Annotated in this window: 141 protein-coding genes and 4 pseudogenes; 71 read left to right on the forward strand and 74 right to left on the reverse strand. The window is 60.0% G+C overall.

Annotated features, from left to right (window positions below):
• From BLP82_RS12460 to BLP82_RS12470, 3 genes are all read right to left on the reverse strand, one after another.
• A partial coding sequence (locus BLP82_RS12460) for a transposase (RefSeq protein WP_170842302.1) occupies positions 1-206 on the reverse strand: 206 nt, incomplete at its 3' end.
• A 460-nt stretch (positions 207-666) separates the two neighbouring features.
• A complete protein-coding gene (locus tag BLP82_RS12465) occupies positions 667-1,299 on the reverse strand; it encodes a hypothetical protein (protein ID WP_092168018.1) in 633 nt (210 codons plus the stop codon).
• A gap of 13 nt (positions 1,300-1,312) precedes the next feature.
• Positions 1,313-2,323: a M78 family metallopeptidase domain-containing protein gene (locus tag BLP82_RS12470; RefSeq protein ID WP_092168023.1), complete on the reverse strand. Its 1,011-nt coding sequence runs from the start codon at positions 2,321-2,323 to the stop codon at positions 1,313-1,315.
• A gap of 464 nt (positions 2,324-2,787) precedes the next feature.
• Between BLP82_RS12470 and BLP82_RS12480 the strand changes: the two genes are divergently transcribed.
• Entirely contained in the window at positions 2,788-3,543 is a 756-nt protein-coding gene (locus tag BLP82_RS12480) for a hypothetical protein (protein ID WP_092168031.1), read from the forward strand.
• On the opposite strand, the gene BLP82_RS12485 is transcribed toward BLP82_RS12480, so the two are convergent.
• From BLP82_RS12485 to BLP82_RS12495, 3 genes are read right to left on the reverse strand one after another with little or no spacing between them, the layout of a single operon-like run.
• On the reverse strand, positions 3,494-4,129 hold the full coding sequence (locus tag BLP82_RS12485; protein ID WP_092168035.1) for an ATP-binding protein: 636 nt from the start codon (positions 4,127-4,129) through the stop codon (positions 3,494-3,496). The two genes, BLP82_RS12480 and BLP82_RS12485, sit on opposite strands and share 50 nt — an antisense overlap.
• A gap of 16 nt (positions 4,130-4,145) precedes the next feature.
• Entirely contained in the window at positions 4,146-4,718 is a 573-nt protein-coding gene (locus BLP82_RS12490) for a hypothetical protein (protein WP_092168039.1), read from the reverse strand.
• Positions 4,711-5,550 (reverse strand): bis-aminopropyl spermidine synthase family protein, encoded by an 840-nt coding sequence (locus BLP82_RS12495; protein WP_092168043.1) that lies wholly within the window; start codon positions 5,548-5,550, stop codon positions 4,711-4,713. Before BLP82_RS12495 ends, BLP82_RS12490 begins: the two co-directional genes overlap by 8 nt.
• A 338-nt stretch (positions 5,551-5,888) precedes the next feature.
• Between BLP82_RS12495 and BLP82_RS12505 the strand changes: the two genes are divergently transcribed.
• The 3 genes from BLP82_RS12505 to BLP82_RS30440 all read left to right on the forward strand — a co-directional run bounded on the left by BLP82_RS12505 (position 5,889) and on the right by BLP82_RS30440 (position 6,841).
• The gene (locus tag BLP82_RS12505) at positions 5,889-6,146 is read left to right on the forward strand and encodes a BPSL0761 family protein (RefSeq protein WP_092168052.1); all 258 of its coding nucleotides are present in this window, start codon (positions 5,889-5,891) and stop codon (positions 6,144-6,146) included.
• A gap of 106 nt (positions 6,147-6,252) precedes the next feature.
• Complete coding sequence (locus BLP82_RS12510) at positions 6,253-6,561, forward strand: hypothetical protein (protein WP_092168057.1); 309 nt, start codon at positions 6,253-6,255, stop codon at positions 6,559-6,561.
• 70 nt (positions 6,562-6,631) lie between these two features.
• Positions 6,632-6,841: a hypothetical protein gene (locus BLP82_RS30440; protein WP_139197846.1), complete on the forward strand. Its 210-nt coding sequence runs from the start codon at positions 6,632-6,634 to the stop codon at positions 6,839-6,841.
• 190 nt (positions 6,842-7,031) lie between these two features.
• Here the strand turns inward: BLP82_RS30440 and BLP82_RS12515 are convergent, their stop codons facing one another.
• Positions 7,032-11,378: an NACHT domain-containing protein gene (locus BLP82_RS12515; protein ID WP_092168061.1), complete on the reverse strand. Its 4,347-nt coding sequence runs from the start codon at positions 11,376-11,378 to the stop codon at positions 7,032-7,034.
• Between the two features lie 609 nt (positions 11,379-11,987).
• A complete protein-coding gene (locus tag BLP82_RS12520) occupies positions 11,988-12,656 on the reverse strand; it encodes a hypothetical protein (RefSeq protein WP_218189416.1) in 669 nt (222 codons plus the stop codon).
• A gap of 451 nt (positions 12,657-13,107) precedes the next feature.
• On the opposite strand from BLP82_RS12520, the gene BLP82_RS12525 reads away from it, so the two are divergent.
• The 8 genes and pseudogenes from BLP82_RS12525 to BLP82_RS31385 all read left to right on the forward strand — a co-directional run.
• Positions 13,108-15,003, forward strand: a complete 1,896-nt coding sequence (locus tag BLP82_RS12525) for an ATP-dependent nuclease (protein ID WP_092168066.1) — start codon at positions 13,108-13,110, stop codon at positions 15,001-15,003.
• Complete coding sequence (locus tag BLP82_RS12530; protein ID WP_092168071.1) at positions 15,000-16,718, forward strand: UvrD-helicase domain-containing protein; 1,719 nt, start codon at positions 15,000-15,002, stop codon at positions 16,716-16,718. The genes BLP82_RS12525 and BLP82_RS12530 overlap by 4 nt, the downstream gene beginning before the upstream one ends.
• A 217-nt stretch (positions 16,719-16,935) precedes the next feature.
• Entirely contained in the window at positions 16,936-18,201 is a 1,266-nt protein-coding gene (locus BLP82_RS12535; RefSeq protein WP_092168076.1) for an abortive infection family protein, read from the forward strand.
• Positions 18,202-18,420: 219 nt separating this feature from the next.
• Positions 18,421-18,630: pseudogene (locus tag BLP82_RS12540) on the forward strand (transposase domain-containing protein); the annotation flags it as partial.
• Positions 18,631-18,749: 119 nt separating this feature from the next.
• Positions 18,750-19,761, forward strand: a pseudogene (locus BLP82_RS12545) (hypothetical protein).
• 80 nt (positions 19,762-19,841) lie between these two features.
• Positions 19,842-20,597 carry an IS21-like element ISPsy14 family helper ATPase IstB gene (istB, locus tag BLP82_RS12550; RefSeq protein WP_092168081.1) on the forward strand — a complete coding sequence of 252 codons (756 nt, stop codon included), beginning with the start codon at positions 19,842-19,844 and terminating at the stop codon, positions 20,595-20,597.
• A gap of 478 nt (positions 20,598-21,075) precedes the next feature.
• Positions 21,076-22,164, forward strand: a complete 1,089-nt coding sequence (locus BLP82_RS12555; RefSeq protein WP_256576592.1) for a hypothetical protein — start codon at positions 21,076-21,078, stop codon at positions 22,162-22,164.
• Between the two features lie 824 nt (positions 22,165-22,988).
• Positions 22,989-23,619: pseudogene (locus BLP82_RS31385) on the forward strand (TnsA endonuclease N-terminal domain-containing protein); the annotation flags it as partial.
• 300 nt (positions 23,620-23,919) lie between these two features.
• Here BLP82_RS31385 and BLP82_RS30450 read toward each other — a convergent pair.
• Both BLP82_RS30450 and BLP82_RS12565 read right to left on the reverse strand, forming a co-directional pair.
• Entirely contained in the window at positions 23,920-25,155 is a 1,236-nt protein-coding gene (locus tag BLP82_RS30450) for a hypothetical protein (RefSeq protein ID WP_139197847.1), read from the reverse strand.
• Positions 25,130-25,645 carry an ATP-binding protein gene (locus BLP82_RS12565; RefSeq protein ID WP_170842303.1) on the reverse strand — a complete coding sequence of 172 codons (516 nt, stop codon included), beginning with the start codon at positions 25,643-25,645 and terminating at the stop codon, positions 25,130-25,132. The genes BLP82_RS30450 and BLP82_RS12565 overlap by 26 nt, the downstream gene beginning before the upstream one ends.
• Before the next feature lie 1,443 nt (positions 25,646-27,088).
• On the opposite strand from BLP82_RS12565, the gene BLP82_RS12575 reads away from it, so the two are divergent.
• Entirely contained in the window at positions 27,089-28,432 is a 1,344-nt protein-coding gene (locus BLP82_RS12575; protein ID WP_092168091.1) for a hypothetical protein, read from the forward strand.
• 410 nt (positions 28,433-28,842) lie between these two features.
• A complete protein-coding gene (locus BLP82_RS12580; protein WP_092168095.1) occupies positions 28,843-29,877 on the forward strand; it encodes a Shedu immune nuclease family protein in 1,035 nt (344 codons plus the stop codon).
• Between the two features lie 179 nt (positions 29,878-30,056).
• Here BLP82_RS12580 and BLP82_RS30455 read toward each other — a convergent pair whose 3' ends face one another.
• The gene (locus BLP82_RS30455; protein WP_139197848.1) at positions 30,057-30,959 is read right to left on the reverse strand and encodes a hypothetical protein; all 903 of its coding nucleotides are present in this window, start codon (positions 30,957-30,959) and stop codon (positions 30,057-30,059) included.
• A gap of 557 nt (positions 30,960-31,516) precedes the next feature.
• Complete coding sequence (locus BLP82_RS12585) at positions 31,517-32,803, reverse strand: DUF5623 domain-containing protein (protein ID WP_092168100.1); 1,287 nt, start codon at positions 32,801-32,803, stop codon at positions 31,517-31,519.
• A 697-nt stretch (positions 32,804-33,500) separates the two neighbouring features.
• Here BLP82_RS12585 and BLP82_RS12590 point away from each other — a divergent pair.
• Complete coding sequence (locus BLP82_RS12590) at positions 33,501-34,142, forward strand: TetR/AcrR family transcriptional regulator (RefSeq protein WP_092168103.1); 642 nt, start codon at positions 33,501-33,503, stop codon at positions 34,140-34,142.
• A gap of 6 nt (positions 34,143-34,148) precedes the next feature.
• Here the strand turns inward: BLP82_RS12590 and BLP82_RS12595 are convergent, their stop codons facing one another.
• The 4 genes from BLP82_RS12595 to BLP82_RS12610 form a co-directional block, all read right to left on the reverse strand.
• Complete coding sequence (locus BLP82_RS12595; protein ID WP_092168106.1) at positions 34,149-37,712, reverse strand: molybdopterin cofactor-binding domain-containing protein; 3,564 nt, start codon at positions 37,710-37,712, stop codon at positions 34,149-34,151.
• Positions 37,705-38,214 carry a (2Fe-2S)-binding protein gene (locus BLP82_RS12600; protein WP_092168110.1) on the reverse strand — a complete coding sequence of 170 codons (510 nt, stop codon included), beginning with the start codon at positions 38,212-38,214 and terminating at the stop codon, positions 37,705-37,707. The genes BLP82_RS12595 and BLP82_RS12600 overlap by 8 nt, the downstream gene beginning before the upstream one ends.
• 105 nt (positions 38,215-38,319) lie before the next feature.
• Positions 38,320-38,760 (reverse strand): MarR family winged helix-turn-helix transcriptional regulator, encoded by a 441-nt coding sequence (locus BLP82_RS12605; protein WP_092168114.1) that lies wholly within the window; start codon positions 38,758-38,760, stop codon positions 38,320-38,322.
• A gap of 101 nt (positions 38,761-38,861) precedes the next feature.
• Positions 38,862-39,914, reverse strand: coding sequence for a 2,5-dihydroxypyridine 5,6-dioxygenase (locus BLP82_RS12610; protein WP_092168118.1), 1,053 nt, complete (start codon positions 39,912-39,914; stop codon positions 38,862-38,864).
• Positions 39,915-40,227: 313 nt separating this feature from the next.
• Between BLP82_RS12610 and BLP82_RS12615 the strand changes: the two genes are divergently transcribed.
• From BLP82_RS12615 to BLP82_RS12635, 5 genes are all read left to right on the forward strand, one after another.
• Positions 40,228-41,376, forward strand: a complete 1,149-nt coding sequence (locus BLP82_RS12615; RefSeq protein ID WP_092168122.1) for an FAD-dependent monooxygenase — start codon at positions 40,228-40,230, stop codon at positions 41,374-41,376.
• Complete coding sequence (locus BLP82_RS12620; protein ID WP_092168125.1) at positions 41,373-42,182, forward strand: alpha/beta fold hydrolase; 810 nt, start codon at positions 41,373-41,375, stop codon at positions 42,180-42,182. Before BLP82_RS12615 ends, BLP82_RS12620 begins: the two co-directional genes overlap by 4 nt.
• Positions 42,183-42,197: 15 nt before the next feature.
• Entirely contained in the window at positions 42,198-42,950 is a 753-nt protein-coding gene (locus BLP82_RS12625; protein ID WP_092168128.1) for a maleate cis-trans isomerase family protein, read from the forward strand.
• An 11-nt stretch (positions 42,951-42,961) separates the two neighbouring features.
• Positions 42,962-43,585: an N-carbamoylsarcosine amidohydrolase gene (locus BLP82_RS12630; RefSeq protein WP_092168132.1), complete on the forward strand. Its 624-nt coding sequence runs from the start codon at positions 42,962-42,964 to the stop codon at positions 43,583-43,585.
• A gap of 144 nt (positions 43,586-43,729) precedes the next feature.
• On the forward strand, positions 43,730-45,037 hold the full coding sequence (locus tag BLP82_RS12635; protein WP_092168137.1) for an MFS transporter: 1,308 nt from the start codon (positions 43,730-43,732) through the stop codon (positions 45,035-45,037).
• Between the two features lie 88 nt (positions 45,038-45,125).
• On the opposite strand, the gene BLP82_RS12640 is transcribed toward BLP82_RS12635, so the two are convergent.
• The 7 genes from BLP82_RS12640 to BLP82_RS12670 all read right to left on the reverse strand — a co-directional run bounded on the left by BLP82_RS12640 (position 45,126) and on the right by BLP82_RS12670 (position 49,442).
• The gene (locus BLP82_RS12640) at positions 45,126-45,551 is read right to left on the reverse strand and encodes a periplasmic heavy metal sensor (RefSeq protein WP_170842304.1); all 426 of its coding nucleotides are present in this window, start codon (positions 45,549-45,551) and stop codon (positions 45,126-45,128) included.
• Positions 45,548-45,841: a hypothetical protein gene (locus tag BLP82_RS12645; protein ID WP_092168144.1), complete on the reverse strand. Its 294-nt coding sequence runs from the start codon at positions 45,839-45,841 to the stop codon at positions 45,548-45,550. The genes BLP82_RS12640 and BLP82_RS12645 overlap by 4 nt, the downstream gene beginning before the upstream one ends.
• Positions 45,838-46,413, reverse strand: a complete 576-nt coding sequence (locus BLP82_RS12650) for a sigma-70 family RNA polymerase sigma factor (protein WP_092168147.1) — start codon at positions 46,411-46,413, stop codon at positions 45,838-45,840. Before BLP82_RS12650 ends, BLP82_RS12645 begins: the two co-directional genes overlap by 4 nt.
• Before the next feature lie 15 nt (positions 46,414-46,428).
• Positions 46,429-46,983: a hypothetical protein gene (locus BLP82_RS12655; RefSeq protein ID WP_092168150.1), complete on the reverse strand. Its 555-nt coding sequence runs from the start codon at positions 46,981-46,983 to the stop codon at positions 46,429-46,431.
• Positions 46,984-47,179: 196 nt separating this feature from the next.
• The gene (locus BLP82_RS12660; RefSeq protein ID WP_170842305.1) at positions 47,180-48,094 is read right to left on the reverse strand and encodes an alpha/beta hydrolase; all 915 of its coding nucleotides are present in this window, start codon (positions 48,092-48,094) and stop codon (positions 47,180-47,182) included.
• Positions 48,095-48,187: 93 nt separating this feature from the next.
• Positions 48,188-48,895, reverse strand: coding sequence for an NUDIX hydrolase (locus tag BLP82_RS12665; protein ID WP_092168153.1), 708 nt, complete (start codon positions 48,893-48,895; stop codon positions 48,188-48,190).
• Positions 48,885-49,442: an adenylyltransferase/cytidyltransferase family protein gene (locus tag BLP82_RS12670; RefSeq protein ID WP_092168156.1), complete on the reverse strand. Its 558-nt coding sequence runs from the start codon at positions 49,440-49,442 to the stop codon at positions 48,885-48,887. The genes BLP82_RS12665 and BLP82_RS12670 overlap by 11 nt, the downstream gene beginning before the upstream one ends.
• Positions 49,443-49,624: 182 nt before the next feature.
• On the opposite strand from BLP82_RS12670, the gene BLP82_RS12675 reads away from it, so the two are divergent.
• The 4 genes from BLP82_RS12675 to nudK are packed head-to-tail and all read left to right on the forward strand — an operon-like array spanning position 49,625 to position 52,985.
• Positions 49,625-50,272, forward strand: coding sequence for a nicotinamidase (locus BLP82_RS12675; RefSeq protein WP_092168159.1), 648 nt, complete (start codon positions 49,625-49,627; stop codon positions 50,270-50,272).
• Between the two features lie 9 nt (positions 50,273-50,281).
• A complete protein-coding gene (pncB, locus tag BLP82_RS12680) occupies positions 50,282-51,499 on the forward strand; it encodes a nicotinate phosphoribosyltransferase (protein ID WP_092168162.1) in 1,218 nt (405 codons plus the stop codon).
• 13 nt (positions 51,500-51,512) lie between these two features.
• Positions 51,513-52,346, forward strand: a complete 834-nt coding sequence (gene nadE / locus BLP82_RS12685; protein WP_092168165.1) for an ammonia-dependent NAD(+) synthetase — start codon at positions 51,513-51,515, stop codon at positions 52,344-52,346.
• A 42-nt stretch (positions 52,347-52,388) separates the two neighbouring features.
• Positions 52,389-52,985, forward strand: a complete 597-nt coding sequence (gene nudK / locus BLP82_RS12690; RefSeq protein ID WP_092168168.1) for a GDP-mannose pyrophosphatase NudK — start codon at positions 52,389-52,391, stop codon at positions 52,983-52,985.
• On the opposite strand, the gene ftrA is transcribed toward nudK, so the two are convergent.
• Positions 52,982-53,968: a transcriptional regulator FtrA gene (gene ftrA / locus BLP82_RS12695; RefSeq protein WP_092168171.1), complete on the reverse strand. Its 987-nt coding sequence runs from the start codon at positions 53,966-53,968 to the stop codon at positions 52,982-52,984. The genes nudK and ftrA overlap by 4 nt on opposite strands.
• A 131-nt stretch (positions 53,969-54,099) precedes the next feature.
• On the opposite strand from ftrA, the gene BLP82_RS12700 reads away from it, so the two are divergent.
• Positions 54,100-55,089 (forward strand): aspartate-semialdehyde dehydrogenase, encoded by a 990-nt coding sequence (locus BLP82_RS12700; RefSeq protein ID WP_092168174.1) that lies wholly within the window; start codon positions 54,100-54,102, stop codon positions 55,087-55,089.
• A 53-nt stretch (positions 55,090-55,142) separates the two neighbouring features.
• Here the strand turns inward: BLP82_RS12700 and BLP82_RS12705 are convergent, their stop codons facing one another.
• Positions 55,143-57,356 carry an LTA synthase family protein gene (locus BLP82_RS12705; RefSeq protein WP_170842306.1) on the reverse strand — a complete coding sequence of 738 codons (2,214 nt, stop codon included), beginning with the start codon at positions 57,354-57,356 and terminating at the stop codon, positions 55,143-55,145.
• 344 nt (positions 57,357-57,700) lie between these two features.
• Here BLP82_RS12705 and BLP82_RS12710 point away from each other — a divergent pair, with 344 nt between their 5' ends.
• Together BLP82_RS12710 and BLP82_RS12715 are read left to right on the forward strand one after the other, a co-directional pair.
• Positions 57,701-58,603, forward strand: coding sequence for a LysR family transcriptional regulator (locus BLP82_RS12710; RefSeq protein ID WP_092168180.1), 903 nt, complete (start codon positions 57,701-57,703; stop codon positions 58,601-58,603).
• A 125-nt stretch (positions 58,604-58,728) separates the two neighbouring features.
• Positions 58,729-59,355 carry a glutathione S-transferase family protein gene (locus BLP82_RS12715; protein ID WP_092168183.1) on the forward strand — a complete coding sequence of 209 codons (627 nt, stop codon included), beginning with the start codon at positions 58,729-58,731 and terminating at the stop codon, positions 59,353-59,355.
• Positions 59,356-59,546: 191 nt separating this feature from the next.
• Here BLP82_RS12715 and BLP82_RS12720 read toward each other — a convergent pair whose 3' ends face one another.
• Genes BLP82_RS12720 through BLP82_RS12755 form a run of 8 tightly spaced genes read right to left on the reverse strand, consistent with a single transcriptional unit; the run spans position 59,547 to position 68,550 of the window.
• Complete coding sequence (locus tag BLP82_RS12720; protein WP_092168186.1) at positions 59,547-60,677, reverse strand: glycosyltransferase family 4 protein; 1,131 nt, start codon at positions 60,675-60,677, stop codon at positions 59,547-59,549.
• Positions 60,678-61,808 (reverse strand): glycosyltransferase family 4 protein, encoded by a 1,131-nt coding sequence (locus BLP82_RS12725; protein ID WP_092168189.1) that lies wholly within the window; start codon positions 61,806-61,808, stop codon positions 60,678-60,680. It lies immediately after the preceding gene.
• Positions 61,799-63,166 (reverse strand): glycosyltransferase family 4 protein, encoded by a 1,368-nt coding sequence (locus tag BLP82_RS12730; protein WP_092168192.1) that lies wholly within the window; start codon positions 63,164-63,166, stop codon positions 61,799-61,801. The genes BLP82_RS12725 and BLP82_RS12730 overlap by 10 nt, the downstream gene beginning before the upstream one ends.
• Positions 63,163-64,428, reverse strand: coding sequence for an ABC transporter ATP-binding protein (locus BLP82_RS12735; protein WP_092168195.1), 1,266 nt, complete (start codon positions 64,426-64,428; stop codon positions 63,163-63,165). Before BLP82_RS12735 ends, BLP82_RS12730 begins: the two co-directional genes overlap by 4 nt.
• Entirely contained in the window at positions 64,428-65,225 is a 798-nt protein-coding gene (locus tag BLP82_RS12740) for an ABC transporter permease (protein WP_092168198.1), read from the reverse strand. Before BLP82_RS12740 ends, BLP82_RS12735 begins: the two co-directional genes overlap by 1 nt.
• Complete coding sequence (locus tag BLP82_RS12745; protein ID WP_092168201.1) at positions 65,225-66,667, reverse strand: mannose-1-phosphate guanylyltransferase/mannose-6-phosphate isomerase; 1,443 nt, start codon at positions 66,665-66,667, stop codon at positions 65,225-65,227. Before BLP82_RS12745 ends, BLP82_RS12740 begins: the two co-directional genes overlap by 1 nt.
• A gap of 3 nt (positions 66,668-66,670) precedes the next feature.
• Complete coding sequence (gene gmd, locus BLP82_RS12750) at positions 66,671-67,639, reverse strand: GDP-mannose 4,6-dehydratase (protein WP_092168204.1); 969 nt, start codon at positions 67,637-67,639, stop codon at positions 66,671-66,673.
• Positions 67,636-68,550, reverse strand: coding sequence for a GDP-mannose 4,6-dehydratase (locus BLP82_RS12755; RefSeq protein WP_092168207.1), 915 nt, complete (start codon positions 68,548-68,550; stop codon positions 67,636-67,638). The genes gmd and BLP82_RS12755 overlap by 4 nt, the downstream gene beginning before the upstream one ends.
• A gap of 426 nt (positions 68,551-68,976) precedes the next feature.
• Here BLP82_RS12755 and BLP82_RS12760 point away from each other — a divergent pair, with 426 nt between their 5' ends.
• From BLP82_RS12760 to BLP82_RS12790, 7 genes are all read left to right on the forward strand, one after another.
• Positions 68,977-70,596: a glycosyltransferase gene (locus BLP82_RS12760; RefSeq protein WP_092168210.1), complete on the forward strand. Its 1,620-nt coding sequence runs from the start codon at positions 68,977-68,979 to the stop codon at positions 70,594-70,596.
• Positions 70,590-71,882 (forward strand): glycosyltransferase, encoded by a 1,293-nt coding sequence (locus BLP82_RS12765; protein ID WP_092168213.1) that lies wholly within the window; start codon positions 70,590-70,592, stop codon positions 71,880-71,882. Before BLP82_RS12760 ends, BLP82_RS12765 begins: the two co-directional genes overlap by 7 nt.
• Complete coding sequence (locus BLP82_RS12770) at positions 71,879-72,748, forward strand: class I SAM-dependent methyltransferase (RefSeq protein ID WP_092168216.1); 870 nt, start codon at positions 71,879-71,881, stop codon at positions 72,746-72,748. The genes BLP82_RS12765 and BLP82_RS12770 overlap by 4 nt, the downstream gene beginning before the upstream one ends.
• Positions 72,745-73,899 (forward strand): acyltransferase family protein, encoded by a 1,155-nt coding sequence (locus BLP82_RS12775; RefSeq protein ID WP_092168219.1) that lies wholly within the window; start codon positions 72,745-72,747, stop codon positions 73,897-73,899. The genes BLP82_RS12770 and BLP82_RS12775 overlap by 4 nt, the downstream gene beginning before the upstream one ends.
• Positions 73,893-74,705, forward strand: coding sequence for a class I SAM-dependent methyltransferase (locus BLP82_RS12780; protein WP_092168222.1), 813 nt, complete (start codon positions 73,893-73,895; stop codon positions 74,703-74,705). The genes BLP82_RS12775 and BLP82_RS12780 overlap by 7 nt, the downstream gene beginning before the upstream one ends.
• A gap of 161 nt (positions 74,706-74,866) precedes the next feature.
• Positions 74,867-76,060, forward strand: coding sequence for a DUF3142 domain-containing protein (locus BLP82_RS12785; RefSeq protein ID WP_092168224.1), 1,194 nt, complete (start codon positions 74,867-74,869; stop codon positions 76,058-76,060).
• A complete protein-coding gene (locus tag BLP82_RS12790; protein ID WP_092168227.1) occupies positions 76,047-78,197 on the forward strand; it encodes a tetratricopeptide repeat protein in 2,151 nt (716 codons plus the stop codon). Before BLP82_RS12785 ends, BLP82_RS12790 begins: the two co-directional genes overlap by 14 nt.
• 215 nt (positions 78,198-78,412) lie before the next feature.
• Here the strand turns inward: BLP82_RS12790 and lpdA are convergent, their stop codons facing one another.
• Positions 78,413-79,813, reverse strand: a complete 1,401-nt coding sequence (gene lpdA / locus BLP82_RS12795; RefSeq protein ID WP_092168230.1) for a dihydrolipoyl dehydrogenase — start codon at positions 79,811-79,813, stop codon at positions 78,413-78,415.
• A gap of 221 nt (positions 79,814-80,034) precedes the next feature.
• Here lpdA and BLP82_RS12800 point away from each other — a divergent pair, with 221 nt between their 5' ends.
• The 5 genes from BLP82_RS12800 (at position 80,035) to cfaB (ending at position 87,369) form a co-directional block, all read left to right on the forward strand.
• A complete protein-coding gene (locus BLP82_RS12800; protein ID WP_092168233.1) occupies positions 80,035-81,996 on the forward strand; it encodes a protease modulator HflK in 1,962 nt (653 codons plus the stop codon).
• The gene (gene hflC / locus BLP82_RS12805) at positions 81,993-83,033 is read left to right on the forward strand and encodes a protease modulator HflC (RefSeq protein WP_092168236.1); all 1,041 of its coding nucleotides are present in this window, start codon (positions 81,993-81,995) and stop codon (positions 83,031-83,033) included. The genes BLP82_RS12800 and hflC overlap by 4 nt, the downstream gene beginning before the upstream one ends.
• The gene (hflK, locus tag BLP82_RS12810) at positions 83,030-84,082 is read left to right on the forward strand and encodes a protease modulator HflK (RefSeq protein WP_092168239.1); all 1,053 of its coding nucleotides are present in this window, start codon (positions 83,030-83,032) and stop codon (positions 84,080-84,082) included. The genes hflC and hflK overlap by 4 nt, the downstream gene beginning before the upstream one ends.
• Positions 84,079-85,998 (forward strand): heavy metal translocating P-type ATPase, encoded by a 1,920-nt coding sequence (locus BLP82_RS12815; protein WP_092168242.1) that lies wholly within the window; start codon positions 84,079-84,081, stop codon positions 85,996-85,998. The genes hflK and BLP82_RS12815 overlap by 4 nt, the downstream gene beginning before the upstream one ends.
• 183 nt (positions 85,999-86,181) lie before the next feature.
• Positions 86,182-87,369, forward strand: a complete 1,188-nt coding sequence (gene cfaB / locus BLP82_RS12820) for a C17 cyclopropane fatty acid synthase CfaB (RefSeq protein ID WP_092168245.1) — start codon at positions 86,182-86,184, stop codon at positions 87,367-87,369.
• On the opposite strand, the gene cls is transcribed toward cfaB, so the two are convergent.
• Positions 87,366-88,805 (reverse strand): cardiolipin synthase, encoded by a 1,440-nt coding sequence (gene cls, locus BLP82_RS12825; protein ID WP_092168248.1) that lies wholly within the window; start codon positions 88,803-88,805, stop codon positions 87,366-87,368. The two genes, cfaB and cls, sit on opposite strands and share 4 nt — an antisense overlap.
• Positions 88,806-88,946: 141 nt before the next feature.
• Here cls and BLP82_RS12830 point away from each other — a divergent pair, with 141 nt between their 5' ends.
• Complete coding sequence (locus BLP82_RS12830; protein ID WP_060739953.1) at positions 88,947-89,468, forward strand: DUF3617 domain-containing protein; 522 nt, start codon at positions 88,947-88,949, stop codon at positions 89,466-89,468.
• 124 nt (positions 89,469-89,592) lie between these two features.
• On the opposite strand, the gene BLP82_RS12835 is transcribed toward BLP82_RS12830, so the two are convergent.
• The 5 genes from BLP82_RS12835 to BLP82_RS12855 form a co-directional block, all read right to left on the reverse strand.
• A complete protein-coding gene (locus tag BLP82_RS12835; RefSeq protein WP_092168251.1) occupies positions 89,593-90,468 on the reverse strand; it encodes a metal ABC transporter substrate-binding protein in 876 nt (291 codons plus the stop codon).
• 11 nt (positions 90,469-90,479) lie between these two features.
• The gene (locus BLP82_RS12840) at positions 90,480-91,346 is read right to left on the reverse strand and encodes a metal ABC transporter permease (protein ID WP_092168254.1); all 867 of its coding nucleotides are present in this window, start codon (positions 91,344-91,346) and stop codon (positions 90,480-90,482) included.
• Positions 91,346-92,014, reverse strand: a complete 669-nt coding sequence (locus BLP82_RS12845; protein ID WP_092168257.1) for a metal ABC transporter ATP-binding protein — start codon at positions 92,012-92,014, stop codon at positions 91,346-91,348. Before BLP82_RS12845 ends, BLP82_RS12840 begins: the two co-directional genes overlap by 1 nt.
• Entirely contained in the window at positions 92,011-92,907 is an 897-nt protein-coding gene (gene folE2, locus BLP82_RS12850) for a GTP cyclohydrolase FolE2 (protein ID WP_092168260.1), read from the reverse strand. The genes BLP82_RS12845 and folE2 overlap by 4 nt, the downstream gene beginning before the upstream one ends.
• Positions 92,908-93,022: 115 nt before the next feature.
• Positions 93,023-93,415 (reverse strand): glutamine synthetase, encoded by a 393-nt coding sequence (locus BLP82_RS12855; RefSeq protein ID WP_092168263.1) that lies wholly within the window; start codon positions 93,413-93,415, stop codon positions 93,023-93,025.
• A gap of 127 nt (positions 93,416-93,542) precedes the next feature.
• Between BLP82_RS12855 and zigA the strand changes: the two genes are divergently transcribed.
• Both zigA and BLP82_RS12865 read left to right on the forward strand, forming a co-directional pair.
• A complete protein-coding gene (gene zigA, locus BLP82_RS12860; protein WP_092168266.1) occupies positions 93,543-94,751 on the forward strand; it encodes a zinc metallochaperone GTPase ZigA in 1,209 nt (402 codons plus the stop codon).
• A complete protein-coding gene (locus BLP82_RS12865; protein WP_092168269.1) occupies positions 94,751-95,401 on the forward strand; it encodes a DUF1826 domain-containing protein in 651 nt (216 codons plus the stop codon). The genes zigA and BLP82_RS12865 overlap by 1 nt, the downstream gene beginning before the upstream one ends.
• Here BLP82_RS12865 and BLP82_RS12870 read toward each other — a convergent pair.
• The gene (locus BLP82_RS12870; RefSeq protein ID WP_092168272.1) at positions 95,398-95,751 is read right to left on the reverse strand and encodes an NADH:ubiquinone oxidoreductase; all 354 of its coding nucleotides are present in this window, start codon (positions 95,749-95,751) and stop codon (positions 95,398-95,400) included. The genes BLP82_RS12865 and BLP82_RS12870 overlap by 4 nt on opposite strands.
• Positions 95,752-95,778: 27 nt before the next feature.
• On the opposite strand from BLP82_RS12870, the gene BLP82_RS12875 reads away from it, so the two are divergent.
• The gene (locus tag BLP82_RS12875; RefSeq protein ID WP_092168275.1) at positions 95,779-96,744 is read left to right on the forward strand and encodes a CobW family GTP-binding protein; all 966 of its coding nucleotides are present in this window, start codon (positions 95,779-95,781) and stop codon (positions 96,742-96,744) included.
• A gap of 12 nt (positions 96,745-96,756) precedes the next feature.
• On the opposite strand, the gene BLP82_RS12880 is transcribed toward BLP82_RS12875, so the two are convergent.
• A complete protein-coding gene (locus BLP82_RS12880; RefSeq protein WP_092168278.1) occupies positions 96,757-97,179 on the reverse strand; it encodes a DUF3301 domain-containing protein in 423 nt (140 codons plus the stop codon).
• Between the two features lie 119 nt (positions 97,180-97,298).
• On the opposite strand from BLP82_RS12880, the gene pdxY reads away from it, so the two are divergent.
• Positions 97,299-98,171, forward strand: coding sequence for a pyridoxal kinase PdxY (pdxY, locus tag BLP82_RS12885; RefSeq protein ID WP_092168280.1), 873 nt, complete (start codon positions 97,299-97,301; stop codon positions 98,169-98,171).
• Positions 98,172-98,306: 135 nt separating this feature from the next.
• Here pdxY and BLP82_RS12890 read toward each other — a convergent pair whose 3' ends face one another.
• Positions 98,307-98,792 carry an acyl-CoA thioesterase gene (locus BLP82_RS12890; protein WP_060739964.1) on the reverse strand — a complete coding sequence of 162 codons (486 nt, stop codon included), beginning with the start codon at positions 98,790-98,792 and terminating at the stop codon, positions 98,307-98,309.
• Positions 98,793-99,071: 279 nt separating this feature from the next.
• Between BLP82_RS12890 and BLP82_RS12895 the strand changes: the two genes are divergently transcribed.
• On the forward strand, positions 99,072-100,835 hold the full coding sequence (locus BLP82_RS12895; RefSeq protein ID WP_092168283.1) for a cation:proton antiporter: 1,764 nt from the start codon (positions 99,072-99,074) through the stop codon (positions 100,833-100,835).
• 11 nt (positions 100,836-100,846) lie between these two features.
• Here BLP82_RS12895 and BLP82_RS12900 read toward each other — a convergent pair whose 3' ends face one another.
• From BLP82_RS12900 to uvrD, 3 genes are all read right to left on the reverse strand, one after another.
• The gene (locus BLP82_RS12900; protein WP_092168286.1) at positions 100,847-101,254 is read right to left on the reverse strand and encodes an SMI1/KNR4 family protein; all 408 of its coding nucleotides are present in this window, start codon (positions 101,252-101,254) and stop codon (positions 100,847-100,849) included.
• Positions 101,255-101,394: 140 nt separating this feature from the next.
• The gene (locus BLP82_RS12905) at positions 101,395-102,270 is read right to left on the reverse strand and encodes a Tim44 domain-containing protein (RefSeq protein ID WP_092168289.1); all 876 of its coding nucleotides are present in this window, start codon (positions 102,268-102,270) and stop codon (positions 101,395-101,397) included.
• Between the two features lie 297 nt (positions 102,271-102,567).
• Positions 102,568-104,748: a DNA helicase II gene (gene uvrD / locus BLP82_RS12910; RefSeq protein ID WP_092168292.1), complete on the reverse strand. Its 2,181-nt coding sequence runs from the start codon at positions 104,746-104,748 to the stop codon at positions 102,568-102,570.
• 261 nt (positions 104,749-105,009) lie between these two features.
• Between uvrD and BLP82_RS12915 the strand changes: the two genes are divergently transcribed.
• Positions 105,010-107,883, forward strand: a complete 2,874-nt coding sequence (locus BLP82_RS12915; RefSeq protein WP_092168295.1) for a putative bifunctional diguanylate cyclase/phosphodiesterase — start codon at positions 105,010-105,012, stop codon at positions 107,881-107,883.
• A 68-nt stretch (positions 107,884-107,951) separates the two neighbouring features.
• Here BLP82_RS12915 and BLP82_RS12920 read toward each other — a convergent pair whose 3' ends face one another.
• Positions 107,952-108,266 carry a hypothetical protein gene (locus BLP82_RS12920; protein ID WP_092168298.1) on the reverse strand — a complete coding sequence of 105 codons (315 nt, stop codon included), beginning with the start codon at positions 108,264-108,266 and terminating at the stop codon, positions 107,952-107,954.
• A 422-nt stretch (positions 108,267-108,688) separates the two neighbouring features.
• On the opposite strand from BLP82_RS12920, the gene hexR reads away from it, so the two are divergent.
• Positions 108,689-109,555 carry a transcriptional regulator HexR gene (gene hexR, locus BLP82_RS12925; protein WP_003187110.1) on the forward strand — a complete coding sequence of 289 codons (867 nt, stop codon included), beginning with the start codon at positions 108,689-108,691 and terminating at the stop codon, positions 109,553-109,555.
• Between the two features lie 275 nt (positions 109,556-109,830).
• Positions 109,831-110,040, forward strand: coding sequence for a PA3496 family putative envelope integrity protein (locus BLP82_RS12930; RefSeq protein WP_092168301.1), 210 nt, complete (start codon positions 109,831-109,833; stop codon positions 110,038-110,040).
• On the opposite strand, the gene BLP82_RS12935 is transcribed toward BLP82_RS12930, so the two are convergent.
• A complete protein-coding gene (locus tag BLP82_RS12935) occupies positions 109,982-110,944 on the reverse strand; it encodes a LysR family transcriptional regulator (protein WP_060739971.1) in 963 nt (320 codons plus the stop codon). The genes BLP82_RS12930 and BLP82_RS12935 overlap by 59 nt on opposite strands.
• Before the next feature lie 187 nt (positions 110,945-111,131).
• Here BLP82_RS12935 and BLP82_RS12940 point away from each other — a divergent pair, with 187 nt between their 5' ends.
• Entirely contained in the window at positions 111,132-112,547 is a 1,416-nt protein-coding gene (locus BLP82_RS12940) for an acetyl-CoA carboxylase biotin carboxylase subunit (protein WP_025216234.1), read from the forward strand.
• Positions 112,548-112,649: 102 nt separating this feature from the next.
• Complete coding sequence (gene oadA, locus BLP82_RS12945) at positions 112,650-114,458, forward strand: sodium-extruding oxaloacetate decarboxylase subunit alpha (protein ID WP_092168304.1); 1,809 nt, start codon at positions 112,650-112,652, stop codon at positions 114,456-114,458.
• Between the two features lie 208 nt (positions 114,459-114,666).
• On the opposite strand, the gene BLP82_RS12950 is transcribed toward oadA, so the two are convergent.
• The 3 genes from BLP82_RS12950 to BLP82_RS12960 form a co-directional block, all read right to left on the reverse strand.
• The gene (locus BLP82_RS12950; RefSeq protein WP_371914134.1) at positions 114,667-116,709 is read right to left on the reverse strand and encodes an autotransporter outer membrane beta-barrel domain-containing protein; all 2,043 of its coding nucleotides are present in this window, start codon (positions 116,707-116,709) and stop codon (positions 114,667-114,669) included.
• A gap of 496 nt (positions 116,710-117,205) precedes the next feature.
• Entirely contained in the window at positions 117,206-118,039 is an 834-nt protein-coding gene (locus tag BLP82_RS12955; protein ID WP_060739974.1) for an amino acid ABC transporter permease, read from the reverse strand.
• Positions 118,036-118,857, reverse strand: coding sequence for an ABC transporter substrate-binding protein (locus BLP82_RS12960; protein WP_092168310.1), 822 nt, complete (start codon positions 118,855-118,857; stop codon positions 118,036-118,038). The genes BLP82_RS12955 and BLP82_RS12960 overlap by 4 nt, the downstream gene beginning before the upstream one ends.
• A gap of 114 nt (positions 118,858-118,971) precedes the next feature.
• Between BLP82_RS12960 and BLP82_RS12965 the strand changes: the two genes are divergently transcribed.
• Positions 118,972-119,871, forward strand: coding sequence for a homocysteine S-methyltransferase family protein (locus BLP82_RS12965; RefSeq protein ID WP_092168313.1), 900 nt, complete (start codon positions 118,972-118,974; stop codon positions 119,869-119,871).
• Positions 119,872-120,047: 176 nt separating this feature from the next.
• Entirely contained in the window at positions 120,048-124,994 is a 4,947-nt protein-coding gene (locus tag BLP82_RS31615) for an OTU domain-containing protein (RefSeq protein WP_256576593.1), read from the forward strand.
• Positions 124,995-125,087: 93 nt separating this feature from the next.
• On the opposite strand, the gene BLP82_RS12975 is transcribed toward BLP82_RS31615, so the two are convergent.
• The 3 genes from BLP82_RS12975 to BLP82_RS12985 are packed head-to-tail and all read right to left on the reverse strand — an operon-like array spanning position 125,088 to position 126,860.
• Entirely contained in the window at positions 125,088-125,759 is a 672-nt protein-coding gene (locus tag BLP82_RS12975) for a GNAT family N-acetyltransferase (protein ID WP_092168316.1), read from the reverse strand.
• A 10-nt stretch (positions 125,760-125,769) separates the two neighbouring features.
• Positions 125,770-126,216, reverse strand: a complete 447-nt coding sequence (locus BLP82_RS12980; protein WP_092168319.1) for a GNAT family N-acetyltransferase — start codon at positions 126,214-126,216, stop codon at positions 125,770-125,772.
• A gap of 2 nt (positions 126,217-126,218) precedes the next feature.
• Entirely contained in the window at positions 126,219-126,860 is a 642-nt protein-coding gene (locus tag BLP82_RS12985) for an FMN-binding negative transcriptional regulator (protein ID WP_092168322.1), read from the reverse strand.
• Between the two features lie 100 nt (positions 126,861-126,960).
• Here BLP82_RS12985 and BLP82_RS12990 point away from each other — a divergent pair, with 100 nt between their 5' ends.
• Positions 126,961-128,508 carry a MocR-like pyridoxine biosynthesis transcription factor PdxR gene (locus tag BLP82_RS12990; RefSeq protein ID WP_092168325.1) on the forward strand — a complete coding sequence of 516 codons (1,548 nt, stop codon included), beginning with the start codon at positions 126,961-126,963 and terminating at the stop codon, positions 128,506-128,508.
• Between the two features lie 35 nt (positions 128,509-128,543).
• On the opposite strand, the gene BLP82_RS12995 is transcribed toward BLP82_RS12990, so the two are convergent.
• The 3 genes from BLP82_RS12995 to BLP82_RS13005 all read right to left on the reverse strand — a co-directional run bounded on the left by BLP82_RS12995 (position 128,544) and on the right by BLP82_RS13005 (position 135,533).
• On the reverse strand, positions 128,544-133,157 hold the full coding sequence (locus BLP82_RS12995) for a dermonecrotic toxin domain-containing protein (RefSeq protein ID WP_092168328.1): 4,614 nt from the start codon (positions 133,155-133,157) through the stop codon (positions 128,544-128,546).
• Between the two features lie 232 nt (positions 133,158-133,389).
• Positions 133,390-134,490, reverse strand: a complete 1,101-nt coding sequence (locus BLP82_RS13000) for a polyamine ABC transporter substrate-binding protein (RefSeq protein WP_092168331.1) — start codon at positions 134,488-134,490, stop codon at positions 133,390-133,392.
• A gap of 11 nt (positions 134,491-134,501) precedes the next feature.
• Positions 134,502-135,533 (reverse strand): histone deacetylase family protein, encoded by a 1,032-nt coding sequence (locus BLP82_RS13005; RefSeq protein WP_092168334.1) that lies wholly within the window; start codon positions 135,531-135,533, stop codon positions 134,502-134,504.
• A gap of 465 nt (positions 135,534-135,998) precedes the next feature.
• Here BLP82_RS13005 and BLP82_RS13010 point away from each other — a divergent pair, with 465 nt between their 5' ends.
• From BLP82_RS13010 to BLP82_RS13020, 4 genes are all read left to right on the forward strand, one after another.
• A complete protein-coding gene (locus BLP82_RS13010; RefSeq protein WP_218189417.1) occupies positions 135,999-137,015 on the forward strand; it encodes an ATP-binding protein in 1,017 nt (338 codons plus the stop codon).
• Positions 137,016-137,092: 77 nt separating this feature from the next.
• Entirely contained in the window at positions 137,093-137,452 is a 360-nt protein-coding gene (locus BLP82_RS30470; RefSeq protein ID WP_139197849.1) for a hypothetical protein, read from the forward strand.
• Between the two features lie 16 nt (positions 137,453-137,468).
• Positions 137,469-138,182, forward strand: a complete 714-nt coding sequence (locus BLP82_RS13015; protein ID WP_092168337.1) for a hypothetical protein — start codon at positions 137,469-137,471, stop codon at positions 138,180-138,182.
• Between the two features lie 297 nt (positions 138,183-138,479).
• A complete protein-coding gene (locus BLP82_RS13020; protein ID WP_092168341.1) occupies positions 138,480-140,354 on the forward strand; it encodes an AAA family ATPase in 1,875 nt (624 codons plus the stop codon).
• Positions 140,355-140,887: 533 nt separating this feature from the next.
• Here the strand turns inward: BLP82_RS13020 and BLP82_RS13025 are convergent.
• A complete protein-coding gene (locus tag BLP82_RS13025; protein WP_092168415.1) occupies positions 140,888-141,247 on the reverse strand; it encodes a DUF6124 family protein in 360 nt (119 codons plus the stop codon).
• Between the two features lie 1,812 nt (positions 141,248-143,059).
• On the opposite strand from BLP82_RS13025, the gene BLP82_RS13035 reads away from it, so the two are divergent.
• Complete coding sequence (locus BLP82_RS13035) at positions 143,060-144,232, forward strand: hypothetical protein (protein WP_092168346.1); 1,173 nt, start codon at positions 143,060-143,062, stop codon at positions 144,230-144,232.
• A 199-nt stretch (positions 144,233-144,431) separates the two neighbouring features.
• Here the strand turns inward: BLP82_RS13035 and BLP82_RS13040 are convergent, their stop codons facing one another.
• From BLP82_RS13040 to tssA, 16 genes are all read right to left on the reverse strand, one after another.
• Positions 144,432-145,394, reverse strand: a complete 963-nt coding sequence (locus BLP82_RS13040) for a hypothetical protein (protein ID WP_256576594.1) — start codon at positions 145,392-145,394, stop codon at positions 144,432-144,434.
• A 6-nt stretch (positions 145,395-145,400) separates the two neighbouring features.
• On the reverse strand, positions 145,401-149,798 hold the full coding sequence (locus BLP82_RS13045; RefSeq protein WP_256576595.1) for an RHS repeat-associated core domain-containing protein: 4,398 nt from the start codon (positions 149,796-149,798) through the stop codon (positions 145,401-145,403).
• Between the two features lie 82 nt (positions 149,799-149,880).
• A complete protein-coding gene (locus BLP82_RS13050; protein WP_092168349.1) occupies positions 149,881-150,159 on the reverse strand; it encodes a hypothetical protein in 279 nt (92 codons plus the stop codon).
• 1 nt (position 150,160) lies between these two features.
• Positions 150,161-154,600, reverse strand: coding sequence for an RHS repeat-associated core domain-containing protein (locus tag BLP82_RS13055; protein WP_092168352.1), 4,440 nt, complete (start codon positions 154,598-154,600; stop codon positions 150,161-150,163).
• 12 nt (positions 154,601-154,612) lie between these two features.
• Complete coding sequence (locus tag BLP82_RS13060) at positions 154,613-155,047, reverse strand: DcrB-related protein (protein ID WP_060740012.1); 435 nt, start codon at positions 155,045-155,047, stop codon at positions 154,613-154,615.
• Between the two features lie 18 nt (positions 155,048-155,065).
• Complete coding sequence (gene tssI / locus BLP82_RS13065) at positions 155,066-157,003, reverse strand: type VI secretion system Vgr family protein (protein WP_092168355.1); 1,938 nt, start codon at positions 157,001-157,003, stop codon at positions 155,066-155,068.
• A gap of 168 nt (positions 157,004-157,171) precedes the next feature.
• Positions 157,172-159,850: a type VI secretion system ATPase TssH gene (tssH, locus tag BLP82_RS13070; protein WP_092168358.1), complete on the reverse strand. Its 2,679-nt coding sequence runs from the start codon at positions 159,848-159,850 to the stop codon at positions 157,172-157,174.
• Entirely contained in the window at positions 159,843-160,892 is a 1,050-nt protein-coding gene (gene tssG / locus BLP82_RS13075) for a type VI secretion system baseplate subunit TssG (protein WP_092168362.1), read from the reverse strand. Before tssG ends, tssH begins: the two co-directional genes overlap by 8 nt.
• Positions 160,856-162,715: a type VI secretion system baseplate subunit TssF gene (gene tssF / locus BLP82_RS13080; protein ID WP_060740016.1), complete on the reverse strand. Its 1,860-nt coding sequence runs from the start codon at positions 162,713-162,715 to the stop codon at positions 160,856-160,858. The genes tssG and tssF overlap by 37 nt, the downstream gene beginning before the upstream one ends.
• The gene (tssE, locus tag BLP82_RS13085) at positions 162,712-163,224 is read right to left on the reverse strand and encodes a type VI secretion system baseplate subunit TssE (RefSeq protein ID WP_058542707.1); all 513 of its coding nucleotides are present in this window, start codon (positions 163,222-163,224) and stop codon (positions 162,712-162,714) included. The genes tssF and tssE overlap by 4 nt, the downstream gene beginning before the upstream one ends.
• Positions 163,218-163,643 (reverse strand): hypothetical protein, encoded by a 426-nt coding sequence (locus tag BLP82_RS13090; RefSeq protein WP_060740017.1) that lies wholly within the window; start codon positions 163,641-163,643, stop codon positions 163,218-163,220. The genes tssE and BLP82_RS13090 overlap by 7 nt, the downstream gene beginning before the upstream one ends.
• Positions 163,643-164,098, reverse strand: coding sequence for a type VI secretion system amidase effector protein Tae4 (locus tag BLP82_RS13095; protein WP_060740018.1), 456 nt, complete (start codon positions 164,096-164,098; stop codon positions 163,643-163,645). Before BLP82_RS13095 ends, BLP82_RS13090 begins: the two co-directional genes overlap by 1 nt.
• A gap of 81 nt (positions 164,099-164,179) precedes the next feature.
• Positions 164,180-164,668 (reverse strand): Hcp family type VI secretion system effector, encoded by a 489-nt coding sequence (locus BLP82_RS13100; RefSeq protein WP_025216165.1) that lies wholly within the window; start codon positions 164,666-164,668, stop codon positions 164,180-164,182.
• A gap of 159 nt (positions 164,669-164,827) precedes the next feature.
• Entirely contained in the window at positions 164,828-166,324 is a 1,497-nt protein-coding gene (tssC, locus tag BLP82_RS13105) for a type VI secretion system contractile sheath large subunit (protein WP_060740019.1), read from the reverse strand.
• 2 nt (positions 166,325-166,326) lie between these two features.
• Positions 166,327-166,833 carry a type VI secretion system contractile sheath small subunit gene (gene tssB, locus BLP82_RS13110; RefSeq protein WP_003177230.1) on the reverse strand — a complete coding sequence of 169 codons (507 nt, stop codon included), beginning with the start codon at positions 166,831-166,833 and terminating at the stop codon, positions 166,327-166,329.
• A gap of 81 nt (positions 166,834-166,914) precedes the next feature.
• Positions 166,915-167,958: a type VI secretion system protein TssA gene (tssA, locus tag BLP82_RS13115; protein ID WP_092168365.1), complete on the reverse strand. Its 1,044-nt coding sequence runs from the start codon at positions 167,956-167,958 to the stop codon at positions 166,915-166,917.
• Positions 167,959-168,374: 416 nt separating this feature from the next.
• Here tssA and tagH point away from each other — a divergent pair, with 416 nt between their 5' ends.
• The 13 genes and pseudogenes from tagH to BLP82_RS31990 form a co-directional block, all read left to right on the forward strand.
• Complete coding sequence (gene tagH, locus BLP82_RS13120) at positions 168,375-169,844, forward strand: type VI secretion system-associated FHA domain protein TagH (protein WP_092168368.1); 1,470 nt, start codon at positions 168,375-168,377, stop codon at positions 169,842-169,844.
• Positions 169,845-169,912: 68 nt separating this feature from the next.
• A complete protein-coding gene (tssJ, locus tag BLP82_RS13125) occupies positions 169,913-170,419 on the forward strand; it encodes a type VI secretion system lipoprotein TssJ (RefSeq protein ID WP_092168371.1) in 507 nt (168 codons plus the stop codon).
• A 15-nt stretch (positions 170,420-170,434) separates the two neighbouring features.
• Complete coding sequence (tssK, locus tag BLP82_RS13130; RefSeq protein WP_092168374.1) at positions 170,435-171,769, forward strand: type VI secretion system baseplate subunit TssK; 1,335 nt, start codon at positions 170,435-170,437, stop codon at positions 171,767-171,769.
• Positions 171,770-171,775: 6 nt separating this feature from the next.
• The gene (locus tag BLP82_RS13135; protein WP_092168377.1) at positions 171,776-173,089 is read left to right on the forward strand and encodes a DotU family type VI secretion system protein; all 1,314 of its coding nucleotides are present in this window, start codon (positions 171,776-171,778) and stop codon (positions 173,087-173,089) included.
• Positions 173,086-176,586, forward strand: a complete 3,501-nt coding sequence (tssM, locus tag BLP82_RS13140; protein WP_092168380.1) for a type VI secretion system membrane subunit TssM — start codon at positions 173,086-173,088, stop codon at positions 176,584-176,586. The genes BLP82_RS13135 and tssM overlap by 4 nt, the downstream gene beginning before the upstream one ends.
• Complete coding sequence (tagF, locus tag BLP82_RS13145; protein WP_092168383.1) at positions 176,583-177,236, forward strand: type VI secretion system-associated protein TagF; 654 nt, start codon at positions 176,583-176,585, stop codon at positions 177,234-177,236. The genes tssM and tagF overlap by 4 nt, the downstream gene beginning before the upstream one ends.
• Positions 177,237-177,968, forward strand: coding sequence for a PP2C family protein-serine/threonine phosphatase (locus BLP82_RS13150; protein ID WP_092168386.1), 732 nt, complete (start codon positions 177,237-177,239; stop codon positions 177,966-177,968). It begins immediately after the preceding gene.
• Positions 177,965-181,054: a serine/threonine-protein kinase gene (locus tag BLP82_RS13155; RefSeq protein WP_092168389.1), complete on the forward strand. Its 3,090-nt coding sequence runs from the start codon at positions 177,965-177,967 to the stop codon at positions 181,052-181,054. The genes BLP82_RS13150 and BLP82_RS13155 overlap by 4 nt, the downstream gene beginning before the upstream one ends.
• Positions 181,054-181,770 (forward strand): ABC transporter ATP-binding protein, encoded by a 717-nt coding sequence (locus tag BLP82_RS13160; RefSeq protein WP_092168392.1) that lies wholly within the window; start codon positions 181,054-181,056, stop codon positions 181,768-181,770. Before BLP82_RS13155 ends, BLP82_RS13160 begins: the two co-directional genes overlap by 1 nt.
• Positions 181,770-182,966 carry an ABC transporter permease gene (locus tag BLP82_RS13165; RefSeq protein WP_092168395.1) on the forward strand — a complete coding sequence of 399 codons (1,197 nt, stop codon included), beginning with the start codon at positions 181,770-181,772 and terminating at the stop codon, positions 182,964-182,966. The genes BLP82_RS13160 and BLP82_RS13165 overlap by 1 nt, the downstream gene beginning before the upstream one ends.
• Positions 182,959-184,686 (forward strand): formylglycine-generating enzyme family protein, encoded by a 1,728-nt coding sequence (locus BLP82_RS13170; protein ID WP_092168398.1) that lies wholly within the window; start codon positions 182,959-182,961, stop codon positions 184,684-184,686. Before BLP82_RS13165 ends, BLP82_RS13170 begins: the two co-directional genes overlap by 8 nt.
• An 86-nt stretch (positions 184,687-184,772) precedes the next feature.
• Positions 184,773-185,717 (forward strand): type VI secretion system-associated lipoprotein TagQ, encoded by a 945-nt coding sequence (gene tagQ, locus BLP82_RS13175; protein ID WP_092168400.1) that lies wholly within the window; start codon positions 184,773-184,775, stop codon positions 185,715-185,717.
• A 482-nt stretch (positions 185,718-186,199) separates the two neighbouring features.
• Positions 186,200-186,286 (forward strand): annotated as a pseudogene (locus BLP82_RS31990) (nucleoid-structuring protein H-NS); the annotation flags it as partial.
• Between the last annotated feature and the right edge of the window lie 118 nt (positions 186,287-186,404).

Consider the following 186,404-nt stretch of genomic DNA (forward strand, 5'->3'; position numbering starts at 1 on the left):
CCGGCACGGGTTTGCCAGAGGCGATCACGGTAGCCGTTGCGGCTGTTTGTCCGGTCTGGGCTTTTGACATCGAAGCCGGCGCCGCACAGGCCTTCGACATCGAACTCCATCATGCGCTGGGCAACGAACTGGATCATTTGCTTGAGCAGATCAGCATCTGCCCCTTTCTCAACCAACTCGGTCAATGCGATAGTGGGCTTGGTCATCGTGGTTTCTCTGGTGAGTGTTTGGTCTTCGCAAACTCAACGTTAGCCAAGAACCACGATGACCATCCTCTTTCGCCCACAGGGCGCCTTCGGTTGGTTCAGTTACACCACTTCCTGGGACACGATCCGACAAGCGTGTTCAGGCGCGCGCTTTCGACTCCTCAACCACCCCAGCGGAGCGGTCAGTATTAAACAAAATCCTTGTCCCCGAGGAGAAAGCTGCTGCGAGAAAAACTCGTCGTTCACCGGTTCCAAAAGCTACGGATGAAGATTTGATGCGAGCGTTCCACCAGTACATGGATTCGCAACCGGGCCCCCAGCACCCTAAGAAGCCCAGGTAAACGGAGTAACGGCGGTTATCTAGATGGAGGTTTGTACTTGATAGCCCAGTATTATCAGCGAGTTGAATCGCTGAATGGGTAATTGCTCCATGCAGGTATAGCGCGAACGGTTGATTCAGCTAGAACGGTGGACCATTGCTCAGCAGATTCCCAAGTGCTTTCTTCACATGCCCTTTGTACGATTCCAGCCCGGCCAAAACACTATCAACTGAGGCCGGTGCGGAAACGCCAAAAACATTAGTGAGCGCCTTGTCGACCGTTGGGTTTAATCGAACAACGTACTGGGTATGCCCGGGATCGATTTGGGTGAAACCTTGAAGGAGCGCTTCCAGCATGATTATCTTGCCAGCTAAGAGCTGAGCACAATGGGTGTCTAGTAGCTCGCCGAGTCCGGTAAGTGCTCGTTTATCACCAGTGAGCACTCTTGCGTTATCCGCGCTGGCGGCCGCCGCGAAGAGAAGTGCCTCCCCGGTATCAATACCGGGCGAGCCGTTCAGTCTCTCAAGGAGTTCAACGTCAACAGGCTCTGACGAGGCTGGGATCGCGGTGTCCAGAAATGCCTGCACTCGGCTGGCGACCACCTCTGTTTTGCACAACTCCAGGCGATTCCGTTTTGGAAGCAGCTTGTACTTTGCAGAATCCAGTGCGATCAGATCAACCGGACCTGTAAAAAGTGCGGTTAGGTGTTCAAGAATTTCGTATTGAGCCAGCTTCAAGATCACATCGTTGTCGACGAAGAGTTTGAGCGCCATTGCGAAATCCTTTTCAAGCAGGCATAACGCGGTGGAGTAACGCCGCAGTGTCGCTGGGAAGCACGTTTTCCCTAAGGCAACGCCACGCAAGGTCGTTGACGATCTTGCCTGCTGGTTCAAGTCCAACTTGCATCATGTTGAGAGCTGCGATCGCCATCGGCCATGCATCATTATGCTTGGCGTAATTGAGCACGATGTGCCCCGGGTCCACCTGATGAGCGGTCCCGTAAGCCATGGCAGCTTCCACGAGTCCCCCAGCGCTTGCGCGCTTACCCTCTGCCCCGTAGGTAGCGTTTTCGCGACCATTCAGCATTGTGATTGCAAATCGGTCTGCCGCTTGCTCGTCTTCATCGGGGTCGTCCATCGCGTAGGACTCGGTACCTAATGTCTCGTCGATCAGGATTTCGTCCGGTTCAATATGCCCAAGAGCACAGTGACCGATCTCGTGGGAGATGATGAATGACTGCCAAGCCCAGGAAGTGCTTTTCTTGGAGAGAATGATGACGGGACGGCCCTCGACATGAGTGACCATCCCATCCATTTTGGGCAGTCCGTCACCGACATGATCGAGATAGATGACTGGCACACCGTGTCGCCAACAAGCTTGAAGCAAATTCCGCAACCCCAGCCACTTACCGGGCTCGTGCTTGAGTATCTCCGCACGCAGTTCCAGAGGATCTCTGGGAAACGGCGTGTAGGGTACGGGCGTGGCGTAAGCTGCTGATTCGGCCGCAAACATCGCCAAGGAGGTCGCTGCACTCAGATTGCGGGAGCGATTTGGAATCGAACGTTTGTATTTCACATCGCGTCGGCGCAGATCTTCAAGCCCAGGTGACTCTGAGACCAGAGGGCTGACCCGGAGGCCCAAGCGTTTAGCCAGAATGGACGCAACCTCAAGAGTCGCTCCTGAGTCCTGTAACACGTCAGGAGTCACCCAGTCAGGGAGCAGGGAATGCTGGAATTCTCGTGGGTAGCCTGCAGACTCCAGTACCCCGAATATTCGGTCGATTTGTGTTGCCGGCATTTCGACCTCCCTTAGTGTTGCTCTTAGCCCTCAGGCGTCGAGTGATTTCGTACATCAAGTGCCTTGAGGCTACGGAGTACTTTAATCAGCGCCCGGGCATGCTCATCTGAGCCATCCCATAATGTCATTATCGCACCCTTGAGCTCTGTCTCCAATGATCCCGTAGGACTCAGCTTGGGTAATTCAGTTAAGCCATAGAATCGACACAGCTTATTGAATTGATCGCTTGCTCGCCGACGACCGGTTGGCTTGTTGCGAAGCCTCCAGATCGTAGGTTGAGAAACCCCACTATCCCGGGCAATCTGACCATCGCTCCGCGTATCCTTTCTGAGAACAGTGAGCAGCTCATCGTAAGCATTTTTCATGGGTAAGTTATTCAGGTTATTCAATATAGTCTTGTTTGAATTGAAAGTGAATAGGCCGTTTGGTACACTCTCGGTGTAACCACCCAAGGAATCACCCGCATGCTCCCTTCAACTTTCTGCTGGACCAAAATGGGCGTTGAGTCAGGCGAAGGCCTCGACCTCATCATTCGCCGCAAAGACTGGGAGCGTCAGTTGGGCGATGGGCTGTTCTTCTGGGGAATTGGGCAATCACTCGGCGAAAATGCTCGGGATGCTGCCGCGTTGATTGATGGCGACATGAAAGTGGTATTTTCGCCTATGGCCAGTAAGGCTAAGGACATTGATGTCACGCCAGGAGATGTCTTCGTATGGAACAGCTGGGTCGACAGCGCCGGGAAGCACCACGCCCTGCCTGAGCACGTGTTGGTCACGAGCCGTGCTGACCTGCCGTCTGGGCGACGCAAGACCAGCCATTACGCCCTGATATGCAAGTCGGCCGCTTCTCTGGCGGCGAAAACTGAGCTTGAAGTGACCGCAGCATTTCTACGTAACTTCTCAAGTGACAAGTCGTTGGGTGCCTCCCAAGTAACTGCCGTGGTCCGCAACGCTGAATATGCCCTCACCGGCAACGTGGCCAAGAAATACTCCGTAAGCTTCGTTGCTGATATGGAAGCGCCGTACTCGGTTCAGCTATCGAATCCCGAGTTGCTCTCTAGAACAGATGTCCAAGATATTGGCGTGATATCAGCTTCGGGAAACCTCGCCGATTGGGAGCGTCTAGTTGCTCGTTTGCGCAGCAAGCGCAAGCCTGAAAGCCGTACGCCCTTTACTCTCGATTTGTTCGGTATGGATCAGGGCTTGCCTGCGACAGCGTGATATCTGGGATTTTTGCGACCTTCATGAAGTTTGCCATCACCTCGTGCGCAGGTAGCGAGGCGTCTAGGAAGTAAAGGGAAGCGCCTGTTTCAAACGCATAGGTCCAAGCTACTTGGCACTGCAGGTCGACGTGACGACTCAGGTCGGCAGGCGATGGCAGCGGCCGTCCCGCAGCGTCCGCTTTGATACGAGCCTCTAGGGTAGCTGCATCCGCGTACAGGCAGGTGATAACGTCTGGAGATAGTCGGGACAGCATCCCTTTAGTAAACGGCGTAACCCTGTAGCCAAACTCCTCAATCGTCACTGGATGCGAGTCAATCACTAGGAATCCATCCCGCTGTCTGAACGAGGCGGCCCTTTCGATTAGTTGCTCGTCGACAAGCGCGACGTCTTCTCTGGTTATGATTTTGGCGGACTGCTCTCGCATGTCGCTCTGCGTCAGTTTTCCGATTCGCGATGACGTGACCCGTGCAAGCTCCAGGCTGTACGTGAACACCTCTATATCCTTTGCATGAGCGGCAACACGGGCAGTCAGGGTTGATTTCCCAGTCGCCGGCGCTCCTGTCAGGTAGATGACCTTTCCCATCTCTATGCTCCCTGAATTACCGAAGGAACACGGCAAACGGTTCTTTCACCCTGGCTACTAAACCGATTTGTTTGATGATGCGCTGTTCCGGTGGTGGTGGAATGTCCAATTCGTTGTAAATCAGGCAGCCTTTGTCGTTCTGACCTTTGATGTATTCTGAAGCGAGCTTCCCTCGGGATTGCCCCAAGCCGACCTCAAACTCCTTCAGATTGACCTCGAATTCGGCCATTTCCAAGTTATCCAGCACCAAAGCGAATCGTGAACCCCGCACTTCGATGCCCTGAGGGACTGCCTGCCAGTCAACTCCATCCTCTGAATATTGAGAGGCGGCGACAGGCGGAGCTGAGTGTTTGGAATTCATCTCGTTCATGATGATGAGCAACTGCTTACCGGCCTGTGCCATGGACTTACCGAAAGGCTGAACCATCGTCGTTGGATGGCATGAGCTGCCGCCATAGCCCCAGAAGATCGACCCGGCTTCTTCGTACTCTCTTTTTTTCCGGCGCACGATGTCTTCAAACGTTTCGGAGGCATGAAGGCCAACCTTCATGAAGATCACGCCTTGGCCATTCTCTATTGGATTAGGCATCTGGTACCTCCTTGTACTGTTCGAGGGTATATCGCTGATCCGCTTCTTTCGCCACGTTGAGTGTCGGTATCTCGCGCACGTACTGATAAGTGAGGGGGTTGTTCTTGCCGTAAAAATTGCGAAGACGCGCTGTGGAGAGCTTCTCGGACGATTTCTCCATCAGTCTGGGTTCAACCCTTCGAAACAGACAGGAGCATGAACGCAGGTCGGGTGCGTCATCCAAGTGATAAAGGTGTAACTGTGGGAGCATCTCCGCTACGACATAACCGAGTTCTATTGCTCTTTTCTGTGTGTCTCGAAGCACTTCCTGTGTCCAGGCGAGCCCCGGGTCGTCTGCAATGACGACGATCCCCAAACCTTTCGCATTGGTAGCCTGGCTGCCGCGCTCCAAAAAGGCCGTGACACTCTGACCATCATTACTGGCGCCCCATGGCGGGTTGATGTGGAACCCGTCGTAAGCTCCAAAGTGGTGACTTGGCAATGGATCGGCGACGTTATACAGCTCGGCAGTGATATGAACTTTATCCGCCAGCTTTTCTCCGAACCGCCGGACAGAATTGACGATGCGCTCATCGAAATCGAGCAGCGTGATAGATGATGGTCCATAGTCCACTACCCCTTGTGCCTTCAAATGAGCTGCTGAGAGAGCGATGCCGTCGCCATCACCGACAAAGACCACCTTCTTACCATCGAAGACCCGGGCAACGTACTCAGCCTGAATGACCATGTCGGCCACTTTCATGTAGATCTGATCAAATTCCCGTAGTGGTGCTGGGCGATTCATTACTATGTCAGAGATGCTATTGATGGCACGCCGTAAATCGAATTTCACATTCGTCTCCTTGTGTCACTGCTCTGCCTCCTTGGCAACCGGCGAGCATTGAGTGCTGGCCAAGGGCTAGCTCAAGAATAGTATGGATCCATTGTCTTGGAAGATCATCGCTGGGGATATTTACGCGATTGGTCGACCGCTGATCGGCAAATGGCCTGGGCCGAGCAAAGAAGCGCATTCTTGTTCGGACAATAAGCGTTTGAAGAGGCAGATAGCTCTTTCTCTGACCCTAAACTGGCCAGAGTGGCGTGGGAGCTTCGATCAGCACGCAACAGACAAGGTCTTGCTTGAGGCAAGGCTACAGTAATGGCCCGCGCGATTATTGTGGGAGTGCGCAAATGACGATGCCGGTGGAGCGTACCCGCTGTGTGATTCAGACGGGAGATTTCCTGCGCGAGCTTTCGAAAAGTCAGCTGATTCCTGAGCCTTTCCGCATTGAGGCAGCGCGGCTGCTTCGCCATTACCCGGAGCCCAGGTTGCTGCTCCACGCAGCGTGGCTTGATGAGGTCATTCATTCGACGCAGCCTGGTGATCCTCGGCGCGAGTTGGCAATCAGCGGATACCCTGAGTTGTTCAGCTCGAATCTTGATGAATGAACCTCTTACAGCCTAAAACTGAATGGCCAGCGGGTCACTGGCGGCGCCATGAGGCGTTGCTGCCAGCCCCTTCCTCAGCCAGCAACCGCTTATGGAGATCCCGGCAATGAAGATCACTGGGCCAGTAGAGGTGGAGAGCGTTACCGATGTGAAGTGCGACGTATGTGGCACCTCAACGCGCATCGAGGAAGGCGGATACCAGTTCGGAACGCTACAAGCGCACTGGGGAAGTGGCACTCTGCATGATGGGGAGCGGTACGAGATCCATCTCTGTGAACATTGCTTCTTCCAGGCCTTGGCAAATCTCAAGGAGCAACGGCGAGCGGAACACATGTTCAGCGATGATCCGCCGGAACACTCCAGCGATCTTGGTCTCGTTGCTAGGGACGACTTTTTTAAGGAGTCAGGTCGCTGATACGGGCGACTGGCGAGGCATCTTCGAACTGATAAACTAGCCCTAGTGAATTCGGCCTGCGAGTTAGAAAATGAAGGGACGTCGTAAGGTCAGAACAGATAAGTGGCAGATGCAAGATCAGTTCATCAAAGAAGCCAGGGCCACCCTGGCTTCTAAACCCGATGTTGGGCGTTTTATCCACGCTGCGGCACAGGCGGAGGTTGACGAACCTATTGGGATACTCGCTGGAAGTCGAAGGGCTGCTGAGGGATTGTCAAAAGGTCATGACGATCAGAAATGACCGCTGCGCGTTGCTTCTCTAAGTCCCGTCATTTTCTCCGCTGGCACATGAGCTTTTGCGTCGGTTTGAGTAGCTCGCGACTAGTCATGGGCCGAAGACCGTTGAGCTGAAACGTCTTGCAGTGTAGCCCTAAGTGGCTTCCGCCTTCCGCCCCATGAGGTATGCATAGACGGTCGAGGTTTTCTCACAGCTATTTGCCGGTTTTTGCCCTACGCTGGAGTGATGCTGTCTTCGCATCCACGCCTCGTTTAGTGAGATCAATCCCAATGATCCTAATGCCATTTACGTTAGGAAATTGGTGAGCGAAGCCCATCCAGGCGTTCTGAAGAGCGTCCGCAAGCTTGTCAAAGGGCAGCCGCTGCTTGTTGGGTAATGCCGTCCAGGACTTTCTGGATCGGGTACCTTGATACACTAGAAGAAAGACACCGTAACTCGAACGTCGATCACGCATGTAGTCGCCACAAAGTTGATTTTCCAGGCGCTCCTGTAGCTGCGCACCTGACCAGTTGTCAGCAAGTTTGAGCTCCACAGGTATCTGACCGTCGAACGTGTGCCCGTGGATTCGTAGGTCAGCCCTTTTCGCGTCTGAAAACTCCTCTTCTTGAGGGGCGGAGTAGCGATTTCGAGCGTGGTCTCTTAGCCACCCGCCTATGTAATTTCGGATTTCGGTTTCTTGATTCGATTTTTGCAGGATACTCGCATTACTCGTGTCGCTGTCTTCAAGATCATGTTTCAGGTCGAGCAATCGGTCGACGGCTAGCTCCCACAGCTCTCGATCATTATTTGGGGTTCGTTCCAGGCCGCTGTGGAATTCCAACAGCTGTGCTGCTGACCATGGAACGGAGTCAGCATCAAGGGTGGCTTTGTCTTTAGCCTGTCTTGCGATCCACTGTCGGGCACTCTGCACTGGGTGACTCTGTGAAATATGTATCAGGGCGAGGAAGGCGTCTTTGCCAGGTGTCTCTCGGATGAAAGAAAGCAAAGCGTTGCGGGCGTCCTGAGCGGCGTCTCTCTCCCCTGGCGAATAAACTCCTGAGTTCGCACGATTAATGTCCTCTTCCTCTCTGATGTAGCGCTGCATGAGCAGGAACAGGTCGCTCATGATTGAAACAGTTCTGAATCCTTGGCGCGCGCAGCGTTTCTCAAACCTACCTCCGACGAGAGTGGTGATAAAGTTCGTCGAAAAGCTAGTTTGCTCCTGTGCCGATGTCATTGCGGCTAAGTGGGCCGAAACAGCTGCCAGGCCCGGACGCGGCGCTACCCCTACCCATGTTGCAAACCACACAGCTGCAAATACGCTTTCAGTACTGGCCCGAGCTTTTCGCGCAGCCAGCGAGGCCAGCTCAGAATCATCGAGCGGCGATCCCTGGGCAATGCTTAGCAGCTGCCTGAGCTGAGAGATGTTGCGGTCTTTCTTGCGCATGTAAGGAATGATCAAAGATGCTAAAGCGGGCCACAGCCATTCTCCGCTCCAGCTCACGTCGTACAAGACGTAACTATTTTCTGCTCCTTCGGCCGGCCTGGTGAGCTCATAATCAATCTCGTTCAACACGATCTCGATTACCGAATTGGGGTGAGATGCAAAAAGCGAGGGCAGCCAGCTCGGAAAGCCATTCAATTCATGCATGGCGTAGCGCGTAGCCAACTTCGCTTCGTCGTCCGAGAGGCCCAGCATGGCCTGTGGTTGCTGTGATTCAATCAACAGACCAGTCAGCCCGAATATAACTGTGTGAGGGATACTGTTTGGGGATGCTCCTTCGGAGCGTAATTGAGGCGAGTAGCTCCTCCAAAAATTGATTGCGCCATCCCGGAATGCCAGGGCAACGTCCTTGCCAAATTCAGGTATCAGGCTTTCCCAGTTGGCGTCGCTCCAGTGGGTATGGGTATTCGAGTTTTGTCGCATTTGATCCAACAGATATAGCTGCCCATTTGTAATCTGTCCGAGAACAGGCGGGTTGCGGAGCGACTCTGTGTTTGATCTCAGTCTATTTTTCCAGTCGGTCGCCTGCACTTCGCGCCGACTCTTTTCCCTCTCAGCCTTTTTCTTCCATTCTGACTCTCGCTGGAGGAATTTCGCCATTTCATCTTCGGGGGGATTCAAGTAGTTAGTGAGCATTGCTTCGAGGGATGGATTCCCCGCTGTAACGCGTTTTAGATCCTTGAGCCGAGCCCCGGGCCTATCTGCGGCCTGGTAAAGAGTCCACGCCGCCGAAAGCCCTACAAGCCGGTCGTCTGGCAGTGGGCGAGAAATTATGTCATCACATAGGGTGGAAAAACCGATTGCTTGCAAGCTCCACAAACAGCCGAAAATACCCACTTGATGAAAGTTCACAATGCCATCGTTGCGGCCGTTCACGTTCCGAATCCTGCATTCGCGAACATCGTGCCAAAACATCGCATGGTTAAGCGCCGGCCAATCGGCGATGTCGCTTCGAAGGGAATGCACCAGCGGCTGGATATCGTGTTCGTTTGATTTGTCCGCTGCTGGGATCATCCTGAGCAGAGAAAGCATCTCGGGTTCTAGGCATAGCTCAGTACGCGCCAGCACCATCTGAGAAATTGCACTGGCAGCTGGCTGGATCAGCCATTCATAGCGTATTGAAATTTGGGCTAGGTATGTGTCATCAACTGGAGGTGTTTTTAGTAACGCGTAGTAGCCCTCGGCTAGAGCTCCAACTAGGTGAGAAGGCCATCCCTTTACATGGCTCACCAGCACTCTACTAAGGCTGTCGGGGTGGTAACGCTCCTCGGGTGCGGCACGTTCGGCGGCTGACAAGAGCCATGTTACGGAAGGTTCGGTTACTGGTAGCCCACCGATCAGTTCAGCGAGCCAGCTGCGATCCAGCTCAGGAGACTCTTCGAGAAACCTGTTGCGGACTTCCTCCAGCTCAAGCTTCGCGTCCAGAGCTTCCAGTGCGGAGATCGCGGCCAGTCGAGTGTGCTTGTCCCGAGATTCACATGCGAAGATCTTGGCTTGGGCCAAGCAGCCTGCAACTTCTCCCTGCCAGACCATCATCAGCAGAAACCAACTTACTGTCTCGTGGTCGCGATATTGTTCGAGCAACGCATTTATCTCGTCGGCGAGATCTGCGCTGGCGAATCTTCGTGCTGACGTCGAGTCAATCAATGAGCGACTGCCTGAGTCAGAGACGAGCTCGGCACATACTTGCCGCAAGATTTCGATCCTGACGTCTTTGTGTAGCAGGCTAGGATCCCCACCTTCAAACACAACTTCCGGAGCTACGCGGCGTACTCGCTCAAGGATTCGAGTATCCATGACAGCGAGCCAGCTCAGTACTGGCCGCATCGTTGGAATGACTACTTCTATGTCGTACTGACTACGGAAGAAAAGGTTTTCGACCCGTAGTCGCGAGGCATTATTCATGATCAGTTTATGCAGCCATTCTGCTGTCAAATACTCTCGTACTGATCGGTGGTGAAAGCGTACCGCTCCGTAAATACCTGGTTCGAAGATGGGCCTGCTCAGCAGCGTTTTGACATCTTTGGACGTCCAGTCTGGCAGAACGTCAGCGGCCTGGATTCCTTTGATTTGAATCTCTATGTCTGGCAGTACGATGGACGAGCTTTGTCCCAAGGTAGCGCCAGCTGCTAGCAGGCGAGCCCCTTTTCTCAATTGATCAGGCGTTATCGGAAGTAGGTCATCGCGGTTTGAATCATGCTCCTTCAGTCTACGGTCGATGCTGTTCTGCATCAGCTCGGAGCTTGTCCCAATGCGCTCGTTTGCTTTCCAGAACTCAATCAGTTCTGTCAGATCAATGGGGCGGGTAGTCAGTCTCCATGCTTCCTTTCGCGCCACAGCATCTTTGAACACCTTAATGTTATTGACGTTTTTTGCCTGCAAAAACTGGTCAATCTGATCATCGTGCAGATCGTCCAGGGCTACTATCTTGAAAACACTTGAAGAACCGAGCGAGCCGCTGGGGCGCTCTGTGGCTGATTCGCCTATTTCGCCAACACTCGTGCCTTCTTCAGGAACTCGATGAGCCAGTGGGGAGGGGAACAGCGTTTCACAGAGAAGTAGGTCTGTTTTCACACGCCATGCAGTTGCACGGCCAGTGATGACAATGTGAACTCTCGGAAGAACGGTTTTGAGCTGTTTTGCAATTGCCCTTATGGCGCGCTCAAAATCTCGCGGGTCGTGCAGCTTTGCCTCATCTACTGAGTCGAGGAACAGCCAGCCTTGCTTTCCGCTATCAACCCAGTCGATAAACTCTTCATAACATCCTTCGTCGAACGCTTCCTCGATCTGCGGACGAATATTTTCTATACGCATGAAGAAAGCATGTTTGCCCTCAGCACGAAGGGTCCTGGTGATGTGACGGATTTCAGCGGTTTTCCCTGAGCCTGCTTCGGATAGCAAAATGACTCGGTGTTCGTTCAGCAGCTCTGGCCAGCGAAGTTTTCCCGTACCAGAAAACCATTGAGAAATGTCCGACTCGTCGGAATCTTTGGCTTTCACCTCAATCTCATGAAAAGTGCGAGCAATGGGGATGTGTTCGTCTGCGAGTCCGCTCATGGAAAAGCCTGCTTCGTCCGTTGAATTTTGGCGATAAGCGCCAAGAGTGGTCTAGCCATAGAGCATGCACGAATCGCGAGAATCTGCGTAGCGGGGCGCCAGAGGAGGTATTGGAGCCCTCTCGTATCACTTCCTCTCAAACAGCCATCCTCGGTGGCAACAGGGGACGAGGGGTGAGTATCAGCTGTGGCTCTTATTACGATCAATAGGGTACAACCACGAGCCAGATACTGATATCCAACCAGTGTTCGTTAATCTGTGAGAATTCAAAGGACTTCTCCCCGCCGTGAAAAGATAAAAGGGGTGCTAGACTCCTTGCGAGGTCTAGTCCCCCTAACCTTGCACCACCACAGCCCTGACCAGTCAAGACTCGACCCTCAGCTGGTCCAGGGCTTTATTTTTGAGGGCGCCGAGGTGGGTGGATTGGCACTCAGCGCCCGCGACTCTTCTCCTTAGTAACTGCATTTTCGGCCTCCTCTAGGTTGTATCGATCAGCTAAGCGTTGCACCACCACATCCCTGACCAGTCAGATTCGACCCTCAGTTAGTCCAGGACTTTATTTTTGAGGGCGCCGAGGTGGGTGATTAGCACTTAGCGCCCCGTTCTCTCCTACGCATTAGCATTCGTCCTCCTGGCCCGCTTTGGTTTGGTTGGTGGAGCGGGGGCCGGCTCGTCCAATACGGAGGGGCTCGATGCCTGCTTAGCAACTTCAGCAGCCACCCTTTCCGCTTCTTTGAGCGCAGCCCAATAGGCATGGAGCGCTTCTATGTCGCCATAGGCACCGATCTCAGGAAGTCGCTCGATGAAGCGGCTATAAAGGCCATCCTGAACCTTGCCGTGGCCGCGCATCCACTCGACCGCAGCGTTAGGATTAGTGAGCATCACGTAATGAAATTCACCGGAAGCGCCAGGCTTGGTCATGATGAAGTTTAGCTCCCGGAGCTTCTTCATCCGGCGGCGCCAGGTGTCCACGGCCCGTTCCCCGAGAAACCCGGCTTCAGCCGCAAACGTGCTGGGGTTCTCGATCGTTATGACCGGATGATCGGGCATACGCGCCCATAGACAAAACAGCACGTGCCCGGCAGGCTGCCCCTTCGAGTCGGCGTCAATAATCTGCATGGCAATGGGCAGGGTTCGTGGAATCGTGCTAAAGCCGTCGTGGGTTTTTCGCGTCCATTTCAACGCATCGGGAATGTTGGGAAAGTGGACCAGCATCAGTTGCTGGGCACGTTCCGCCATCGTTAAGCGGCGTTTTGCTGACTGTTTTGCGTTGGCCATTGTGCAGCCCTTATCCGTTTTCTGTTGAGTCCAGTTTCAGGGCATCTGTTGACGATGGCAAACCGTCATTACACGCTCATATCGCGCATTTCTATGCACGTGAATGAACGTTACAGACCACTCAAATTCCTGATATGAAGCTAGTTCAGATAATCGAGTTGCGCGATATCGCGCATTAAATATTTATAATCTTATGAATTTCATGATTTTATTTTTGATTTTCGGTGCTCAGTTGTGCTGACTGTACTCGGCGTACTCAGTGTGCTCGTCGTGCTGCTGGGTGTAGGGTGTGGGAAGAGGGGCATGGCTCGGTGGGGGTAGCATCCTTTTTCGCACCTTAGGGCACGATCGCCTTCATCTATAGCGGACCTTGGAAGTCGTAGAGTGGAAGCCCTATTGCGCACTTCAGCTCATATAGGCTCTTATCCGCACAACACGGATGGAGACTTTCATGTACCTCGCTGAGCTGACTATTAAGAATTTCCGCAAGCTACGTGACGCCAAGCTGAAATTTCAGCCTGGGTTGAATGTGCTGGTAGGTCCAAACAATGTTGGCAAAAGCGCTGTAGTGGATGCGCTTCGGACCCTTCTCGCAGGTCATGACGAACCGTATCCCCGCCTTGATGTCGCCGACCGGCACCGTCCGCTTGAAGGCGAGCCGGCTGGCGACATTTCCTTCCATTTTGTCTTTCGTGATTTAAGCCACGATGATGAAGCAGACTTTATCGCTGCGCTCAAGCCTGCAGCTGATAAGACCATGGAAGTCCATATCCATGTCCGCTATACCGACGCAGATCAGACAGGACGCTTCAGGGTAAAACGTTGGTGTGGCGATCATCAGGACGTGGCCCTTACCTCAGACATGATGGAAAACCTCAGGGGCGTTTATCTCCAACCCCTGCGGGATGCCGCTCAGGGACTTCGACCCAGCCGCAACAGCCAGCTGGCACGCCTGCTTCACATGCTCACGGATGAACCAGGCCGTGACGCGATTAACCAAGCATTGAAGGAACTGGACGAAAAGCTCCAACAGACCGAAGCGATCCAGCACACCCATACCGCGATTTCGTCCCGACACGGCCTGATGATGGGCGATCAATTGGCACAGACACTCTCTGTTGGGCTTAGCGCGACGGACTTTCAGCGATTATCTGCTCGGCTTTCCCTCACGGCTCAAGCAATGGAAATTGAGCAGAATGGCCTGGGTTTCAACAACCTGATTTTCATGGCGGTAGTGCTAAGCGAGCTGGCCAAGAATCCGGACGCCGCGTATCGCAGCTTGATTGTTGAAGAGCCGGAAGCCCATTTGCATCCTCAGCTGCAGCGCGTGTTGTTGCGCTACCTCGCAGGCGTGCCAACGAGCGAAGGTGAAAAGGCGGTGCAGCTGTTCGTCACCAGTCACTCCCCCAATTTTGCCAGCAACTCTAAGCTCGAATCCCTGGTGTGTTTGGTTGAGAACGATGCCGGCGTAGAGACCTTCTTCCCGCGCGACATCAAGTTCGGTAAGGGCAAACGCGAAAAGCTGGAGCGCTATCTGGACGTGACCCGAGCCGAACTTTTTTTTGCTCGCCGGGTAATATTCGTGGAAGGCGCCGCCGAGCTCATGCTCGTCGATGCTCTGGCCACGCTCATGGGGCTGGACCTGCGAGAGTTCGGGGTCAGCCTGATCAGTGTCGAAGGACTCAATTTCGATTCTTTCCTACCCTTGTTCGGTGAAAACGGACTTCGGATCCCGGTTGCCGTCGTAACAGACGCCGATCCTTTCGAGGAGGAAGAGGCCAACGAGCTTGCGGAAGGTGCGCTGGATGCAGGTGACATCGAAGACATTCTTGCCGAGGCTGCGTATCTCGAAGAAACGGATGCCCCTGTCGCCGATGGTCCTGACGCGGATGATCCGTTAGCTGAGCCTGCCAAGAAAAAGAAGAAGCTAAAACGGAAAGAAGTCTACCCGTCGCTGGGAGACGAAGTGAGGCTATCGAGCAACACCGTCAAGATGAAGAAATCGGAAGACGCTTTCGTCAAAGTGTTCCACGGTTTGAAAACGCTGGAATACGACCTTGCATTGCTTGAGGCGAACCGCGACTCGATGCTCAAGGCCTTGGCTGACCCTCATCCGATCATTTCGGCAGCGCTACGCAAGATTGTCGATGCTCAGCCAGACAACACCGCGAAGGCAAAGGCGCTGTTTTGTGGCATGTTCGAGCGTAAAGCGAGTAGCGGTAATCTGCAAAAGGGGCGGTTTGCCCAGGCTTTGGCTGAACAGATTGCTAGCACGCCAAAGTGCGAAGTACCTGACTATCTCCGCAAAGCGATTGAGCATGTCTGCCAGGGAGCGATCAAACCATGAAGCTCTCCGATGAGCAGAAGGACATAATCAACGCGCCTCTAGGACCTATCGCAGTCACGGCCTGCGCAGGTAGCGGCAAGACGGCAACAGCGATCAGGCGTCTGATTGCCGTCCGGCAAAAAATGGAAAATAGTCGGGGTCGGGTTGTCCTTTTGTCTTTCTCTAATGTTGCGGTCAATACCTTCAACAAAGGCTATGCCCAGCTCGCTTCAGACCTTCCAGACGACGCTAACCGCAAGCGCGTAGAGGTGGACACGCTCGACGGTTTCTTCACCCAGCATGTGCTGCGTCCCCACGCTTACCGGACAATGTCCTCAGACCAAGCCGCGTACCTCGTGTCCGGTACAGAGCCGTTCCTGGCCAACTTTAGGTACTGGCCTGAGGAAGGACGTCCGACCCCCATCAAAGACGTCAAAGTGGGCCTGGAGCATGGGAACTTCTACTTCTTCACCGGTACTCACGATGATTTGGTGAAACTCGATACCGCTAAGGCATTAGATGCGATCAGGCGTCTGGGCCGCATTGGGGCCTACACGCACGAGCTTGGCCGGTATTGGGTGTACCGTACGTTGATCGGGCAACCAGCAGTATTGCGAGCGCTTGCCGCCCGCTACCCGCAGATTTTGGTCGATGAGTCCCAGGATCTGGGCACCTTGCATCAGGCTATTTTGGAATTGCTCATCAAGGCTGGAGTTCAAGTCTCGCTCATCGGTGACGTAAACCAGGGCATTTACGGCTTCGCAGGAGCTGACGGTTCATTCCTGAGCACCTATTACAACCGTGCGGGGGTGAATGACTACAAGCTCTCGCGCAATTATCGTTCACTGCCTCCAATCATCAGCATCGCTAATTCACTCTGTGGCCGCGAGGATGAGGCCGATCGGGAGCCTGAAAACGGGGGGGCGTACTTCGTCGGATACAAGGACTCCGAGCTTCCTAAGCTTTTTGAATCGTTCAAAGCGCAAATTGATGACTTGGGCATGCAATATCAAGATGCGGTGATCCTCAGCCGGGGGACTGACCGGGCGGCAGTGCTATCCGGCAAAGCTGCTCCCCCAGGTCAAGGTACGGTCGCTCTTTTCACCAAAGCAGCATTGGTCCGAGACCAGCAAGGCCGCTATCAAGATTGCTTCAAGCTTGTGTGCCGAGCGGTGGAGGGTTTGATGGATAAGCCACCGCATGGCCTCAGTACTCACCTTCAGGGTGCCCCGCAGGATGCATGGATGTTTGGGCTTAGACGACTGCTGTGGGGTTTCATCCGCGACGCTGAGGCCGGGCTACCTTCATCTACGCTTTTGGCTAAAACCGAGTGGCATCCCCAATTACTGACCAATCTCAAAAAGCTTCTTTCGACCACCGAAGGGCAATTTGGGTTGAAGGCTGCAGACAAGCTGGGCAACAAGCTGGCTAAAACCGGGTTGTTGGACCTTCCCCTAACTGGTGCGGTAGAGGAGAAAGATCGGAGCCCCGGGATTAGAGTGGAAACCATCCACCAAGTGAAGGGCGAGTCTATCGGTGCGGTTCTGTACGTAACCAAAAGGCCGAATGTTGACGCCTTGCTTGCCGGTACCCTTACGGAGGAAGGTCGCATCGGCTATGTCGCCGTGACCAGAGCGCGGAACCTGTTCTGGCTGGCCGTGCCACATACTTGCTTGAAAGCACTTCGCCCGAGTCTGGTTGCCGCTGGTTTTGAAGAGTTTCCTGCCAGCAAGTAGCCCAGAATCAAGCGGTATTGCTCAGATGGGCATCAAGGCACGCTTGCAGGTTCAGGGAATGTATGGAAAGGGCTGAAAAGTGAAAGGCATGTAAATGGCCCCTAGTTTGCTGGGCATACCTCAAGTTTAGCTTTTTTACCAACATATCTAGTTTTTGATAGCAGATGGCCCGTCCTGCTAGCTACGATGACTTTCAGTTATCTGGATTGGGGGCCGTATGGAGCAAACCGAAATTGAGCCGCTTTTGGCGACGGTATACGCGGTTCTCCGCGCAGAGGGTGCTGATGAGGCGGCGGAGGTAGTCCGCGGTCATCCTGCGAATGCGGAACTGACAGGCAACGACAACTGGAATGGCGGCACCAACTATTGGGAAGTCCACTTCATCATTCCTGCTTTGGAGTACGCCAAGCTCGGGGTCAAACGGGTCCAGCTCCAGGAAAGGATCACAACCGCGCTAAGGACGGTAACTGAGCACGAGCAAAGCGACGCGTACTCGGCGCTGATCGTGCCTGCACGTGAGTATCAGGTGGATTGGCGTTCCGGGAAGTCTTCCAACCTACCGAAATCGGTGCGGCAAAACATCACGGATGGGCTACGTCTAGAGAACGTAAAGTGGTATGGGGAGCTCAATGATGTTGAGTTTCTGAGTCGCCTGTATGAGCTCGAAACCCTTCCTTCCACGGACAATCGCTACAAAGACGCCGTCGGCGACATTTGGCAACATCGCTACAACAACGATGACTGGGAGGATGACTGGGTCTTCAGCGACCCCCGATTCAACCTCTTCGATGGGAGCGCTGAGGCATTTCTCCGGTTTCTCTGCGAAACGGTGCACCCCGTAGTTCGCCCCCAACGAGGAGAAGCGATTAAGCTCGTTGAGCATTTCAACGATCAACTCCAGAACGCCGGCTGGGAGTTGTACCAGGAGCAGCAAATCGCCGGCCGCCCGCGCTTTTCCTACCGGTTGATAAGCAGCGCTTCGACAGAAGCGAACGCAACCAGGTCGGTCATGCGAGCGAGAGTTGTTGTCGAAGCGCTGAGCGCCGGATGGATGGCGAAGCAAATTGAACGTCTGGAATATGCAGTCGATTCGGACCCCGAATTGGCGATCGGGACAGCCAAAGAACTGGTGGAAAGCTGCTGCAAATCCATTCTCACGAAACGAGAAATTCCGTTCACCAAGGCCGATGACCTAGGCAATCTGACAAAGAAGGTTACCAAAGCATTGCAGTTGGTTCCCGACGGAGTCAGTGAAGCAGCTAAGGGCGCTGAAAACATCAAGAATATCCTCCGCAACCTCACTCAGTTGACCAGCAATCTCACGCAGTTGAGGGGTTTGTACGGTACCGGACATGGCAAGGACGGCCAACATCGCGGGCTGCAGCCCAGGCATGCTCGGCTTGCGGTTGCCGCAGCAGTGGCATTTATCGATTTCGTGTCGGAAACGCATCGATACCGAGAAGCTTCCGAGCAGGAGAGGTGAAGAGCTTGGCAGAGCAGTCGTTTGATGGGCCCGAAGGGCATTAGCCCTGATCTGCTTGCTTCCATGTTAACGCCAACGCTGAATTGACCCACGTGCTGACCTGCGATTAACCCACCCTCAAGTCAACACAAATCCAGTAAAAGTAGTGGTTATCGAGGAGTCTGCCCGGGTCAGTGATATCTCGGCAACTGGGTCAATTTGGCGCTAACGCCAATACTATGGGCGCTTGGACGCAAAAACTGGCTCTTCGCAGGGTCGTTGCGCAGCGGAAAACGGGCTGCGGCAATTATGAGCCTGATTCAGTAGGCACGCCTGAACGGGCATGACCCGTATGGCTATCTCAAGGATGTGCTTACGCGGTTGCCGACACAGAGGGCCAGTGAAATTGGACAGTTGCTGCCGCACCAGTGGGTAGCTCCATCGCATTGATCTAATGTGCGGATTCCACGGGCATCCGGCCACCCACAAGGCAGGCAGCAACGCAGGATTAATTCACTACCATCGACCTCTTTTATCGAAGCAGAGAGGTCGTCGTGGAGCGGTTATCCATGCGTAAAATTAAGGAAGTGCTACGTCTCAAGTTTGAGGTCGGCCCATCTGCTCGCCAGATCGCTGTCAGCTTGCAGGTGGGTCGCGCAACTATCGGTGAGTACCTCAATCGCTTTGCTGCCAGCGGGCTGACTTGGCCGTGTGCGGCGAGCGAGGCGCAGTTGCAGCAGCGTCTTTTTCCGCCACCACCCGACGTCCCCAGCGATCAACGTCCGATGCCGGACTGGACTCATGTCCACGCAGAGTTGCGCCGCCCCGGCGTAACCCTGGCCCTGCTTTGGCAAGAATATCGACTCGCCCATCCGCAAGGCTTCCAATACAGCTGGTTCTGCGAGCACTACCGGCTCTGGGCCGCCAAGGTCGACGTGGTCATGCGTCAGGAACATCGTGCAGGTGAAAAGCTGTTCGTCGACTATGCCGGCCAAACGGTGCCAGTCATCGACCGGCAGACCGGCGAAATCCGCCAAACGCAGATCTTCGTCGCCGTGCTGGGCGCCTCCAGCTACACCTTCGCCGAGGCCACCTGGTCGCAGAAACTGCCCGACTGGCTGGGCACGTCGAGGTCGACGGCCATTACTACTCGGTGCCGTATCAGCTGGTGAAGCACCAACTCGAAGTGCGGCTCACCGCGCAAACCGTGGAGTGCTTCCACGCCAACCAACGCGTGGCCAGCCATCTGCGCTCGCAGCATAAAGGCCGCTACACGACCCAAACCGAGCACATGCCCAAGAGCCATCGCGAACACGCCGAATGGACGCCGCAACGGCTGATCCGCTGGGCAGAGCAGACAGGCCCGAATACGGCCGGCGTCATCGCCTACATCCTCGAACGCCGAATCCACCCGCAGCACGGCTTCCGCGCCTGCCTGGGCATCCTGCGCTGGGCAAGCAGCACGGCGAAGAGCGGCTGGAAGCCGCTTGCCAACGTGCGCTGGCCCTAGGCGCATGCAGTTACAAGAGCCTCGAATCGATCCTGCGCCAAGGCTTGGAGCGGCTACCGCTGGCCCAGTAAAACCTGCCGTTACTGCCCGAAGAACATATCAATCTGCGCGGCCCTGGCTACTACCACTGACTGAAAAAGGAGCACGAGGCATGCTGCCTAACCCGACCCTCGACAAGCTGCAAATCCTACGCCTGCACGGCATGATCAAGGCGCTTGGCGAACAACACGCAACCCCCGACATCAACGATCTCAGCTTCGACGAACGCCTCGGCCTGATGGTCGACCGCGAGCTGACCGAGCGCGAAGACGCACGCCTGACTACTCGCCTCAAGGCCGCACGACTGCGCCATAACGCCTGCCTGGAAGACATCGACTACCGCAGCCCGCGCGGCCTGGACAAATCTCTGATCCTGCAACTGGGTGGCGGCCAGTGGCTGCGCGACGGCCTGAACCTGATCATCGGCGGCCCAACTGGCGTAGGCAAAACCTGGCTCGCCTGCGCACTGGCTCATAAGGCCTGCCGCGACGGTTACAGCGTGCGTTATCTGCGCTTGCCGCGCTTGATGGAAGAACTAGGCCTGGCCCACGGCGACGGCCGCTTCGCGAAACTGATGGCGGGTTATGCCAAGACCGACTTGCTGATCCTGGACGACTGGGGCTTGGCGCCGTTTACCGCTGCGCAACGGCGCGACATGCTTGAACTGCTGGACGACCGTTACAGCAACCGCTCGACGCTGGTGACCAGCCAAATGCCGGTGGACAAATGGCATGCGCTGATCGGCGATCCAACCTTGGGCGATGCGATCCTCGACCGGCTGGTGCACAACGCTTATCGGATCGAACTGAAGGGCGAATCGATGCGCAGACGCGCAACGAAATTGACGGCGACAGAGACTTCAGACTAACAATGCAAACCTGCGTCGCTGCGCTCCGACTGCCCGGCCGGATGAGCGTGGAATAGGTGGCCGGATGGCGTGGAATGCGCAATCTAATGGGCGTAACCCACTAGATTTCCCATTTTTTCCCCTGTCGTTGGCTAGATTTTCTTAACCGCGCCAAGATTTTCTTAAAATGTGCGCCGAACACTCAGAAAATATTAACCGAAAATGGCCGCGCAACCACTATTTTTGGGTTTTCCGCTTATCGGCGGTAAGCGTCCCGCAATCACACCTTGCCGCTTTGCGCTTTGCGGTTGCCGCAGCAGTGGCATTTATCGATTTCGTATCGGAAACGCATCGATACCGAGAAGCTTCCGAGCCGCAGAGGTAAAGAGCTTGGCAGATCAGTTGTTTGATAGACCCGATGGGCATAATGTCAACCGGCTCGCTTCCAGCCAGGCGCTTCTAGATACCCCTATCAACAAGCTGCGGGTTGGCGCCCGCTGTGGCCGAGAAAAACTTAACGCAGTGTCCGAAATTAGTTGACCACTACACACTCTCCGTTTTCACAAAACTAGAAATCGTAAAAAAGATGACCCGGAAAATTGAAAAGCATATTGAATCTATCGCCGAAGAACTGCGGGGTGGCGAGCTGGATTTGTCGCGGAACCAAAAGACCTTGAAATTCTACGTAAGGGAGATCCACAGACAATTATCTGGATGGCTGGCTAAACAAGGCTTCGCAGAAGACAAGCGCCGTTACGAGTTGAGTTGGGCGCTTAGCGTTGTGGGACTCATCGGAGTAATTCTTGCAGTCACTCGTTCGGCAGATAGTGACTCAGATTGGATACGAGAGCATACCGTGGCATTTCGCCTGTGGGCCGTCGTTTTTTGTACGATTTTTATATGTGTGTCACTTGAACGCTCAGCTGTTTTTCGATCTTTGTTTAGCTTCGCAAGTACCAAATTTCTCGTCTCAGTAATTCTGTCCGGCGTAGTTGTGTACTCGCGCGGAAAAGCTGCGGGGTATGTCAACGGCGTCTTCCATGTCGACGCCTCTGCTTTCCCCATTACCATGGCGTTCACGACTGGGCTGTTGGTAATTAAGCTTGTTTTGCCGTTTGTTCTATTCACTGCCCTGGTGCTATCGATTGTCCATATTTTCGTCAGTGCAGGTTGGGTAAAAGGCAAACTGAAGGGCGAGGCCGATTATTTTCCGCCACTCTCCTCCGTGCTTTCCGTTTTCGTTTCGGGCGTTATTCTTTACTTTGGTTGGGGGTGGTCGCATGATCAAATTGCCGACTCCAGAGTGCCTGAGAAGGTTTACTTGATGGCTCACGCGCTGGACTTCAACTATTCACACGAGTGCAGCAACGTCGCACTCAACACACCAGTGGTGTTTTTAGGCTCCACTCAAGAAGCGGTGTTGGTTGCGCCGTATAAGCTGAGAGCTTTCGACTTTGCTGATTTTTTTGAAAAGACAGCCGAGATACCGACCAGGTTCATGCGAGTGCGGTGTGAATATAAGCCCGTACCTGCTACCGACGAACAGTATCAAGACTGGATATTCGGAGACAGCACTCTAGTAAATTGACCCCGCTTTTGGCTCTAATCACCTGCTCAACAAGACGTTGTGAGGTGCGAAACTCTTTAAGATTTCTTAGAGGTGGCATGGGCTAAATGGAAGAATCATATCGAGGCAGCTAGAAGTGCTCAGGCTCAGTCAAGGTATTTTTCGTCCGCATTCGTCAACTCGGTGATCAACACCACTAAATACAAAGTCAGGACAGTCATCAGTCAATTCCGACCTTGATCTTTCCCCTGGCCGGAGAATCGGCCATGTTCACCATGATCCTTTCCCAGATGACACGCCAGTCGACAGTTCAACCCACGTCTGGTTGATGACCATTGGCCTTGTTGCCTACTACATCCCTCGTTGATGATTCACAGCCCGGCGGCTGACCAGCCGTCGGGCTGTGAAATGTACATAAAAGCCTTGTCGTCCCTGGGTACGACAGTTTTAATTCTCTAAATTCAGCGTGGCTGTTCGGAATAAAGATTGACGCAAAATAATAAAGTCAGGCACGCGCTATTAAAGCCTTGCACAACTCGTAAGCCAATGTATCAAAAGGGGTTTTCTTTTTTATGGGCTAGGCCGTTCGTCAGGGACAGCCGCGTCATTTTTTAGCAGGGGTGGTCTGGAAGGCCCTTCGACATGGGGGCTTGGTAGCCAGTGTTTTCCTAGAACTATTCTCTTGCTGAATGAAGGGAGCGGTCCGGACGGACTGACGAGGAGGAAGGGGGCGTGGTCGTAGGTTTGCTTCAAATCAGGATATCGAACGGCACATCGCCAATGGTTTTGGAGCAGGCACCGGAGCTGACTATGTGCCTTGGTTGCGTGTTCAGGATGTCCCTTCGATGGGGCGTTCCTGGAAAATCCAAGGCGTTAAGATTGATCGAATTCATCACCTCCTCTCCGGCCTCGAACGAGCGTACTTTCTAGTCTGTGAGTTTTCAGAGAACGTCGTAGATACTCGCGAGCAGTATCCCCTGCTGCCGTTGGAAAGCACCCAGGCGATCGCCAGAGCTATCGGTGTTCGGCACCCAAAGTAAAAATCCACCTCTGTTCCGCTGGTAATGACCACTGACTTTCTGCTAACTGTTAAGCTGCCAAACGGAGACCTTAAGACGGTTGCTAGGACAATCAAATATCAACAAGACCTCCAAGGCAAAGACCGTGCTCGCACTTTGGAGAAGTTAGAGGTTGAGAGGTAATTCTGGATAAGCCAGGGCGTAGATGGGGCATTATAACGGAGGAGCTGTTTACGCCCGACTTGATCCAAAACCTTGCATTCCTTCGCAAACATGAAAAATTGCCTCGCGCCCTGATGGATGTCTCGCTGCATTCGGAATTTATCGAGGGTCTTGAGTCCATAAAGGTTTGCCCCTGGTCAACCTCAGGGAGTTTGAGAAGGATTGGCAACCGATTATCTATATCGTATAGCGAGGCTCGCGACATTTTCTTTATTTGACCTGGCGAAAAATAATTTTAACCGAAACCGCCAATATCTTGCTAAGTCCCTGATTTTATTTCTCGACTTTGACGGTGTACTTAATCCTAATGAAGTTTACCTGGCCAGAAAGGCCCACGACTGTACGCTCGGGGTAGCTGTGATGGCGATATTGGGGAGGCAATACTGGTGGGATATCCACTTGAGATCGATGCCCAGGTCTTTTAGGGCGGGATATCAACTATTGCATGGTGATAACGCCCAGTGGAAACATCGGCCACTGGGCCGTTAGCAAGAACCCAAAAGTGTGCAAAGCCTACATCTAGGCTAGCGCATTATTAAGATCCCTCGCGTTCCTCCACAAATGCAGGCCCTACATCACTATTGCCTGGTATTATCGTGTATTTCCCCTCTGTAAAGTCTTTGGCGTCGAGCATGATCGCCCGGTATCCGATAGCAACTGGCTTGGGAAGAACCTGGGTCAGTGTTACGCCAGTGCTTGATGATCTAGTAACTGAACCTGTTATGCCAGGTGCGTTTGGTATGGCCATCTGGCTCAATGCGGCTATTTCTTGAGCTTCAATTGCGATTCGTTCATTCAGGTCACTTATGCTCTGCTGTCTTGCTTCTTCAACTTTATTGTTCTCTGGAACCTCCGCTTTCAGGCCTGCCAGGCTGTCCCTCAATTTACTTAGTTTCTCAGATCTTTCGATGAGAGACAGGGCAGTGGCGGATAGTTGACCGGAGTATGAGTCCGAGGCTGAGATTGATACGTCAATAACACGAGCGTAGTAAACATCAGTGATCAAGGCGAGGGCTGTGGAAATACTAACTTCACTTCCTCCGGCGTTATTGTTAGAGTTTTTAATAAGCAATATTAAGTTTTTGATGTCGGCAGCCTTAGTACTGTCTGCTGGATTTGTGTCGTAGGTGCCCACGAATTTTCGGTAGATGTCCGTGCTTTGGGTAGTGATTGATTCGGCAACTGGTACTGAGACGGTGACATAATATTGATCTTTTCTGCCTCCTCCAAATAGCGCGCCGACTCCTCCTGTAATTACATTTGCTCCAAGTTTTGATTCAGATAGAGATGCAAATGTAAACGCCGGAAATGATACGGTTCTGCCAATTGCGAAGTCAGTTTGGCCGTCCAAGTCGCAGCCAGTATGTGAGAGTTTGAAGTCAGGCGGTGACCATGGGGTAATATCATTGTCCTTTAATTTGTATGTTGTGGTGGTGGGCATTCGTGGTCTTTTTTTCATCTCCTTGTAAAGATCGCACACATTAAGAGAGGCAAGATAGACAGGAGGGATTTTGTAGAATCTAGTTGGGATTTTCTTTGATGCTAAATTTCCTGCACTATGGGCAGGAACTAAGTAGATATCTCCAGGAAACACATCTTCCCTTAGGGGGTAAAATGGGTGCACGCCCATTTGGGATACGTTTGTAGCCCATTGCATAGCAACAGCGCCTGGTTCGAGTGACTTGCTTGGGCAGCCAGCTATGAGCATAGCGCCAACAGCTATAACCACGGCTTTGCTTAGTGGTTCAATATTTCGTTTCATCTCTTTCATGATGTCTATCCCTGATTGTTGGCAATGTGCCATTAATCGGTATAGACATAGATTTCAAGATTTGAAAGTTGCGATGGTTAGGTGAGCTGATGATGGCTTGAGGTGGTATCAAAACGGATACCACTGGAGGCCGGGTAGAGGCCACCTTCTGCGTGGTCTGGCGGTTCTTTAGAAGGACAAGTACCTTGAGGTTCTGGGCCACGATCTGCTTGGCAAGAGAACGCGCAATGAGCGTCTTGCCGCTACCTGAGAACCCCGCGATCAGACTCCGATCAGTGTCGAGGCACAAGGCCACCTGATTCGCCTGTCCGTCTGGTCGAAGCCACAGCTCGCCGTCCGCAACGATCTTGCGGCCAAAGAGACCCTTCCCGTATTTCCCGCGGCCAGACAGCGTCGAGGAATTGATCGACTTCACGGCTGAAATTGGCCTGGTTGCCGTAGTCAGTGCAGACTTCCAGTGCGCCATCAATTGTATGATGCGCGTGGGCACGTCTCGACGATGCTTCTGCAGGGTCAGAATACCGTCGGACAGGCCGGTCGAGCGGCACATATGCGCTGGTGATCTGCGAGCTTTCGAGATCGAAGTCTGGAAAGTGCACTGCGTAACCGACTGGGCACTTCAGCTGCCACGACTGCAGCATCTCGACAAGGACGAAAGTGTTATCCCTGACCTGATTTAGGGGGCGATTTCGTATCCGTCACATTCGTGAATGAGTCGAACGCCCGAAGGCTTGTATTGCCCCGACTAGTCTCGATGCAAAGCATGCCCAACTCCGCATGCAGGGTCACGAAGTCCACCTCGCCAGACAGATGCTTCCTGTCCAAGGAGACCTGCAGGTACTCCTGCAGCTCCTGCGAGTACACCCGTTCGGTCCTACCTCGCAGCAAAGACAGCGAATGGATGATTGTGAATCCATCACCGAGTGCCGCAAGCTTCTGAATGAGGGTGAACTCGCCTTTGCTGCGGAATTCCGCGTGGTCGAGTGTTGGAAAAAACCTAGCCATGGCCGGAAGGAACGCTCTTTCAGCTTAAGTATTTAGTACGCTGCAGACTTTTGGGCATAGTAGCCTCAAACGTCCCGGATTGAGCCTTTGGACTGGCTACTGCCTTGAGGTACTTGGATTTGGCTACCATAGAGGCATAGTGACGCCCCAGATGCGATCTAGCGTCGCGAGCCTGAGCCTTGGGGGGGGCTGCGAAGCGAAGTCGTGCTCGGCTTCGCGTAAGCGGCCCTAGGCGCTGTTTTCACGCTCTACCGATATCTGTAGCTCACCACATGTCCCCACAGCAAGCCGCGCTTTCGGCCATTAGTGGGCAGCGTGAGTCGGGCGTCCAGAATAGGATTCTATAATCGCTCTATAATAGCTATAAGGTTCATCCTAGAGCGGTCCAACTGCCTGTAAGCGTTAACAACAAGCCCGATTGCGCTTCATGCTGCTAATGCTACCCGAGGCATAGTGGCGGACTGCACGAAAGTCTGTCGATTTTGAATGCGCCTTAATGGCGGTGCTTGGTGCGAATGACCGGCGGTGTTCATGCGAATCCTCATTCAACAGAACCGGGAAGAAACGGCCATTCATAAGGAGACTGCCTCTTCTCCTAAGTGCAACCGTCAATGCCAGTTGGTCGCTATCACCGCATTCAGTTGCTGCGCTGATCTGTAGTCAAGCTGCCCTCACTTCCGTCCTTCACTCCAAAAGACTCACCAAGCTTTTGAATCACCCAACCGAGCAGCGGGGGGAACGGCCTCAATGAGTTAGCCATTTAGGCCCCTTGGGAGATGCGTATCTCCTGTACAAATCACATGCTCGGCTGTCGAGACTTCAGCTAACGTGAAAGCAGTGCTGTGTAAGTGTAAGCGCAACGGCAGCGGCATACTGCTTGCCTGAGTCTGTCTGGCCCACCGAGGGTTGCTATTTTCACGGAGGAAACATGTTCAACGTTGGCCGCTTCGTCCCGCTTGGACTGGCTCTGGCCCTTGCTGGGTGCATGCCTAATACCCCATACCGAACTCTCCGGGACTTACCCCCCGACGCCAATGGCGTCATTAACAAGGATCGGCCGAGGGTCATTCCTGCGCCTGTGCTATCCCCATCAAGGGAGTGCGGCGGCAGTCTTGAGGAGAAACGGTGCGTCCAGTTCGTGGAGTTCGATGAGTTTGGTAACCCCGAGAGCCGCAATCAGCTCGATGAGGCTCTTACTGCGGCGGAGGCGGTAGCGAGATGTGGGGGGCTGGTGACGGTCTACGTTCATGGCTGGCACCACAGCGCAGCGCCTGATGACTCTGACATTAAGAACTTCAAAACCCTGGTATTCGATTCGGCGGGCGGTAAGCCTGGCCTCGGGATCTACGTTGCATGGCGTGGGGATTCGATCAATTCAGACTCGGTGCTTGGGATGGTTCCCAGCTATTTGGGCACCTTCTGGGACCGCAAGAGCACTGCACATAACATCGGCAACGGTGGCGGGGTTACGGAGCTGCTGCGATCACTCTCTGACATTCGCACCGGTCATCAGACATCACGCTTCCTCGTGATTGGGCATAGCTTCGGCGGTGCAATTGTTTACTCCTCCCTGTCCGATGGCATAGCTGAGAATCTCCGGCGCGACGCGCAGGACAGCAAAGATTACTCCCCGATCGCTGATCTGGTGGTACTCATCAATCCCGCCTTCGAGGCCATGCGGCTCCGGCCGCTCTACGGTTATGCCCGGAACTACCAATATCCTGTCACTCAGCCGCAGAGGTTAATAATCGTCACCTCAGAAGCGGACTCGGCCACCGGGTTCTGGTTTAAGGTGGGCCGCCGGCTAGGAACCCTGACTCAGGCATACCCCGAAGGGTCATACGTGGAGCAGGATTCAACAGCCGTTGGGCATTATGATCCCTACATCACCCACAAGCTAACGGCGGTGAAAAGCTGCCCGTCGCCGGACCAGCTTCTAGGGCCTGCGGGTAGCAGCGGACGGCCGCAGAGCATGTGCATCGAGGACGAGAACAACAAGTTGCTTCTTACCCGTTGCGACCAGAACGGAAAATGCGATCTCGATGGGGTACAGCATTACCTCAACCTCGGAAAACCTGGTTCGAATATTCCCCACAATTTCCCGATCTACAACATCCGGACTACAAAGGATGTGATACCCAGCCACGTCAGTATCTGGAAGCCGCCGATGAAGTTGGTGCTGGAATCCTTGCTCGTGAAGGTCCAGGATCCCTCGTCGATGCCAATTGTCTCTTCAGGATGTGCTGCGCCAGCCAGTGCCGGAGCGCCGTAAGAGTGCCCCATGGGGAGAGTCCACCCCGACCTCTTGTACGATCTGGCGGCAACTGACTCCTGAGCGACGGGCCAGTTCCACGGACTCCCGTTTGAACTCGGGCTGTATTTCTTGCGCTTGGACATGATCACTCCTTAAGCTCGATGTGAGCTTACTCGGTATCCGTCCGGCAAAGTCATCTAGGCCGCCCTGCAAAACTATCGTATCCGTACGGCGTTGTTCAAGATGCATCAGCATGGCTATGGGGGAGCGACGTGGGGAGTCGGCAACTAGGTCAATTCCGCATTGGCGATAACTGGCGTCGTTGACTGTCGGCAACTGGTGTATCTTTCGATCACTATGCTACTGCAGGTGGATCGTAGCGATTTTTTGACAGTATGTTGGTTTGAGACCAGCTCAAGGAATATATTATGAGTGTAGATGACACGTTGTTCGAAGAAATAATGCGGTCTATGAAACTTTCCCGAAACTTGCTAGCTGCAAGAGTAAATGATGCGGAAGATATCAGTAAAGCGCTAACTTATAAGCTTTCCCATCATTTCGACCCGGAAAATGATATGGAGGAAGGCTTAAGCGACCTTCTCGAGTTTATCGCTGACCATACCAAAAAATCGCTCATAGAAGTCTTAGGAGAAGCGTATGATCGACAAGCATTTGAGCTAGCCATTAAAGGTGTTCCTGGGTTTGAGGAAAAAGTAAAACTGGGACTGAGGGCAAAAAATAGCGTCGTAGAACTCAAGGAATATATGGATGATAATGACGTTGGAGATGAAGCAAAAGAGTTCGCAGCTCTGTGTATAAATGCATTTACAGATATTAATTCAATGCTTTTGGAGCAGGACGTTGTCCCGCTGATCAAGAGAGGGATTTATTCTGAAGACTTGGCTGATGCGATATCTGTATGGGAAATGTCAGCAGTTGAAAAAGCCACCGATGAGAGTTTCTGGCAGGCCGAGCTGGAAGCCCGCAAAGGCATACTGGAAAGGCTTCTTGGAGGGTTTGCAGTGTTTTTGCAACGTGAGTTTCACGTTGGCAGCACCAACAGCGAAGGCGCTGGCAGCAAACGTGCCGACTTTGCGTTGGTGGATAGCATTAATAACAATATATCCTTGATAGAGATCAAAACCCCTAGCACCAAACTTCTAGGTACTGAATATAGAAGCACGTATCCCTTTTCAAGTGAAATGTCTGGAACGATCAGCCAAGTGTTGAATCAAAGAAATGAATTGACCTTAAACTTCTTCGGCAAATCATACAGCAGCCCAAAAGCGTTTGAGGTTTTTGCTCCAAAATGTTTCATAATTGCAGGGACTCTCAAAAGTTTAGGCGAGGACAAGATAAAGCTCAAAGCTTTTGAAATGCAAAGGCAGGCGGTTGCCTCGCACGTGACAATTGTGACGTTTGACGAGCTCTATCATCAGTTCTCCATGTTCAATCAGATATGACCGTCAAAGGAAAAACTCTCCTGTTTTAAGTTGAGTAGAAAGCTTTACGCGATCTAGTAGGCAGACTCGAGGTCTGGGTCATAAAAGGGTTCAACGGCCCTTTCACGAAATCTGGCTAACTTATTCTCAGTTTTAAGCGATCTTTTAAGCCTTTAGTGTCGAAATCTTCTGGGGGAGCGCTAGGGTTCTGGTTCCCCAAAAATTTGCTGGTCTCTATCAACAAGGTGCCTTACAGCTGCTTTTGATAGTTTTTTCTTGACGAAATCGGTCTGTTTTTCTTTCTGGCGTTTAGAGAGGCGCTCCATGCCTTCGGTAATTCGAGAAGACACCCTATCCAAATGAGAAACCAAATCCTCTGGTAACTCTGAAGGCGCCACTCTAGCAGTGTTAGTAACACTTAGCTTAAGATCTGACCAAGAGTCCGGCTGGTTGCTTAGATTCTCCATATTGAACATAGATCCATACAGGATAAATGGTCCTAGCTTAGCCATGACTACGTGGCGTCCCAAAATTGGTAGCATACCGATGTATGGTATATCAAATATCCCCTGAACAATGGTATGTCTTAGGTGGGTGCGGCTTAAAGCTTTGGAAGATTTAATTGTAGAGTCTGAAAAGTCATCATCTAAAATTAGATATATATTAAATGGGTCGACACTTTTCCGCTCTTTTAGGAGATACTCACGCCAAGACTTTTCCGCCTCATGGAAGTAACTAAAATTCAGAGTTGGTGGGTGCTCTAAAAGAGTATATTTCAGTATCCGCCAAGTTATAGAAACCATTAAATCGTATGTGCTGGGGCTTAAAATTACAGGGTGAGCAGGCGCATCGAAGTAGGGACGGTACGTTTCTATTGCGAATTCGTCTTCCCAGACACCAAAACGATCCTCACATTTTTCGCATAGTAGTGGAAACGAAATCGTATCCTGAATCACCTGATTGGGATTCGATGCTTCTCTGAACGAAAATCCTCCGCAGTCTCTGGCGATTCTGGTCGACACAAACCTTGGTATAATATGGCTTTCTTCCCCCGTGGGGTGTAACCCACACAGATAGCAGACCGTTGTTACTGTGTTTGACATGCTCCCCCCTTCGTCCTTGATATCTATTCGGTATGAACATCATAAACGGAATCAAGATGTTATGATCTAGACTTATGGTCAAAGTTTCTGCTCTGCCAAACGCAAAAAAATACGCGACCAACTGCCTCAAATAGCCGTGCAAGCTTTCTGGTCCATCCTCCTTTGACATAGAAATATGATTCTAAAGGCCGCTCTGGTCTTTTTCCGATGAGACGTAGGTCAGCGTTAGGTCGTCAACTGGGCCAGTTCTGCATCAACGGCAGTGCCCAGAGCTGACACAGACGTGCATCAGTTATAGTTGCGACAGCTTTAATTCTCAAGCGCGTTGGTATCTGCAGGCTTCTTGGGAGGTTGCGACAGTTTTGCGCGATTCTTGTGACGGCTGGAGGCCGCGAGTTTTGGGGGCTGGCTAAGACAGCTTTAATTCTCAAAATTCACTGTGTTTTAGAGAATTAAAACTGTCGGAAGCGGCCGGGGATCAAACCCTCGGTTTGCTTCCGATCAGTGATTTCTCGCACGATCAAGCTTCCCTCAGAGGCTGGATGTTGGGACCCGTTTTAGCTCTTACCCGAGCCCCTCTTTGCCCGCTTGATCGCACTTTGCTCTACAGCGTCGAGCGCTTTCAGGAGGGCACATCTAGGAGGGCACTCGTTGTAGCCGGAAAGAATCAAGGAGCGCGCTTTACTCAATCCCCGCAATTGCCCACGAAGAGTCGGATACCTGGCGCGACGATCTCCATAGTAGAGGTTGGTAAGGGTACTACTGGACTCTCCCGAGTGCTCAATTGCGGACCAGTCATCCAATGTGGAAATCCAGATGCTCAGCTTATTGTGCGCTGGCATCGAAAGCTCGGACCATGCTAGGCCCTTGAGGATCTCGCCCAGCTTTTGGTGCTGCTTCACTGTCATCGACTTCTCGGGCCGCCAATCAGATGCAAAGCCCGGGCGCCCACCATAAGCAATAGCGCCTGCTCTACGTCCATAGGAGGCGTCGGGCCTAGCGCGATAGCGCTTTCCACTCGCAACTCGCATTGGACTCAAGAACTGGGAGTAATAGCTGCCTGACAATGAACTCCAATCAACACCGGGCAAAGGCGGCAGCTGTTTGACGATGCTCGCAACCCTGTTTTGCAGATTGGCATCAGCCGTCACGAGAATAGGAATACTACTCCCTGGAAGGTACAAGCCTTCCCAGTCAGGCTTGGTCGTTTTGAGCCCCTGAGCGGCAATCCACTCTTCACGCTTGGCTTGGTTCATATCAAAGCGACCTGGGTACGGCTCATCTAGCGCAAGCCAGTTACCTGAGTCAGCCTCAACCCACAGACTCAAATGATCCTGCCCAGGCAGTTCCTGAAGAAAAGAAACACGCTTCTTGTCAGCTATCTTCCTCATTGGACGAAGGCCTGTTTCCGCGCAAAACTGCAGCTCACGAACTGCATCCATGATCCTTTTCTGGGCACGCTCCTGCGATGTTGCGTTGGATCTAGCACGAAGATGATCGGCGCTCTCTAACTCGAAACCTCCCAGCAACCAGTAACTGCGTGCTTTCAGTGAGGGAAGGAAGTTGAGCGTGGACTGAGGTAGTTGAACCTCAACGGTGCAGCGGCCAGAAACAGGCTGGGCCTCACGATCATACCAATAAACCGTGAGATACAACGACTGGAGAGGTTCACGCGGCTTGATCAACGCAAGCTGACGCTTTGCGTGCTTGTGATTTTGAAAACCTGCGATTTGTGCAGCTTGGTCAAGCGCCAAAGTATGTTTGATGCCACGGTCGCGGCGGATTGCTTTAGCGAGACGAGAAATACCAGTGATGGTACTAGGAGGGGTATACGACTGATCCATGATTCTGCTCCACGTCCTTTTTGAAGCGTCACCCGTCTCCGCTAAAAGGACCGATGGATTAAGAATCTAACCGGTCAAGGCGATACAAACAGTGCCGTTTCCGGCTGAAAATGACGGGTGTCATGCGCCTGTCGAGCACGTAAATAGGCTATCAGAACTTAAACTGCGGCGACAAGCCCTGAGAAGTTTGAGTAGTCCTTGTGCGAAGGGGCTTTCTTTCAAGGGTGTCCCACTCGCTGCTTTGGAGGGTCACTACACTGAGGCGCTCGGCTCTGTGCATCGGTCGTCCAGATCGGCGTCCATGCTTGATCTAAAAATACGACATCGTTCGGTCGCAAAGCCGCGTCAAAGCTGACTGCGACAGATTTAATTCGCTAGGGCTTGTGCCTGTCGCGCCGATTTTGCCTTTTGCGACAGCTTTACACTTTCTCACGACATGGCTACAGGTCGCGAAAAACGGGACCTCTCAGCGACAGCTTTAATTCTCTAAATCCAGTGCACACCGGCGATCAGAAGTTCCTGCGTGGTGCCGATGCGTACCCGCAGGCATCGACCAGAGCCAGATCGGCTGCCCCTCGCGTAGACGGGGCAGCGCCTGGCGGATACCGCCGATCAAGTTGCTGCATGATTACCTCTGCTCATACCGCACAGCTTCATGGCGTATCATTGCCCCAGCACTCTCCGCCACAGGATCCCCATGGCCACTCCCAATTCCGGGTTGCGCAGCCAACAAGCCGAAGAAACCCGCGCACGCATCCTCAAGGCCGCCACCAAAGTATTCAGCCAGGACGGCTACTCGGGCGGGCGCATCGAAAAAATCTCGCGGCTGGCGAAATCCAACGACCGCATGATTTATTACTACTTCAAGAGCAAGGAGCAGTTGTTCATCCGCGTGCTGGAGGGCATCTACGCCGACTTCAACGAAGCCGAGAGCCGCCAGCGCTTCGACCTCGAACAGCCGATCGCGGCGGTGCAGCAACTGCTTGGGTTCGTGTGGGACTACTACGGGCGCCATCCCGAATTCATTAGCATCCTCAACAGCGAAAACCTGCACAAAGGCAAGCACTCGCGCAAATCGCCCCACCTTTTGGTGCTGTCAGGCGCGGCGCTCAATACCCTGGCGCCGATCATCCAGGCGGGGCAAGCGAAGGGGGTGTTTCGGGCCGACGTGGACGTGCTCCATACTTACCTGCTGATTGCCTCGCTGTGCTACTTCTACAACTCCAACCTGCACACCCTGGGTGCCTTCCTGGGTGTCGATCTGGACAGCAAAAGCGCCCGCGACCGCTGGCTGGACTACGCCCGCGACCAAGTACTGCGCGGGCTGGCCGTTGGCTGACAGGGCTCAGTGGCTGCCAGGGTTGGCACGCAGCCACGCGACCTGCTTGGCCAGGGGCGGCCATGGCGCCTTGTCGGCGGCGAAGTTGCTGCGCAGGTAGGCCACCAAATCACTGACTTGGGTGTTCGAGAGGCTGTCCTTGAAGGCCGGCATATAGCCCAGCTCGCTGACCGCGGGGTTGCCGATGCCGTGCAGAATGACCTTGATCAGGTTGTCGGGGCGTTCGCTGTGCACGTTGGTATTGGTGGCCATGGACGGGCTCACACCGAACAGCTCGGGCCCGCCGTCCAAAGCGCTGTGGCAACCGGCGCAAGCGCCTTCGAACACCCGTCGGCCATTGGCCAGGTTGGCCGTACTCGGTGCGCTGGCAACTGCCTGCTGCGCTTGGGCGGCGGGCTTACCTTCGAGGGTGCCGAGGTAATGGGCGATCGCCCGCAGGTCATCGTCCGGCAAGGTCGACAACTCGCTGACCACCGGCCCCATGGGCCCGGCCGCCACGCCGTGCTCGGCGCTGAAACCGGTGCGCATGTAGGTGAACAGCTGGTCTTCGGTCCAGGGCGTAGGCGCCTTGGACAGGCCGGTCAGTGCCGGCGCCTCCCAGCCATCAACCATCGCCCCGGAAAGAAACTTCGCCCCGCCCTGTTCCGCGCCCATCAAGTTGCGCGGCGAGTGGCAGGCAGCGCAGTGGCCGAGGCCGTTGACCAGATAATTTCCGCGGTTCCACTGGGCGCTGCGGGTCGGGTCGTCCTGGTATTCACCCTGCTTGAGGAACAGCGTGTTCCAACCCGCCATCAGCGCCCGCACATTGAACGGGAAGCGCATCTGGTTGGCCGGTGGCGTGCTCGGTACTGCCGGTTGCGACATCAGGTAGGCGTACAGCGCCTGCATGTCGGCTTCCTTGATGTTGCGAAAGGCCGTGTAGGGAAATGCCGGGTACAGATGCCGGCCATCGCGGCTGATGCCCTTGCGCATGGCGCGGTCGAAGGCGGCGAAGGACCAGTTGCCGATGCCAGTCTGCCCGTCAGGTGTGATGTTGCTGCTGTACAAGGTGCCGAACGGCGTGTCCATGGCCAGGCCGCCGGCGTTGGTCGCGCCATCGCGGGCGGTGTGGCACACGGCGCAATCCCCGGCGGCGGCCAGTTGCCGGCCGCGCTCGAGAGTGGCGGTGCTCCAGGTACCGGCCGGCGGCGGCGTGACCGCGGCGATTTCCGCGCGCCACGGCATGGCGCTGATGCCCAGGCCCAGGGCCGTACCGAACAGCCCGGCCAGGCCGCCGAACAGCCATTTGCGCTTCTTGCTTTTCACCGGTGCGGCATAAGGCAGCCCGAGTGGGTCTTGAGGCTCGGCGGCCTTGAGCGCGGCCAGCACCCGCTCGGCGGTGATCGGCAGTTCACGAAAGCGGATGCCGGTGGCGTCGAACACGGCGTTGGCGATGGCCGCCGCGCTCGGCACCGAGGCCGATTCTCCGGCGCCCAGCGGCGGCTCGCTCTGGCGCGGCATCATCAGTACATCGACTTCGGGCACCTGCGGGAAAGTCAGGATCGGATAGCCACCCCACTCCTTGCTGGCCACCCGCGATTCTTCGAAGGTCACCTGTTCCTTGAGCACGCGGCTGGTGGACTGCATCACATTGCCGTGAATCTGGTGCTGTACCCCGGCCGGGTTGACCATCATGCCGGCGTCATGGCCGACCACCACGCGGGTCACAGCGACGTCGCCGGTGTGCTTGTCGATGGCCACGTCGGCGACCCAGGCGGCCCAGGCGGCGCCGAAACCGGGGAATTTGCTGTGGATGTAGCGCGCGTAGGCGAAGCCGCGGCCACGCAGCACGCCATCTTCGCTGGGCGTTTGCCCAGGCTGGGTGTGCGGTGACCATTGCGCGCGCTCGGCAGTGGCACGCACCAGTTCGGCGGCGCGTTCGTCGGGCAGGTAGCGCAGGCGGTATTCCACCGGGTCGATGCCGGCTTCGTAAGCCAGTTCGTCGATATAGGATTCATGTGCGAATACATTGGGCAGCGCTGATACGCCGCGCAGCCAGGAGGCGCGCACGATGGGCGCCATGTCTTCGATGCTCACCCGCAACTCGGGGTAGCTGTAATGGGGCACAGCGGTGCGGTCGCCCATCTCGTAGGCCACCGGCACCGGCTCGACGCGGCCGGTAAGCAGTAGCGCCAGGGTGGGCGCGCCGTTGGACGGGTAGCGGGTGCGAAAGTCATACACGGCCAGGTCGCCGGCAGCATCGATGCCGCCGTCGACGTCCATCAGTTGCGCAGTGCCTTTCGGTTCCCAGGCGTGCTCTTGCTCGCGAGTCAGTTGCACGCGCACCGGTTTGCCGACCGCGCGGGACAGCAGCACGGCATCGGCGCACACGTCGTCGGCGCAGTTGCGCCCATAGCAGCCGGCGGCTTCCATGCGGATGATCTCGATGCTGGTTTCATCGCACTCCAGCAGCCAGGCGAGGTCGGCGCGCAGGGCATGGGGGTTCTGTGTGCCGGACCAGATGCGGGTGGCCTGCGGTTGATAGTCGGCCACCGCGCAGGCCGGGCCGATGGAGCCGTGCAATTGATAGGGCCACAGGTAGCGGCGGGTCAGCCGCGTCGCGGCACTGGCCAATGCCGCATCGACGCCGCCAGTGTCGTGCACGACCCGTTCAATGGACGGGTTGTCGCGCAGCGCCTGTTCGATATTGTCGAGGTTTGGTAAATGCTGCTGCCAGGGCCGCCATTGCACCTTGAGCTCGCGGGCGGCTTTGATCGCTTGTTCTTCACGCTCGGCGACCACGCCGATGAAGTCGCCGATCACCACCACGCGGACGATGCCGGGAAGATGGGCGATGGAGCTTTCATCCACGGCGATCAAGCTGGTGCCGACGAACACACCGGTATCGTAGCCGTCATAAGGCGGACGTACGACCCGCCCGTGGAGCATGTCGGGCACGCGCATGTCTTGCACGAACGTCAGATCGCCGGTGGCCTTGGCCGGAATGTCGACGCGCGCCGAACTTTGCCCCACCAGTTTGTAATCGTCCAGCGGTTTCAGGGGCGCAGTGCCGCTGATGCTCAGCTCGATGTGCTGGCCCTGGATCAATTCGGCGAAACTCAGCGCCTGGCCATCGCGGCCATGTACCACACCGGCCTCGATGCGCAGGTCATCGCTGCCACAACGTTTGGCGGCGGCGGCCAGTAACCAGCGACGAGCTTCGGCGGCGGCATTGCGCAGCGGTATCGCAGAGATCTGCAAGGTCGCGCTGGCAATGGTTGCGCCCTGGTTCGGCGTGCGGGCGGTATCGCCCAGTACCACACGCAGTTGGTCCATGCGCAGGTCGAGTTCTTCGGCGACGATCTGCCCCAGAGAGGTCTGGATGCCGGTGCCCAGGTCGACGTGGCCGTTGAAGGCGTAGTATTCGCCGTTGTCGCACAGGGCGATGAACAACCCCAGTTCCTTGGGCTTGACGACTGGAGTCTTGCCCTTGGGCACCAGGCCGGGCGGTGGCTGGATCCGGTCGACCACCAGCAGTACGCCCTCGCGCGCCAGCAGTTCGGCCTGGGTGGGAACGGGTCGGTCAGTCATTGCAGTGGCCCTCACGATATAGCTGGGCGGCGCGCCGCACCGCAGCAAGGATTTCCAGGTGCGTACCGCAACGGCACAGGTTCGCCGACAGTGCGCGGCGGATCTGTTCTTCGCTAGGGTCGGGGTTGCGGTCGAGCAAGGCCTTGGCGGTCATGATCATGCCGTTCAGGCAATACCCGCACTGGGCCGCCTGGGCATCGATAAAGGCTTGCTGCACCGGGTGCGGGTGGTGACGGTCACCGAGGCCTTCGAGGGTGGTGACGTTACGATTCGCCACCCCGCTCAAGGGCAGCACACAGGAGCGCGCAGCCTTTGCGTCGACGATCACCGTGCACGCCCCGCATTCGCCCAGGCCGCAGCCGAACTTGGGGCCATTGAGGTGCAGGTCGTTGCGCAGCACCAATAGCAAGGGCGTGTCGGCCATGGCGCTGCAAGTCACCGGCTGGCCGTTGACGGTGCAGTTGACGCTAATCGTGGAGGTGGGCGAAAGAGGTTTGTTCATGCCGCTCTCTATTTCGTGTAGTGCTTACTACATCAAAAGGCAAGAACGGTGCCAATTGCCTGCTGGCGCGCGGAGCCTCGCGCCAGGTGTGGCAAAGCGGGTGAGTCAGGCCGGATCGTCGATCATTTTGCGCAGCAGGAACAGCATTGCCACCCGCTCGCCGGGATTGAGGTTGCTCAGGGTCAGTTCGCTGATCTGCAGGGCGCAGGGCTCGGTCTGCTCTACCGCCACGCGGCCGGCTTCGGACAGGTGCACGATTACCTTGCGCCGGTCTTTGGCGTCGTGGCCCAGCTCGACCAGTTCGCGAGCCTTGAGGCGCTCGACGATGCCGCGGATGGTGGCCTGGTCGACGGCGGTCAGCGCCACCAGCTCGGTCAGCGAGCTGGGGCCGTTGTCGCGCACGGCGCACAGGGTAATGAACTGCACCGCCGTGAGCTGCGACTCGCCAACGTTCTGCTGGAAGATCGCCATATGGCGCTGGTAAGCCTTGCGCAGCAAGTGCCCCACCTGTTCGGTGAAAGCGTAGGAAGAATCGGGGGAGCTCATGGGCAGGACGGGTCCGAAGCAGCTGAAAAATACATACGATAACTCAAAGTTCACCACCGCCGCGCGCCCGGACCTTGCGTCACGGGCGCCAGCGATGTGGGTCAACGGGCGATGGAGGCGGCCGGGGCGACTACGTCACCCGCCAGTACCACGGCCTGGTCATCCAGGTAGATATCGCAGTTGCGCAATGGGATGTCCATATGGCACGGCGTCTTGCGCTTGCCGCCCACCTCGGTGTTGGGGCCGGTGGAGAACAGGAAGTTGCCGTAGAACGCGCGGGCGTCCATGCACATGCCGTCGTTCTTGTCGTGCAGGCCCATGGCGGTCCACTGCGCGCGAGGCTGCAGGCCCCAGCCGATATGGGAGATGCCGTACACCTCGGGATCGTTGAAGTACTTCATGTACTCGCGCAGGTACTCGGCCTCGAAACCGCCGTGGATGCGGGTGATAAAGCCCTTGTCGATCTCCAGGGTGATGCGCTCGCGGCAGTAGGTCTTGAACGGCAGCAAGATATCGCCCACGTCCAATACCAGCGTGCCTTCGGCGGTTTCCTCGTTCGGCCAAGTGAACAGAAAGCCACTGGGCCAGTGGTCCCAGCGGCCCGGGGCGTCGGCGTAACCGTATTCGGTCACGGCCGGGTATTGGCCCAGCGCGGCGCGAAATTCGCTGCCGGCGCGGGAGCGTACGGTCATGGTGCGGGCCTGCTTTAGCACCGCTTCGGCGGCCATCACGCGGGCTTTGTCGGCCTCGGTGGGCAGCATTCGCGCCAGTACTTCCGGGGGCTCCACGGCCAGCAGCATGCGCGTGCCGGTCTTGAGAATCTGCTCCTGCTCGGGCGAGTGCAGCAGCATCATGGTGTCGATGATCAGGTCGGCTGCCTCCAGCGCGCGCTGGGCCGCGAGGTTGCCGGTGAGCGCGGTGTCGCCGCAGTAGGCCGTCATGTCATTACCCATGGCCACCGGCGCGTTGAAGGCCGGCAGCTCTACGGCGTAGACCTTGGCGCCCAGGCGCTGGGCGGCCTCCATTGCCGCGCGCACGGTGCGCGGGTTGGAGTAATGGGCCTTGAGAATGGCCACACTCTGGGTGGCATCCACTTTCGAAAGCTTGAGCACGTGCTCGAACATCTGGGTCAGTTCACCGTCGCTGACAGCCATTGCCTCTCTCCTTCGCTGAATTTGGAACTATGCACCGCGATGGCGCGCAGCGCTTCTTGATGGTGCGTATTTGTAATGTATACACTGTATATTTGCAAGCGCTGACACTGTTCAGGCGGCTCAGCAAAGGACGGGCCAATTACTTTAAATTGCAGCAGTCCTATATTTTATTGGCTATATTGGCGGTTATTCACTAGGTGTCGTTTTTGAAATTTTTTTAGACAAGCTCTTCACAGGAAAAATAAATAGTGCATACACTGTAAATGCGTTCCGGTCCCGCGCTTTGAGATCGGTCATCGAGGAGACACGACCCATGGGGGCAACACAACGAATCGCCATCGTCGGCGCTGGTCTGGGTGGCGTGGCAGCCGCCGCTTCGCTGCAACAGGCTGGCTTCGAAGTCGATATCTACGAACAGGCGCCGCAATTCTCGCGCTTGGGCGCCGGGATCCACATGGGCCCTAATGTGCTGAAGATTTTCCGCCGCCAAGGTATCGAGAAGCAGGTCGAAGCCATGGGCTCGCACCCGGACTTCTGGCTAAGCCGCGACCAGGATGGCGAATACATGTCGCGCATCCCGCTGGGCGATTTCGCCCGCAAGGAATACGGCGCGGCCTACATCACCGTGCACCGCGGCGACCTACATGCCCTGCAGATGACCGCCATCAAGCCCGGCTCGGTGCACTTCAACAAACACCTGGCCAGCCTCGATGAAAGCGGCAGCGACGTGCTGCTGAAATTCGCCGACGGCACCCAGGCCCGCGCCGACATCGTGATCGGCGCCGACGGCATCAACTCCCGGGTCCGCGAGCACCTGCTAGGTGCCGAAGCACCCACCTACAGCGGTTGGGTTGGCCACCGCGCGCTGATCCCGGCGCACAAGCTGGCCAAGTACGATTTCAATTTCGAAGACTGCGTGAAGTGGTGGTCGGGCGACCGCCACCTGATGGTCTACTACACCACCGCCAAGCGCGACGAGTACTACTTCGTCAGCGGTGTGCCCCAGGCCGAATGGGAAGGGGGCAATGCCAGCTTCGTCGACTGCAGCCGCGAGGCCATGTTCGACGCCTTCAAGGGCTACCACCCGAGCGTGCAGGCGCTGATCGAGAACGCCGAGAGCATCACCAAGTGGCCACTGCTCAACCGCCAGCCATTGCCGGTTTGGAGCAGGGGCCGCATGGTGCTGCTGGGCGACGCTTGCCACCCGATGAAACCGCACATGGCCCAGGGCGCTGCCATGGCCATCGAAGACGGCGCCATGCTCGCCCGCTGCCTGATGGAAACCGGCCTCAACGACTACGCCACTGGTTTTCGCCTGTACGAGGCCAACCGCAAGGAGCGCGCCTCCCGCGTGCAGGCGGTGTCCAACGCCAACACCTGGCTGCGTACCCAGGAAGACCCATCGTGGGTATTCGGTTACGAGTTGTTCGACCATCCGCTGAAATCGGAGAACGCGGCGTGAGCAGATTTCTCTACGGTGCCAACGTGCAGGCCAACGGTATCCGCCAGCACTACCTGCGCTATGGCGGCAAGGGGCAGCCGCTGTTGCTGATTCCGGGTATCACCAGCCCGGCTATCACCTGGGGGTTCGTGGCCGAGCGCCTGGCCGAGCACTTCGACACCTATGTTCTCGACGCCCGCGGCCGCGGCCTGTCTTCCACCGGGCCCAACCTGGACTACGGCACCGACGCCTGCGCCGATGACATCGTCGCCTTCGCCCAGGCCCTGGGGCTCAGGGATTGTCTGCTGGTGGGCCACTCCATGGGCGCGCGCTTCATTCTGCGCGCCGCCACCCGCCACCCCGACGCGCCCTTCAGCCGGCTCGCGCTGATCGACCCGCCGGTCTCCGGCCCCGGCCGCCGCGAGTACCCGGGCAAGCTGCCGTGGTACGTCGACTCGATCCGCCAGGCCGAAGACGGCATGAACGCCGACGACATGCTCGTGTTCTGCCCGACCTGGACCCAAGAGCAACGAGCCCTGCGTGCCGAATGGCTGCACACCTGTTATGCGCCGGCAATCCTCAAGGCGTATTCCGATTTCCACGAGGTGGATATCCATCAGGACTTTCCCCGCAACCACTTGCCCACCTTGCTGATGATCGCTGGCAAGGGCGGCGTGATCGGTGCCGAAGACGAAGCCGAGATTCGCGGTCTGCAGCCGTCGATTCAGACCGTGCACGTGAAAGACGCCGGACACATGATTCCCTGGGACGACTTCGAAGGCTTCTTCGCCGCCTTCGGCACCTTCCTTGGCCGCCCCCTCAGCTGATTCCGGAGACACGACATGACTAAGCTCTACCGCATCGGCCAGATAGTGCCGAGCTCCAACACCACCATGGAAACCGAGATACCGGCGATGCTCACTGCGCGCCAGTTGATCCGCCCCGAGCGCTTCACCTACCACTCGGCCCGTATGCGCATGAAGCACGTGAAGAAGGAAGAGCTGGCGGCCATGGACGCCCAGTCCGACCGCTGCGCCCTGGAGCTGTCCGACGCCCGCGTCGACGTGTTGGGCTACGCCTGCCTGGTGGCGATCATGGCCATGGGTCGCGGCTATCACCGTGAATCCCAGCAGCGCCTGGGGCAGGTGGTGATGGATAACGACTCCCAGGCCAAGGTGATCACCAGCGCCGGCGCCCTGGTTGATGGCCTCAAGGTGCTGGGCGCCAAGCGTATCGCCCTTGTGGCGCCGTACATGAAGCCGCTGACCGAACTGGTCGTCGACTACATCCAGCACGAAGGCATCGAGGTCAAGGTATGGCATGCCCTGGAGATTCCGGACAACCTTGAAGTGGCCCGTCATGACCCGGCTAACCTGCCGGGCATCGTCGCAGGCCTCGACCTGACCGACGTCGATGTCATCGTGCTCTCGGCCTGCGTGCAGATGCCTTCCCTGGGCGCCGTCGCCAAGGTCGAGGCGCAAACCGGCAAGCCGGTGCTCACCGCCGCCATCGCCACCACCTATGCCATGCTCAAGGCCCTGCAGTTGGAGCCGATCGTGCCCGGCGCCGGTGCCTTGCTGTCCGGTGCGTACTGAGGAGCTCCGCCATGACCACCGCAGAGGACAACTACGCCGGCGTCTGGGGCAACCGCGTCGGCTTCGGCCAGCGCCCCGCGCTGCTGCTGATCGACTTCATGCAAGGCTACACCACCGAGGGCGCGCCACTGTACGCGCCGGGCGTGGTCGAGGCCGTGACTCATAGCGTCGAGCTGCTGGCCGTTGCGCGGGCCAAGGGCATTCCGGTGATCCACACCAACATCCGCTACCACCCCGGGCATTTCGCCGACGGCGGCATGTGGGTGAAGAAGGCGCCGGTGATGAAGGACATGGTCGAGGGCAACCCCCTGGCCGCGTTCTGCACTGAAGTGCTGCCGCTGCCGAGCGAAGTGGTGCTGACCAAGCAGTACGCCAGCGCCTTCTTCGGGACCAGCTTGGCACCCATGCTGCAAGCATTGGGCATCGATACCTTGATCATGGCTGGCTGTTCCACCAGCGGGTGTGTACGCGCCACTGCGGTGGACGCCGTGCAGCATGGTTTTCGCGGCATAGTGGTACGTGAATGCGTAGGCGACCGACACCAGGCGCCGCACGAGGCAAATCTGTTCGATATCGACAACAAATATGGTGACGTTGTCGCTAAAGCCGAAGCCATTGATTACTTGCACCGATAGATCGAGTGACCCCAAGCGTAACAGCCGTCCAAAAAGAGACGGGTTCCGATAATAAACAGGGCCGCTAGAGCCTCGACTTCCTGACTACCGATTCAAACATATGCCATTGCGCGCCGCTGCTGCGGCAGAATCAGGAGTAGCATCATGTCACTCAGCAATACACAAGCCCCCGGTGCGATAGACCTCAGTCATTCGGACACCTATCGCAAGATCGTCTGGCGCATCATCCCGTTCCTGTGCTTCTGCTACTTGGCGTCCTATTTGGACCGTATAAACGTCGGCTTCGCGAAACTACAGATGCTTGACTCGCTCCACATGAGTGAAACCGTCTTCGGTCTGGGAGCAGGGCTGTTTTTCGTCGGTTACATCCTGTTTGAAGTACCCAGCAACCTGGTCCTGGAAAAAGTGGGCGCGCGTCTATGGATTGCGCGGATCATGATCAGTTGGGGATTGCTCTCCGGCCTGACGATGTTTGTCTCCAACGAGTGGCAGTTCTACACCCTGCGGTTTCTGCTCGGGGCTGCCGAAGCCGGCTTTCTGCCGGGCGTGCTGTATTACCTGAGCCAGTGGTTCCCGTCGTATCGGCGCAGCCGCATCATTGCCTTGTTCATGATCGGTTTGCCTTTGTCGACTCTGGTCGGCAGCCCGCTGTCAGGCTGGATCATGGGCAACTTCAACAACGTCGGCGGCTTCGCTGGCTGGCAGTGGCTGTTCCTCATTGAAGCGATTCCCACAGTTGTATTGGGCTTTTTGTGCTTCTTCGTCCTACCCAACAACATTCGCGAGGCCAAGTGGCTCAGCGAGGCGGAAAAGACCGAGCTCGAAGGCGTGTTGCGTCTGGACAACAGTGAGAACAAAGGTGGGCATTCGTTTCGCGAAGGTTTCTTCAACCTTAAAGTCTGGATGCTCGGCGGTATCGACTTCTCGATCCTATTAAGTGCCTATGCCATGGGCTTCTGGATGCCGAGTTTCATAAAGACTGCGGGTGTCACCAACCCCAGCCAGATAGGCTTGCTGGTTGCCATCCCAAGTCTTGCGGGGCTGATCGGTATGCTCGCCATCGGCGCAAGCTCCGATAAGCATCGCGAGCGTCGCTGGCACATTATCGTTCCATTCATAATTGGCGCTGCGGCGATGTTCCTGAGCACTTTTTTCACCCAGAACGTCGCTGTTACGGTGCTGCTGTTTTCCGTTGCCTCGCTGACGATCATTGGCGCAGTACCTGTGTTCTTCAGCCTGCCGGCCACCTTTCTCAAGGGAACCGCAGCGGCTACCGGCTTTGCTTTGGCTTGTTCAGTGGCCAACATCGCTGGGCTGGTCAGCAACTCACTGATGGGCGTGGTCATGGATCATTTCCACAGCCCGCAGATCGCTATGTGCATCTTTGCCGGATGCCTGTTGCTTAGCTCTTTGCTGGTGATCGCGCTGCCAGCGAAAGTGGTGAACCGCTAAGAAACCTTTGCTCGCAGCGCTTGGCAAACTCCAATCGTTTGAGCTGTGCAATCTCGTGAGTCAGTTTCTCGATGACCGCAGCACATTCCTACGGTCCCTCACGCATAAATTGCCGTCTCTGTTCGGGCGGCAATTTTTCCGCTATGTCCAACAACATCACCTGGGCTGCCGTTTGCAGTTGCACGGTGGCTTCGCGTTGTTTGGCGAAGCTGGTTTGTACCTGTTGCCTATCGATGCTGTCAGCGCTCAGTTGGTCAAGTATGACTTGTCGGTTGCTGCGTGTTTGCGCCGCCAGCTTGCGCAAGCCGGGCGCGTGTTGGCTGATAACGGCGCGAACGTCTTGACGTTGCTCGTCGGGTAAACGCCGCACCTTGCCAATCAGTTCCCTCACCAGTTGGTTCTGCCCCAGTTCGAAGGACACCGCGTTGGGGCGGTTTAGCAGCCAGCCGCCGAGAAAGGCGTTAGCTCCGAGGGAAAGCAGCAGGGCGACGCTCAGTAGTCGGGTTTTGTTCATGGCTCGTCTGTCCATAACAGGCCGCCCATGACGTGGGCAGCGATTTGCATATCGTCGTCGGCCACAGGCGTCGTCCAGTGGCCAGCCAACACGCCCAGCACTGCGCACAAGGCCAGGCCCGCGACTTTCATTGACCACCCATAGCGCCACTGTTGCACGGCGCGATACCACGGCTGGCGCTGCGGCTGAGCTGTGGCGGCTTGCACGATGCGTGCGGCTAAACCGTGGGGCGGGCGCGGGAGGGGTTGATTGGCCAATTGCTGGCGCAGCTCGTCATCGACGTCGTTCATCGCTGTTTATCCTCGTGGTGCGGGCTCAAGCCTTTGGGCAGCCAGCGCCGTAGTTGTTGGCGGGCACGGCCGAGCAGGCCTTCCAGCGCTTTAGGGTGCAGGCCCATCAACGCAGCGGCTTGTGTGTTGCTGTGTTCGTCGAAGTAGCAGAGCAGTACCGCCATGCGTTGTTTTTCCGGCAGGCGTTGCACGACTTGTTGAATCTTCGCGGCTTCTCGGGCGCGCTCGACATTAGCGGCGGTGTCGGCCTTGGCGTCGAGCAACTCGTGCAGCAGGCTGTCGATATCCTGCTCAGCGCGATGTTTATGTCGACGCAGATTGTCCAGGCACAGGTTGACCACAATACGCTGCAACCATGTAGAGAACTGCGCCCGGCCGGGTTGCCAAATGGCGGCATGGGTCCATACCCGCGTGAACGCCTCCTGGGCGATGTCTTCGGCGTCGGTCTGCTGGGCAAAAAAACGCCGGGCAATGGCATAGGCGCGCGGCAGGTGACGCGCCACCAACGTGGTAAATGCATGCTGGTCGCCTCTGGCAATGGCGGTCATTAGCTGCTCGTCGGTGGGCGTCATGGCGTGGGCGGCGCCTTAAGGGGTGGGGGTGACGGTGATGCTGCCCGAGCGGGTATTGCCTTGGCTACCGGTTACACTGCGGTGAAGCGTGTTACTGACTCGATCATAGCTGTAACTGGCATCACGACTGAGGGTTTTACCTGTGGCTGTGGTCACCTCAGTTTGCCGGTTCGCCGTGCCATCGGTGCGACTGGTCTGCTGATTGAAGGTTCCCGTATTGCCGTTGGCGCCGGTATAGGTGCCGCTATTCTGGCCATCGGTTCGAGTGCCTTGCACGGTGCGCGTATCACCGTTGGCAGCGGTTGTGGAACGGTTGAACTGACCGCTGGCCGGGTCGTATTGACGAGTGCTGGAGCGGGTGGCGGTTTTGCCATCGGCGCCGGTAACCGTTTGCTGGCGATTTAACCCGGCACCACGCTGACCGCTGACAGTGGTTTGATAAGTACCGCTGTGGCCACGGCTGGTGGAAAAACCGCCGCTGCGCTGGCGTTCAGCGGCTTCGCTGGCGGCGGTGCACAGCAAGGCCAGACACAGTAGAACGGGGACGGTGGTGAACAATGGACGGCGCATGGAAAACCTCGAGGTGCTGGGAAGGGTCGAGGCTTAAACGCTGAACTGATCAAATCCCCTGCGTTTATTTTCATTGCCTGTGTTTAACGCAAAAACGCGCGGCGGCTTTGGCAAACAGGGATTGCAGGAAAACGCTGGCCATCGTTGCAGCTCATTGTTAGGCGCTACACGCAACGCGGCGCCAGTCCACTTGCCGCTAGCGGCCCAAGCGTTTAGCCACGTCGTTATCCAGTCCCGCCATAAAGCGTTCAACCTCCTCGGTATAGGCGCCGGGGGTGCCGAGCAGTTGGTTGATATCCTTATGGGTCATGCCTTGCTCCAGCACGCTGACGCTGACGGCTCGCGCGCTGGCATGGGTGGCAAACAGGTGCGCCTGCTCGCAGGCCACGTCGCGCCGGGTGGAGCACACAGCCAGCATCGGCGCGACGCCATTCGCCAGTACGTAGGACGGCGAGGTTTGTTGCCAGTAGGTGGGGTCGCTGCCGAAGGCTTCGTCGTAGAAGGGCATATGCCGCGCCTGCATGATCTTCTCCACGTCCAGTGCGGCGCTGTCCAATGCGACGGTGCCGAGCCACGGCTTGGCGCCTTGTGCGGCTGCCAACGAGGGGGAGGCCGCCAGGAGCGCGACCAGATGCGCTCCGGCCGAATGGCCCATCACTATCACATGGTTAGCCGAACCGCCCCAACTCGCGGCGTTGGCTTGCGTCATTGCCAGCGCCTTTGCCACTTCCTGGGCTTGTTGCAGGGGCTTGGCGTCCGGCAGCAGCGGGTAGTTGGCGGAGACGAAGATAAAACCCTTTGCCACCCAGCGGCTGACCTTATTGGCCACCACTTGCTGGGCGTTTTTGTCGCCGGTTCGCCAGGCGCCGCCATGCACCATAAAAATGATCGGAGCATTGCTGGGCTTGTGGGGCAGGTAGACATCCAGGCGTTCTCGGGTGTTGGGGCCGTAGGGGAGATCTTTTAGTAGCGTAGCGCCGGCGGGGAGTTTCAGTGGGGCACTGTCTTGCTGGCGTTCGGCGCGGCGCTCTTTGATGGCTTCCATCAAAGGGCCAGCAAGGGCGATTTCCGACAGCAAGAGAAGGGCGCAGACGCGAAGGATTAATGACATACAAGGCTCCGGGTGGATAGGGCAGTGCTTATACGTTGTGGTCCACTTAACACCTGCGAATAATCACCAGCATTTGCGCTGGCCCGCTAAGCGCTACTCTAGAAAACAACGATCGAAAAGATAAACGCTGGCCGGCTTGAGGTTTTCCACCGTGCGTTGCGGGCGGCCGCCGTCGCCGCTTTTCTTGCGGCCGGTTTCCTGCAAATAACCCGCTTCGGTCATCTTCAGCAAACGCTGGCGCATGCTGGTCTTGAGCACCGGGCGGTCGAGCACCACGGAGAAAATGCTCACCGCTTCCGGCGCGCTGAATTCCGGGCCCAGGAACATCAGCGGCAGGCTGCTGTAGAGGGCTTTGGACAACAACCGTTCCTGGACGGCGGCCACCAGGCTGTTGTGGTCGAAAGGGAGTTTGATCGAGGCGTCGGCGACATCCTTGAGGGGAAAAAACCCCTGGTGTTCGGCGAGCCGGACCGCCTCGCTGACAATCGCCAGGTAGAACGTTGACGATGACCAGCAGCGTGGGTCGCGGAACGCGTCGCCGACGGTGCCGACCTGTTCGATCCAGGCCAGCGGCATGCCCACTTTGCTCGAGCTGCGCAGGCGCTCCACGGCGTCGTTCAGCGTGAGATCTTCGACGCCACCATTGACCACGATCCCGGGCAGCGCCCAATGGCCGGCGAACGGCTCGGCTTCCCGTCGGTTCAGGAGGATTTCCAGCGCCTGGGTCTCCCGGCAGAAGCGCAGCACACAGAGGTCGATGGTGTGCAGGTAACCGCGAGCGGGGGCTGTGCTAGTGGGCATGTCGATTTCCGTGGGTAGCGTAAAGGTCATAGTTTAACGGGTTCATGCCCGGCGCCATCCAGTGGGTGGGAAGCGGTTCGCCCGAGGCCAGTCGTTCGCGAACCACCGTGCTGCGCACGTGGATCTTTTCTTCTACGCGAAGGATGGAAAAACGCTCCAGCAGTTCCTGCCCGCGATAGAAGGTCGGCAGCAGATCCGCGACATCCTGCCCCACCACCAACGCGATCCGCTTGCCGTCCAGGGCCAGGCTGTCGGCGAGATGGGCAAGCAGGGTGTAGCTGTAGATCGCGCCTTCAACGCCACGGGCCACGACCTGCTCCACCCGGCTTGCGCGCACTTCGGCGCGGCACAGCGGCTGAACGTTTTCGACGATCGATTCCAGCCAGTTCAGGCGCACCTCATAGTCGACCATTTGCTTGCCGTAGGGATGCCGCAAGCTTGGGACCACCAGCACGCATCTGGCCTGGCATGAGGCCTCGATCATCACCTGGGCATGACCGGCGTGAGGGGGATTGAAGGCGCCGCCATAAAGGGCTATCTCGAACATGGCTTATCCTCTTTTGGTACATGACATGTACTCTATCAGCAAAATCTTTTTTGTGAAAACCCGCTTTCTGATGCACCAATTGGTTTGGATAGAAAGGGCAAGTCAAAAATATTTTCTACAGATGGCTTGTTATGAAAGTACACCTTATGTACTCTCGTGACCATGAAGAGGAGAAACCCAGCATGAACAGCCTGACCCGGAAAACCGCTTCCTTCGATGTCGATGCGCAAAAGAGCTTCACGCCGCTATGCCCCGATGAGCTGCCGGTGCCGGGGGGTGACCAGATTGCCGGTGAGCTGAACTTCATCGCGTCCCTGGCCAGCCTTCGAATCGGCAGCAAGGACGCCCACTCGCCCCAGGCCCCCTGGGTGGTCGCCGATCACGCACAGATGTTCGTGCCCACCGGGCTCGAGCACGCCGACATCACCTGGGTCAGCCACTGCGTTCCTGGTACCGAAGGTTTCGCCCTGCTGGATCAACTGCCGACCCCCTACGACTACGACTATTTCGTCTGGAAGGGTGTCGAGCCGGATTTGCACCCGTACGGCGCCTGCTACCACGACCTGCACGGCAAGCTGTCCACCGGGGTGATCGAGTACCTGAGGGGCCTGGGTGTCGAGCAGGTCATTGTCGGCGGGCTGGCGCTGGATTTCTGCGTCAAGACCACCGCTCTGCAACTGGCCGCCGCCGGCTTCAAGGTGATCATTCACCTCCCGGCTTGCCGGGCCATCAGTGAGGAGGGCGCCGTTCAGGCCATCCAAGACATGCAGCAAGCGGGGATCTCGGTTGCCGCGACCCGCGAAGAAACCATCCGCCTGGCAAACGCATAAGGAAAAGACATGGACAGTGCATTCGATTCAAGCAGCGGCACCATCCAGAGTCTTCTGGATACCGACTACTACACCTTCACCATGATGCAGGCGGTCTTGCACCAGCACCCGAACGTCGAGGTGGAATATCAGTTCATCGTGCGTTCCAAGGAGCGGCTCGGTCACCTGATTCCGGACATTCGTGTCGAGCTGGAAAGGCTCGCCGGGTTGCAGCTGCGCGAAGGAGAGCAGCGGTTTCTGTTCAACAAGCGTTTCCGTGAGTACCTGACCCCGGACTTCGAACAGTTTCTCGGCCTGTTTCGCTTCAATTTGCGCTACATCCACGTTGCGGAAGTCGATGGCCAACTGCACATCCGCGTCCGTGGGCCGATGCTGCACTGCATCATGTTCGAGCAACCGGTATTGGCGATGGTCAGCGAATTGCGCAACCGCGAGAAATACCCCGAGGTCGAGTTGGCCGACGTCACCCGCAAGCTGTACCAGAAGTTCGAATGGCTGGAGAAAAATGCCAGTCGTGAAGAACTCGCCGAGTTTCGCGTTTCAGACTTCTCCACCCGGCGGCGGCTGTCGTTCAGGGCCCAGCGTGAAGTGGTGAATGTGATGCGCAGCGATTTTCCTGGGGTCTTTGTCGGCACCAGTAACGCCCACCTGGCGTACGAGTTCGATCTGCCCCTGATCGGCACAATGGCCCACCAGTGGCTGATGGTGCACCAGCAACTCGGGCGCTTGCGCGAGAGCCAGAACGCGGCGTTGGAAAACTGGGTACACGAGTACCGCGGCCGGCTTGGTATCGCCCTGACGGACTGCATCAGCACCGACTTTTTCCTCAAGGATTTCGACCTGTACTTCGCCAAGCTCTATGACGGCCTGCGCCAGGACTCCGGTGACCCGATCGTCTGGGCCGACAAGGTGCTGGGGCGCTACCAGGAACTCGGTGTCGACCCACGCACCAAGGACCTGATGTTCTCCGATGGCCTCAACTTCGAAAAGTGCCTGCCGATCCTGCGGCATGTGCGCGGCAAGGCCAAATTCGGTTTTGGCATGGGCACCAGCCTGGCTTGCGACGTCGACGGTGTCGAACCGCTGAGCATCGTCATGAAACTGGTGCGGGTCCACGGCGAGCCGGTGGTGAAGTTCTCCGACGACCCGATCAAGAACGTCTGCGAGGATGCCTCGTTTCTGCGCTACGCCGCCCAAGTGTTCAACGTTGCCCTGATCAATCCATAGTTGGGAGCTTGATATGACTTCGTTTCAGCAAGAGAGCATTGCCCGGGAACTGGGTATTGACCGCCAACTCACACAGGGCGGCGAAGCAACCGAGATTGCCCGCCGCGTCGAGTTCATAAAGCAGATCGTGCGCGAGTCGGGTTGCCAGTCCCTGGTCCTGGGGATCAGTGGCGGCGTCGACTCCCTCACCGCCGGCCGCCTCTGCCAGTTGGCGGTGGAGCAACTGCGGGGTGAAGACTACGCGGCGCGGTTTATCGCCGTCCGGCTGCCGTACAAGGCCCAGGCCGATGAGCAGGACGCCCAGGCCTCCCTGGACTTCATCCGGCCGGACGTGATCACCACCAGTAACATCGTCGCGTGTGTCGACGGGCTGATGGGCAGTATCGCCATCGATGGCTTGCAGCCTTCGGCCGAACTCACCGACTTTGCCAAAGGCAACGCCAAGGCCCGGGCACGGATGCTGGCGCAATACGCCATCGCCAACTTAAGCAACGGGTTGGTGGTGGGTACCGATCATGGGGCAGAGGCGGTGATGGGGTTTTTCACCAAGTTCGGCGACGGCGCCTGCGACCTGGCACCGTTGTCCGGGCTGACGAAGACCCAGGTGAGGTTGTTGGCCGACGCGATGGGCGCTCCCGCGCATCTGGTGCGCAAGGCGCCGACCGCGGACCTGGAAGACCTGGCGCCCGGCAAGTTGGATGAAGTGGCGTATGGCTGCAGTTACGAGGAAATCGATGCGTACCTGATGGGCGAAGAGGTGTCGCCCCAGGCGCGCCAGATCATTGAACGCGCCTACCTCAAGACAGCCCACAAACGCGCATTGCCACGCGTCCCTGCATCGTTGTAATAGGGTTCTAATGGGACCTTTGGTTTTGAACGGAGTGGGTAAATGACACAGGCAATCAGCATCAAGGATCGCGTACGCATCAAGCACGTCGAAGTCCTCTCGGACGATTGGTACGTGCTGCGCAAGACCACCTATGACTACCTCGGCCGCAACGGCCAATGGCGCGAACTGACGCGCGAGACCTATGACCGGGGCAACGGCGCCACCATCCTGCTGTACAGCAAGGCCAAGCAAACGGTGGTGTTGACCCGGCAGTTCCGCTTCCCTGCCTTCGTCAACGGGCACGATGATCTGTTGATAGAAACCTGCGCCGGCCTGTTGGACAACGACGACCCGCACACCTGCATCCGCAAGGAAACCCAGGAGGAAACCGGCTACATCATCCAGGACGTGCGCAAGGTGTTCGACGCCTTCATGAGTCCGGGCTCGGTGACTGAGCGGGTGCATTTTTTCGTCGGCGAATATTTCGATGAAGACAAGCAGCACGAAGGCGGTGGCCTTGAAGCCGAGGGCGAAGAGATCGAGGTGCTGGAGCTGCCTCTGGACCAGGCCTTGGGCATGATCGAGAGCGGGGAGATTTGCGACGGCAAGACCATCATGCTGTTGCAGTACGCCAAGCTGCATCGCTTGCTGGATTAGCCCCAGGCCTGCTGTGGGCGGACCTGCGCGCTGCCGAATCTTTCGCGATAGGCGGTGGGCGGCAAACCGACAGCGTTCCGGAACGCCGCCCGAAAACTCTCCACCGACCGATAGCCGCAGGCCTGGGCGATGCCGGCCATGCCCTGGTCGGTGCTTTCCAGCAGCGCCCGTGCCCGGTTCAAGCGTTCCTGTTGCAGCCAGGTCTTGGGCGGCAGACCTGTGGTTTCGACGAAGCGCCGCAGGAAGGTGCGCTCGCTCATGGCGACGCGGGCGGCCATGTCGCCGACGCTCAGGGGCTGATCCAGATGCTCGCGAAGCCACTGCAGGACGCGGGTCAGTTCGTTGCGTGGAGACTTGCTCACGGGGGCGACGATGAACTGGGCCTGGCCACCGGTCCTTTGCGGCGCCATGACCAGGCGACGGGCCACCGAGTTGGCGATATGCGTGCCGAAGTCCCGGGCAATCAGGTGCAGGCAGGCGTCGATGCCGGCCGCGCTGCCGGCTGAGGTGATCAATTGCCCGGAATCGACATACAACACGTTCGGGTCAACCGTGATCAGCGGAAATCGCTCTGCCAGTTCTGCGCAGAATTGCCAATGGGTGGTCGCGGTCTTGCCGTCGAGCAGCCCGGTGGCGGCCAGGGCAAACACCCCCGAGCAAATCGACAGCAGGCGTGCGCCGCGGGCGTGGGCGCGGCGCAGTGCTTGTAACAGCGCTTTGGGGGGTGCTGCCTGGTGGCTGCGCCAGCCGGGGATGATGATGGTTCGCGCGCTGTCCAGTGCTTCGAGCCCTGCGTCGACGGCGATCCGAAGGCCGCCCAGCGCATGCATCGGTCCTGGATCGACGGCAACGATTTGATGGCCATACCACGCTACATCCAGCTCAGGGCGAGGCAGGCCGAAGATCTCCAGGGCGATACCAAACTCGAATACGCACAGGCCTTCATAAACGAGGATTGCCACGGTTCCGGGATGCGCATGCATTTGGCGTAAATCCACCGTTTATTGTCTTGCGCTGCACTGTAGCGGACGGGCCCGTCTCCCTACAATCGATCGCAGGCAATCAGGAAAACCAAGACGGTTGAGCCTTTGCAAAGGTGGATAAGGGAAGCGAAATGAAGAAAGTCGCCGTGGTGGGCTGCTCCGGTGCAGTGGGCATGACCATGCTGCAATTGCTTGAAAACACCGACTATGACGTGGTCTGCATGGCCTCTGGCCGTTCGGCGGGCAAGCGCTTGAAGGTGGGTCAGGTCGAGCACCTGATCGAAGCCTTTTCGATCGAGGGTTGCGCCTCGTGCGACATCGTCTTCCTGTGTGTCTCCGGGGCCTTCGCCTTGGAGTATGGCGAGCGTCTGGCTGAAAACGCCTACGTCATCGATAACTCCTCGGCCTTCCGTTATCACCCGGCGATTCCGCTCCTGGTGCCGCCCATCAACGGTCAGCGTTACAAGGGCGAAAAACTGATCGCCAACCCCAATTGCTCCTCGGCCATTGCGCTGATGGTGCTGGGGCCGCTGCATCAGGCCTTCGGGTTGGAGAGCGCGATCATTTCCACTTATCAGGCGGCCAGCGGTGCGGGGCAGCCGGCGATGCTGGAGCTGCGAGAGAAGGCCAAGTCCTTCAGTGATTATGGCGACCGCGATGACAGCGAGCATTTCGCCCACAACCTGGCTTTCAACGTGATTCCCCAGGTCGATTCGTTCGAAGCCAATGGTTACACCCGTGAGGAAATGAAAGTGGTCTGGGAGCTGCGCAAGGTCCTGGACGAACCGGGGTTGGCTATCAGCACCACGGCTGTGCGGGTGCCGACCCCGCGCTCCCATGCCGAGAGCCTGAGCCTGCGGTTCAAAAAGCCCATCGAGTCATTGGCGCAGGTGCGTGAATTGTTGCGTGCGGCACCGGGGGTTGAAGTGGTGGATGAGCCCGAGTTCGGCGCTTATCCGATGCCCATGACCTCCACCTACAAGCATGCGGTGGAAGTCGGGCGGATTCGCTACAACCTGATCTACGGCGAACACGGGCTGGACCTATTCATCAGCGGCGATCAGTTACTGCGTGGGGCGGCATTGAACGCATTCGAAATCATGCAATTGATCAAGTATTGATCAAGCCCGAGCCCGAACATTAGAACGCGCAGCCATGGCCGCGCGTTTTTTGTTCAACTGGATTGGGCCTCGCTGTCTTCCTGCATATCGTCCAGGTATTGCGGCTGGTCCGTCTGGTCCGGCAGTTCGGTCACGACGCTGAAGTCGCTGATCTCGATGGCGCCGACGCCATGGCCCAGCAGATGGAAGGAAAACGCCTTGCGCTGCTGTGGGTTGTCGAAACTGATGTTCATCACCAGCGGCTGGTCGGGTGTCACCGCCACCTCGGTCGGCAGGTCCATTGGCACATCCTGCTCGAACTCCTTGGCCTTGAGGGAGATGTAGGCGGCATGGTCTGCCTCCACCGCGCGGATGGTCAGGCTGACGCGGGTCTGTGAACCCTTGGGCATTTCCAGGTATTGGGCACCGATCAGGTTATCGGTCCAGTCGTTGGTGACCTGGGCCGGTAGCGGGATTTTATCGGCGCTGCCGAACTGATAGTGCTGGTTCAGGGGCGTGCGCATCAGGGTCTGGTCCAGGGCCGTGGCCCGGGCGCTGATCAATCGGGCGCGCTGGCCGCTGTATTGCCCGCCATAGGTGGCGCGGTCGGCGATGAAACCTTCGCTGCTGTAGTAACGGCAATGCTGGAGGAAATCGCATTCGGTAAACGTGCCCTTGCCGTCGTGGTAGCGCAGCTTGCCATTGGTGAACGACATGATTTCCCGGCCCGTCGGGTAGTCCCTGAACATTGAGCGACCGGACAACGACGTGGGCACCGTGAAGCCGAAGTAATCGAGGATCGAGGCGGTCAGGTCCACATGGCCGTAGGTGCCTGACTTGATCCGGGGCAATGGTTCCGGCGCCAGCGTCAGGTTGAATCCCCAGGACGAGGCCAGCCGCACATCGTCGATGCCATGGGATTCGTCCGAGGTGATGACCACCAGGGTGTTGTCCAGGATGCCCTGGCGCTCCAGGCCCGCCAGGAAGCTCGCCAAGGCGTCGTCCAGGTAACCCACCGCCGCCTGCTTGGCGGTGTCGTAGCGTTGCAGGTAGTCATCCGGCGCCGAGTACGGCTGGTGGGTGCCCACGGTCAGCAAGGTCAGCATCCACGGTTTGTCCGCCTGCTGCAGTTGTCCGACGTAATCCAGCGCCCCTTCGAAGAAGGTCTTGTCGTCCTTGCCCCAGGGAAACTCCAGGTAGGCAGGCCGGGTGAACCACTCCATGCCCAGGGTCGTGTCGAAGCCGATGTGCGGCATGATCCGGTCCTTGGCCATGAACCGCAGGCCCGCGCCCTGGAGGAAATGCGTGGAAAAGCCGTTCTGGCGCAACTGGGCCGGCAGGCAGGCCTGGTTGCGCTGGGTCTGGTTGAGCATTTCGACGCCTTTGGGCGTGCCGTCGTCGAGCTTGTCGTAGTCGCCACACAGCATCGCGTACAAGCCACGAATGGTCTGGTGGCTGTGCAGGACGTAATCGGGAGTGTTCATGCCACGCTCGGCCCAGGCGCTGAGGTTGGGCATCAGGTTTTCCTGGTAGCGGCTGTTCAAGGCCTGGCGGTTGGCACTCACGTAGGCGCCGGGAATGCCCTCCAGGGCGATGACCAGGACGTTGCGCGCACGCCCCGGTTCGGCCAGCAGCCTGTTGCCATCGAGGTCCAGGCGGGTCAGCCCTGCCATGGGCGGGGCGGGATCCACGGCATCGCCGTCGAGCCATTGCCGGGCTTGGTCCTGCCCGGCGGCGACACCTGCGGTGACGAGTTGGTGAGGCAGGTTGAACACGTTCCATTGGTCCGCTTCACTGGGCCGCCAGGTTTGCAGCGCGCCATGGCTCAGCAGGAGCAACACTGGCACGGCCCAGGCGTGGCGAGGCAAGCGTGGCGCCGAGTGTGGGCGGCGGGTCCATTGGGTCATCAGCCAGAATGCCAGCGCGGCCAACTGGACCGCGGCCAGCCACGGATGGGCGAAGCCGCCGCTGGTGGAGTTTTCGACGAACTGCGGGTCGGTCAGGTAATGAATGTCCGAAGGATTGGGCATCCGCCCCACCGCACTGACCAATTCGATGCTGGCCAGCGTCAACGCGCTCCAGGCCAGCAATACCGGCAGTACCAGCCACCAGGGGCGACGGTAAAGCAACGCGATCAGTAATCCACCGATGCCCAGGTCCGAGAGATAGCCCAGCGGGTCGGACCAGCCGAGGGCGAGACGCAGGCCCACGGGGACGAGTAATACGCAGCCAATCAGGGTGATGAGGGCTGCGCGGGGGTGGGTTGAAGCGCGATAGATAATATTCACGAGAAACGGGCCTTTCAGTTGAAGCCAATCCATTGAACGACACACCCACCCTGTGGGAGCGAGCTTGCTCGCGATAGCGGTGTGTCAGTCCACATGGCGTGTGACTGACTGACTGACTGACGCCATCGCGAGCAAGCTCGCTCCCACAGAAGGTTCTTCCTTTGGTCATTAAACTGTCATGAGGAGGGGATGGTACCAAGGGCTATCGCCGCGGGTCGGGCCAATGTCCCGGTGTCCGGCTGCGCTAGGCTGTGGTTCACTGGCGCAGGCCTCTACAATGGCGGCGCAGCGCTGTTTTTAAGGCGCGCGGAAAACTTGTATCAGGATTTCTCATCGGGGGATGGATGGACAGGTTCCAGGAAATGCAGGTTTTTCTCGCCGTGGCCCAGGAGTCGGGGTTTTCGGCGGCGGCGCGGCGCCTGGGCCTGTCGGCGGCCAGCGTCACGCGGGCGGTGGCAGGATTGGAACAACGCATCGGCACGCCATTGCTGGTGCGCACCACCCGCAATGTGTACCTGAGCGAAGCCGGTCAGCGCTTTCTCGAGGACTGTCGGCGGATCCTGAGCGATTTGCAGGAAGCCGAGGATTCGGCGGCCGGCAGCCACGTCCAGCCCCGTGGGCAATTGACGATCACCGCGCCGGTGCTGTTCGGCCAGTTGTTCGTCACGCCGCTGCTGGTGGATTACCTGCATCGGTTCCCCGAGGTCAGCATCAACGCTTTGTTGTTGGACCGTACGGTGAGCCTGGTGGAGGAGGGCATCGACGTTGCCCTGCGCATTGGCGAGCTGCCGGACAGCAACCTGCACGCGGTGCGGGTCGGTGAAGTACGGCGAGTGGTGTGCGGCTCCCCGGACTTCTTCGCACGCCACGGGCGGCCCCGGCATCCGGATGACCTGGAGCGAATGCCCGTGGTGGCGTCGTCGGCCATTGGCCAGGTCAAAAGCTGGACCTTCATCGATTCTGGCCAACCGTTGGCCGTCCGGCCCGCCCCTCGGCTGGTGGTGACGGCCAATCAGGCGGCGATCACCGCCGCTTGCCAGGGGTTGGGAATGACGCGAGTCCTGTCTTATCAAGTGGCGGGCAACGTGGCCGCCGGCGAACTGGAAATCGTCCTGGCCGATTTCGAATTGCCGCCTCTGCCGATCCATGTGGTGTACCAGGGCGGACGCAATGCGCCGGCGCGGGTCCGCAGTTTTGTCGATTTTGTCGTCAGTGCATTGCGCGAACATCCAGCCTTGAGCGGCTGACGCATTGTTTCTCTGGCTGAAACAATGGATTGCATTTCTGGGTGATTCTCTTGTTTTGGCCCGGAGCGGAAGATGACCCCATCGACGCCGTTGTGCTGATGGCGTCACTTCCTGCGGAGTCGACCATGAACCCTATCAAGCACTATCACTTCCCGCTTTCCGGCCATTCCCATCGCGTTCAATTGATGCTTTCGTTGCTCGGGCTACCGGTCGAGGAGGTGTTCGTCGACTTGGCCAAGGGCGCGCACAAACAGGCGGACTTCCTCGCGCTCAATGCGTTTGGCCAGGTACCGGTCATTGACGATGACGGCGTGGTGCTGGCGGACTCCAACGCGATCCTGGTGTACCTGGCGCACAAATATGGCAAGGGCCGCTGGCTGCCCACCGATCCAGTCGGCGCCGCGCGGGTGCAGCGCTGGTTGTCGGCGGCGGCCGGGCCGATCCATGCGGGGCCGGCCACGGCGCGACTGATCACGGTGTTTGGCGCGGCCTACAACGCCGAGGACGTGATTGCCCGTTCCCACGCGGTGTTGAAAGTCATTGATCAGGAATTGAGCCGTCGTGATTTTCTGGCGGGTGATACGGCGACCGTCGCGGACATCGCCGGCTACAGCTACATCGCCCACGCACCGGAAGGCAATGTGTCGCTGGAAGACTATGCCCATGTGCGGGCCTGGTTGGCGCGGATCGAAGCCTTGACCGGATTCGTGGGCATGCCGCGTACGGTTGCCGGGTTGCAAAAGCACGCCTGAGCATTTGAGTGGGTCGCTGTGTGACGGGGGCGCTTGCTCCCGCTGGGTTGCGCTGTAGGAGCTGCCGAAGGCTGCGATCTTTTGATTTTGATCTTTCGCTTGCGACTCAATGGTCTGGGACAAGATCGCAGCCTCGTTGCACTCGACAGCTCCTACAGGTCCAATGGGAGCAAGCTCCCTTGCCACAGGTATCAGGCGTAGGAAAGCGCCTTTTCCTCCAGCAGTTCCTCGTACAACCGCACCCATTTTTGGCCCATCTCTTCGGAGGTGAACAACTGGCGGTAACGGGCTTCGGCCTTGACGCCCATTGCCTGGGCCTGAGCCGGGTTTTCCCACAGGGTGCGCATCGCCTCGCGGAAGGCCTCGGGGTTGCTGGGGGGCACCACCAGGCCGGTTTCGTCGTGGATGTTGATGTAGCTGGTACCGGTGCCGATTTCACTGGAGATCATCGGTTTGCCGAACATCGCGCCTTCGAGCAGGGAGATGCCAAAGGCTTCGGAGCGCAGGTGTGAAGGAAACACGATGGCATAACTCAGTTCCAGCAATGCGACCTTGTCTTCGTCCCCCAGGCGCCCGAGGAAGTGCAGGTTGCGCAGGCCCAATGCCGTCGCCTGGGCATGCAATTGTTTTTCCAGTGGGCCGGCGCCCACGATGACCACGGGATAATCCACACCCTTGAGGGCGTCGAGCAGGATGTGCAGGCCTTTGTAATAACGCATCACCCCCACGAACAAAAAGAAGCGCTCGCCCAGTTTTGCCTTCCATCCCGCCATGCGTTCGGCGTCAGCCTGTGGATAACTGGTCTTGTTCAGGCCGTAGGTGATGATCCGGGTCTTGGCGCTGTATTCCTTGAGCACATCGCTGGTTTGAACATAGTTCGGCGAGGCCGCGACAATACGATCAGCGCCGTCCAGGAAGCGTCGCATCAGCGGCCGATAGAGCTTGAGCAGGTGCCGTTGGCGGACGATGTCCGAATGGTAGGTCACGACGTAGGGTTTTTTCACGGCACTGCAAAAGTGCACCAGGTCCATGAACGGCCAGGGGAAGTGGTAGTTGATCACGTCCGCTTCGGCGGCCAGCTCACGGAATTTCTTGAACACGCTGTAGGAGAAGCCGGTGGACGCTACTTGGAAGTCCATTCGGGCTTGATGAACGATATGCTGTCGGAGCTGGATCGGACCGGGTGCGGGATGTTCGCTCAACGTCAGCACGGTGTTATCGATACCCAATCGGTCGCTGCTGTCGCAAAGCTGGAAAATGACCTGTGCGATGCCGCCCATGGAGTCAGTCAAATAACTTTTGTAAAAGTGCAGGACTCGCATTCAACCTCCCAAGACCTGGCGATACGCGTGGGCAGTGACCTTTGCACAGCGTTCCCAGGAAAACAGCGCGGCCTGTTGTAATCCCGCTTCCCGATGCGCCTGCCAATGCAGGCGATCTTCGATCAACCGCTCCATGGCGTCGCGCATGCCGTGTGGATCGTCGGGTTCGCAATAGATACCGGCCGGCCCGGCCACTTCCGGCATCGCCGAGCAGCGGGTGGTCATCACCGGGGTGCCACTGGCCATGGCTTCAAGCACCGGCAGGCCAAAACCTTCGTAGTACGACGGGAACACCAGTGCCCGTGCCCCCGCCAACAATTGGGCGACCTGTTCGTCAGGCAGGTAACCCGCCAGACAAACATGACCGCCAGCCAGGGCGCGTTTCAACTCATCATTGAGCTGCGCCTGTTGCCATCCGCTCATTCCTACAATGAACAAAGGAAAAGCCTGACGCAGGGATTCAGGGAGCCCGGCATGGGCGCGCAGGGCCAACGACAGGTTCTTGCGTGGCTCCAGGGTGCCGACACAGAGAAAGTATCGGCCATGCTCCAGGCCATGGGCCTTGAGCACGGCGTCGATCGCTTCCGGTTCGCGCGGGTGGAAACGTGCCGCGACCCCCAGCGGCGCGACCCTCAGGCGCTCGGTGGTCAGGCCGAAATACTGCTGGGCTTCATCGGCGATGAACTGCGAGTCGGTCAGGATCAGCTGCGCCTGTTCCACTGCACGGCTGAGTCGTCGCTCGATTTCCTTCAGGCGTGCCGGTGGTTGCGTCTCGGGGTAGCGCAGGTGCGTAAGGTCATGAAGGGTGATCACCGTCGGCCCTTCGAAGGCCAGCGGCCAAAGGCTGGGTTCGTGATACAGGTCGATAGCCTTTGAACGGCCCTGATCGAAGCGTTTCTGCTCCAGCCAGCGCCGCGCCTGGTAGGCGCCCGGAACCCGTCGCAGCAAGGGGCTCAGCCTTGAATAGCCAGGCTTGGCTGTTGGCGGCAATTGCGGGCTCCAGCCCCAACCGTGGAACAGTGACAACTGTACATCCGGCTCTTGGGCCAAGGCCGTCGCCAGTTCCGCCACGTAGTGGCCGATGCCGGTGCGTGGCGCCTGGAGAATGCGTGCGTTGAGGGCTATCCGCATGCTGTTTCCCGGTCGACAATGACTTCGTTAACGTGGCCCTCGATCCTTTCTACCAGTTGCGCACTGGCTTGGCGCCAGTTCAGCCATTGCCATTGATCCAGGTTGCGCCTGGCCGGGAATACTCCGGTGTGTTCCATGTCGATGACCAGGTTCGCCAGGCTTTGGGGATCGTCGAGATCGAAGTAGACCATGAAGTCACCGCCGATTTCCCGAAACACCGGGATGTCGCTGCCCATCGCCGGCAAGCCGCGTTGCATGGCCTCCACCAACGGCAGGCCGAAGCCCTCCACGTAGGATGGGAACACCAGCGCGGTGGAGTGCCTATAGGCGTGTTCCAGGCTTTGGTCCGCCAGGTGGTTGAACATGAACAGGCGGCTGTCCAGTTGTGGATGACGTTGGATACGTTCGATCAGGGCCTCGCATTTCCAGCCGATTTTCCCGACGATGCATAACCGTGCTTGTGACCCGGCGGCCCAGGCCCGCTCGAACGCATCGATCAGGTAGGCGTGGTTTTTCCGCGGTTCGATGGTGCTGACCATCAGGAACACCGGCTCGGGGCGCTTGAACAGCCGCAACAAGTTCGGGTCGACGGCGTGAGTGGCGTCGATCAGGTCGAGTTCGCTGCCCAAGTGGAAATAGTCGAACCAGCGCTCGTGCACCTGCTGCTCGCCAATACGCCGGACCATTTCCTGGCGAAGCTGGTCGCGGATGGTGGTGGAGATGGCGATGTAGCCGTCGGCGGTGCGGGCGATCCAGTCGAACCAGCGATTGAATACCCTGACCAGCCCAGCGTCGCAGAATTGCGGGTGGGTCAGGGGAATCAGGTCATAAACCACCGAGATGATTCCGACGCCATCACGCTTGAGCTGTTCGGCCAGGGGGAAGAAATCCGCGTGCCAAGAGGAATCCAGCAACACCAATTGATCCCCGGGCCGGTGTTCCAGCGGCACGATGCGCGGCGGAACCTGCCGGCGCCTGAGGAGCAGGTTGAGTAGACGAATCGGGAGGCTCAGGCAGCCAAAGACAAACAGCCGGCAGCCGACGTACAACAGGCGACGCGCCCAGACCGACTGACTAAAGACGTGTCGTGATTCCAGTGTCCGGTGCCTGAGCCAGAACAGATTGGCCGCTTGCTCCAGTCGCGCGCGCAGGCTGACAAGGTCCCATGCTTTCGCGGGCGGTGGTGCCAGGCTTTTAACTTCGTAGAGCTTGCCTTGCAGCATCACGACGGGAATGCATTCGCGCTCCAGCTCTTTGACCGGCAGTTCGCGGATGACATTGCGCACGACCCTCTGGATCCCGGAGTTTGCCTTCGGGTTTTCATAGACGTAAGTGCATTCAACCAGCAAACGACTCATGGCAACTCCTTTTGCGGCAACGCCTCGACGGCAGTCTGGCTCGAGCGCTGGATACTGGTCCGGGCCTGGAGCCAGGAACAGCCGACGAAATCCTCCTGGCGATTATTGATGACGTGAAACACCAACCCATAGTCGCGCCATTCGAAATTACGGTCCAAGTGCGAGTCCAGCCGCGACAGGCTGAGGGCGATGGAGTAATTGCCCTTGCCCAGGCGCATGTCGAAACTGAAACGAAAGGTGATCTGTTCGCCGGCCTTGAGGTCGGTCACGGCTTTGTCCTGGCGATGGGTGTTGATGCCGTACATGGGCTGGCCAAGGCGGTCCTTGATCAAAAAGCCCAGCACCAGCCGCTCGATGTCCTGGCGAATTTCAACCCGCACTTGCAACACCATCGGCTGGCCGATCTCGGCCACTTCCACCGACTGCCCCTGGCTGTTGAGCAATTGCACATCGACGATGCCGGCCTCGCCGGTACCGGAAATCGTGCGTATCTGGCCGTTGGCGAGCATTTCCTGGCGAACCACCTGGCCCTCACGCTGGGCCAGCATCGCGTTGTAATAATCCATCACCTCTTCCGGCTTGCCGCGCATGGCCATGCGCCCGTGTTCGAGCAGGATGGCGGTGTCGCAGATCGACTGGATCGCCGAGCGATCGTGGGACACGATCAGCAGCGTGGTGCCGGCCTTGCGGAAGCTGCGGATGCGCTCGAAGCTCTTGTGCTGGAAGTAGGCATCGCCCACCGACAGCGCTTCGTCGACGATCAGGATGTCCGGGCGTCGGGCGGTGGCAACGCTGAACGCCAGGCGCATCTGCATGCCGCTGGAATAAGTGCGTACCGGCTGGTCGATGGCCTCGCCGATTTCGGCGAACCCCTCGATTTCGGGCATCAACGCTTCGATTTCCTCTACGTGCATCCCCAGCAACTGACCGGCCATGAACGCATTCTGGCGGCCGGTGAAATCTGGATGAAAGCCCATGCCCAATTCCAGCAACGCGGCGACGCGGCCTTGCAAATGGATGTGGCCGCAGGTGGGTTGGGTGGTGCCGGTGATCATCTTGAGCAACGTGCTTTTGCCGGCACCGTTGACCCCGACGATGCCGACGGCTTCGCCGGGCTGGATCTCGAAATCCACGCCTTGCAGGATCCAGTGCAGTTGATGGCGCTGGCGGGAAAAGGGGATCAACCACTCGAACAGCCGGCTCCAGCGGTTCGGATACTGCTTGTAGGCCTTGCCCAGGCCGGTGACGCGCAAATGTCCCATCAGAGTTCATCCACCATTTCACCGCCGCGCCGGCGAAACATGCGCAGGCCCAAGGCACACAACAACAGGGCCACCACCAGCAACGGTACCAGCGAGCTCCAGACCGGCCACTGGTTGTAGAGAAACAGGTTCTGGTAGCTCTGCATCAGGGCGGTCATGGGGTTGAGGGCGAGCAGTTGCTGGATCGATGGCGGCAGGATCGTCATCGGGTAAACGATCGGTGTGAGCCAGAACCAGAATTGCAGGCAAATGCCGAACAACTGCCCGACATCGCGGAAAAACACATTGAGGATCCCCAGCAGCATGCCCAGCCCGGCGGCGAACATCACTTGCAGGGCCAGCAGTGGCACCAGGGCCAGCAAGGTCATGCCTGGCCAGCGCCCGGTGATCAGCAGGAAACCGAGAAAGAGCCCGAGGATGATCGCGAAGTTGATCCCCGCATTGAACAGCACGATCACCGGCAGGCAGATCCGGGGGAAGCTGATCTTTTTCAGCAGGTTGGCGTTTTCCAGGAACATGCCCTGGCTGCGGGTGGTGATTTCCGCGAACAACCCCCAGGTCAGCAGCCCGGCACAGAGGTAGACGCTGTAGGCCATGCCATCTTCGACCCCGGGCAGGCGGGCACGCATGATGTGGGAAAAAATCACCGTGTAGACGAGGATCATCGACAACGGGTTGAGCACCGTCCACAACGCGCCGAACAACGAGTTGCGATAGCGTGCCTGGAACTCGCGCTTGACGCTGCCCAGGACGAAGCCGCGATAGCTCCACAGTGAGCGTTGCAAGGCCAACAGCATCAGACGGCCCTGCCGTAGTGGTCTTCGAAGCGGACGATGTCGTCTTCCCCGAGATATTCGCCGCTCTGGACCTCGATGATGACCAGGTCGATGACACCGGGGTTTTCCAGGCGATGCTTGTGGCCGGCGGGAATGAAGGTCGATTCGTTCTTGGCGACCAGGTGCGAGCCCGAGCCGTTATTGGTGACCTTGGCCATGCCTTCGACGACTACCCAATGTTCGTTGCGGTGATGGTGCATTTGCAGCGACAGCGATGCGCCAGGCTTGACCACGATGCGCTTGATCTTGAAACGTGGCCCTTCTTCGAGGACGGTATAACTGCCCCATGGACGGCTGACCGTGCGATGCAGGCGATAGGCTTCGTGGTCCTTGTCCTTGAGTTTCCGGACGACGCGGCGAACATCCTGGGCGCGGTCGGCATGGGCCACCAGCACGGCGTCGGCGGTGTCGATGATGATCAGGTTTTCCACGCCCAGGGCGGCCACCAGGCGGCTGTCGCTCTGGACGAAGGTGTTCTGGCTGTCGATAAACAGGGCTTCACCGGTGGCGCGGTTGTTTTGCCCGTCGGCGGGTACCAGGCTGGCGACGGCGCTCCAGGAACCGATATCGCTCCAGTCGAAGGCGGCCGGGATCACCACGACATTGGCTGAGCGCTCCATCAGGGCGTAGTCGATGGAGATGTCCGGCATTTCGGCGAAATGCGCCGCGGACAATTCCTGCTGCACACAACCTGAGGTTTCCACCGCGGTGCTGGCGGTGACACAGGCGCGCGCCTGTTCCAGCAACTCGGGGGCGTGGGCGTGCAGCTCCGCCAACAGGGTCTTGACCGAGAAGCAGAACATCCCCGAATTCCACAGGAAACGGCCACTTTCCAGGTACTGGGTGGCGGTCTGCAAGTCGGGCTTTTCGACAAAGCGCACGACCTTGGCCGCGCCCTTGGTATCCAGGGGCTGGCCCCGTTCGATGTAGCCGAAGCCGGTTTCCGGCGTCGAGGGCAGCACGCCGAAGGTCACCAGATGGCCGTTTTTGGCCAGCTCCACGGCGTGCTCAACGGCGGCCTTGAAGGCCGCCTCGTCCTTGATCAAGTGATCGGCAGGCATGACCACCAGGATCGCCTCGTCACCGTGCAGGGCCTGTACCGCGAGGGTGGCCGTGGCAATGGCCGGCGCGGTGTTGCGGCCTGTCGGTTCCAGAACGAAGTGACCGCGATAACGCTCCAGGTGGGCGCTCTGATAGTGGTCGCGGCTCTGGAAGTAGTACTCGCGATTGGTGACGGTGACGATGTCGCCTCGACCGTCGAACAACCCCGCCGCCCGCCGATAGGTCTTGCCCAGCAGCGACTGGCCGTCGGGCAAGAGCATGAAAGGCTTGGGATGGCCCTCGCGGGACACCGGCCACAACCTCGTCCCGGCACCGCCGGAAAGAATCACGGGAATGAGCATGGCCTACTCCTTGGCGACGCGTTTCATGTCCGCATCCATCATCATGCGGATCAGGGTGTCGAGGTCGGTCCGAGGCTTCCAGCCCAGGACGCGTTGTGCCTTGGCCGGGTTGCCGAGCAACACCTCGACTTCGGCCGGGCGGAAAAACGCCGGGTCGATCTTGACGAAGTCACGGTAGTCCAGGCCCACGTGTTCGAAGGCAATCCTGCACATCTCGCGCACGGTGGTGGTGACGCCGGTGGCCACCACGTAATCGTCGGGGCAGTCCTGTTGCAACATCAGCCACATGGCTTCGACGTAATCGCCGGCAAAGCCCCAGTCGCGCTTGGCGTCGATATTGCCCAGGCGCAATTCCTGCTGCTTGCCCTGCTTGATGCGCGCAGCGGCATCGGTGACCTTGCGAGTCACGAACTCGATGCCGCGCAGCGGTGATTCATGGTTGAACAGGATGCCGCTGCTGGCATGCAGGCCGAAGCTTTCCCGGTAGTTGACGGTGATCCAGTGGCCGTACAGTTTCGCCACGCCATAGGGGCTGCGCGGATAGAACGGGGTGTGCTCGTCCTGTTGCTCGGCCTGGATCAGGCCGAACATTTCGCTGGTGGAGGCCTGGTAGAAGCGGGTCTGCACACTGAACTGGCGAATGGCTTCGAGCAGGTGGGTAACCCCGAGCCCGTCGACGATGCCGGTGGTCACCGGCTGGTCCCAGGAGGCCGCGACGAAACTTTGCGCGGCCAGGTTATAGACCTCGTCCGGCGCCGACTTGATCACTGCCCGTTGCACCGAGCAGGCATCGGCCATGTCACCGTCCAGGTAAACGATATCCTGTTCGATGCCCATTTCTCGCAGCCGCCAGCGCGAGTCGCTGCTGCGTCGCGCCACCAGGCCGTGGACTTTGTAACCCTTGTCGAGCAGCAACTTGGCCAGATACGCGCCGTCCTGGCCGGTGATCCCTGTGATCAATGCACTTTTCATTCTTGTTGTACCCGTATCTCCCAGTCGGACAGGATCGCCCGCAAGGATTGTTGTGTTGTTGTTTCGGGCGTCCATCCGGTGGCCTGTCGTAGCTTGGCTGGGCTACCACAGACGCGACGCTGTTCTGCGCGGCGAAGACGCGCAGGGTCCTGGATCAGTTGCACATCGACCTGGGCGAGATCGCCCAGTTGTTCGATCAGGCTGCGAATGCTTTGCTCGCGACCCGAGCAGATGTTGTAGACCTGCCCCGGGACGCCTTTTTCCAGCAGGGCCAGGTAGGCCGAAATCACATCGCCGACATCGAGGAAGTCGCGGGTCACGTCGATATCGCCCACTTGCAGCCGGGCTGGTTGCAGGCCCAGCTTGATCCGGCTGATCTGCCGGGCGGCGCTGGCAATGACGAAGCTGTCCTTCTGGCCGGTGCCGATGTGATTGAACGGGCGGGCCACCAGCACCGGCCAGCCTTCGCTCATGCCCCACTGCAGGCTCAGCAGTTCGGCCGACAGCTTGCTCACGGCATATGGGTTGCGCGGGGCGGGCGGTTGCAGTTCGGTAATCGGCAGGTGGTCTTCGCTGATCTGGCCATAGACATCACCGGAGCTGACATACAGGAATGTGCCGGTGAAACCCCGGGCCTTGAGGGCCTGGAGCAGGTTCAAGGTGCCCAGCAGGTTGATGTGCAGGGTGCGCGCCGGATCGCGGAAAGCTTCGGGGACAAAGGTCTGTCCCGCCAGGTGGATCACGGCGTCGGGAATCTCGGGCCAGAGGCCTTCCAGGGTCCTGGCATCCGTCAGGTCGTAGCGGGCAGCGTCAGGCATCACCTGCCACGCCGAATCATGACCGTTCAGTCGAGATTTGAGGTGACGTCCAACGAAACCGCTGAGGCCCGTAACGAACAGACGTTTTTTCAAGCACCAGCTCCCTTGATGGTCGCTTCGTCTATTGCGAACTGAGTGGGAAATTTCCGTAAGATCGGGGAAAAGTCACTCAACGATTGGCCTAGAGAAGCGTTTGTTGTAGTTGTTTGGTTGCCAATCTGTGCCAATTTTGCAGCAATTTCAACAGCGCAAACCGTGACTGGTCAGTTCTCATATTTATAGCTGGTTTATTCTCGCCGGGCGGTTCACGAACCCTTGGCGGATGTGTTTAGAATGCCCCTCGTCAGGCTGTCCCTGGTTTCGATCTTCGAGATGAGCCCCAGGGGCGGGACCATAAAAAAACAAGAACGAGACGGGTAGCGAGATGAACGACGCGTGGCGGCCCCCGGGCCGGCTCGATGCGTGACTCGACCGTCATGAAGTGGGGCTGCCGGGACGGCGGCGCCATGATGGGATGCCATGAATTTCATTCTTTACTCGGACGTAAACGATCACTCCATCAGCCAGAGCCTCGGCCGCCCTGAGTACAGCTATTACTTCGTGCTCAAGGCCTATCGTCCCGTGCTGGAAAGCCTGGGGCCGGTGCATGTGGTGTCGTCGGTCGCCGAGGTCGATCCGTTGTATCGAACATTGCAGCAGGCCGGGCAGGACTGCTTGTTCCTTTCGTTTTCCCCCCCGCACAAGACGCCGCTGGACCTGCTTTGCCCGATGGTCTGCGTGGTGGCCTGGGAGTTCGATTCGATCCCGGCCGAGCACTGGGACGACGACCTGCGGCATGACTGGAGTCGCACGCTGGCCCGTCACGGCCGGGTGATTACCCTGTCCAGCCATACGGCCGAGGCGATCCGCCGGACCTTGGGCGAGGATTTCCCGGTATTGGTATTGCCCACGCCGCTGTGGGAGCGTTTCGCGGCGGTTCGTGAGCAATACCCGAGCCTGCCGATCAACCCGGGAACGACCTTGCAGATCAAGGGCTGCATCATCGACAGCCGGCCCCTCGGGCTGTCGGCCGATGGCTTGATCGCGCCGATCCTCGAAGAAGTGCCGGAACCGGAACCAGAGCCGGAACAGATCATTGAGCCGCCCCCTCTGACTTGGCGGCGGCGCGCATTCATTTCCCGCCATTACCTGCGCGAAGTCATCCGCGCCTTCACCGGCAAGCGCGAGCAGGGGCCCGTGTGGCTGTGCAAGCACAACCTGCTGTGCTGGTATCGCGAGGCGGTTCGCGACCTGGTCCCCGTGCCGGTGCGCGTTGCCATCAGCAGGATCCTGAGAGGGCCGGCACCGCCGCCGGTGGCCGTCGAGCCCGTTCCAGAGCCGGCCTCCGAACCGGCGCTACCGGAACATCCCCAGGCCGTGCTGCCGGATACCCAACAAGTGGTGGAAACCGAAGTCAGTGGCGTGGTGTACGTCAGCGTGTTCAACCCCGATGACGGGCGCAAGAACTGGCATCAGTTGATCACCGCATTCTGTTGGGCCCTGCGTGACGTCGAGGACGCCACGCTGGTGCTGAAAATGACCCAGAACGACCTGTCGACCTACTACGTCGAACTGTTGACGCTGCTGTCCCAGCTGTCGCCGTTCAGTTGCCGGGTGGTGGTGATGCACGGCTATCTGGAGGACGAACAATTCGCCCGGCTGTATGGCGCGGCGAGTTTCTACGTCAATGCGTCCCGCTGTGAGGGCCTGTGCCTGCCGTTGATGGAGTTCATGTCCTGTGCACGCCCCGTGATCGCGCCGGACCACACGGCGATGCGCGATTACATCGACGCCGAGGTGGCCTTCATCGTCAAGTCCAGCCGCGAACCGACCATCTGGCCGGAAGACTCGCGCATTTTGTATCGCACGCTGCGCCATCGACCCGACTGGGGCTCATTGAAACTTGCCTACCAGCAGAGCTACGCCATGGCCAAGCACCAGCCACAGGCCTACCAGGCCATGGCGGTTGCCGCGAACGAGCGGATGCGCCGCTACTGCGCGTTCGCCCCGGTGCAGCAGCGCCTGGTGGATTTCCTGGCTGAGCCAGGCTGTGACGAAGGGCTGCCGCTGGCGATCCAGGCAGGTAGCGCCTCATGCTGATCATCATTTATTCGGAAACCAACCAGAGCAACATTCTGGAAAACCTCGGTAAGCCCGAGTACAGCTATTACTTCGTGCTCAAGGAGTTTCGCCCGGTGCTGGAGCGGTTGGGGCGGGTGGTCGAAGTGACCCGGCCTGACGAAGAGGTCGATCAGCTGTACGCCGATTGCCTGGGGCGTGGCGAGGATTGCGTATTCCTGTCGTTTTCACCACCTCATCGCACCGCGGCCCACTACGCCTGCCCGACGATCCCGGTGTTCGCCTGGGAATTCAGCACCATTCCTACCGAAAGCTGGCAGGGCGAGGCCCGGCACGACTGGCGAGTGGTCTTGGGCGCGACCGGCATGGCGATCACCCATTCCAGCTTCACCGTCAACACCGTTCGTGAGGTGATGGGCGCAGACTTTCCCATCGCCGCTGTCGCCGCGCCGGTATGGGACCGCTTTGCCGCCCGTGGCGCGGTGCTGGCCCAGCGGCCGACCGTGGATCACATGCGCCTGCAATTGCGTGGCCTGCTGATCGACAGTCGCACCACCGACCTGCGGCCTTATGGCCCACCGGTGCACCAGGCGGGCACGCCGCTGGTGCTGGACGGCCCGGCCGAGGATTGCGAGTTACTGCTGGACGGTGTGATCTATACCTCGGTGTTCAATCCCTACGACGGGCGCAAGAACTGGAAGGACATGATCAGCGCATTTTGTGCGACGTTTCGCGATGTTCCTGACGCTACCCTGGTGCTCAAGCTGACCCACCACGATGTCACCGCCGCGCTCACCGACATGCTCCACCACGTCTACAAGAACCAGTCGTACCGCTGCCGCATCGTGCTGATCCACGGTTACCTGGCGGACGCGGACTACGAACGGCTGGTGGAAGCCACCCGGTACGTGGTCAACAGTTCCTATGGCGAAGGACAGTGCCTGCCGTTGATGGAGTTCATGTCCTGCGGCCGTCCGGCAATTGCGCCGCTGAACACGGCGATGGCCGACTACATCGATCACGACAATGCCTTCGTGGTGGATTCGACCGAGGAACTGACCGCCTGGCCCCACGACCCGCGTGCGGCTTACCGGACCCTGCGTTATGTCACCGATTGGGACTCGCTGTGCTCGGCCTACCGCGCCAGCTACGACGTGGCTAAAAATGATCCCGAGCGTTATCGCCAGATGTCGGCCCATGCCGTGCGCAGCCTGGAGAAATTCTGCAGCCAGGCCAACGCCGAGCAGCGTTTGCGGGGGTTTTTCGAACAACTGTCCGAGCGTCGCCGGAACGCGGCGCAGCCATGATCCGGCGATGGCTGGCCGGGCGCAGGCCAGTGGCGCCTCCGCCAGCGCCGACGGTGGCCGTTTCGCCCCGGGATGCCGGCCTCTACGACGCGATGCTCGACGGCTGGTTTCGCAGTGAAACCGGCGAATTGCTCAAGGGCTTCGCCATCACGGCCGACGATACCTTGCTGGATGTGGGCTGCGGCGAAGGTGTGGCGACGCTGTTTGCCATGCGCCAGGGCGCGTCCGTGATCTTTACCGACAGCGAACAGGACAAGGTGCGCGACCTGGCTCGCCAAGTCGAGGCCCAGGCCGCCGCGCCGTTCCTGGGGCTGGTCAGCAACAGCCTGCCGCTGCCCCTGGCCGATGGCTGTGCGAACAAGATCGTCTGCATGGAGGTGCTCGAGCATATCCATGAGCCAGGGCCGTTCATGGCCGAGCTGGTGCGCATGGGCCGACCCGGGGCGCAGTACCTGCTCAGCGTGCCGGCCCCGGTGGGTGAGCATTTGCAGCAAGGCATCGCGCCGCCGGGCTACTTTCAGGCGCCCAACCATGTGCAGATTTTCAGTGCCGAACGATTCGCCGCGCTGGTGGAGGATGCCGGGCTGGTGATCGAGCATCGCCAGGCCAGCGGGTTTTTCTGGGTCATGGGCATGATTTTCTTCTGGGCCAGCGAACGAGCGGCCGGCCGGGACCTCGAGGGGGCCGTACGCGACCGTATCCAGGCGCCATATCCCCCCTTGATGGAGCGCTGGGCGAGCCTCTGGCAGGACTTGCTGACGCAACCCGACGGCCTGGTGATCAAGCAGGTGCTGGACCGGTTCATGCCCAAGAGCCAGGTCATCATCGCGCGTAAACCCGATCCTTCTTCCGGGAGTCATTCATGAGCGGCAAGCGGATCCTGGACATCGAATTGCTGCGCGCCGTTGCGGTGATCGGCGTGCTGTTCCATCACCTGCAAGGCATGCCGTTTCCTGGCGGATGGCCGCGCCTGGCGGCCCTGGCCGACAGTTTCCAGCTGTGGTGGGGCGTGGACCTGTTTTTCGCGATTTCGGGGTTCGTCATCGGGCGCAGCCTGATCCCGCAATTGCGTCGCTGCGACAGCCCCCGGCAATTCTGGGCCGTCACTCGGGATTTCTGGATTCGCCGGGCGTTTCGCCTGTTGCCGTCGGCCTGGCTCTGGCTGCTGCTGGTGTTGTTCGCGGTGTTTTTCCTGAACCGTTCCGGTGCGTTCGGCAGCGTGCAGGCCAACCTGCAGGCGACCCTGGCCGGTTTCCTGCAATTCGCCAACCTGCGTTTTGCCGATGCCTTCATGCAGTATGAATACGGCGCGAGCTTCGTGTACTGGACGCTGTCGTTGGAAGAGCAGTTCTATCTGATCCTGCCGCTGCTGGTGTTCGTCTCGCGCCGCTATTTGGTGTGGGTGCTGCTGGCGGTGGTGCTCGTGCAGTTTTTCACCTGGCGGGCGCTGTGGCTGTCGGTGATCCGTACCGATGCCTTGGCGCTGGGTGTGTTGTTGTCGATCTGGAGCCTGCGGCCCAGCTACTGGCGCTTCGAGCCCACGTGGTTGCGCCGCCCGCCCTTGGGTGTGCTGCTGGTGCTGGGCCTTGGCGGTGTGATGGCCTGGATCGCGACCGAGCACTTCAATTTGTCGTTCTACCGTCTCGGGGTCATGGCGGTGCTGAGTGCCGTGCTGGTCTGGGTGGCCTCTTACGATCGGGATTACCTGTTGCCCCGCGGACGACTTAAAACGGTGCTGACCTGGGTGGGCAGTCGTTCCTATGGGATCTACCTGATCCACATCCCGGTGTTTTTCCTGCTGCGCGAGTTGTGGTTTCGTTTCGCCCCCTTGGGCTCGCCGGACCCGGCAAGCCATCCCTGGCCGGCCCTGGCGTGTGCGTTGTTGCTGATCGGGCTGTTGAGCGAGCTCAACTACCGTTGGGTCGAAATGCCCATGCGCAATCGTGGCGCCCGGTTGGTTGAACGCCTGTCCGCCGCTCGAACCGTCCTTCCTGTTTCTGGAGCCCCGTCATGCTGAGCCTTTTGAAAAAACTCACCACGGGCACGCCCGCGCCCGCCGAACCGGTGGCCGAGAAAGTCGACCCGTACATGCTCGGGCTGCACGATGCGATGCTCAGCGGCTGGTTCAACCAGCAAACCGGCGAACTGTTCACGGGTTTCCCTGTGACGCCTGAGGACACGTTGCTGGACGTGGGCTGTGGCGACGGCGGCAACGTGCATTTTTGCGGAATGCGCGGAGCGAAGATCATCATCGCCGACATCGATGCGGCCAAGGTCGAAGCCACGCGCCAGCGCTTGAGCGACACCCCTGCGCGCGACGTCGAGTGCCATGTGACCGACTGCAATCCGCTGCCCATTGCCGACGCCACGGCCACCCGGGTGGTGTCCACCGAAGTCATCGAGCACGTCGACGACCCGGCGCAGTTCCTCGCCGAACTGGTACGGGTCGGCCAGCCCGGCGCGCTGTACCTGCTGAGCGTGCCGCACCCCAGTTCCGAGGATCTGCAAAAAGACATCGCCGCGCCGGAGTACTTTCGCAAGCCCAACCACATTCGCATCATCAGTGAAGAGCAGTTCAAGGCGATGGTCAGCGAGGCCGGGCTGGAAGTGTTGAGCCACAACCAATACGGGTTCTATTGGTCGATGTGGATGCTGTTGTTCTGGGAGGCCAAGGTCGATTTCAGCAACGCTGACCACCCGTTGCTCAATCACTGGGCCGACACCTGGCAAGCGGTGCTGGATTCACCGCGCGGGGCGCAGATCAAGCAGGCGCTGGACGCGGTGGTGGCCAAGAGTCAGGTGATTATTGCGCGTAAGCCTTGATGACGTTGGTAGGCCTCAACCCTGTGGGAGCGAGCTTGCTCGCGATAACGTTGGTTCAGCCGCTTATAGATTGACTGATGCACCGCTATCGCGAGCAAGCTCGCTCCCACAATGACGTGCTCGGCGTTAATCTGCACATCTTTTGCGCGCGGTAAGGCTTCATGACTGTTTTTTTCCGGTTCTCCCTGACCCTCGCCGTGTTGCTTTTGGCGGGCTGCGAACAACCTCCGGCCCCGGCCCTCGATCAACAGCTCTATATCTGGCAACGCCAATGGACAAAGGCTCATGAGCCGGCGCTGCGCCAAAGCCGGGGCGATTTTTCCACGCTGCGGGTACTGGCGTTGCAGGCTTTTCCCGGGGCGGGCTGGCGCCGTGCGCGGATCGACCCGGGCCTGCTCAAGGCGGATGGCCGTCCGCTGATCGCCGTGATTCGCCTGGACGGCCAGCTCAAGGCCTTGGACCAGGACGAGGTCATTGCGCAAATCCAGCAAGTGCTGGGCGATTGGCAAGCCCAGGGCCTGACCCCTGTGGGCGTTGAGATCGACCACGATGCTGGCAATGCACGGCTGCCGGCCTATGGAAACTTCCTCGGCCAACTGCGGCACAGCCTGCCGGCCAACTTGCGGCTCAGCATCACGGCACTACCGGCCTGGCTCGACAGCCCCGCATTGCCGGGATTGTTGGACGCGGTGGACAGTAGCGTGCTGCAGGTCCACGCGGTGAGCGATCCACGGCAAGGGCTGTTCGATCCGAAACAGGCCCGGCACTGGGCACAACGCTGGAGCGAGATCGCCACGCGGCCGTTTTATCTGGCCCTGCCAGCCTATGGCGTGGCGCTGCTGACCCAGGAGAGCGGCGTGCCGGTGGTGGAAAGCGAAGTGCCGATCGATCGTGGTGGCGAGCGTCGGGAGTTGCTGGCCGATCCGCAACAAGTGGCCGGGCTTGCGGCGGATTTGCGGGCTGATCCGCCGCAACATCTTGCGGGGCTGATCTGGTTTCGCCTGCCGCTGGCCGGCGACCGGCGAGCGTGGAGCTTGACCACGCTCGGCGCCGTCGCCCGGGGCGATCACCTGGACAGTCACCTGGCGTTGCAGTGGGGGGAGCAGGGCGGTTTGTACGATATCCGCCTGGTCAACCAGGGCAATCTCGATCGCCCCTGGCCCCAGCGCCTGACGCTGGCTGTCGGGGCGTGTGACGGCGTCGATGCCTTGGCCGGTTACACGTTGCAACAAACTCCCGGACTGCTTACCTTCACCCGCATTCAGGAAGGCCGCTTGGCGGCTGGCAGCCAACGGGCAATCGGTTGGGCGCGCTGTACGAAAATCGACCAAGGAGGTTTCAATGTTTACCCGTAAGTGGCCTCGTCACCTGCTGTGCCTGAGCCTGTGCCTGCCGCTGGGCCCGGCGCTGGCCTGCGGGCCGGATTTCCCGATGCGCCTGCTGGATAACCGCGCCCAGACGCTGGCGGAGTTGCCCGAAGGCAGCTTTCGCTTCGAGGTCAGCCGCCTCGGCCAGGCGCTTGCCGGGCTCAAGCCGGCCACCGAGGCGACGCGCAACCCGGACTACAGCTATGACGACCTGCCTTCCTACGTTGAACAACGTAACCAGGCCGAGCAGATTGGCCTGACCCCGCCGCAACAAGCGGTGGTGGAGCGCCTGCGGGCGTTGACCGATATCGACCAGGTGGCGGCCGAAGCGGCCAACCTGCCCGATGAACTGCGCCTGTATGCGCTCGGCGCGGCGGCTTTTAACGTCGGTGAGCATCAGCGCGCCGTGGAAGCGTTCCAGCAATTGCTGGCGTTACCGGCTGACCAGCGACGGTTGCGCAGCACCTGGGCCGCGTATTCCCTTGGGCGGGCATTGTTTGCCGTGAGCACCGAGGCGGGCAGCGGCGACCCTGTGGCCTTGCAGGATCAGGCGCGAGCGGCGTTTCGCCAGGCCCGGGAAATGAGCATCGCCGGGTTCAGCGATCCGCTGGAACTGGGCATCGCCAGCCTCGGCGAAGAAGCTCGGGTGGCCTACACCGCCGACGACTGGGACAGCGCCATCGGTCTGTACGCGATCCAGAACCTGCAAGGATCCCCGGTCGGCTACAGCTCGTTGCTGCAATTGGCACAACGCCTGAGCGTCGAGCCGGATGAACGCTTGAGCGAGTTGCTCAAGGCCAAAGCGGTGCAGCGACTGGTCACCGCCTACCTGCTCAGCCGCGTTGGCTGGTGGGACGGTGAAGAACCTTCGGGTGAGAAAAGGCTGGTCAAACTGTTGCAGACCAACGCCCGGGATAACCTGGATGATGCTGACCGTTTGGCGGCGGTGAGTTACCAGCACGGCGATTACGCCAACGCCCAGGCGTTTGTGCAAAAGGCTCCCGACACAGGCTTGGCCTGGTGGGTGCGCGCCAAGCTGGCCTTGCGCGACGGCGACAAGGTGGCCGCGGCGGCGGCCTATGCCAAGGCTGCCCAAGCGTTCCCGAAGGATGAATCCTGGGGCAGCCGGCGCACACCGGATTGGAATTACGAATCGGTGCAACCCAAGTGCCGGGTCGAAGGGGAAAGCGCAATCCTGGCCTTGCAGCGCGGTGATTACCTGCAAGCCTTCGATCAGCTCTATCGCGGCCAGAGCAACTATTGGTACGACGCTGCCGCCGTCGCCGAGCGGGTGCTCACAGTGGATGAGCTCAAGCAGTACGTCGACGCTCAAGTCCCGGCGCCACCGGCGTTGAGCCAAGAGGACCGGGACAACTACGTGCCGCTGCCGGTGGCCGCCAGCTTGCGCAATCTGCTGGGCAGGCGTTTGCTGAGGGAAGGGCGCTTTGATGAGGCGCCGGCTTATTTCGATAACCCGGACCTGCAGAACAAGGCCCGTGCCTATGGGCAATTGCGCCAGGACGCCGAGTCCAAATGGTGGCCAACCCGGCGCGCAGAGGCGTATTTCCATGCGTCGTGGATGGCGCGCAAATGGGGTATGGAACTGCTCGGTTATGAGATGGCGCCGGATTACGCCAGCCTGGGCGGCAATTACAGCCTGGAACCGGTCGAGCTGAACGTCGGGCCACTGGTGGCCGAAGGTGAAGTGCAACGCCAGCAGGCCAGCGTCGCGCAGCCGGACGTGCGTTATCACTATCGGTTTGTCGCCACGGCGCTGGCGAGCCAGGCGGCGGATTACCTGCCCCATACCAGCCAGGCGTTTGCGGCGGTGCTGTGCAAGGCGGTGGGGTACAACTCCAGCCTTGAAGAGCAAAGCGCGTTGTACCAGCGCTATGTGAAGGAAGGCCCGTACGTGGATTGGGCTGGGGATTTTGGTCATCAATGCCAGGAGCCGGACTTCGGCAAGGCGAACAAACGCTACGTGACCCAGGCCCTGGACCCGATCCGCTCGACGCTGCGACCTTACAAGGTTGGGCTGGAAGTGGGCGGGCTCGTGCTGGTGGTGGCAGTGGTGTTGGGGGTGATCAGTCGTCGGCGGCGTAAGGCCCGGATGTCAGCCTCCTGAGGTGAAGCACCCATTGTGGGAGCGAGCTTGCTCCCGCTTGGCTCTGTAGGAGCTGTGTAGGAGCTGTCGAGTGCAACGAGGCTGCGATCTTTCCCCAGACACTTGAGTCTCAAGCGAAAAATCAAAAGATCGCAGGCTTCGCCAGCTCCTACAGAGCCCAGCGGGAGCAAGCTTCCTCGCCACAAAAAAATGTTCACTTTAGCTTTGCATTGTTCCTACATCTGCGTCGCCATCCCCTCCACATCCATGGCCGCCTGGCGCAACGCCTCCGAACGGGTAGGGTGCGGGTGGCAGGTCAGGGCGATGTCCTCGGCCGAGGCGCTGAACTCCATGGCCACGCAGTACTCCCCGATCATCTCACTGACGCTCGGGCCCACCAGGTGCACGCCAAGGATTTCATCGGTGCGCTCATCGGCCAGGATCTTGGCGAATCCTTCGGTCTCGTGGTTGATCTTGGCCCGGCTGTTGGCCGTGAACGGAAACTTGCCGACCTTGTAGGCGCGGCCTTCGGCCTTGAGCTGTTCCTCGGTCTGGCCGACGCTGGCCAGTTCCGGGCGGGTGTAGATGACGCAGGGGATCAGTGCATAGTTGACCTCGGCGGCCTTGCCGGCGATCTGTTCGATGCAGGCCATGGCTTCGTCTTCAGCCTTGTGGGCCAGCATCGGTCCGGCCGTCACGTCGCCGATCACCCAGACGCCGGGTGCTTCGGTGCGGTGACGCTGGTTGGCGAGCATGCCGCGCTTATCGGTGCTCAACCCGACGTTCTCCAACCCCAGCCCTTGCGTGTAGGGGCGCCGACCGATGGCGACCAGCACATAATCGGCGTCCAGGGTCTGTGCTTCGCCGCCTGCCGCCGGTTCGATCTGCAGTTGCACGCCGCTGGCCGAGGTCGTGGCGCCGGTGACTTTCGAACTCAATTTGAACTGGATACCTTGTTTAGCCAAGGCTCGTTGCAAGGTCTTGCCGGCCTCGCCGTCCACACCCGGGCAGATGCGATCGAGGTATTCCACCACGGTCACCTGGGCGCCCAGGCGCCGCCAGACCGAGCCCAGCTCGAGGCCGATGACGCCAGCGCCGATCACCACCAGATGCCGGGGCACCTCACCCAGGGACAAGGCGCCGGTGGAGTCGAGGATGCGCTGGTTGTCGATGGTCACGCCTGGCAGCGGCATGGGTTCCGAGCCGGTGGCGATGACGATGTCCTTGGCGGTGAGTTCGGTCTTGCTACCATCGTCACCGGTGACGGTCACCTTGCCCGGCCCGTCGATGTGGCCCCAGCCTTTGATCCAGTCGACCTTGTTCTTGCGAAACAGAAACTCGATGCCCTTGGTCAGGCCCGTCACGCTTTCGTCTTTCTGCTTCATCATTTGCGCAAGATTGAGGGTAGGGCTGACCTCAATGCCCAAGTTGGCGAACTCCGTTCCCGCGGCCGCTTCGTATAGTTCTGAAGCGTGCAGCAAGGCCTTGGAGGGCATGCAGCCGACATTCAGGCAGGTGCCGCCCAGGGTGGCTCGACCTTCGACACAGGCGGCCGTCAACCCTAACTGCCCGGCCCGAATCGCCGCGTTATACCCGCCGGGTCCACCGCCCAGAATGACCACGTCGTAGTTGCTCATCGCTGTTCTCCCGCTTGGCCTGATAAAAAATTATGGGCGTAATATGAGCGCTTCCAGAGATTCCGGTCAAGGCTTAAGTCAAGAGGTCGGCGTGGGCCTTGTCATGAAGAATTCAAAACGGAAATTTCACAGGAATCGTTATAAGGTAACGGCCTATAACGAAGCGGCGGTGGCGTCTGCCCACAGGCCCGGATTTTGATCGCCACGAAAGCTGGGGTGGTATGCAAGTCGATCTAGATATCGAAGGGGCACAAGTGGCCGAATGGCCGCGTTTCCAGCGCGCGTCGTTTCAAGGGCGCCGCTTGAAGCTTATCGCCTGCGCCTTGGCAAGCGTGGCGGGATTGGGTCTGGTCCTGGCGTTTTTTATCGGGGTGTTTTCGCCGCAATCGCTGTGGCCAGTCTTGCTGGTCAGCCAAGGTGCGGGACTGTTGGTGCTGGTGGCGGGCTTGCAATCGGCCTGGTGGGTGACGCAATGGCGCAGCAGGGCGTTGTTGCCGGCTGTGGATAACCTGCCGGCGGAAAACGAGCCTGTTGATAACTTGGGGTGGTATGAGCGACTGCTGGACCGCATCGGTGCCCGTTCGGTCGGTCTGCTCAAGCAAATCGGTGCGCCCGCGTTGTGGCTGGCCGGTTGGGCCGTGCTGGTATTGCTGGGCCTTGAGCAAGCCTGGGACTTGCAATTGCCGGCTGCCGCCCTCGGTGTTTCGGCCAGTGTGGGGGCGGTGCTGTCGTTGTTGTTGGCGTTCGGGTTATTGGTGTTCGAGCGGCAATTGTCCCAGCAGCCCCCCGTGGAATGGCCGGAAGCGCCAGCGCTGGCGCAACTGACCCGGGTGGCGATCATCGTGCTGGTGCTTGGCGCCCTGTGCTTGCTGTTCGCCGCAGAAACGTCCATCTGGCCGGTGCGCCTGGCGGTGATGATGGGGCTGTTGCCCGGGCTGGTGGCGGCGGAGTTGTTGTTGCGCGCGGTGCTATCGTTGTTCATCCCGCGCCGGGACGCCCTGGAGCTGACGCTGCTGGGCCGCAGTGTCATCGCCGATCTGCTGCGCTGGCCGCCGCAACCGTGGCTGGCCTTGCAGCATGAACTGCATAACCGTTTCGGTATCGACCTGCGTCAGATCTGGGCCTTTAGCTACATGCGTCGGGCTTTTTTGCCGGTGTTGGCGTCAGTGGCGCTGGTGGGCTGGTTGCTGACAGGTGTGCACGAAGTGCCGCTGCAGGGGCGGGGCATCTATGAGCGCTTCGGTAAACCGGTAGAGGTGTTCGGTCCCGGCTTGCATGTCGCGTTGCCTTGGCCGTGGGGCAGGGTGCTCAATGTCGAGAATGGCGTTGTGCATGAACTGGCGGCCAGCGTCGCGCAGAGTCGTGCAGAGGTCGAGGCTGAACCGGCGGAGGGACCGGCACCGGCCATTGCCAATCGGTTGTGGGATGCCAGCCATGTGAACGACAAATCCCAGGTCATTGCCAGCCGTCGTGCCGACCAGCAGAGCTTCCAGATCGTCAACATGGATGTGCGTTTTGTCTATCGCATCGGCCTGACGGATGCCGCGGCGCTGGCGGCGACTTACAACAGCGCCGATGTGCCGACGCTGATCCGCAGCACCGCCAGCCGCATCCTGGTGCATGAGTTTGCTTCCCGTACGTTGGACGGTTTGTTGGGCGCCGACCGCGTGAGCCTGGCCGAGGAAATCGGTCGCGCTGTCCAGGCTGATCTGCAATCCCTCGACAGCGGTGTGGAAATCCTGGCGACGGTGGTGGAGGCGATTCATCCGCCGGCCGGTGCGGCCAATGCCTACCACGGCGTGCAGGCGGCGCAGATCGGCGCCCAGGCATTGATCGCCCGGGAGCGTGGCGCGGCGGCGGAACAGACCAACCAGGCGCAATTGCAAGCCAGCATCGCCCATGACCGGGCCAGTGCTACTGCGCGGGAAATCAACGCGACCGCCCAGGCTGCCGATTTGCGTTTCAACGCCGACCGCAAAGCCTACGCCACGGCGGGGCACGCTTTTGTGCTGGAACATTATTTGAGCCAACTGAGCCAGGGCCTCGGCAATGCCCAGTTGCTGATTCTCGATCATCGCCTGGGCGGTAGCGCCAACGCGCCGACCATCGACTTGCGAACCTTCACGCTGCCGGCCGACCCCGCGTCGCCGCGTAACCCTGTCCCGCCAGGAGCTGCCCATTGAGCCAGTCCTCTTCACACGGTCACCACGACCACGCCGGTCACGATCACGGCCATGCCGGTCATCACCATGGCCATCATCACCACCATCACGGCGACCCGCAGCAAGCCGGTCCGTTTCCTTGGCGGCGGATGGGCTGGGCGGTGTTGTTGGTGGCATTTGCCGTCGCGGCCGCGAGCCTGGTGCAAGTGCGGTCGGGGGAGGCCACGGTCATTACCCGTTTCGGCAATCCGGCCCGGGTGCTGCTGCAACCTGGCCTGGGGTGGCGCTGGCCGGCGCCGTTCGAGGCGGCGATCCCGGTGGACCTGCGATTGCGCACCACGTCCAGCGGCCTGCAGGATGTCGGTACCCGCGATGGACTGCGGATCATTGTCCAGGCCTACGTAGCCTGGCAGGTCCAGGGCGATCCGGACAACGTACAGCGTTTCATGCGCGCGGTGCAGAACCAACCGGACGAAGCTGCGCGGCAGATCCGTACATTTGTCGGCTCCGCGCTGGAAACCACGGCCGCCAGTTTTGACCTGGCGAGCCTGGTCAACACCGATGCCAGCCAAGTGCGCATCGCCGATTTCGAAGCGCAGTTGCGTCAGCAGATCGATCAACAGTTGCTCACCACGTACGGTGTACGAGTATTGCAAGTCGGTATCGAACGCCTGACGTTGCCATCAGTCACACTGACCGCAACGGTAGACCGCATGCGAGCCGAGCGCGAAACCATCGCCACCGAACGCACCGCCATCGGTAAGCGCGAAGCGGCGCAGATTCGTTCCGCCGCAGAACGTGATGCCCGCGTCGTGCAAGCCGATGCCACGGTAAAGGCCGCTGATATCGAGGCGCAATCCCGGGTAGACGCGGCCGAAATTTATGGTCGGGCATACGCCGGCTCTCCCCAGCTCTACAACCTGCTCCGTTCGCTGGACACCTTGGGCACCATCGTCAACCCAGGCACCAAGCTGATTTTGCGCACCGATGCCGCACCATTCCGTGTTTTGGTGGACGGTCCTGCTTCCATGGAAGGCAAAGGTGGAACACAACCATGAGTTTGGTTCCACGTGGAACAAATGGGTTATCCAGTCCGTGGATCCAGGCCGGGCGCCTGGCATTTCTGGCGCTTTACGCCGTCACGGTGTTGGCGGCGTTGGCCTGGGTCTTTTCCAACGTGCGCCAGATCGACCCGCAGAATCGTGCGGTGGTGTTGCACTTCGGCGCCTTGGATCGTATCCAGAATGCCGGCCTCTTGCTGGCTTGGCCGCGTCCCGTGGAACAAGTGATCCTGCTGCCAGCAGCGGATCGGGTGCTCGATCGGCGGGTGGAAAATCTGCTGCGCTCGGACGCGGCCTTGCAGGCTGATCGTGTGGCCAGTTTCGCCACGCCGGTCAGCGATGCGTTGGCCGGTTCTGGTTATTTATTGACCGGTGATGCTGGCGTGGTGCAACTGGATGTGCGGGTGTTCTATAAAGTCACGGACCCTTACGCTTTCGTCTTGCAAGGTGAACATGTCCTGCCGGCACTGGACCGACTGGCGACCCGCAGTGCCGTGGCCCTGACTGCGGCCCGGGACCTGGATACCATCCTGGTGGCTCGCCCCGAACTGATGGGCAGTGACAACCAGGCGGCCGAGCGCCGCGAACGCTTGCGAGGCGATCTGGTTCAGGGGCTTAACCGACGCCTGGCTGACCTGGCGGCGACGGGGCAGGGGCTGGGTATCGAAGTGGTGCGGGTCGACGTGCAATCGAGTCTGCCCGGGCCGGCGGTGAGTGCTTTCAATGCGGTACTGACCGCCAGCCAGCAGGCCGACAAAGCCGTGGCCAACGCCCGGACCGAAGCGGAAAAACTCACCCAGGTCGCCCGCCAGGACGCTGACCGTACCGTGCAAGTCGCCCATGCCCAGGCCAGCGAGCGGCTCGCCAAGGCTTCGGCCGACACAGCCACGGTGCTCGGGCTGGCGAAGACCCAGGGCAGCGATCCGCAAATGCTGCTGCGCCTGTATCGCGAACGCATGCCTGCCATCCTTCGCCAGGCCGGTTCAGTGACCACGGTCGACCCGAAAGACGATTCTCGGCTGATCATCCAGGGAGCCGGCCAATGACCGCTCGAACGCCTGCTGTACCGATGTTGTCCTCGGCGGAGCAACGCATCGCCGCCCGACAACTGACCTTGGCGATGCTCGCTCTCGGCTTGCTCGCGTTGGGCCTGGCCTGGCGCGGCTGGTCGCCGGAGCAGAGCGGTGTCAGCCAACTGCTGTTGGGGTTCGCCTCGCTGTTGGTGGCGGTCCCGGTGATGCGTTCGGCCTGGTACAGCTTGCGGTATCCAAGCCTGCACGGAATCACTGACCAACTGATCGCCCTGGCGATGCTCGGCGCCTGGGCCACCGGCGATCTGCTGACCGCGGCGTTGCTGCCGATCATCATGATCTTCGGCCATGTGCTGGAAGAGCGCAGTGTCATAGGCTCCCAAGAGGCGATCCATGCCCTTGGCCAACTGACCCGCAGCCAAGGTCGCAAGGTACAGGCCGACGGCTCGATCATTGATGTCGACAATGCGACGCTCCAGGCCGGCGATATCGTGGAGGTGCGCGCCGGTGACCGGGTGCCGGCCGATGGTCGGGTGTTGTCCGGCCAGGCCAGCCTCGACACCGCGCCCATCACCGGTGAGTCGGTGCCGCTGGAGGCGATGGTTGGCACGGAAGTCTTCGGTGGTGCGATCAACCTCGATGGCCTGCTGCGCCTGGAGGTGACCCGAACCGGCGAAGCGTCCACCTTGGGCAAGGTCATCGCCCTGATGCAAAACGCCGAACGCTCCAAGCCACCCATCACCCGTTTGCTGGAACGCTACGCCGGCAGTTACCTGGTATTGGTGTTGTTGCTGGCGGCAGTGACCTGGTTCGTAACCAACGATGCCCAGGCGATGTTGGCGGTATTGGTGGCGGCGTGTCCCTGCGCGTTGGTGCTGTCGGCGCCGGCCACCGCCATTGCCGGGATCGCGGTGGCGGCGCGCCACGGGATCCTGATCCGCAGCTCGGCTTTCCTGGAGGAACTGGCGGACCTGACCTCGTTGGTCGTCGACAAGACGGGCACCTTGACCTATGGCGTGCTGCGTCTGCAATCCATCGAACCTGCCCAGGATGCTCATGCATCGTTGCTGCTGCCGTTGGCTGCCAGCCTCGGTTCGGCCAGCAGCCATCCGGTTAGTCGTGCCTTGGCGGGGCTGGTGGAACAGGACAATTGCCTGCCCCTGACGGAGATTCGTGAGCGCCAGGGGCTGGGTGTGGTCGCGATGACGGCTCAGGGCGAAGCGGCCCTCGGTCGGCCGGAGTTGTTTGCCCAGCTAGGCATTCAAACCCTGGCGGTCCCTGAGCACGACGGCCCGATTGCCGGTCTGGCGCTGGATGGGCAGTTCCTCGCCTGGCTGCTGTTGGCCGACAGCGTGAAGCCGGAGGCACAGGTGGCCATGGCCGAGCTGCGCGAGTTGGGTCTGGGCCGTCAGTTGCTGTTGACCGGCGACCGCCAGAGTGTGGCCACGACCCTGGCCCGGGATGTCGGCATCGGCGATGTGCAAGCCCAGGCCCTGCCGGAAGACAAACTCAAGCGGGTCATGGCTGAAATCGAGCATGGGTTCCGCCCTATGGTGGTGGGCGACGGCATCAATGATTCCCTGGCACTCAAGGCCGGGGTGGTGGGCGTTGCCATGGGGGCAGGTGGTGCAGATATCGCCCTGGCGTCAGCAGACATCGTGCTGATCGGCAGCGACCTGCGGCGCCTCGGCACCTGCGTGCGGCTGAGTCGCCAGTGTCGGCGCACGTTGCAGGTCAACGTGATCATTGGCCTGGGCTGGACGTTGGCCATCGTTGCCTTTGCCGCCTTCGGCTGGCTTGGCGCAGCGGGGGCGATGATCGCTGCGCTGCTGCACAATCTCAGTACCCTGCTAGTGTTAGGTAATGCCGGGCGCTTGCTGCGGTTCCAGGAGCCACTGCTCAAGATCCAAGCGAAGGGCACCGTTGGGTAGGGTCAGCGAACTGCGCGCTGTACTTGCAGTCTGCTATTGGAGAGGGCGTGCCAGCGCAGAAGTTACCTGCCACAGGGAGTGATTTGGGACAGCGATAGAAAAAGGCTATAAATTCGATAGCCTGCTATTTTTCTAGCATGGTCTACCCTCATTTCAGACGTCTGAAACAAGGGGGGATTTTCCATGCTCGCGCAACTTCCACCGGCCTTACAGAATCTGCATTTACCGCTTCGGCTGCGGCTCTGGGATGGCCATGAATTTTCACTGGGGGCCGACCCCAGCGTCACGATTGTGGTCAAGGACCCACAAATGGTCGCGCAATTCACCCACCCCAGCCTGGACGCATTGGGGGCGGCGTTTGTCGAAGGCAAACTGGAACTCGAAGGCCCGATCCACGAAGTCATTCGGGTCTGCGATGAGTTGAGCCAGGCCTTGGTCGAGGACGATCCCGACAACCAGCCGGTGCGCTCGCTCCACGACAAGGAAACCGACGCCAAGGCGATCTCTTACCACTACGATCTTTCCAACGCGTTTTATCAGCTATGGCTCGACAGCGACATGGCTTATTCCTGTGCCTATTTCGAGACAGGCAGCGAAACCCTCGAGCAGGCCCAGCAAGCCAAGTTCCGCCATCTGTGTCGCAAGCTGCGATTGCAACCGGGTGACTACCTGCTGGATGTCGGTTGCGGATGGGGCGGCCTGGCGCGTTATGCCGCACGGGAGTTTGGTGCCAAGGTCTTCGGCATTACCCTGAGCAAGGCGCAGCTGATGCTGGCCCGGGAGCGGGTCAAGGCCGAAGGCCTGGAGGATCAGATCGAGTTGCAACTGCTGGATTACCGCGACCTGCCCCAGGACGGTCGCTTCGACAAAGTGGTCAGCGTGGGTATGTTCGAGCATGTCGGCCACGCCAACCTTGCGCAGTACTGCAAGACGTTGTTCGGCGCCGTGCGCGAGGGTGGACTGGTGATGAACCATGGCATCACTGCCAAGCACACCGACGGGCGTCCGGTCGGTCGCGGCGCGGGCGAGTTTATTGAGAAGTACGTATTCCCCAACGGCGAGCTGCCGCACCTGTCGATGATTTCCGCGCAGATCAGTGAAGCGGGGCTGGAGATCGTCGATGTGGAAAGCTTGCGCATGCACTATGCACGCACACTCGATCATTGGAGTGAGCGCCTGGAGGACAACCTCGAGGCAGCGTCGAAGGAAGTGTCGGAGCAGGCATTGCGGATCTGGCGCCTATACCTGGCCGGCTGCGCCTACGCGTTCGCCAAGGGTTGGATCAATCTGCACCAGATCCTGGCGGTGAAGGCCCATGCCGACGGTAGCCATGAGCTGCCGTGGACCCGCGACGACATCTACACGCCTTAGAGAATCGGGGAAATAAGCCGGGCGATCCGCATGCCGACCTTCTGCAGGCGGTGGGTCTCCCGGCTTTCCTGTTTGTCGATTTCCTGGGCCTGGGCGAAGTCCTCTTCAAGCATTTGCTCGACCTCACTGGCGAACGGGATATCCACGGTGAGCAGCATGACTTCGAAGTTCAAGCGGAACGAACGGTTGTCCAGGTTCGCACTGCCAATGGCGCTGATTTCCCGGTCGATCAACACCACTTTCTGATGCAGGAAGCCCGGCCCGTAACGGAACATCCGCACACCGGCCCGTACCGCTTCAAACGCGTACAGGCTGGACGCTGCGTAGACGATCTTGTGGTCGGGCCGCGAGGGCAGCAGGATGCGCACATCCACGCCGCGCAGCACCGCCAGGCGCAAGGCTGCGAACACCGCTTCGTCGGGGATGAAGTAGGGTGTGGTGATCCAGACGCGTTCGCTGGCGGCGTGAATGGCCTCGACGAAAAACAGCGAGCAGGTTTCATAGGCGTCGGCCGGGCCGCTGGCCAGCAACTGGCAAAGCACGCCGTCGTCCGGGTAGCTGTCCGGCAGGATCAGCGGGGGCAGGGAACGGGCCGCCCAGAACCAGTCTTCGGCGAACGACTCTTGCATACTCGCCACCACCGGCCCGCACACTTGCACATGGGTGTCGCGCCACGGCGCCAAGGGTGGTTTATCGCCCATGTATTCGTCACCGACGTTGTGCCCGCCGACGAACCCTTGCACGCCATCCACCACCACGATCTTTCGATGGTTGCGAAAGTTGACCTGGAATCGGTTGAGCCAGCCGCTGCGGGTGGCGAACGCTTTTACGTGGACGCCTCCGTCGCGCAAGGCTTGCACGTAGCGGTGGGGCAGGGAGTGGCTGCCAATGCGGTCATAGAGCAGGTACACGGCCACGCCTTCGGCGGCTTTCTTCAAGAGCAGCGTGTGCAGGCGTTGACCGAGGCGGTCGTCATGGATGATGAAGAACTGGATCAGCACGGCCTCTCGTGCCTGCTCGATGGCCTGGAAAATCGCCTCGAACGTGGCGTGGCCGTTGACCAGCAAACGCACCTGATTATTGGCCAGGCACGGTGTGCGTCCCAGTTTCGGCATGGCCCGTAACGAGGCATAGGCCTGGGAGGCGCGGGCGGTCAGGGCTTCTTCGACCCAGGGGCGCCAGTTCAACTCGGAGATTGCCTTGCGCATTTCTTCGTTGGCTTGCCGGCGCGCCTTGATGTAACCATCGAACGTGCTGCGGCCGAACACCAGATAAGGAATCAACGTCAGGTAGGGAATGAAGGTCAGCGACAGGGCCCAGGCAATCGAGCCCTGGGCGGTGCGCACCGTCAGCACGGCGTGGACGGCGGCAATGGAACCCAGGGTGTGGAGCAGCGCGATCAGGTAACCGAAAACATGCGGGCCGAAATAATCCATGGGGCAGCCTTGCTCCTGAAGTTTCAATGCTTAACAGACCATGTTCCGTGACGAATGTCGCTATTTAATTCACCGGTTCAGGCCCTGAACCGAAGCCCGTGGACGGCGTCTAACGGCCACTTGTCCTCTGGAGTTCGTGTAATGAATGTTCGTCTGCTGGGTGTGGCCTTGGCGATGGGTTTGTCGGTTCCGATGGCGGCTCAGGCGCAGATGCTCCAGCCGGGTTTGTGGGAATTGACCACCAGCAATATGAAGGTCGATAACCAGAACCTGCCGGACCTGCAACTGATCCTTGGCCAGTTGCAAACCCAGATGACCCCGGAGCAACGGGCGATGCTGGAAAAGCAGGGGATTACCATGGGGGGTAAAGGCATTCGCGTGTGCCTGACCCCGGCGCAGGTGCAAACCAATGACATTCCGCTGCAAGACCCGCAATCGGGTTGCAAGCAGCAGATCACCGAGCGCACCGGCAATCAGTGGAAGTTTCGCTTCAGTTGCCCGAAAGCCCAGGGTAATGGGGTCGCGACATTCCAGAGTGATCGTGAATTCACCACCAAGGTCAACGGCACGTTCAATGCCACCGGCATCCAGCAGAACGGTAGCCTCGACACTCGCGCGGTCTGGCTGGGGCAGGATTGCGGGACGGTCAAGCCGAGGGCTTGAAGCTCATTTGAAGTAATCGCTTGGTGAGCCTGTGGGAGCCAAGCATTGCTCGCAATGCAGACAATTCGGTGAGTCGCCAAGGACGTCACTGTTCATCGCGGACAGCCTTGCTCCCACACATGCTCTAAGGCCGGTTCAGCGCCTCGTACAACGTATTGAGGTTGTATTCGAACAGGCCGGTGAACGTGCTCGCCGGTCCGCTGGCGGCGAGTGCGTCGGAGTACAGCGTGCCGCCGATGTGAGCGCCGCTCTCTTCGGCAATCTGCTTGAGCAGGCGCGCGTCCTTGATGTTTTCCATGAACACCGCTTTGACTTTCGCCTGACGGATCTGGGTAATCAGCGCCGCGACTTCTGCCGCCGACGGCTCACGTTCGGTGGATAACCCTTGGGGTGCCATGAACTCGATGCCATAGGCCTGGCCCAGGTAACCGAATGCATCGTGGGACGTCACGATCTTGCGATTACCGGCAGGCAATGCGCCGAGCTTGGCCTTGGCTTCGGCGAGTAGGGCGTAGATTTTCTTCAGGTATGCCTGGCTGTTGCGTTCGTAGTCGGCCTTGTTGGCCGGGTCGGCGGCTTCCAGTGCCTTGGTGATGTTGCTGACATACAGCTCGGCGTTCGCCAGGTTGTGCCACGCATGCGGGTCGGGGATGGTCTCTCCGTCCTCATCCAGTGAGCGCGGGATGACGCCACGGCTGGCGCTGATCACCGGGGCACTGGTTTCGGTGCTGGTCACCAGGCGGTCCAGCCACGGCTCGAAGCCCAGGCCATTCTTGATAATCAGTTTTGCCTTGAGCAACGCCTTGGCGTCGTCTGGGGTGGGTTCGTAGGTGTGAGCATCGGCGTCCGGCCCGACCATGTTGGTGACTTGAATATGCTCACCACCGACCTGTCGGGTCATGTCGGCGAGGATGCTGAAGCTGGTCACCACCTGGAGTTTTTCGGCGGCGGACAGGGACATGGACAGCATCAGACTGATTAGCACGAGCAGTACGCGCATCGGGAAACACCTCATTGGGATGTGAGCAAGGGCGGGCGGCGCAGCAAACCGTGCACCGGCCCGAATACCACCGACAGCAGATACGACACGCCCGCCACCAGAACGATGGACGGTCCGCTGGGCAGTGAGTAATAGAACGACAACAGCAGGCCAAGCCAAACCGAGAGGCAACCGAGCAGCGCGGCGATCAGCATCAGCAGCGGCAGGCGACGGCTCCAGAATCGCGATGCGGCGGCTGGTAGCATCATCAGGCCGACCACCATCAACGCGCCGATGGCCTGGAAACCGATCACCAGGTTTAGTACCACCAAGGTCAGGAATACGCCGTGGGCCAACGGGCCGAGACGACTGACGGTTTGCAGGAACAGTGGGTCTAGGGTATCGAGCAGCAGCGGTCGATAAATCAACGCCATCGCTACCAGGCTGGCGCCGGAAACCCACAGCATGCCGTTGAGTGTGGGGCCGTCCACCGCCAAGGCCGAGCCAAACAGCAGGTGCAGCAAGTCCAGGCGTTTGCCGGCCATGCCGAGGATCAACACGCCGGCCGCCAGGGAGATGGGATAAATCGCCGCGAGGCTGGCGTCCTCTCGTAGGCCAGTGCGCCGGGTAATCCAGGCGGCGAGCCCGGCCATGCTCAGGCCCGCGCCCAGGCCGCCCAAGGTCAAGGCCGGCAGGCTCAGCCCGGCAAACCAGAAGCCCAGGGCGGCACCGGGCAGTATGCCGTGAGCCACGGCGTCACCGATCAGGCTCATGCGCCGAAGAATCAGGAACACACCCAGCGGCGCCGTGCTGCACGCCAACACCAGGCCGCCCAGCAGGGCCCGACGCATGAAGACGAACTCTTGGAAGGGTTGCCAGAAATGCGTGGCCGCGAGCATCAGGCCACCCACGCATGGGGTTGTTGGGCGATCAAATCGACACTGCGGCCCAGCATGCAACCGGTGTTTTTGATCAGCAGCGTATGGGGGACATGTTGACGTACCGCTGCCAGGTCATGACACACCACTACGAGGGTTCTGCCTGCTGCGTGCCAGCGATGGATGTGTTTCCACAGTAGCGCCTGGCCTTGTTCGTCGAGGGCGGCGTGGGGTTCGTCGAGCAACAGCAAGGGCGCTTCGGCCAGGCTCAGGCGAGCGAGCAGGGCGCGTTGCAGCTCGCCTCCCGACAGCGCCATGAGCGGGCGCTGCTCAAGGCCGCTCAGTGCCCAATCGTCCAGTACGGTCTGCAGCAACTGTCTACGCGTGGCTGGCGTGTGGCGATTGCCCCAAGACCCGGCCGCCACCAGGTCTTGCAAGTTGATGGGAAATTGCCGATCCAGATGTTGCTGCTGGGGCATGAACGAGACGCCACCACGTCGTGGAACATTCAAGGTGACTTTGCCGGCCAGCGGCTTTTGCAGCCCTGCGAGTACTTTCAACAGGCTGCTTTTTCCCGAGCCGTTGGCACCGATGATGGCGGTGAGGCTGCCCGCCGGTCGCTCCATGGCGAGGGGCGGTGTGAGGGGTTGTCCGGGTGCACCCCAGCGCAGTGCTTGGCAGTCGATCATGATGGCTCCCGGGTCCAGCGGCTTTGCGCCACGGCGTCATGGGCATGAAGGCTTTCGGCATGAACGACGCGTACATCCAGGGCGGTGATCTCCGATGAGCGGGCCAGGACCGTGCTCAATCGTCGCGCGGCGTCTTCGCAGAACATCAGGTTTTGTCCGTTGGCCAGGGCGAAGGCTTGTTCATCGGCGCGTTTCACGGCGGTCTGCACGGCGGTGCCGAGGGCTGCTTCGGCTTGGTTGATGAATGACTGCAGTGGTAATTCGTCGACAGCGGTGTCCAGACGCAAGGTCAAGGTTGCCGTGCTGCGCTGGCTATGAGGGGTGGCGACAATGCCGTTCGATGAGCCCAGCCAGGCGAGAATTTCGGCATGCTCAAGTTTCTTGTTAGCAAAGTCGTCGACAAATTGCTGTTGGATCAACTGCCGGGCAAGGGCTGCGGAACAAGGGCAAGTCGAGGAATAGGGGATCTGAATTTTCAGTTCCACGTGGAACATTGTGTTTTTCAACTGAGCTTCGATGCTCACCGGATAACCTTTCCAGCCTGCCAATGGGCTGATTAACGCCGGACGTTTGAGCAGTAGATTGGTATGCACGCTGAGCGAAGCCGCATGGGATAAGCCTTCATGGCTATCAAGAAATTGCTTCAGGATTCGGCGCAATAGCGCTGGAGAAAGTGGTGTCTCTTCCAGCAATCCCAGCGCCAGATATAAGCGCGACATATGAATGCCACGCGCTTCGCTGTCGTCGAGGCTGACACCGGCATCGGCCGTTGCGCTGAGACGTTGACCGTCAATCAACACCGGCGTTGCGATGCCACACATGCCTACCCAATCAAGGGGCAGGGTTTGACGTGAAACCTGCGCAGCCACGTCGGGCAACGTTAACGCATTCATGGTCAAGGCCCATCGAAGGTTAAAATTAGATGTTATAGTATAACGGTTAATTTTAAGAAGCCTTTTCCATGAAAGGAGTTTCATCTCCCTGAATGTTCACGTTCCACGTGAAACATTAACGCGATGAATCCTGGCACCCGTTCATGCGCCCGCATGTAAATGCGCCGTTGCTGCCGCCCGAGCTGGAAAAACGATTGAGGGTGGTCCAGCCCACACGCCGGCTGTATCCAACCCAACTTTCTCCATCCGACGCCAGTCCGGTAAAGAACGTGAGCTGACCGTAACGGCTGTTCGTTTGCGCCCAATAGCGGCGACTGGCCGCTTCAAAACCGCGTAAATAAAGAGTGTTTCCAGCCGTCGCAACGCTATAGGCGTTGCCTTGTATATCCACGCACGCCAGCAAATTCGCGCTACGGGTGCAGTTTGCCAAGAGCGGACTCTGGGCAGCAGCGCCTAACGCCCACAGCAACAGCAGGCCCGCAAAAACAAATTTCAGAGGATTGCGCATGGATGGATCTCAGACGAATGAGGAGCGGCGGGGCTGGTTGAACTGTGTTGTTATACTATAACATAAAAACAACCAAGCCCTGGAAACGAGCCGTGATCGAAGCGGCCGCCCGATGAGGATATACCTGATGCCCAATCGTCTTCCCGTCACCGTACTTTCCGGATTCCTCGGTGCCGGTAAAAGCACACTGCTCAATCACGTCCTGCGTAATCGCGACAACCTGCGGGTTGCTGTGATCGTCAACGATATGAGCGAGATCAACATCGATGGCAGCGAAGTCCAGCGAGATGTCACCCTGAGTCGTTCCGAAGAGAAACTGGTGGAAATGAGCAACGGTTGCATCTGCTGCACGTTGCGTGAGGACTTGCTCGAAGAAGTCGGGCAACTCGCCAGGGAAGGGCGTTTCGACTACCTGCTGATCGAATCCACCGGTATTTCCGAACCGCTGCCAGTGGCGGAAACCTTCACGTTTCGCGATGAAGAGGGCCGAAGCCTGGCCGATGTGGCGCGACTCGATACCCTGGTCACGGTGGTCGATGGGGTGAATTTTCTGCGGGATTACCAGGCCGCCGAAAGCCTGGCGTCACGGGGCGAAACCCTGGGTGAGGAGGATGAGCGCTCGATCACCGATCTGCTGATTGAACAAATCGAGTTTGCCGACGTGGTTCTGATCAGCAAGATCGATCTGATCAGTCAGCATGAGCGGGAAGAGTTGACCGCGATTCTGCAGCGTCTCAACGCCCAGGCGCAGATCATTCCGATGGTCATGGGGCAGGTGCCACTGGGCAGAATCCTCGACACAGGCCTTTTCGACTTCGAACGCGCCGCCCAGGCACCTGGCTGGCTACAGGAACTGCGCGGTGAGCACGTGCCAGAAACCGAGGAATACGGCATCGCCTCGACTGCTTATCGGGCTCGCCGGCCGTTTCATCCCCAGCGGTTCTTCAACTTCATCGACCGGCCGTGGCCCAATGGCAAACTCCTGCGCTCCAAGGGGTTCTTCTGGCTGGCCAGCAAACCTGAGGAGGCGGGCAGTTGGTCCCAGGCTGGCGGCTTGATGCGACATGGCTTCGCCGGGCGCTGGTGGCGGTTCGTGCCGAAAAACCAATGGCCACAGGATGAAGAGAGCGCAGCGGCGATCATGAAGAACTGGCTGGCTGCCACAGGCGATTGCCGTCAGGAGCTGGTCTTCATTGGTCAGGACATTGATTTTGGCCAACTCGCCGCTGAATTGGACGCTTGCCTGCTCACCGATGCGGAAATGGCCCTCGGGATCGAAAATTGGCGCTTGTTGCCGGATCCGTTCGGGCCGTGGCATGAAGAGGTTGCAGCGTGATGCTGGCGCCCAGTCTGAAACGCGCGACACAGGTACGGCAGGTCCAAGGTGATACGCCAGGGGTATTCACGCGGATCCTGGACGACGGCATCAACCTGGCGGTCTGGCAGCGTCAGCTTCCCGCACACATCAGCGATTTTGCGGCCATGGTGCTGGCGATGGACCAGCCGCTGGCTGAATCACGGGTGCTCGATTTGCCAGAGGAAGACACCCAGCCAGCGCTGCACGGTCTGGCCGCAGGTTTCAGCGACCTGCAGGGCTATGAGGGTTTTATCGCCGATGTTTCCTGGCTGGTCTGTGCGTTTGCCTGCCTGTTGGGCGCGCAACGTGTCGGTCTGCGTCTGCGCACGCTGGACAAGGCCATGTGCCCGCGCTTCCACGTTGACCACGTACCGGTACGGCTGTTGACCACTTATGCGGGCGTCGGCAGCCAGTGGCTCAAGGAAGAAGCCATGGATCGCCGGCACCTGGCACAGCCTGAGGCCGAGCCGGTTGATCCGCGCGTGATCCAGCAGTTTGGTTGCGGTGATGTCGGCTTGCTTAAAGGCGAGAAATGGCACGGTAATGAGGGATCTGGCCTGATCCATCGCTCGCCTGCGCCCGCCCCGGGAGAGCGTCGCCTGATTCTCACGCTGGATTGGCTGGCTTAGGGCTTGAGCCAGGTGCCTTGGCTTTGCCCTTCGCAAAATGGCTGCAGGTACGCGGCATCGGTCGCCACACCGTAATAGTGAATATCCTGGGGGTAAGGCATATTGGCGACCTGGGCGTTGCTGCAAACGCCGAACGCGCCGCCAGGGCATTGATCGACGTAGTGCACCTCGACCTTCTGGCCGGCAAGGTTTGGCTGGCAGAAGCCATCGGCAAACAGTTTCTGTGGAATGCTGCGGTTCTGTTGGCAGACTTTCACATCGAGTCGCTCCGCCTGGCTGTGAACCACGCAGGCCTGGGCCAGCGCCTGGTCCGACGTCAGTGCCAGTAACAACCAGCCGATCAATCGCATGTTCACCTCCATCGAAAGCCGTCGATTATGTTGCAGCACATTCCTACCCATGTCATCGCCGGCCCTTTGGGCGCCGGCAAGACCAGCCTGATCAGGCATCTGCTGGCCCAGCGACCGGCCAATGAACGCTGGGCGGTGCTGATCAACGAGTTCGGCCAGATCGGCCTGGATGCCGCGCTGCTGACCCAGGCTGGCGATGGTATCGCACTGGGCGAAGTGGCCGGCGGCTGCTTGTGCTGCGTCAATGGCGCGCCGTTTCAGATCGGTCTTGGGCGTTTGCTGCGCAAGGCCCGGCCGGATCGGCTGTTCATCGAACCCTCGGGCCTGGGTCATCCGGCACAGTTGATGCGGCAACTGAGTGAAGCGCCATGGCTCGGTGTGCTCGCGGTACAACCCTGTGTGTTGGTGTTGGATGCCAGGGCGATGGCGGACGGCAAACCCTTGCCCGAAGCGCAGCGACAAACCCTGGCGGATACCGGACTGCTGGTGCTGAACAAATCCGAGAGCCTCACGCAGGCCGATCGCGAACGGGTGACAGCGCAACTGTCAGGGGCAGCGTTGTACTGGACGCAACAAGCGGCATTACCGCTCGATCGATTGCCAGGCCTCGCGGCTCAGGGCAGTGGGTCTGTGGATAACGTGAACCTGCCCAAGAGCCTGGGCCAGATCCCGGCCATCTGGACCGACCCGACGCAACCCATCTGCCTGTATCAGCAGCAGGACGGAGGCTGGAGTATCGGCTGGCGCTGGCACCCAAGCCAACGATTCGACGCAGCGGCGCTCGCGCGATGGCTACAAGACCAGGGCTGGAAACGGGCGAAGATGGTTATCCACAGCCGCGACGGTTGGGTTTCAGCCAATGCGTTGGAGGGGGCGGCCCTGGGGTGGCAAACCAGCGAGTGGCGCCAGGATTCTCGGATCGAGCTGATTTTCGATCAGCCGCAAGATGTCGATCGCCTGAAAGCCGGTCTGGTGAGTTGTCGATGTTCCTGAATCAGCCTTGTTTCAAGGCTTCCACTTGTTGTGTTCCTGGCGCCACTGGCTCAATTCGATGACTTCGGCCCTGGGCCTGGTCTGGACCGGTTCGATGGGCGTTGGCGGTGTTTCTTCGAAGGGCATCGGGTAGGGCGCCAGCTCTATATGTGCGCTGTGGGCCCCAAATTGGGTGATGGTGCCCGAATGGCGGCTTTCGCCGGTGACGGTGAACTCGAAGGTGTAGACGCGAGCCAGGCGTCGTCGACCATTGGCGTCCTTCACGAAGCCGATTTTTTTCAGCGCCACGTTGCCGTCCAGCAGCTCGATCTTGAGGTTGGCGCAATGCTGCATGACCCTCGCCAACGCCCGTTCGCGCAAGCCATGGTTGTGCCACAGCCAGGCGCCGCCGGTAGCCAGTAGCATCAGCACGAAGATGTTTCCAAGGGTCAGCATGAACGAAGTGCTCCAACAAGTTGCTGTCAGCTTAACTGTCTCGCCGGTCTGTCGTACAGGCTGTGTTTAGTCGCATACTGCGCGGCTTGAATTTCAATCGTTTTACGGAAACTTCCCGCATGAAACGTACGCCTCATCTGCTTGCCATTCAGTCCCACGTGGTGTTCGGTCACGCTGGCAATAGCGCCGCGGTGTTTCCGATGCAGCGGGTCGGCGTGAACGTCTGGCCGCTCAATACCGTGCAGTTTTCCAATCACACCCAGTACGGCCAATGGACCGGTGAGGTGCTGGCGCCAGAGCAGATACCTGCATTGGTGGAAGGCATTGCAGCTATCGGTGAGCTGGGGCATTGCGATGCGGTGTTATCCGGTTACCTGGGCAGCGCGGCTCAGGGGCGGGCGATTCTGACGGGCGTGGCGCGGATCAAGGCCGCCAACCCCAAGGCGCTGTACCTGTGCGACCCGGTCATGGGGCACCCTGAGAAGGGCTGCATCGTGGCACCCGAGGTGAGCGAATTTCTCCTGGAAGAAGCCGCTGCCGTGGCAGACCTCATGTGCCCGAACCAACTGGAGCTGGACAGTTTTTCGGGGCGCAAGGCGCAGTCATTGCTGGACTGCCGGGCAATGGCCCGCGCGTTGCTGGCCCGTGGCCCGAAGGCGGTGCTGGTCAAGCATCTGGCCTACCCCGGCAAACCCGATGGCAGTTTCGAAATGCTGCTGGTGACCGCCGATGGCAGTTGGCACCTGCGTCGTCCATTGTTGGCTTTCCCGCGCCAGCCGGTGGGGGTGGGCGACCTGACGTCGGGCTTGTTCCTGGCGCGGATTCTGCTGGGGGACAGTTTGGTCGCGGCGTTCGAATTCACCGCCGCGGCGGTGCACGAAGTGCTGCTGGAGACCCAGGCCTGCACCAGCTATGAGTTGGAACTGGTCCGCGCCCAGGACCGGATCGCCCATCCACGGGTGCGGTTCGAGGCTGTGCCAATCAGCCTCTGATCGCCCCTGTGGAATGCTGCAAATCCCTGTGGGAGCGAGCTTGCTCGCGATGAGGCCACCACATTCAACTCGATGCTGGCTGTGACATCGCCATTGCGAGCAAGCGCCCTTCCACCGTTGATTTTCGGCGGCCGATTAAGGCCCGTCCGCCTTGATCTCCTGGTAGCGCCTCTCCAGTTCCTGGCGGATCTGCCGACGTTGCTGGGCTTGTTCGTAGCGGCGTTTTTCTTCGCTGTTTTGCGGCTGCAAGGGCGGCACGGTCGCGGGCTTGCGTTGGTCATCCACCGCAACCATGGTGAAGAAGCAACTGTTGGTGTGGCGCACCGAGCGTTCGCGAATGTTTTCGGTCACGACTTTGATGCCCACTTCCATCGACGTGTTGCCGGTGTAGTTCACTGAGGCCAGGAAGGTCACCAGTTCGCCGACATGAATCGGCTCACGAAAGATGACCTGGTCGACCGACAGGGTCACCACGTAGCGTCCTGCGTAGCGGCTGGCGCAGGCATAGGCGACTTCGTCGAGGTATTTGAGCAAGGTGCCGCCATGGACATTGCCAGAGAAGTTGGCCATATCGGGGGTCATCAACACCGTCATCGACAGCTGGGCGTTTCCGGGTTCCATAACGTACTCACGGTTCAAGGCAGTCATTCGGGAGTGCACCTCTGCGGGTGCTGGGGAGTGGCCTGCGAACAGGTCACCAGGTTTTAAAAACCACCGATATCGGGACGCTGCGCCTGTGGTTGCCGTCACGCGCCGATGGATCTGTTTCCATATATTGCACCGTCTTTTTGTCGGAAGTCGCGGTGTTACCCTTCAAAAGCCCGTTGCGAGGGCAATTCCTACAGAGGAAACGGATTTCTCCAGCTCTGCAGTGAGTCATTTTGAACAGGGAGCCCCGACATGCATGCCATCAGTTTCATCCAGGATTTGGCGATCATCATGATGGCGGCGGGGTTGGTGACCGTACTCTTTCATCGTTTCAAACAACCGGTGGTATTGGGCTACATCGTGGCCGGCTTCATCATTGGTCCGCATACGCCACCGTTCGGCTTTATCCATGACGAAGACACGATCAAGACCCTGGCCGAGCTCGGGGTGATCTTCCTGATGTTTTGCCTGGGCCTGGAATTCAGCCTGCGCAAACTGTTCAAGGTCGGCGCCACGGCCTTCATCGCGGCGTTCCTCGAAATTGTGCTGATGATCTGGATCGGCTACGAAATCGGCCGCTGGTTCGACTGGAGCACCATGGACTCGCTGTTCCTCGGTGCCATCCTGGCCATTTCGTCCACCACGATCATCGTCAAGGCGCTCAACGACCTGAAGATGAAAAACGAGCGCTTCGCCCAGCTGATTTTCGGGGTGTTGATCGTCGAGGACATCCTGGGCATTGGCATCATCGCCTTGCTATCGAGCATTGCCGTCAGCGGCACCGTGAGCTCCGGCGAGGTATTTTCCACCGTCGGCAAGTTGTCGCTGTTCATGATCGTCGCGTTGGTCATCGGCATTCTGCTGGTGCCGAGGGTGCTGGCCTACGTGGCGAAGTTCGACAGCAACGAAATGCTGCTGATTACCGTGCTCGGCCTGTGTTTCGGCTTCTGCCTGCTGGTGGTGAAACTGGAATACAGCATGGTGCTCGGGGCGTTCCTGATCGGTGCGATCATGGCCGAGTCCCGGCAACTGCTGAAGATCGAGCGCCTGGTGGAGCCGGTGCGTGATCTGTTCAGCGCGATCTTCTTCGTCGCCATCGGGTTGATGCTCGATCCGGCGATACTGCTGCAGTACGCCTGGCCGATTGCCGTGATCACGGGCGCAGTGGTGCTCGGTAAGATGTTGTCCTGCGGCCTCGGTGCCTTTATTGCGGGCAACGATGGACGCACCTCGCTGCGCGTAGGGATGGGGCTTTCGCAGATCGGCGAGTTTTCCTTCATCATCGCGTCGTTGGGGATGACCCTGCAGGTCACCAGCGATTTCCTCTATCCAGTCGCGGTCGCCGTCTCGGTGTTGACCACTTTGCTGACGCCGTACCTGATCCGGGCCGCCGACCCGCTGTCCGTGAAGTTGGCGACGGTCATGCCCCAGCGCCTGACGCGGGTGCTGGGGATGTACGGCGAATGGCTGCGTAGCATCCAACCCCAGGGTGAAGGGGCGATGGTGGCGTCGATGATCCGGCGAATTTTGCTGCAGGTCGGCGTCAATCTGGCGCTGGTGATTGCGATTTTTGTCTCGGGTGGTTTTTTCGCCGAGCGGATGTCGGCTTACCTGCAAGCATGGATCAGCGACCCGAGCTGGCAGAAAGCACTGATCTGGGGTGGGGCGTTGCTGCTGTCGCTGCCGTTCCTGATCGCCGCGTACCGCAAGCTCAAGGCGCTGTCGATGCTGTTGGCGGAGATGGGCGTGAAGCCGGAGATGGCTGGGCGCCACACCCAGCGTGTGCGTCGGGTGATCGCAGAAGTGATCCCGATTCTCTCGCTGCTGGTGATTTTCCTGCTATTGGCAGCCTTGTCGGCCAGCATTCTGCCGACCAACAAGGTGCTCGTACTGATCGCCGTGGTGGCGACTGCCGTGGCGGCGCTGCTCTGGCGCTGGTTCATCCGCCTGCATACGCGGATGCAGGTGGCCTTGCTTGAAACCCTGGACAACCACAAGGAGTCGTCCGGGCATTGACCGGCGACGGGTCAGCTTTCCAGCCAGACGTCCCGGGCCCAGTGCCAGACCGATTCCCAGGTTTCCTCGGCGATCAGTTCTTCTTCTGCCTGCCACAGCACTACCGTGCCATCCTCTTCGACGCAGTAGTAATCGTCACCGTCCTGGCAGATCGGGACCAGGCTGCGGTCGACACCGGCATCCCAGGCGTTGGCGGCCACGTCCGGCAGGTAGGTGTGGGATTGTGGATCGGTGACGGTCACCGGCTCCAGGCTGCCGTAGACGACATCGCTGACGGTCAGCAAAAACTCCCTGAAGACGAATGGGATATCGATGAACAGCTGCTCTTCGATCTCTACCAGCAAATCTTCGTCGGGCAATTCCAGCGGGACCGGTACGGGTTCGTTGGCTTCACGCAATTGTTCGATGATTTCTTCCACGTCCGGGGATCCTCTTTCTCGATGGCGCGGTTTTATATGAAGCGGTTTATACAGTAGCTCGCTATAGATGCAACCGCGAAATAGAAAACCCCGGCCTGGGCCGGGGTTCTTTTATTTCAACATGCAAAACGGTCAAAGGTTCAACCGTTCTGGCGGATACCTGCCACCAGCCAAGGCTGGTCATCGCCCTGGGCGCGTTCCATGTTCCAGCTTTCGCTGAACGCTTCGCCCTTGTCGAAGCGAGAATCCTTCGACACACCGATGAAGGTCAGGGTGGCGATGGTCTTGTCGGCGCGATCGTCGACACCGTCCAGTTGCACCTGCAGGTTATCGATGTAGGTGGACTGGAAGCCATCACCCAGCTCGGCTCGCTCGCGCTTGAGGAACTCCAGCAGTTGCGGGGTCACGAACTCGGCGATCTTGTCCATTTCGTTCGCGTCCCAATGCTGCTGCAGGGCCATGAAGTGGTTGCGCGCGGCTTCGATGAAGCGCTGCTCGTTGAACCAGGCCGGCGCATTGATGACCGGACGAGCGGCCGCAGGCGCTGCCGAACCACCGAAGATCGAACCACTGGCAGGCTGCTGGTTGAACACTTCACGCTGCATCGGCGCGTGGCCGGCTGGAGCGAATTGCTCCTGCTGCTTGCGACGACGAGCGGCAATGAAGCGGAAGACCAGGAAGGCGATGACCGCCATGATCAGGATGTCGAAGATCTGCATGCCCTGGAAGCCGTCGCCCATGAACATGGAGGCGAGCAGGCCACCGGCGGCGATGCCGGCCAGGGGGCCGAGCCAGCGCGAAGCACCGCTGGCCTTGGTGGCAGCGCCTGCGGCACCGGCCGCGCCTGCGGTGGCAGCGGTGGAGCCGGCGGCAGAGGACGGCGCCATCTGGCTGGTCTGGTGAGTCGGGGCTGCCCCCGAGCTTTTACCACCGCCAAAGCGCTTGGCAGCATTGGCATCGATGGCCATCGTCAGGCCGATGCACAACGCCATGGCGACGCTAAGAAAACGTTTCATATAAAGGCATTCCCATTTGTGGATAGCACGCGGGCCATGTTGCACAGGTGAACTGTTGCTGGCTAGCGGCAGAGTGTTTCCGGCTTTTGCGTGACAGGTTAGGTTCAGCTTCAACCGCGTAAGAGGGCTTGTTCGCTTTGGGCTGTAGGAAAGAGGAACAAGTTCTATCGGAAATGTTTCCCAGAACAACTGTGGGAGCGAGCTTGCTCGCGATAACGGTGTGTCAGTCAGCATCAATAATGACTGATCGACCGCTATCGCGAGCAAGCTCGCTCCCACAGGGGCCTACATAAATCTTTAGATCGCTTCCAGCTTGGCATACCCCAGCATCAGCCACTTGCTGCCTTCGCTGAAGTTCACCTGCACCCGGGCCTGGGCGCCGGCGCCTTCGAAGTTGAGGATGACGCCGTCGCCGAACACCGAGTGCCGCACGGTCTGGCCGAGGCTGAAGCCGGTTTCCGGGATGTCGCTGCCGCCGAACAGGCTGCTGCTTTGTTGCTGGCCGCCACCGAACGGTCGGCTGACACTGTTGGACAGCCGCACTTCCTGGATCAGGCCCTTCGGCACTTCACGTACGAAGCGCGACACCTTGTTGTAGGTCTCGCTGCCATACAAGCGTCGGGTTTCGGCGTAGGTCATGACCAGATTCTGCATGGCACGGGTGATACCAACGTAGGCCAGGCGCCGTTCCTCTTCCAGGCGTCCCGGTTCTTCCAGGCTCATCTTGTGGGGGAACAGGCCTTCTTCCATGCCCACAAGGAACACGTAGGGGAATTCCAGGCCCTTGGCGCTGTGCAGGGTCATCAGCTGGATGCTGTCTTCATGTTCGTCGGCCTGGGTGTCGCCGGCCTCCAGGGAGGCGTGACCCAGGAAGGCCGACAGCGGCGACAGGTCTTGGTCTTCTTCGGTGTTCTCGAAGTTGCGCGCGGCGCTGACCAGCTCCTCAAGGTTTTCCACCCGGGCCTGGCCTTTCTCACCTTTTTCCGCTTCGTGGTAGGCGATCAGGCCGGACTGCTCGATGACGGTCTGGGTCATCAGGTGCAGAGGCATCTCCCCGCACTTGGCGGCCAGGTCTTCGATCAGGTCCATGAAGGCCTTCAGGGCGCCGGCGGCGCGACCGGTCACGCCTTTGTTGGTCACCAGTTGGCGCATGGCTTCCCACATGGACACGTGGCTGTGGCGCGCATGATCGCGAATCGCTTCGACGGTTTTCTCGCCGATGCCTCGCGTCGGCACGTTGATCACCCGCTCCAGGGCCGCGTCGTTGCCGCGACCTTCGAGCAGGCGCAGGTAGGCCATGGCGTTCTTGATTTCAGCACGCTCGAAGAAGCGTTGGCCGCCATAGATGCGGTAGGGGATCCGTTCGCGCAGCAACGCTTCTTCCAGCACCCGCGATTGGGCGTTGGAACGGTACAGGATGGCGATGTCGCTGCGGGCCAGGCCGGTTTTCAGCGCACTTTCGATGGTTTCCACCACGTAGCGGGCTTCATCGTGTTCGTTGAAGGCGGCATAGAGGTTGATCGCTTCGCCTTCGCCGCCGTCGGTCCACAGTTCCTTGCCCAGGCGCCCGGTGTTGTTGGCGATCAGGGCGTTGGCGGCCTTGAGGATGCCGGCGGTTGAGCGGTAGTTCTGTTCCAGGCGGATGACTTCGGCGTCAGGGAAGTCTGCCGAGTACTGGTGAATGTTCTCGATCTTGGCGCCGCGCCAGCCGTAGATCGACTGATCGTCGTCACCCACCACCATCAGGCTGTCGCCGCCCTTGGCGAGCAAGCGCAACCAGGCGTATTGCACGGCGTTGGTGTCCTGGAATTCGTCCACCAGTACATGCCGGAAGCGCTTTTGATAGTGGGCCAGCAGGCCTGGATGGTCGCGCCACAGGTCCAGGGCCCGTAGCAGCAGCTCGGAAAAGTCGATCACCCCGGCACGCTGGCACGCCGCCTCGTAGGCTTCGTAGATGCTGCGCATGGTCGCCAGGAACAAGTCGCCGCTGGCCTGGATGTGCTGCGGGCGCAGGCCTTCGTCTTTCTGGCCGTTGATGAACCATTGGGCCTGGCGGGCGGGCCAGCGCTGTTCGTCCAGGCCCAGTTCGCGGATCACCCGCTTGACCAGGCGCTGCTGGTCGTCGCTGTCCAGGATCTGGAAGGTCTGGCTCAACCCGGCTTCCTGCCAATGCGCCCGCAACAAGCGGTGCGCCAGGCCGTGGAAGGTGCCGACCCACATGCCGGCGGGGTTGATGCCCATCAGTTGTTCGATGCGATGGCGCATCTCGGCCGCGGCCTTGTTGGTGAACGTCACCGACAGGATCGAATGGGGCGAGGCGTTCTCGACCTGGATCAACCAGGCGATACGGTGCACCAGCACTCGGGTTTTACCGGAGCCGGCACCGGCCAGGACCAACTGACGACCCACGGAGGCAGCTACGGCCTGACGTTGGGCATCGTTGAGGGAGTTCAGCAGAAGGGAGAGATCATCGCGCATCGGGGCATTCTAGGGTGCGGCGTCACCCCGGGCAAACCGAGCTTTGCATCAGCCGATAAAAGACCGCTGGGTGATGACCGGCGGGTCACAGGCTACAGGCGTTGGCGGGACTCGCTCCGGAGGGGTGCCACCTAATGAAATAGCGACTTTTTTCCTTGTTTTTATGAGCTGGGGCAGTGTGGGATGGCCCATGGCTTGTGTATGCTCGGTGCTCGTTTCGGGTTCTCCACGCTTGACTGAATAAGAACAAGAACAGTGCCAATGACCCTCAATTCCGATCCGGCGGGCCCCTGTGTGGAACCGCGGGTCATCTGCAAGCAGTACGCCACGGAGATGGCGGTCGAGCGCACACGTCTGTTGTATCAAGGCTCACTGCTGCCTACGTTGTTCATGCTGCTCAATGGTCTGGTCTGCGCCGCGCTGTTATGGGAGCCGCGGCGCTATTTCCTGGTCAGCGTCTGGCTCGTCTGGTTGTTGTCGCTGGTGGCGCTGCGGGTAATCCAGGTGGCGGCTTTCGATTCGGCGATGCCAAGCCGCCAGGCGCACCCGATCTGGTTGCGCATGTTTTTGCTGGGCTCGGCGATGACCGGCCTGACGCTGGCCGGGGCTGGCATCGCGCTGGTCCCGGCCGACAGCTTCCAGCAGCAGGCCTGGGTGTTCGGCCTGATTGGCGCGGCGGTGCTGTCGGCCAGTGTGGCCTATGCCGTGAGCCTTCCAGCGTTCCTGTCCTTCACCTTGCCCTGCCTGTTGCCGGCCATCGGTTATCTCTTCTGGGGTGGCGATGAGCAGCAACGTGGCTGGGGCTGGCTGGGCCTGATTGTGCTGGTTTCCCTGAGCGTGGTGGCCTGGCAAGTCAATCGCTTGATCCAGAGTGGCATGCTGCGACGCTTCCAGAACCAGGCCCTGATCGAGCATCTGCAGCAAACCCAAACCCGCAGTGCATTGCTCAACGAGGCGCTGGCCCGAGAGGTCGAGCAACGTCGTTCGGCCGAAGAGAAACTGCGGGCGGCCCAGGTTGGCCTGGAGGCGCGGGTTGCGCAACGCAGCCTTGAACTGGAGGTCGCCAGCCAGGCCCTGAGCAAGAGCGAGGCGCGTCTGGCCCTGGCCCTCAAGGCCAGTGAGCTGGGGTTGTGGGACTGGAACCTGCAGACTGACGAGGTCCATCACACCCAGCTCAAGGAGTTGTTCGGCCTGGAGCCCGAATACGTCACGGCGATGCTCAGTCACCTCACCCCGCGCTTGCACCCCCAGGACGTACCGGCGCTCAAGCGTGCCCTGGTCGAACACCTCAAGGGTCGCAGCGAGGATTACCAGATCGAATACCGTGTGCGTCACGGCGATGGTCACTGGGTCTGGATCGAAGACCGCGGCCGGGCCGTCGAGCGCAGCGCGAGCGGACGGGTGCTGCGCATGGTCGGCACCCGGCGCGACATCAGCGTCAGCAAGGAACTCGAGCAGCAACGCCAACTGGCGGCCACGGTGTTCGAGGCCGCCAGCGAAGGTATTGTGATTTTCGACCCCAACTACCTGTTGCTCGCCGCCAATCAGGCGTTCACGCGGGTCACCGGTTTCAATATCCAGGACATGCTCGGGCGCAACGTGGTCGACCTGCCGTGCAGCCGCGATGCGCGCCGACACTACCCCGTCATTCGCCAGTCGCTCAAGCAGCACGGCACCTGGCAGGGTGAGTTGGTGGAGGCACGGGCCAACGGCGAGCTGTATCCGCAGTGGCTGCAACTGAACGTCGTGCGCGATGCTCGGGGAAATGTCAGCCATATAGTGGGCTTCTTCGCCGATCTTTCGGCGCGGCGCGAATCCGAAGAACGGATGCGCTACCTGACCCATTACGACGAATTGACTGGGTTGGCGAATCGTTCGCTGTTTCGCGAACGCTTGAATGAAGCGCATCAGCGGGTGCGCCAGGGTGGACGGCGCAGCCTGGCGTTGCTGCATATCAACCTGGACCGTTTCAAATTGCTCAACGACAGCCTTGGCCATGACATCGCCGACCAGTTGTTGCAGAAAATGGCGCGGCGCCTGATCAACGCGCTGCCCGAGGCGGATACCATCGCCCGGTTATCCGGCGATGAGTTTGCGGTGTTGTTCGATGCCTACGGCAACCTTTCAAGCCTGGCTCGGGTGGCGACCCGATTGGCCTCCAAGCTGCGCGTTCCGCTGACCATCGAGGGCCATGAACTGGTGCTCAGTGCTTCCATCGGCATCAGCCTGTTGCCTGACAACACGCGGGAAATTGCCACGCTGGTCAGCCAGGCGAACATGGCCATGCAGCACGCCAAGCATTTGGGGGGCAACAACTTCCAGTTCTACACCGAGAGCCTCCAGGCCAGCACGCTGGAGCGCCTGCAACTGGAAAACCAACTGCGCAAGGCCTTGGAAGAGCAACAACTGACGGTCTTTTATCAGCCGAAACTGTGCCTGGCGACCGGTCGCCTGAACGCCGCCGAGGCGCTGGTGCGCTGGGATCATCCGGCCATGGGGCGGGTTCCGCCGGGGGATTTCATCGGCTTGGCCGAAGAGACCGGGTTGATCGGGCCGATTGGCGAGTTCGTGTTGCGCCAGGCCTGTTGGCAGGCGTGCGAATGGCAGCGCCAGGGGCTCGAGCCGATCAGGGTGTCGGTCAATCTGTCGGTGCATCAATTGCGCCAGGGCAAGCTGGTCAGCCTGGTGCGACAAGTGCTGGAAGAAACCGGTCTGGCACCCCAGTACCTGGAGCTGGAGTTGACCGAGAGCCAGTTGCTCGACAGCGTCGAACACATCATCGCCACATTCCAGCAATTGCGTGATCTTGGGGTCAAACTGGCGATCGACGATTTTGGCACCGGCTACTCATCCCTGAGCTACCTCAAACGTATCCCGGTGGACTACGTGAAGATCGACCAGGCATTCATTCGCGGGCTGGGCGAGGGCAGCGTGGATACCGCCATTACCCGGGCAATCATTGCAATGGCCCATGGGCTGTCGCTCAAGGTAGTGGCCGAAGGCGTCGAGCGGCAGGAGCAGCTCGATTTCCTCAGGAACGAGCGTTGCGATGAGGTGCAGGGTTATCTGATCAGTCGGCCAGTGGAAGCTGATGGGTTGGCCGGGTTGTTGCGGATGCAGCACTTGACGGAATGAACCCGGTCCTCGATTGGAACTTCCCGCCAGACGCTTTTAGTGTCTGGCGGGAAGTTATTAACATGCGCTTAGTTGGTCACGAGTACTTCATCAATGTGATGCAGCAACTGCCCTTCGAAAAAAATGCTCACGCCGGTGACATGAGATTCGCCCGGTACTCTGTATTCGACGACTTTGTCGGTTATGACCGGCAGTGAAACTTCATTGGAAGATTCAAGTTCCAACTCCAGTCGAAGATCAAAGGACTTGTCCTGCATCGGGCTTCGTACCAGCTTTGGCGTAATGCCGGTGTGGGGGACGGTTACAGTGCCAAAGGTACGGAACGACGCGGCACCTGGCATGCGATCGATTTGTGCGTTCCAATCTTTAGTTGTGATTTTCATGATAGTAACTCCTGTAGTTAGTTGATTGCGTCCTGCGGGAGCCAATATATCGACTTTGACTTGATGGTGTCTGGGAAATTGCGATTGGGATTGTAAGAATACGTTAGTTGTCGAGTGAGTTGTCAGATTTTCCGTGGGTCATATTATCGATGACGGCTGGAGTATGTTGTTGGGGAAGTAGTCAGTGATTGAATAGATGGTTTCCCCCAGCCAGAGGCTCAGGTCGCGTCTGGGGATCAACCGATCGGCAGCGCAGAGGGTTTGCGCCAAGGCCCAGGCTGCTACATCTGGCGATCCTCGGCCAAAACAAGGGGGCAGCGCGGCAATCCAGTTACGTTTTGGACGGGCAAAGCGCCAATTCTTGTAGTATAACTACAAGCTTGCTACATCCCGGCATTTGCCCATAACAAGAGTCCAGCGCCTTGAACCTGTTGCAACACATCGCCCAGTCACGCCACTTGCTGCGCAAGTCGGAGCTGAAAGTCGCCGATCACGTACTGCTTGATCCAGCGGCCGTGATGCATAGCTCCATGGCCGATCTTGCCCACAGCGTCGGCATCAGTGAACCGACCATCGTGCGCTTCTGCCGGGCCATTGGTTGCTCGGGTTTCCAGGACCTGAAACTCAAGCTGGCGCAAAGCCTGGCCGCTGGGGCGAGCTTCGGTCAGTTTGCGATCCATGAAGATGACTCGGTGGCGGACTACAGCCTGAAAATCTTCGACACCACCCTGCATACGTTGATGGAGGTTCGCGAGAAACTTGACCCGGTGGCGTTGCAAAAGGCTGTCACGGCCATGTCCCAGGCCCAGCGTGTCGAGTTCTATGGCTTCGGCGCTTCGGGCGCGGTGGCGGCCGATGCCCAGCACAAGTTCTTCCGGTTGCTGCTCACGGCGGCAGCCTATTCCGACCCGCACATGCAGGCCATGTCGGCAGTGACGTTGAAACCCACCGATGTGGCGATCTGCATTTCCCAGTCGGGGCGCTCCAAGGATCTGCTGATCACCGCGAACCTGGTGCGTGAAAGCGGTGCCTCGCTGATCACCTTGTGCCCGAGCCAGACGCCACTGGCGGAGCTGTCCACGGTGAACCTGGCCATCGACGTGCATGAAGACACCGAGATCTACACGCCGCTGACCTCGCGCATCGCCCACCTGGTGGTGATCGACGTCTTGGCAATGGGCGTCGCCATGGCCCGTGGCCCGAGCTTGGTCAACCACCTCAAGAGCGTGAAGCGCAGCCTTCGCAGCCTGCGGCTGTCGCCCAAGTCGGTGAAGGCGCTGGACGACTAAATCCCAAGTCAGTAGGGCAAGCGCTCTTGTGGCGAGGGGATTTATTCCCGTTGGACTGCGCAGCAGTCCCAAGCTGTCCTCAGGGGTATCTATTTGAAGTGGGGGCTTCTTGGGAGGAGTGCTTCGCAGCCCAACGGGAATAAATCCCCTCGCCACAGGCTTACCCTCCAAAAGATCCAATCGCCGGAATTCATCGTTCTGTAACTCCCGCGCCGCCAAACGGTCATCGCGCGCCGTCATCGTGAAACTCCCGTATACGTCTTGGGAGTCTCGACATGACCCAGTCCTACGAAGAACGCAGCGCCGTCAAAACCCGTCGTCAGCAGGAAGATCAGCGCCGCATGGCGTTCCGTCGCGCCATCGAAGACCGCTATGAGCAGCGCCAGCTCCTGGCCGAGATCAGCGAATTTCCTGACGTGGCAGAATTCAATTACTGGCAGGCATCGTCGGCGGTTTCCCGTCGAAACGCTCAACCAGGCCAATGATCTGAGCGCGCTCACCGCGCACGAACGCCAGGAAGGCGTGGGCCACTGGTGACAGGCGCTTGGCCCTGGCCTGCACCAGGCACCAACTGCGGTACAGCGGCAACTCCTCCACCGGCAGCTCGATGAGTGCGCCGGACGACAGCTCCCGGCTCACGGCGTGGCGCGTCAACAGCGCCACGCCCAGCCCGGCCACCACGCATTCGCGCTGGGCTTCCGCCGACGCCACTTCCAGCGTCTGGGTGAAATGCACCCGTTTCTCCTTGAAGTATTCCTCGCAGGCCAGTCGCGTGCCGGACCCCGGTTCGCGCAACAGCAGCGTGTAGGGCTCCAGGTCCTGCAAGCGCAGCGGACCCAGGTGGCTCAGCGGATGATCGGGCGGCGCCACGGCGACGATCGGATTGTTGAGGAAGGGCAGGAACTCCAGGCCCATGTCCTGGGGCACCATGGACATGATCACCAGGTCGTCACGGTTGTCCGAGAGGCGGCGGATGACCTGGCCCCGGTTGACCACCGTGAGGTTCAGATTGACCTCCGGATGCTGGCGCTTGAACGCGGCGAACAGGTGCGGGACGAAGTACTTGGCGCTGGACTCCACCGCCAGCTTCAATTGGCCTTGCAGCGACCCCTGCATGTCCGAGAGCTGCATATCGAGGTTTTCCAGGCGCCCGAAGATGTCTCGGCTGGCACGTTGCAGGGCTTCGGCGGCTTCGGTCATGTAGAGTTTCTTGCCGACATACTCGAACAGCGGCTGGCCAATCAGCTCTTCCAGGGATCGGATCTGTAGGCTAACGGCCGGTTGTGTGAGAGACATTTCGTCGGCTGCACGGCTGTAAGACCTCAGGTCGCACACCTCGTTGAAAATCTGCAATTGACGCAACGTCATACGCATCAATGACTTACGCATTTTCTAGGCACTCTGGAGTGGGACGGATAATGCAACTATAAGTCTTTGCTTATGCACGACCCAATAATTATTCATTTTTGTTAATCCACAGCCAGGACTAGTGTGGAGCTGCGACCAATTGTTACATCTGGTCACGCGTCGGCCTGGACCTCAGGCCGTGGTATCACCGGCTCAAGGGAACCTCCAATTGATAACAAAGATCCTGATCGCCAACCGTGGTGAGATTGCCGTCCGCATCGTGCGCGCTTGCGCCGAGATGGGCATTCGCTCGGTCGCGGTCTACTCCGACGCGGACCGTCATGCGTTGCATGTCAAGCGTGCGGACGAGGCCCACAGCATCGGCGCCGATCCGCTGGCCGGCTACCTCAACCCGCGCAAACTGGTGAACCTGGCGGTGGAAACCGGCTGCGATGCCTTGCACCCCGGTTACGGTTTCCTTTCGGAAAACGCCGAACTGGCGGACATCTGCGCTGAACGCGGCATCAAATTCATTGGCCCGTCGGCGGAAGTCATTCGCCGCATGGGCGACAAGACCGAAGCGCGCCGCAGCATGATCAAGGCCGGTGTGCCGGTCACGCCAGGCACCGAAGGCAACGTATCGGGCATTGAAGAAGCGCTGACCGAAGGTGATCGGATCGGTTACCCGGTGATGCTCAAGGCCACGTCTGGCGGCGGCGGTCGCGGTATCCGTCGCTGCAACAGTCGGGAAGAACTGGAACAGGCCTTCCCCCGGGTCATCTCCGAAGCCACCAAGGCATTCGGTTCGGCGGAAGTGTTCCTGGAAAAATGCATCGTCAACCCAAAGCACATCGAAGCGCAGATCCTGGGGGACAGTTTCGGCAACGTGGTGCACCTGTTCGAGCGTGATTGCTCGATCCAGCGTCGCAACCAGAAGCTGATCGAAATCGCCCCGAGCCCGCAGTTGACGCCCGAGCAGCGCGCCTACATCGGCGACCTGTCGGTGCGCGCGGCCAAGGCCGTGGGCTACGAGAATGCCGGCACCGTGGAGTTCCTGCTCGCCGAAGGCGAGGTGTACTTCATGGAGATGAACACTCGGGTGCAGGTGGAACACACCATCACCGAAGAAATCACCGGTATCGACATCGTTCGCGAACAGATCCGCATCGCTTCCGGGCTGCCACTGTCGGTCAAGCAGGAAGACATCCTGCACCGGGGTTTCGCGTTGCAGTTCCGGATCAACGCCGAGGACCCGAAAAACAACTTCCTGCCCAGCTTCGGCAAGATCACCCGTTACTACGCCCCTGGCGGCCCGGGTGTACGCACCGACACGGCGATCTACACCGGCTACACCATTCCGCCGTTCTACGATTCGATGTGCCTGAAACTGGTGGTCTGGGCGTTGACCTGGGAAGAAGCGATGGACCGTGGCCTGCGAGCCCTGGATGACATGCGCCTGCAGGGGGTCAAGACCACCGCCGCGTATTACCAGGAGATCCTGCGCAATCCGGAATTCCGCAGCGGCCAGTTCAATACCAGCTTCGTTGAAAGCCACCCTGAACTGACCAACTACTCGATCAAGCGCAAACCCGAAGAGCTGGCCCTGGCCATCGCCGCCGCCATTGCCGCCCACGCAGGCTTATGAACAAGCAGCGGCGAGCTGCAAGCGCCAAGCTACAAGTGAGAGCGGATCAGCTTTTACTTGCAGCTTGTAGCTTGAAGCTTGCCGCTATGAGGAGCTCCTGAAATGTCCAAGAAAATCTTTGTAACCGACACAATCCTGCGCGACGCCCACCAATCGCTGCTCGCCACCCGCATGCGCACCGAAGACATGCTGCCGATCTGCGACAAGCTCGATAAAGTCGGCTATTGGTCGCTGGAAGTCTGGGGCGGCGCGACATTCGACGCCTGCGTGCGCTTCCTGAAGGAAGACCCGTGGGAGCGCCTGCGCCAACTGCGCGCGGCGCTGCCCAACACTCGCTTGCAGATGCTCCTGCGCGGCCAGAACCTGCTGGGCTACCGCCATTACAGCGATGATGTGGTCAAGGCGTTCGTGGCCAAGGCCGCGGTCAACGGCATCGACGTGTTCCGTATTTTCGATGCGATGAACGACGTGCGTAACCTGCGGGTCGCCATCGAAGCGGTGAAGGCCGCCGGCAAGCACGCCCAGGGCACCATCGCCTACACCACCAGCCCGGTGCACACCATCGAGGCGTTCGTGGCCCAGGCCAAGCAGATGGAGTCCATGGGTTGCGACTCGGTGGCGATCAAGGACATGGCCGGCCTGCTGACCCCGTATGCCACTGGCGAACTGGTGAAAGCGCTGAAGGCCGAGCAATCGTTGCCGGTGTTCATCCACTCCCACGACACCGCCGGCCTGGCCGCGATGTGCCAGCTCAAGGCCATCGAAAACGGTGCCGATCACATTGATACCGCGATTTCCAGCTTCGCCTGGGGCACCAGCCATCCGGGCACCGAATCGATGGTCGCTGCCCTTAAAGGCAGTGAATTCGACACGGGGCTGGACCTGGAGCTGCTGCAGGAAATCGGCCTGTACTTCTACGCCGTGCGCAAGAAGTACCACCAGTTCGAAAGCGAGTTCACCGCCGTGGACACCCGCGTCCAGGTCAACCAGGTACCGGGCGGGATGATCTCCAACCTCGCCAACCAGTTGAAAGAGCAGGGCGCACTGAACCGGATGAACGAAGTGCTGGCGGAGATCCCGCGGGTACGCGAAGACCTCGGCTTCCCGCCGCTGGTGACCCCGACCTCGCAGATCGTCGGCACCCAGGCGTTCTTCAACGTGTTGGCCGGTGAGCGCTACAAGACCATCACCAACGAAGTGAAGCTCTATCTGCAGGGCGGCTACGGCAAGGCGCCAGGTTCGGTGAGTGAAAAGCTGCGTCGCCAGGCCATCGGCAGCGAAGAGGTGATCGACGTGCGTCCGGCCGATTTGCTCAAGCCGGAAATGACCAAGCTGCGTGGCGAAATCGGTGCGCTGGCCAAGTCCGAAGAGGACGTGCTGACCTATGCCATGTTCCCGGACATCGGTCGCAAGTTCCTCGAAGAACGCGACGCCGGCACCCTGACCCCGGAAGTGCTGCTGCCAATCCCCGAGGCGGGCAGCGTCAGTTCCGCCGGCGGCGAAGGCGTACCGACCGAGTTCGTCATCGACGTTCACGGCGAAACCTATCGTGTCGACATCACCGGTGTGGGCGTCAAGGCTGAAGGCAAGCGTCACTTCTACCTGTCCATCGATGGCATGCCGGAAGAGGTCGTGTTCGAACCGCTCAATGAGTTTGTCGGCGGCGGCAGCAGTAAGCGCAAGCAAGCCACTGCGCCGGGCCATGTCAGCACCACCATGCCGGGCAACATCGTCGATGTCCTGGTCAAGGAGGGCGACGTGGTGAAGGCCGGCCAAGCGGTGCTGATCACCGAAGCCATGAAGATGGAAACCGAAGTGCAGGCGGCCATCGCCGGCAAGGTCACCGCCATTCATGTGGCCAAGGGCGACCGGGTCAACCCGGGCGAGATCCTGATCGAGATCGAAGGCTGAGTTAACAGCCTCGATACAACGTTTTAACCTCGGGGGGGCATGTGCTCCCCTTTTTTTGCCCAATTTTCCGCAGTCCTTGTAGGAGCGAGCCTGTGGGAGCAAGGCTTGCCCGCGATAGTAGCGCCTCGGTACCAAGCTGGATCCGAGTCGCTTGCATCGCGAGCAAGCTTTGCTCCCACAGGGGGTGGTGGTGTCTGCCGAAAATGAGTCAGAACATCATCCGCCACTGCCCCACCAGCGCGCCGTTGCGATTGTCCTGGCCGCTTTCACCCTGGTAGCTCACCCCCAAGGTGTGTCGTGGCGAAACGGCCAGGTCCAGGCCGGCTTCCAGGAGCAAGCTGTCCCGGTCCAGCTCGATGCCTTCGACGGTATAGGTCTTGCCGCCGCCGACCAGACGTTGACGGGAGCTGCCTCGGACGTCGCCATAAAGGTGTTTCCAGCCGACATTCAGGCGCGGCGTCAACCGCGCTCCCTGGTCAAGAACGAAGGGGCGGGCGAGGTGCAGGCCCAGCTCGCTGGTGTAGTGGTCTTGGGTCTGGCTCTCGAACCGCAGCGCCGCGTCGCCACCTTTCTCCGTGAAGCGATCGCGTTGGTAGCGCTGGTAGCCCAGTTGGACATAGGGCTCGACATCGAAATACCCGACGTCCAGGTTGTAGCCGACTTGCCCGAAGACCTGCTGCGTGTTGGCGTCGTAACGACCTTTGAGTCGATCGCTGAAACCATTGAAAGCCACGTGGCGCTTGGTGCTGCCGTCGTGATCGCCATACACCGCGCCCAAGCGTAGCGCCAGCGGCCCATCCTGGCGCAAGGCATAGGCGCCGACATGCCAACTGTCGAGCCGGCCATCGAATCGATGACCGTCCAGCCGCGTCTCGCTCTTGGCGCCGATGACCCCCAGGCGCCAAGTCGGGTTGATCGCCCAGTCGGTTCCCAGCAGCAAACCTGTTGTCGAATGCTTTAGCGCGTAGTCGTCCAGATGCTTACCGACGCGGCCACTGTTGCCGATGGCCTGGACCCAGACCTGCCCATTGCCGTGGGCGCCCTGCGGAGTGTTCTGGCCCATGGCCGCGAGCATGCCGGTGCTGATGGGCGCGACACTGCTCAGGGTAGCGTTGCCCAGGTCGGCGGTGTCGTAGCCGCTCAACTGGTCGAGGCCATCGGCGGCGATGACTAGGTTGCTGCCGAGCAGGGCGTTGATGGCGGCGTTAGGCTTGGGGCCCGGTTGGGTGGTTTGCGCTTGGCTGGCGGGGGTGGGCGCGGCGCTGGCGATTTTTGCGGGTTCCGCGGGCTTGGGTGTGACGTGATGGGGTGGCGGCTCGGTGGCAGGCGGTTGTGGGGCTGTTGCCGTGACGACGGGTTCTGAGGCCGGCGCCAGGATGCTGGCTGCAAGTGCCTGGCCGTTATCAGTGGTCGCGGCCTGTTCGAGCGGGACATTGTTACGTGTGTAGGTCAGGCCGACCTGTTTTCCTGTGGTGTAGTCCACTGTAGCCGTCATGTACGCAAGGTCATTGACGATCTTCCCGAATTCCCCCTCGACCGTATCCGCGTCGATCACGATGTGTCTGCTCGTGTCGATGTATTCACCCGGTACGGCTGCGATTTTCAAGATGGCATTGTCCAGGATGGCGGTGCCGCCGACCTTGATCGTGGCGCCGCCTTTCTTTGCGTCGATCCCATAGACCAGCGTCGCGCCCTTGGAAAACCTGAGGTCGTTGACCACTGAAGGGGCGCCCATGTCAGGGCCGACTTCCAGCGAGCCCGCCACGTCCAGCGCGTCGACCGTCCCGTTGCCGCTGAACCTGGCCTTTTTCCCCACGAAGACCGGTCCGGCGACGGTGCCTTGGTTAGCGAACTCACCCAAAACGTGAACCGCACCACCGATACGGCCGGTGTTGATCAATTTGGCGTTCGAATCAATCAGGCTGCGGCTGTCGAAATCCTTGCCGTTCGACCATTCGCCTCGCTTCAAATACACATCCTGGATATTGCGTATCTCGCCTAACTCGCCGCCCTTGGCGATCTCCAGTTGCAAGACATTGGCGCCGCCGCCACCGTCGGTGAGCCCGACGAGTTCGCCTTGCCTGCTGACAATCACCAGGTCGTCGCCGTCGTCCTGCGACAGCGGCATTTCCTGGGCGTTGGTGACCCGCTTGATATTGATGTCCGGCGTAGCTGCGAACGCCTTGAGGCGAGTCTGCATTTCGGCGGTTGTTTCGTATGGACGGGGTGGCCCGTCAACGGACTGCGCCATCGAAACCTCGACACAGCCAAGTGCCAAGGCAATTGCCAACGCGAGATGCTGGGGCAGAAACAGGTGTTGGGTAGGCATCGAATGGGACCTCTGATGGAAGAGGTCGCACTTTAAAAATTCCACCTGGGCGGCGATGCCAGCCGTTTTCTCACCGCGGGCAAGATTCGGCGGATGAAATCTGTAGGCTGCTCGTGCTGTGATCAGCGTGGCGGTTCGTTGGCTTTCATGGTTCGAAGCTTTGCCTTACAGCCCCCACGGACCTTTCTATTTGACCGGCGTTTGACGGAGCAATACTCCACCACTCGGCACCTCGCCTAGGCTCGGTGCATGGTTAGGAATGAACGTGTTTCTCCTGTGGGAGCGAGCTTGCTCGCGATAGCGGTGAGGCAGTTTGCGGTGATGTTGGCTGTGCCGGCGTCATCGCGAGCAAGCTCGCTCCCACAGGTTTTTGTACCGGGCCATGCGGGTGAGTCATACCGGCAATTCTGGCAACAGCTCAGCGGTTATTCAGATACGCCTTCCCATAATGCCGCTCCATCCGCGCCTGGATCAGCTCCAGCGCAATGGACATCAACCAGTAAATGATCGCCGCCGTGGTGAGCATTTCGATGTAGCGATAGCTGGAACGACCATAGGACTGCGCCAGGAACATCACCTCCCAAACCCCCATCACCGAGATCAGCGAAGAGTCCTTGAGCATGGAGATGAATTGGTTGGTGGTCGGCGGGATGATGGTGCGCATGGCCTGGGGCAGGGTGACGCGCCAGAAGATCACGGTTTCGCTCAGGCCCAGGGCGAGGGAGGCTTCGCGTTGGCCGTTGGGAACGCCGAGGATGCCGGCGCGGAAGATTTCGCTCAGGTAGGCGCCGTAGTTCAGCGACAGGGCGATGATCCCGGCGGCGATGGCGCCCGGGACCACGCCCAGTTGGGGCAGGCCCAGGTAGATCAGCAGGATCTGGATCAGCAGCGGGGTGCCGCGAAAGAACGACGCGTAGAAACTGGCGATGCCGAACGCCACCGCGCTGCTGGACAGCCGCGCCAGGGCGGTGATGAAGCCCAGCAATGACGAGGCGACGATCGAGCACAGGCACAGGAACAACGTCAGCACCGCACCCTGCAAAAAGCCATTGGGCGCCAGGTGCACACCCAGCAGGTTCGGCAGTTTGTCGAGGATGATGGAGAACTTCAGGTCGAAGCTCAGGAAGAAGCTCGCGAACAGCACCAGCATGGCCGCCCAGGTCAGATACAGCCGGGTGCGGAAACCGAAGATTTTCTGCAGACGTGACTCAGCCACCGATGGCGGTGGCTGAGGGGGTGGAAAAGAAGTCATTGGGTGATGTCGGCGCCGATCCATTTTTGCGAGAGTTTGCTCAAGGTGCCGTCCTGTTTCAACTGGGCGAAGACTTCACGCACCTTGCTGTCCCACTGGGCGTCGCCTTTTTCGATGGCCACCGAGTTCGGTTCGGAATAGAGCGGCTCGCCGGCCAGCTTGAAGCGCTTGTCTTCGGTCAGGCGCGGCTGGGCCGTCACCAGGTTGGTCAGCACCGCGTCCAGGCGCACCCCGGCGCCCAGGCCCAAGTCCTGGAACGCCACGTTGTCGGTATCGTACGGGGCGACCTGCACGTCCTCGAACGGATAGCTCAGTTGGGTATCCTCGGCGCCTTCGATCACCAGGTTCTTGTTCAGGTAGCTTTCGTAGCTGGAGGCGCTGGTCAGGCCGACTTTCTTGCCGCTCAAGTCCTTGGCACCGTGGATACGGTCGTCCTTGGCGTTGACCACGATCACCGCGGGCGAAGCGTAGTACTGCACCGGGAAGTCGAACACTTCGGCGCGGGCCTTGCTCGGCGTCATGGAGCAGATGCAGATGTCATAGCGCCCGCTCCAGTGACCGGCCGCGATCACGTCCCAGGACGGCGTCTCCAGGCGCAGCTTCACCCCCAGTTTCTGCGCCACGGCCTTGGCCACATCGACGTCGAACCCGTCGAGCTGGTTCTGATCGTTGAGGAACGAGAAGGGCGGATAGCTTTCCATCAACACGCCGACCAGTTCTTTTTTCTGTTCGATGCGATCCAGCGTGGCACCGGCAAACGCTTGCGAAGAGGCGGCCAGCAATGTCAGGCCCAGGGCCAGCAATGGTTGTGATTTCACGGAAAGTCCCTGGGTAGAAAAATAAGTTGTAGTTAACCGAATGGTGCGTATTAAATAGTTATAAGAACAACTCCGGTAGTGAGTATTTTTCATAAGCTTATGAGTGAATCGCATATGGGCGCAGCAACGACAGTCATTCTCGATGGCGGCATGGGCCGCGAACTGCAACGCCGGGGCGCGCCGTTCCGCCAGCCCGAGTGGTCGGCCCTGGCCTTGAGCGAAGCGCCCCAGGCAGTAGAAGCCGTGCACGCGGCCTACATTGCCAGCGGCGCCAACGTGATCACCAGCAACAGCTATGCGGTGGTGCCGTTCCATATTGGCGAAGCGCGTTTCGCCGCCGAAGGCCAGGCCCTGGCCGCGCTGGCTGGCGAGTTGGCGCAACGGGCGGTGCAGGCCTCAGGCAAAGCGGTGCGCGTGGCCGGGTCGCTGCCGCCGCTGTTCGGTTCCTATCGGCCGGATCTGTTCGACGCTTCCCGCGCCAGTGAACTGTTGGCGCCCCTGGTAAGCGGCTTGGCCCCCCACATCGATTTGTGGCTGGCCGAGACCCAAAGCTCGACCGTTGAAGCGCGGGCGATTCACGCCGGGTTGCCGAAGGACGGCAAGCCGTTCTGGCTGTCGTTCACCCTGAAAGACGAAGACACTGATGAAGTACCGCGCCTGCGCTCCGGCGAACCGGTGGCGGAAGCCGCGGCAGTGGCGGCCGAACTGGGCGTCGAAGTGCTGCTGTTCAACTGCAGCCAACCGGAGGTGATCGGCGCGGCGATTGACGCTGCCCGCGATACCTTCGAGCGCCTGGGCGTGGCGATCCACATCGGCGCCTATGCCAACGCCTTTCCGCCGCAACCCAAGGAAGCGACCGCCAACGACGGCTTGGACCCGTTGCGCGAAGACCTCGATCCACCGGGTTACCTGCAATGGGCGGCGGACTGGCGCAAGCGCGGGGCCAGCCATTTGGGCGGCTGCTGCGGGATCGGGCCGGAGCATATTGCGGTATTGGCGCAGCAACTGGGCTGAGCCGTCTGGCGGGTGACTGCCCTCACGCCAGGCCGGCCCCACGGCCATCGATAGAGGGCGACACGTTGGATTACGTTTTTCGCCAGGCTGCCTAGCCACGCTATAAATATGTATGCCGTTTGGGCGGCGACGGCGCGATAGGGTCCGGATTCTTCAATCAGAACCGGACCATTCAGATGGCTATTTTCTCCAAAGGCGACCCGGCCAACGCCGTCGTCCCCCAGGGCGAACCGCTCAGCGCCCAGGCAAGGGTGCAACTCAGGCAACTGGAGTTGCTGGACACCAACCAGATTCAACTCACCCAGTTGTTTGCAGGCCTTCCCACGTTCGGCGGGGTGCTTGGGAACCTGCTGGTCAACCTGCTCAAGGCGAAGATTCCCGCCGACAGATTCCGCCCATCGCTGCTTGCGGATATCGATCCGGATAACTGCTACGTGAACCGCTTTACCACGGACCAGGCCGGTGGCCGTGCCCTGACGTCCTCGGAGCGTTTCACCGATGTCCTGCACAACGGTTTGCTCAGCGACACCGCGCCTGACTTCACGAACGGTGGCGTCGGCTTCTTCACCCGTCCGGACTCGCTGGAGGAGGCCGACAGCGTATTCGCCCGGCAACCGGATGCGCAGACGCTACGGACCTTGGAATCGGTGTTCCATATTTCCCGGCCCACGGCGAACGACCGGGTGAAAGGTCAGTTCCGTGACGAACTGGCGCGCTTTCGCCTGGGCAAGAACCGCGGCGACGCCAGCGAGGCGAACGCACCGTCCACGGCTGAAGCGGTCCTCGCCCAATTGCTTTCCCAACGATTCCTGCACCTGTTCAACTTGTATAAAGCGGATCGGGATCCTGCCGCTCCACTCACCCAAGCCGCGCGAATCCAGCAGGCCGATGACGATCGCCTGCTGGACCTCATCACCACCCATCCTTCCCAGGCTGACAGGAACCGGCTGCTACGGGCGCCCATTCCCCATGTCTATACCGTCCTGCTCGACCAGGGCACGGATTCGCCGCAGAAATGGCCCGCGGCGATGGTGATCAAGTTCACCGACCGGCCCTCGTTGTTCCTGTATTCCCTGGAACGCGGGCTGCAGCGATTTCATTCTTTCCAGGACCTGGTCGACAACGTCCGTCCGCTCCACGAGGGCCAGGAACGCTCGATCCGGGATATGTCCCCTGAACTGGCCGGGCATGTGTTCGAGGTGGCGGCAGCGGACTTGCTGCAGATGCAAAGCGCTGCCCTGGATGCAGTACTGGATGCGCCGGACAACGCAACGGTGCCGGTGGATGTCTTTGCCCAGCGAACGGAAGCTGCCCTTGGCTTGCCCATGTTGTCACTGACCGGGCCACTGGCGGCCCGCCAGGAAACCTTGGTGGACAATCGTCGCCCGGGTTTCTACAAAGCCGCGACGCGGGCCGAACAGGCCCGCTATCGCCAGCTCGAAGACCGGGTATTCCAGGCCGTCTACGCGTTGGGCAGCGGTGTCCCGACGCTGGTGCAGTTCACTCGCCAGGAGATCCGGCAATACCTTCAGCAAAGCATCCACCCGCGCATAGAGCCGGATCCGGACCGGACCATGGTCAGGCTGTTCTTCGGCGATCGGGCCAATCCGAGACAGTCCCGGACCAGCAGCCTGACGCAGTTGATGCTCGATAATCTGCGTGCGCCGCAGTACCCGAACGCGATGAGAGAAGTGCAGGCCGTTGATTTGGTCGACCGGCATGGTCAACGTGTCCGGCACCCGGCAAGCGGTTTCCTGATCACGGTGACCGGGGGCGAACTGGCCCGGATGGCGTCGAGCATCGATGCCGGTGGCCGCTATGAAATCCTGCTTCGCGAACAAATGAACGCGCCGCACTACAAGGCGGCCTGGCAGGCGGCGTACCTGGCCAACCTCGAGTTCAAAGGTTACGCGGCCGGGCTCCGGGGCGACGATGTGTTCACGGCGACGGTGATCAATCCCGACACCAGCCCACCGAAGGCGCAGAAGCGGGTCGCGGCCTGGCTGGAGGCGCTGCTGCAATCGCCCACCGCCGCCAAGCGCCCATCGGTCGGCGGGCGCAGCGTGCGCGTCTACGGACTTCTCCTGGGCGGCACCGTCGGTTTGCAGCACGGCACCCTGGGCAACGCGATCAGTATCGATGGCGTGCTGATTCTTTCTGACCAAGCGGGGCCGCTGATCGAGGGAACCGTGGGCGTCTATTTCCCGGACAGCCCTCATGGCGATGACTTCCATGAATTTTCGGACCTGAGCGATGGCGTCACGGGGTTGCTGCAACAAGAAGAATGGCGCACGTATTTCCGTTCGCGCATGTCCACCCTCGACCCGGAGGAGATCAAGCGTGCGTTGGGGCAATATCGCGGTCGCCCCCTGGTTCGAGGGTTCCTGATCAGTGGCAACTTCCTCGAGGACTTTCACCGGGCCCACGTCAACTTCCACAGCGCCCATGCTGATCACCGCTCCAACAGCAACCGGGATATCAGTCACCAAACCGCCTTGAGGCTGGCGATGATGGTGGTGGAGCTGGTCATGGACCTGGCAGGGCTGCTGCTTATCCCCGGTTTCCAGATGCTGACGCGTGCGGTCAAAACGGGCTTGCTGGTGCTCAAGACCGGTGCCGTGCCCACGCACCTGGACACGCTGATGTTCGTGCACACGGTGGCGAACACCCGACGGTCGCCAGGCCTCGGCGGCGTGTCATTCAAGGTACGAGGCCAGGGGACTTTCCTGCCGGCAGCGGCTCGGCAGAACTCGACTGAAGCGCTGCTCGGATTGCCCCTGGAGGATGCCCTGTACCGCCGTTATGCCGTGACGGATACCGCGTTGCTCCGTGGGCTGTCAGCGGATACCCGGGGCTTCTATCGCCCCGCCATCACCGACGGCGCCACGGGCCGCGTCACGCGCCAGGTGTATGTACGGCAACCCGATGGGACGGTGTTCCGGGTGCACGACCATACGCCGCTCAACGCCACCGAAGCCACCATCGTCAACCCGGCCACGGGGTTTAGCATCCGCTCCAGCGGGGTGATGAGGAGCACGGTGGCCCGTGGGCCCGATGGCGAGTGGCGCGCCGTAGGCTCTGGCCTGGGCGGAGGCAAACGATCGTCGCAAGGCTCTCCCCAGCCGGGCCCTTCAGACCCCAAGCGACCGGCACCCTCGCTTCGCGCCGTTTCCGACCTGATCCGTACGCCAGGGGTATGGGACGTCCAGATCATGGAACTGGTGCCTTCCTTCATCACCCGTATTGCGAGTTGGCCGCGAAATCGCAGCTTGCTGATCATCGATCGACGCCATGGGCACCGGGATTGGACCGTGCGTTTCACCCCAGGGCAGTACGAAAGCAGCTACCCATCGGGCACGCATCCGCTCAGGTCAAGCACCGACGTGGTGTTGATACGCACGGAGGAAAACCATTACACCTTGAGGCTGGCTGACGATACGGACGTCATGTTCGCGGCCGACGGCGATTGCTTCTTCAACGCCCTCGCGCGGGGCTTGAACGACGGGCAGGCGCAACCGACGGCTTCGATGCAGGGGCTGCGCAATGAAGCCGCCGCCTACATCGATCAGCACCCGGAGCTCAACAATTACCTGGTGACGCAGCCCACCGGGTTGCAGCAGGCGCTCGTCGATAATGCCCGTCCCTTGGAGAACCTGTTGGGCGAGGGGGCGGTATTCGACCTGAGTCAGATTGTCTACGGAATGCGCAACCCGCATAACCTGTTTCAACCGCTGCTGAGGCTCTTGCACCTGCATGCAGACGACATGGCGCGCAGGGTGTTGAACCGGGCATCGGACGCCGCCTTGCCGCCGGAAATACTGCGCCACATCGGCAGCTTCCTATCTCACCGGGCTCCGGGGCGACCGGTGCTGAGCAGCATTCCCTACTACACCCAAAACGATCAGTCCTTGCAGAGCTTTTTCGAGGACACGCTGCTGGCGCCTGTCGAGCATACGGAGGTTGCCGAGCTGCTCAACAATGAATTCCTCATGTTCTCCCAGGACGTGCTCCATATCATGCTCGAGTACGGGGTCAAGGCCCGGGACCTGACCGATCACCACCCCAAGAACAGCATGGCGTACGTCCGCTACGACCAGGCCATGCATGGCCATCTCACTGAAGACCAACTCGAAAACACGCTCAACGGTGCCTATCTGGTGGACAGTGGAGACTTGAAGAAGGTCGGGATAAGGTTCAAGGAGGAAACCGGCCGCAGCCTGTTCGACGATGAAGATCTGTTGGCGCAATTCATTCAATACGATCGGGCCGAGGACCTGGTCGACCTGCTGACTGTCGCCCTCCAACGATTCCCTATCTTGTCGAGGCGGGCGACCATCCTGCTCAAGTCACCCTTGATCGCTTCCAACCTGGGCGGGCTGTTCCCCTTGAACCTGCTTGCGCAATGGATACGCACCCCTGGCTTATCCGATGCGCGGCTTGAACTCATTGCCCGATATCTCACGGGCCGTTATGACGAATTGGAGCTGTACGGCAGCGTCGATATCCGTTGGATGCAGCCGTTCGATGATTGGAATCTGCAAAACCTGTTCACGCATCGGCAGGCCTTGCTGGCGTTCTCCGGCTTTATCCTGGAGGCCCGATACGTCAGGGACAGCGACTTGTCTGCTGTCGCCAGGTTGTTCAGTGCGCCGGGCCAGCCGTTTTCCAATAGCCGGATCGCGATCCTGTTCAACAGGCCGGACCTGTGGTCGTCCATTCTCGCCATGCGCGGGATCACGCGCGCAAGCGCCCGGAGCATTTGGCTGGATCTGACCGGGCCGCACTTCAGCAACGACAACATCCGGTTCGTACTGGGCCGACCCGGTGCGCTCGACAGCGAGTTAACGTTCACGAGCGCCTTGATCGACAGCCTGACCCAGGATGAGGCCCGGGCGCATCGGCTGATTTTGGATGCCTACAGCATGAGCGACAGGCAAGCCCAGTACTTCCTCTACAACTTCGATTTTTCGGGGGGGCTTGCGGGGCACAGCCGGTTGGATTTCGCCAGTTATGTGAACGCCCATGGGGCCATACCGCAATGGGCCTGGCCGTTTGCCCGAAGAGGGGTGACGCCCGAGGTGCTCAAGCCATTCCTGGCCACGAGGAAACCGCCTGAGTCCTGACAGGCCAACCAACGCCCGTGGCGAGGGAGCTTGCTCCCTCGCCACGGGTTTTTGGCTTACAGCCAACCACGGGGCAAGTGGCCGGCATCGGACCTAGGACCGGCACTCCACCAAGCCGCGCACCTGCCCGTTCTCGCGCTGGTTCTCCTCGCTCAACCAGCGTTCGAACCCGGCGCCAATAGCGGGCCATTCCGAATCCAGCATCGAGTACCAGGCGGTGTCGCGGTTCTGGCCCTTGACCACCATGTGCTGGCGGAACACACCCTCGAACGTGAACCCCAGCCGTTCGGCGGCATATTTGGAGCGGGCGTTGCCGTTGTTGCACTTCCATTCCAGCCGTCGGTAACCCAGGGCGAAAGACTCCTTCGCCAGCAGGTAGACCGCCTCGGTGCTTTTCGGCGAGCGCTGCATCGGCGCGCCGAAGGTCACGTGGCCGATCTCGATGCGGCCCTGGGCCGGGACGATGGACATCAGGCTGAGAATGCCCTGCACCTCGCCGCTGGCGCGGTCGATCACGCTGAAGAAATACGGGTCGGTGTTGGCGGCGTGGTTGTTCAGCCAGGCATCGAACGCGCCGCGATCCTTGAACGGGCCATAGGGCAAGTAATCCCAGAGTTTCGGATCGGCCCCGGGCCCTTCGAGGGCTTGCCACAGGCCGTCGGCATGCCGCGCCGGATCGAGTTTTTCCAGGCGAATGAAACGCCCTTCGAGCAACTGCGCAGACGGCGCCGGGACACCTTTCCAATCAGCGAGTGAAGACGACATGGGGGGCTCCTTAAAGGGCTTTGCGAAATTGAATGAAGCCTGGGCGCTCGGCGATGCGCTCGTACAGCTGGATCGCCGTGGCGTTGGTTTCGTGGGTCAACCAGTGCACCTTGCAGCAGCCATCGGCCTTGGCGGTGGTGTAGACGAATTCGATGAGCTGGCGACCCACACCGGTGCCACGGCTCTGTTCTGTCACCAGCAGGTCTTGCAGGTAGCAGGAGTTTTCGATGCTCCAGTTCGAACGATGGTAGATGAAATGAACCAGGCCGACTGCCGTGTCGCCGTTCCAGGCGAGGGCACCGTGGGTTGGCTCGCGTTCGTCGAGCAAGCGCTGCCAGGTACTTTGGCTGACCGCCTCCGGCAGCTCGGTGTTGTAGAAACGCAAGTAGGCCTGCCACAGCGGCAGCCACGCGGCGTGATCGTTGGCGCTGACGCGGCGGATTTCAATCTGGCTCATGTTCACTCCTTGGACGATGGATCAGGCATCAGCCGCGCGAGCGTCTGGTCCTGCGGGTCGGGGCTGGCGGCCAGGCCGTTGCGTACCCCGGCGACATCCGCGGGGCTGCGGTTCTGGCTGAGCTTGCGCTTGCCTTCCAGGCGCTGGATGGGCAGGGCGAAGCCGACGATGGCCTTGAGCATGCTGTCGATGTACTCCGGCGGTGCATCGTCGATTTTCCAGGGCTGCTCGCGAGCGGTTTCGTGGCGGTCGGTGAGGGCGCCGACCAGGTTGCGCAGGCGCTGCGCGTCGCTGAACACCTCCGCGCTGCCGTAGGCGTGTACGGCCACGTAGTTCCAGGTCGGCACGACTTTGCCGTGTTCGGCCTTGCTCGGGTAGAAACCCGGGCTGACGTAGGCCTCGGCACCGGCGAATATCACCAGGGCCTCGGCGCCGGCTTGCAAGTCGCGCCATTGTGGATTGGCCCGGGCCATGTGCCCGTAAAGGGTGCCGTTCGGCCCCTGTTGCGTGTCCAGCAACAGCGGCAAATGGCTGGCCTGCAAACCGTGTTCACCGTGTGTGACGAGCACGGCCAGGCGGCAATCGCCCATCATCTGGTGCAATGGGGGCAAGTCTTCGACGGCAAAGGCTTTGGGGTTGTACATGATGATTTTCCTTGGCGAATGCGAGCATCCTAGGCAGGCTATTGGTCTGTTGTAAGAGCCACTTCCGGCCAATTCGATAGGTCCATTCGTGAGGGCTGCCATGCACAACGTCGTGCCGCCACTGTCGTTCAACCCCGCCGGCATCGAACTGGACCGCCGCCAGGGGCTCAGCCGCCAGCTTTACCAGGCGCTGCGCACCCGGGTGCTGGACGGACGCCTGGCCAGCGGCACGCGCCTGCCGGCCAGCCGTGACCTGGCGGCGGCCTTGTCGATCTCGCGCAACAGCGTGGTGCGGGCCTACGACCAGCTCTACGCCGAGGGCTTCATCGAAGGGCGGGTAGGGGACGGCACCTATGTGGCGAAACTGTCCTCGACGACCCTGCCGCTGAAAAACATATCCACAAAAGTATCCACAGGGTTTTCAACAGGCTTACCCACAGCCTTATCCACAGATTGGCTGGATTTGCCTGTGGTTTCATCCAGTAAAGTTATCCACAGCGATGGGTTGAATCGGGTCGAAAACCACCATTTACCCCAGCCGCCCAGTGGCCCGCCGCGAGCATTCAGGGTCGGTGTGCCGGCTTTCGATCTGTTCCCTTTCGACGTCTGGGCCAAGCTGAACGCGGCTTTCTGGCGCAAGCCGGATCTGCAGCAGCTGTGTTATGGCGACCCCCAAGGGGATGCGCGCTTGCGCGGGCTGATCGCCGCTTACCTGCGCAGCTCCCGGGGGCTGCACTGCACGGCTGAACAAATTGTGATCACCAGTGGCGCACAGCAGGGCATCAGCCTTTGTGCACAGCTGCTGGTGGACCCGGGCGACGTCGTGGCGGTGGAAAATCCCGGCTATCGCGCGGCCGGGCATGCGTTCGCCGTCGCCGGTGCCGACGTCAGAGGCGTGCCGGTCGATGATGAGGGCCTGGATTGCACGGCGCTCGGTGGGTTGAGCCATTGCCGGCTGGCCTACGTCACCCCGTCTCATCAATACCCGACCGGGGTGGTCATGAGCCTGCCCCGGCGCCTGGAACTGCTGGCCTGGGCCGAGCGCAACAAGGGCTGGATCGTCGAGGACGACTACGATGGCGAGTACCGCTACAGCGGCGCGCCCCTGGCGCCCTTGGCGGCATTGGATCGCCAGGGGAGGGTGCTCTACGTCGGTACGTTCGGCAAAGTGGCGTTCCCGGCCTTGCGCCTGGGCTACCTGGTGCTGCCGCCGGGCCTGGTCAACGCCTTCGCCCGGCGTCGTGCCGTGGACGTGCGCCATTCCGAAGTCAGCACCCAGGCGGTAATGGCCGAGTTCATGGCCGCCGGGCATTTCCAGCGGCACATCCGGCGCATGCGGCGGGCCGCGCTGGTCCGACGAGACGCGCTGCTGGCGGGTTGGCCCAAAGACATTCCAGGGGTTGGCACCTTGCCGACCGTCGTGGCAGGGCTGCATGTCACGGTGCCGGTGGACAGCCTCGCCCGGGAGCGCGAACTGATTGCCCAGGCGACGGCGGCGGGGGTCGAAGTCAATGGTTTGAGCAGCTATTGGTTGCCGACCACGGCCTCGACACAGGTGCGGGCCGGGCTGGTGTTGGGCTTCGCGGCCGTGCCGCCCGCGGCGATCGCTGCCGCACTGGCGAGCCTGGAAAAAACCTGGGCACTTTAAGGGACCGGAGCATCGGCAAATGCCCCGGCCTTGGTTCATGAGCGGGCTTTATGAAAGAACACTTCCTTGGCCTGATCCACGGCAATTTCGCTGCGGTAATGGTCGACCAGTTGATGCTGGGTGAGGGACTGGGTGTCTTCGACGTCGAGGGCTTCTTGACCGGCTTGCTCGATGGTTTTCAAGCGTGCAGAAAGAAATGCGTAGGCGGGAACCCAGCTTTTCGAGTAACGGAAATCCGCGAACCAGAGGGTTTTATTGGTTTTCACGTCCTTGATCTCGTAGCGGTCGAGATAGCCGTAGGGTGGGGTCTTGATGCGTTGACGGCTCTTTTGTTTGCTGATGGAAATCTGGTTCCGGCTCTTGAGCCACAGGATGCTGCTCATGGTCGGCGGGCGTTGCTTGATGAGATTCAAGACCGTGTCGAAGCCCAGGATGTAAAGGGCGCTCGATTCCCTTTCGAGTTGCCCGCGCAAGGTTTCGGCCGCGCGCCGTTGCTCTGCCGGCAGTTCGAACGTTTCGTTGGAGGCCACGCCTTGCGCCTGGTCGAGTGCTTTTTTGATTGCCGCGCTGATTTTCTCCATTCTGCCGGCGTGGGCGTTGAGGATCATTCCGAGACCGGCGGGCGTTTGGTTGGGTTTTTTTGCGGTTTCTTCGATCTGCGCCTTGAACGCCGCCAAGCCATTGATCAGGTCGTTGCCCTTGGCGACGCTGATACTCAATGCCGGGACGGCAGCCGGTGCAGCATCGGGCTTTACGTGGGGGATCCATTCGCCGGTTTCCTTGCGGTGGAACGTGACGATGATTTCTCCCGAGAAAGGGTTTTTCACATCGACCCAGTCCGTTTCCTCCATCAACCTGGACAAGCGCGGCTCGCCACTGACCAGGCCCCAAAAACGCGCCCGGATGAATTTCTTCCTGGGCCTGGGCCGTTGCTCATAAGGCAACCCCGAGCTGCGCCGATCCTTTCGTTCATCCAGGGCCGCCCCCAGGTGGCGCAGCGTCCATTGCTCCAGCGTGGCGATCCCCGAGCGCAGTCGAGCCAGTTGCAACGGCCGAACGCTGCCCTTGTATTCGTTACCCAGGTATTGAAGGTGTTCATCGATGGCGGTGAACTGTTCGGCCAGGCTGCCAAATGCATCGATTCGCTCGTCCAGCCGGATCGCACTTCGTTCATCGATCGCGTCGCGCAAGCTCTGGAACGCCACCGTGGCGTTATCCACGACCTGGTTGACCGCCTCCCAGCCCTCGGGCATCGACTCGACGCTTTCCAGCGACAGGCAGAGATGGCGATACATATCCAGCTTGATCATACGAAGGTCGGCGCCCGTGTAGAGCGGCATCTTCTTGCGGTGCCGATGGACAAATTCGAAGCCTTCGTAGCCCACAGTCTTCAGCTCGGTGAAGCGCGTTTCCATGTAGTCCAGGCGTTCGATCATGTCGTCGCCGACGCTGATCATGCTCTCGGCCGCGTCGATGTGCTGTTGCTCCAGCACCTCGACCCCGGAGGTGATCATGCCCTTGGCCTTGTTCAAGGCCGGGATGAATCGTTCCTGGAGCGCCTCCATTTCGGCGAAGGTGAAATCGATCTGCGCGTTCAGGTAGCCGAGCCGGGTGCGAGCGTAGTCGGGCCGCGACTGGAAGAGTGGCCATTCCATCAATGTCCGCAACGCCTTCTCGTAGTGTTCCCGCTGTGTTTTCAGCAGGTCCACATATTCGTCGCGTTTTATTTCCTTGGCCGGCCCCGCAGCCTCGTTCATTTCCTTGGCTTGCATGGTCAGCAGTTTCTGGTTCTGCGGTTTCTTTTCTTCGAACCGGTTCAGGGAGGCCAGCAGCTCGGTCCGGCGCCGCTGCGCGTCGGCGATGACTTTTTGCCGGACGCCTTTGGAACCGCTGCCGCGTAATCGCAGGCGCGTATCGATATGCCATGTGCCGTGCGCATCGCTCATCAGGGGCGGGCCCTCGTGGGAGGGATCTTTCCCGTCGACGATAGAGACCGACTCGCCTTCGACTTTTACTTTGAACCAGCTCCCCGCCATTTTTGCGTACCAGTTCCCGCTTCGTTCGTAGAGCCCTTTTAGCGCGCCTTCGGCCTGGAGTTGCCCGGGCTCTGCGGGTTCGTCGATGCTCAAGGCGTCCAGGAGCCGGGTGCTTTCCCTCGAGCGTCCCATCAAGGCGCCACTGGAACGGATGGCCTTGTAGTGTTCGGTCGGCAGCGCCGTGCTCGACAACGGTTCGAGCTGTTCTATCACCCGTTGATGTTCGGGTTTTGGCAGGCTCTCGAGTTCGCGCACCTCCTTCGATGGCTGTGCCCGATTCGAATTCCTGACGGCCCTGGCGCGGTCGATGGCGTGGGTGATGATCGCCAGTGCGATGTTCAACAACAGATCGGCGAACGCCTCCCACTTGACCGGGCGATTGGCTTCGTCGTTGCGCTGCGACAGCTTGTCGATGTCGTCCATGATTTGCCAGAGCCAGGCCGCAGTGCCGACGGTGGTCCCGAGGTAAGGCAAGGCCAGGTTGAAAATCAGCCAGCCTGTCCGCTTGAACGTTTCCCAGCGATTTTCACGGTTGGACACCGCTTGCCGATCAGCCAGTTCCACCAGCGCGTCGGCGTTGGCCTTGAACAACAGCGGCAGAAAATCCGCCCCGAGGGTCTTGTCGGTCAACCTGACGGGGCCGCTATTGGCCAATGAAGTCAACGGGGCGGCCACGAACGCCACGATGCTCCAAGGGGAGGGCAGCACGTCGGGAAAGACAAACCGGCCGTAATCGTCGCGCACCCCATCGGGCAACCACGCCAGCACCGATTGACGCAAAGAAGGGGTTTGCCGGATCGCGTACAACAGGTTGCTGAACGCCGGGTACTGGCTCAACTGCGGCTCCATCATGGGGCGATACAGCACGCAGGGCCCGGCGCTCGAGTCCTCGGGGCCGATGATGAACATGTTGGCCACGACATCCTCCGCGTCGCCCAGCTGTAGCTCGGGCACGAAGGCCAGTTTGCGCAGGACGATGGTTTTTCCATCCACCTTGCGATTGGCTTCTTCGGGCTGCATCAGTGCGGCGACGTAGCGGTAGCCTCGATCGTCCAAGTGACCCAGGCCACGGATCTTGCATTCCAGCGCGAGCATCGGGAGCTGGATGCGTAACTGGGACGTGTAGAGCTTTTCGCGGCGGCTCGACTCCGCCGGATCGTCGAGCAGCTTGTGCTTGATCAGCTCGGGGTAGACACGGCCGATGTCGACCTGAGTGATGAGGCTCTCGACGTACTCGACGGTCATCCAATCGGGCAACTCGGTGTCGTCCACGAACTTGACGATCTTGTCGCCAAGGGGAAGGGCGATGAGGTTTTGCAAGGCGAGCTCGACAAGGCTGAACCGGGTGGTCTCGATCTTGCCGGGCACCACGAAGGTGCCCCAGACCACGGGGCTGCGTACCTCGATCTCGATGGCGTCCAGGTCGAGCTTCGAGGCGTCGGCGTGTTCCGAGACCATCTGCTTTTTCAGCAGGCCGAGCGCATATTCCTTGAGGGGAGGAATCTCATCCAGGTAGGTTTTGCCGGCATGGACCTGGTTCAAGATCGACAGGTTCTTCATGTGTTGGGCGAACAGGATCTGGTCGGTCGGCGAGGCCCCCAGCAACCAATCGGGCATTTGTCTCTGGAACCAGGCCACGAGCGCATCGTCGTCCGTCTCTTCGCCGTTGGCCGGGGACAATGTGTTTTCGGAGGTCGGCCATGTTTGCGGAAAGGTCCCGAGGATCGTGACTTGCTCGGCGATTACCCCGCAGGCCTTGTGATCGAAAATATTGCCGTCGGGCTCGTACAGCCGCCATTGGAGTTTCCGGTAGCTGCCCGGAACGAAGTGGGACGGCAAAGATTTCCCCAGGGCCTGCCGTGAATCGAACTTCTCATAGCCGTTGTTGAGCGAGTAGGCCAGGATGACTTCCTTTCTATCGACCGTACCGATCAGCACCACGAGCGAGTTGTCGCCCAGGCGTCTGACCTCAGGGCCATCGACGTTATCGATGTCGACCAGGTACGCGTGGCTGTCATAAGGGTCGTGGTCCTTACGGTCCTTGCGGTCGGGGTAATGGAACAATTGCCGAGCCATGGCGCATTCAGTGGCCGTCCAGCCCTTGACGTGCCCGACGTCCCAGGCCTTGCGCAGGGTGCTGGAGAGTTCATGCCAGAGTGGGCCGGACTCGCCCTGCGGCGCATTCCAATACGCCAGTTGCTGCTCCTGACAGGCCGTCAGCATGGCCGGCACCAGTTCGTTGAGCAGGCGCCCGATCTGGTCGATGCGCACCGGCAAATGCACTTCGGGCTCGGTGAGCGGCAGCTGGGTGAGGAAGTGCAAGCCTTCGATCAGCAGCAGCGGGTCGCTTTTTTCGTTCACCAGCCCGGCCAGCATCTCGCTGAGGGTTTCGTAGCGGGTCGGGCGCCGCACGATTTCGTCATCGACTATGTCCCAGGCCGGCTCGCCGACCAAGGTATTGTGCGGATCGAGGTTGAGCGTGGGGTAGAGCTTCTTGAGGCCATCGCTCAGGAGCACGGCCGCGACCTCTGGATAGGTGGGCCCTGCGAGCAACTGGTTGTACACCGCTTCCTTGGGGTCGGCTTTGGGCCTGGTGTTAGACGTAGATGTCATCTGAGTCTCCCTGTCTTGTGATCCATGGCGTTCCCGGAGCGAAACGCTCGGGGTTTTCCATGCTAGGGCGGCTCAAAACGGGGAAGGTGGTAACTATGTATGGGACGGGGATAACGCCTGTGGGAGCGAGCTTGCTCGCGAAAGCGGTGTATCAGGCGCCGGTGATGTTGAATGTGCCGGCGTCTTCGCGAGCAAGCTCGCTCCCACAGGTTTTCTGTTTATCTTGGCGGTCTCACTGACCGGACTTGATCCGCGTCCAGGCCCGCGTCCGCGCCCGTTCGGCATCCCGTGGCAACGGTTGCAAGGTGTAAAGCGTGGCCATGGCCGCTTCGGTCGGGTACAGGTTGGGGTTGTTGCGGATCGCCGGGTCGACCATCTCGGTCGCGTCCTTGTTCGGGTTCGGATAGCCGACAAAATCACTGACCGGCGCGATCACCTGCGGTTGCAGCAAGTAGTTGATGAAGGCGTAGGCGTCCCCTGGGTTGGCGGCGCCTTTGGGAATGGCGAGCATGTCGAACCAGATCGGCGCGCCTTCCTTGGGCAGGCGCATGTCCACCGTCACGCCGTTCTTGGCCTCCTTGGCGCGGTTGGCCGCCTGGGAAAAGCTGCCGGAGTAACCCACGGCCACGCAAATGTCGCCGTTGGCGATGTCGGCCATGTACTTGGACGAGTGGAAATAGGTGATGTGCGGGCGAATCTTCATCATCAGCGCTTCGGCCTTGGCGTAGTCCGCCGGCTTCTTGCTGTTGGGGTCCAGGCCCAGGTGCTGCAAGGCCAGGGGCAGGATCTCCGACGGCGAATCCAGAAACGCCACGCCGCACTGCTTGAGCTTGCTGATGTTCTCTTCCTTGAAGATCAGGTCCCAGCTGTCCACTGGCGCGTTGTCGCCCAGGGCGGCCTTGATCTTGTCCGGGTTGAAGCCGATCAGGATGGTGCCGTACATGTAGGGCACGGCGAACTTGTTGCCCGGGTCGTTGGCTTCGATCAGCTTCATCAGCTTGGGATCGAGGTGGTTCCAGTTCGGCAGCTTGCTGCGGTCCAGGGGCTGGAACACCCCGGCCTCGATCTGCTTGGCCAGGAACACGTTGGACGGCACCACCACGTCATAGCCGGAATTACCCGTCAGCAGCTTGGCCTCCAGGGCCTCGTTGGTGTCGAAGATGTCGTAGACCAGCTTGACCTGGCTGTTCTGCGCCTTGAAATCGTCCAAGGCCTTGGGCGTGATGTAGTCGAACCAGTTGTAGACGCGCAAGGTGCGCTCCTCGGCCTGGGCAGCGCCGCAAAGCAGCGCGGCGCACACGGCTGGAGCCATAAAACGCTTGAGTCTGTTCATGCTGTGATTCCTCATGGGGCGCTTTGGAAACCTTCAAGAACGTTCACGGCATTGATGCCGATTTCTGCCACCGCGTAGCCGCCTTCCATCACGAACAGCGTCGGCTTGCCAAGCGCCGCGATGCGCTTGCCCATCGCCAGGTAATCCGGGCTGTCGAGCTTGAATTGCGAGATGGGGTCGTCCTTGAACGTGTCGACACCCAGGGACACGACGATGACATCGGCGTCGTAACCCCGGATTTGCCCGCAGGCCTGCTCCAGCGCCGCGCTCCAGGTGTCCCAGCCGGAGCCGGCCGGCAAAGGGTAGTTGAAATTGAAGCCCTCGCCGTCGCCCTCGCCCTGCTCGTCGGCATACCCCAGGAAGAACGGAAACTCCGCCTCTGGGTGACCGTGGATCGAGGCGAACAACACGTCGCTGCGCTCATAGAAAATCGACTGGGTGCCGTTGCCGTGGTGGTAATCCACATCCAGGATCGCGACCTTCCGATGGCCCTGGTCGAGAAAGGCCTGGGCGGCGATGGCGGCGTTGTTGAGGTAGCAATAACCGCCCATCAAATCGCCGGCGGCGTGGTGCCCCGGTGGGCGGCACAACGCAAAGGCACTGCGCGCCCCGCGCTGGATGTCCGCCTGAGCGGTGAGGGCCACTTGCGCGGCGCTGTAGGCCGCCTGCCAAGTACCGGCGGTAATCGGCGCACCGCCGTCGAAACTGTAATAACCCAACTGGCCGTGCAGGCTCGTGGGGATGACCGAGCGCAGCGTTCGCGCCGGCCAGGTGAAGGGCAACAAATCGCCGTCGCGGTTGTACTTGGCCCAGCGGTCCCAGGCGCCTTTGAAAAATTCCAGGTACGCCGCACTATGGATGCGCTGGATCGGCCCCAGGCCAAAATCCTGCGGCGCCTCCACCGGCCCCAGCCCCCGCACCTTGACCCGCTCCAACACATGATCGGCCCGGGACGGCATCTCGAAGCAAGGCATCAATTGCCCATCCATCAACTCGCAGCGCCCATGGTGCAGGTGGTGATCGTCTGAGTAGATCGTCAGCATTTTTTTGTTCTCCGCTAGGCTGGTCGGTTTGAACACAGTCTTGCGGCGCGGGGCGTTTCAGAGAACGGCAGGAGAGGCCAAAAGGGGATCGAAATGGCCAAAAGGTTTGACCGTAAATCGCCCCTTGTTGGCGCGGGTGTGCGCGGGGTTGGGGCATGGGCGGCTTCGATGGCGACGCGGTGATTTGTGGCGAGGGAGCTTGCTCCCGCTCGACGGCGTAGCCGTCGCAGGTCGGTGAATGCGGTTGTCCGGAAGAGGCTGGCTTGGAACGTTTGGAAGAAGTAGCAACGATCAGACTGCTCAGGGGAAGGGTATCTGCCATAATTTTGGCACAACTCTTAACAGCCCTTGGTGCTACGGTGTGCGGTAGACACCCTGTCCGTAACATAATAGCGTTTGCTCGAATGGTACAGCGTCTTGTGGTCTGTTTTATCCGTCCTAAAAATCAATAGTATGGAGTTAGCTTTGGCTATAGATTTTAAATGCTCAGCCGAAAAGGTTGAGTTATTTTATAAGGGGGCTTATCTGATGGATAGTCCACGAAATCGCAAGCTTCAAGTAAGTGGAGTCGATTTCTTGTCAAAGTTGAACGGAACTAGAGTTGAAGATATACCGCCTGACATTAGTTTTTATATAGGTGGGGTTCAGGATTTCCATTCTTCCTTGTCGGCTCTTTCCCTCGATAACTCCGAAAGAGGGATGGCGATAACGATACAGGCGGACTATATGAATCTCGGCGCTTGGATTAAGCCTTTTTCTTTTGATGAATATCTTTTGAAAATAGAGTCATTAATCGAAGGTATTCTTCCGCCAATAAAAAAATATTATAAGCACGACAGCGCAACTTTAATCAATTACACCATATTAGGGTTAGATTTTTTCGTTAGAAGTGGGGATTTATTAAATATAATTTCAAGTCGATTGGATGGCTTCGCTCGCGCGCAGCGTGAAGCTGAGCGAGTGCTTTACAACCAAAGCTCATCTAGTCATACGCATCTGGCACGCGAGTTGAATTTTGTTGAGGGAAAAAAGTTCTGCTGGGAGGAGGACCTGACAGTAGAGTTCAAGGAGGTAAAGGGGAGTAATCCAGTAAAGTCAATTCAAAACTTAGTGGATGAGTATATTTTAGCCTTCTTTAATAGCCAGGGCGGTAGCGTTTTCTGGGGTATTAATGATGATGGCATAGTTACAAGTATGAAGTTGACACCTAAAATGAAAGATGACATCAGGAAGTCTGTCAGCGATAAGATCAATGTGATTGAGCCGCCCATAGATCCAACGCAGATAGGGGTGTTTTTTCACAAGGTTTTAAATGCTGACAATGGCTACGTGCTGGAAGTTAATGTGCCACGTTCTCAATCAGAGTTGCTTTACTTTAATTCGTCTGGCGCAACTTGGGTTAGGTTAAATGGCTCGAAGAAAAAGCTTCAGGGATCTGCATTGCAGGACTATATTATCAAGCGGACTCGGAAAGATTTTTGATGATGCTCTGCAAGTATTGAAGAGCCACTGTTGGCTTCCTTTGATAACTAGCGAGCTACGCACTGGATTGGTTTTTCATGTTTAAAAAATCTATAATTCGGCATGGGGCAACCGACGAAAATTACAATACTCACATTTTATTCGTAATAAGGGGGCTTTCAGATTTTTTGGGGGGGGACGTGAAAAAGTTTCGCTTTTATTTATTAATTCGCAGGCAGGTTAAAAGAACAAAATATCTTCAAAACAATCGCCGAATGCAAACGGTGGCGTTAGGTCGAAAACAGCCTGTCGTGAATGGCGGCCTGCCTTGGTCATCGGCAGCTATGGGGCGAAAGCGGCCATTCAACGGTTCGGAATCGAGCTGGTCAGCAGCAAACCTCATGATGCGTAATATGAAATCTACTGACAGGCAACTACCGATCATTTGGTATAAATAAAAATAGGGGCGAGTCAATGGATATTAAAGAGTTTTGCCTCGCTCATAGATTCGATATGAGCAAATGTGGGGTAGCGTTGGGGGGTGGCGGTTTCGAAATGACTGAGTTGAAAACCTCACCAGTCGAATTTTTGACCTTGGCGGAGGATGATTTTAAACGGGGCGGTTTGGCGGCTCTTGTTAATGCCACGACCAATGCAAAACGCGCCATTGTCTCTCAGCTTGATCAGTTGCTGATCTCTTTCGGCTATCCCTCACTTCGATGGAACGTGCCGAAGAAGATCGAACGGTTAAGGGCGCTTGGATTATTGACGCCAAGTCTGTTGCGTAAAGTCATCGATATGCGAAATATTCTCGAGCACGAGTACGCAACGCCTAAGCTTAAAAATGTTGAAGAGGCGTTGGATATCGCGAGCCTATTCGTAATGTCCGCTTCAGCTATGTTCATCCCATTCGATGATGTATTGGAGTTTTCACTCCCCGACCTCGTTGTGACAGAGAGCTCTGTCACTCATCTTTCGGCGGGACTGAATCGCGAGCCTGATAGGGTTTTCTACACTGTCTACGCTTATAAGCCTGGAGGCCATGGAGGGAGTTGCGTCGGTCAGTGTGAGATTGAATCAGGGCATGTCCTGTTCGAGGCGATGGTGAAGCTTTCCGCGTCGCTGATGCTTCGCTACAAGGTGGACCAAGCTCTCCGCGATTTTGAAGCCGCGTATGCAATCGTCTAATTAACGTTGTGGCTCCCCAACGTGAATGCGTTGGGTCTTGCAGTCATGCGGTAGGCGAGCCATTCAAGCTAGTCACCAGAAAGCCCGATGATGAGCAATATGAATTTTTCTGACGGACTGCTTTCGGCCAGAAGCAGCCACTCAACGCTGCTCGAAAATACTCACCCGACCGTGCATCATGACGCTCGCCAGCACCTCCTGAGGTACCAGTGCCTTCAATACGGAGCCTGATGTCGCGAAGTAATCGCCCAAGCACGTATCCGCCAAGCCAAACATAAAGTCAGCAAGGAGCTCAGCATGAAATTGTTCATAAAGAAAATCATATTTGTAAATCGCGCCCCATTCGACAAAATAGATATCGACTTTCAAGAAAACGAGATAGCAGTTTTAACAGCTGTAAATGGCAGGGGAAAAACTACCATACTATCTCACATAGTTGATGCTCTGCATGAAATTGCCAGACCCCACTTTGGTGGAGAATTTGAAGGGCGCGAAAATAAATTCTATCGAGTTTCGTCATCAATATACAGTCTAGATACAGCCGCCCCCTCAATGTTTTATCTGCGGTTTGACATGGATGGCGTTGAGCTTGATTACATTGATATCAGGGGCAGCGTTGATCAGGCTACATATGAAAGCTATGCCTTACCAGATAACAAAATTCCTTTCGAAAAATTTTCGAAGCGATTGATTGATCAAGGATTTATTAAATTCTCCACCGTAATAAACGACAAAGCCATCACAAATAATTTATTCAGACTAAATATTGCCACTTACTTCCCTGCATATAGGTATGAATCACCTGGCTATTTGAATGACGCATATAAAATAGAATTAGATTTCACTAAAGAGTCTATGTATAACGGAAAATTACCCAATCCGATCGAGGTTGTCACTGGCGTTAGGAAATTCGCGAATTGGCTTATGGATGTCGTGTTGGATATGCAATATGATCAAAGTGGCGTTCATGTATTAAAGAGTAACTTAGACACCCTCCTCACTTTAGCTTTGCATTCCAAAGGTGTAGGAGCTTTGAGGTTTGGCATAGGCCCAAGGGGGTTTGGCGGCACACGGATACAAATCATAAAAACGGGAGCTGCTTCAGACTGCTTGTACCCAAACATCTTTAATCTTTCTTCGGGGGAGGCTTCTATTTTATTTCTGTTTGGCGAAATTATACGCCAAGCAGACATTATAAAAAATAACATTCCCCTAAGCGAAGTCACCGGAATTGTTCTAATTGACGAAATTGACAAGCACTTGCATGTTAGGCTGCAGAAAGAAATACTGCCAGCACTATTTAATCTTTTTCCTAATATTCAGTTTGTTGTTAGTTCTCACTCGCCATTTCTTAATATTGGTTTGGCTGAGGTCGCGCCAGGTAGAGCTAAGATAATTGATTTGGATAATTTTGGGCTAACCAAAGACCCAACAAAAAATGAACTATACGATGAAGTTTATCAGATGATGATAAATGAAAATTCCAGATTTAAGAGTCTCTACGAGGAGCTTAACACAAAAATATCGACGGGGAATTGTGCCCTAATTATTACAGAAGGGAAAACCGATATTCAGCATCTTAAGGCCGCTCAACGAAAGCTTAAACTTGAGTCCATAGATATAGAATACTTTGAAGTGGCTGGAGACTGGGGCGACTCTAAGCTGAAGCTACTGCTAGAACAGCTTTCCAAAATAAAGCAGAGCCGCAGAATTATTGGGGTCTTTGATCGAGATGTAGCCCCTATTGTTCAAGAAATTGAAAGAGACTCAAGGCCTTGGAAACCTTACGGAAATAATGTTTATGCGTTCTGCTTGCCAGTTCCCGATAATAGAGCGTCTTATCAGAATATATCGATAGAATTTTATTACTCCGACGCAGATCTAAAAAAACAAAAAGACGGTAGGTGCTTGTATTTTGATAACGAGGTAGCGTTTACACAGACTGCAAGCAGAAAAAATGAGCGCCTCCCTTATGTGCTGGAACATCCTCTTGCTCAAGACGAATATATAAAAAGAATATTTGACGAAAATATTGGCTCTGTCGACTGGGGGCACTCCAAGGCAAGGTTCGCTGATCTTATAGAAAAAGATAATGACTTTTGTGCAGGCATCGATTTCAGCTCGTTCAGGCCAATATTCTCTAAAATTGAAGAGTTGATAGCTCTAGAATAAATACTCTCCGAGATTTGTTTTTCTGTCTTGCATGAGGGACTGAGATTCCGCAGCGAAACTTAGATATTTGGTCAATATAACTAATGAATTGCTGCGGGTTTACAGACAAACTAATGACTGCTATTGGTCGATAGCTGACCTTCGAGAATCGCTGCCAACGAACTCAGATCGAGCAGTGATTGGATGCCGGCTAGTGGGCCTCATAGCGAAAGTCCTTATTTTTTTCCCCGGCCCCAGAATTTCTTACAGCGTGCCAAAAAATCTTCATTTGAGCCAGTTTTGCTGATTTTTTCTTAACTTTCAGCACACTCCTTAAAATGTTCAGGCTGAGATTCAGAGAGTGGATACCCGCCACCAACCTATGTGGGAGCGAGCTTGCTCGCGAAGGCGGCAGTAAGTAATACGTTGATCTTCAGGCGTACGCGCTCTGTGGCGAAGGAATTTGCTTCCGCTCGGATGCGTCAGCCGGTTTTGGGGCGGCTTCTCCATCCAGCGGGAGCAAGCTCCCTCGCTAGGGGTTAGTGGTGTAGCGATTAGCGTGGGTCGACGTTATCCAGCACTCGGTTCGCCAGCAATGAACTCAGTTCGATCAGTTGCTGGATGCCGAGGGCGATGTGGCGGCGGGGGCCTTCCAGGTCGAAGGCCAGGTTGCTGATCATCGCGTCGGCTGATGCCAGGTTTTCGCTGAGGTTGGCGAGCAGGCATTCGTTGTCGGCGTTTTTTGCCACGGTGAAGAGCTGGTCCGGTTTGGATGCATCTTCGGACTTTTCCGGTTTGGGTAGTAGGTAGTGATCCAAGACGCGTTTGGTGGTTTCGTCGTGCTGTTTGTTTTTTCGACTTGGATGAGGAGACGTTGAGTCAGTTTCAGGAGGATTTGGAGTAATTTTGAACATCATTGCGTTACCTCTAATGAGTAGGCCGCAACCATCTCGCTACTAAACGAAAGGAGGCAGCTGTGCGCAAGTTAGTAGACCGGTAGAGGTAACGGATCCCGGCGCGCCCGAAGGCGCCATGCGCACAGCCACCATCGAGTGCAGGCAATGCCTGACTGATGAGACTCATGCAACCGTTACTACTACTACCGGGCTACTAAACCCGACCACTGATGGGCAGTGGCAGGGAAACGATAGAACCCATGAGCAAGGCGCACAAGCGGGCGAATTCTGGCGTAGTTGTAGGCAATGGCGCAAGGATTCGTAGCTTGGTGGAAGCGTTGCGGAGGGAGAATAAACAAGCCTTCGTAATGCCCAGGATTCGGGGCGAGGGAGCGTGCTCTCGCTTGGTGGCGCAGCGGTTTTTCTGTAGGAATGAGCCGGCTTTTTTTGGGCGGTTTTGCCGGCAGCGGGATTGTAGTGCTGCGGCTAGGGGGAGGCGACATTCTCCGGCATTCGGCTCGTCAGCAATGAATGAGTTTGAGCAATCGTTGGACGTCGGGCGTGGAACCGTATGGTGAAAATCCTTGATGTTCTACAAGCCCATCCTAGCTCGTTCCAGAGTCTTGATAGATCAAAAAATGATCGATTATTAGCTCTAATGGCATGTTTAGCTGCCCAGCTAAACATGCCATTAGAGCTAAGGTCTTGCACGTATAGGAAGTTCTGCTGCCGCCAATCTGTATTTTGGTAGGGGTCTTCGGAAGGACTCCTCGACCCGCACGTACCAGCGGAGCTCATGATGAAACTTTTAATTTACTGCCCCAGGCGCAATTTTTCTTCAGTGCGCCAAGAAAATCTTCATTTGAGCCGGTTTTGCGGATTTTTTCTTAACTCGCTGCACACTTCAGGTTTTCAGACTGGCTTCACAGGATGGGGAGCCTGCCGCCAATCTTTTGTGGGACCGCCATGGCAAGCTACAAGCGCTACACGCTTTTGTCGCAGGCAAAGAAAAGGGCTACTGGTGACAGTAGCCCTCGAATTTTAAGCTTGATATTCATACCCTCAAGCAGGGGGGTGGAGGTCTCACCCTACGCTGATGTCCCAACCATCGACGGGGTTCCTACGCCAGTTGTCGCCGCTGGGAGGCAACTGGTTTCGCGCTCAGGGATAGACTGTTCGCCTTTAAGCGTACCGTCAATCAAAGGTTGGCAGACCGGAGCGAAAGAAACCCGGCATCCCCGAAGGGATCCTTGCGCAACCCGCCATAACATAGGAGTGCCAATGCCAGAGGCATCGCAAATCCTATTGAGGGGCTGTTGCGCCTTTCGTGTACCGGGCCGCCAAGCCCGACCACTGATGGGCAGTGGCAGGGAAACGATAGAAGCCATGGGCAAGGCGCACAAGCGGGCGGATTCTGGCGTAGTTGTAGGCAATGGCGCAAGGATGCGTAGCTTGGTGGAGGCGTTGGGGTGGGAGAATAAACAAGCCTTCGTAGTGCCCAGGATTCGGGGCGATGGAGCTTGCTCTCGCTCGGTGGCGCAGCGGTTTTTCTGTAGGGATGCGCCCGTCGTTTTGGGGCTGCTGCGCAGCCCAGCGGGGATAAATCCCCTCGCCACAGGTTGATGGTGTGGCGGCTAGCGTGGGTCGACGTTATCGAGCACCCGGTTCGCCAGCAGTGAATCCACTCTCCCTTTTGCGGGACTCGATCTATGGCAAAGGAACTGGCCCCCGTTCGAACAGCAGGAAAGACCAGCAGGTGCTTGAGTTTTAATCATTGACGGCTATACCAGTGATGGCGACATGCTATTTCTTCATGTCCCACGGAGGCGTATGGACTTCAAGATTTTCATCTCTCTTTTCCCCGCTCTGGCGCTTATCGGAGGGTGCAGTGCTTCCAGACCGGAGTCGGGCACGATGCTCAAGACCTGGTCGGAGAGCGTGGCGAACCTGGGTGTTCGAGCGGTCTATCCGTTGCAGGAAAGCTTGTATCCAGGAAATTTGCTGCTGGTTCCAACCTACCCCGGAAAAAGTCGGTCTGATGAAAAGCCTTCGGAGTTTTACACCTATTACCCCGTGCCAGTAGGTTCGTTGGACCTGTGCAAACTGTATTTGTCGATTCGCAGTGCCCCGGAGCTACCGCAAATTTCTGGCTACCCGGTCAAGGGCGGGGAGCCGGCAGGGGAGAAGCCTGAAGCGCCTTGGCAGCCGACGGCTATCAACTATTCGAACTTCAAATGCAGTGACTACAAAGAAGCGGACTTCAGAGTCAACCGCGTCACGGCATTCCCGGCTTTTCAGTTTGGGTCACGTGTCGAGTCGGGAATGGGCGCAAATGTGATGGCGGGCACGGTGGGGGCGAAGGGCAGTGTGGTGGGCAAGGATGAGTACCTTATGACGGTCTCGGTGCCGAGTGTCACGGTCATAAGGGTAGACGTTTCTGAGCTTCTGAGCGCCTTGGGTGGCGACGGCTTCAAGACAAAAGACGGGTTTAGCGACTTACAAAGCGTTGTTACTCGAATGATGAAGCTTCAAACCTTCGTCGACAAACAGGGCAATAGCTCGAAACCGGAGCTGCTGCTGGTTTCGGAAGTGTATTACGCGAACGCGATCGATATTTCCGTTACAAGCTCAGCGGGCCAGGCGGCGCAACTCGCCGTTAGCACTCAGGCTTTGGTCGAGCGGTTTGAAAAGCTGGCAGGTTTGCGTGATCAGATGAAGTCGATGCTGAAGGAGGCTCCGGCCACGCCAGGCAATAGCCAGGGCCAGTCGAATTCGCAGACTCAGCAAACGACCCTGAAAGAGCTTGCCCGGGAGATTGGCGAAACCGAGGCCGAGGTGGACAAGCTATCCAAAGCCCTTTTGCCGGATGCGCCGGGGGTTACAGGTGCTGTGAAATCTGTCTCCAGCTCGGGCGTAACGCTGACCCAAGTCTTTCCACGCCCAATGGCGATTGGGTATCGGGCCATAGGGCTTAACCCAGATCAGTTGTTGATTCGTAAGTGATCGTGACGCGGTAAAAAACGGGTAGAGCACCGGGAGCGTAGCTCTGCCAGCGCAATGATGCGGTTTGTCTGGAGACATGCGCCGGCCTTTTTGGGGCTGCTTTGCACCCCAGCGGGAGCAAGCTCCCTCGCCACGGGGATTTGTGCTTAACCTGCGTGGCTGTACAAGATGTTGTAGAACGAGGTGTGCTCATCGTTGATCAAGGCAAGATCCTGCCCCGTGGGAATTTTTTCGAACAGCGCTTTGTCGACCCCATCCGACGCCGGATGATCACTTCCAGCAATTGGCCAAACAACGCTTCATCACGAACGTGTTTTTTCAGTTTTAGAACGTCGCGAGGTTTGTCTTTCAGAATGTGAAAGGCGTAATTCATCACAACCATATTGGAGACGAACAGGTTTGCCGTTGACTGAAGCGGATTGACCGCATCGATCAACGCATCGAATATTTTTTTCGGGTCCTGAGCGTACGTGAGCAGAAATACATCGGGGTACATAAGCTCGCTGTGGCGATCATTGATCGCGAAGCGGTAATGAGTCTCGTCGGGCTCGGTGAGTAATCTGACGGTGCTTGTTTGAAAGGTTTTCAACGTCCTGAGCAGTTCATGCTCTTTCCTGCTGTCGGCCTTGATCGTTTTGTAGACCCGATCAATCACCTCCAGAAAAGCCACGGGCCCCAGCCCGTCGGTCGCCATCATCAGTTGATCGCCTTCGATGCTGAACCGGCGATAAGCCTCGTCATCAATGCTCAATTCGAAAAGCAGGAACCTGAGCATGTAGTTCCTCAGGTGCGCGTCCGCATCCAGGGCGCTGTTCTTCAAGCTGATCAGTTGGATCAGGTAGAAGAAAATAAAGTACTGCTTGTTGGTTCGTTGACGGTTGTCGATTTCAAGCAGGTAGCCAAAACGCGACAGGACCAGCAGCAGGGCGTAGCAGTCGGGTTCCGTGAAGCCGTTCTTCAACATGGCTTTTTCGAAAGCGCTGACGGAAAACAAATCATGCCAGCGGCTAACGCTGAAGGGCGCGCCATTGCGTTTTCTGGCGACAGCGGTCAGCAGCGCAGGCTCGTCTTCTTCGTAAAAAACAGCACCCAACGCCTTCGGATACGGCCGGACGTTCAGGAAGTTTTCAAGCTTGTAGGAGAGAAGATCGAATATGTCCATCTGGCGTTATCCGCAGGTCTTCCATTTTCCGTTCGGGCCTTTTTTCTCGACACGAAATGACGTAATGGTTTTATTGAATTTATCCAATAATCGGAAACCGATGCCTCTGGCCTTGGGCTCATTCGTCTTGGACAGCACGCCATCTTTCAGGCCCGTCTCTTTATAGTCAACGGTAGAGATGTCCTTGTGATTATTGAGCATGCTCACACCTTCGTTATTGACGGTGGCCACTACCCGATACTTCTCATTGCCTGGGTTGAATCCAGGGTTACTGTCCTGGTTGACCCACACCGCTTTCTCTCCTCGGATATTCGGAACCAGGCCACCTTTGCCTCCGTTGGCAGCCTTGGACGAGACGGTTTCGCTTTCGCCCATGTACCGGATAATCTCATTCTCTTTGAGCCCCAGCGGGTCGATCCAGGTAAATGGATTCGGTGCGTAGCGATAGAGATTCAGGCTTGCCGCCAGGCCCAACGGGTCGGGCGTGGTAAAGCGGCCTATGTCGGGATCATAGAAGCGGAAGGTGTTGTAGTGCAGGCCCGTTTCCCGGTCCAGGTACTGCCCCTGAAACCGCAGGTTCTGTTCTTCGATGTAGTACGGTTCACGGACTTCATCAGTGGTGTTGCCCCATACTTGGTAGTGAGCGTGCCATAGCGGATGGCCGTCACTTTCCGTCAAGGCTTGTGGCAAACCATTGGGGTCGTTGTGGTAATAGCGGATGCGTTGATGTTCATCGATGCCGTCGACGCGGGCCAAGGGCTCGTGACTGTCGCCGATGTAGAGGTACAGGCTGGTCAGGCTATTTTTATGTTCCTTGAGTAGTTGCAGGCCATCCCAGTCGAAACGCGTGCAGGCGATTAGACGTCCGTCGTCATCGTGTTCGGTTTTCTCGATCCTTCGGCCCAACGGGTCGTAGCGCATCCTGACGATGCTTTCACCGTCGGACTTGTGCGTTCGAACTTCAACCAGCCGATGGTCCGAGTCGTAGCTGAAACGCTGCAGGCCATGCCGGCTGCTGCGCTTTTCAATCATTCGGCCAAAGCCATCGTAGCGATAGTGCTTATCCTGATAGCGCTTGAGTTGGTTGTGCGTAACCCGCCCACCTGTACCCGGTGAACTGTCGAGGAGATTGGCGGCGGCATCGAAGGAAAATGTTTCATTCTGGCCTTGCCGAGTGCCCTGGCTTGCCAGGATCCGGCCCGTCACATCGTAGTGCAGCAATTGGCGCTGTTGACCTGTTGGCAGCCGCTCAAGACGCCCCACCAGGTGGTCACCAGGATCAAACTCGAAATGGGTCTGATCGGTGGCAGGGATCAACGCCGGTTGGCGGGTATGCCGACGTTGGCGGCTGCGTAAGCGCCCGCTACGGTCGTACTCACTCCGTGTGCTGATTTGGCCTTGGGTGCGCAGCACCTCTCGATGCAGCCGATCGCGTTCGAAGTCGCTGATGACGTGGCCGTCGAGGTTGATTTGGTGCAGATGACCACTGCCGTAGTACAGACGGTTGACCCAACGGCCATCGGGTAGGTGGGTCTGGATCAGGTTGCCGAGTTCATCGTAGTGATGCTTCAGAACACCTGCTGAGCTCTGCTCCTCAATCAGATAACCCAGAGCGTCATAAGCAAAGCCCAGTCGTTGTTCGTTGCCGTCGTTATCGACAACCGTGGCTTCGATTAACTGATTCAACGGGCTATAGCTGTACCGCGACTGTCCATCCGGTGTGATGCGGGTTGTCAGCCGGCCAATGGCATCACGTTCTAACTGATGAACAAGGGGCTTTTCACTGGGCTGATGAGCACCTCGCGACGCGGCGACGGTTTCGACTCGCTTTACGTTGTTGAGGGCGTCGTACGTGTAGCCTTTGGCGCTGCCATCAAGGTTGCGCTGTTCGGCCAACCGATCCCCAGCATCCCAGGCAAACCGGTAGCTTTCACCATTCTCGTTGGTCAGTGCTTGCAGCCGGCCGAAGCTGTCGTAGACAAACTGCACCTGCCGGCCCTGGGCGTCGGTGCGTTGGCGGACCTGGCCGCGGCGGTTGTGTTGGTAGAGCGTGGTGTGCCCGGCCGGGTCGGTGTAGCCGGTGAGCTGGCCGGCGGTGTCGCGCTGGTAACGCTCGGTGCGGCCGTCCGGCAACTGGCTGCCGAGCAGACGCCCCTGGGCGTCGTAGCTGAATTGGGTGCGCTCGCCGAGGGCGTCGGTGATGGTCTGCAGGTAACCGCGGGCGTCGTAGCTGAAGCGCGTCGGGTAACCCGAGCAATCGACGTGTTCCACCAATTGGCCGAACGGGTTCCAGCGCAGTTTTTTGCTTTTGCCGGTGGCGTCGATGATTTCCACGACCTGGCCGTGGGCGTCGTGGCGGTAGCGGGTGACGTGGCCCAGCGGGTCGATTTGCGCTGTGCAGTTGCCGCGTTGATCGTAACGGTACTTCCAGCTGTGGCCGGCGGGGTTGGTGTCCACCAGCGGCAGGGCCCAGTGTTCGAGCCAGAGGGTGGATTCGCTGCGGCCCAACGGGTCGGTTTCGCTGATCAGGTTGCCAGCGTCGTCGTAGTTGAATTGGTACTGGCCGCCTTGTGGATCGGTGGCGCTGAGCAACTGGCGTTCGTCGTTCCATTCGAACAGCCAGGTCTGGCCGAGGTTGTCGGTGTAGTGGGTGATCTGGTGTTGGCTGTTCCACTGCCGGGTGCTGACGCGTTGCAGGCTGTCGCTGATGCGGGTGATGCCGGCCTTGAGGTCATAGTCGAACTGGTAGGCGTCGCCTTCGTCGGTCCAGTGGCGGACCACGCGCCATTCCTGGTCGTCGATCAGGGCCCATTCATAGAAGCAGTGCAGGCCGGTGGGCAACTGGTGCTCGACCATCCGTTGCCCGGCGTCGTAGCGGAAGCGCCGTTGCACCTGGCCGCTGGCGTCGCGCACTTCGGCGAGGGTGTTGGCCGCGTCGTAGGCGTAGCTGACCAGCACCTCCCGCGTTTGGTCGGGGTAGAGGCGTTCGATTTGGGTGACGCGTTCGCCTGCGCGGATCAGCTCGACGCGCACCAGGTCGAAGGTGTCGCGCAGCCGCACCAGGCGTCCGGCGTCGTCGTAGTCGAGGTGGATGCGGTTGTCGTTGCGGTCGCCCAGTTGGCTCAGGCGCAGGTGTGAGGGGTTGGCGGGTGAAGGTTCGAACAAACGGTACAGGCCGTCTTCGCTTTCGATCAGCAATTGCCCGTTCACGTGGCGGCGCACGGCCAGGCCTTCGCCGGCGCTGAACACCGCGCCGCCCAACGGGATGGAGCCCATGTCGATGGGCCGGCCCTGTTCGTCGGTGTAGACCAGGGTTTCACCGCCTTCGGGGTGAGGCAGGATTTCCACCTGCACTTCGTAGGCGACGCTCCAGCCAGCGCCGAACAAACTGTCGCGGCGTTCGTCGCGGCTGTTGTAGACGCGCTGCCAGTCAATCGGCAGGATGCCGGGCAAGACGAAATCCAGGTCCTCGTCAGCGCCCAGCACTTTGGCCCCGGTGGCGGCATGCACCGGGTTCGACGAACCCATGGCGGCATTGGCGGCCGCGTTCGCCGCGCTGCTGGCGGCCATGGACACCGCGCCGCCCACCAGCATGCACGGCAGTTTGCTGAAGAACTTGCCCTTGCCGCCCTTGAGCATCAGCAGTGCGGTGACTGCCAGGCCTACGCCCGGGGTCTTGCCGCTGCGGATCTCGCGTACCACCACCGAACCGCCGCCAATGGTCACGTTGGGCGAAATCAGCCCGGCCGACACCACCGTCGCATCGCAGGTGCTGCGGTCGCCACTGCGCACGGCGGGCTGGCCGTTGATGGTGACCTTCTCCGAACCTTCGGCCATGAACTGCGGTGGCATGGGCGGGTGCTTGGTGCAGATCACCAGGTCTTCCGGTCGGGTCTCCGTACCGGGGGCGGGCGAGGCGACAGTGGGGCGCCACATCTGCGAGAAGAAATTCCCGGCCATGTCCAGGTAACTGGGTTCTTCTTCCGGCTCGGGCATTTCCAGTTCGGTGCCGGCCGGTGCGACATGGGAAACCACCGCGCCGGCGGCCCGGGCCGAGGGGATGTTGTTGGTGAAGGTGTCCTTGGAGCCGGTGAGGATGTTGGCCTGCACCGTGGGCGGAAAGAAGGCGTTGCCGATGCCCTCGCATAAATCGCTCAGGCCTTTGTCGGCCCCGGTCTTGCTCATGGCCAGGCCGACGATGGTGCCCACCACCAGGCCCAGGACGAAGCAGCCCAGGCCGCCGGTGACCACGGTGATGCCCGTGGCCGCGACCACGGCAGCGGTCGCCAGGGCGGTGATCGCGATGTTGGCCGCCACCTCCAATACGCCGCCCAGGATGTCGGCCATCATCGAGGTGTGGTTGAGTGCATCGCCCAGGCGGGCGGCCCAGAGCGCGTCAGACATGCAGGTTGCTCAGGCGGGTAGGGTGGCTGGGGAGCGTGTGTTCAAGCAGTTGGATGCCTTCCATTGCATCAGTCCTTGTGGGTTAGGGCATGCTCATCAGGGCCATTCTCAGGCGCTTGATCAGTTTTGGGGTCTTGAGGCAATCGGCCGGGCGTTTGTTACCCAGGGCGGGCACGGTCTGTTCCAGCCACCATAAGCCTTCCTTGAGCCCCCTTTTGCCGTAGAGCACCACGGCCATGTCGAGGTTGTCATCCATGGCCTTGGCCAGCGCGCGGGCGTTGTCGTCGAGGTAGTCCTCTTCGTACAACCGCACGAAATGCTGCCAATCGGCATCGCCGACGTATTCGTCTTCCAGTCCCATTTTAAAAACCTGCAAACGAAATCAAGTTGCTGCCGGTCGGGTTTCGCGCCGACGGCGCCAGGATCCCATCATAACCATTAGCCTTGGCCCAGGCGCCGATTTGATGGGTCTGGGTGTATTTGTCGCCGGTAATGCTCTTGAGGGAGACCCCCAATTGTTTGCGCACATCGGCCCGGGTCAGGTCCAGGACGTTGTTGAGCTGCACTTTCTTGCTGACCAGCACGCGTGTGGACAGGTCCACGCCCCAGTGATTGACTTCGCCCATGGCTGTCTTGCGTGAGTTGGCGCCATAGACACCGCCCAGGCCGGGGGCGGTGTAACGGTGCCTGGAGGCGACGTTCCACTTGTGCGCCGTCCAAGTCGTGCTGATCCGCCCCGGCTCTTCAAAGCGATACACCGTTCGGTTGACCTTGCGACCCTTGGGTGGCGTCGAGCATTTCATCAGCCCGAAGGGGTCGATCCAACTCACCGGGTTCGGCGCGTACTGGTAGAGGTTCAGCCCACCGGCTAAGCCGATCGGGTCTGGTGTGGTGAAGCGGCCGATGTCCGGGTCGTAGAAACGCAGGGTGTTGTAGTGCAGCCCGGTTTCGCGGTCCAGGTATTGGCCCTGGAAGCGCAGGTTCTGCTCTTCGATGTAATACGGTTCGCGCAGCTCTTCGGCGGTGTTGCCCCACACTTGGTAACGGGCTCGCCAGAGTGTGTGGCCGTCGGCTTCCGAGAGCTGTTCGGGCAGGCCGTTGAAGTCGTTGTGGTAGTAGCGGACCTTCTGTTGATCGCCCAGGCCGTCGACCCTCGCCAGGGGTTCGTGGCTGTCGTCGGCGTAGATGTAGAGGCTGGTCTGGCTGTCGCGGTGTTCCTGCAAAAGTTGCAGCGCATCCCAGGTGAAACGGGTGCGGCTGAGCAGCGTGGCGTTGCGGTCGTACTCGGCTTTTTCGATGCGTCGACCCAACGGGTCATAGGTCATTTTTACGACTGAGCCGTTATCGTTGCGCACTTCCACCAGGCGTTGTTCGGCATCGTAGCGAAAACGCTGGACGCCACGTCGGGCGCTGCGTTTTTCCACCATGCGACCGAAACCGTCATAGCGGTAGCGCTTGTCCTGGTAGGTCAACAAGCGGTTATGCGCGACCTGGCCTGTGCCCAGGCCGTCCAGCAGGTTGGCGGCCGGGTCATAGGCGAAGCTTTCACGCTGGCCTTGAAGGTTGTCCTGGCTGGCAAGAATGCGGCCGGTGGCGTCATAGTGCAGTAACTGGCGATGGGACGCTTCGGGCTGGCTGTCGAAGCGCTCCACCCGTTGATCGCTGGCGTCATAGCCAAACAGCGATTGCGCCACAGGCTGCAGCAGCGTGGATTGACCCTGTTGCCGCCGCTGGCGGGCCCGCAGGCGGCCACTGCGGTCGTATTCGCTGCGGGTGCTCTGGCGCCCCTGGGTGCGCAGCACTTCGCGGTGCAGGCGATCGCGCTCGAAATCGCTGATGACCTGGCCGTCGAGGTTGATCTGGTGCAGGTGACCGCTGCCGTAGTGCAGGCGGTTCAGCCAACGACCGTCGGGAAGCAGCGTCTGGTTCAGGTTACCCAGTTCGTCATAGCGATGTTCGAGGTTCCCCGCCCAGCCTTGCTCGGTAATCAATTGCCCCAGGGCGTCGTAACGCAAGCCCAGGCTTTGTACTTCACCGGTCTGGCTGGTGAAGGTGATCGTGTTGACCTGGTCGAGCGCGTCATAGTGGTACTCGGTGCGCCCGTCTGCGGTGACTTTCGCCACCAGTCGCCCCATCGCATCGCGCTCCAGCTCATGAATGATGGGGGCTTGGGGGGCGAGGTCCAGGTCGGTGCTGCCAGGCACCGCGAGCGCTTCCACGCGGGTGACGTTGTCCAGCGGGTCGTAGGCGTAGCGCTTGAGGCTGCCGTCCAGGCTGTGTTGGGCGGTCAAGCGGTCGGCGGCGTCCCAGGCGAACCGGTAGCGCTCACCGTTTTCGTTGGTCAGGGCCAGCAGGCGCCCGTAGTTGTCGTAGCTCAGCTCCACCCGGCGACCATGGGCGTCGGTGCGCACCCGCAGTTGACCGCTTAGGGTGTGTTGGAAAGTTGTCGTATGCCCGGCCGGATCGCTATAGCTGATCAATTGTCCGCTTGCGTCACGCTGATAGTGCTCGGTGCGCCCGTCCGGCAGTTGCTTGCTCAGCAGTCGACCCTGGTCGTCGTAGCTGAAAAGCGTCCGTTCTCCCAGTGCGTCGGTGCTGCTGAGCAACAGCCCTCGCTCGCAATAGCTCAACCGTGTGGTGTAACCGGAACAATCGGTGTGTTCGCTGAGTTGCCCAAGCGCCGTCCAGCGCATGCGCTTGCTTTTGCCGGTGGCGTCGATGACCTCCACCACTTGGCCGTGGGCGTCGTGGCGATAGCGGGTGACGTGGCCCAGCGGGTCGGTTTCGCGAATGCGGTTGCCCCGCGCGTCATAGCGGTACTGCCAGGTATTTCCCGCGGCATCGGTTTCAGCCAGGGGCAGGGCCCAGTGTTCGAGCCACAGGGTTGACTCGCTGCGCCCCAGCGGGTCGCGGGTTTCGCAGAGGTTGCCCGCTTCGTCATAGCTGAACTGATGTTGTCCGCCGTTGGGATCGGTCGCCCCCAGCAACTGGCTTTCGTCGTTCCACTGGAAGGTCCAGGTGCGACCCAGCGCGTCGGTGTTTTCGGTAATCTGATATCGGGTATCCCAGCGACGGGTGCTGATGCGCTGCAAACCGTCGGTGATGCGCGTGGTCCCGGCGGCCAGGTCGTAATCGAAGGTGTAGGCGTCGCCCGCGTCGGTCCAGTGGCGAACCACGCGCCATTCCAGGTTTTCAACCAACGCCCATTCATAGAAACAGCGAAGCCCGGTAGGCAGTTGGTGTTCCACCATTCGCCGCCCGGCGTCGTAGGCGTAGCGACGTTTTACCTGGTCGTTGGACTGACGGACCTGCGCCAGATCGCCCTGGCCGTCGTAGCCATAGTGCATCAGCACTTCCCGGCGTTGATCGGCATAGAGGCGGTCGATCCGGCTGACCCGTTGTGGCCAGCGCTCGTCATACGCCAGTGCGATGCGGGTCAGGTCGAAGGTGTCACGCAGTTGCGCCAGGCGTCCGTTATCGTCGTATTCCAGGTGGATACGGTTGTCGTTGCGGTCACCCAGTTGGTTCAGGCGCAGCAGCGCTGCATTGGCTGGCGTGGGTTCGAACAAGCGGTACAGCCCGTCCGCGCTCTCTATCAGCAGCTCGCCGTTGGCATGCCGGCGCACGCTGAGGCCTTCACCGGCACTGAACACGGCACCGCCCAGGGGGATCGAGCCCATGTCGATGCGTCGGCCCTGTTCGTCGCTATAGACCAGGGTTTGGCCGCCGTCTGGATGGGGCAGGATTTCGACGCGCACCTCGTAGGGCACGCTCCAACCGGCACCGAACAATCCGTCGCGGCGTTCGTCGCGGCTGTTGTAGAAGCGTTGCCAGTCGATCGGCAAGATGCCGGGCAGGACGAAGTCCATCTCCTCGACATCGCCCAACACTTTGGCCCCGGTGGCGGCGTGCACGGGGTTCGACGAGCCCATCGCGGCGTTGGCCGCGGCGCCCATCGCGCTACTGACCGCCATCGACGCCGCACCGCCGACCAACATGCAGGGCAGGTTACTGAGGAATTTACCCTTGCCGCCCTTGAGCATCAGCAGCGCCGTGACCGCCAGCCCGACGCCCGGGGTCTTGCCGCTGCGGATCTCGCGCACCACCACCGAACCGCCACCAATGGTCACGTCAGGTGAAATCAGCCCGGCTGATACCACGGTCGCATCGCAGGTGCTGCGGTCGCCACTGCGCACGGCGGGCTGACCGTTGATGGTGACTTTGTCCGAGCCTTCGGCCAGGAACTGCGGCGGCATCGGCGGGTGTTTCATGCAGGTGATCATGTCCAGCGGCTTGGGCACGGCACCGGGCGCGGGCACGGCGACGGTGGGACGCCACATCTGCGAGAAGAAATTCTCGGCCATGTCCAGGTAGCTGGGTTCGGCTTCGGGTGCTTCAAGTTCGGTGCCGGCCGGCGCGACATGGGACTCGATCGCCCCGGCGGCGCGGGCGGCAGGGATGTTGTTGGTCAAGGTGTTGGTGGAGCCGGTGAGGATGTTGGCCTGCACCGTGGGCGGGAAGAGGGCGTTGCCGATGCCCTCGCAGAGGTCGCTTAGCCCCTTGTCGGCCCCGGTCTTGCTCATGGCGAGGCCGACCACGGCGCCCACCACCGCGCCGAGCAGGAAGCAACCCAAGCCGCCAGTGGCAACGGTAATGCCCGTGGCCGCGACCACGGCAGCCGTCGCCACCGCGGTGATCGCAATGTTCGCGGCCACTTCCAGGACGCCGCCGAGGATATCGGCCATCATCGAGGTGTGGTTCAGCGCGTCGCCTAGCCGAGCGGCCCAGAGTGCGTCAGACATGCAAGGTGCTCATCAAGCCAGAGCGTCGAACAGCAGCGAACCCTTGATCGTTGCCCAATGCGCCGCTTCGGCATCGCCCAGTTTCTCGGCTTTCACGTAGCTCAGGGCAAGCATTTTGCGCGTGCCGGGCAGCACCAGGGCCAGCTGGAACTGGAAGACCTTTTCATTGCCCTTGTTGAACTGGCTGCGCAGTTCGATGGCTTCGACTTCCTGGTTGGCGCCTACGCGCACGGTGGCGCCCGGTTGGCAGCGCAGGTCCTGGACCTGTTTTTCCAGGCGCTTGAGCTGGTCGTCGAGGTTGCTTTGCAGGGTCTCGCCCTCGGCCAGCAAGCTGCGGCTGACGATCAAGGACGTGCCCAGTTCGGGGAACTTGAGGATGTTGATTGTCGCGTCCAGCAATTCGCTGGGCGGCAGCTGGAACTGGAATTCATTGAGGCGGTAAGTCATGGCGCGAAAATCTCGAGGTTAGCCCTTGGGTGCAGGGAACGCGGCTTGGATGTTGGCATCGATGCTGCCCTTGACGCCCTGGCCGTCCGGCGTGGCTCCGGGGCCGCCACCGTTGTTCAGGTGCAGCACGCCGCCGGTGTTGAACTCGGCATCGCCGCTGGCGTAGAAGCTGATCTGTACGCCGGTCAGGTTGATCTGGCCGCTGGCGTTGAGCTCCAGGATGCTTTCGCCACATACCAGGCGCAGGTTTTCGCCCACTTCAATCACGTAGCTCTGGCTGATGCTGTCGGTCTTGCGCTGGCCGACGGAGAGGATGTCCTCCTGCTTGACGATGCGCAGGCGGTTGTTGCCGATGGTCACCGTCTCGTTGTGGCCGATGCTCTTGTTGCGGTCATGGCCCACCGAATGGCTTTCATCCACCTCGACCACGATGTCCTGGTTACGCTCGGCGTGGATGTACAGTTGCTCGGCGCCTTTCTTGTCTTCCATGCGGATTTCGTTGAAATTCGCTGGCGTGCCGCCCTTGCTCGAACGGCTTTTCATGCCGCTCTGGGTGGCATTGGCGGGCAAGTCATAGGGCACGGTCTGTTCGGCGTTATAGACGCGACCGGTGATGATCGGCCGATCCGGGTCGCCTTCGAGGAAACTGACGATCACTTCCTGGCCAATTCGCGGGATCTGCATCGAGCCCCAGTTTTTCCCGGCCCATGCCTGGGACACGCGAATCCAGCACGAGCTGTTTTCGTTGGATTGGTCGTGACGGTCCCAGTAGAAATGCACCTTCACCCGGCCGAACTGATCCGTCCAGATTTCCTCGCCCTTGGGACCCACCACTAACGCAGTCTGCGGGCCTTTGACGATCGGGCGATGGGTGATGGGCAGTGGCCGATAGCTTTGCTGGGCGTCGATACAGATCAGGCTGCTTTCGAACTGCGCCGAAGGCGCGCCACCGCCGGTTTCGCCGCTTTCCTGGGAAATGTAGTAGCGGGCGCCGACGATCAGGTATTCGCGGTTCTGGTCCTGGCGGGTGAAGCCGGTGAGGCTGAACAGATGCCCCGAGCCCAGGCCCCGAGCGTTACCGGCCAGCTCGACCTGTTCGTGCTGGGTCTGCAAGGCCTCGATGCGGGTGCGGGCGTAGTGTTCGCCGTCCTGGCTCTGCACGTAGGTGCCAGGGTAGTCGTACAGGGGATAGTCGCCGGCCGTGTGCGGGCGGGGCATGGCCGAGCGCACGTCGATGCGTGCGCTGGGGCGTTGAAAATCGTAGTCGTTGAGCTCCAGGGAGCCGGGCTGGACTTCCTGGGCCAGGTGCCAGTTGTGAATGTGGTCACGCTCGCGCTGCTGCTCGTTCTTCGGGTAGTACGGTACTGAGCCGTAGCCGGGGGCCGTGGTGTGGGCGCCATAGGCATCGGCCAGCACCAGCACATGCCGGCCCTGCTCATGGCGGAAGAAGTAGTAGATGCCTTCCTGTTCCATCAAGCGGCTGACGAAATCGAAGCTGGTCTCGCGATACTGCACGCAGTATTCCCACTCGCGATACGTCTGGCTCAAGGCGTCTTCGAAATCGGAAAAGCCCAGGTCGCGGAACACCTGCTTGATGATCTGCGGGATGGTGAGGTTCTGGAAAATCCGGCAATCGGAGGTGCGGGTCAGCAGCCAAAACCACGGGCGCAGGGTGGCCTGGTAACTGGCGAACTGGCCCTGGTCGACGTTCTGGCTGAAACGGGCGACGATGCCATGGAAATAACGCTCGCCACCGCCATCGAGTTGCAGGCTCACGCACATGGGCTTGCCGAGCACCTGATTGAGGTCGATGGCGTTGTCCAGCGAGTGCAGCTGCAGCTCATAGTTGAACAGCCGCCCCAGTTCTTCGCCGCCGCCCATGTCCTTGAGCAGCAGTACCTCAGGTCCCAGGGGGCTGGTGATCTTGGCCAGGCGTGAGGCTTGGTTGAATAACATCGCTCATCTCATCGTTGTAATGGCTGCGCCGCTGATTGCCTGAAGACACCGGATGCACTGTGGGAGCGGGCTTGCTCGCGAAAGCGGTGTGTCAGCCAACATTAATGTCACTGACAGATTGCCTTCGCGAGCAAGCCCGCTCCCACACTTGATCCGGTTCCTATCAGGTCAGGCCGCGTCGCTGAAATCGTACTGCAATTCGTTGTCCACCGCGCTGATCCGCACCCCGGCCAAGGCCTTGCCTTCGAGCATGCGGGTCAGGAACTCGCGGCTCATGTCCGGCAGCAGGCTGTTGGTCAGGATGGTGTCGATCATACGCCCGCCGCTTTCGGTTTCGGTGCAACGCGAGACGATCAAATCGATCACCGCGTCGTCGTAGTCGAAGGCCACTTTGTGGGTGCTCTCCACGCGCTTCTTGATGCGGTTGAGTTGCAGGCGGGTGATGGCCTTGAGCATCTCGTCGCTGAGCGGGTAGTACGGGATCGTCACCAGGCGGCCGAGCAGGGCCGGCGGGAAAATCTCCAGCAGCGGCTGGCGCAGGGCCTTGGCGATTTCTTCCGGCTCGGGCACGTTCTGCGGGTCTTTGCAGACGTCGGCGATCAGCTCGGTGCCGGCGTTGGTGGTCAGCAGGATCAAGGTGTTCTTGAAGTCGATCACCCGGCCTTCGCCGTCCTCCATCACGCCTTTGTCGAACACCTGGAAGAAGATTTCATGCACGTCCGGGTGAGCTTTTTCCACCTCGTCCAGCAGCACCACACTGTACGGTTTGCGCCGCACGGCTTCGGTCAGCACGCCGCCTTCGCCGTAGCCGATGTAGCCCGGTGGTGCGCCCTTGAGGGTGGACACGGTGTGGGCTTCCTGGAACTCGCTCATGTTGATGGTGATGACGTTCTGCTCGCCGCCGTACATGGCTTCGGCCAGGGCCAGGGCGGTTTCGGTCTTGCCCACGCCGGAGGTGCCGGCGAGCATGAACACGCCAATCGGCTTGCTCGGGTTGTCGAGGCCGGCGCGGGAGGTCTGGATGCGCTTGGCGATCATCTGCAAGGCATGGTCCTGGCCGATGATGCGTTTTTTCAGGTGCTGGTCGAGGTTGAGCACGGTTTCCAGTTCGTTGCGGGCCATGCGGCCTACCGGGATACCGGTCCAGTCGGCGACCACCGAGGCCACGGCCTGGTAATCCACGGTGGGCAGGATCAGTGGGGTTTCGCCTTGCAGGGCGGTCAGGCGCTGTTGCAGGTCCACCAGTTTCTCGCGCAAGTCGTGGCTGGCTTCGCTGCCGTCCTCGCTGTCCACTACGCCGACGCGCTCGCGCAGGGTGGCGCGGGTGGCGAGCAGCTCGTCCACCAGGGTTTTCTCTTCGGCCCAGCGGCTCTCCAGCTCGGCCAGGCGCTCGCGTTCGGTGCTCAGCAGGCTTTCGGTCTGGGTCTGGCGAGTGCCGATGACCACGCCAATGGCGTGCTCGCGGGCGATGATTTGCAGCTCGGTTTCCAGCGCTTCGATGCGCCGACGGCTGTCGTCCACTTCGGCCGGCACGGCGTGCAGGCTGATGGCGACGCGGGCACACGCGGTGTCCAGCAGGCTCACGGATTTGTCCGGCAGCTGGCGCGCGGGAATGTAGCGGTGGGACAGCTTGACCGAGGCTTCCAGGGCTTCGTCGAGGATCTGCACCTGGTGGTGTTTTTCCATGGTCGAAGCCACGCCGCGCATCATCAGCAGGGCTTTGTCTTCCGAGGGCTCGGCCACTTGCACCACTTGGAAACGGCGGGTCAGGGCCGGGTCTTTTTCGATGTGTTTCTTGTACTCGGCCCAGGTCGTGGCGGCCACGGTGCGCAAGGTGCCGCGGGCCAGGGCCGGCTTGAGCAGGTTGGCCGCGTCGCCCGTGCCGGCGGCGCCACCGGCACCCACCAGGGTGTGGGCTTCGTCGATGAACAGGATGATCGGCTTGGGCGAGGCCTGGACGTCTTCGATGACCTGGCGCAGGCGCTGTTCGAATTCGCCTTTCATGCTCGCGCCGGCCTGCAACAGGCCCACGTCGAGGCTGCGCAGTTCGACGTCCTTGAGGGCTGGCGGCACGTCGCCGGCGACGATGCGCAGGGCAAAGCCTTCGACCACGGCGGTCTTGCCCACACCGGCTTCACCGGTGAGGATCGGGTTGTTCTGCCGGCGGCGCATGAGGATGTCCACCAGTTGGCGGATCTCTTCGTCACGGCCGACGATCGGGTCGAGCTTGCCGCTGCGGGCTTGCTCGGTGAGGTCGACGGTGAAGCGCTTGAGGGCTTCCTGCTTGCCCATGGCGCTGGGGGCCATGGCGCCGCTGGCTTCGCCCGGCACGGCGCCGGCATTGAAGCCGTCGCTGGCGGTCAGGGCGTTTTCCGGCGAGTCGCCGACGTATTCGTCAAAGCGCTCGCTCAGGGCTTCGACCTTGACCTTGTCGAACTCCGACGACAGGCCCAGCAACGCGTGGCGCAGGCTCGGTGTCTTGAGGATGCCCAGCACCAGGTAACCGGTGCGCACCTGGCTTTCGCCGAACATCAGGCTGCCGTAGACCCAGCCGCGTTCCACGGCTTCTTCGACGTGGGAGGACAGGTCGGTGATCGACGTCGAACCCCGTGGCAGGCGGTCGAGGGCTTCGGTGAGGTCACGGGCCAGGCGCGCCGGCTCGATGTTGAACTGGCGGATGATGCGATGCAGGTCCGAGTCCTGCAGTTGCAGCAACTGGTGAAACCAGTGGGCCAGTTCCACATAAGGGTTACCGCGCAACTTGCAGAACACGGTGGCGGCTTCGATGGCTTTGTAGGCCACGCTGTTGAGTTTGCCGAACAACGCGGCGCGACTGATTTCACCCATGCTCATGGCTCCTTGAGGTCTGTGAGGTGTTGGCCTGTTCGGCGTAATGCCGGGCCAGTATTAAATCGTTGGCATCTGTTTCGGGGCGACCCAGCCAGGTATTGAACCCCAGGCGGAAACGACCGTTGAGTTGCAGTGCCGGGACTTCGGGCTGTTCCAGGACCAGGTTCAGGTCCCAGTCCAACTCATGACCCAGGTATTCGGCGACCCAGGCCACCAGCTCGTTGAACGGTTGGCTGCCGGGCAGCATGCCCATGTAGTCGACGAGCTTGAGTGGCCCCAGGCGAATGCGGAATTTGTGCTGGCGATCCCACACGAAGCGGCCGAGGCAGAAGTCCACGCCCAGTCGGGCGTTGACACCGACGCGGCTGCGTTCGGGCAGCTCCAGCCATTGGCCGACGTATTCTTCGATCTCCACCGGCAGGCCGAAGTACTCGCTGAGGATCGCCTTCAAACCGTCCGGGTAGCGGGTCTGTGCCGACAGGTGGCCGCTGTAGTGCAGCTTCGCCGTGTCGGGGATCAGCCCCTGGTTGAGCAGGCTCGGCATGCCCCGGCCGCTGAGCGCCGCCAGGCGCGCCGACCAGTAGTCATCGTCCGGGCGGTCATGGCTGACGGTCGGCCGTGCTTCGGCCCAGGCCCGGTAGAACAGGCTGAGCAGGCGATGGTGAAACACATCGAGGAAGCGCTTGCTGGTGCTGTCGGCGTTGTTGCGCTGGCGTTCGCGCACGTATTCGGTGATGTGCAGCGGCATCGGGCCGTTGGGACCGCCGAGGCCGAAGAAGAATTGCTCCAGGCGCGCCGGCGTGCCGTCGCCGCCCGGTTGCACCGAGGCGAGGGTGGCCGGGGCGAAGGTGCAGTCGGCCTGTTGCCCGAGGCGCAACGGGTCATCGGCCAGGCGCAGGGAATGGCCCAGGCGCGGCAGCTCGGGAGATTCGCACTCGATGCGCCGCAACGCCTGGAAGAAGTCGTATTCCCAGGGCTCCTGGTGCATCGCCTCCAGGGTACTCACAGGGTCGGACGACGTCCGGGCTTGGCTTTCCATCGCATGATCTCGCCGCGTTCGGTGGTACGGATCACCGTCTCGGTAAAACTGTTGATCGACACGTAGCGTGCCAGGAAGCGCTCGAACACCGCACCGAGCAGGAACACCCCGGTGCCGCGAAACGCGTTTTCATCGAATTCCAGGGTGATCTCCAGGCCCCGACCGAACACGATCGGGCCGGGCATCGGCAAGCGTCGGGTGCAAGCCTTGCTGCTGACTTCCCGCAGGCCTTCGATCTGCAATTGCAGCGCCGCGTCGTTGCTGTCGCCGTACAGGCGCAGCAGTTCCCGCAGGGCGGCGGCGCCTTGGCCTTGTTCGCTCAACGACAAGTAGTTCAGCGACAACTGGCTGATCAGCCGCCAGGCCTTGGCATCGTGGGCATGGCTGGCCCGTGGGCGACTGGGACCTGCCACGCAACGCACGGCGCCAACCGGCGCACTGTCGGCCAGGGTGAAGTCGGTCTTGCCATTGCCCACGCCCATGAACAGCGGCAGGTCGCGGTTGGTGCACAGCGCGGTCACGCCCAGCTGGCGCAGGTCGTGGCGGTAGGGCGCTTGCTGGCTGTCCACCAGGCTGACGAAGGTTTCGCTGCCGATGTAGGTCGAGCGCGGGCCGTTGCGTCGCTGGTCGCTGGACAGCACGCGCGGTTCGCGGCGCACGGTGTAGTAGGCCTGGTCGCGGCCATAGCGGGACGGATCGCGCACGGCGTAGAACGGCAAGAACGGCTGCTCCGGCCCGGTGCCGTGGCCGGTGAGGCCGCTGAGCGAATGTACTTCGAAATCCATCGGCCGGGTGCGGTCGGCGATCACGTGGTGTTCGTTGACCCGCTCCGACAAGTGAATGCGGTCCAGGCGCTTGGGGAACAGGTTGATGGCCGGGGTGCAGAACGGCAGGAACTGCGAAGCGCCGACGCTGCCTTCCAGGCTTGGATCGTGACGGTCGAACAGCACGATCAACTCCAGTTCCTGGCCGTCGCAGCGTTTGACCGCGCGGCTCAACTGGGTGAAGTCGACAAACAGGAAACGGTGGGGCAGGGCGAAGTATTCCTGCAACAGGCGATAGCCCTGGAAGGCCCGGGACACCACCGGCAGCGCGGCGTCGGCATCGTCGAAACCGCGCGAGCGCAACGCATCCTGGGGCAGACGCTCCACCCAGTCGCCCCCGGGCTTGCGGGCGAACACCGCGCAGGCATTGCCCAGCAGTTGTTCGTAGAGGCGGAAGGGCTGTTCGTCGGCGCCGCTCAAGTACAGTGGCAGGTTGTCCAGGGCCAGGCTGTTGAACGGCAGTTCGGCGCCGGTGCGCAGTGTGATGCGCAGCCCGGCCTTGGCCTTGGGCTCGCTGGCGGCCAGGCGCCCGAGCACCACGGATGGGTTGCCGAAGTATTCAGCCTGGCTGACCTGCAACGGCCACAACGTCACCGCATGGGCGGTGCGGTACTCGCAGCAGGTCTGGGTTTCGCGACCCAGGGCGGCGCGCAGGACGGTATCGCGGGGCAGCGGGAAGCCGCTGCTCAGCGAGCCTTCGTCCGGGTCGGCCTGCATCTGCACCACGGTCATCGACGGTGTCGGCGCCAGGTAATGGGGGTAGGCGATTTCCAGCAGGTTGTGGGTGAAGGTCGGGTACTCGGCGTCGAGCTTGAGCTGCACCCGCGCCGTCAGGTAGGCGAAGCCTTCCAGCAGGCGCTCGACATACGGGTCGGCGCAGTCCATGCCGGACAACGTCAGCCGACTGGCGATCTTCGGGTATTCCTTGGCGAACTCCGCCGCGCTTTCGCGCACGTGGTGCAGTTCCTGGTTGTACAGTTCCAGCAGGCGCGGGTTCATGAGCGTCTCCGCTGGTCGGCGTTGACCACGCGCACATGGCCGGTTTCCAAGTCCAGGTCGGTCTGCAGCATCAGGCGCAGGGGCACCGGCTGGGCCCAGAGGTCGCCTTCGATTTCGAAACTCAAGGCGTTGTGGTTCATTTCGGCCGTCGCCCGGGCCCGCACCCGCAGGGTGTGGCGCAGGATGCGCGGTTCGAAGGTGGCAATCGCCTGGTGGATCAAGGTTTCCAGGGCCGAGACATCGACGTTCGACGCGCTGTTGCCGGCCAGCGCCGGCAGGCCGAAATTCACCACCGACGTGCCCGCCGGGGTATGCAACGTGGCATCGGCGTCGAGCAATGACGTGGTGTTGAGCAGCCACGCCAGGTCACGCAGCACCGAGGCTTTCAATTGGGTCAGGGACAGCACGCGTTTGTCGGCGCTTTCCTTGGGGTTGGTCGGATCGTCGTCGGTCAACCGGTCCAATAGGGAGGGTTGGAGGCGATCGCGGGTGGCAATTTCGGTTACCACGTAAAGGGTGCCACGTACATTTTCTGGTCTCCGCCGGAGCCGCAAGCTGCATACAGGCTGACCGTTCCCGCCTCAAAACCTTCCGGCATCTGACGAATAGCCTGCATTTTGCTCAGACAATCGCGGCTGGGGGCGGGCATGTGTTCGCTGCGCCAAACCGCAAAAATCGGGATGTTGTTGAACATTTCCACGCGCAGTTTCTGCTGTTTATCCAAGCTGAAGCCGCACGGCCATTCCATGTCCAGTTTCATGCGACTCTGGTCGGGTTTGACCAGCGTGCATTGACCCTGATCGTCAACCAGGCTGAGTGACTGGCCCTCGAAAACCGCCTGGGTCGTTGGGGCCCCGGCATGCTCGGCGCATGCGCTCAGGCTGATCAGGCTAGTCGTCAGGCATAGGGCGAGCAGGGGCTTGTTCATTAAATGAGCTCCCAGAACCAGACCTTCTTGGATCGATAGAAAAGGTCGCTGGTTTGGGTCAGGCCACGATTCCATAGATCGATATGGTCGCCGCTACGACCTTCGGCAGTTTCTCCTGATTGCTGAAAGCAGTCCTTGAAGAAAATCAGGCCGGTCTTGCCCATCAATGTCTTTCGGTCTTCGGGGCTGTTACTGAGAATAGTTGGATGGCCCAGATGATGTTTCCACAACCAATTCGCCAATGACTCGGCGCCCCTGGCGTGTTCATGCTTACACAGGGGGTCTTTGGTGTAGGTGGATTTGTTGACCTTGATGGTTTTCTCCGCATTGAGCGTCAGGCTCATGCGTATGGCGCATTGGTTTGCCCAGGGACCGTCACAGGGTTTTGCGTCAGGATGGGCAATCAGCAGGTCGGAATAGGCTTTCCACAAATTGATAAACGAAGGCTTGGCCATGACTCAGACACCGAAAGGGAAAAGATTGGATTCGAGCAAGCACCAAACACCCCCGGCGCGTGGCACCGGGGGTATTTTCGATTACACCTTGACGTTCTGACGGATGTTCCAGCCGAACTTGACCGGACCGCCTTCCTTGGTGCCGTCGGCTTTCTGTGGCTGGTAGTCCACCAGCACCTTGGCGAAGTTCAGGGTGACGTTTTCAGTCAGGCGATCATCGCCGCCCGAGCCGCCGGTGCTCAGGGAAGTGACCAGCACTTCTTCCAGGTTGATGATCATGTACTCGACCTGGCTTTCACCGCCGGCCTTGCGCACGGTCAGCTTGACCTTGTCGATGTGCTTGCCGCTGGCGCAGTGCATCATCAGGTTCGGCGAAGCCTTGTCGACGAACTTGGTCAGCGACAGGTCCTGGACGTTGACCTTGCCCGCACCACCGCCGCTGCCCACGTGCATGTTGCCGGACTGGGACATGCCCCAGCTCCAGTTCAGGACGTCGATCTCGTCCTTGTGGGCCTTGTCCATGGACTCGCCCTTGATGTCGCCGATCTTGATGAAAATATCAACAGCCATGTTTTCTCCCTGTGTGGTTTCTAACCACATTGTGTTTTGTTGATCGTTCCCACGCTCTGCGTGGTAACGCATCGGGTGACGCTCCGCGTCACTGGGACGCAGAGCGTCCCGGGCGGCATTCCCACGCAGAGCGTGGGAACGATCACATCAAGGTCGGTGTTATGCGCCCTTGGCCGACGGCAGTTTCGATACCAGGCGCAGCGACACGGTCAGCCCTTCGAGCTGGTAGTGCGGGCGCAGGTAGAACTTGGAGTTGTAGTACCCCGGGTTGCCTTCGACTTCTTCGACGATCACTTCGGCGGCAGCCAACGGATGCTGGGCCTTGGTGGTCTCGGTGGAGTGCGCCGGGTCACCGTCGACGTAGTTGAGGATCCAGTCCTGCAACCAGCGCTGCATCTCGTCCTTCTCTTTGAAGGAACCGATCTTGTCGCGCACGATGCACTTCAGGTAATGGGCGAACCGGCAGGTGGCGAACAGGTACGGCAGGCGCGCGGCCAGGTTGGCGTTGGCAGTGGCGTCCGGGTCGTCGTATTCGGCCGGTTTCTGCAACGACTGGGCGCCGATGAACGCGGCGAAGTCGGTGTTTTTCTTGTGCAGCAGCGGCATGAAACCGTTCTTCGCCAGTTCCGCTTCACGGCGGTCCGAGATGGCGATTTCGGTCGGGCACTTCATGTCCACGCCACCGTCGTCGGTCGGGAACGTGTGGGCTGGCAGGTTTTCCACTTCGCCGCCCGATTCAACGCCACGGATGCGCGAGCACCAGCCGAAGTGTTTGAACGAACGGTTGATGTTCACCGCCATCGCGTAGGCGGCGTTGGCCCAGGTGTACTTGGAGCTGTCGGCGCCGTCGGTGTTTTCTTCGAAGGCGAAGGCTTCCACCGGGTCGGTCTTGGCGCCATAAGGCAGGCGCGCCAGGAACCGCGGCATGGTCAGGCCGATGTAGCGCGAGTCTTCCGATTCACGCAGCGAGCGCCAGCCGGCGTATTCCGGGGTAGTGAAGATCTTGGTCAGGTCGCGCGGGTTCGACAGTTCCTGCCACGAGCCCATGCCCATCACGGTCGGCGATGCCGCAGCGATGAACGGGGAGTGCATGGCCGCGCAGACTTTCGACAGCTCGCCCAACAGCTCGACATCCGGTGGCGACTGGTCGAAGTAGTAGTCGCCCACCAGGCAGCCGTAAGGCTCGCCGCCGAACTGGCCGTATTCTTCTTCGTACATCTTCTTGAAGAGCGGGCTCTGGTCCCACGCGGTGCCCTTGAATTTCTTCAGGGTCTTGTGCAGGTCGGTCTTGGAGATGTTGAGCACGCGGATCTTGAGCTGCTCATCGGTCTCGGTGTTGTTGACCAGGTAGTGCAGGCCACGCCAGGCGCTTTCCAGTTGCTGGAAGTCGGGGTGGTGAATGACCTGGTTGACCTGGGCGGTGAGCTTGGCGTCGATGGCGGCGATGATCGATTCGATCGACTTGATGGCGTCGTTGGACACCAGGTCGGTCTGCGCCAGGGCCTGTTCGGCCAGGGTACGCACGGCGGTCTCGACGGCTTCGCGGGCACGTTCGGTCTTGGGTTTGAATTCTTGCAGCAGCAGGGACGCGAACTCGCTGGTTTCTTCTGTCGCGCCGAGGTTCTGTGCGCCTTCGCGGGCTGTATTGTCAGTCATGATCATTGGTCCTGTGCTGGCTTCGGCGCGCTCGCCAGGGCCTGCAACAGCGCTGGGTCCTTGATCGCCTTCATGATGATTTCTTCGGCGCCGGTCTTGCCGTCCATGTAGGTCAGCAGGTTGGCCAACTGGGTGCGCGCTTCGAGCAGCTTGTTCAGCGAGTCGACCTTGCGGGCCACGGCCGCCGGGCTGAAGTCGTCCATGCTTTCGAACGTCAGGTCCAGGCTCAGGTTGCCTTCGCCGGTCAGTTCGTTAGGCACATGGAACGCCACGCGCGGCTGCATGGCCTTGAGGCGCGAGTCGAAGTTGTCGACGTCGATTTCGAGGAACTTGCGGTCGGCCACCGGGGCCAGAGGCTCGGCGGGCTTGCCGGCGAGGTCGGCCATGACGCCCATGACGAAGGGCAACTGGACCTTTTTCTCGGCGCCGTAGAGCTCGACGTCGTACTCGATCTGCACTCGAGGCGCGCGGTTGCGCGCGATGAATTTCTGAGAACTTTGCTTCGCCACGTTGCTGCTCCTGGTCGCTTGAGCGACGGTGTTGGCGTCATCGGGGGTGCCGGTGACGTGACTGCGTGATCCGCTCGCTTTTTATTCGCTGTCTGGGCCGCGCAGGTTTTCAAATTGACTCATGCCGTCGGGAATCAGGTTGCGCACAATGGCCGCGAAATCGGCGTGCACCAGATTCTTGGCCCGGTTCAACAGCACCGGCAGCGGGCTGGAGGGCTCATGACGGGTGTAGTAAGCGAGAATCCGGTCCAGGCTGCGCAGCACGTCGTCGCGGTTGTTGATGTCGCCGCTGACGGTGTTGGTGCTGTTATTGGTGTTGCGCGGTGAGCTTGTGACATTTACATGCTCAGCGGGCGCTGCGCTGTGGTCGCCGACGGCATCGGCCTGGGCGTCGTCGCCACTCTGCGGGGCGAACTGGCCGAGAATCTGCAGGGCCATCTTCAAAGGTTGCTTCAACGGGCCGAGGTCCACGCCTTGGGCGGAACCGACCTGGTCGCTGACCTGCTGCTCGATGGCTTCGGCGGCGCTGCGGGCTTCAAGCAGGGCGGCGCGGGTGATTTCCAGCTGCTCGGGGTCGCTGTCGAGCAGGGCCCCGGCGAGCTGTTCGGCACCGAGGTTTTCATCCGGGAAACTTTGCAGGCCACTGGCGTTGGCGGCGGCGCGCAGGCTGACGGCACCGAAGGTCCGCGAACGGGTCAGGATGCTTTCGCGCAGCAGGCGAATGGTGACATCGGACGTCAGGCCGGCGAGGGCATTGATGCGCACGGTGGGGTCGTTATCGTCATCGGCGTCCAGGCGCGGATGCAGTTCGGCCCAGTATTGCTTGAGCAGTTCGCTGATCAGCGTCAGCACACGGGCCATGCCCGGCAGACCTTCGAGGGCCAGGGAGCTTTGCATCAGGAAATGGGTGATGCGCAGGTCTTTGCTGCGCTGCAGCAAGTCCAGGCTCTGCTGCTGGATGCTGCGCCATTCAGGGGGTTCGGCAGGCAGGATCGAATCACCCATGCTGCGCTCGGGTTGGCCCCGGGAGTCACGTTCCAGGCGCAGGAAATCCGCGTCATATTCCAAATCTTCACCACACGGCGAAGTCGCGGAAACGGCGGCGAGCAGCAAAGGCACATCCACTTGGATCGATCTCCCTATCACCCGCTTGATAGAAGTCGGGCAGTTCACACGCAAGTTTCGGATGAAACTTCACATGTTCCTTGACGGTAATGGCCCTTTAGATGCGTGATGATCTTAAAGTGCCATCATGTATATTCAAGAAGTTGTGCATTTTTGGTGTAGTACTTATCGCTTGTCAAGGTAAGCTATTTCGCCTGTGTATGCCCTATGTAACAGTTGTGATGCGCTTAACAGCCTGCCCGACCTGCCGGTCGAAGCGGCAACTGACGTGGGGTTTTTGTCACGCAAGCCGGTTATGATCAGCAATCATGCTGGCAAAAAGCCGTTTTTTACGGTTGTTGGCAGGTTGCCGGCGGGTCGTCAGGGTCTGAACCCTCACTCCCGCCCGCGCGCGAAGTATTCAGCAAGGAGGCAAGATGCCGCTGTGTTTGACTATCACTAGTTATCACAAAATTACCCCAGGCCAGTGTTCTGAAAAGTCCATGGACCAGGGGGTGATGGCAATTGGCCGTAATTCCGATAATGACTGGGTATTACCGGACCCGGAGCGCCTGGTTTCCGGTAAACATTGCGTTATCCAATACAAAGATGGGCGTTATTATTTGACCGATAACAGCACTAATGGTGTGGAATTGGTCAAGGCCGGTGTTCGCTTGCGCAAGGGCAATAGCGAGCCCCTGCAAGACGGCGAGGTGATCCGCATTGGTGACTATGAAATCCAGGCCCGCGTCGATTTCAACCTGCCGGTCACCGACAGTAATCCGTTCGCCGAATCGCCCAGCAGTTTCGAGGCCTTGATGGGGCAGCAGAGCGCCGCGGCGCATACGCCGTCGCCGGTCCAGGTGGCCTCGCCTGCGCATTTCCAGGGCGTGTCGGCCATGGACACCCTGCCGGACCTGTTCGACTTCTTGGCCCCGAGCAGTGTCCCGCCGGCCACCCAGCCTGACCATGTCCCGGCCGAGCAGCACAATTTCCGCCCGCCGACACCAATTGCCCGGCCGAGCCCGCCACCCGTGGTCGAGCCGGTTGTACCGCCGGCTGCCTCGGTGATTCCGGACGACTGGGACCCGTTCAGCGACAAGCCGGCACCGGTGGCGGTTGCCCCGCTGCCCGTGGCCCCGCAGCCGGTGCCGCCAGTGGTTGAGCCGATCGCGACCCCTGTTCCGCAGCCTCCGCTCGTCGACATCTTTGCTGAAATCAGTGCACCGCCGCCGCCCGTGCGTGAAGCGCCGGTGACCCGCGTCGAGACCCCGGTCGCACCTCCAGTTGCTCCAGTTGCCCCGGCCGAGGCTGCCCAATCCGACTTGCTGCAAGCCTTCCTGCGCGGTGCCGGGCTGGATCAGTTGCGCTTGGACAAGGCCAATGCCGAAGCACAGATGGAAAGCATCGGGCGCAGTTATCGGTTGATGGTCGAAGGCCTGATCGATGTCTTGCGCGCCCGCAGCAGCCTCAAGGGTGAGTTCCGCATTCAGCAGACGATGATCCAGCCTGTGGAAAACAACCCGCTGAAGTTCGCCCCCAATGTCGATGAAGCCTTGCTGTTGCTGTTGCGCCACGGTAACCAGGCGTTCATGGCCCCGGACGCGGCGGTGCGTGACAGTTTCGACGACTTGCGGGCCCACCAACTGGCGGTAATGGCCGGTGTGGAAGCGGCCATCAAGCATTTGCTGGGGCGTTTCGAGCCGGCGCAACTGGAAGAACGCATGGCCAAGCCCGGCGGGCTTTCGGGGATTTTCAGCGGCTCGCGGCAGGCCCAGTACTGGCAGCAGTTCACCGAGCTCTACAGCAACATTTCCCGGGAAGCCCAGGAGGATTTCCAGGACCTGTTCGGTCGCGAGTTCAGTCGCGCCTACGAAGAACACAGCACACGACAGCGACGCCGTTGAGCGGCGCTGTCCTATAACAATATTGATCGGCCAACAACGGATAGCTCAAACGTCATTGAGGACGCAGGATGATTCCCAGGTTTTTACTCGCAGTCGCCACCGCGCTTCTGCTGACGGCGTGCGCCAAGGATGCGGCCAACCCCCAGTCCGAAGAAGCTGAGGCCGACACCGCCGCCATCGAATTGCATTTCCATGCCATTGCCGGCCTCAACCCCGGCGCCACCGGCCAGCCGGCCCCGGTCCGGGTGCGCATTTTCGAACTGAAAAATGCCGCGACCTTTGGCCGTTCCGATTATTTCGCCCTGGCCGAACGGGCCCAGGCCACGCTGGGCGCCGACCTGATCGACCAGGACGAGGTGCTGATCCAGCCCGGCCAGCAACTGAGCCTGCAGCGCGACCTCGACCCGGCCACGCGGCACATCGGAATACTGGTGGGCTATCGCGAACTGGACCAGTCGTTGTGGCGCACGGTGATGAATGTCCCGGCGCGCGAATACACCGAATACCAGATCAGCCTCGATGTGCGCGCCGTGCGCAGCGCCGTCGTCGTTCCCCCATCCAGCCCTGCCCAATAAGCAATCGGAGCCCCCATGTCCTGGAACAATCGCGTGGTCTGGTCGGAAGGCATGTTCATTGGAACGCAGCACTTCCAACAGCATGACCGTTACCTGGAAAACCTCATCGACGCACGCAGCCGTCCATTGTCGGCCGGCGCCTGGGGTTTTTCCGAATTGCTGATCGACCAGGGCCTGCTGGCCCAGGGCAAGCTGGCGATCATCTCGGCGCGGGGCCTGTTGCCGGACGGCACGCCCTTCGACATTCCCCAGGATGACCTGGCGCCCACACCGCTGAACGTCGATGACAACCTGCGCGATGGCCTGGTGTACCTGGCTTTGCCGCTCAAGCGCGCCGGCGCCCGTGACACCGTGGACGAAGGCGAAGACCTCGGCGCCGCGCGTTATGTGAGCCAGGTGTGCGAAGTGCGCGACGACAACGCGCCGTTCGAAAACCGCGCGCCGGTGGCCCTTGGCTCCCGGGCCCTGCGGTTGTTGACCGAACAGGATGGCATCGGCGACTACGCCGCCATCGGTGTGGTGCGCATCAAGGAAAAACGTGCCGACCGTGCCTTGGTACTCGACGACACCTACATCCCGCCACTGCTGGATGTCATCGCCTCCAAACCGCTGGCGGCGTTTCGCAGCGAACTGCTGGGCCTGCTGCATCAACGCGGCGAAGCCTTGGCCGGGCGGGTGGTGGCGTCCGGTGCCGGTGGCGCCTCGGAGATTGCCGACTTCATGCTGCTGCAACTGGTCAACCGCGCCCAGCCGCTGATCCAGCACCTGAGCCAGTTGAGCCCGCTGCACCCCGAGCGCTTCTACAGCGAACTGGTGAGCCTGGCCGGGGAGTTCTCCACGTTCACCGCGTCCGGACGACGACCGCAGCAATACCCGCCGTACCAGCACGATGACCTGGCCCTCAGCTACGCGCCGGTGATGCAGGCCTTGCGCGAAGCCCTGTCGATGCTGATCGACAGCAAGGCGACGCCGATTCCGATTGTCGAGAAAGCCTACGGCATCCACGTGGCGATGCTGGCCGACAAGACCCTGCTCGACAGCGCCAGCTTCATCCTGGTGGTGCGTGCCGATGTGCCGGCCGAAACCCTGCGCAGCCGCTTCGGCCAGCAAAGCAAGGTCGGCTCGGTGGAGCACATCCGCGACCTGGTCAACCTGCAACTGCCGGGCATCGGCCTGCTGCCGTTGCCGGTGGCGCCACGGCAACTGCCGTACCACGCCGGTTCCACCTACTACGAACTCGACCGGGGCAGCGACCACTGGCAGCAGTTGAGCAACTCCGGCGGTTTTGCGTTCCACATCGCCGGCCAGTTCCCGGGGCTGAACCTGGCTTTCTGGGCGATCCGAGGATAAACCGCGATGAGCAACGACGATCGTACCCAATTCATGCCGACGCCCGGTGGCCGTGGCGCCGATCCATTCCGCCCGGACCCTGGCCGTCCGGACCCGGGTCGTCCACAGCCGGCGCCGTTGGCGATGCCGGCCGCGCCGGTCCTGACCGGCAAGGCCGAGGGCCTCAACCCGTTGGAAAGCGCCGCCGGCCCACTGTTGGCCCTGCTGACGCGCCTGCGCAACACCATCGCCCACCCGGCGCCAGCCAGTTTGCGCGCACAACTGCTGGCCTACCTGCGCCAGTTCGAAGAGCGCGCCGAGGCCGCCGGTGTGGTGCGCAACGATGTGTTGCTGGCCCGCTACGCCTTGTGCACCGCGCTGGACGAAGCGGTGTTGAGCACGCCGTGGGGCGGCACCAGCGACTGGGGCAAGCAAAGCCTGTTGATCACCGTGCACAACGAAGCCTGGGGCGGCGAGAAGGTGTTCCAGTTGCTGGAGCATTGCCTGCAAAGCCCCCGCGAGCGCCTGTACCTGCTGGAACTGTTGTACCTGTGCATGTGCCTGGGTTTCGAGGGGCGCTACCGGGTGATGAACGACGGTCGCAGCCAACTGGAAGCGTTGCGCGAGCGCACCAGTGCGGTGATCCGCAGCGCCCGGGGCGACTACGAGCGCGAGCTGTCGCCGCACTGGCGCGGCGTCACCGTGGCCCGTGACCGACTGGCGCAATTCATGCCGCCGTGGATCGCCGTGGCCATCGGCGCGGCCTTGCTGCTGGCGCTGCTGTTCGGCCTGCGGATGAAACTGGCCTCCGATGCCGAGCCGGTGTTCAAGAACATCCACTTCCTGGGCGAAATCCCGGTGCAGACCATCGACCGCCCCGTGGTGCAGCCCAAAGTGGTCGAGCGCCCACGCCTGGCAGGCTTTCTGGCCGATGAAATCCGGGCCAACCGGATTGCCGTGGAAGACGCCGTCGACCGCTCGGTGGTGACCATCCGCGGCGATGAACTGTTCGCCTCGGGCAGCGCCAGCATCAAGGACGATTTCCAGCCGCTGATGCTGCGCATCGCCGATGCGGTGCGCAAGGTCAAGGGCCAGGTCCTGGTCACCGGCCACAGCGACAATCGACCGATCGCCACCCTGCGGTTCCCGTCCAACTGGGCGTTGTCCGAAGCGCGGGCCCAATCGGTGCTGCAAATCCTTTCGGCCAAGACCGGCCAGCCCGAGCGCTTCAGCGCCGAAGGCCGCAGCGATACCGAGCCGTTGGCGTCCAACGCCACCCCAGAGGGGCGTGCGCGCAATCGTCGGGTTGAAATCACAGTATTGGCGGAGGGGGTCGAGTGAAGGCGTTTTTCAGTTTTATGACCCGCTGGGTCATTCCATTGCTGGGGCTCATCGCCCTGAGCCTGATCATCTGGTTCGTCGGCCCGCTGCTCGATTGGCTGGTGCCTGAAGGCCGCCGCTGGGCCTTGATCATCCTGGTGTTCGCGGTGTGGATCGCCTACCGGGTGTTCCGCATCATCCAGGCGCGCCGTCAGGCCGCCGAAGTGATGCGCAGCCTGGCCGCGCAAACCCCGCCCGACCCCACCAGCATCGCCACCGCCGAGGAGCTCGAAACCCTGCGCCAGCGCATGGACGAAGCCTTGGCCCTGCTCAAGAAAGCCAAGCTGGGCGGTGACGAGCGTCGCAACCTCTACGAGCTGCCGTGGTACGTGATCATCGGCCCGCCGGGTTCAGGCAAGACCACCGCGCTGGTCAACTCCGGGCTGCATTTCCCACTGGCCGCGCAACTGGGCGCCGGTGCCGTGCGCGGTGTCGGCGGTACGCGCAATTGCGATTGGTGGTTCACCGACCAGGCCGTCCTGCTCGACACCGCCGGCCGCTACACCACCCAGGACAGCGACGCGACCATCGACAAGGCCGCCTGGCTGGGCTTCCTGGGGCTGTTGAAAAAGCAACGGGCCCGACGCCCGATCGACGGTGCATTCATCGCCATCAGCCTGTCCGACCTGCTGCTGGGCAGCGACGCCGAGCGCGCCGCCCATGCCGCGGCGATTCGCTTGCGGATCCAGGAGCTGTACACCCAGCTGGGCGTGCGCTTCCCGATCTACCTGATGCTGACCAAGCTCGACCTGGTGCCCGGGTTCATGGAGTATTTCGATACCCTGAGCAAGGAAGAGCGCGCCCAGGTCTGGGGCATGACCTTCGCCCTGGACGATGGCAAGAGCAACGACAGCCCGCTGGCGCACCTGCAAAGCGAATTCACCGGCCTTGAGCAACGCCTCAACGACCGTCTGGTGGAGCGCCTGCAACAAGAGCGCGACCCGGCGCGGCGCGACCTGATCTACGGCTTCCCGCAGCAGTTCGGCGCCCTGAAGGATTGCCTGCAAAGCTTCCTCGAAGGCGTGTTCAAACCCAACGCCTTCGAAGAGCGCGTGTTGCTGCGCGGTGTGTATTTCACCAGCGGCACCCAGGAAGGCAGCCCGATCGACCGCCTGATCGGCTCCATGGCCCAGAGCATGAACCTGGACCGTCAGCACCTGGCGCGCCAGACCGGCACCGGGCGCAGCTACTTCATCGAAAAACTCTTCACCGCCGTGGCCTTCGCCGAGCGCGGGCTGGTGGGCGTCGACCCGAAAGTCGAGCGTCGGCGCAAGTGGATCGCCCGCGGCGTTCTGGCCTCCACGGTGGTGCTGGTGCTGGTGGTCAGCACGTTGTGGTGGGTCAGCTACCGTGCCAACCAGGCCTACATCGCCCAGGTTGATCAGAAGGTCGCGCCCTTGGGCCAGACCGTGCAGAACCTCAGCCCGGCGCAACGGGATGTGCTCGCGGTGTTGCCATTGCTCAACGCCGTGAAACACCTGGCCGACGACGCCCCGAGCTGGGCCGAAGGCCTGGGCCTGTACCAGGGCGACATGCTCGAAGCCGAGTCCGGCAGCGTCTACCGCAAGCTGCTGATCGCGGTGTTCGCGCCACGCCTGCTGACGCGCATCGAAGAGCAACTGCACAGCGGCGGCAATTCGGATTTCCTCTACGAGGGCTTGAAGGCCTACCTGATGCTCGCTGACACCGAGCATTACGATGCCGACTTCATCAAGGCCTGGATCGCCCTGGATTGGGACCGCAGCCTGCCGCGGGACTTGCCGGCCGAGCAGCGCCAGGCCCTGACCGCGCATTTGCAGGCGTTGTTCGAGCGGCGTCCGCCCCTCGCGCGCCTGGACCAGCGCCTGGTCGAAGACCTGCGGCGCCAGTTGCAGCAATTGCCGGTGGCCCAGCGGGTCTATGACCGGATCAAGCGCCAGAAACTGCCCGAAGGCATCCCGGACTTCCGCATCAACGAAGCCGCCGGGCGTGACGCGGCGCTGGTGTTCAGCCGCAAGAGCGGCAAGCCGTTGGGCGAGCCGCTGAGCGGGTTCTTCACCGTCAAGGGCTACCGCCAGGGCTTCTTGCTCACCAGCCTGAGCCAGACCGGCACCCTGGCCGAAGAGCAGTGGGTGCTGGGCTTTGAACAAGCCGATCAGCAGAACGTCGCCAGCCTGGCCGCCGATGTGCGTCGCTTGTACTTCCAGGACTACCTGCGCCAATGGGACGCCTTGCTCGCCGACATCGACTTCGTGCCGATCACCAGCGTGGCCCAGGCGGCCGATGTGCTGCGGGTGATTTCCGGCCCGACCTCGCCGCTGAAAAAACTGCTGGTGGCGGTGGCGAAGGAAACCGACCTGCAACAGGATGAACGCCTGCTGGCCGCCCAAGGTGCGCCGGTGGAAGGCGGCGTGGACAAGCTCAAGGAGCGTTTGGGCAGCTTGCTCGGCCAGGAGCAGGCGACGCCAAACGCGCCGGCGGCGAGCGATGACCCGATCACCGCGCACTTCGCCGAGCTCAACAGCATCGTCAGCAAAAGCGAAGGCGAGCCGGCGGCCATCGACGGTCTGTTGGCCGACATGAACGCTCTGTACGTGCAGGTCAGCGCCATGGTCGGGGCCAGCGGCGACGCCTTGCTCGGCGAAGCCAAGAACCAGGCCACGGCCGCCGCCACCCGCGTCAGCCTCAACGCCGAACGCCAGCCGCCGCTGGTGCAGGGCCTGGTCAAGTCGGTGGTCAACTCCACCACCAACAGCATGATGGGCGGGGTGCGCAACCAACTGAACGCCGCCTGGACCAGCGAAGTGGTGAACATCTATCGCCAGTCCCTGGCCGGGCGCTATCCGATGTCGCCGGGCAGTGCGCGGGACGCGACCCTGGACGATTTCGGCCAGTTCTTCGGCGTCGGCGGGGTGATGGACAACTACTTCCGCAAGTACCTGCAACCCTACGTCGACACCTCGACGCCGACCTGGCGCTGGCAGCCGGGCGCGGCGCAGAAGCTCGGCATCGCCCCCGGTGTGCTGCAGACCTTCCAGCGCGCGGCCACCATCCGCGATGCGTTCTTCCGCTCCGGCGGCACCCAGCCGATGGTGCGCTTCGAACTCAAGCCGGTGGCGATGGACTCGACCATCACCCAGTTCCTGCTCGACCTCGACGGCCAGCAGTTGAGCTACGACCACGGCCCGAGCCGCCCGACCGCCATGCAGTGGCCGAACCCGGGCAGCATCGGCGTGGTGCGGATCTCCATCATGCCGCCGTCGTCCAGCGGTCGTTCCGGCATCACCCTGGACGGGCCGTGGGCCTGGTTCCGCTTGCTGGAGCAATCGGACCTGACCGCCGGCAACTCGCCGGATCGCTTCAACCTGCGGTTGCGGGTCGATGGTGCCAGCGCCTCTTACGAGTTGCGGGCCAACAGCGCCTTCAACCCGTTCAAGAGCCGAGTGCTCAGCGGCTTCAGCCTGCCGGAGCGGCTATGAGTACGCCGGGTTTCTATGGAAAGTTGGCCAGCCGCGGCGATTTCGTCAGCCGTGGCTTGCCCCAGGGGTTTATCGGGCCGTGGGATTCGTGGTTGGCGGCGGGTTTGCTCGCCAGCCAGAGCAGCCTCGGCGAGCGCTGGCTGGATGCTTACCTGGTCAGCCCGCTGTGGCGCTTCATGCTCGCGCCGGGTGTGTGTGGCCCGGACGCCGCCGTTGGGGTGGTGATGCCGAGCATCGACCGGGTCGGCCGTTATTTCCCGCTGACCGTCGCGGTGCTGCTGGAGCCCGATGCGGACCCGGCGTCCGTGGTGGGCGGTGCCGACGAGTGGTTTGAGCGGGTCGAAAACCTGTTGCTGAGCACGTTGAGCGTGGAGGCCAGTTTCGAGGCGTTCAACGAACAGCTGGAAACCCTCGGTAGCCCGATGCACCTGCCGCGCACGCCGAGCAGCCGTTTCGCCAGCCTGCATCGTTTCGATGCCACCGACCCGCAGCGGCGCATGAGCGCCCTGGCCGAGTCGGCCTGTGAAGGCGTGAGCCTGTGGTGGGGCCAGGGATCGGAGCGCATTGCCCCGGGTTTGATGCGCTGCCAGGGAATGCCGGCAGCCGCTGATTTTGCGCAATTTTTGCTCGGCCAAGAAGGTGTTGTGTAGATGCGTCCAAGTGCCGGAAAAGCAATCAAGTCTGCAAGCAAGAGTCATGTCGGGATGGTCCGCCAGGTCAACGAAGACGCCTGCCTGGACCTGCCGGAAAACGGCCTCTGGGTGGTGGCCGACGGCATGGGCGGGCATGCGGCGGGCGACTACGTCAGCAGCCTGATCGTCGACAGCCTGCGCGGCATCGCCGTGGGGCGTTCGCTGGATGAGTACGTCGCGGCGCTGCAAAGCGACCTGCTACGGGTCAACGCCGCCGTGCGGGAAGAAACCGCCAACCGTGGCGTGACCATGATGGGCAGCACCGTGGTGGTCCTGGCCGTCCGCGACCTGCGGGGCATGTGCCTGTGGGCCGGTGACAGCCGCCTGTATCGCCTGCGCGACGGCGTGCTCGAAGGCATCTCCCGGGACCACAGCTACGTCCAGGATCTGCAGGACAGTGGCCTGCTCAGCGAAGCCGAGGCGCGGGTGCACCCGCGGGCCAACATCGTCACCCGGGCCATTGGCGTCGAGGCGCAACTGAACCTGGCGCTGACCGAACTGCTGCTGGTGCCTGGCGACAGCTACCTGTTGTGCAGCGACGGGCTGACCAAGACCGTCGAGGATGAGGAGATCCGCGAAGTACTGAGCCACGACGAGCCGGGCGAAATCGCCAGCAGCCTGGTGTCCCTGGGCCTGATGCGTGGCGCGCCGGACAACATCACCGTGGTGGTCGTGAAGGTGGCGTCATGAGCTTGACCCTGAACATTGTCATCCCCGGCTACGACATCGAAGGGCCGATCGGCGAAGGCGCGATGGCCAGCGTGTACCTGGCGACCCAGCGTTCGCTGGAGCGCAAGGTGGCGTTGAAAGTGATGGCGGCAGCCCTGGCCGCCGACCCGACGTTCTGCGAGCGTTTTTTGCGCGAAGGCAAGACCCTGGCGCGCCTGTCGCACCCGCACACCGTCACCATCCATGACATCGGCAACGTCGGTGAGCTGTATTACATGGCGATGGAGTACCTGCCCAACGGCACGCTCAAGGAACGCATCGCCGCGGGCCTGACGCCGGAGCAGGGCCTGACCTACATCCGCCAGATCGCCTCGGCCCTGGGGTATGCCCACGGCTTGGGCCTGGTCCACCGCGACGTCAAGCCGGCCAACATCCTGTTCCGCGCCGACGGCACGGCGGTGCTCTCGGACTTCGGCATCGCCAAGTCCCTGGACGACCGCACCCAGTTCACCCAGGCCGGCTTTGCCGTCGGCACCCCCAGCTACATGAGCCCGGAACAGGCCCGTGGGCAAGACATCGACGGTCGCGCCGACCTGTACGCCCTGGGCGTGGTGCTTTACGAAATCCTCGTCGGCAAACTGCCGTATACCGGCAACGACGCCCTGTCCACGGCCCTGGCGCACCTGACCGAACCGTTGCCGGAGTTGCCGGTGCACCACGGCCGTTACCAGGACGTGTTGCGCAAACTGTTGGCGAAGGACCCGGCGGAGCGTTTCCCGGACGCGGCGGCGTTGCTGCGGGCGCTGGATAACCTGCCTGAGGAGTCGGAAGCGACGCTGATCCGGCCGTTGTCGTTGCAACTGCCGACCACGTCGCCTGCGGTGGATGACTTGGCGGGCCTGACGCCCATGTCCATCGACATTCCCAGCGGCCCGGCTTATTCACCACCGCCGCCACAGTCCAAGCCCGTTCCTCCGCCGATAAAACCGACGGTTCAATCCTCGGTGTCGGAGCAACGCAAAGGGCCGGTGTTCGCCCTGGCCGCCGTTGCGGTCGCCGTGGCGCTGGCGTTGGGTGGCGCGGGTTATTGGTGGTTGGCCGGTGACGATGGCAAAGAAGTGAAGACGCCAGTGGCCACGGCCACCTCGGTCAAGCCACCGGAAGTGACGCCGCCGCAGGCCCCGGACGTGCCGGCGGTCAAGCCACCCGCCGCCCCGCCGGCCCAGCCTCCTGTGGCGACCGAGGCCGACGGTGGTCAGCGTCCGCTCTTGATGGCCGGCAAGAAAACCCTGTTCCAGCGCGTGCTCAGCAAGCCGGGGGCGAAACTCGCCGAGGCGCCGGGTGCCGCACCGGGCAAGGCACTGCCGGCGTTTTCGGTGTTGTACGTGTATCAGCGCAAAGACCTCGATGGCAGCGCCTGGGTACGGGTCGGCGCGGCCACCGACGGGCGCAGCGACGGCTGGTTGCCTGCCGCCCAGGTCAGCGACTGGAAGCAAAGCCTGGTGCTCAAATTCACCGAACGTTCCGGCCGTGCGCCAGTGATGTTCCTGCGTCAGCCTGGGGAAGTGGAAAAGCTCCTGGCTAACCCATCGGCCGCCAAGAACGTGTTGCTCAAGGCCCAGCAGAGCCCGCAGGACGACCAGCAAGTGCTGGCCCTTGAACCGGCCGCCAGCGCGGTGCCGCAGAGCCAGTTCTATCTGTTGCCGATCTTCGATTCCCGCGAAAGCCTCGATGAAAACGGCCAGCCGGTGCAGTTGCTGAACGTGGCGTCCATCGACCCTGGCAACACCCCCAAGGCGGCGGGCAACACGCCGATCACCACCGCCAACGCCGACGCGTTCCGCACCGCCGTGGTGCTGGTGGTGGACACCACCGTGTCGATGCAGCCCTACATCGACCAGGTGCGCGACGTGGTCCACGAACTGCAAACCCGCATCGCCGAGCGCGGCGAGTTGGACAGCGTCAGCTTCGGCATGGTGGGTTTCCGCAGCAGCATCAAGAAAACCCCGGGCCTGGAATACGTCGCCAAGACCCTGATCACCCTCGAGCAGGGCCGCGACCCGCAGCGCTTCATGGAGCTGGCGCGGCAGGTCAAGGCATCGACGGTGTCGAGCCATTCGTTTAACGAAGACGCGTTCGCCGGGGTCATGGAAGCCGTCGAAGGCATGGACTGGTCCGGTTACGGTGGGCGCTTGATCCTGTTGGTCACCGACGCCGGTGCCCTGCGCAAGAACGACCCATTTGCCGCCACGCAAATGAACGAGGCCGAAGTGCGCCAGGCGGCGCTGGGCAAGCAGATCAAGATCTACGCCTTGCACCTGCTCAGCGACGCGGGCAAGAAAACCCATGCCGGCGCCCAGAGCCAGTACCGCACCCTGACCGCCGACGCCAACCCGCAGATCGGCGACCTGTACATTCCGGTGCCGGGCGCCGACGTGCGCAAGTTCGGCGAGCGGGTCGACGAGATCGGTTCGGTGTTCGCCGACCTGGTTCATCAGGTGCGCAGCAACAAGGCGCAAAGCGTGCCACTGCTCAGCTCCGCGCCGAGCCTGGCCGACAAGTCGGCCGCGGTCGGCTACGCGATGCACATGGATTTCCTGGGGCGCAAATCCGCCAGCCAGGCGCCGCAACTGGTCAGCGCCTGGACCGCCGACCGCGACCTGACCAACCCGGCGCTGCCGGCGTTCCAGGTCTGCGTGATGCTGACCAAGCTGCAACTCAACGACCTGCAGCAGTCGCTGAAGCTGATCGTCGACGCGGCCCGCAAGACCCAGAGCTCGCCCAAGGATTTCTTCCAGGAAATCGCCAGCGCCAGTGCCTACATGAGCCGCGACCCGTCGGCCCTGCGCAAGGGCGGCAACCTGGCCGACGGCGGCATTCTCGGCGAATACCTGGAAGGGCTGCCGTACCGCAGCAAGTCGCTGAACATGACCCAGGACTTGTGGCTGTCCTTGAGCGTGGCCGAGCAGGAAGATTTCATCGATGAGCTGGATTCGAAAATCCGCCTCTACGAAACCTTCCACAACGACCTCGCCAACTGGGTGCGCTTCGGCGACGCCGAGCCGGGCGATGCCTTGTACCGCGTTCCGTTGTCGACGCTGCCGTGATGCTGACCCTCAACGCCGTGCACAAAAGCCGGGGCGCCGGCAGCCAGCGCTACAGCCTGGTGATTCCACGGCTGCAATTGCGCGGCGGTGAACAACTGGCGGTGGTCGGCCCCAGCGGTTGTGGCAAGAGTACGTTGCTGGACCTGCTGGCGCTGGTGTTGGCGCCGGATCAGGCCGGGCGGTTCGACTTCACGCCCGCCGACACGCCGCTGGACATCGCCAAATTGTGGCGTGCGTCGCAACAGGGCACCTTGGCCGAGCTGCGCAGTCGTTACCTGGGTTATGTTCTGCAAACCGGCGGCCTGTTGGGCTTCCTGGATGTGCGCGGCAACATCGCGTTGTCGCGCAAATTGCTGGGCTTGAAGGATGACGCAAGCGTGACGCGCCTGGCTGGGCAGTTGGACATCGCCGATCAACTGGACAAGAAACCGGCGGACTTATCCGTCGGCCAGCGCCAGCGGGTCAGTTGTGCCCGGGCGTTGGCCCATGGGCCGCGCCTGCTGCTGGCCGATGAGCCGACCGCCGCCCTCGACCCGCTGAACGCCGAGCGCGTCATGCAGTTGTTAGTGGCCCAGGCTCGCGAACACGGCGTGTGCTGTGTGGTCGCCACCCACGACGAGGCGCTGGCCCGCGCCAGCGGTTTGCAGGTGCGACGCATCAGTTGCCGTCGCGATGCCGACGGCGGTGTCACCGCCACCCTTGGGGAGGCTTGCTGATGCGCGGCGCGCTGGTGGCTTCCCTGGCCTGGCAGGATTACCGCAACGATGCCTGGCTGTCGGCCTGCTCGGTGCTTGCTCTGGTGGCTGTGGTGGCGCCGTTGCTGGTGTTGTTCGGCCTGAAGTTCGGCCTGGTCAGCAGCCTGACCGAGCGCTTGCAGAACGACCCGGCCACTCGGGAAATCATCCCCTTGGGCGGCGGTCGCTTCAGTGCCGAATTCATCGAACAGTTAAGCCAGCGCGGCGACGTGGCCTTTGCCTTGCCGCGCACCCGCCAGATCGCCGCCACGGCGGATCTGAGCAGCGATGCTTCGGTCGTTACGGTCGAGATGATTCCCACCGCGGTCAACGATCCCTTGTTCGAGCATTTGCCGGTGCCTCAAGGCTTGGATCAAGTGGTGCTCAGCCAGACCGCCGCTGAAAAGCTCGGCGCCAAGGCCGGCGATTGGGTGCAGGCCAGTTTCGGCCGGCAGGTGGCCGGTCGCAGCGAGGCGCAGCGCACCCGCGTTCAGGTCTTGCACGTGCTGCCCTTGGAAGCCTTCGCCCGGGACGGCCTGTTTGCACCGCTGGCCTTGCTGGAGGCCGCCGAGGATTACCGCGACGGCCGCGCCGTGCCCGCGTTCGGCTGGCCGGGCGATGCGGTGAGTGTGGCCGGGCAACGGGTCTACCCGGCGTTTCGTTTGTATGCCCGCAGCCTCGGCGACGTCGAGCTGCTGCGTCAGTATTTCGCCGGGCAGAACCTGCTGGTCTCGACCCAGGCCCAGACCATCGCACAAGTGCAATCGCTGAGCCGCAATCTGTCGATCGTGTTCTGGATCATCGCCGGGTTGGCCTTGGCCGGTGCCTTCGCGGCGATCTTTGCCGGCGCCCTGGCGGCGGTCGAGCGTAAGCGTCGGGAGTTGTCGGTGTTGCGCCTGCTGGGGGTTTCCACCGCGGCGCTGTTGCTGTTCGTGGTGTTGCAGGCGCTCTACAGCGCCACGTTCGCGGCCCTGCTGAGTGCCGGCTTGTATGGCCTGGCGCAGTCGGGCCTCAATTATTTATTTGCACAGATGCCCGGCGAATACGCCAGCCATCTGTTGGTGCGTCACTACACTTTGGCCCTGCTGGCCGTGCTCGGCGTCAGCGCCGTCGCGGCGGCTTGCGGTGGCTGGCGGGTGGCGCGCATCCAGGCGTGTGAAGGAATTCGCGATGTATAAGTTATTGGGCGCCGCCGTGGCGCTGAGCCTGGCCAGCATGGTCTGGGCAGATGAAGGCACGGACAAGCTGGACAACCCCAAGCCGTTGCCCGACGACGTCAGCCTGCCGCTGCCGTGCGAAGGCCAGATGGTGTTCCGCTACGTCTACATCCTCGCCCAGGGCACCCTGGACGACCGCGAGATCAGCCTCGGTTACCCGTTCAGCGAAGGCGAGGCGGGTTATCAACAGTCGTTCATTTCCGGCTACCGGCGCGACTTCATCAACGGCCAGTTCACCCTCAAGGACCTGCCCACGGACTGGAACAAGACCATCACGCCGTTGATGCCCAAGACCGACGCCAAGACGCCGCTCAAGCCGATGCTGTACTTCATCGGCAAGTACGAGGTCACGGCCCGCCAATACGCCCAGGTCATGGCCCAGGCGCAATCGCTGGCCAGTGGCGAAGCGGCGCCGGCCTGCGAAACCCTGCAAGCCGATTTGCCCCAAGGCGTGGCGGGGCGTTTGCCCAAGGTGAAACTGTCGAAGTTCGAGGCCGAACGCTTCTCGGCGGTGTACAGCGCCTGGTTGATGAAATACCACAAGGACCTGCTGCCGGTGAGCGGTCGCGGCACCTCCGCCGAAGACGGCGGGTTGGGTTTCGTGCGCTTGCCGACGGAAGTCGAATGGGAATTCGCCGCCCGCGGCGGGCAGGCCGTCAGCCGCCAGGACCTGGAAGGGCGCCTGTTTCCCCGGCGCCTGGAGGGCAGTGAAAGCGACGGGCCGCTGGCCGATTGGGCGGTGTTCAACCAGGTTGCCGGTGGCACCGGTCAGGCGGCGCGGCTGATGCCCATCGGCACCAAGTTGCCGAACCCTATCGGCCTGTTCGATGTGGTGGGCAACGCGGCCGAGATGGTCCAGGAATCCTTCCAGTTGGTGCACGCTGGTCGCCGCCAGGGCGCTTATGGCGGCTTCGTGGTCAAGGGCGGCAACTACCTGGAAGGCGAGGGCACGCTGTTCACCGGCATGCGCCGCGAATACCCGCTGTTCGCCGCCGACGGTACCGAGCAGAGCAACGAAACCACCGGTTTTCGCGTGGCCGTCGGGGCATTGTCGGCGCCGCGTTCGCGCTACAAGGAATTGTTCGCCCAATGGCAGAAAGAGGGTCGGCTCGCGTCCCTGACCGACGCCATTGATGACGCTGACGACCCGACCAAACGCCTGGACAGCATCATCGCCGCCAGCGTCGATCCGCGCCTGCAAGCCGAACTGGGCCTGGTCAACGAAGAGCTCAAGCGCAACGTCTCGCTCATCGCCCAGCAGCGCGAGGAAGCGGCAGGCAACCTGATCCAGTCGTCGGCCCTGGTGGCCGAGACCGTCAACAACTACAACATTCGCCTGACCAATCTGCAGAACAGCCGGCAAGCCGCGCTGGACGCCAAGGATGAGGCCAGCGCCACGCTGTTCGCCACGGCCATCGACAACGGCCGCAGCGCACTGGATGGCGCGGTGGCGATCTACATCGACAACCTGGCCACCGGCACGCGCTACACCGATGCCGTGATCCAGGCGCAGTTCCAGCGCATCAAGGAAGAATTGGAGCGCAAACCGGTACTGGGCAAGAGCCTGGTGGCGCGTGCAACGTTATTCGTTCGTCATGTCGGGGATTATCGTCAGCAAAAACGAGCCGACCCGGCGGCGATATTGAAGGAATTGCTCGCATCGAACGCTCAGCGGTCTTGAGTGTCCGTTGTCAGCGAGCTTGGAAGGGACTCAGGCGGCGATAGCGCCGCGCTGAGCTTGGTCAACACTTAAACGAGAACACAACTATGCTTTTCTCCCGTAAACCATTTGCTTCGGTTTCCAAGCGTCACTTGCTGATGGTCGCTGTCGGCTTCAGCACCGTACTGACCGGTTGCGCCACGTCGCCGACCTCCAAGGTCGCCTCGAGCACCAAGGTCGAGTACTACCCGAACTGCTACGAGCCGGTGCAGCACCTGCGCTCCACCGAAGGCAACATGACCAAGTCGGTCGTCACCGGTGCCGCTGTCGGCGCTGTCGGTGGTGCACTGCTGGGCGCCCTGACCGCCGACAAGGAAGACCGTGGCCGCAACGCCGCCATCGGTGCCGCGGGCGGCGCCCTGGCCGGTGGCGCAGCCGGTTACTACACCGAGCGCCAGAAGCAGATCGCCGATGACAACCAGCGCATCGCCTCCTACGCTGCCGACGTCAACAAAAGCGTCTCCGACATCGACCGCAGCACCGCTTACGCCAAGACCTCGCAGCAGTGCTACCAGAACGCGTTCAGCAAACTGGTTGCCGACCGCAAGGCCAAGACCGTCAACGACACCGAAGGCCGCAAGCGCCTGGCGGAAATCGTTTCCGGCCTGAAAGAGTCGAACGACCTGATCGTCGCGGTCAACGGCAAAGCCTCGGAAGACCTGAACAACTACACCCAGGCCTATGAGAAAGACCTGCAGCAAGTGGGTGTGCAGCGTACTGACGTGGTGACCGTGGCCACTGCTGATACCACGCCGGTCGTGGCTCAGACCACTACCAACAAGAAAAAGAACAAGAACGTGCAGCCGGCGAAGAAGAAAGACCTGCCGACCGTGCCGAAAGAAGCGGTGACCACCGAGAAAACCCTGCAGACCGCCAAGGCCAAGCAGGATGAGAGCAAGCAGGTGGCCAGTGCCGGTACCACTCAGGTCAACAGCATGTGCAAGAACCCGGACCTGGGTGACTGGGCACCGGTGCCTTGCCCGAATGTTTGATTGAGTGAGGGCTGCTGATCATTGGTCAGCAGCCAAAACCTGTGGGAGCGGGCTTGCTCGCGATAGCGTCCGTTCAGTTGGCATCCATGTCGATTGACCCGCCGCCATCGCGAGCAAGCTCGCTCCCACAGTTGTTTTGTGTTGCCGGTGATATCTGCGACACCTCCAATCCCCTGTGGGAGCGGGCTTGCCCGCGAAGGCGGCCTTACAGCCGGCCTGTCTCTTCCGGTTTTACTTCGATCAAACTGTGGGAGCGAGCTTGCTCGCGATGGCGGCCTGACAGCCGGCCAGGATGTTTTTGACTAAGTACATATCCATTTCTGCGGTAACGGCTACTGGCGGTTCCGCTCTTACAGCGGGTCACTTTTGGCAAACGCCCCAAAAGTAACCAAAAGGTCTTTGCCCCACCACTCGGCACCTCGCCTAGGCTCGGTGTGCCCTCACTCCGGCATTGCTCCGTGGGCCGCCGCGAAGGGCCATCCATGGCCCAGCGCGGCTACCTCGGCATCCATGCCGAGGTGCCCACTGCGCAATACCTACGTTCGGCCAGCGTGGTCAACGGGGCCCCCAGATCAAAAGCCCGCCGAGGCGGCCTTATAGCCGACCTGGCTCTTTGGCCGTCCCCCGATCCAACTGTGGGAGCAAAGCTTGCCCGCGAAGGCGGCCTAATAGCCGGCCTATCTCTTG

The sequence above is a fragment of the Pseudomonas sp. NFACC37-1 genome (assembly GCF_900101575.1).
Taxonomy (GTDB): Bacteria; Pseudomonadota; Gammaproteobacteria; order Pseudomonadales; family Pseudomonadaceae; genus Aquipseudomonas; species Aquipseudomonas fluorescens_AA.

Bases quoted from the DNA above. Each gene is read 5' to 3' on its own strand.
- BLP82_RS12465 (WP_092168018.1), bottom strand. From the start codon at position 1,299: ATGGCGCTCAAACTCTTCGTCGACAACGATGTGATCTTGAAGCTGGCT.
- BLP82_RS12470 (WP_092168023.1), bottom strand. From the start codon at position 2,323: ATGCCGGCAACACAAATCGACCGAATATTCGGGGTACTGGAGTCTGCA.
- BLP82_RS12480 (WP_092168031.1), top strand. From the start codon at position 2,788: ATGCTCCCTTCAACTTTCTGCTGGACCAAAATGGGCGTTGAGTCAGGC.
- BLP82_RS12485 (WP_092168035.1), bottom strand. From the start codon at position 4,129: ATGGGAAAGGTCATCTACCTGACAGGAGCGCCGGCGACTGGGAAATCA.
- BLP82_RS12490 (WP_092168039.1), bottom strand. From the start codon at position 4,718: ATGCCTAATCCAATAGAGAATGGCCAAGGCGTGATCTTCATGAAGGTT.
- BLP82_RS12505 (WP_092168052.1), top strand. From the start codon at position 5,889: ATGACGATGCCGGTGGAGCGTACCCGCTGTGTGATTCAGACGGGAGAT.
- BLP82_RS12510 (WP_092168057.1), top strand. From the start codon at position 6,253: ATGAAGATCACTGGGCCAGTAGAGGTGGAGAGCGTTACCGATGTGAAG.
- BLP82_RS30440 (WP_139197846.1), top strand. From the start codon at position 6,632: ATGAAGGGACGTCGTAAGGTCAGAACAGATAAGTGGCAGATGCAAGAT.
- BLP82_RS12515 (WP_092168061.1), bottom strand. From the start codon at position 11,378: ATGAGCGGACTCGCAGACGAACACATCCCCATTGCTCGCACTTTTCAT.
- BLP82_RS12520 (WP_218189416.1), bottom strand. From the start codon at position 12,656: ATGGCCAACGCAAAACAGTCAGCAAAACGCCGCTTAACGATGGCGGAA.
- BLP82_RS12525 (WP_092168066.1), top strand. From the start codon at position 13,108: ATGTACCTCGCTGAGCTGACTATTAAGAATTTCCGCAAGCTACGTGAC.
- BLP82_RS12530 (WP_092168071.1), top strand. From the start codon at position 15,000: ATGAAGCTCTCCGATGAGCAGAAGGACATAATCAACGCGCCTCTAGGA.
- BLP82_RS12535 (WP_092168076.1), top strand. From the start codon at position 16,936: ATGGAGCAAACCGAAATTGAGCCGCTTTTGGCGACGGTATACGCGGTT.
- istB (WP_092168081.1), top strand. From the start codon at position 19,842: ATGCTGCCTAACCCGACCCTCGACAAGCTGCAAATCCTACGCCTGCAC.
- BLP82_RS30450 (WP_139197847.1), bottom strand. From the start codon at position 25,155: ATGAAAGAGATGAAACGAAATATTGAACCACTAAGCAAAGCCGTGGTT.
- BLP82_RS12575 (WP_092168091.1), top strand. From the start codon at position 27,089: ATGTTCAACGTTGGCCGCTTCGTCCCGCTTGGACTGGCTCTGGCCCTT.
- BLP82_RS12580 (WP_092168095.1), top strand. From the start codon at position 28,843: ATGAGTGTAGATGACACGTTGTTCGAAGAAATAATGCGGTCTATGAAA.
- BLP82_RS30455 (WP_139197848.1), bottom strand. From the start codon at position 30,959: ATGTCAAACACAGTAACAACGGTCTGCTATCTGTGTGGGTTACACCCC.
- BLP82_RS12585 (WP_092168100.1), bottom strand. From the start codon at position 32,803: ATGGATCAGTCGTATACCCCTCCTAGTACCATCACTGGTATTTCTCGT.
- BLP82_RS12590 (WP_092168103.1), top strand. From the start codon at position 33,501: ATGGCCACTCCCAATTCCGGGTTGCGCAGCCAACAAGCCGAAGAAACC.
- BLP82_RS12595 (WP_092168106.1), bottom strand. From the start codon at position 37,712: ATGACTGACCGACCCGTTCCCACCCAGGCCGAACTGCTGGCGCGCGAG.
- BLP82_RS12600 (WP_092168110.1), bottom strand. From the start codon at position 38,214: ATGAACAAACCTCTTTCGCCCACCTCCACGATTAGCGTCAACTGCACC.
- BLP82_RS12605 (WP_092168114.1), bottom strand. From the start codon at position 38,760: ATGAGCTCCCCCGATTCTTCCTACGCTTTCACCGAACAGGTGGGGCAC.
- BLP82_RS12610 (WP_092168118.1), bottom strand. From the start codon at position 39,914: ATGGCTGTCAGCGACGGTGAACTGACCCAGATGTTCGAGCACGTGCTC.
- BLP82_RS12615 (WP_092168122.1), top strand. From the start codon at position 40,228: ATGGGGGCAACACAACGAATCGCCATCGTCGGCGCTGGTCTGGGTGGC.
- BLP82_RS12625 (WP_092168128.1), top strand. From the start codon at position 42,198: ATGACTAAGCTCTACCGCATCGGCCAGATAGTGCCGAGCTCCAACACC.
- BLP82_RS12630 (WP_092168132.1), top strand. From the start codon at position 42,962: ATGACCACCGCAGAGGACAACTACGCCGGCGTCTGGGGCAACCGCGTC.
- BLP82_RS12635 (WP_092168137.1), top strand. From the start codon at position 43,730: ATGTCACTCAGCAATACACAAGCCCCCGGTGCGATAGACCTCAGTCAT.
- BLP82_RS12640 (WP_170842304.1), bottom strand. From the start codon at position 45,551: ATGAACAAAACCCGACTACTGAGCGTCGCCCTGCTGCTTTCCCTCGGA.
- BLP82_RS12645 (WP_092168144.1), bottom strand. From the start codon at position 45,841: ATGAACGACGTCGATGACGAGCTGCGCCAGCAATTGGCCAATCAACCC.
- BLP82_RS12650 (WP_092168147.1), bottom strand. From the start codon at position 46,413: ATGACGCCCACCGACGAGCAGCTAATGACCGCCATTGCCAGAGGCGAC.
- BLP82_RS12655 (WP_092168150.1), bottom strand. From the start codon at position 46,983: ATGCGCCGTCCATTGTTCACCACCGTCCCCGTTCTACTGTGTCTGGCC.
- BLP82_RS12660 (WP_170842305.1), bottom strand. From the start codon at position 48,094: ATGTCATTAATCCTTCGCGTCTGCGCCCTTCTCTTGCTGTCGGAAATC.
- BLP82_RS12665 (WP_092168153.1), bottom strand. From the start codon at position 48,895: ATGCCCACTAGCACAGCCCCCGCTCGCGGTTACCTGCACACCATCGAC.
- BLP82_RS12670 (WP_092168156.1), bottom strand. From the start codon at position 49,442: ATGTTCGAGATAGCCCTTTATGGCGGCGCCTTCAATCCCCCTCACGCC.
- BLP82_RS12675 (WP_092168159.1), top strand. From the start codon at position 49,625: ATGAACAGCCTGACCCGGAAAACCGCTTCCTTCGATGTCGATGCGCAA.
- pncB (WP_092168162.1), top strand. From the start codon at position 50,282: ATGGACAGTGCATTCGATTCAAGCAGCGGCACCATCCAGAGTCTTCTG.
- nadE (WP_092168165.1), top strand. From the start codon at position 51,513: ATGACTTCGTTTCAGCAAGAGAGCATTGCCCGGGAACTGGGTATTGAC.
- nudK (WP_092168168.1), top strand. From the start codon at position 52,389: ATGACACAGGCAATCAGCATCAAGGATCGCGTACGCATCAAGCACGTC.
- ftrA (WP_092168171.1), bottom strand. From the start codon at position 53,968: ATGCATGCGCATCCCGGAACCGTGGCAATCCTCGTTTATGAAGGCCTG.
- BLP82_RS12700 (WP_092168174.1), top strand. From the start codon at position 54,100: ATGAAGAAAGTCGCCGTGGTGGGCTGCTCCGGTGCAGTGGGCATGACC.
- BLP82_RS12710 (WP_092168180.1), top strand. From the start codon at position 57,701: ATGGACAGGTTCCAGGAAATGCAGGTTTTTCTCGCCGTGGCCCAGGAG.
- BLP82_RS12715 (WP_092168183.1), top strand. From the start codon at position 58,729: ATGAACCCTATCAAGCACTATCACTTCCCGCTTTCCGGCCATTCCCAT.
- BLP82_RS12720 (WP_092168186.1), bottom strand. From the start codon at position 60,677: ATGCGAGTCCTGCACTTTTACAAAAGTTATTTGACTGACTCCATGGGC.
- BLP82_RS12725 (WP_092168189.1), bottom strand. From the start codon at position 61,808: ATGCGGATAGCCCTCAACGCACGCATTCTCCAGGCGCCACGCACCGGC.
- BLP82_RS12730 (WP_092168192.1), bottom strand. From the start codon at position 63,166: ATGAGTCGTTTGCTGGTTGAATGCACTTACGTCTATGAAAACCCGAAG.
- BLP82_RS12735 (WP_092168195.1), bottom strand. From the start codon at position 64,428: ATGGGACATTTGCGCGTCACCGGCCTGGGCAAGGCCTACAAGCAGTAT.
- BLP82_RS12740 (WP_092168198.1), bottom strand. From the start codon at position 65,225: ATGCTGTTGGCCTTGCAACGCTCACTGTGGAGCTATCGCGGCTTCGTC.
- BLP82_RS12745 (WP_092168201.1), bottom strand. From the start codon at position 66,667: ATGCTCATTCCCGTGATTCTTTCCGGCGGTGCCGGGACGAGGTTGTGG.
- gmd (WP_092168204.1), bottom strand. From the start codon at position 67,639: ATGAAAAGTGCATTGATCACAGGGATCACCGGCCAGGACGGCGCGTAT.
- BLP82_RS12760 (WP_092168210.1), top strand. From the start codon at position 68,977: ATGAATTTCATTCTTTACTCGGACGTAAACGATCACTCCATCAGCCAG.
- BLP82_RS12765 (WP_092168213.1), top strand. From the start codon at position 70,590: ATGCTGATCATCATTTATTCGGAAACCAACCAGAGCAACATTCTGGAA.
- BLP82_RS12770 (WP_092168216.1), top strand. From the start codon at position 71,879: ATGATCCGGCGATGGCTGGCCGGGCGCAGGCCAGTGGCGCCTCCGCCA.
- BLP82_RS12775 (WP_092168219.1), top strand. From the start codon at position 72,745: ATGAGCGGCAAGCGGATCCTGGACATCGAATTGCTGCGCGCCGTTGCG.
- BLP82_RS12780 (WP_092168222.1), top strand. From the start codon at position 73,893: ATGCTGAGCCTTTTGAAAAAACTCACCACGGGCACGCCCGCGCCCGCC.
- BLP82_RS12785 (WP_092168224.1), top strand. From the start codon at position 74,867: ATGACTGTTTTTTTCCGGTTCTCCCTGACCCTCGCCGTGTTGCTTTTG.
- BLP82_RS12790 (WP_092168227.1), top strand. From the start codon at position 76,047: ATGTTTACCCGTAAGTGGCCTCGTCACCTGCTGTGCCTGAGCCTGTGC.
- lpdA (WP_092168230.1), bottom strand. From the start codon at position 79,813: ATGAGCAACTACGACGTGGTCATTCTGGGCGGTGGACCCGGCGGGTAT.
- BLP82_RS12800 (WP_092168233.1), top strand. From the start codon at position 80,035: ATGCAAGTCGATCTAGATATCGAAGGGGCACAAGTGGCCGAATGGCCG.
- hflK (WP_092168239.1), top strand. From the start codon at position 83,030: ATGAGTTTGGTTCCACGTGGAACAAATGGGTTATCCAGTCCGTGGATC.
- BLP82_RS12815 (WP_092168242.1), top strand. From the start codon at position 84,079: ATGACCGCTCGAACGCCTGCTGTACCGATGTTGTCCTCGGCGGAGCAA.
- cfaB (WP_092168245.1), top strand. From the start codon at position 86,182: ATGCTCGCGCAACTTCCACCGGCCTTACAGAATCTGCATTTACCGCTT.
- cls (WP_092168248.1), bottom strand. From the start codon at position 88,805: ATGGATTATTTCGGCCCGCATGTTTTCGGTTACCTGATCGCGCTGCTC.
- BLP82_RS12830 (WP_060739953.1), top strand. From the start codon at position 88,947: ATGAATGTTCGTCTGCTGGGTGTGGCCTTGGCGATGGGTTTGTCGGTT.
- BLP82_RS12835 (WP_092168251.1), bottom strand. From the start codon at position 90,468: ATGCGCGTACTGCTCGTGCTAATCAGTCTGATGCTGTCCATGTCCCTG.
- BLP82_RS12840 (WP_092168254.1), bottom strand. From the start codon at position 91,346: ATGCTCGCGGCCACGCATTTCTGGCAACCCTTCCAAGAGTTCGTCTTC.
- BLP82_RS12845 (WP_092168257.1), bottom strand. From the start codon at position 92,014: ATGATCGACTGCCAAGCACTGCGCTGGGGTGCACCCGGACAACCCCTC.
- folE2 (WP_092168260.1), bottom strand. From the start codon at position 92,907: ATGAATGCGTTAACGTTGCCCGACGTGGCTGCGCAGGTTTCACGTCAA.
- BLP82_RS12855 (WP_092168263.1), bottom strand. From the start codon at position 93,415: ATGCGCAATCCTCTGAAATTTGTTTTTGCGGGCCTGCTGTTGCTGTGG.
- zigA (WP_092168266.1), top strand. From the start codon at position 93,543: ATGCCCAATCGTCTTCCCGTCACCGTACTTTCCGGATTCCTCGGTGCC.
- BLP82_RS12865 (WP_092168269.1), top strand. From the start codon at position 94,751: ATGCTGGCGCCCAGTCTGAAACGCGCGACACAGGTACGGCAGGTCCAA.
- BLP82_RS12870 (WP_092168272.1), bottom strand. From the start codon at position 95,751: ATGCGATTGATCGGCTGGTTGTTACTGGCACTGACGTCGGACCAGGCG.
- BLP82_RS12875 (WP_092168275.1), top strand. From the start codon at position 95,779: ATGTTGCAGCACATTCCTACCCATGTCATCGCCGGCCCTTTGGGCGCC.
- BLP82_RS12880 (WP_092168278.1), bottom strand. From the start codon at position 97,179: ATGCTGACCCTTGGAAACATCTTCGTGCTGATGCTACTGGCTACCGGC.
- pdxY (WP_092168280.1), top strand. From the start codon at position 97,299: ATGAAACGTACGCCTCATCTGCTTGCCATTCAGTCCCACGTGGTGTTC.
- BLP82_RS12890 (WP_060739964.1), bottom strand. From the start codon at position 98,792: ATGGAACCCGGAAACGCCCAGCTGTCGATGACGGTGTTGATGACCCCC.
- BLP82_RS12895 (WP_092168283.1), top strand. From the start codon at position 99,072: ATGCATGCCATCAGTTTCATCCAGGATTTGGCGATCATCATGATGGCG.
- BLP82_RS12905 (WP_092168289.1), bottom strand. From the start codon at position 102,270: ATGAAACGTTTTCTTAGCGTCGCCATGGCGTTGTGCATCGGCCTGACG.
- uvrD (WP_092168292.1), bottom strand. From the start codon at position 104,748: ATGCGCGATGATCTCTCCCTTCTGCTGAACTCCCTCAACGATGCCCAA.
- BLP82_RS12915 (WP_092168295.1), top strand. From the start codon at position 105,010: ATGACCCTCAATTCCGATCCGGCGGGCCCCTGTGTGGAACCGCGGGTC.
- BLP82_RS12920 (WP_092168298.1), bottom strand. From the start codon at position 108,266: ATGAAAATCACAACTAAAGATTGGAACGCACAAATCGATCGCATGCCA.
- BLP82_RS12930 (WP_092168301.1), top strand. From the start codon at position 109,831: ATGACCCAGTCCTACGAAGAACGCAGCGCCGTCAAAACCCGTCGTCAG.
- BLP82_RS12935 (WP_060739971.1), bottom strand. From the start codon at position 110,944: ATGCGTAAGTCATTGATGCGTATGACGTTGCGTCAATTGCAGATTTTC.
- oadA (WP_092168304.1), top strand. From the start codon at position 112,650: ATGTCCAAGAAAATCTTTGTAACCGACACAATCCTGCGCGACGCCCAC.
- BLP82_RS12950 (WP_371914134.1), bottom strand. From the start codon at position 116,709: ATGGCGCAGTCCGTTGACGGGCCACCCCGTCCATACGAAACAACCGCC.
- BLP82_RS12955 (WP_060739974.1), bottom strand. From the start codon at position 118,039: ATGACTTCTTTTCCACCCCCTCAGCCACCGCCATCGGTGGCTGAGTCA.
- BLP82_RS12965 (WP_092168313.1), top strand. From the start codon at position 118,972: ATGGGCGCAGCAACGACAGTCATTCTCGATGGCGGCATGGGCCGCGAA.
- BLP82_RS31615 (WP_256576593.1), top strand. From the start codon at position 120,048: ATGGCTATTTTCTCCAAAGGCGACCCGGCCAACGCCGTCGTCCCCCAG.
- BLP82_RS12975 (WP_092168316.1), bottom strand. From the start codon at position 125,759: ATGTCGTCTTCACTCGCTGATTGGAAAGGTGTCCCGGCGCCGTCTGCG.
- BLP82_RS12980 (WP_092168319.1), bottom strand. From the start codon at position 126,216: ATGAGCCAGATTGAAATCCGCCGCGTCAGCGCCAACGATCACGCCGCG.
- BLP82_RS12985 (WP_092168322.1), bottom strand. From the start codon at position 126,860: ATGTACAACCCCAAAGCCTTTGCCGTCGAAGACTTGCCCCCATTGCAC.
- BLP82_RS12990 (WP_092168325.1), top strand. From the start codon at position 126,961: ATGCACAACGTCGTGCCGCCACTGTCGTTCAACCCCGCCGGCATCGAA.
- BLP82_RS12995 (WP_092168328.1), bottom strand. From the start codon at position 133,157: ATGACATCTACGTCTAACACCAGGCCCAAAGCCGACCCCAAGGAAGCG.
- BLP82_RS13000 (WP_092168331.1), bottom strand. From the start codon at position 134,490: ATGAACAGACTCAAGCGTTTTATGGCTCCAGCCGTGTGCGCCGCGCTG.
- BLP82_RS13005 (WP_092168334.1), bottom strand. From the start codon at position 135,533: ATGCTGACGATCTACTCAGACGATCACCACCTGCACCATGGGCGCTGC.
- BLP82_RS30470 (WP_139197849.1), top strand. From the start codon at position 137,093: ATGTTTAAAAAATCTATAATTCGGCATGGGGCAACCGACGAAAATTAC.
- BLP82_RS13015 (WP_092168337.1), top strand. From the start codon at position 137,469: ATGGATATTAAAGAGTTTTGCCTCGCTCATAGATTCGATATGAGCAAA.
- BLP82_RS13020 (WP_092168341.1), top strand. From the start codon at position 138,480: ATGAAATTGTTCATAAAGAAAATCATATTTGTAAATCGCGCCCCATTC.
- BLP82_RS13025 (WP_092168415.1), bottom strand. From the start codon at position 141,247: ATGTTCAAAATTACTCCAAATCCTCCTGAAACTGACTCAACGTCTCCT.
- BLP82_RS13035 (WP_092168346.1), top strand. From the start codon at position 143,060: ATGGACTTCAAGATTTTCATCTCTCTTTTCCCCGCTCTGGCGCTTATC.
- BLP82_RS13040 (WP_256576594.1), bottom strand. From the start codon at position 145,394: ATGGACATATTCGATCTTCTCTCCTACAAGCTTGAAAACTTCCTGAAC.
- BLP82_RS13045 (WP_256576595.1), bottom strand. From the start codon at position 149,798: ATGTCTGACGCGCTCTGGGCCGCCCGCCTGGGCGATGCACTCAACCAC.
- BLP82_RS13050 (WP_092168349.1), bottom strand. From the start codon at position 150,159: ATGGGACTGGAAGACGAATACGTCGGCGATGCCGATTGGCAGCATTTC.
- BLP82_RS13055 (WP_092168352.1), bottom strand. From the start codon at position 154,600: ATGTCTGACGCACTCTGGGCCGCTCGGCTAGGCGACGCGCTGAACCAC.
- BLP82_RS13060 (WP_060740012.1), bottom strand. From the start codon at position 155,047: ATGACTTACCGCCTCAATGAATTCCAGTTCCAGCTGCCGCCCAGCGAA.
- tssI (WP_092168355.1), bottom strand. From the start codon at position 157,003: ATGTTATTCAACCAAGCCTCACGCCTGGCCAAGATCACCAGCCCCCTG.
- tssH (WP_092168358.1), bottom strand. From the start codon at position 159,850: ATGGGTGAAATCAGTCGCGCCGCGTTGTTCGGCAAACTCAACAGCGTG.
- tssG (WP_092168362.1), bottom strand. From the start codon at position 160,892: ATGGAAAGCCAAGCCCGGACGTCGTCCGACCCTGTGAGTACCCTGGAG.
- tssF (WP_060740016.1), bottom strand. From the start codon at position 162,715: ATGAACCCGCGCCTGCTGGAACTGTACAACCAGGAACTGCACCACGTG.
- BLP82_RS13090 (WP_060740017.1), bottom strand. From the start codon at position 163,643: ATGAACAAGCCCCTGCTCGCCCTATGCCTGACGACTAGCCTGATCAGC.
- BLP82_RS13095 (WP_060740018.1), bottom strand. From the start codon at position 164,098: ATGGCCAAGCCTTCGTTTATCAATTTGTGGAAAGCCTATTCCGACCTG.
- BLP82_RS13100 (WP_025216165.1), bottom strand. From the start codon at position 164,668: ATGGCTGTTGATATTTTCATCAAGATCGGCGACATCAAGGGCGAGTCC.
- tssC (WP_060740019.1), bottom strand. From the start codon at position 166,324: ATGACTGACAATACAGCCCGCGAAGGCGCACAGAACCTCGGCGCGACA.
- tagH (WP_092168368.1), top strand. From the start codon at position 168,375: ATGCCGCTGTGTTTGACTATCACTAGTTATCACAAAATTACCCCAGGC.
- tssJ (WP_092168371.1), top strand. From the start codon at position 169,913: ATGATTCCCAGGTTTTTACTCGCAGTCGCCACCGCGCTTCTGCTGACG.
- tssK (WP_092168374.1), top strand. From the start codon at position 170,435: ATGTCCTGGAACAATCGCGTGGTCTGGTCGGAAGGCATGTTCATTGGA.
- BLP82_RS13135 (WP_092168377.1), top strand. From the start codon at position 171,776: ATGAGCAACGACGATCGTACCCAATTCATGCCGACGCCCGGTGGCCGT.
- tagF (WP_092168383.1), top strand. From the start codon at position 176,583: ATGAGTACGCCGGGTTTCTATGGAAAGTTGGCCAGCCGCGGCGATTTC.
- BLP82_RS13150 (WP_092168386.1), top strand. From the start codon at position 177,237: ATGCGTCCAAGTGCCGGAAAAGCAATCAAGTCTGCAAGCAAGAGTCAT.
- BLP82_RS13155 (WP_092168389.1), top strand. From the start codon at position 177,965: ATGAGCTTGACCCTGAACATTGTCATCCCCGGCTACGACATCGAAGGG.
- BLP82_RS13160 (WP_092168392.1), top strand. From the start codon at position 181,054: ATGCTGACCCTCAACGCCGTGCACAAAAGCCGGGGCGCCGGCAGCCAG.
- BLP82_RS13165 (WP_092168395.1), top strand. From the start codon at position 181,770: ATGCGCGGCGCGCTGGTGGCTTCCCTGGCCTGGCAGGATTACCGCAAC.
- BLP82_RS13170 (WP_092168398.1), top strand. From the start codon at position 182,959: ATGTATAAGTTATTGGGCGCCGCCGTGGCGCTGAGCCTGGCCAGCATG.
- tagQ (WP_092168400.1), top strand. From the start codon at position 184,773: ATGCTTTTCTCCCGTAAACCATTTGCTTCGGTTTCCAAGCGTCACTTG.